The following is a 230686-nucleotide window of genomic DNA, read 5'->3' on the forward strand; positions in this document are numbered from 1 at the left end:
GCGCGGATGGACAGCCACCTCCCGGGTCGAGCTGATCGGCGAACCAGAAGTCGGCTGCCGGCTGTCGACTATCGGCTACGCGATCGATTGTGTCGGCTTCGCGATCGTTGCATGAACGCAATGAAGCGCTTGACCAGACCACCTGCCGCAACGTCACTTCGGCCATCGCCAGACTGGATCGCTCAGATGCTCGGCGAAGTAGTCGGACAGCGCCGTCACCTTCGCGGGTCGCGCCCGCGCCGACGGCGTAACGAAATAAAGACCACCCTTCGTCAGCGACCAGTCGGTGAGGATCGCCTCGAGACGGCCGTCAGCCAGATATTCGCCCGCGATGAACTCGGGCAGCTCGGCGATCGCCAGGCCATCGAGCAGCGTGGACAACAGCGCATCGGCGTTCGTTACCCGCAGCGGGCCCGTCGGCATGACCGGCTCCTCGTCGCCCACGTCGTTCGTGAAGCGCCATACGGCGCTGCGCGCGCGATACGCGTACGACAGGCAAGGACGATCCGCCAGCTCGCGCGGATGCGTGGGGCGCCCTTCGCGCCGCAAATAGTCCGGCGACGCCACCACGAATTGCGTGACGGCGCACAGCCGCCGCGCGACCAGCGACGAATCCGGCAGCGCGGCGATACGCAACGCGGCGTCAAATCCCTCGGCGATCAGATCGACCGACGCATCCGATAAATGCAGGTCGATCGACACCTCCGGATAGGCGCGAAAGAAGCCCGGCAGCAACGGCGCGACCCAGCGCAGCCCGAACGACATCGGCACAGCCAGACGCACCAGCCCGCGCGGCTGCACCGACATCTCGCGTGCCGAGCTTTCCGCCTCCTCGGCCCGGCGATAGATCTCGCCGGCTTGCTCGCTGATCGTCCGACCGAACTCCGTGAGAGACAGCTGGCGCGACGTGCGATTGAAAAGCCGCGCGCCCAGCCGGCTCTCCAGACGGGCCACACCGCGCGAGACGGTGGCGACGGACACCCCGGTCGCGCGCGCGGCAGCCGCGAACGACCCGTGCTCGGCCACCTTCGCGAACATCGCGAGCCCCTCGAAATCAGGCAGTTGCGCCATTGCTCCTCATCTTTGCATATCTGCAACGTTTGATTGCGATTAATTCTATTTCGAAATGATCGAGCCGTCGATATTCTCCTCACATCGCAGCACGCAACAGCGTCGCGAATACCCTGACCTGACTAAAGGAGCAATACCATGGCACGCAAACTCGACAACAAGATCGCACTCGTCACCGGCGCCACCAGCGGCATCGGTCTTGCCACGGCCCAACGTTTCGCGGCCGAAGGGGCGCACGTTTATCTCACGGGCCGACGCCCGGCCGAACTCGATGCCGCCGTGACGGGCATTCTCGAAGCGGGCGGAAAGGCGACCGGCGTACGGTCGGATTCCACCCGGCTCGATGAGCTCGACGCGCTGTACGAGCAAATCAAGAAGGAGCACGGGCGCCTGGACGTGCTGTTCGTGAACGCCGGCGGCGGTTCGATGCTGCCGCTGGGCAGCATTACCGAGGCGCACTACGACGAAACCTTCGACCGCAACGTGAAGGCCGTGCTGTTCACGGTGCAGAAGGCACTGCCGCTGCTCGCCGATGGTGCGTCGGTGATTCTGACCGGCTCGACCGCGGGCAGCGCGGGTACCGCTGCGTTCAGCGTGTATTCGGCTTCGAAGGCGGCAGTGCGCGCCTTCGCACGCAGCTGGATTCTCGACCTCAAGGAGCGCCATGTCCGCGTGAACACGATCAGCCCGGGCGCGACGCGCACGCCCGGCCTGCTCGATCTCGCCGGTGACGATGCGACTCAGCGTCAGGGGCTCGCCGATTACCTGGCCGCCCAGATCCCGATGGGGCGCCTTGGCGAGCCGGGCGAGATCGCGAGCGCGGCGCTGTTCCTGGCCTCGGATGACGCGAGCTTCGTGAACGGCATCGAATTGTTTGTCGATGGCGGCCAGCAACAGATCTGAGCGTGGCCCGGGTGCGGCGGACGCGTCTTCGACGATCGCACGCCACGCCCGGCATACGCGTACCGAGTCCCGTCATGATTGAACGACGCGCTTTTCTGGCGCTTGCCGCGATCCGGCACGACGGTGTCGACGTCCGCCAGCATTTACGCGTGAGCGAATCCGGGCACGCCGGAGAAGCGCCGCTCGGTCCGCTCCTCGTGTGGAACGATGTCGAGTTCGCGCCGCACTCGGGCTTCGGCCTGCGTGCTCACCGCGACGTCGAGATCGTCACGTGGGTACGTTCGGGCGCAATCACGCACGAAGACGACGCGGGCAATCGCGCGCGCCTGGTCGCCAATTCCGTCCATGTGATGAGTGCCGGCGCGGCGCTCCATTGCGCAGAGCGCAACGACGAAAACGTACCCGCGCGGCAATTCCAGATACGGTTACGTCCGCGCGCACCGGCCAGTACGTCGCGCTGCGCGACGCGAATCTGTTCGCTCGGATGTCGCGATAGCCGATTCGTTACGCTGGCGAGTGGCGATCCGGAGGATGTCCGCGCCGGCGCATTGCCCATTCACGCGGACGCACGGATGCGTATCGCGACGCTGCGCGAAGGCACGGCGATGCAGCACGCTTTGCCGCTGTCCGGTTCTGCCTATCTGGTGGTGGAACATGGGCGCGTGGACGTGGGGCATATCACGCTGGCGCGACGCGACGGCATCACCATACGCGGTGAAACGTGCGTTACGTTGAGAGCGAAAGACGACACGGATGTCGTGATTGTCGAACTCTTGCGCTAGTGCAGGTGCCTCATCAGAGCGCGCCGCGCCAGTGTTCATTGTCATTTTCGGCGGAAATATCCGAAAACGGTTGGTCCTCAGTCGAACGTGATCAAGTCCTTGAAGATCAGTTGTCCCCACTTGTTTCCGCGCGCGTGCACGAGCAGCCCACCGTCCGAAAGTCCACCCAGTTTGATTGGCGCGAAACCGAGTTTTTCGGCAAGCGCGCCGATCTCCGCTGCGGCGCCATCATCGTCGCTCGCGAGGAACACGACCCTTCTGCCACCCTGTATGGCCGGGTCCTGGGCGAGGACGGCGGCCACCAGATGATTGAAGCCTTTCACCAGCCGGGCTCCGCTGAACGCGTTCGCGACGAAGGCAGAGGACGGGAGACCGCCCAGTTCCTCGAGCGGGGCCTGCGTGTTCATCGCGTCGACGACGGTCTTCCCCTTCCAGTCGGGCAGCGCTTTTGCGACCTCCGGGTGCGACTCGAAACGGACAGCCAGAAAGATGATGTCCGCCTTGACGGCTTCCGCCAGGGTTTTGGGAATGATCGTGGGGCCGATCGCGGCCGCATCGGCCGCAAAGCTTTCCGGGTCGCGCGTGGTTGCAACGGCCACTTCGATGCCGTTGCGGGCGAACGCCCTGGCAAGTGCGTGGCCGATCTTGCCGAAGCCAACGATTGCGTAACGCATATGTTTCTCCTTCGTTTGTCGGCGCGGTCAGAGCTTGTAACCGCCGCTCGCTTCAATCGTCTGGCCGGTCACCCAATGGCCATCATCGGAGGCCAGGAACGCCACGACGGCGGCGATTTCCGAAGGCTCGCCAAAGCGGCCCAACGCGATCTGGGCCTCAGCCGCCTTGACGAGTTCGGGATTCTCCCGAAAGGCGGCGTTCGCATCCGTTCGCGTGAAGCCCGGCGCGACGGCATTCGCGGTGATGCCACGCGGCCCCAGCTCGATGGCGAGCGTATGGGTCAGCGTATTGATGGCGGCTTTCGCCATTGAATAGACGGGCGCTGCGGTCACGGGCTTCGTGGCGGCAGCGGAAGAAATGTTGATGATGCATGCACCAGCGGCGAGACGATCCAGCGCGGCCTGAATGATGAAGAACGGCGCGCGGGCGTAGACGGCCATCAGCGTGTCCCAGCTTTCCGGCGTTGCGTCCTTGAAGCCAAGCCAGCCGGTATTGCCGGCGTTGTTGACCAGAATGTCGAGCGCTCGGCTGCCGTTCCGCTGGGTGAACTCGTCGTCGAGTTTCTCGAACAAAGCCGGGACGGTCGCCGGATCAACGAGATCCGCGTGGATCGCGAACGCGGTGCCTCCCGCTTTCTCGATGGCTGCAATTGCTTCGTCCGCGCCGGATTTGCTGGCGTTGTAGGTGAGCGCGACGGTCGCACCGTCCTTTGCAAGGCGTTCGGCGATGGCGCGGCCGATGCCCCGCGATGCCCCGGTCACGAGCGCTGTCTTGCCCTTCAGGGATTGAGTCATTTGAGTTTTCTCCTCAGAGTTGTGCCAGGCCACCGTCAACGGCAACCTCGCTGGCGGTCATGAAGCTGCTGTCCGACGACGCAAGAAAGGCCGCCACCGCGCCGATCTCGGCCGGATCGGCCATACGCTGCAGCGGCGTCATCGCTCCGTAGGCCTTCTGCCCCTCTTCGCCCAGCGCCTCCTTGGCGAGTTCGGTGGCGGTCGCCCCGGGCGACAGTACGTTTACGCGGATGCCGGTGCCCTTCAGGTCCTCCGCCCACGTCCGCGCGAGGTTGCGCACCGCTGCCTTGCTCGCGCTGTAGGCCGTGAACCCCGGCGCTCCCGTGGTGCCGGCGCTCGATCCGGTCAAGATGATCGAACCGCCCGCGCCCATCAGCGGCAGCGCCTTCTGGACCGTAAAGATCGTCCCCTTCACATTGGTGTCGAAGGTGTCGTCAATGTGCTCGGCGGTGATCTGGCCGAGCGGCAGCGGGCTTCCCGCCCCGGCGTTGGCGAAGACGATGTCGAGGGTTCCGCGCTCCGCCTTGACCGCCGCGTAGAGCCGGTCGAGGTCGGTCGGATCGCACACCGAGCCCTTCACCGCACGGGCATGGGGCCCAAGCTCGGCCACCGCAGCGTCGAGCGCTTCCTGCCGGCGGCCGAAGATGAAGACGAAGGCGCCCTCTTCAATGAAGCGTCGTGCCGCGGCGCGGCCGATGCCGGTAGCGCCACCGGTGATCACGGCGGTCTTTCCATTCAGTCTGTTCATGTCATGCACCCTTCGAAACAAAAGCGACAAACCCGATTCTGGGGCTCTTGATTCATGAAGCCAATTGACTGAATATCTATAAATACCATCTACTTTCTAGATAGATATGCTGGACAACGTCACCATCAATCAACTGCGGGCGTTCGTCGCCGTGTGTGACCAGGGAAGCTTTTCCGGGGCGGCAAGGGAACTGCGGCGTGCGCAGTCGGCGATCAGTCACGCGATCAACGCGCTCGAGAATGCGTTCGACGTGATGCTGTTCGAGCGAAACACGCGCAAGGCGACGCTCACCGCCGCAGGCCGCAGCCTTCTGCCCGATGCGCGCGGGGTGATTGCGCGCACCGAGGAAATGAAGATGCGCGCGGTCGCGATTGCCGAAGCCGGTGTTCCGCAGGTCTCGGTCGCCGTGGATACCTATTTTCCGCGTACGCACCTGATCGAATCCCTGCGCACCCTGCAAGCGGACTTTCCTACGGTCGCGATCAATCTGCGCATGACGACCATGCAGGGCGGCGAGCGCCTGGTTCTCGACGGCACGTGCGCATTGGCGGTAACGATCACGGATGTGCCCGAGCTGAGCCAAGACTCCATCGAGCGGCACCATTTATGCGACGCGCAAATGGTGACCGTCTGTGCGCCATCGCATCCGCTCGCGGCAATCAAGGGGCCGATTCCGCGGGAGGAATTTGGCCGGCACATCCAGCTCGTCGTCACGGACAATCAGCCCGATGCGGAAAAGACCCAACAGGGGGTCGCCGGTGAACGCCAGTGGTGGGTGAACGATCTCGGCGCGAAGCACGATCTGCTCAGGGGAGGCTTGTGCTGGGGGCACATGCCGCGCCATCTGGTCGAGGAAGACCTCGCGAAGGGATCGCTCGTCGAACTCCAACGGCGCGCGTGGCACATGCGCGCCCTCACGTTCATGATCTCCCAGCGGCGCGGGTACGCGTTTTCCGAATGCGAGACACGGCTGGTCGAACTCCTTGGCCATCGTCATCCCGTCCCGAAGGGTGGCAAGGCCAAGGTCAGCGTTACGGGCGGTCGCTGACGGATTTGCCCGGCGACGCTGTGCGAACCGCGACGTGAGCACCGGCCGAATCCGTCGCGTTGTCGCTGCTTCTACTGCGTGTCAAACAGGCATCAACCACGCTGCCATTCGTCGCAGGTTCCTCGCGATCGCATCGCGACGCGTGTTTCAGGAACAGAGGCGGGTCATACGATGATCGCGGTCTGAGCAGCGGGCTGCTTGAATCCGAAATGCGGTCATCAACATGGTTCATCTGGCCGAAATGGATTGCCAAGCGACCTCCACGGAAATCCACGAAGAACCCACAGCATGGCGGTCGCTGCCAAATCGCCCGCCCTTTTTCGCTGTCCGGACGCACGCGTTTCTGCGTAGACTTTCATCTGATCAGGCCACTTGACCGGGAGCAGCGACGAAGATGAATGAACGCCCGAAGCCCATCGCGGATTTCGTCCGGATCGCCGCCGATCTGTTTCGGTCGGACAAGCTTCCGCCGGCGGCGCGCGCGTTCGCACCGCAGGTATTCGCACGACTGCAGACTCCGTCGGATGACGGCAAACGGCTCGCGGTCCGATACCCCGCATGCGAATGGCTCGACCCGGCGCTCGAGTCGGTAGCACGAGTCGGACCGACGTTCGCCACCGTCGCGCGGCTGATCAAGTCGCTCGAGCCCGACGTGGGATGGTCGCGTCGCACATCGGGAAAGGACGGTAGTCCGAACTATATCGACGGCCACGTGAACGGAATGATTTGCGGGCCCGGCGGCGCGGAGAGCCGCGACGACATCCAGCTCGGCTTCTCGTTGATGATGCCGGGCGTCAGATATCCGGATCATGGTCATGCGCCGGAGGAAGCGTACGTGCTGATGACCGCCGGTGAATTCCGGCAGCAAAACGGCGCGTGGTTCGATCCCGGGATCGGCGGCGGCATCCACAACCCGCCGGGAGCGTTGCACGCGATGCGCTCCGGCGACGCACCGTTCCTCGCGATCTGGTGCCTGCTGAATTGATCCGGCGTTCGACGCGACGTGCCGACGGCGCCGACGGCGGTCAGCAGCCAGTCATTGGCCTACCGACCGGTCGGGATCGCCTCAGGCCGCTATTGAAAGGCGCACATGCGTTTCGGGATCAGCCCGATCGTCTCCGCCGAAGATGTGAACGATTTCACGCGAAGGCGGCCGCCGAGGGGAGCCGGCCATGGGAACACGCAAAGGAACCCGGTTATGGGAAAACACACCGCGTGCCGCCGCGCGCAAGCCGGCTCGAGCAACCCCGCCGCATCGCGAAAAAGCGGCAGCGAGCCCGCCCCGTCAACATCCGTTCAGCCGACGCGATATCGCTCCCGCGTGGATAAAACGCAACAGTAGAACGGAACACGCGCTCGACGCGCTCGTCCTCGATAGCGCCGTCGTTATGAGGCATACTCTATTCGCGTACATCGAACGATCGTTCTTTTTTAAACGCAAGCCGTCGCGCGAACCACTAAACACACACATGATTCTGGTACCTTGACGCACCGGCCCGCGCGCAATGCAATGGCCATCACCCATCTTTCACACTATGACACTACAGATTGGGATTCCTCTGGAGACAGCCACCGGCGAACGGCGCGTTGCGACCGTACCCGAAGTGGTCGAGAAACTGATCAAGCTGGGGTTTTCGGTGGCCGTGCAAAGCGGCGCCGGCGCCGGCGCGAATTTTGACGACGATGCGTACCGCGCGGCCGGCGCGAGCATCGCCGCGTCGGCGGCCGAGCTTTGGTCCGGCAGCGACATCGTGCTCAAGGTACGCCCGCCGAGTGCCGACGAAGTCGCGCTGATGCGCGAAGGCGGCACGCTGATCGGCTTCGTGTGGCCCGCGCAGAACCCCGAACTGATGCAGCAGCTGGCCGCGAAACGCGCGACGGTGCTGGCGATCGATTCGCTGCCGCGCACGCTGTCGCGCGCGCAGAAGATGGACGCGCTCACGTCGATGGCCGGCATCAGCGGCTACCGCGCGGTGATCGAGGCCGCGCATGCGTTCGGCCGCTTCCTGAACGGTCAGGTCACGGCGGCCGGCAAGGTCCCGCCGGCCAAGGTCTTCATCGCCGGTGCCGGCGTCGCGGGCCTCGCCGCGATCGGCACGGCCGCGAGCCTCGGCGCGATCGTGCGCGCGAACGACACGCGCGCCGAGGTGGCCGATCAGGTCAAGTCGCTGGGCGGCGAGTTCGTCAAGGTCGACTACGAAGAGGAAGGCTCGGGCGGCGGCGGTTACGCGAAGGTGATGAGCGAAGGCTTCCAGCAGGCGCAGCGCGCGATGTATGCGCAGCAGGCCAAGGACGCCGACATCATCATCACGACCGCGCTGATCCCCGGCAAGCCGGCGCCGAAGCTGATCACCGCCGAGATGGTGCAGTCGATGAAACCCGGCAGCGTGATCGTCGACATGGCCGCCGAACAGGGCGGCAACTGCGAACTCACGGTGCCCGGCGAGGCAGTCGTGCGCCATGGCGTGACCATCGTCGGCTATACGGATCTCGCGTCGCGCCTGTCGCGGCAGTCGTCCACGCTGTACGGCACCAACCTGCTGCGCGTGATCGAGGAGCTGTGCAAGGGCAAGGACGGCACGATCAACGTCGACTTCGACGACGACGCGATACGCGGCCTCACCGTCATCAAGGAAGGCAACATCACCTGGCCGCCGCCGCCGATCAAGCAGGCGGTCGTCGCACCCAAGCCGCCTGCGGCCGCACCCGCCGCGGCCGCGCCGACAAAGTCCAAGGGCCACGGTCACAGCGGCGAGCCGATGTCGGCCAAGGCGCTCGCGATCGTGTTCGCGCTCGGCGCACTGGCGTTCCTGCTGGTCGGCCAGTTCGCGCCGGCCAGCTTCCTGTCGCACTTCACGGTGTTCGTGCTCGCGTGCTTCGTCGGCTACATGGTGATCTGGAACGTCACGCCGTCGCTGCACACGCCGCTGATGAGCGTGACCAACGCGATCTCGTCGATCATCGCGATCGGCGCGCTCGTGCAGGTCGCGCCGCCGCTGGGCGAGCTGGCCAATGCCGGCGACCGTCCGTCCGGGCTGATCCTCGGTCTCGCGGTGGGCGCGCTGACGCTCACGGCCGTCAACATGTTCGGCGGCTTCGCGGTGACGCGTCGCATGCTGGCGATGTTCCGCAAATAAGGGGACGACAACAATGACTTCCAACCTGACTACCGTCTCCTATATCGGCGCCGCGATCCTGTTCATCCTCAGCCTCGGCGGGCTGGCCAATCCCGAGACCGCGCGCCGCGGCAACCTGCTCGGCATGATCGGCATGCTGATCGCCGTGCTGGCCACCGTGGCCGGCCCGCGCGTGTCGGCTGCGGGCATTCCGTACGTGATCGCCGCGCTGGTCGTCGGCGGCGCCGTCGGCCTGTATGCCGCGAAGAAGGTGCAGATGACGCAGATGCCGGAACTGGTCGCGCTGATGCACAGCCTGGTCGGTCTCGCGGCCTGCCTGGTCGGTTTCGCGAGCTATATCGACACGTCGCTGCAGCTCACTGGCGCCGAGAAGGCGATCCACGAAGTGGAGATCTACGTCGGCATCCTGATCGGCGCGGTCACCTTCGCGGGCTCGATCATCGCGTTCGGCAAGCTGTCCGGCAAGATCGGCGGCAAGCCGCTGCTGCTGCCGGCACGGCACTGGCTGAACCTGGCCGCGCTGCTGATCGTGATCTACTACGGCCGCGCGTTCCTGCATGCGGAAACCATCCAGGACGGCATGCTGCCGCTCGTCGTGATGACGGTGTTCTCGCTGCTGTTCGGCGTACACATGGTGATGGCGATCGGCGGCGCGGACATGCCGGTCGTGGTGTCGATGCTCAACAGCTACTCGGGGTGGGCCGCGGCAGCCACCGGCTTCATGCTCGGCAACGACCTGCTGATCGTGATCGGCGCGCTGGTCGGCTCGTCCGGTGCGATCCTGTCGTACATCATGTGCCGCGCGATGAACCGCAACTTCATCAGCGTGATCGCGGGCGGCTTCGGCAGCGGCGCGGGCGCACCGGCGGCAGCCGGCGGCGCGGCGCAGCCGGCCGGCGAGGCGGTCGCGGTGAGCGCGATGGAAACGGCCGAGCTGCTGCGCGAAGCGAAGCGCGTGATCATCGTGCCGGGCTACGGGATGGCCGTGGCGCAAGCCCAGCACACGGTGTTCGAACTGACGAAGCTGCTGCGCGAAAAGGGTGTGGACGTGCGTTTCGCGATTCACCCGGTCGCGGGCCGCATGCCGGGCCACATGAACGTGCTGCTGGCCGAAGCGAAGGTGCCGTACGACATCGTGCTCGAAATGGACGAGATCAACGGCGACTTCCCCGAGGCCGACGTGTCGATGGTGATCGGCGCGAACGACATCGTGAACCCGGCCGCGCAGGACGACCCGTCGAGCCCGATCGCCGGCATGCCGGTGCTGGAAGTGTGGAAGGCGAAGACGTCGATCGTGATGAAGCGCAGCATGGCGTCCGGCTATGCGGGCGTCGACAATCCGCTGTTCTACAAGGACAACAACCGCATGTTGTTCGGGGATGCGAAGTCGATGCTCACTGAAATCTTCGGCGCACTGAAAGCCTGAGTGCGGCCTCGCGCGCGGAGCGGGCAGCCCGCCGCTCCCGCGCCGCGCCGCCTCCCCAGGCAGCGACAAGGCGGCATCATGTTCGACATCGTCCGTTACGGAACCCAAGATGATGAATATCGATACCGACCTGCCGGTGATGGTGACCGGCGCAACCGGCTACGTCGCGGGCTGGCTCGTGCAACGGTTGCTCGAAGCCGGCGTGACGGTGCATGCGGCCGTTCGTAATCCCGACGATCCCGACAAGCTCAAGTATCTGCAGCGCATCGCGGCCGGCCTGCCCGGCACGATCCGCTATTTCCGCGCCGACCTGCTCGAACCGGGCTCGTATGCGGACGCGATGGCCGGTTGCGGCACCGTGTTCCATACCGCGTCGCCGTTCACCATCACGGTTCGTGATCCCCAGAAAGAACTGGTAGACCCGGCGCTGCTCGGCACGCGCAACGTGCTCGACACGGTGAACCGCACGCCGTCGGTCCGGCGCGTCGTGCTGACCAGCAGCTGCGCCGCGATCTACGGCGACAACGCCGACATCGACGCGGTGCCGAGCGGCGTGTTCACCGAGGCGAACTGGAATACCAGTTCGTCGCTGACGCATCAGCCGTATTCGTATTCGAAGACGGTGGCCGAACGCGAAGCATGGCAGATCGCCGGCGCGCAGCAGCGCTGGCGTCTCGTGACCATCAACCCGTCGCTCGTCATCGGGCCGGGCATCAATCCGTACGCGACGTCGGAGAGCTTCGAGATCGTCCGGCAGATGGGCGACGGCACGATGAAAATGGGCGTGCCGGATCTCGGCATGGGCGCGGTCGACGTCCGCGATGTCGCCGACGCGCACCTGCGGGCCGCGTTCCTGCCGGACGCGAACGGCCGCTACATCGTGTCGGGTCACAACACGAGCCTGCCGGCGATGGCGGCGACGCTGCTCGAACGGTATGGCGCCGACTACCCGATCCCGCGACGCATCCTGCCCAAATGGCTCGTGTGGTCGATCGGCCCGCTGGTGAACAAGGGCGTGACGCGCCGCGTCGTCGCCCGCAACGTCGGACTGCCGTGGCGCGCCGACAATGCCCGCAGCCGCAACGAACTCGGGATCCACTACCGCCCGCTCGCCGAGTCGATGAACGACTTCTTTCAGCAGCTGATCGAAACTGGACAGTTGCGGCGAGGAGCCGCTTCGTGATTTCAGCGGGCCGGTAGGTCATGCTGGTCGGCCGCGGCGTGCGCGTCGACGAATGGCTGCCGCCCCCCCACGCACGATCATTCGCGCACCAACGGGAGCCATCCATGGGATCGCACGAAGGATGCCGGTTATGGGAGCGAGGTTGAAAAAACCGCGCTACGCGCGCCGCCGGTAAGTCCCCGGCGTACTCCCCGTCCAGTGCCGGAATGCGCGATGAAACGCGCTCGGATCGTCGAAGCCGATGTCGGCGCCGATCGCCGCGATCGTGTCGAGCGTATCGGTGAGCCGCTGGATCGCGATGTCGCGCCGCAGTTCGTCCTTGAGCGCCTGGAACGTCGTGCCTTCGGCGGCCAGATGGCGGCTCAGCGTGCGCACCGAGCAATGCAGATGCTCGGCCGCCTCGTCGATCACCGGCAGGTCGGGCAGCGCCGCCGACAGGTATTGCCGCACGCGATGGCACACGAGCTGTTCGCTGAACGATTCGAAAATCCAGTCGCCCGGCGCGCGCGCGAGGAACTTGCGCAGGTTGCGCTTGCTCTGCCGGATCGGCGCGTCGAGGTAGTCGGCACTGAAGCGCATCAGCGTGCGTTCGCAGTCGAACTGCACGGAGCCGGAGAAGAAGTACAGGTGTTCGACCGCATGGCGCGGCCGCGGACACGCGAGCTCGATCCGCAGCAGCGGGATCTTCTGCCCGATCAACCAGGAACACACGCCGTGCACGAGCTTGAGCATCAGCTCCTGGCCGAGCGCGCCGATCGGGCCGATGGCCGGGTTCGGTCGCAGCAGCACTTGCGCGACCAGGCCGTCGCGTTTCGATTCGACGAAGAAGTCGTCGAGCAGGATATGGAAGAACTGGCCGAAACGATGCAGCGCCGTTTCGAGGTTGCGCGCATCGAGCAGGCTCAGGCACAGGTACTTCAGCGTGCCGCCGCGCAACGGGCGCGAGAAGATGCCCGGCATCTCGTCGTCGAGATCGATCGCGAGCGTGCGGTACAGCGTCGAGAACTGCTCTTCCGTCACGCGCGCATGCGGCTCGCCGAGCAGCTCGAGCGGGATGCCGGCCCCGCGCAGGTAGCGCTCGACCACGTCGCGCTGCGCGCCCGCGCTCGCCAGAAAACCGTTGACGAGCGAGATCGGCACCGTCGCGCTCGGCGACGGCAGCGCACGCCCGGGCTGGGCGGAAGGTGAGTCTGAACCGGTCATCGCGTCCCCGTCGGTCGAACCGCCCGCATTGTACTTGAGCGGCCCGGACCGGACTCTCGGGGCTTGCGCCGGTACGCCGGCACGCCGGTACGCCGGCCCGCATGTCGGCCGCGGCGCGTCGGCGCCATCAATCCGCGCGGCTGAGTTCCCGGCGCAGGATCTTGCCGACCGTCGACTTCGGCAGCCGGTCGATCAGGCGGATCAGCTTCGGCACCTTGTACGCGGCGAGGTTCGCGCGGCAATGCGCGACGATCTGCGCGTCGGTCAGCGCAGCGTCCGATGCGGGCACCACGAACAGCTTGACGGCCTCGCCGGTGCGCTCGTCCGGCACGCCGATGCACGCGCATTCGGCGACGCCCGGCAACGCGGTCGCCACCGCTTCCACCTCGTTCGGGTACACGTTGAAGCCCGACACGATGATCATGTCCTTCTTGCGGTCGACGATCTTCAGGAAGCCGGCCGCGTTGAACACGCCGATGTCGCCGGTACGGAAGTAGCCGTCCGCGGTAAACGCGGCCGCGTTCGCGTCCGGCTTGCGCCAATAGCCGCCCATCACCTGCGGCCCCTTCACGCAGATCTCGCCCGCTTCGCCGATCGCCACCTCGCGATCCTGGTCGTCCAGCAGCTTCACGTCGGTCGACGGCAGCGGCAAGCCAGTCGTGCCCGTGAACGCGTCGATCGACTGCGGGTTGAACGTGACCACCGGCGACGTCTCCGACAGCCCGTACCCTTCGCGAATGAAGTTGCCCGTGACCGCCTTCCAGCGCGCGGAGATCACGTCGATTACCGCCGCGCCGCCGCCAGCCGACAGCTTCAGCCGCGACCAGTCGACCTCGTTCAGCCGCGGCTGGGCCACGAGCCCCGCATACAGCGTGTTGACGCCGACGAACACCGTCGGCCGCGCAGCCTTCAGCACGTCGATGAAGCCGTCCATGTCGCGCGGATTCGCGACGAGCCAGTTCTCCGCGCCGATCGCGAAGTAGGACAGGAAGTTCACCGTCAGCGCGAAGATGTGATACAGCGGGATCGCCGTGACGATGACCTCCTCGCCCGGCCGCCGCGAATCCGGCACGATCGCGCCGAACTGCTCGATGTTCGCGACCAGGTTGCGATGCGACAGCGCGGCACCCTTCGACAGCCCGGTCGTGCCGCCCGTGTACTGCAGCAGCAGCAGATCGTCGCCGCCAAGCGCGACCGGCTCGACCGCGAGCGACTCGCCCGCGGCAAGCGCATGCGCGAGTGCGATCGAGCCCGGCGGCAGCGCGTCGCACGCGCCGGCCGGCGCATCGACGACGCCGAGATCACCACGGCCCACGCTCAGCACGGTTCGTATGCGCGTCCTGCCGACCACGTCGGCGAACGTGCCCATCGATCCGCCGCACACCACGGCCACTTCGACGCCCGCATCGTTGAGCTGATGTTCGAGCTCGTGCGCGGTGTAGAGCGGGTTCACGTTGACCTGGATCGCGCCGATCCGCGCGAGCGCGACGAACACCACCGGAAAGGCGAGCACATTGGGCAGCATCACGGCCACGCGGTCGCCCTTGCGTACGCCCGCGACCTGCTGCAGGTACGCGGCCAGCGCGGTCGACAGGCGGTCGACGTCGGCATAGGTAAGCGTGCGGCCGAACGCGCGAAACGCGGGGCGCGCCGCGAAGCGGCGCATGGCGTCGTCCAGCAGCGCGGTTACGGAAGGATGGCGATCGGCATCGATCTCGGCGGGGATCGAGCCATACGAGCCGATCCAGTGTCTCTTCGTCATGTTCTGCTCCTCGGGGGACGGCGCCGGGCAGCGCCGTTCGCACAGCGGCCCGCGCACCGTATGGTCAAAAGCCGCCGCCTGACCGGCGACTATCGCCCGCCATCGCGGCTTTGAAAATGATCCGGGCGGTCGAAAAGATGATCGAAACGGACACGCGGGCGTGCGGCGGCCCGCCTGCCGCCGCTTCCGTTCGTGCATCGGCCATGCCGTATTCATCCGTGCGTACGCCAGTGCATCAGGGTGAACCCTATGGCGGCCCAACGCGTTCCGGCGCAGAATCGCGCACCGGAACGATATCGAATCGGACGTAGAACCCGCCATGCCGCGCAGTGCGCTCTTGAAACCGACGGCCACCGGCTCCGCGTCGCTGCCCGACGCCCCGCCCGCCCACGTGTCGCGCGAGAAGCGCTTCTCGCCGGCCAAGCTGGCCGTGCTCGTCGGCGTCGCCCGGGAACTCGGCGTCGATCCGTCCGCCGTGCTGGACGGCACCGGCCTGTCGCCGGACGCCGTCACCGATCCGTTCACGCTCACGTCGTCGCGGCAGTTCCTGAGCGCCGCGCGCAATGCGCTCGACCGCTACGACGGCACCGATCTCGGCGTGCGCGTCGGCCGCCGGCTGCATGCGTCGAGCTACGGGATGTACGGCTACGCGATGCTGTGCTCGGAATCGCTCGCGCATGCGTTCGATTCGGCCGTCAAATATCACCAGCTCGCGAACGGGATGCTCGCGATCCGCTGGGTCGAACAGGGCGACACCGCGTCGTGGCTGTTCCCGGATCCGCACGAAGCCGCGCTGCCCGAGCCCGACCTGCCGCTGTACCGCTTCCTGATCGACATGCAGTTCGCGCTGCACGTGACGGTCATCAAGGACGTGATGGGTGCGTGGTGCGTGCCGGCCCGCGCGCAGTTCGCGCAGCCGCGGCCGGCGCACGCGGCGCAGCTCGCCGACGCGCTCGAATGCCCGATCGCGTTCGACCAGCCGCACCATGTGTTGAGCTACCCGGCCGCGTGGCTCGCCCGCGCGCCGCAGCTCGCGAACCCGATCACCGCAGCGCAGGTGTCGTCGCACTGCGCGCGCCTGCTCGACGAACTGCGCAGCCAGGCCGGCATCACGCGGCGCGTGTACCAGGAACTCACGCGCACGCCCGGGCAGTTCCCGGACATCGACGCGATCGCCGACACGCTGTGCATGACGTCGCGTACGCTGCGCCGCAAGCTCGACGCCGAAGGCACGTCGTACAGCGAGCTGCTGACGAGCGTGCGCAAGGCGCTCGCGATCGACTACCTGAGCACCACGACGCTCAGCACCGAGGACATCGCGCTGACGCTCGGCTTCAGCGATGCGGTCGGGTTCCGCCACGCGTTCAAGCGCTGGACCGGCACGACGCCGAGCGACGTCCGGCGCAAGCGCGGCCGGTAAGCGCGCGGGCAGATCGCAGCCGGGTTTCAACGCGTTTCGCCCGGCGCCGGATGCGCGACCGGCAGCGCGAACTCGAACACCGCGCCGCGTCCGTCCCGATCGACGAGCCGGATCCCGCTTCCATTGAGCACCAGCATCCGGTGCACGATCAGCAGCCCGAGCCCGCCGCTCGTCGCCGCGCCGCCGCTCATCGGCCGCTGCGGCCGTTGAAACAATCCTTCGCGCCGCGCCTGCGGAATCCCTTCTCCGGTATCCGACACGGTCACCACCACGCGATCGTCCTGCGGCGTCAGCGCCACTTCGACTTCGCCGTGCTGCGGCGTGTGCCGCAATGCGTTGTCGAGCAGGTTGGTCAGCACGCGCTCGATCATCCCGAGATCGGCCGAGACGACCGGCACGCGCGGCGGGATCCGCGCATGCAGCGCGATGCCGCGCGACTGCGCGGCCAGCTCGAACTTCTGGAACACGTCCTGCACGAGATCGACGAGCGAGAACGGCTCACGCTCGGCCTGGACGCCGCCCGATTCGAGCCGCGCGAGTTCGAACAGCGCCTGCGCGAGCCGGCCGACCTTCGTGCTCTGCGCGAGCGCGATCGACAGGTAGCGGCGGCGCTCGGTCTCTGCGAGCGTGTCGGACTTCAGCGACAGCGTCTCCAGATAGCCGTGCAGCGACGTCAGCGGCGTGCGCAGGTCGTGCGAGATGTTCGTGATCAGTTCGCGCCGTTGCTGGTCCTGGCGCGTCAGCGCGCGCCACTGTTCGCCGATCCGGTCGGCCATCTGCGCGAACGCGGATTCGAGCACCGCGATGTCGTCGCCGCGCCGCCCCGGCGGCGAGCGCGGCACCGCCGGCTGCGTGTCGGGCGCGCCGTTCGCGTCGAAGCGGCGCATCGCGTCGGTCAGCCGGCGCAGCGGGCGCGTGATGAAGCTGAACGCGGTCAGGCCGGCGAGCAGGCCGAGCAGCGCGACGACCGCCATCAACCACAGCGTCGTGCGCAGCACGTTGCCGGCGTCGACGCGCGCGACCAGCCGGTCGTGCGCTTCGCCGAGCAGCACCACGTAGATGTAGCCGGACGGCGGCTGTCCCGCGCGCTGCAGCGGCGCGGCGCTGAACACCTTGCGCGCGTCGGGGCTGCGCGGGTCGTCGCCGAGGATCGGCAGCGGGTCGCCCGCGATGAAGCGCTGCACCGGCGCGAGATCGACGCGGTCGCGCTTCACGTGGCCCGGCGGCGCGTCGTCGCCTTCGATGCGCCCCGCGTTGTCGAGCAGGTACACCTCGACGCTCGGGTTCACGCCCATCAGCTGGCCGAACAGCGTGCGCACGGCGTCCGGGCGCAGCCCGTTCGCGTCCATCAGCGGCGTACTGCTCGCGATGTGCGCGGCGAGATCGCGCGACAGGCCCTGCACCACTTCCTTCTCGCGCATGTCGTTCGCACGGATCTGCAGCCAGGCCGACGCGCCCGAGCACGCGAGCAGCAGCACCGCGAACACGCACGACAGCCGCTGGGTGAGGGTCAGTTTCATCATGCGTCTCACTGGTCCGGCGCGGCGAGCTTGTAGCCGCGTCCCCACACGGTGAGGATCCGCACGGGCTCGGCCGGATCGGCCTCGACCTTCGCGCGCAGCCGGTTGATGTGGGTGTTCACCGTGTGTTCGTAGCCTTCGTGCTGGTAGCCCCACACCGCGTTCAGCAGGTCCATCCGCGAGAACACCTTGCCCGGGTGCCGCGCGAAGAAATACAGCAGGTCGAATTCGCGCGGCGTGAGGTCGATGCGCGTGCCGTCGACGCTCGCTTCCCGCGCGATCGGGTCGATCGACAGCCCAGCTACGTCGAGCGTGCCCGCGTCGATCCGCGAATCGCGCGCGAGCGCGTCGACGCGCCGCAGCAGCGCCTTGACCCGCGCGACGAGTTCCAGCACCGAGAACGGTTTCGCCAGATAGTCGTCGGCGCCGAGCTCGAGGCCGAGGATCCGGTGGACCTCGCTCGAGCGCGCGCTGGTGATGATGATCGGCGTGTAGCGCGCCATCGCGCGGGCGCGCCGGCAGATTTCCAGGCCGTCGACGCCGGGCAGCATCAGGTCGAGGATCAGCGCGTCCCAGTTGCCCTGTTCGAGCAGGCGCAGGCCTTCCGTCCCGTCCGCGCTGTGCACGACTTCGTAGCGCTCGTCGCGCAGGTGCAGGCTCAGCACGTCGGCGATGTCGGCGTCGTCTTCGACGATGAGGATGCGTTTGGGGTGGTCCATGGCGGTCGGCGGCGGCACGTCGGTCGGGGGCTCACGGTTGGTGCGAAGGTTCTTTCCGGCGCCCTCTCCGGGCCGGCAGGCCGGCCTGCCGGGGAAGGCGAATGGCGGCAACAACGCCGCGCTGTCGCCATTGTGCAAAATTTTGCCGGCGGCAGGGGTCACAATTCGTTTAAGTTTAAATCGCGCCCGTGACGTGAGCCCATGCCGGCAAGGCTATCCGATCCAGCCCCGGAGCATCCGAAACGAGCAACGCACGCCCGGCTTCCCGCACTGCAATGCGATTGGACGGCCGCCCGTCCGTCACGCATGCTTCAAGCCGCCAGCCCCGCGGACGGAACCGCCTGCATGTCAGGATTGAACCGGGTCATGCAATTGAGATCGAGCGCGCGAATCTGCTCGGTCATGAAGTCGACGAAGATCCGGATGCGCGTCGGCAGATGCTGCCGGCTCAGATAGCAGATGTAGTGGCCGCGATCCTCCGGCACATGCTTCGCCAGTGCGACGACGAGCTCCTTCGACGCGAGATGGTCGCGAATCTGATAGCCCGCCATCTGCGCGATGCCCGCTCCGTTCAGCACCGAGCGCAACACCAGATCCGCGTCGTTGAACGTGAGGCGCGACGTCGGCAGGTACTTTTGCATGCGACCGTCGACATTGAACTCCCATTCGAACACGCGACCGCTCGCGAAGCGGAAATTGATGCATTCATGCCGGTCGAGATCTTCGATGCGCTGCGGGAGGCCATGCCGCGCGACGTACGACGGCGCCGCGCAGAGCGCCATCTGCATCGGAATCAGTTGCCGGGCGATGATGCTCGAATCCTCGATGCGCCCGTTGCGGAACGACACGTCGATCCGCTCCGACACCAGGTCGATCGGCCGGTCGTCGAGCAGCAGATCGATGATGATGTCCGGGTACGCCTGCGCGAATTTTTCCAGCAGCGGCGCGACGATCTTCCTGCCGAACCCCACGGCCGAGCTGATGCGGATGAGGCCGCGCGGCGGCCCCTGCCGCAACTCCAGCATGTCGTTCATGGCTTCCACGATCTGTGCCACGCCCTGATGGCAGTTCTCGTAGAATCGCCGGCCTTCGCACGTCAGTTCGGTCGTGCGGGTGGTGCGCTGGAACAGCCGCGTGCTCAACTGCGCCTCCAGCTTCTGCACGTTCCGGCTCACGGCCGGCCGTCCGACGCCGAGCCGTTCGGCGGCCTTGGTGAAGCTCCCCTCGCTCGCCACGGCAACGAAGGCGAGGATGCCTGCATAGCTGGCACCAAAGCTCGCGGACAGCGCATCGGCGCGACCGGTCAGGTCGCGACGCACGCCGTGCTCCGATGGTTCCGAATGGTTCATTTCCGCTGCCCCCAAGAGATGCCGATCATTCCGGTTGCCCGCCGCCGGCGAGTGTCGGCGAACCGCCGCGTGTGCGAACGCGACTCAGCGCGCGGCGAGCCACGGCTCGAGACCGATGCGGCCGAGCCGAGCGGCCCCGAGCGGCACCAGCGATTTTTCCTCGACGCGGCCGCCGTAGTAGCGGGCGTCGCGATCGGTCACCACCGCACGCGTGTCGCCGACCGACTTCAGATAGCGTGCGACGATCTCCGCGAACGGCGCGCGATCCGGGCCCGCGATCTCGATCGTGCCGTTCTGCGGCGCGGCGAGCGCGGTCTGTGCGACGAATGCCGACACGTCTTCCGCGGCGATCGGCTGAAACAGCCCGTCGCCGATGCGGACCGTGCCGTCTTCCGCGCCGGCATCCGCGATGCCGCCGATGAATTCCATGAATTGCGTCGCGCGAACGATGGTGTACGGAACGCCCGCCGCTTCGATCGCCTGTTCCTGCGCGACCTTCGCCGCGAAATAGCCGTTCTCCGGCATGCGGTCGCAGCCGACGATCGACAGCGCGACGTGATGGCGCACGCCTGCAGCCACTTCCGCCTTGCCGACATTGCGTGCCGACGTGCGGAAGAAGTCCAGCACCGCCTGCGGCTCCCACGACGGCGCATTCGCCACGTCCACGACGACGTCCGCGCCCGTCAACGCGTCGGCCAGGCCTTCGCCCGTGATGATATTGACGCCGGTACTCGGCGACGCGGCCAGCACCTGGTGGCCGGCTTCGCCGAGCAGCGTGACGACACGCGAGCCGATCAGGCCCGAACCACCGATGACAACGATCTTCATCGCAAAATCTCCTGACGAATGGATTGCATTGGACTGCTAGAGGTACGCGACGGCGTCGGATCCGCTGAAAGGCGGCCGTAACCTCGCATCACGTGCCGCAATTGTGGAAGAATCATGTCCTATCTCATAAGTGCCAAGAATCGTCGATCGGACTGGTCCATACCGCGTCTGTTCCTGTCCTGTTCACGCTACCCGAGAGACCGTGATGTCTGCGCCGACACCCCCGCTTGCCATCGAAATCGACCGGCACCACCAGTTGCCCGTCTATCTGCAGATTTGCGAGCGGTTCAAGGCCGCGATCGCCGCCGGTCATCTGCGTCCCGGCGATCGCGTGCCCGCGCTGCGCGGCCTGGCGACGCAACTGAACACCGCGCGCGGCACGGTCGAACAGGCGTACACGATCCTGGTCGACGAGGGCTATCTGCAAATGCGCGGCGCGGCGGGCACGTTCGTCGCGCCGTCGCTGCCGGCCTCGCTGACGCAGCCGCCGCCCGCGCGCGCCGACCTGCAACATGCGTCGCTCGCACCGGACGTCAATCCGCCGCCACGGCGAGCGCAGCCGATCGCCGTCGCGCTGAGCGGCGAGCCGCGCCCGCTGCAACCGGGGCTCCCCGCGCTCGACGCGTTTCCGCGCAAGGTCTGGCACCGGCTCGTGTCGCAGCGCGCGCGCAGCAGCGAACGCGCACTGCTGGCCTACCCGAATCCGGCCGGTTACCGGCCGCTGCGTGAACACATCGCGACCTATCTGACGCTGTCGCGCGGCGTCACCTGCGTGCCGGAACAGGTGTTCGTCACCGGCGGCTACCGCGCGACGCTGGAACTCGTGCTGCGCAGCCTCGCACGCGCGGACGAGCGCGTGTGGTTCGAGGATCCCGGCTATCTGCTCGCGCGCGGGTTCCTGTCCGAGACCGGCATACAACTCGTCCCCGTGCCGGTGGACGCCGACGGGATCGACGTCGAGCGCGGCATGCAGCTGGACGCGCAGGCACGCTTCGCGCTGGTGACGCCGTCCCATCAGAGCCCGCTCGGGCATACGCTGTCGCTGTCCCGCCGCATCGCGCTGCTCGACTGGGCCGAAAAAATGTCGGGGTGGATCGTCGAGGACGACTACGACAGCGAGTTTCGCTACCTCGGCCGCCCGCTGCCCGCGTTGAAGAGTCTCGACCGGCGCGATCGCGTGATCTATTGCAGTACCTTCAGCAAGGCGATGTATCCCGGTTTGCGGCTTGCCTACGCGGTCGTGCCGGAGCGCGCCGTGGAGCGCGTCGAACGCGTGGCGTGCAGCATGAATGCCGGTTCGCCGCCGCTGCTGCAGGCGGCACTGGCCGATTTCATCGAACAGGGGCACTTTGCCCGGCATCTGAAGCGCATGCGCGCGTTGTACGGCGAGCGCCGCATGCTGATCGTGCATGCATTGCGTCAGGCGTTCGGCGAGCGGCTGATCGTCGAATTGCCGGTGGGCGGCATCCAGTTCGCGGTGCGATTCACCGACGGGCCCGACGGGCCGGTCGACGACGTCGCCGTCGCCGCACGCGCGCGCGAGGCCGGGCTCGCGGTCGTGCCGCTGTCGATCTGGTATACAAATAGCCACACGCCGCTCACGCCGCGCGGCCTCGTCATCGGGTTCGCGAACATCACCGATGCAGACGAAGCGCAACGTCACGCAACAGCGCTGCGCGCCTGCCTCGGCCGCTGACGCGCGGCCCGCAGCCAGGTGGCACGTCACGGTCCTGCGTCACGGCACCCGATTGGTGTCCGACGGGAAACATTGAATCGCCCACGACGGCCATACCGCCGCCAGGTGCGCTCCGCTAGCATGGACGCGTCCTTCTCCGTGGACGAACCCGGATTCGGGCTGCACCGGAAGATCGCCGCATTCCGCATACGATCGTTCGCTCCACCTGTTCGTGAAGACGCCATCTGCCCGGGCCGTGCAGCCCCCTTCGCAACACGCTTCGACACATGAACGACGGGGATCGAAGCGTCGCTGAACTCGAGCACGCATCTTGACGTCCTCACCCGCCTAAAGGTAGGTGATTCCCACACCTGGCGATGCACGTCCGCATCGGAGAATGTTCAGCGCAGCGTTGGTATCTCGATCATGCTCGACACCACATTCACTACAGGCCCACTCTCTCATTCGCAGTCCCGCGATACCTTTCGGCCGCGTCGTGCTGTCTTTCGATCCGCACGCCGAACAGGACTGGGTGGAACCGCTTTCGTCGACTTCCTCAAACGTGGCTCCGTGCGCGATCGCTTTGTAACGGAGCTTGCTTCGGAAGGACGACCAGGATGCGTCGTAGACGCTCTTCGCCATCCTGGTTCTGGCGAGCTTCGCGGCCGACACGTTGCCGACCGCGATGTAATCGAAACGCCGCACCAGATCGAGCGCGAGCTTGTGCTGGAAATCGGCACGGGCATTCGCGACCTTGGCGTGCAACTTCGCGATATGTCGCTTGTGCTTTCGCGCCCGTTGAGCTTTCGCCAGCTTTTCCGCCGCACGTCGGCCGAATCGGTCATTGGGCAGCTTCTCGCCGGTCGAAAGTGTGGCGAAGTCTTTCAGGCCGAGATCGATGCCAACACCGGAACGGACCGGGCGGGCCTGCACATCGGGCATCTCGATCACGATGTTGAGAAACCAATTGCCGCGTGCATCCTGCGCAAAGTTGGTCCCATCCTTGATCTTGCCTTCGGGAAGCGCCCGGCTGTGGAATACCCGAAACGTGTTGCCGGCAAAACGAAACGCATCGCCTTCGCGCTTCAGGTCACGCCCCTTCAGCGGCACCCAGCCCAGCGATTTCCTGCCGCGATAGCGCAGGTAGGGCCGACGGTGCTGACTGCGCGACTTCGCGTATTGCTCGCACGTCGCGTTGATCGTGCCGGAGTGGATGCCGAGCGCCTTGCTGCTGCCGGTCGTCAGCACGTTCAGATCGAATCCCGTCGGCCACTTCTTGCTCCACTTGAGCGCGTGCTTCTGCGTGTCATTGCAGAAGTTCCAGACGTAGTTCACCGCACGGCTCTGCTTGTTGAGCAGTCCGTTGAGCGACTTCACCCGGTAGCGGTAGACAAGAATCATGCCGGTGATCCTAACCCGTGGAAGAAGCTGCCTGTCAACAGCACTCCTTTCCTTCCCGCCATCAATGGCGGGGTTTCTCGGAGCAAATTCTGATGAATGACAACAAGCTGCAGGCCCCTCCGCTTTCCCTCCTCGACAGGTATCGAGGCCGGGAATTCCAGCCGCTCTATACGACGAGCGTCACCGTGTCCGGTGGCGAGACCGGACACGGCCGCGCCTCCGGCGTCGTGCGCTCGGACGACGGGAACCTCGCCGTCGATCTGCGCCTGCCCGCCGAGTTCGGCGGGCCCGGCAACGGCACCAACCCCGAGCAATTGTTCGCGGCGGGCTTCGCCGCGTGCTTTCACGGTGCGCTGAACCTGCTCACGCAACGCGCCGACATCGAACCCGCCGATACGGTCGTGGAAGTGCGGGTGTCGTTCGGCCGCGATCCGATGGACGGCGGCCATGCATTGCTCATCGACGTCCAGGTGCGGATGCCCGGCGTGGATCGAAGCATCGCGGAAGAGCTGGTTCGAGCCGCGGAACGCCTGTGCCCGTATGCCAAGATGGCCAGACAAGGCACCGTCAATATCGTGACCGTCGTCGACTGACGCGACGCCCGTCGGGCGGTAGCAGCACCTGTCCGCTGAAGACCTTCGTTGCTGCTCCCTCGCGCGTGGCCGCTGCGCTGTGCCTTCGGGGCACGCTGAGTCCTCGATGAGGCAAATGAAATGCATCTCGGAAAATCGTACAAGCTGTCGGAGTTCCTGATCTGGACTCGCTGGAACATCTACGAGCTTCTCGTGTTCGGGACTGTGCCGGTCATTCTGTACAAGTTCCTGTGCGTCACCTGGTTGTCGATCCCGCTGACGATCGTGGTTCTGCTCGGAACCGCGACGTCGTTCATCGTCGGCTTCAAGAACGTGCAGACGTACAACCGCGCAACGGACGCACTGGATATCTGGACCGAAATCGTGAGCAAGAGCCGTCGCTGGGGCCAGCTCGCGCGCGATTTTGCCGGCGACGAAGCGATTTCCCGCACGCTGATCGATCGGCACCTCGGATGGCTGACCGCGCTGCGATACGACCTGCGTCGGCCTCGGGTCTGGGAAAGCACGAGCAAACGCTACAACGCGGAATACCGCCGGTTCTATCGCGTGCCGGAGTGGGAACAGGACATCGCGGACGTGTTGCCGAACTACCTGTCGCCGTCAGAAACGGCACAGGCGCTCTCTTCCGCGTCCATTTCGACATGCGTGCTGAACCTGCAATGCAGTGCGCTCAAGACACTTCACGCGGCCGGTCAGCTGAATACGAGCTTCTACATGGAGCTTCACAAGACGATCGGGGATTTCATCGCGCTCCAGTCGAGATCGGAGCGTTTCAAGAACTTCCCGTATCCGCGCCAGTACGCGACCGTCAGCTCGCTGTTCGTCCGGTTCTTCTGCCTGTCTCTTCCGTTCGGTCTTCTGAACGAATTCAACCGGCTCAACGATGGCGTGACCGGCTTCATGCACGGCAACATGGTATGGCTGGTGGTGCCATGCAGCGTCGCGGTGTCGTGGATGTATACGTCGCTCGATCAGGTCGGCGAAGGCACCGAGAATCCGTTCGAAGGCGGTGCGAACGACGTTCCCATTTCGACGTTGTGCGGCACGATCGAGCGCGATCTGAAAGCGATGCTCGGAGAACCGGCCGGCCAGCCGTGCGGCCACACGGTCATCGCGCTATAGGGAACCGGGCGGTTTCTTGCACGCATCGGGCCGAAGGCGGCGCCATGCCCGGTTCCCCTCCGTACGATTGCCTGCGGCCCCCGTTCAGTGCGCGCCGCCCGCCATGCCGCCGCCCTTGGCGGGCTTGGTGAGCCAGACCAGCGGCACGATCATGATGAAGATGATCGACGACAACCAGAAGATATCGTTCAGCGCGAGCATCGCGGCCTGGGCATTCAGCGTGCGTTCGAAGAACGTCGTGGCCTGATCCGCGCCGCCGCCGAGCGTCGCCTGCAGCTGGGCGATGGCACTCGCATAGGCCGGGTTGTTCACGCTCGATTGCTCGGCGAGCCGCGCATGGTGCAGGATCGTCCGGTCGTTCCATCCGGTCGAGATCAACGACGTGCCGACGCCGCCCGCGAACACACGCACGAAATTGGACAGGCCGGCGGCCGCCGGAATGCGCTCGGCGGGCAACCCCGACAGAATGATCGCGGTCAGCGGCGTGAAGAACAGCGCCATCGGAATACCCTGCAACAGCGTCGGCAGCACCAGCGTATAGGGGTCGACGCCCGTCGTGTAATGCGAGCGCATGAAGAACACGCCCGCAAAGCCCAGGAAGGCCAGCGTCGCGAGCACCCGCGCGTCCGACTTCGGCATGATCTTCGCCATCAATGGCGCCAGCATCACGGCAAAGATCCCGAGCGGCGCCGTCACGAGTCCGGCGTCCACCGATCGATAGCCGAGATAGCCCTGAATCCATTGCGGCAGGATCACGAGGTTCGAGAAGAACACCGCGTACGCGACCGAGATCGCAATCGTGCCGCCGCGAAAATTGCGCAACGCGAAAAGGCGAACGTCGACGATCGGGTTTCCCTCCGTGAACTCCCAGATCAGGAAGAACAGGAAACTGATGGCGGCGATGACGGCAAGCGCGCAGATCACGGGCGAACTGAACCAGTCGAGGTCCTTGCCTTTGTCGAGCATGATCTGCAGCGTCGCGACCCACACGATGAGCGACATCAGCCCGACCTTGTCGATCGGGACCTTGCGCACCTGCGTCTCGCGGTCGCGATAGATCATCCACGTGACGCCGGCCGCGAACAGGCCGACGGGAATGTTGATATAGAAGATCCACGACCAGCTGTAGCTATCAGTGATCCAGCCGCCCAGCGCGGGGCCGGCGATCGGGCCGACCGTCGCGGTCATCGACCATAGCGCGAGCGCGGTGGCGCTTTTCTCCTTCGGATACGAACCGAGCAGGATCGCTTGCGACAGCGGAATCAGCGGCCCCGCGACGACGCCCTGCAAGACGCGTGCGGCGAGCAGCACGAGCAGGTTCGGCGCGACTCCGCACAACCACGACGAAAACACGAACAGCACGATCGCGGCCACGAACAGCCGGATCTGCCCGACGCGCTGCGTGAGCCAGCCCGTCAGCGGAATCGCGACGGCATTGGCCGCCGAGAACAGCGTGATCACCCACGTGCCTTCGTCGACGGAGACGCCGAGGTTGCCCGAGATGGTCGGAATCGCGACGTTGGCGATCGACGAATCGAGCACGTTCATGAACGTCGCGAGCGCGACGGCGAGGGTCGCAAGGATCAGTTTTCCGCCCGTCAGCGGCGGCGGTGAAGGTTTCGTTGAGGACTGCATCTGGCTTCACTCCAGAGTAACGACCGCGCCGGCGTATCGATCCGGCCGGTCAGTCGATGGGATCGACCGGCGCGCGACAGTCACGCGCACCGGGTCGACGGTTCAGCTGGCGCGCGGGGGGCGTGGCGGGTGGCGCCATCGAAAACCGGATGCCTCGATCGCCTTGCCGTGCCGGAATACTAGGAGCGGCATTCATGCGCAGATAGACCTGCGTCGGAACACTTTCCCGTTCCTCATCGACACCAATCGGTCGCGCCACTGCAGTGGTGGAAAAGATCGATGCGCCCTCGCGCCCGTCGCGCTCACCGTATTGGTACGGAGTAGGCAACACCATGCATCCCAAGCTGATCTGGTCCGGCGGCGCGTCTTTGCCTAGCATGGCAAAGAGCGCGTCGGCCATCGTTGGAATGGCGGTCATCGGGATCGAGTTGCCGGCAGGGCCTGCACCCTTGCGCCGATGCGCGTCGACGCACCACGCACCGTCCGGACACGCAAGGTTCGGAACGTTCGCGTTCGCCGATCACAGACCGGGAGAGATATGGAGAACGAGAGGTTGCAACCTCCGCCGCTGACACTGCTCGACAAATACCGGGGGCGGGAATTCGCCCCGCTCTACACGACGACGGTCACCGTGTCCGGCGGCGAAGCCGGGCACGGCCGTGCTTCCGGCGTCGCGCGCTCCGACGATGGCTGTCTCGTCCTCGATCTGCGATTACCGACCGAACTCGGTGGCCCGGGCGGCGGGACCAACCCCGAACAGTTGCTGGCCGCCGGCTACGCCGCGTGCTTTCACGGCGCGCTGAGCCTGCTCGCGCAACGCGACCGGATCGATATTCGCGACGCCACCGTAGCCGTCGAAGTGACGTTCGGTCGTGATCCGATGGATGGCGGATATGCGCTGATCGCGAATGTCACCGTCCGCATGCCGGGTATCGACCGGCAGGTCGCGGAACGTCTGGTGCGCGACACGGAGCGCCTGTGCCCCTATACGAAGATGGCGCGGCAGGGCATCTGCAATATTCTCACGGTGTCGGCGTGACCGAATCTCGCCGACATACGTGGCGAACGATTGGTGCCGACGCGACAACAGAGTGCGCACGCGCCCGGTACTACTGGCACGCGAGACGCGCGATTACGATGGCTGCCAAGCGGGTCGTGCGATCGATCGCGATACGCAGGGCCGGCGGTACCCGCTTCCACAAATCAGGAGAACGGATCATGACGCAACGTATCAACTACTTTCAGCAATCGCCGGAATTCACCAAGAAACTCGTCGAGCTCGACGGGTTGTTTCAAAAGACGACGATCGAAGTGCCGGTCCGCGAGCTCGTCGAGATTCGCGCATCCCAACTGAACGGCTGCGCGTTCTGCGTCGACATGCACGTCAAGGCGGCCCGGATTCACGGCGAGCGCGAACTGCGCATGCATCACGTCGCGATCTGGCGCGAGTCGACGCTGTTCTCGCCGCGCGAGCGCGCCGCGCTCGCATGGACCGAAGCGCTGACGCATCTTCAGTCGGATGGCGTGCCGGATGAGCTCTACGAACGCGTGCGGACTCACTATTCCGAGAAGGAGCTGTCGGATCTGACGTTCCTCGTCGGTGCGATCAACTGCTGGAACCGGCTGAATGTCGCGTTCCGCATCGTGCCCGGATCGTTCGACAAGATGTTCGGGCTCGACAAGGCCAACCTGGAGTAACGACATGAAACGCATCATGCTCACTCTCGCGCCGCTTACGCTGTCGCTGTTGATGCCCGTGCAGCCGGCCGCCGCCGCCGCACCGCAAGCCAAGGTTACGACGCTGACCACGGAGCCGTTGCCCGAGTATCCGGGCAAGGAGGCCGAGATGATCGTCGTCGATTATCCGCCCGGCAGCGTCGATCCCGTTCATCGTCACGACGCGCACGCATTCGTCTATGTGCTCGACGGCAGCATCGTAATGGGCCTGAACGGCGGGAAGGAGGTCACGCTTCACGCCGGCGACACATACCACGAAGGCCCGAAGGACATCCACACGGTCGGACGAAATGCCAGCAACACGAAGCCGGCAAAATTCGTCGTGTTCATGATCAAGAACCAGGGTGCGCCGATCCTCACACCCGTGAAATAGCGGGATTATCGTGGAGGCCCGGCGACGCCGGGCCCCGCTCCGCTTGCTTAGCGCATCGGAAGCCTGCTCGCGATCCGGCGCGCGAGCTGCGCGGCGCAAGCGGCTCCATGCAGCCGTTTGCACCGCCGCATCACGACGCGTCCTTGGCGACGTCGACGTCTTTCGTCAGGCCACCGTCGTTCTCCCGGCACGATGATTCCGGAATCGGGACATCGCCGGGATACTCCCCACCAGTATCCGTCATATACTCCCCCCCAGTTTCTGACAAACCACGAGAGGCGACCTAAAAGGCGCAGAATCGTGGCGTGTTCTTGCGTGCGCGCACGTCGTGCAAAAAAGGGCAGATCGATGCGTTCGCGCGTGCCGGAGCACCGCGCCGAATACGGATCGATCTTTCCGGCAAGCGCCGCTCGCAATTACCCGGCATGGTCGAGGACGCAACGAACGGCAAGGTTCAGCTTGCGCCGTTCGTGACACACGCGAAATCGCTCTCCGACATCAACGAAGCATTCGCTCCGATACGCAACGGGAAGTCGATCCGAGCCGTCGTTCACCAGTGAAGCATCGCAAAGGAGCATGAACATGTCCGTCGCCATTCATCCCGCCGTCGATCGCGGCATTCAAAAGGGCGCCGCCGATTTCGCGGGCGGTACGCTGCGCTGCCAGTGCACACCGGATCCGGTCGAGGTTCGGGTCGATGCGCAGGTCGCATTCAATCACGCGTGCGGCTGCACGAAGTGCTGGAAGCCGGCCGGCGCGCTGTTTTCCGTCGTGGGCGTCGTGCCGCGCGACAAGGTCACCGTGACCGCACATGGCAAGAAACTGCGCGTCGTCGACGACAAGGCGTTGATTCAGCGCCATGCGTGCTCCGCATGCGGCACGCACCTGTTCGGCCGCATCGAAAATGCCGACCATGCGTTTTATGGCCTGGATTTCATTCATACCGAGCTGTCGCCGGATACCGGTTGGGACGGGCCCGGTTTCGCTGCATTCGTGTCGTCGATCATCGAGAGCGGCACGCCACCGTCACTGATGGCGGACGTGCGCGACACGCTGCGCGCCAAAGGGCTCGAGCCCTACGATTGCCTGAATCCGCCGCTGATGGATGCGCTCGCGACGCAAACGGCGAAAGCCAAGGGGACATACCGGGAGGCTTGATTTCATCGCCACGGGGCGATGCGCTGCGGGAAGCTGCGCGTCGCGCCCCATCGTGGCGCTCGCGCGCACCGCGGTGCCGCTTTCAACGGCACGGACCACCGCTGTCCAAATTACAGTGGCGTTTTCGATTCCGGCGCGGCCTCGACGAGCAGCACGTACCGGACGGCGATTCTCTCCTTCGCACCGACCGGCACCTAATTCTCGGGCGCCGATGGAAGCGGAATCCAGTGCGTGTATCCGGACTGCGCGTTCGCCACGTCCTCGAATGAAGCGACCACCGCGAATCCTTCCGGAGTCCAGGCCAGCACGTTAAGCGCCTGATCGGCATCCAGGCGCGTCGGACAGTGCTGACTCGTCCTGATCCAGCTCTGGCTTTTGCGTGCGCCCTGCCACCCATCCCATGCAGCGGCCACGCGCGTGCCCCGGACGTAGCCGTCCTGGTCACGAACCCGGTTGACGACGTCGGCGCGATATTCGCTAGGCGTATCGCGAAACCACCATTGCTCAAACAGCTCTCGTTCGGTTCTCACAGACGCCTCCCCACACAGTGTTGCGTCGAGCTCAATACGCAAGTGAGCCGGCGCTGATTTCATCAGACGTCGAGCATTCGCTGTTCCCGCACCGCGGCTACGGTCGTCGCAACGGCTTGTCCGTCCACTGCACCGGCGACGCTCAAACTGGCCCGAAATCCGTCAGAAACGCACCCGGGCCATCTCTCACCCTCGACCGAAAAGGCTTGACACCTCTGTCGCCGCCGCGTACTGTCGGCCGTGAAGTATTCAAGAAGCGCGACTGCTGCTCATCATCGACCGCGAACTGCGGTATTCGTTGTCCTTTCCCTCCTTGATTATTTTCCCGCGTCCATTCGTGGCGCATCCGTTCGTCTATTCTCAGGAGATCTAATATGGATACCGGTACTGTCAAGTGGTTCAACGACGGCAAAGGCTTTGGCTTCATCACGCCCGATAAAGGTGGCGACGATCTGTTCGCGCACTTCTCCGAAATTCGCGGCGACGGTTTCAAGACGCTTGCCGAAGGCCAGAAGGTGAGCTACGAGACCAAGAACGGCCCCAAGGGCCTGCAGGCAGCGAACATCACCCCGCTGTAACCGTCTCAAGCCTCGACTTCGCGCAAGGAGCGGCGCATTGCCGCCGCTCCTTGTGTCATGCACGGCCTCGCGGCGCCACGCGCCTCGAGGCCGGCTCGACTGGTCCGTCCGCTTCGCAGGGAGACATTGAACCTGCGCGCAGGCAGATGCCCGTCATGGTGCGCGTGTTCGACCGCGCATCCGGGCCCGGACCAGCCATCCTCGCAGGATCGCGCACGCGACGCAGCAGGAGAATTTCCATGACCCAATATCAGTCCCGCGGCAACAAGGCGCCTCCGCGTACCAAGCAGCCCCCGATGCTGCCGAAGCTCGGCACGGCGTTGAACTGGGTGCCGCCGAAAGAGTCCTCGATCACGAAGACGCAGCAAAAAAAGCGCACGACGTCTGCGCAATAGCGTCGAATCGCGGCTGCACAGGCAGCGGCGACCATCTCGCAACCTGTTGCGGCGCGGGGCGAAGACGGTCACGATCCGTCACCACGCGCGTGCCGGTTGCGGCACGTAATACCGAATAAGTTGAAGGCCCGACGAACGATGCGCGTATGATGGGCTTATCCGAGCGATCACCCGCCCTCCGAGCGCTCCCCCTTCACTACCGCGCGCTTTGTTGCATCCCCTCCGCCGCGCTGCAATTTTGTCCCTTTCACCCCCGCCGGTCCGCCCGACAATGGACGGACCTTGGCCGGACGAGTTCGACCGTGCTTTTCGCCGCGGCCGAACGACAGGAGTTTGTCATGAGCATGCATTCCTACCGTGGATTCGAGATCTATCCACTGATTTACCCGCACGTACCGGCAGCGAATGGTGCTCCGCACAACTACGATGCCGGCTTCGACGCAGCAGTCAGGATTTGTCTTCGCGGTGCGACGGACACGCAGACGCAAAGCCAGACGTACCGGCTTCGCGACAACGCGCCGTTCGGTACGGCCGGTGACGCACGTCGCGCATCGGTGCGCTATGCCGAGAACATCATCGACGACAATCGCGAAACACACGCGTTCCTGTCGAACGCAGGCTGAGGCGGCTACCCAGCCGATGCGATGCATCGGCAATCTGGAGAGCAACATGGTCATTGACGAACTACTCGCATTGATCGGACGGCACGAGGTTACGTGGGCCGACACGATCTCGCTTGCCGGAATCTCTGATTCGGCTCTGTGTCACCAGCAAGAGTTGCAAATGTACGGCGCGATACGCGCGCTATCGATCGGTGCCGGACACTCGGAATTCGAGTCCGACGAGATAGCGAGCGCCGTCATGACGCGGCTCGGCTAACTTCATATTCGAACCTTCTAAAACAGGGCAACCATGACAACCGTCACACTGAAAGTCAACGAACCGATCGATGTCGCACTGCGCCGATTCCGCCGCGACATCGAGAAAACCGGGTTGATTCGCGAGCTGCGCAGTCGCACCGGCTATGAAAAGCCGACGACGGAACGCAAGCGCAAAAAGGCCAGTGCCGTTGCCAGGCAGCGCCTGCGCGCGAAGCGCATGTTGCCCCCGCGCAAAATGTACTAGGAGCGCATCGTGTCCAACCTGCCGGCCGATGCCCCACCGTTTTTCCCGTTGACGAAATGCCAGGTGGATTTCGATCGACAGAAAGACATGGTGACGCTACTGCCGAGCTTCTATGCGTTCGGCTGTGAGTACACCAGCCGCGGCCTCCTGATCGGCCGGGACGATGCCTTCAAATTGATTGCAGCCATCGAGAAAGCGCTCAGCGTGCAGAGCTGAGCCGCCGGCGCGGACGCTTCACAAGCATCAAAAGCAGAAGACCAACCATGCGCGTCGCGACCCGGTACGTGGACTTGCTCTGTTTCCTTGTTGCCCTTCAACTGGTCACCAAAAGGAAAACGCGCGAGTGGTTGTCGCCGTTTCAGCTCGTGGAATCACTGCAGGCGTGGCTTGTCGTCCATCGCGCGAAATGCGAATGGCGCGATCGTGTCTGGATAGGGCACGCGTCTCTTCAGATCGCGAAATCGGTCCACGCCGTGGATGACCCTCCGCTGCCGGAGCGGCTTCCGGGCGTGGAAGACGACTCGACGGCCCGCCCCCGAGGCGCGATCGCCAATCGGTCGGGCCTGCGGATAAAGTGCATTCGCTACCTTCGAGAGCATATCTGACAGTGGCGCGCGCACGGCCGCGTACCCCGCGACAACCCTAAACCTGGAGGAGCACATGCTCTTCAATTCGACACGGTTCCGAATCGATCCGACACCACGCCGGGCCGATGGACAGTACATCGCACATGCGAGGATTACCACGTTGCTCGTCGACGGAGATGAGCGGCAGGTACTCTGCAGCGGCGACCTGGCCGCCTTCGAACGCCGCGATGAGGCAGTTGCGTACGCAGCGAAATGGGGAGAAGGTTGGTTGACGGCGCAATTTGGCTGAAAATGGGAAAGTCGGCGCACGCACGTGAAGCACGTCGCTGACGGCCTCTTCCTTCCATATCGATCGCCCCGCGCAGGGACCAGACTGGAAGGAGTCCGATTTGCCAACGCCGTCCGAGAAGAAGCCACGCCGCGATGATCACTGACCCAACATCCGTACCGCACTACCTCGTCCTGCTGAGCGGCTGGCAGCCCTATGTGCTGGATATGGAGCGCGTCGTGATCCGGCGGGAAGCCAGTCGATTGTTGCTTGCGTTTGCGCGGACGCGTGGAAAACTCGAGCGTATCGACGGTGATGAATGGAACATGTTTTCCGACGCACAAAACCTGTCGACCCTCGAGCGTGGGCAGGCGCGGTTCTACGCACTGGTAAAAGGGACCGAAACCGAGCATCAGCTGCGGTTGCTGACCGTTCTCTGAAACTGGATTTTCGAGTGGAGCACGGCGCGGTGAGATTCGACCGCGCTACCTGAATACCGATCGTTCCGTCCACCGCACGCAAGGCCCAGCATGAAACTGGTTTTGGTAGGTGCTTTGTTGTGCTGTGTGATCGTCTTCCTGTTCTGGGGCAACCCGCGAGACGGCGACCGGTAGCGCATCCGTCGCCGTCGTACGACCTCGAGTCGATGGCGTAAGAAGAGCGCCGCCGCGCACACTCCAGCAGCGCCCTCGCTCATCCGAACGAAGACCGCTTTGCGCCGACGGCCTGCCGCCTGCCGCGCGGCGTGTCGACCAACTCAACTCCGCACGGCAGGCGCCGCGTCATGCGCGCCGGACGTCAATGCCAGTGCCGCAAGCGCGCCAGCCGGCGCGAGCAGCGCCCAGAATCCGATGTAGCGAAAGCCGAGCGCGCCCGCCATTGCACCCAGCGCGAACGCGATGATCGCCGGCAGCATCTTGCCGAACCGTGCGCGTGCGGCCACGCGCGCGCTGTCGGCCGTGCCGGCCGACAACAGGTCGACGACATCGAGAATCGCCTGCGTGACGTTGCCCGTCATCACCGTGTTCGGCACGCTTGCGCGCGCGATCACGCGGGGATGCGCGTTCTGCACACCCATCGCGAACGTGCCGACGATGCCGGCCAACAGCACCGGCAGGCTGTCGGACTGCGTGACGGGCGTCGCCCACACACCGGCCGCACAGAAGCCGAGCAGCATCACGGCCTGCACCGCATACAGCGCACGCGCGCCCTGCCATGCCGGCCGCGCGGACAACGATCGCGCGATCAGGCTCGCCGCGATGACGCCGCATATGAAGGCGGGAAACACGCTCAGTTTCAGCACGAGGCCCTGCCCGAATCCGGCAACGCCGGCGCCGATCAGCACGAAGTTGCCCGTCACGTGTGCGGTGAACAGCCCGAACAGCGAGACGAAGCTCAGCGTATCGACGAACCCGGCGACCGCGGAAAGAAGGGTGTCTTCAGATTTCAATTCGTGATGTTTGCGTAAAGGTTGGGCGACGCGGCGACCTTGGATGGCACGGTTGCCGCGTCGCGTTCGCGGGAGGGCCGACCCGGCGTTCAGGGATTGCCGTCGCCCTCCCCCCGTTGAATATCGCCGACGATGGTGACAAGGACGAGCGCCGCAATCAAGCCCAGATGCTCAAAAAAGCTGTTCAGCGCCATGAAATGTTCGGCACCCGAGCGGTTCCAGAAATCGTTCGCCACGACCATCGCGACCAGCGTCAGCATGCCGAGGCTGCCCGCGCCGAGCCACGTGAAGCGGCGAAACACCACGCACAGCGAGCCGCCGATCTCTACCGCAATCGCCAGCGCCGCCCACAGCGCGGGCGGGTGCAGGCCGAAATGCGCCTGCTCCGCGACCGCATCGCCGAAGTGCATCGCCTTGTTCACCCCGCCGATCAGGAACGCGGAAACGAGCGCGAGCCGGACCAGCGATCCGACCCATGGCTGGGAAAGAAGCGCGCGAATCCACCCGGGGCTACATCGGCCGGTCAGGGTCGTCATGTCAGACCGCCCAGCATGAACAGCCGAACGCGCCCCAGAAACCCTTCGCGTCCGACGTCGGCAACGTGCGGCCCCATGCGCTCGCATGCGCATGGCCGTGCATCCCGCACGCGGTCGAACAAGCGCACGCGGCAGCGGCCGCTGCTGCTCGCTGCAGCGGCGCGCCCTCACGCTGCGTCGCGCCCCAGCCGCCATAGCCGCCGTACGCGCGCACCGGCGACCAGTCCGGCATCGCCGGCGGAATCGGCATATCGTGCGACGCGAACGGCCCGGTACCCCACACGATCCGGCCGCCGACCACCGTCAGCAACGCGGTCGTGTCGGCGATATCGTCCTCCGCGCACGTGAAGAAATCACGATCGGGGACCATCAGGTCAGCCAGTTGCCCGACCGCGATGCGGCCCTTCTTGCCCACTTCGTTCGAGAACCACGTCACGTACTCGGTCCACATGCGCAGCGCGGTTTCGCGATCGAGCAGGTTGCGCTGCGGATACAGGCGCGTGCCGCCGACCGTCTTGCCCGTCACGAGCCACGCGAGCGACACCCACGGGTTGTACGACGCCACGCGCGTCGCGTCCGTGCCGGCCGACACCTTGATGCCCTTGGACAGCATCTTCGCGACCGGCGGCGTCGCCTCGGCCGCCTGCGCGCCGTAACGCTCGACGAAGTACTCGCCCTGATACGCCATCCGGTGCTGCACCGCGATGCCGCCGCCGAGCGCCGCGATCCGGTCCATCGATCGCTCGGAGATCGTTTCCGCGTGATCGAAGAACCAGTTCAGCCCTTCGAGCGGGATGTCCTCGTTGACCTTCTCGAATACGTCGAGCGCGCGGCTGATCGTTTCTTCGTAGGTCGCATGCATGCGCCACGGCCAGCGGTTCTGCGCGAGCACGCGCACCACGCCTTCGAGATCGTCCTCCATCTGCGCGGGCAGATCCGGACGCGCGACGCGGAAGTCCTCGAAGTCGGCCGCGGAAAACACCAGCATCTCGCCCGCGCCGTTGTGGCGGAAGTAGTCGGTGCCGTCGTGATACTTGACGCTCTTGGTCCAGTTCACGAAATCTTCCTTCTCCGCGTTCGGCTTCTGCGTGAACAGGTTGTACGCGATGCGGATCGTCATCTCGCCCGCGTCGTGCAGCTGGCGGATCACTTCGTAATCGTCGGGGTAGTTCTGCGAGCCACCGCCCGCGTCGATCACGCCCGTCACGCCGAGCCGGTTCAGCTCGCGCATGAAGTGGCGCGTCGAGTTGTACTGGTACTCGAACGGCAGCTTCGGGCCCTTCGCGAGCGTCGCGTAGAGGATCGTCGCGTTCGGGTTCGCGAGCAGCAGGCCGGTCGGGTTGCCCGCGGCATCACGCAGGATCGTGCCGCCCGGCGGCTCCGGCGTGTCCTTCGTATAACCGACGACGCGCAGCGCGGCCGCGTTCAGCAGCGCGCGATCGTACAGGTGCAGGATGAACACCGGCGTATCGGGTGCGGCCGCGTTGAGCTCGTCGATCGTCGGCAGGCGCTTCTCGGCAAACTGATGTTCGGTGAAGCCGCCGACCACGCGCACCCATTGCGGCGCGGGCGTGATCGCGACCTGCTGCCGCAGCATCTCCATCGCGACGGCGAGCGAGCGCACGCCGTCCCAGCGCAGCTCCATGTTGTAGTTCAGGCCGCCGCGAATCACGTGCGTATGGTTGTCGGTCAGGCCGGGCAGCACCGCGCGGCCGTCGAGGTCGACGACCTTCGTTGCGCGGCCCGCGAGCGGCATCACGTCCGCGTTGCTGCCGACCGCGACGAAGCGGCCGTCCTTGATCGCCACCGCGGCGGCGACGGGGTTCGCACGGTCGAGCGTCGTGATGCGCCCGTTGTGCAGGATCAGATCCGGTTGGGTATCGGTTGCGGTCATTGCGTCACCTCACTTCGATCAAAGGCCGATGAGCTGCTTGAGGGCGGGGACCGCCTGCACGCCAATCAACATGCCGAGCAACCCGACCAGGGCGATCAGCGGCGGTGCGGGAGAGCGAACCTTGATAGCGCTGTAGATCACGCCTATCAGCAGGCCCGCACCAAGGGAAACCAGATAAGGTTCCATACGATCAATCTCTCGAACAAATTGGAATGCAGGCGGATGCCCTGCAAACGCTCCGCGGGCGGCCTGCGCGGATGAACCGCGTCACGCCGCCCGCATTGACGTATCACCGCCGCGGCGCGCTCATCGAGCACGACGCGGCGGCATCGATACTGTCCCGAGTGGGCGCGTTACTTCGCCGGCACCGGCGGAATCGACTCGTGCGGCGTCGCCGTGCGTTGCGGTGCCTTGTGGACCATCGTGTACGCGTAGTCGACGCCCATCCCGTACGCGCCCGAATGCTCCTTCGCGATCGCCATCACAGCGTCGTAGCTGTCGCGGCGTGCCCAGTCGCGTTGCCATTCGAGCAGCACCTGCTGCCACGTAACGGGAACCACGCCGGCCTGCACCATGCGCTGCATCGCGATGTCGTGCGCGGCCTGCGACGTGCCGCCCGATGCGTCGGCCACCATGTAGATCTCGTAGTCGCCTTCGAGCATCGCGCACAGTGCGAACGTCGTGTTGCAGACTTCGGTCCACAGGCCCGACACGACCACCTTCTTGCGGCCGTTCGCGGCCAGTGCGTCACGCACCTTCTGGTCGTCCCACGAGTTCATCGACGTGCGTTCGAGCGTCTTCTGGTTCGGGAACACGTCGAGCAGCTCGGGATAGGTGTGGCCCGAGAAGCTGTCGCTTTCGACCGTCGTGATCGTGGTCGGGATGTTGAAGACCTTCGCAGCCTTCGCCAGGCCCACGACGTTGTTCTTCAGCACCTGGCGATCGATCGACTGCACGCCGAACGCCATCTGCGGCTGCTGGTCGATGAAGATCAGCTGGCTGTTCTGGGGGGTGAGTACTTCAAGCTTCGGATTGCTCATGGCGATCATGTCCTTTGACGTGGAGAAAAATAAAGCCTGGCTCGCCGGCAAGCCGGGGGCCCGATGTGCTGTGCTGGGAGGTTTTTCCTGCCAACGTCTTCCATTCAACATGTAAACTCGAAGCAATGCCAATTAATCGTTCTGTTTAAAAACACGCTGAAAACCGATCCTGAAAAGATCTTAAATCGGGGGAATTTTCGCGCCGCGCCCGCGATGACCTGATAGGCTGTTTTTCGACTTCGTCGGTTCATCGGCGGGGATTTATTCGCACCTTCCACACGGTTGTCACCCACTTCAATTTATATTATGAAACCGTACGTTTCGTCGCTATTGGCCGGCATTCTCGCCGGCGCCGTCTACGCGTTGATCGGCGTGCAAGCGCCCGCGCCGCCCACCATTGCGCTGGCCGGGCTGTTGGGCATCCTGGCCGGCGAACAGATCCTGCCGGTCGCTCGCCGGATGCTCGCGGGCATCCACCTGAAGGCCGCATGGAGCGAAGCGAAGTGCACGCAGCACATGTTCGGCTCGCTGCCCGGCGCGCAGCCGTCCAACGCCGCGGCGAAGCACCACGAGTCGACGCCGACCTGACGGATCGCTATTGACTGGACAAAGGGGCTCGGCGCGTTAACATGACGGCCCGACGCCCTGCCTGTGAAATCCATCATGAAGCTGTCATTCGAAGCGCTCGAAGCGCTGGACGCGATCGACCGTACCGGCACGTTCGCCGAAGCCGCGGAACTGCTGCATCGCGTCCCATCGGCCCTGACTTACCTCGTGCACAAGCTCGAGGGCGACCTCGGCGTCGCGCTGTTCGACCGCAGCGGACGCCGTGCGAAGCTCACGCATGCGGGTCGCGTCGTCGTCGAAGAAGGCCGGCGGCTCCTGCATGCGGCCGAGCAACTCGAACTCAAGGCGCAGCGCGCGCAGCAAGGCTGGGAAACCGAGCTGCGCATCTGTATCGACGAGATCCTGCCGTTCGACGCGCTATGGCCCCACGTGCATGCGTTCTACGGGCTCGAAATGGACACGCGGCTGCGGCTCTCGACCGAAGTCCTCGGTGGTACGTGGGACGCGCTGGTGGCGCGCCGCGCGGATCTCGTCGTCGGCGCGACGGGCGAGCCGCCGGAGCTGCCGGGCATCGTCACGCGGCCGATCGGCACGCTCACGCACGTGTTCGCGATCGCGCCCACCCATCCGCTCGCGGCCCTGCCCGAACCGCTGTCGATGGCGTCGATCGTCGAGTACCGCGGCGCCGTGATCAGCGACACGTCCCGCGAACTGCAGCCGCGCTCGGTCGCGATCGATGCCGGGCAGCCGACGCTCGCGGTACCGACCCTCGCGGCAAAACTGGCCGCGCAGTGCGAAGGGCTCGCCGTGGGCACGCTGCCGGACTGCATCGCGGCGCGCGCGATCGCACAGGGCAAGCTCGTCGCCCGCCAGGTGACCGGCATGCGCGACACGACGCATTGCTACATGGCGTGGCGCGCCGACGAAGCCGGCCGCGCGTTGCGCTGGTGGGTCGAGCAGCTCGATCGCCCCGATCTCGTCGACCGGTTTCTCGCGCTTGCGTGATCCTGCCGCGGACGCGCTTCATTTCCTTCTCGCGTCACGCGTCCGGATCTGCGCATCGCACCGAACGTCGTGATCGCGCCGCTCGCGTGCGTCGTTACGGTTCGTCGCCTGTCTCGCAAGCGAGCGCATCCGCTTCGGGCCACGCGTCGTGAATGCCGCGGCTTGATCCGCCGCCCTGCGCAAGCGCCGCGGTATACGCGGCCAGCAGCCGCTTGCGCGCATCGTCTTGCGAAGGCGTCGCATCCAGATCCCGCATCGCGTCGAGCGCCACGCGCGCGCGTTCGCGACACTCGTCCACGAGCGACAGGTCCAGCAGGCACGGCACCGCCACGGCCGCCAGCGCGATGCCGGTCTCCGCGTGGCCGTCCGGCGAAAACGCCCAGTCGAGCGCCGCGCGCAGATTGCCGAGTTCGCGGCGTACCAGATCGCGCCGCGCTTCAGGCGACGACCCATCGCCGCCGTCGGGCGCCAGCGTGAACAACGCAAGAAAGTAGTTCGCGTGCGCGAGCGCGGCGGCCGCGCTTTCGCCGTTGTTCTCGAGCTGCTGCAGCGCATACGCGCGCGTCGTGGTCAACAGCCGGTAGCGCGGCACGCCGTGCGCATTCTCGACGTTCACGAGCGACTTCGACACCAGTCCGGCGATCGTGTCGAGCAGGTCCGCATCAGCCAGCCCCGTCGTGCCGACGATGTCCCGCACCGCCTCGATCGAAAAACCGTCGCGGAACACGCCGAGCCAGCGCAACAGCACGCGCTCCGTGTCCCCCAGCAAGCGGTAGCTCCAGTCGTACATGGCCTGCAGCGTCCGGTGGCGTGGCAATGCCGTGCGAAAGCCGCCGGTCAGCAATCGGAAATGGTCGTCGAGATGATCGGCCAGCACGTCGATGCCGAGCACGGCCGCACGGGCGGCGGCCAGCTCGATCGCCAGCGGCAGGCCGTCGAGATGCCGGCACACCGACGCCATCAGCGACACGCTGCGTTCGTCGAGCGGAAAGCGCGGATCGGCGGCGCACGCGCGTGCCGCGAACAATTGCACCGCGCTTGCGCCCAGCGTGTCGGCCGCGCCGGCACCTTCGTCGCCGACCTCGAGCGGTGGCACCGGGCACTGTCGCTCGCCGTGGATCCGAAGCGCCTCGCGGCTGGTCGCCAGCACGCGCAGCCCGGTGTCGGACTCGGTCAGCACGGCGGCGATTCGCGCGGCTGCGTCCAGCAGATGCTCGCAGTTGTCGAGCACGAGCAACATCCTGCGATGCGCGACGCTCGCGAGCACCGCTTCGAGCGTCAACGGGCGGGTGGGCAGCGCAAGGTCCAGCGCGTCGGCCAGCGCGGCGGGGACGAATTGCGGGCACGCGACCGTCGCCAGCGACACGAACGCCGTGCCATCCGGAAAGCGCGCCTCGGCCCGGAGCGCGGCTTCGACCGCGACGCGCGTCTTGCCGATGCCGCCCGCGCCGACCAGCGTCACGACGCGCGACGCGTCGAGCGCCGCGAGGACATCGGCGACCATCTGCTCGCGCCCGACGAGCGCGGTCGGTGCGGGTGCGAGCCGGGACGTCGCGGGGCGCACGGCAGCCGCGCCTTCGGCGGGTTCGCTGACGAGCCGATAGCCGCGCCCCGGCACCGTGACGATCAGATGCCGGTCCTGGCCCAGCGCCTTGCGCAACGACGCGATATGCACCTGCAGGTTGTTTTCTTCCACGAACGTGTGCGGCCATACGCGCTGCATGATCTCGTCTTTCGAGACCAGCGCGCCATTTGCCTGAATCAGGAGTTCGAGAATTTCGAATGCACGGCTGCCGATGCGCAACAATTCGCCGTTCGCGCGAATTTCACGTCTGTCGAGAAAAACGTGAAGCGTTCCAATGCGGATCATGGGAGGGTCTAATCGATGGCATTTATCGATGTCAGTCGAAATGACACCGATTTGACACCCAATGCTACGGCATTTGCTACGTATGATGATTCAAATTATCAGAATGGAAAGAGCAAATTTTTTGAATCGTTGAAATCCGCGGGCCACGCATCTTCTGCGCATGACACCGCATGGCGCCGTTCATTCCCCACCGGCGAAGCCGGGATTCACCGATGAATTGGATTTCGTACGATTAAACCGCGATTCGATTGACGCGGAATTCGGGCGAGCCGCAGTTTCGGCTCGTGTTCGAACGCGCGGTTCGAGATGAGCCGCAGCAAGGACGCCGGACGGCTGTGTGGCCGCCCGGCTATGTCACGCCAACGTCACGCGCTGACGAACGCCAGCAGTTCGTCGTTCAATCGTTGGGCATGCGTCAGATACAGCGCATGCGGGCCGCCTTCGTAAACACTCAGCGTCGCATCCGGCACGCGCGCGGCGGTGGCCGCGGCCGTCAGCGCGAGCGGCGCCGTCTGGTCGTCGTCGCCATGAATCACGCGCGTCGGCACGTCGAACTTGTCGAGATCCGCCCGGAAATCGGTTTCGGAAAATGCGCGGACGCAATCGAGCGTGCCCTTCAATCCGGCCTGCAGCGCCATGAACGACGTCCAGTCGAGCGTGGCGCGCGAGATCGTCGAATCTGCCCGGTTCGAGCCGGTGAACAACGGCCAGAATTGCTCGAAGAACGCGGCGCGGTCCGCCACGATCGCCGAGCGAATGCCGTCGAACATCGCGACGTCGACGCCGTCCGGATGATCGTCGCGCCGCGCGATGAGCGGCGTCACCGAGCCGATCAGGACGGCCTTCGCGATGTGGCGCGTGCCGTGCCGGCCGATGTATCGGGCCACCTCGCCGCCGCCCATCGAAAAGCCGACGAGCGTCACGTCGCGCAATCCGAGCGTCTCGATCAGCGTCGCGAGATCGTCCGCCAGCGTGTCGTAGTCGTAGCCTGTCCACGGTTGGCCGGACCGGCCGAAACCGCGCCGGTCGTACGCGATGCCGCGAAAACCGTTCGATGCCAGATGATGCATCTGGACGTCCCACATGTCCGCATTCAGCGGCCACCCGTGAATGAACACGACGGGGCGCCCCGCGCCCCAGTCCTTGTAGTGAATCGAGACGCCGTCGCGTGTCGTGAACGTACTCATGAAGCTTCCTTGGCGAAGAAGAGGCAGCGGCGCCAGCCGCCGCCGGTGAATGGGGCGCACCGCTCCCGGTCAGGAACGGGACAGCCTGACGATGAACCGGTCCAGCTCGGACGCGAGGATCGCCTCCCAGCAATTCGCGGGACGCTTCGCGCCGCGCCACTGCGGCTTGTAGATCGCATCGCCGGGGCGAATCGGCAGGCCGGTCAGGGCGCAGCGCCCCGGCGAGCGGCACTTTGCGCTGATCCAGCGCTGCTCGTCATACCGGCAGTGGGTCGGATCGCTCCACGACACCAGCAGCGAGGAATCGGTCTGCCGCTCGACCGCGACGATCGCGCACCCGCGACGTGCGCCACCGCCGGACGCGCCGCGCGCGTCGTCGCGATGACGGCGGCGCGCCGCGTCCCGGTCGCGAAGATTCAGCGACGCGCAGCGGCTTGCGCCGGACGACGGATCGAGCAGCGTCATCACGTGCTCCCAGCGATCGAATGTGTCCATGACGGCGTATCCAGGCAAGTGGCGAGAGATTCGGACGTTTCGCATCCGCGCGCATCACGATCGTCATGCGCTCGCGCGAACCGGCAGCGACCCGCGACGGGACGGCTTGATGCTGACGATAGCGAGCGGCCGCTGAAGAGTCTTGCTTCCGATGCTTAATTGTTCTGGCGGCCTGGCTCGCGCGCCACACCGACCGGCCGGTTCATGAAAATTCAGCCGAATTTCAGTACACGCCGCAGGGCCGCGCGATAGGCTCCGGTCGACGTTCGTTCGCTCGCGTCGGGCGCCTGCCGGCACGCGACCGCGAACGCACGCCGGCTGCCGGCGCAGCGTGCCGCATGCGGGCAGATCCGGACCATCCATTCCAAACGACATCATTCCACCGCACGTACAAGGAGCCTCCATGCGTCCCGCAGACCTCGACGCCGTCCCCTCGGCACGCCGCCGCGACATGCTGCTTGCCGGCGCGACCGCCGTTGCAGCCGCCGCGCTGCCGGCCGCCGCCGCCGCTGCCGCCCCCAAACACGCGTCTTCCGGCCATCAAGGAACCCATCCGATGAACACGATCACCACGCAAGACGGTACGCAGATTTATTTCAAGGACTGGGGTAGCGGCCGTCCGGTCGTGTTCTCGCATGGCTGGCCGCTGTGCGCCGACGCATGGGACCCGCAGATGCTGTTCCTCGTGCAGCACGGCTACCGCGTGATCGCGCACGATCGCCGCGGTCACGGCCGCTCGAGCCAGCCGTCGCAAGGCAATGACATGGATACCTACGCGGACGATCTCGCCGCGCTGATGAACGCGCTGGACCTGCGCGAAGCGACGCTCGTCGGCCACTCCACCGGCGGCGGCGAAGTCGCCCACTACATCGGCCGTCACGGCACGAAGCGCGTGTCGAAGGCCGTGCTGATCGGCGCCGTGCCGCCGCAGATGGTGAAATCGCCGACCAATCCGGGCGGCCTGCCGATGGACGTATTCGACGGCATCCGCAAGAACGTCGCCGAGAACCGTTCGCAGTTCTACAAGGATCTCGCCGTGCCGTTCTTCGGCTTCAATCGTCCCAATGCGAAGGTGCAGCAGGGCACGATCGACGCATTCTGGGCACAGGGGATGATGGGCGGCGCCTATGGCCAGTATCTGTGCGTCAAGGAATTCTCCGAGGTCGACTACACCGAGGACCTGAAGAAGATCGACGTCCCGACGCTGATCCTGCACGGCGACGACGACCAGATCGTGCCGATCGACGATTCCGCGCGACTGTCGGCGAAGATCGTGAAGCACGCGCAGCTCAAGATCATCCCGGGCGGCGCGCACGGCATGTGCGTGGTCGATGCGGCGCGCATCAATGCCGAACTGCTCGCGTTCCTGAAGGCGTAAACATTGCCGCATGGCGCGCCGCGCGTCGACCTGCGTTGCGACACCATCCACGTGATGGCCGATCGCACGCAGGTTCGGCAGCGCTGAATCCGGTCACCCACGCGCTCGACGCGATGAACGGGCTGGCCGCGTCGAGCGAACCCGAATGTTCAGAACGTTTCAGCGCGCCTTCAGGAATTGGCGAGCGCGCACACGTAGACTGGTTTCACGAGCCGACGTGCGGGCGCTTGCCCGCGCATCGGCACCCTTCCTGGAGTGACGAATGATTTTCGGTGCATTTTGTCTCGCGCATCGAATCGGGTACGACCGGCCGATTCGCGTGGAGCACGCATGAAGCACAAACGACTCTGGCTCGGTGCGACCGGCGTCGCGATCGCGGGCCTCGCGATCGCCGTCGGCATCATGGTCCGGCCGTCGATCGCGCCGATCGAGCCGCCCGCACGCGCATCGTTCGATCCGCAACTCGTCCGGGCCGGCGCGCGCGTGGTCGCGCTCGGCGATTGCGTCGTCTGCCATACAGCGAAGGACGGCAAGCCGTTCGCCGGCGGGCTGCCGCTCGCGACGCCGTTCGGCACGATCTACGCGACCAACATCACGCCGGATGCCGATACGGGCATCGGCCGCTGGTCGCGCGACGCGTTCTCGCGCGCGCTGCGCACCGGCATCGCCCGCGACGGGCATCCGCTCTACCCCGCCTTTCCGTACATCCACTTCACGCGGATGTCCGACGACGAGATCACGGCGGCCTACGCGTACCTGATGACCCGCGAGCCGGTTCAAGCAAGCACGCCGAAGAACGACCTGATCTTCCCGCTGAACTTCCGCCCGCTCGTCGCGTTCTGGAACGTGCTGTTCCTGCACGAAGGCGCAAGCACCCCGGACCCTGCGCAATCCGCGCAGTGGAATCGCGGCAAGGCGCTGGTCGACGGCCTCGGCCACTGCGCGTCCTGCCATTCGCCGCTGAATGCGATCGGCGGCGAGAAAGCGGGCAAGGCATTCGACGGCGGCATCGTCGACGGATGGGAAGCCCCGCCGCTCAATACGCTCGGCCACGCGGCACGCCCGTGGACGCAGGCCCAACTGGTCGCGTATCTGCGCACCGGCCGCGCGAGCGAGCATGACGCGGCTGCCGGCCCGATGCTGCCCGTCACGCGCGATCTCGCGACCGTGCCCGCGGAAGACGTCGAGGCGATCGCCGCGTACATCCTGTCGATCCAGAAGCCTGCCGGCGCGCGGCCGGCGACGGCCGGCGCCGGACACAGCCCGACGACACCCGCCGGCCAACGCGGGGCGGTGCTGTTCCAGGCCTCGTGCGCGCAGTGTCACGGGCCGGCGGCGCCGATGCAATCGATCGGCGAGCGGCCGACGCTCGCGTTCAGCACGGCGATCGCCGCCGACACGCCGCGCAACGCGATCCAGATGATGTTCAACGGTATCGGCTGGCATGGCGAGGACACGCTGAACTACATGCCTTCATACCTCGACCAGTACGACGACCGCCAAATCGCGGATCTCGCCGCGTACATCCGCGAAACGTACTCCGATCGCCCCGCATGGAGCGACGTCGAAACCCTGGCCGCGAAACTCAGAAAGGAGGACCGCACGCGATGATCACCCTCACCGTGAATGGCGCGCGGCATACGCTCGACATCGACCCGTCCACGCCGCTGCTCTATGCGCTGCGCAACGACCTGCACCTGCACGGTGCGAAGTTCGGTTGCGGCCTCGGACAATGCGGCGCGTGCAGCGTGATCGTCGACGACAAGCCGATGTTCTCGTGCCTGATCCCGGTCGCCGCGATCGGCGCACGCAGCGTCAGGACCATCGAAAGCCTCGGCACCGCCGAGCGGCCGGGCAAGCTCCAGCAAGCGTTCATCGATCATCAGGCGGCGCAGTGCGGCTATTGCATCGCCGGGATGATCATGCGCGCGCAGGCGCTGCTCGAACGCAACCCGAAACCGACCGAACGCGAACTGCGCACCCACATGGAACCGAACCTGTGTCGTTGCGGCACTCACCTGCGGATCCTGGCGGCCGTGCGCCAGGTCGCGGGCCTGCCGGACCCGGAACCGGCCGGCGCGCCGGTCATGATCAGCAAAGGGCTCTGATGAACGCACCCGACGATATCGACGAAGGCCGCCGGCACTTCATGGTTTCCGGCGCGCTCTTCGTCGCGTTCAGCCTGGCGCCGGCCGCACGCGCCGCCGCCGAGGTCGTGATCGCGGACGAAGGCGCGGCGGTGCATGTATCGCGCGCCACCGAAACGCTGGCTGGCAGCCTGAAGACCAACCCGCTGCTGGATGCGTGGATCAAGATCACGCCCGACGGCAAGGTCACCGTGTTTACCGGCAAGGTCGAGCTCGGCACCGGCGTGCGCACCGCGTTGCTGCAGGTCGCGGCCGAGGAGCTGAACATGAAGCCCTCGCTGATCACGTTCCTGACCGCCGACACCGGCGCGTCGCCGGACGAGGGCCTGACCGCCGGCAGCCATACGATGGCGGACAGCGGCTCCGCGCTGCTGAACGCCGCCGCGCAGGTGCGCGCGCTGTTGGTCGACGGCGCGGCGAAGCAGTTCGGCGTCGATCCGCGCACGCTCACGGTCGCCGATGCGCTCATCAAGGCGCCGGACGGCCGCACCATGCGCTATGGCGACGCGGTCCGTACCGTCGACCTGCATCGCAACGCGACGCCCACCTCGCCGCTGAAGCCGCCTTCGACGTTCGCCGTGATCGGCACGTCGCTGCCGCGCGTCGATATTCCGAACAAAGTCACCGGTGGCGTCAGTTACGTGCAGGACATGGAACTGCCCGGCATGCTGCATGCACGCGTCGTGATGCCGCCGGTGTACGACGCGAAACTGCTGTCGTTCGACGAAGCCGCGATCCTGAAGATGCCGGGCGTCGTCCGGATCGTGCGCAACGGCAGCATGCTTGCCGTCGTCGCGCAGGGGGAATGGCAGGCCGTCGTCGCGCAGCGCGCGCTGGCCGCCGCGTGCCGCTGGTCGCCCGGTCGGGCGCTGCCCGATCGCAATACGGTTCATGAAGACCTGAAGCGGATCTCGACGCAGCACATCGAGATCGCCAATACGCATGCGCCGGCCGCGCCAGCGGTGAAGACGCTGAGCGCCACGTTCCTGAAGAATTACCTGCTGCACGGCTCGATCGGGCCGTCCTGCTCGGTCGCGCGTGTCGAGAACGGCATGCTGACCGTGTGGACCCACTCGCAGGGCGTGTATCCGCTGCGCGACGCGCTGGCCGAGATGCTGTCGATGCCGAAGGCGAACGTCCGCTGCATCCACACCGAGGGCTCCGGCTGCTACGGGCACAACGGCGCGGACGACGCGGCCGCGCATGCGGCGCTGATCGCCGCCGCGATGCCGGGCAAGCCGATTCGCGTCCAGTGGATGCGCGAACAGGAACATACGTGGGATCACTTCACGCCGGCGATGGTCACCGAGCTCAGCGCGTCGCTCGACGCCAGTGGCCGCATCGTCGACTGGAAGTACGCGCTGTGGAGCAGCTCGCACAACGAACGCATCGTCAATGCCGGCCGGCTGCTGCCCGCGCGGATGCTCGAGCCGCCGTTCGTCCCCGCGCCGTCGACGCCGATGCTGCAGCCCGAAGGCGGCGGCGATCGCAACGCGATCCCGCTGTATGCGCTGCCGAACATGCACATCGTGAACAACTTCTCGCCGACGATGCCGCTGCAGACGTCCGCGATGCGCTCGCTCGGCGCGCACACGAACATCTGGTCGATCGAAAGCTTCATGGACGAGCTTGCGCACGCCGCCGGCGTCGATCCCGTCGAATTCCGGCTGCGTCACATGCAGGATCACCGCGCGAGCCAGGTGATCAAGCTCGCCGCGACCAAGTTCGGCTGGCCGCGTCCGCCGCGCGCGCGCAACCGCGGTGTCGGCTTCGCGTTCGGCAAATACAAGAACCTGATGGCTTACGTCGCGATGGCGATCGAGATTTCGGTGGTGCCGGAGACGGGCCAGGTCACGCTCGAGCACGCGGAAGTCGCCGTCGACGCCGGGCAGGTCGTGTCGCCGGACGGCATCCGCAACCAGATCGAGGGCGGCATCGTGCAGGCCGCGAGCTGGACGCTGTACGAGGCGTTGAAATACGATACGCAGCGCATCCGCAGCTTCGACTGGAGCAGCTATCCGATCCTGCGCTTCTCGGCGGCGCCGCAAAGCGTGAAGGTCCATCTGATCAATCGCCCCGGCGCACCGTTTCTCGGCGCGGCCGAGGCGTCGATGGGGCCGACCGCCGGCGCGCTGGCCAACGCGATTTTCGACGCGACCGGCCAGCGCTTGCGCGAAATGCCGTTTGCCGGTGACGGGCTGAGGAAACGCATCGACGCATAGCATCACGACACAACCGATCGCGCCGGCACGAACCGGCGCCGACAACCGACAGGCTGGAGATTGAACGATGGATACCTTGCTTTCGATGCGCGTGTTTACGCGCATCGTCGAAACGGGCAGTTTCACGCGTGCGTCGGACACGACCGGGCTGACGACACCGCGCGTGTCCGCGCTGCTGAGCACGCTCGAACAGCACCTCGGTTGCCGGCTCTTGAACCGCACGACGCGCCGCATTTCGCTGACCGAGGACGGGCAGGCGTACTACGAGCGCTGCGTCGGGGTGCTGCGCGAAATCGACGACATGGAAGCGGCGGTATCGCAGGCGCGCAACGTGCCGCGCGGCCGCCTGAAAGTGAACCTGCCGCCCGCGATGGCCAAGCAGATCATGGTGCCCGCGCTGCCCGAATTTCTCGCCGCCCATCCGAACATCTCGATCGAACTCGGCGTGACCGATCGCCAGATCGACCTCGTCGGCGAGGGCGTCGATTGCGTGGTGCGCATCGGCGCGCTCGACGACTCGGGGATGATCGCCAGGCGGATCGGCAGCCTCACCACCTGCACGTGCGCGGCGCCCGCGTATCTCGACCGATGCGGCGCGCCCGAAACGGTCGACGAACTCGCGCAGCACGTCGCGATCAGCCATATCTCGGCCGATACCGGCCGCCCGCGGCCGTGGGACTACGTCGTCGACGGCGAAACGCGGATCGTGCAGATGTGCGGCACGGTCGCGGTGAACGACGCCGATACCTACATCGAGTGCGGCGTCGCGGGCATCGGCCTGATCAAGACCTCGCTGTACCTGGTCGAACCGTATCTGAAATCGGGACGCTTGCGCGAAGTGCTGACCGATTTCAACGCGCCGCCGCGGCCGATCTCGATCCTGTATCCGCCGAATCGGCATACGCCCGTCAAGCTCAAGATCTTCGTCGACTGGCTCACGAGCCTGTTCGCGCAGATTCCGACGCTGCAGGGCCAGCGCGGCTGAACGCCGCCACCGTCGGCCCTGCCCGGACCCCGCGTCCCGACCGTTTTCACGCCCCTGACACCGCGAGCGCTGCGCGCCTTTGCGCGGCACGCAATGCTCGATTGCGCGACGGACGTATTCCGTTGTCATCGCTCGATCAATAGTCTTGACGGCAATGCGGCGTGCATCGCTCGCCGCTTGCGAAATTGCACTGCGCCGCCCGGCAAACGGGCGTCCGACATCTCGTTCAAGGAGTCGACCATGTCAACGGAATCCCCCGCCCTCGCGGCCCACGGGCAGACGCCCAGGCTCACGCAGGGCCTCATCCTGCTGTTCGCGTTCAGTTGCGGCGCGATCGTCGCGAACCTGTACTACGCACAACCGATCACCGAGCTCATCGCGCCGGGGCTGCACATGTCCGGCGGGATGGCGAGCCTCATCGTGTCGCTGACGCAGATCGGCTATGCGCTCGGCCTGTTCTTCATCGTGCCGCTCGGCGATCTGCTCGAGAACCGCAAGCTGATGATCGTCACGGCCGTGATCTCGATCGCGAGCCTCGCCGCGGCCGCGGTCACGCGGACGCCCGGGCTGTTCCTCGCGATTTCGCTGCTGATCGGCTTCAGCTCGGTCGCCGTTCAGATCCTCGTCCCGCTCGCCGCGCACCTCGCGCCGGATCATTCGCGCGGCCGGGTGGTCGGCACGATCATGAGCGGGCTGCTGCTCGGCATCCTGCTCGCGCGCCCGCTGTCGAGCGTGGTGGCCGACGCGTTCGGCTGGCGCTTCGTGTTCGCGGCCGCCGCGGGGGTGATGACGCTCGTGACGGTGGTGCTCGCGCTGACGATTCCGTCGCGCCAGCCCGATCATCGCGCGACCTATTTCGACCTGATCGGCTCGCTGCTGCATCTGGTGCGCACGATGCCGGTGCTGCGCCATCGCGCGTTCTACCAGGGCCTCATGTTCGCGTCGTTCAGCCTGTTCTGGACCGCCGTGCCGGTCGAGCTGACGCGTCACTACGGGCTGTCGCAATCCGCCATCGGCCTGTTCGCGCTCGTCGGCGCGATCGGCGCGACGTCGGCACCGGTCGCCGGCCGCTTGGCGGATGCCGGCCACACCGTGCGGGCGACGCTGATCGCGCTGGTCGCCGGCGCGCTGTCGTATGCGGTCGCGCTGCTTCACGGCGTCGGCCTGTACGGCCTCGTCGTCACGGGCATCGTGCTCGATTTCGCGGTGCAGATGAACATGGTGCTCGGCCAGCGCGAGATCTACGCGCTGGATGCGACGAGCCGCAACCGTCTGAACGCGCTGTACATGACCAGCATCTTCGTCGGCGGCGCCATCGGCTCCGCGCTCGCGAGCCCGCTGTACGAGCACGGCGGCTGGCCGCTCGTCGCCGCGGTCGCCGGCGCATTCCCGATCGTCGCGCTCGCGCACTACCTCGCGATCGGCCGCCCGTACGCGCAACGCCACGCACGCACCTGAACCGGCGCCGGCCGCCGGTCGAGCGCACGCATGCCGCCCGGCTCGTGCGCGCGCCGGAGCGCCGCCGGCATGTCATTCCGACTTTCCACCGGGGCCGTTGTTTCGCCGTCCCACCGCTTGCGGTGCGATGTGCGACGCCCCTGCTCAACGCACAAGGAGTCCACCATGTCTTCCCTGCTCAGCACCTACGATCTGCGCGGCCTGCCGCTGCCCAACCGAGTCGTGATGGGGCCGATGACGCGCTCGCGCGCACCGTCGCGCGGCCAGCCGACCGCGCTCATGGCCGAGTATTACGCGCAGCGCGCGTCCGCCGGGCTGATCGTCACCGAGGCGACCAACGTCAGCCACACGTCCGCCGCGTTCGAACTGACGCCCGGGCTCGTCACCGACGAGCAGGCGGCCGGCTGGAAGCAGGTCACGGATGCGGTCCATGCGAACGGCGGCCGCATCTTCGCGCAGTTGTGGCACGGCGGCCGCGTCAGCTCGCTGACGCTGCTCGGCGGCGACGCGCCGCTGTCGCCGTCCGGCGTCAACGACGATCTCGAACAATTGCAGGTGTGGGCCCGGTTGCAGAACGGCTACTACACGAAGATTCACGCGACGCCATCGCGCGCGATGACGACGGACGAAGTCGCCGCAACGGTCGACGACTTCGGCCGCGCGGCCGCCCGCGCGATGGCGGCCGGCTTCGACGGCGTCGAGATTCACGCGGCCAACGGCTACCTGCCGCACCAGTTCCTGTCATCGACGCTGAACCGCCGCGACGACCGCTACGGCGGCTCGGTCGCGAACCGCGCGCGCTTTCTCGAGGAGATCGTCGACGCGGTCGGCGACGTGATGCCGCTCAGCCGCGTGGGCGTGCGCATCTCGCCGTACGCGCAATACAACAACGTGCGGGACGCGGATCCGGATGCGACGTACGCATACGTCGGCCGCATGCTCGACGAAGCGGGCGTCGCCTACCTGCACGCGGCCGATACCAACGGCTGGAGCGGCGAGCCCGACCTGCCGCGCATCATCGAGCACACGCGCAAGACCTTCAGCGGCACGCTGATCGTCAACGGCGGCATCACGCCGGACGCCGCGAATGCGCTGATCGATGCGGGCGACGCCGATCTCGTCGCGTTCGCGCGTGCGTACATCGCGAACCCGGATCTCGTCGAACGCATCGCCACGCATGCGCCGCTCGCGGTGCCGAAGTCGATCGGCTGGTACGGCGGCGAGCGCGCGGGATACGTCGACTATGCGCGGCACGACGCGGCGGCGCCGACCGCCTGAGCCGCGTCACACGGCAGCGCCATGACCGGCGGGCCACGCGGCCCGTCGCTTTGAAAAGGTTCCGTCAGGCATCCTTCCAGTGCGCACCCAGCACGCGCCCGCAGAAATTCGGCCGGTGAAAATCCGGATCGGCCCGCTCGAGCACGTCGGCGCTCCACGTGCCGAACGTCGATGCCGGCCGGTGCGCGACCCCGTGGGCGACCGCGTCGAGGAACGCGTCGCCGAACCCGTCGCCGCGCGGATAAGCGGCGAGCAGCGCGCGACGCTCGTCGGCCGAATACGCGTCGACGTCGGTGGCCATCAGGTCCGTCGATACCGCGCTCGACAGCGCGCGCGCCAGCGGCGACACGCGGGCGGCCACGCCGGGCGTCGTATGCAGCGCGATCGCGCGCCATACGTCGTCGCAGATGGGCTGCGGCGTGCGGTGCCGCGACAGGAACGCGTGCGCGGCATCGGCGCTGTCCAGCTCGTAACGCGCGCTCGAGCGGCAATACGCGGCACTGAGGCCCATGTTCGCGTACAGGGCGGCCACGTACAGCGCATCGGCATCGCACGTGTCGCCGGCGCGGCGCGCGGCGAGCGACGCGAGGACGAATACCCGGCAAGCGTGGTCGGTGATCACGCGCGGCAGCGACGCGCGCGCAGCCTCGGCGGCCTCGATCGCGATCGGCGTGCGCGGAATGCGAACGCCGGCGACTTCGTCATCCGCCGATGCGCACGTGTGCGCAGAATTCATGTCGTCTCCTTCTGCCCCGTGCCGGGGTCGAAAAATTGCTCGTTTTTCGCGGCGCGCGCGCCGATACCCGTCGCCTAAAACGCGGCGCCGAGGCAACCGAACGCGCTGCACGGCTCGGCGAGCTCCGTCGCGGCCGCATCCACGCGCTGCGCGAAACGACGCCCGTATTCGCGCGCGAACCCGGCATCGCGGCCGCCGTCGGCCGCGGCTCGCGGCTGCGCGGACGCGACCGGACGCCACCGGCCCATGCCGCCGAACTCGGCCACGGGCGACCACGCGGGGCTCACCGGCAGCGGCGGCGGCGCCAGCGGCGCGAATTCGTCATCCGCGTGCACGACCTTGCCGTCGACGATCGTCAGAACCGACGACAGGTGCTTGATGCGTGATTCGTCGATCGTGAAGTAGTCGTCCGTGAGCACCGCGAAATCCGCGTACCGGCCGGGCACCAGCGCGCCCTTGCGATCGTCTTCGTTCGAGAACCACGCGCTGCCGACCGTATAGCGGCGCAGCGCCTCCATTCGGCTGAGCCGATTGCGCTCCGGATAGAGCACGGTGCCGCCGACCGTGCGCCCGGACACCATCCAGTACAGCGACACGAACGGGTTGTAGCTCGCGATGCGCGTCGCATCGGAGCCGGCACCGACCGGCAGCCCGGCCGCCAGCATCGCGCGGATCGGCGGCGTGCGCGTGGCGGCTTGCGCGCCGTAGCGCGCAATGAAGTACTCGCCCTGGAACGCCATCCGGTGCTGCACCGTCACGCCACCGCCGAGCGCCGCGATGCGCGCGATGTTCGCATCCGAAATCGTCTCGCAATGATCGAAGAACCAGCGCAGGCCGTCGAACGGAACGTCGCGATTCACGGCTTCGAGCACGTTCAGGAAGCGGCCGATCGATTCGTCGTACGTCGCGTGGAGCCTGAACGGCCAGCGCTGGCCGACCAGCAGCCGCACCACCGCGGTCAGTTCCGCCTCGAGTTCGTCGGGCAGGTCCGGGCGCGGCTCGAGGAAATTGCCGAAATCGGCCGCGGAATACACCAGCAATTCGCCGACGCCGTTCAGCCGCAGGAACGCGTCGCCGTCGCCCGGCTTGGCCAGCGTCATCCAGCGCGCGCAGTCGTCGATTTCGCGCCCCGCATGCTGGACGAACAGGCTGTACGCGATGCGCACCGTCATTTCGCCGCGCTTCGCGAGCGCCATGAGTGCGGCGTAATCGTCCGGATAGGCCTGGAAATCGCCGCCGGCGTCGATCGCGCTGGTCACGCCGAGGCGGTTCAGCTCGCGCATGAAGTGCCGCATCGAATTCATCTGGTCGTCGAAGCCGAGCCTGGGGCCCTTCTCCAGCGCAGCATGCAGGACGGCCACGTCCGGGCGCGCGAGCAGCATGCCGGTCGGCCTGCCGGCGCGATCGCGCTGGATCTCGCCGCCGGGCGGATCGCACGTGTCGCGGCCATAGCCGATCGCGCGCAGCGCGGCCGCGTTCAGCAGCGCGCTGTCGCCCAGGTGCATCACGAACACCGGCGTGTCGGGCGCGATCGCGTTGAGCTCGGCCACCGTCGGCCCGCGCTTTTCGGCGAACTGGAATTCGGTCCAGCCGCCGACCACGCGCACCCATTGCGGCGCGGGCGTGCGCAGCACCTGGCGACGCAGCATGCGCAGCGCCTCGGCCAGCGTCGACACGCCGTCCCAGCGCAGTTCCAGGTTGAAGTTCAGGCCGCCGCGGATCACGTGCAGGTGCGAGTCGTTCAGCCCCGGGATCACGGTGCGGCCGTTCAGGTCGATATGAAGCGTGTCGCCGCGCGCGTGGCGCATGACCTCCGCTGCGCTGCCGGCCGCGAGAATCCGGCCGTCCTTCACCGCGAGCGCGGTCACGAACGACTGCCTGTCGTCCTGCGTCGCGATCTTGCCGTTGAATACGATGAGATCCGCCGATTCCGCGGATTGCGTCGCCTTAAGCACCGTCAGCCTCCCCGCTTGCGCCGCAGGCCGGCAACCGGCCGCACGCGGCATGCCGGCGGTTTGACGTTACAAGCACCATCCACCCTCCGTTGAATATTGATCGACCGGACGGCCGGCCGCGTTGCGCGGGTGCGTCCTGAGCGGGCCACGCGCGCCATCACGCGGCCGATTGCATCGCATCGAGGGTCTCGTGGCGGAGGTGCGCATGACCGGTCGGCCGCGCCGTCTCCGAGCGGATGAAGCTCTGCACCCGCGCCAGGCGCCGCACGTCGACCGCGCGCGATTGCGGGTCGAAATGCCCCGACAGGTTCGCCACCAGCGACGACGCCTGCCCGATACGCCCGCGCTCGATCAGATGATCGGCGAGATCGAGCGTGCCGCGCAGCGCCCACATGGCCGCACCTTGCCCGTCCGCCGCATGGATCGCCATCAGCAGATGCCGGTGCCCGTCCGCTTCGCAGGCGACCGCGCGCTCCGCGTCGGCGGTGCGGGCCTGTTCGAGCATCGCCAGACCTCGGGCACGCAGCAGCTCGGGCACGAACAGATGCTCGCCTTGCGCGCGGCAGCACGCGAGCGTCGCGTCGAGCTTCACGCGGGCTTCGGCCGCGCGGCCCGTGCGCGTGAGCCCTTCCGCATACGCGACCACCAGCGGCGCGAGCAGGCGCCGGAAGCCGCTCGCCTCGATGCGTCGCAGCGCGGGTTCGAGCCGCGCCAGCCCGGCGCCCGGATGGCCGGCCTGCATGTCGAACTGTCCCGCGAGACATTCCGCATGGTCGAGCCAGATATCGAAGCCGTTCGCCTCGGCGGCCGAGCGCAGCGTCGCGAGATAGTCGGAGATGATGTCGTGATCGCCATGGCGCAACGCGATCGGCACGGCCGCCGCGCCGAGCACGACGCACAACGCCAGCGCCGACCCGCTGCGGCGCGCGGATTCGACCGCCTGCGCGGCGAGCCGCATCGCATGGTCCACGTCGCCCTGCATCCAGACGAGCCGCGCCAGCACCGTGCGGCCAAGCGTCGCGACGTCGATGCCGAGCGCCGCTGCCGCGCAAGGCGGTTCACCGGCCACGGCCAGCTCGGCCGTGGCCGCCTCCAGCCGCTCGCGCGCCTGCGCATGCTCGCCGAAGTAATGCAGCGACGTCGCGACCATCGCGTTCGCCAGCAGCCGTTGCGGCCGGTCGCCGCGCCGCTCGGCCGCCCGCTCGAAGCGCATCGCATAGCGCAGCGATTCGTGAATGTCGCCGTGCGACAGCGTCGCGTTCCAGAGCCCGACCATCGCGCTGGCGTCGAATGCGTCGTCGCCGACCCGCCCGGCGAGGCCGAGCGTGCGCTCCCACATCGCGGCGGCCGTCTGCGTATCGCCGTCCGTATACAGCAGCGCCGACGCATAGGCCGCGCGCAACCGCATCTCGCTCGACGCGTCGACGGCCCCGAGCGCGCCGGCCTCGATCGCGTCGAGCGCGCGCCTCGCCGGGATCGAACAGTCGCGCATGCGCGCCGGCTCCCGCAATGCGAGCGCCAGCGCGTCGGCTTCCGCGACCGGCGGCTCGGCCGCCGCGGGTTCGCGCACGGCTTGCACGGGAGCCGGCATCCGGGCTTGCGCGTGCGCGTGTTCATGGCGCGCATGACGCTCGGCGATGCGTTCGAACTCGCCCTCGTTGTGCAGCTTCTCGAGCGCATACGCGCGCGTCGATTCGGTCAATCGGTAGCGCGCCTGCGCGCCGTTGAATTCGACGGTCACCAGCGACTTCGCGATCAGCTCGCCGAGCACGGCGATCATGTCGGCGGGCGACATGCCGGGATCCATCGCGACTTCGCGCGCCGCATCGAACGTGAACGGGCCGACGAAGCACGCCATCCGGCGAAACAGCGCACGCGCGGCCGCATCCAGCAGCACGTAGCTCCAGTCGAAGGTCGCGCGCAGTGTCTGATGGCGTGGCAACGCGGAGCGCAGGCCGCCGGTGAGCAGGTTCAGCCGGTCGTCGAGACGTGACGCAACGACCTCCAGCCCGAGCGTCGCGACGCGCGCGGCGGCGAGTTCGATCGCGAGCGGAAGCCCGTCGAGCCGCCGGCAGATATCGCCGATCAGCCTGACACCGGCCGCGTCGATCATGCAATCGGGCGTGGCCGCGCGAACCCGCGCCAGAAACAGCTCGACCGCCGAATGACGCGCGATCTCGTCGACCGTTGCAGCGCCGTCGGGCACCGCCAGCGGACTCACGCGGAACACGGTTTCGACCGAGATATGAAGCGGTTCGCGACTCGTCACAAGCACCCGCAGCGGCGCGGCGCGCGCCGTCAGCGACTCGACGAGGTCGGCCACCAGATCGACGACATGCTCCGCGTTGTCGAGCACGAGCAGGCTGCGCGACACGGCGAATGCGTCGCCGAGCCGGTCGACGGCCGGCACGCCACGCGTATCGAGCCCCAGTTCCGCGGCAATCGCGAGCAGCACGTCGTCGCGCGTCGTGGCTCGCGCCAGTTCGACGAACAGCGCGCGCTCGCCGGCCCGGCCGCGCCACGCGTGCGCGACGCGGTCGGCCAGACTCGTCTTGCCGATGCCGCCGGCGCCGACGAGCGTGACGACCGGCGCACGGTCGATCATGTCGACGATCTGCTCGAGCTCGGCGCGGCGGCCGACGAGCGGGGCCTGATGGACGGCTTCGGCGCCTGGCGCCGCGGCAGCCGCGTGCGGCGCCACCGCGTGCAGGAGCGGCGGATTCGCGACCAGCAGGTAGCCGCGGCCCGGGACGGTCTTGATCAGGTCGCGGCTCGCGCCGAGCGCCTTGCGCAACGCCGCGACATGAACCTGCAGCCGGTTTTCCTCGACGATCAGGCCGGGCCAGACGGCATCCATGATGTCGTCCTTCGACACGACGGAACCGTTGGCGCGATGCAGTACTTCAAGTATGTCGAGCGCGCGCGCGCCAATACGCAGCGCCGCGCCGTGACGCCGAATGTCCCGCTGCTCGAAATCCACCGATAAAGCCCCGATCTGGATCATGGCCGCCTCCAGGTTCCCCACGATGACCGCCATGTGAACGGAGCAGGTCACGGGGGCGGGAGTCCGCACCCGGCCTGCCGTTCAGGGCGGGTTCAAAGTCTCGAAAATGTCGGGCCGAGTGTATACGCGGATTTCGTAAAAATCTTGAAGGAAAATGCGCTGATACGGCGCGCCGGCGGCCGCAGCCCGGCGGGAATGCGGATCCGGCGATATCATTCGCCCCAGCGTGTTCGCGTGCTGGTCAGGCCCCGGCACCGCCCGAAACTGTCCGCGACAAGCATTTCGTCAAGCAGCGGACATTTGTTCAAGTTATCTTTTGCCTATCGGGCCCGCTGTATGTACCGGACGCCACGATGCTCGCCCGCCGTCCGACTCCGAAGGAATTTTCGCCATGCCAGATCCCCTCACTGCGCCCGCCGCGGCCCCCCCGAAAGACACGCTCGGCTGCATCGCGAACCTGCTGTCCAAGGATATTGAAAGGTCCGCGGGCGGCCTGACGCTCCACCGCAAATGCATGCGCGACGAACAGTTCGAGCGCATCGAGATGGCGGCCAGCGATCGCGGCTTCCTGATCGGCGTATCGCTGAACGCCGGCCACCGGCGCACGATCTACCGCGGGTCCGGCAAATCGGAGCGGCGGTTTCAGCACAACTCCATCTACATTCGCGACTTTTCGCGGAATTTCCGCGCCGACCTCTACGGCCAGTTCGATTTCGTCCTCGTCGAGCTGTCGCATCGCTATCTCGGCGACCTCGGCCGCGAGCACGACGGCCTGGAAATCGGCGGCCTGAGTTGCGCGCCCGACGTGCAGGACGCGGTGCTGGGCCACCTCGCGCAAGCGGTCGCCAACAGCCTCGACGGGTCCGGCGCGCTGAACGCGTTGTTCGTCGAACAGATGGGGCTCGCGATCGGCACGCATCTGGCCTGCCGTTACGGCAATGCGCGCGCGCGCGACCTGGAGCGCAAGGGCACGCTGTCGCCGGTCAAGGTCGCGCTCGCTAAGGAGCTGCTGATGGAGAAGGCGGACCTCGGCGTGTCGATCGAGGAAGTCGCCAACGAATGCGATCTGTCGCGCGGCTACTTCATCCGCGCGTTCTCGCGCGCGACCGGACGCACGCCGCATCAATGGCTGCTCGAACAGCGCGTGGTCCGCGCGCGCCAACTGATCGAGACGACCGACATGACGCTCGCGGAAATCGCGGCCGCCTGCGGCTTCTCGGACCAGAGCCATCTGAACCGCCTGTTCGCCCGCATCGTCGGCCATCCTCCCGGCGCGTGGCGGCGCGGCATGGCGCGTTGAGCTGCCCCGTTCACGCCGGGCACAGGCTTGCGACGGCCACCGGCCATGCCGGGCGCGATGAACGATTTTTTCCCGCGGCGGAACCTGCGTTATTAGCGTGATCAGACGCTATTGCAGCGGCGTCTCGTCGTAGTTCACCGGCACCCAGTCGTACCGCTCGCCGTCTTTTCGCAAATGCCCGAGCCCGGGAAACGCGATGTGCGCGGCACCGACCAGATACCGCTTGCCCGCCACGCGCGCGAGCGTGTCGCGCCGCGTGCGGCGAGCCGCATCGGCATCGGTGTCGTACTGGACGGTGGCGCCGGTGTCCTGCAACTGGATCGCCGCGACGTGGACGATGTCGCCCCACGCGAGCAACCCGGCGTTGCCGCTCTCGATCAGATAGGCCGTATGGCCCGGCGTGTGGCCCGGCATCGGCACCGCGCGAATGCCGGGCGCGAGCGTCGCTTCGCCGCGAAACGTGCTGAAGCGCCCGGCCGCGACGTAAGGCGCGACGGATGCGGCCGCCGCATCGAAAAACGACGCGAGGAACGCCGGCGCCTGCGCCTTGCCGTCCGGATCGAGCCAGTATTTCGCGTCGATCTCGTTCACGCGGACGGTCGCATTTGGGAAGGTCATCCTGCCGTTCGAAACCAGCCCGCCGACATGATCCTTGTGCAGATGCGTGAGCAGCACTTCGTCGATCTGCCCGGGCTCATAGCCGGCCGCGCGCAGGTTGGCGAGCAGCTTGCCGCAGCAGTCGCCGTAGAGCACGCCGGCGCCGGTGTCGACGAGGATCCGCTTCGATCCGGTGTCGATCAGGAACGCGTTGATCGACCCTTGAACCGGCGGCTCGAGAAATTCGCGATCGAGATCGCGCCGGATGGCCTCCTTCGACACGTCGCGAAACACCGTATCGATCGGAAACGGATGCGTCCCATCCGACAACGCGACGATCTGCAGGCTGCCGAGCTGCTGCCGATAGAATCCGGGCGGCTGGCGCCCGCCGCCAGGCTCGTCCGCGAACGCGGCCGACGCGACGATGCCGAGGCACCCCGCGACGAGCAGCATGCGGCCCGCGCGCGCCGCGCGTGTACACCAGTTCAAGTTCTTCTTCATGTGCGATCCAAGGTTTGCATATGGACGTTATGCCGTGACGCCGAGCTTAACCGTCAGGACCGGGAATAATCCTGCGCGCCGCATGAATCGTTCTGAACGCGAGACCCGGTGCGATCCACGGCCACCGGCCGGCGATAGAATGCGGACGGCATGCAACGCATCGTCGCGACAGCGACACGCACCCCGACGACGACATGGACAAATTCTCCGCGCTGCGCGCATTCGTTGAAGTAGCAGAAGCCGGCGGCTTCTCCAGCGCAGGGCGCCGCCTCGATCTCGCCGCTTCGTCGGTGGTGCGCGCGGTGGACGCGCTCGAGGCATCGCTCGGCACCGTGCTGTTGAACCGCACCACGCGACAGGTCACGTTGTCCGATGCGGGCGCCGTCTACTATGCGCGGGCGAAGCAGCTGCTCGAGGCGCTCGCGGAAGCCGATGCACTCGTCGCCGATCGCGGCGACGAACCGTCCGGACCGCTGCGGGTGTCCGTGCCGGTCGCGTACGGCATGCATCGCATCGCACCGCACGTCGGCGCATTCCTCGCGCGCTATCCGAGGCTCGATCTCGATCTGCAACTCACCGACGCACGCGTCGATCTCGTCACCAGCCGGATCGACGTCGCGATCCGGCTCGGCGAAGCCGCGCCGTCCGCGGAGGTCGTCGCGCGGCAGCTCGGCACGTTCCGGCGGTATGTCGTGGCGAGCCCCGACTATCTCGATGCGCACGGCACGCCATCGATGCCGGGTGAGCTGGTCGATCATGGATGCCTGCGCTTTCACTTCGGTGGCGATCAGCAAGCGTGGTCGTTCGTCGATGCGCACGGCGCGACGAAGGTGCTCGTCACGGGGCGACTGAAATCGAACCACAGCGAAGTGTTGCGCGCCGCCGCGCTCGATGGCGGCGGCATCGCGCTGCTGCCCGACTGGCTGGTCGATGCCGACGTCCGGGCCGGCCGCCTGCGCAGGCTGTTCGAACAGTACGACGTCGTGCCCGACGCGGCACGCTCGATCGTCACCGCGCTCTACCTGCCGAATCAGCGGGGCTCGAAGCGCGTCACCGCGTTCATCGATTTTGTCGAGGCGCAGGCTCGCACGCCGTGCTGAATCGCACGGCATGCGGTGTTACCAGCCGAACTTCGCCTCCATGCCGACATAGTCGGCATTGCGCGCGCCGAGCGCGCGAATCGAATCGGCGACCTGGAAGTGCACGGCTTCGACGGCAAGCGCCACGTTTGCATTGACGAGCCAGTCCACGCGGGCCTGCGCATACATGCCGGTCCACGCACTGCCCTTGCCGGCCGTGCCGGGCACCGCCGACATCCCTTGCCCGTAGATCGCATCGGCCGTCGTCGCGCGCCACTGGAAGCCGACCGCGGTCATGACCGTCACGTTGCTGGCCGGCTTGAACGTCAGCGACGGCTTCACGTGAATCAGGTTGCTGTAGCCGGTGTAGCCGGCAAGCGTGAAGTAATAGCCGTTCGGGAACAGCGGGTTGAAGGTGCCCATGCGCCCGTCGCCCGGATGCCGGTCGCCCGATGCGCCGTCGAACTGAATGCCGATGCGCGGCGTGCCGGCCGTTTTCGCGAACGTATAGCCGGCCAGCGTGCCGAATGCCCACGCGCCGATCGTGTCCGGTCCGATGTGCCCGGTCTGGAGCATCGCCTCGGCGTCCCAGTCGAATTGCCCCGATTTGCCCGCGTAGCGCATGTCGAACACGTCGCGCCGTTCGGTGCCGGCGCCGGCGAGATAGCGCGCATTGTCGCGCGTATAGCGCGACCAGTACGCCGACAGGTCGCCGGGACCGGTGCCGCTGCGCTCGACGCGCACGCCGTCGAATCTCAGGTGCCGGTTTGAGACGTCGTCGAACACCGCGTCGTTGCGGTATTGCACCGGGCGCGTCACGTAGCCGATCAGCCGCCATTTACCGATTTCGTAATTGGCCCACAGCGCGTCGAACGCCTGACGCACGTTGGGACCGTCGCGCACCGACACGAACCGCTGCAAGTCGAATGCCATCTCCTGCCGGCCGATGCGGGTCTTGAAGGTGCCGCCGCCCAACTGATCGACATACGCGACGAACGCCTGTTCGATGTCGAGCTGATCGCGATCGACCACCCCGACCGTATCCTTGCCGAACGGCCGGGAATCGACGAGCTGGAAGAACGCCTGGAAATGCCCGGCATAGCGCAGATCCGCGTGTACGTTCGCACGCTGGATCACGTAATTGTCGTCATGCGCGGCGCCCAGCCCGAACAGCGGCGCGTTGTTCAGCTCGAAGCGCTCACGCAGGTTCGCGCCGAGCGACAGGTAGGTCGACGGATCGCCGCCGAGCGGGATGTACTTCAACGCGTCGAGCGGCTTGCGCGGCACGCACGGGTTCGCGAGCACCGACCAGTCTTCCTGCCAGCGGTTGAACAGCACCGTGGGCCGCTTCGCGGTGCACGACGTGCCGGCGGCTGCGGCTGCGGCTGCGGCCGCGGCCGCGGCCGTGGCGGGGGCCGGGTCAGATGATGCGTCGGCACCGGCCGCCGTCCCGGCGTACGTCGCGGCGCCCGCCGCCAGCATGGCGGTCGGCAGGACGCCCCGCCACGCACGTTGCGTCGACCGATGTCCCATTACTTCGACCGCGCGTGGATCTCGGCGACATAGCCGCCGGGGAACTGCACGAGCGCCGCGTCGCGGCCGTCCGACGCAAACGTCGGCACGAGCACCGTCACGCCGGCCGCTTGCGCCTGCTTCAGCGTGGCGGCGAGATCGGTCACTTCGTAGCCCGTCATCTCGCGGCCGAACGGGTAAGGCAGGCGGCCATCCGTCGCGAGCACCGTCATCTTGCCGAAGCCCGATTCGATGCGGATGCGGCGGTACGTATCGTTCGGCCGGCCGATCTCGACGCCCGGCGCGTGGCGCACGTCCGACACGACCTTGCCGCGCGAGAACGCGACGAAATCGCGCACCAGCTTGTTCGCGCTTTCCGGCGACACGTACACGCGGTTTTCCGGCACCGTCTGCAGCGCATCGTAGTGCGGCGCTTCGGTATGCCAGTACAGTTGCATGTTCACGCCGCCCGGCCAGCGGATGATCGCATCGCGGCCGATCGGGTCCGGGAACGTGTCGACGATCACGTCCGCGCCGTGCGCGCGTGCCGACTTCACCGCGACGTCCATGTCGGTGACGAGATAACCGGTGCGTTCCTCGCAGAACGGATACGGAATCGGCGTCTTGAAGCCGAACACCGACACCGTGCCGACCGGCGTGAGCACGAGCTGCGACATCGTCTGGCTCGGCGTCGGCGTGACCTGGAACACTCCCTGCTTCGACTTCTTGCCGCCGAACGTCGCGACGAAGCTGTCGGTAAAGCGGTCGAAATCTTCCGGCGCGACGCATACGTGCGTCGTATCGTATTGCGGGCCGACCGTGACGGCCGGTACACGCCCGGATGCGGACTCGACCAGACGGGTCGTATCGGCGTGGGCCGGCGCGTTCGCCAGCAATGCGCCGAATACGGCCGTCGTCAGCAATACCTGTCGCAACTTCAGTGCAATCATCGAGTTCTCCTTGAGCTTGCCGACAGGCATGCTGCCCGTGTGGCGATTCGAAACAGACTAGTGAAGGCGGGCCTGAATGTCATGGCGGCGTCCTGAATTGTTCTGAATAGGCCGCGCGGGCCTTACAACTTCCTCCTAACGCCCGCCGTCACGCCGGAACCGGCAAACCCAGCCGCCAGCTCAGATTCCCGCGCGCGCGCGCCTCGCAGCGCGTGTAGAAGAAATCGGTCAGATAGATGCGCGGGCGTTCGAGCAGCCCGCGCAGAATGGCACGTTCAAGACGGTCGTAAGCGCGGTCGTCGAGATCCGGGCGCTCGGCCCGCAGGCGCCGCCCGTCTTCGCGAAACCGGCTGCGAGACGCACCGAGCACGGCCAGGTCGATGTCGCACACGAAACGGGTATCCGGTTCCGCGGCGAGGCCCGCGTGGGTGGTCGCGCGAATCATCGCGCAGACAAGGTCGCACGCGCGGATGCGTCCATCCGCCTGGCGCCGGAACCAGTCGGCGCTACGCTGCTCGTTATCCTGCGCGCCGGGGACGAAGATCACGTCATGAAACCACAGCGCGAGCTCGACGGCGTCCGGTTCGGGAATCGCGCCGCGCGCGAGGTCGAGATGACGCAAGCAGCGCCGTACATGCAACAGCGTATGGTAATGGCGCGCCGGCTCCGCATAGCACCGCGCCAGCATGCGATAGACATCCTCGGCACGTGCGCCGCCGCAGCATGACCACAACGCAACGAATCGCGCCTGCGTCCGGTTCACGTTCGCTCCTTGGCGCGGGGCGCCCGCGCACGATCGCCCCAGGCCGACATTAGCGCGATGCGCTCAGAAAAATTCCCTGCGAATGTCGATGCTGGACCGCTGCCCGATGTTGCCGTAATGATGCGCGAGCCACGCGTCCGCTTCGCGCCGCCCGTGGTCCCGCAATTCGCTCAGGAATCCCCAATCCGCGTTGTACTTGCTCGATACGCTCAATGCGCTCAGCGCGTCGTCCGCGCGAATCGAATGGATCAGCATTTCCTTCATGTCGCCGCGCTTGACCGTGCCGTCCCGGATCAGGTCGGTGACGAACGCGATGGCGCGCATCTCGCGCATCAGCGACGAATTGAAACTGATCTCGCTGATACGGTTGAGAATTTCGGCAGCCGTGACGGGGACACCGCGGCGCACGAGCGGATTGATGTGCACGATCACGACGTCGCGCGTCGCGCAGTTGTAGATCAGCGGATAGATGGCCGGATTGCCCATGTAGCCACCGTCCCAGTAGTACTCGCCATCGATCGACACCGCCTGGAACAGGGTCGGCACGCATGCCGATGCAAGCACCGCGTCGGCACTGACATCCTCGCCCGTGAAGATGCGTATCTTCCCGGTCTCGACGTTGGTGGCGCTCAGGTACAACCGGATCGGACAGTGCTTGCGCAGCGCGTCGAAGTCGACCCGGCGCTCGAGCACCTCGCGCAGCGGATTCAGGTTGTTCGGATTGAACTGATAGGGCGAGAAAATGCGCAGCATCATGTCGGCGAACGCATAAATCGGCGAATGATCGAGTCCGAAGCTGTGCGTGCCCTTCAGCCAGGGCGCCCAGCGCAGCGGGTTGTAGTGCTCCGCCGATTTCGCGACGGCCTCCCAGAAGTCGTGCAGCGCTTCACGCGCACCGTCCTCGCCGCCCTGCAGCAGCCCGTACGCGAGTACCGTGGCGTTCATCGCGCCGGCGCTGGTGGCGCTCACGCCCTCGATGTCGAGCCTGCCGTCTTCGATCAGCCGGTCGAGCACGCCCCAGGTGAAGGCGCCGTGCATCCCGCCGCCCTGCAACGCCAGCGCGACCGGTTTGCGCGGGACATCGCGGTGACGTCTTGTATGCGTGATTGTCATGCCCGTCTCCTCAAGCAGCGGCGGGGCGCGCGCGGCACGCGGTCACACGATGCGTCGTCGTGCGCCGCGGGCCCGTTCATCCCGCGCGCACGCCCAATGCATCCAGCAGCGTTTTGGCCTCTCGCAGGTCGCTCGTGTCGAAGCCTTCCGTGAACCACGCATACACCTCGGACAGCGCTTGCGTTGCCTCCACGATCTTTCCCTGTCGTTGCAACAGCCTGGCGAGGTCGGACGCCGCCCGCAGTTCCAGCGCTCTCGCACCCTGCTGGCGCGCTCGCGCGATCGCCTTGTGAAGGCAATCGATGGCTTCGTCGTCGCGTTCGGGCGCCGCGCCTTCGTTGCCCGCGCCGTCAGCCAGATAGATTCCGGTGAGCCGGTACACCTCGGCCTCGTAGCAATGCTCGCCGGATTGCTCGACGATCGCCCTGGCCTCTTCGAGCATGCTCAGTGCCGAGCGCTTGTCGCCCGCGCGCCAGTAACTGTCGGCGAGCAATGCGAGCGAATAAGGACGCTGATCTTCGCCGCCGGCTGCCCGCTGCGCGTCGAGGCCCAGCCGCATCTGCGCGATGCCGTCCGCGATGTTTCCCTGCGCGCTCATCGCCCAGCCTCGCAGCACCGTTCCCCATGCGAGCCAGTACGGCAAGCCGTGCTCGGTCGATACGGCGATGACCGCGTCCGCGCGCTCGGCGGCAAGCAGCGGCTCGCGCCGCAGTTGGTGCAAGTGCGCGGTGTAGGTCAGGCTGAACGCGAGGGAAGGCCCGTAAGAAAGGCTCCGCGCGAGCGCCAGTGCTTCGACGCTGCAGTCGAGCGCCTGGTCGGGATACCCCTGAATCCACAGGGTCAGCACGAGGAAGCTGAGCGCCCGGATGCCGGGATCCACGCCGTGCGCGAACACGTGCGCCTGATGCTGCTCCGGGTCGTAGATCGCCCGGGCCTGCTCCAGATGCGTGCGAGCCGCAGCGAATTCGCCCTGCAGAAAGAAGCACGACCCCAGTGCGCTATGTGCCTCGATGAGGAAGCCCGGATCGTTCGCGTCCCGGGCCGTATCGAGCATCTGCTTGCCCAGCTCGGTCGCAAGCGCATACTCGCCGCGCACCACGTGATGCATCCGCAATCCCAGTTGCGTCGCGAAGCGCGGCGATGCCTCGCCGCTCCGCTCGCACAGCTCGAGCGCACGCGTATAGACAGCGCCCACCTCGGTTGCGCCATACCCGCGCACGTCCATCAGGACCGGCCCGAGCGAAAGCAGCAGTGTGAGCTCCCAATGCGCACGCACGGGTGTGTCGGGTAAGCCCTTCAGCAACGCCAGCGCCGCGCCGAGGTGATTCATCGCATCGTGATGCGCGGCGTGGCGCAACGCCTGCTGGGCCGCACGATGCAGGTATTCGACCGCCTTCGGAATGTTGCCGCTCTGGCTGTAGTGGTGCGCAAGCTCGCTGCAGTAATCGGCGATGCGCGTCGGAAACAGCATCTCGATCGCCTGCGCGGTGCGCTCGTGCAGCGTGGTCCGCCGCTCCGTGAGCAACGAGCGCCCGGCCACTTCCTGGGTCAGCGCGTGCTTGAACGAATAATTGACTTCGGGGAAGGCGGGACGCTCGTAGATGAACTCCGCCGCTTCCAGATGCGCGAGCAGGCGCCGCAGTTCGTCGTCCCGTGCCGGCGCCTCGCCGCAAATTCGCCGGATCAGGCTGAACGGAAACTCGTGGCCGATCACGGCGAGCGCCTGCAGCAGTTCCTTTTCGTCGAGCGGCAGCCGGTCGATCCGCGCAGCCAGCACGCCCTGCACGGTGGTCGGTATGTGCAGCGTCGCCGGTGTCTCATCGATCCGATAATGCCCGGCCTCGCCGAGCAGCGACTTCTCTTCGACGAGCGTCTGGACCACTTCCTCCATGAAGAACGGGTTGCCCTCCGTCTTCTCCAGAATGAGCTGCTTCAGCGGCACGAGCGAGCGATCCTCGCCGAGCAGCGCCGTGAGCAATCCCTGCGCATCCGACGGGCCCAGCGGTTCGAGCCGCAGCGTGCTCCAGTGCGCCGCTCCCGCCCACGCGGGCCGATACTCGGGCCGGTAGTTCACCAGCAGCAGGATGCGTGCGTCGGGCACGTGGTCGATCAGGTACGTGAGGAAGGCTTCCGTTTCGCGGTCGAGCCATTGCAGATCCTCGAACAGCAGATGGAGCGGCTGATTCCGGCTCTCGCGCACGAGCAGCTGCCTGATCGCGTCGAAGGTGCGCTCGCGCCGGATCTGAGGATCCATCTCGGCGAGCACCGGGCTGCCTTCGCCGATGCCCAGCAGATAGAGGACGTACGGCACGAGGTCCTCGAAACTGCGCTCGAGCGTGAGCGCCTTGCCGATCACCTTTTCCCGGCAGCGCCGCTCGTCGTCCTGGGTCGTGATCTGGAAATAATTCTTCAGGAGTTCGATGAGCGGCAGATTGGGAAACGCCTTGCCGTGCGATACCGAGAACGTCTCCAGCACCAGCGCGCCACGCCGCGAACGCTCCTTGAACTCATGGAACAGACGCGACTTGCCGACGCCGGCTTCCCCCACCACGCCGACCACGCGTCCGTGCCCGGCCCGCATGGTGTCCAGCGCGCGGTTCAGGTGCTCCATTTCCGTTTCGCGGCCGACGAAGCGCGCGAGGCCGCGGTGCGCCGCCAGTTGCAGGCGCGTGCGCAACGCGCCCAGGCCGAGCACCTCGTACACGCACAGCGGCGCGGGAATGCCCTTCAGTTGCGTCGCGCCCAGCGCCTTGAATTCGAAATAGCCCTCGGCCAGCTTGTGGGTCGACTCGCTGACGAGAATCGACGTCGGCGCCGCGATGCCCTCGATCCGCGACGCGATGTGGATCGTATGCCCGAGCGGATCGTACTCGGTGTGCAAGTCGTCGGTGCGGATCGAACGAACGACGACCTCGCCCGTGTGAACGCCGACGCGAATCTGCAGAGGAATGCCTTCCTGCAGACGAATGCGATCGCCATGCTGGCGCATCGCCTGCTGCATGCGCAACGCGGCGAAGAGCGCGCGCTGCGCGTGGTCTTCGTGGGCGATCGGTGCGCCGAACAGCGCGAGGATGCCGTCGCCGAGCGATTTTGCTACGTACCCTTCATAGTAATGGACCGCCTCCATCATCAGCTCGACCACGGGCACGATCAGGCGATGCGCCACTTCGGGATCGAGATCGTGGATCAGCGCGGTCGATCCGGCCATGTCGGCAAACAGCGCGGTCACGGTCTTGCGCTCGCCGGCGGGCTCGCCGCGCGCTTCCATCGCCGCGTGCTCGGCGCGGATCCGCTCGGCAAGATGATCGGGCGTGTAATGAACGGGAGTCGGCGGGAGTTCGCCGGCCGATGGCCGGGAAGGCGGCGGCGCCGCGGCGGTCGTCTCGAGCGACGCTCCGCAATTGCTGCAGAAGCGGGCCGCGGGGTCGGCGTCATGTCCGCATTGCGGGCACGTGCGGGACAGCACGGCCTGACATTCCTGGCAGAACTTCGCACCGGGAGGATTCTCGGACCCGCATAGTGTGCAGCGCATAAAACCCTCTCTTCCTGCCAAGGGTCGACCTCAAAACATTATGCGCCACTCTCCGCGGGTATTCAGGGCCAACCGGCACCAGTTAACCCTACATCTTCCCCGCCAGATGAAAGCGCGACGCCGGATGCCACAGCCTCACCGACGTGGCGACCTGCTCGCCGACCCACGTGCGGCGCCGCAATAGCAGACACGGTTCGCCGATCTCCATGACGAGATGCCGACGCACCTGCGCATTCGGCTTCTCCGCGTAGATCCGGAACTCCGCGCGCTGGATCGGCGCGAGCCGCACCATGTAGTGATTCGGCGTCTCGAGCGTGAAATCCTGCTCCAGGTAGTCCGGAAACAAGGCCGGGTTCACGTAGCGATCCTCGAACTGGATCGGCTCGTCCTCCTCGTAATGCACGATGCGCGAATGAAACACGGGCCCCGTGCGAAGCGCCAGCGCCTCGATCGCTTCCGGCTCGACGCTGCGCTCGAGCAGCAACACGCGCGCGCTGTGCCGATGGCCGCGTTCGGCAATCTCGTCCGCGATATTGCGGATCTCCAGCACCGTCGATTCGTAATGCCGGCGCTCGACGAACGTGCCGGCGCCCTGGATGCGCGTCAGCACGCGCTCGGTGGTCAGCTCGCGCAGCGCGCGCGACACCGTCATCCGTGCGACGCCGAACTCCTTGACCAGCTCGGCCTCGGTCGGAATCGCGCCGCCTGGTTTCCAGTCGCCCTTCGCGATCCGCTCGACGACGTAGCGCTTGATCTGCTGGTACGCCGGCAGCGCGCGTGCCGGCACGTCGTCGCCCGACGTGCCGGCCCGACGCGCCGGTGTGTATCGTTCCGTTTCGTTCATGCGCCCTCGACCGATTGAAGGTTGGATGCCCCGCCGCCCGTCATCCCTCGCACCGCTACAGCACCGACGGCGGCACGCCCGCGACGATCCCGGCCGCGATCGCGATGTCGTCGGCAAGCGGCCGGTCGTCGTGATACGCGGGCACACGTTCGCGCACCTGTCGCCACAGCGCGTCGGTCGACGCGGCACGCGCCGCTCCGCTCGCCTGCAAATCGTAGGCCTGCGCGGCGGCCAGCAGCTCGATCGCGAGCACGCGCGTCGTATTCTCGATGATGTCGAGCGCCTTCAGCGCGGCAGGCGTCGCGTGGCACAGATGATCTTCCTGCAGCCCCGACGTAATGCCGCCGTCGAGGCTCGCCGGTGCCGCGAGCCGCTGATTCTGCGCGACGAGCGCGACCGCCGTGTACTGCGCGATCATGAAGCCCGAACACGTGCCGCCGGGCGCCGCGAGAAACGCCGGCAACCCGCTCACGAGCGGATTGACGAGACGGTCCAGACGCCGCTCGGCGATGGCCGCCACCTGCGCCATCGCGGCCGCGAGGCTGTCCATCGCAAGCGCGATGCCCGCGCCGACCGCATGCGCCTGCGAATGAACGACCGGCGCGTCGCGCGTACCGGCGACGATCGGATTGTCGGTGACGGACGCGAGTTCGCGGTCGACGACTTCCGCCGTCACCGCGAACACGTCGCGCGCCGCGCCGTGCACGTGCGGAATCGTGCGCAGGCTGAGCGGATCCTGCGTATGCCGCCCGCTCGCCGCGCCGAGCATCGGGCTGTCGGCGAGCATCGCCCGCAGGCGCGCGCCGACGTGCCCGATGCCGGGCGAGATCCGCAGCGCGAGCGACACCGGGTCGAACGCGGCGAGCTGCCCGCCGAGATTCTCGAAGCTCGCCGCCGCGATCCAGTCGGCCCAGTCGAGCAGCCGCTCCGCGCGCGCCAGCGCGAACGCGGCGAGCCCCGTCACGCACGGCGTGCCGTTGACCAGGCTCAGGCCTTCTTTCGCGCCGAGCGCGAGCGGTTCGCGACCGATGCGGCGCAGTGCCTCGTCGCCACGTATGCGCTCGCCGCGATGGCGTGCATGACCCTGCCCGATGCACACGAGCGCGACGTGCGCCATGTGGGTCAGGTAGCCGACCGAGCCGTGCGCCGGCACCTCGGGCAGGCAATCGTGTTCGAGCAGCGCGACGAGCTGTTCGACGACGTCGGCACGCACGCCCGAGTGCCCATGCGCGAAGTTGTTGATCGCCGCCGCGATGATCGCGCGCGTTTCGGGCGCGCCGAGCGGCATGCCGACGCCGACCGCGTGGCTCATCAGGATGTTGCGCGACAGCGTGCTCTGCTGGGCCGGCGACACGATCACGTCGCACAGCGCGCCGACGCCGGTATTGACGCCGTACGCGCGAATCCCGCGCGCGACGATCTCGTCGACGAGCTCGCGCGCCGCGGCGATCCGCCCGCGCGCATCGTCGGTCAACGCCAGCGGTTCGCCGGCCGCGACGGCCGCAATCTGCCGCCAGTCGAGCGGCCGTGCAGAACGGAATACGGTCATGACGTCCTCAGTTCGCGGCGCGGTCGTGATGGCTCGACACGAACTGGCGGAAGCGTTCCGAACACTGGCCGCCGAACAGCGCGTCGGGCGGGCCGTCCGAATCGACCTCGCCCTGATGCAGGAACATCACGCGATTCGACACGTGTCGCGCGAAGCCCATTTCGTGCGTAACGACCAGCATGGTGCGCCCTTCCTCCGCGAGCGAGCGCATCACGCGCAGCACTTCGCCGACCAGCTCCGGGTCGAGCGCCGACGTCGGTTCGTCGAACAGCATCACCTTCGGATGCATCGCGAGCGCCCGGGCGATCGCGACGCGCTGCTGCTGGCCGCCCGACAGGTGCGCCGGATAGTAGCCGCGCTTGTCCGCGAGGCCGACGCGCGCGAGCAGCGCCTCGGCTTCCTCGACCGCTTCCGCGCGGGTGCGCTTGAGCACGCGCAGCGGCCCTTCGACGAGATTGTCGAGCACCGTCATGTGCGACCACAGGTTGAAGTTCTGGAACACCATCCCGAGCTGCGAGCGGATGCGATGGAACTGCTGGTGGTCGGCAGCCTGGAGCTTGCCGTCGCGTGCGCGCTTCATCTTCAGTTCTTCGCCGGCAAGCGCGACGGAGCCGTCGTCGGGCGTTTCGAGCAGGTTCAGGCAGCGCAGGAAGGTGCTCTTGCCCGAGCCGCTCGCGCCGAGGATCGAGATGACGTCGCCCTCGTGCGCGTCGAGCGAGATACCCTTCAGCACGTGATGATCGCCAAACGACTTGTGGATGTTCTTGACCGACAGCGCAACGGGAGCAGCGGTGTTCATCGGATTCTCCGGGAAAGGACGGGGATGCTCAGGACGCAACGCGCCGGGGATTGCGTGCCGCCGCGGCGGGCGCACCGGATGGCTTCGGCGCACGCAGGTGGCCGGAGAGTCGCCATTCGAGCGCGCCGAGCAGGCGCACGACGATGAAGTTCAGGCCCAGGTAGATCAGCGCCGCGCACACGAACACCTCGGTCGTCCGGTAGGTCTGCTGGATGATCTGCTGCGCGACGCCCGTCACCTCCCACACGGTCACGAGGCTCGCGAGCGCGGTCGACTTGACCAGCAGCACGGCTTCGGTCGAATACGCGGGCAGGCACTGGCGCAATGCGATCGGGCCGATCACGCGGCGCAGCAGCGCGAAGCCCGACAGGCCGATCGAATAACCGGCCTCGATCTGCCCGACCGGCACGGCCATCAGCCCGCCACGCAAGATCTCGGCCGTATAGCCTGCCGTGCACAGCGCGAGCGACAGCACCGCGCACACATACGGCTCGCGCAGCAGCGGCCAGACGAAGCTTTCGCGGATCACGCCGAACTGGCCGAGCCCGTAATACACGAGGAACATCTGGATCAGCAGCGGCGAGCCGCGAAACACGAGGATGTACGCGCGCGCGAAGCGGTTCGGCAGCCAGTGCGGCGACACGCGCATCGTGACGATCACGAGCGACAGCAGGCCGCCGAGCACGAGCGACGCGAAGAACAGGCCCAGCGTGGTCGGCACGGCCGCGAGCAGCTGGCCCAGCGTGCCGAGGAGGAAATCGAAATCGAATGTCATGCGTGCTCTCCGTCAGTTGCGCGCGAAATTGCGGCGGAACGAGCGGCCGACGATCGCTTCGGCCCGGTTGAACACGCGGTTCGACAGGCCCGTCATCACCAGGTACAGCGCGCCGCCCGCGACGAAGAACACGAAGTACTGATGCGTCGAGCTCGCCGCGATCTGGCTCGTGCGCAGCAGTTCGGCGAGGCCGGTGACCGAGATCAGCGCCGAATCCTTCAGGCTCAATTGCCACACGTTGCCGATGCCGGGCAGCGCGAAACGCAGCACCTGCGGCACCAGGATGCGGCGCAGCACCATGGCGCGCGGCATGCCGATCGAGCGCGCCGCTTCGAGCTCGCCTTTCGACACCGCGAGCACCGCCGCGCGATACACCTCGGCCTGATAGGCGCCCGAGATCATCCCGACGGCGAGTGCGCCGATCACGAACGGCGGCACACCGATGAAGCCTTCCGCGCCGAACCACTGGCCGACGGTCGTGACGAGCGTCGAGCCGCCGAAGTAGAACAGATAGATGACGAGCAGTTCGGGCACGCCGCGAAACACCGTCGTGTACAGGTCGCCGAGCAGGCGGGCGCTGCGGTGGCGCGACAGCTTGGCCGCCGCGATCGCCGCGCCGATCACGGCGCCGACCGCGAGCGCGGCAAGCGTCAGCGCGACCGTCATCAGCGCGGCGAGCAACAGCACGCCGCCCCAGCCCTCGGTACCGAAGCCGAGCATTTCAAGAATCGCCATGCGTGCCTCCCGGCAAGTGTTGGATGAATCCGCAGGATGCGTGCCGCCGCGCGTCGGTCGAGCCGCTCACGCGGCGGCGGCCGGACACGCGCTTACGGCGTGACGTCGGTCTTGAACCACTTGTCGGCGAGTTTCTTCACGGTGCCGTCCGCGAGCGCCGCGCCGATCGCCGTATCGAACTTCGTCTTCAGCTCGGCGTCCTGCTTGCGGAACGCGAGCCCTTCACCCGGGCCCCAGATCGGTCCGCCGAGCTTCGGCCCCGCGAGCACGATCGACGCGTTGTCCTTCTTCGTGTTGTTCGCCGCGTAGTACGTGACGTCGTCGAACGACGCGTCGATGCGGCCCGCGACGAGGTCGAGATCGCGCTCAGGCGACGTCTTGTACACGCGGATCGACGCGATGTCCTTGAAGCTGTCGTTGATGAACTTCGTATAGACGGTGCCCGACTGGATGCCGATCGTCTTGCCCTTCAGCTGCTTGCGCAGCGTGTCGACGGTCGGCTTGTCGGCATTCGCGTCGCCGGTCAGCTTGACCATCGGCGCACCGGGCACGGCCTTCGGCAGGATCTTCGTATCGGTGACGGCGAAGGTCGCCGGCGTGGCCGCATACGGGCGCGAGAACAGCAGGATCTTCTCGCGCTCCGGCGTGATCGAGATCGCATCCATCAGGACGTCGAACTTGCCGGCCTGCAGACCGGGAATCATCCCGTCCCAGTCCTGTGCGACCATATTGCACTGCACCTTGATCCGCTCGCACACGTTGGCGAGCAGTTCCGGTTCGAAACCGCCGAGCTTGCCGCCCGGCAGCGTGAGGTTCCACGGTGCGTAGCCGCCTTCGAGCGCGACCGTCACCGTCTTCCATTCCTTTGCCTGCACCGGTGCGGCGAGCGTTGCCGCCGCGGCCGCGATGGCGCCGATCGTCCTGATTGCCCACTTGATGCGCTTGCCGTTCACGAGAGTTTCTCCTTGCGTTGAAGTTCGCCATCCCTTCGGTGCAGCAAGCCGCCTCAGGAATTTGTCTATACAAGCATGCAAGAAGAAAAACAGCGAGACAAGCAGCGATCAAAAAAAACCGCGTAAACGCGGGAAATCCCCTAATTTCAGGGCTCTGACGTGCGTCATCGAGGGGAATTCTGGCACGGATTTGGTGCAATTCCGGCGATCCAATCGCCAGGATGACTAGACAAATTTTGAATTCGATCGGGAGCGGGGCTGAGACTCGGCACGGACGACCATCACGATTCATCTGACGATGAATCACGTCCGTGCCGATCCAGCCCCCGGCGGCGGGCGCTACTTCTGCTTGGTTTGCTCGCGGTCCAGCGCCGCAAAGAGCTGATCGAAACGCGCTTTTGCATCGCGCGGTTGTGCAACGCTTCGGGCCGCGGCTTCGTTCGTCGGCTGTCCGACCACGATCAAGCCGACCATGCCCAACATGTGATGAGGGAGACAGCGATAGCCATAGACGCCCGGCGTGTCGAACTTCACGGTCAGGTCTTCACTGATCTTTCCGCCAAATGACCTGGTCCCGTCCGGCGCCATCCCGGGAATGCTTTCGACGCTATGACCGCTGTCGGCCGCCACAAAATGGACGCTATCGCCCGCGTTGATATGGACGAGGGCCGGCTCGAACCCGCGCTGGCCGTCCGACGCCTGATTCAGCATCCTGACTTCGATGTCGGCCGCGTAAGCACCGAGCGACCACAGCAATCCCACCCCGACGATCAACCGCGCCAATCCAGATTTCTTCATTTCGTTCTCCGACGGATTGGCCGCGGGATCGCTCCCCCGGCCAATCCGATCACGGTATCAGCTGCGCTTCAGATCGAAGCGATCGAGGTTCATCACTTTCGTCCACGCGTGGACAAAGTCGCGCACGAACTTCTCGTGCGCATCGTCCGACGCATAGACTTCGGCAACGGCCCGCAGCTCCGAACTGGAACCGAACACCAGATCGACCGGGCTTGCCGTCCACTTGAGCGCGCCCGTCTTGCGGTCACGCCCTTCGTAAGTCCCGTCGGCACTGGAGGACTTCGTCCATTGGGTCGACATGTCGAGCAGATTCACGAAGAAGTCGTTGCTCAGCGTGCCGGGACGATTGGTCAGGACACCGAGCCTTGAATGGCCCGCATTGGCGTCCAGCGCACGCAGCCCGCCCATGAGAACGGTCATCTCCGGAACGGTGAGATCCAGCTTGCTCGCGCGGTCGACCATCAACTCGGCCGGCGACCGCTCATTGCTATTCTGATAGTAGTTGCGGAACCCGTCGGAGGTCGGCTCGAGAACGGCGAAGGAAGCGACATCGGTCTGCGCCTGCGTCGCATCGACGCGTCCCGGCGAGAATGGCACCTTGACGTCGTAGCCGGCCTTGCGGGCCGCATCCTCGACGGCCGCGCTGCCGCCCAGCACGATCAGGTCGGCCAGCGACACCTGCTTGCCATCCGTTCTGTTCCTGTTGAAGCCGGACTGAATGCCTTCCAGCGACTTCAGCACTTTCGACAGGCTCGCCGGGTCATTCACCGCCCAGGCGTTTTCCGGCGCGAGGCGAATGCGCGCGCCATTCGCGCCGCCTCGGTAGTCGGTGGCACGGAACGAGGCCGCGGACGCCCACGCGGTCTTGATCAGTTCCGCCTTCGGCACCCCCGATGCGAGGATCCTGCGCTTCAGCTCCGCGATATCGGCGTCGCCGATCATCTGGTAGCCGGCAACGGGCAGCGGATCCTGCCAGATCAGATCGACCTTGGGCACATCCTTGCCCAGATAGCGCGCCTTCGGGCCGAGATCCCGGTGCGTCAGCTTGAACCACGCCTTGGCGAACGCCAGCTTGAATTCCTCGGGATGCGCGTGAAAGCGCTTGGCGATCGCGCTGTACGCGGGATCGACCTTCAACGCGATATCGGTCGTAAACATCATCAGCGGATGTCGCTTCGACGGATCGTGTGCGTCCGGCACGATGTCCTGCGCGTCCTTCGGCATCCACTGATGAGCGCCTGCCGGGCTCTTCGTCAGCACCCAATCGTGTTCGAGCAGATTGTCGAGATACTGCATCGTGAAGTGAACGGGGTCGACCGACCATGCGCCTTCAAGGCCGCTCGTGATCGTGTCGGCGCCCTTCCCGGTACCGCACTTGTTCGCCCAGCCCAGGCCTTGCGCTCGATGCCCGCGGCTTCCGGCGCCGCGCCGACGTTTGTCGCGCGGCCCGCGCCGTGCGTCTTGCCGAAGGTATGACCGCCCGCGATCAGCGCGAGGGTCTCCTCGTCATTCATCGCCATGCGGCCGAACGCGTCGCGAATGTCCTTTGCCGCGGCGACGGGATCGGGGTTGCCGTTCGGACCTTCCGGGTTCACGTAGATCAGCCCCATTTGGGTGGCCGCCAGCGGCTTCTCGAGCTTGCCGTTCTTGTCGCGGTTATCCGACATGAATTTCGTGCCGGCGCCCCAGTAAACCAGATCCGATTGCCAGTCGTCTTCCCGGCCGCCGCCAAAGCCGAAGGTTTGAAAACCCATGGATTCAAGCGCGACATTGCCGGTGAGGACCATCAAATCGCCCCACGAAATATTCTCGCCATATTTCTTCTTGATCGGCCACAACAAACGGCGCGCCTTGTCGAGATTGGCGTTATCCGGCCAGCTGTTCAGCGGCTCGAAGCGCTGCTGTGCGCCGCCGGCGCCGCCCCGGCCATCGTACGTGCGATAGGTGCCCGCTCCGTGCCACGCCATCCGGATGAAGAACGGTCCATAGTTGCCGTAGTCTGCCGGCCACCAGTCCTGCGACGTCGTCAGGGTCGCGCGGATATCCTTCTTCACGGCCTCGATATCGAGCTTGTTGAATGCCTGCGCATAGTCGAAATCCTTTCCGTACGGATTCGACTCGACGTCGTGCTGACGCAGCGGTGAAAGATCGAGCCGCTCCGGCCACCAGAAGTCATTCGTGCGCGGCGCACCGTCGGCCCACGCGGCAACGGTGCCGGCACTCATCGCGATGATGGCGAGCGCGGCCACGACCGATTTTCCGATACGTTTTTTCTGCATATTGACCCCTCCGTAATTGGGCGTAATGTTGGAATGCCGGAGGATTGTGGTCTTTGATGGAATTCGTCGGCCAATCGGTAGTTTTTATTCGTCCGATTAATGCGGACTATGGGCGCGATTCGGAGGCCACGGGTTCAGATGGCACCCGGCGCGAACGAAGGCGCTCATGCAGAAGGCGAACCGTCCGCGGCGGGGCATGTAGCCAGAGCTACCGTGTCAGACCGCGCGAGCCTCGCGCAGACAGAAATAAAGTTGTCGCCGTTTGCGACGTAAAGATGTCACTTCGCCAAGTGCCATTAACCGCCCGAAGGGAACATTCAGCACCGCCTCCCTACCGCCCCAGAAACCGCTCCGCCAACCGCACGAAATAACTCGCCCCCACCGGCAGCAACGCATCATTGAAGTCGTAACTGGCGTTATGCAGCAGGCAAGGGCCGCCGCCATGCCCATGCACGCGGTGATCGCCCGCCCCGTTCCCGAGGAACGCATAACACCCCGGCTTCTCGCGCAGCATGAACGAGAAATCCTCCGCCGCCATGGTCGGATCGACGGCGGCGTTCACATGCGCGTCGCCCACCAGCTCGCGCATCACCGCCACCGCCATCGCGGTCTGCTCGGCGTCGTTCACGGTAGCCGGATACTGGCGCTGGAAATCCACGTCGCTCTCGCAATCGAAGGCCGTGGCCGTCGCGGCCACCACGGCGCGCATGCGCGTCTCGATCAGGTCGAGCGTCGCATCGGAGAAGGTCCGCACCGTGCCGCCGAGCCACGCATCGGTCGGCACCACGTTCATCGCCTCGCCCGCATGCACCTGCGTGACCGACAGCACCGCGCCGTCGATCGGATTTCGGTTGCGCGTGACGATCCCCTGCAGAGCACTCAGCACCTGCCCCGCCGCGAACACCGGATCGCGGCCCAGGTGCGGCATGGCCGCGTGGCAGCCGGCACCGCGCAAGGTGATCCGGAACAAGCTGGTCGAGGCCATCAGCGGCCCCGGCCGCACCGCGAAATCGCCGGCCGCGATGCCGGGCCAGTTGTGCAGCCCGAACACGGCATCCACCGGGAAACGCTCGAACAGGCCGTCCTCGATCATCGCGCGCGCGCCGCCGCCCGCCTCCTCGGCCGGCTGGAAGAACAGCTGCACGGTGCCGTCGAACTCGCCATGCCGCGCGAGATGGCGCGCGGCCCCCAACAGCATGGTGGTGTGCCCGTCGTGGCCGCACGCATGCATCGCGCCGGGCACCGTCGAACGATGCGCGAAGGTGTTGGCCTCCTGCACGGGCAGCGCATCCATGTCGGCGCGCAGGCCGATCGCGCGCGCGCTGCCGCCGCGCTTCAAGGTGCCGACCACGCCGGTGCGGCCGACGCCGCGCGTGACCGCATAACCCCATTGCTCGAGCCGCTCGGCGACGAGTTCGGCGGTGCGGAACACGTCGTAGCCCACCTCGGGATGGGCATGGATATCGCGGCGTAGCGCCGTCAGTTCGTCGGCGTGCGCGACGATGGAATCGATCAGTTTCATGCGGATGGAAGCGCTCTTGTCGGTCGGCGCGGCACGGCGGCGGGCCAGCCCATGCCGCCCGCCGCCGTGCCGCGACGCATCAGATATGGAACAGCTGCGCCACCAGGGTCGCGCCGATGAAGGTGCCGGCATTGGCCACGAAGGACACCAGCACGATGCGCCAGCCAAGCCGCCGGAAGGCCGGAATGTCCTTCGCGATCGACAGCCCCGCGAACACCAGCATCGGCGTGGTCACCCCGAGGAAATCGTTGTGCGAGCTGAACGCGGCGATCTGCGAAGCCCACGGCGACCACGGCGAGGTCAGGAACATCGCCACCACCGATACCCAGCAGACCGCCGGAATCCTGCGCCCCGTCACGCGCGCCAGCGCATCGCCGACGATCGTCGCGCACACCATGATCGCGATTCCCGGCAGTCCCGCCAGCGGTGTGGTGCCGTGAGCGATCCAGTCGCACACCAGCGCCATCGCGGCCGTCACGATCCAGGCCAGCAGCTTGCCGCCGTAGCCCAGCGCGGGCGCCTCGGTCCGCACGTCGCCCAGCGACGGGCTGGCCGCTTCGGGCTGCGCCGATGCCTTGGTGGTGCGTCCGATCAGCGGCTCCAGCACGCGATAGCCCCAGACCGCGAGCGGCAGCGAGATGAACAGCGTGAAGTAGGTGCCGATGGTGGTGGTGATCAGGTTGCTGGCCGCGGCGAAGGCGAGCACCGATTTCGCCGTCTCCGGGTCCTGCTGCGCGGCGATCGCGCCCGAGGCGGCCGCCATCATGCTGCCCGAGCCGACACCCGAGCCCATCGCCAGCGCGAGCGGATCGAAGATGCCGAGGCTGCTCACGAAACCCGCGAACACGGCGATGAACACCGCACCGAACACGGTGCCGGTCAGGTACTCGGCCAGCACGCCGCGGCCCTCGGCCGAATCCATGCCGTACTTCTCGCCGATGATCGCGAGGCTCGGCTCGCGGCCTACCGAGAAGGTCGCGCCGATCGCCTCGCGCTTGATGCCGAGCAGCAACGCGAGCGGCAGCCCGAGCAGGATGGTGCCGACGAAGTGGCCGAATTCCTGGAAGGCCAGCGCCCAGCCCGCCGACGCCAGCTTGGGCAGCGCGCTGCCCACCATCAGCCCGAGCTTGGAGACGAACAGCAGCAGCGCCGGCTGCAGGATCGCGGCCGCGAAGAACTGGTCGGGCACGCTCAGGCGCGCGCTGCTGTTCCAGCGCGCGCTGGCCAGCCCCACCGCGGCGCCGAGCAGCAGTGCCCAGATCATCGGCAGCAGCACGACCTTGCCCGGCCCGAGCTTGAACGTGAACGAGCCGATCCATTCGGCGACCAGCAGGATGCCGGCCGCGTAAAGCAGGACCTTGGCGGTGGCCGCGCCGCCAAGCTCGCGGCGCTCGATACCCAGTGCGTGTTCCATGACGAATCTCCCCTTGAAGCCCGGCTGCCGTCGAATGCGGGCCGGTGGTTACAGATAACCGAACGCGGTGGGCGGCGCTTCGGCCGTCTCGACCCACACGCTCTTGGTCTGCGTGTATTCGTACAGCGCCTCGACCCCGCTCGAGCGGCCGTAGCCGCTCATGCCGTAGCCGCCGAACGGCGAGGCCACGTTGATGGTCTTGTAGCCGTTGACCCAGAAGGTGCCGGCATTCACCTGCGCGGCCACGCGATGCGCGCGCGCCACGTCGGTGGTCCAGGCCGCGCCGGCCAGGCCGAAGTCGGTGTCGTTGGCGATCGCGATCGCCTCGTCCTCGGTGTCGAACGGGATGGCCGCCACCACCGGCCCGAAGATCTCGGTGCGCGCGACCTCCATCGCGTTCGACACGCCGGTCAGCACGGTCGGCGCCACGAAGTAGCCACCGCAGCCCTCCCCGACACGCTCGGCCGAGCCGCAGGCGAGCGTGGCGCCCGCCGCCACGCCGCGCGCGATCATCGACATCACGTGGTCGTACTGCTTGCGGTTGTTGATCGGGCCCACCTCGGTCGCATCGTCGAGCGGTGCACCGACGCGGATCTTCTTTGCCCCGGCAGCCATCATCGCGACGAATTCGTCGTAGACGGCGCGCTGCACCAGCAGACGCGAGCCGGCCACGCAGCTCTGGCCCGCGCCGGCGAAGATCGCCGCCTGGGCGGTCAGCGCGGCGCGCTTGAGGTCGGCATCGGCGAACACGATATTGGCCGACTTGCCGCCCAGCTCCAGCACGCAGGGCAGCACGCGGCGCGCGGCGGCCTCGGCGATGCGCGCGCCGGTGGCCGGCGAGCCGACGAATACCACCTTGCTCACCACGCGATGCGCGATCGCGGCCTGCCCGGCGGTGTGACCGAAGCCGGCCAGCACGTTGACCAGGCCGCGCGGCAGCCCGGCCCGCTCGCCGAGCGTGGCGACCGCCAGCGAGGTGAAGGGCGTCAGCTCCGAGGGCTTGAGCAGCACGCCGTTGCCCATCGCCACCGCGGGCGCCACCTGCCAGCCGCAGGTGAACACCGGCGCATTCCAGGGTGTGATCTGCAGCACCACGCCGGCCGGCTCGCGGCGCGTGTAGTTGAGGTGCGAGGTCGGCACCGGGATCACGCTGCCGTAGAACTTGTCGGTCCAGCCCGCGTAGTACTCGAACATCTCGGCGACCTTGCCCACCTCGCCCCGGCAGTCGCGGATCGGCTTGCCCGAGCCCAGCGCCTCCAGCCGTGCGATCGCCTCGGCCTCGGCGCGGATCGCGCGCGCCACCTCCTGCATCACGCGGCCGCGCGCGGCATGCGTGAGCGCCCACCATTCGCGCTGCGCGCGGCGTGCGCTTTCGGCGGCATGGTCGATCACGGCTGCGCCGGCGTCGCGATAGGCGAGCGTGGCCTCGCCCGTCGCCGCATCGTAAAGCTGGATCGTGTCGCCCTGGCCGGCGACGAGCTCGCCGTCGATATACGAGCCGATCGTGGCGGCGCCGGGGAAGAAATGCGCGAAGGCGGCGAGCAACTGGTCTGCGTGCTGGGTCATGTCAGGTTTCCGTATCTGTGGGTCGAGCGGGATCGTGGCGCGGGCTGCCTGGCCTCAGGCTGGGTCGAGGAAGTCGACGATGCGGTTGAAGTCCTCGCCGTCGGCGACGGATACCTCGCTGGCGGCCCACACGCGCGCCGCCTCGCGCGCCACGGGAGCGACGCTGTCGAACTGATCGAGCAACCCGAGCGCGAGCCGCACGTCCTTGCGCATCAGCTTCATGGTGAAACCGGAATCGAACTTGCCGTTGAAGATCCAGGTCGGGTAGTTGGTCAGCGTCGCGCTGTTGCGGCCGGAGCCGCCGTTGAGCGCCTCGACCAGCTTTTCCGGATCGACGCCGGCCGCGCGCGCGGTGCGCACCGCCTCGCTGGCGGCCAGCAGGTGCACGCCGGTCAGCAGATTGTTGAGCAGCTTGGTGACGTGGCCGGCACCCACCGGCCCCACATGCACGCGCTTGGCGCTGATCGCCGCGAGGATCGGCTCGATGGCCGCGATATCGCTGTCCGAGCCGCCCAGCACCATGGTCATGGTGGCGGTGGCCGCGCCCTTCGGGCCGCCGCTCACGGGGCCGTCGACGAAGCCGATGCCGCGCTCGGCCAGGGCCGCCGCCACGCGCCGCGTGCTGTCCGGATCGGCCGTGGTGGTGTCGATCACGATGCTGCCCGGCCTCGCGTTCTCGAGCACGCCGCCCGCGCCCAGCACCACCGCCTCGACCACCGCCGACGTCGGCAGCGACAGCAGCAGCACGTCGGCGTCGCGCGCGATTTCGGCCACCGAATCGCGCGCCGACAGCACCTCCTGTTCGGCCAGCGCGAGCGCCACGCCGGGCGCCGCGTCGTAGCCCAGCACCGTGTAGTCGCCGCGCCGCAGCGAACCCGCCATGCCGCGCCCCATGTTGCCCAGACCGATCACGCCCACCGTTTTCATCCGACGACTCCTGATAGCTGTTGGTTCGAGGCCGGCGCGCCAGCTTGGCGCCCGCCTTGCATGGCTACGATGTTCGGTCCGGCGATCCGTATAATCAATCAACGCCAATATTGAGATTGTTCTCTTTTTTAGAACACCGGGATTATGAGCGACACCCTTACCGACAGCCGGATCGTCTATTTCTACGAGGCCGTGCGCTGCGGCACGATCCGCGCCGCGGCCGACTGGCTCGACGTGGCGCCCTCGGCCGTGAGCCGCCAGATCGGGTTGCTGGAGAAGGAGCTCGACGCCACCCTGGTGGAGCGCCACGCGCGCGGCGTAACGCCAACCGACGCCGGACGCTGCGTGATCGAGTATTTCCGCGAGCAGCTCGCGCATCGCGACGACCTGATCTCGCGCCTGCAGGAGCTGCGCGGGCTCAAGACCGGCCAGGTCAGCCTGGTGCTCGGCGAGGGCTTCGTCTCGGATCTACTGGCCGGGCCGATGCAGCAGTTCTGCCGGCAGTTCCCCGGGATCCGTGTCAACCTCGACGTGGGCAGCACCAACGACGTGATCCGCAAAATCTCGAACGACGAGGGCGAGATCGGCCTGGTCTACAACCCGCCCGCCGAGCCCAAGCTGGTGTCGCGCGCGTCGAAGCGGCAGCCGATGATGGCGATCGTCGGCCCCGACTTCCCGCGCCGCAGCCACAAGGTGCTGACGGTGCAGCAGCTCGCCACCTACCCGCTGGCGGCCACCCACCCGTCCTACGGCACGCGGCAGATGATGGAGGCCGTGGAATACGCCGAGCGCGTACGGCTCGCGCCGATCATCACCACCAATTCCTTCGCGATCCTGAAGGAATTCGTGAAATCGGGGCTCGGCATCTCGGTGATGCCGGCTTTCGCGGTGGCGGCCGAACTGCAGGCCAAGGAACTGTTCGCGATCGAGATCGCGCATCCGATCCTCGAGAACGCCGAGGCGCACATGGTCACGCGCGTGGGCCGCAAGCTCTCGGTGGCCGCCAACAAGATGCTGCAGATGATGACGGGGCAGATGCGGGCGTTCCGTTAGCGGCTCTGCGTTTTACGCGCGCTCCACGCCGGGCGCCGCAAGCAACGCGTGAGCGGTGCGCGTCGCCATGACATCGTCGGATCGGTAAGCCGCCGCATAGGCATAGGTGCGCCACGCCGCATCGCCAAGCGCATACAGGCAAACGGCCGCGAGCGCCATGCCGCGCGACGAAAGCACGCCGCCGCGCTCGACGCGGCGCAATTCGCTCAGCGCCTCGCCCCACGCACGCGCGCGCACATGCCACCACGCCAGCACCTCGCGCATCCCCCCGTTCCCGGGGCGCAGCACCGCCATGGCGTCGAGCAGGTCCAATACGTCGGACAACGTATCGAGCGCCGCACCGGCCCACAGCACGTGCATCATTCCCGTAGCGATCTGGTCGTCTTTCAACGTCTCGATCATATTCTTCTCCAAGCGTGCTGCACGCAATGACCATCCGACGCGTGCACGCCCTGTCGGTGGCGCGCGCTTTATCTGCCGCCCGCGATCGACCGTGCCTCGGCGGCCACGCCCACGAGCGAAAGCTGATCGCGCACCTGATCGATGAAGATGGCCGCCATCAGCGCAAGCATCAGAATCGTGAGCGCGCCTTTCACGGGCTGCGCGAGCGACGGCAGATCGAGCTTTTGCGATACCTTTCCCGTAAAGCCGAAGCCGATGTCGATCAACAGCAGCATCAGCATCATCGGCGTTGCCAGCTTCGCCACCGTTTCCATCAGCGAATCGGTCTTCGCCAGCACGAACGATTCGAGTACCGAGCCGCCCGCGGGCGCGAGGCTGCCGAGCGGCCACCAGGTGTACGACTCGTAAATCGCGCCGAGCAGAAACGTCATGCCGCCGAGACACCAGAACGCCGCAATCGCGAACTGGCTCAGGAGCGTCGACGTCAGCGACGTCTGCTGCCCCTGGCTCGGGTTCTGCATCTGCAGTTGATTGAAGCCGGTCAGATCGTCGACGTACGTGCCGACGCTTTCCGCGGCCCAGAACACCGTCGATGCCGCGAAGCCGAGCCCAACGCCGATCAGCGCCTCCTTCAGGCCGATACCGACGAGTATCGTCGCATCCCCCTGCTCGAGCAGGCCGCGCTGCCCGTATGCGACGAAGCTGCCCCACAGCAGCGCGAGCGCGGTGCGCACGCGGCCCTGCACGACGTTGTCGGACGTGGGCGGAAAGATCATCATCAGCACCATCAATCGCTCGCTGCAAAGGCCGAGCACGATCAAAAACCTGACCAGTTGGTGGCTCGATTCGATCGATGCAAAGGTGATCTCGCTCATGTCGGTCGTCTGTCGTTCAAAGGATGTTTGCCTGCGAGCAAGCTCGCTGCTTCAAAACGCCGGGCCGGGCCGGCGGCTCTCCGATGTTTCCTCGTCCTGCGCGTCCTCGATCGCCAGCTCGATGGCCTTGACGAGCGCGTCGCGCCGCTTGCCGTAGATGTCGATGCGCGCGCGGTTGCGCAGAATGTCCGTGCGCATCGCGCCGATCTGCGCCTGCTTCGCCGCCAGCGCCTGCCCGGCCTGATCCGCCTGTGCTTCGAGCATCGCGTGCTGCTCGGCCGCATGCGAGCGGAATTCGCGCAGCGTCAGATACGCGTCCGCCCTGAACGATGCGCCGCCGAGCATCGTGTCGATCTTGCCGTCGTGCGCAGCCAGCTCGGCCGCATGCGCGCGCACCGCCGCCCGGCACTCTTCCAATACGCCCGCGAGCGCCTGCAACTCGCCGCGCAAAGCGCCGAGCGCCGCATTGAGCTTGCGATCGAGCTGGCGGCGGCGCGAGAGCACGCGCTCGAACGCGGCAACGCGGCGGTCTTTCATCGCTCGCCTCCGGCATCAGGACTGGACGATTTCGCCCAGGGCCGCGATTGTGTCGTCCGGATCGACGAGCAGATCGGTCGGCTGCCCGAGGAAATCCCGAATCGCGTCGATCTTTGCAATGGCTTCATCGGCAAGAGCATCGGTGCCGCTCTGATACTCGCCCACCTGCAGCAGAAGTTCGACCTCCTTGTGCTTGGCCATCAGCCGCCGCACGTGCCCGGCCGCCGCCACGTGCTCGCGCGAAACGACCTGCGTCATCACGCGCGAGAGGCTGCCGAGCACGTCGATCGCCGGATAGCGGTTCTGTGCGGCGATCTCGCGCGACAGAATCATGTGGCCATCGAGAATCCCCCGCACTTCCTCGGCGATCGGGTCGCCGCCCGATTCGTCCTCGGCCAGCACCGTATAGAGCGCGGTGATCGAGCCGAGCGCCGAGCGGCCCGCACGCTCGAGCAGCCGCGGCAGCTCCGCGAAGATCGACGGCGGAAAGCCGCGCCGTGTCGGCGGCTCGCCCATCGCGAGGCCGATTTCGCGCTGCGCGCGCGCAAAGCGCGTCAGCGAATCCATCATCAGCAGCACGCGCATGCCGCGGTCGCGGAAGTATTCGGCCACCGCCGTTGCCGCATAAGCGGCCTTCGCGCGCTCGATCGACGAGCGGTCCGAGGTGGCGCAGACGACCACGGAGCGGGCCATTCCGTCGGGCCCGAGAATGTGCTCGCAGAATTCGCGCACTTCGCGGCCGCGCTCGCCGATCAGCGCGATGACGTTGACGTCGCAGCGCGCACCGCGCGCGAACATGCCCATCAACGTGCTCTTGCCGACGCCCGCCGGTGCGAAGATGCCCATGCGCTGCCCCTCGGCCAGCGTCATCATGCCGTCGACGACGCGCACGCCCGTGGGCATCGGCGTGTCGACGACGGGCCGCGACATCGGATCGGGCGGATCGGCGATCACGGGTTGCCACTCGTCGCATTCGAGCGGCCCCTTGCCGTCGATCGGCTCGCCGAGGCTGTCGATCACGCGGCCGAGCAGGCGAGGGCCGATGCGCAGCGAAAGCGGCCGCCGAAGCCCCACCACGCGCGTGGCCCGCGACACGCTGCCGAGCCGGCCGAACGGCGAAAGCAGCGCGACGTCGCGCGAGAATCCGACCACTTCCGCACGCTGCAGCAATGCGCCTTCGGGCGAGCGCAGCTCGCACAGCTCGCCGAGCGTCGCGTCGAGGCCCGATACGCGTACCAGCGTGCCGATCACTTCCTGCACCTTGCCGCACGCCGCGGGTTGCGCGCGGGCGCGCAGTTCGCGCTCCATCGCATCCGCCAGCGCCGAAAAACCGCGCACGGCATGGTGTTGCGCTTCCGGCGTCCCGCTCGCTTCGCCGGTTCGGAGATCGTCCGCGCTGTCGATCATGGCGCTTCCTTCCTTGTCATGTGCTCTTCGGTGTGCGGTGTGAAGCGCGCTCAGACGGACATCGCGTCGGCGTCTTCATGCGCGACGTCGGCCGAACCGTCGGCCGGCAGGTCGGCCGCCGTTTGCATGGCGCCACCGTCTTGCCAGCCTTCTTCGACGCCGATGTTCCCGCCCGCGTCGTCGCCAGCGCATTCGTCGGCTTCCTCGCGGCCCTCGCCGGCGCCGATGGCGTGCTCACCGGTCAGCGTGTCGGCGTGCGCCGCGACATCCGCCAACGCGCCGAAATCGCGTTCGTCGGAGACTTCTGCATCATCCTCCGGCCGCGCATCGGGCGCGTCACACCCGGGTGCCGGCGCCACGCTGCGCACCGCGCGCGCCAGTGCGCCGCGCATCGCGGCCAGGTGCAACGACAAGCTCGCGTCGATCGCACCGAGATCGGTTTCGGCGATGCACGCGCCGGGCGCGAGCGCCGCATCGGCCACGGCGCGCAGCCGCACGGCGCGCCCGGCCTCGCGCCATGCCAACGCGGCTTCCTCGAACGCCGCGCTCGCCGCGGCCAGATCCGACGGATGAACGCGCAGATGAATCGGGCTGCCGTCCGCGACGATGCGCTCGACCGTCGCGGCCGCGCGCGCGAAGAGCGCCTTGGGATCCGCCGACGCAATGATCTGCTCCACCGCAAGCGTCACGAGTTCGGCCAGCCGGTTCTGCTGCCCGGGCTCGATCCGGCAGGCTTCGGCGTGCGCCGCCGCCGCGCGTTCGTGCCAATCGGCCAGCCCGCGCCGCAAGCCGTCGTCGTAACCCCGCTCGGCCGCCTGCGCAAACTCGCGCATGGCTCGCTCGACGAGGTCGTCCGCGCGGGCCTGCGCATCGTCGAGCAGCATGCGCGCTCGGGCGCGCGCCGCGTCCAGCGCCTCGTCGCATTGGCGATGCATCTCGGCATACGCCGCATCGATCTCGACAATCGCCGCGAGATCTGCATGACGCAGCACGTCGCCTTCGACACCCACGCCGAGGCCCGTGCCTTCGGCATTCGGATTGCGTAACCAGATCACCATGACCACTCCGGAAACAGGTCGGGCAGTTGCGAGACGATCGAAAGGCTCGGGTTCGAGCCCTCCGAAGGCAGTAATGAAGGCGGCAACGAAGGGGGCGGCAGCGCCCCCGCGTCGTCGCGCGCCGGCATGGCCAACTGCATGATCGCGAGCGGGCCGCTCGGCGCCCACCGGCAGTCGCGCTCGAAGAGCCGAAAACCGAGCCAGGCGAGCGCATCGCCGTCAACCGAGTCGAGCGACACGTGCATGGCCGACGACGTGCCATGCGTGCGCGCGGCAAGCAAGCGGGCATCCCCGCCAAGGTCGCGCCCGCGCTCGAGGAGCAGCTTCACGCCGCGCGCCCCGATCCAGCTTGCCAATTTCTCGCGGCGCGGCCGGTCGATCCAGGCGCGCAACGCGTCGGCCTGCTCCACGAGCGCGCGCAAGCGGAACACGGTCACGCAATCCTGTGCCGGCAGCACGGCCAGTGCCGAGTCCGGCGCGTCGAACGCGGCGAGCGGCGGCACCGGCATGCCCCATTCGTCGAGCAGCGCGGCGGCAAGCGCCTCGACCTGCCCCGGGCCACATGCGTCGACCAGGTCCGCGCAGGGCACCTGCGCGCGGCGGGCAGGATGCATCCAGTCGAATAGCGTGCGCCGGCGCCGATGATGGCTATCCAGCCGGGCCGCAACGGCCGCCGGCACCGCGACGCAGTCAAGCGCCGTCGCGCCGCTTGCGGCGGCGAGGCTGTCGTCGGTTGCTTCGTATGTGCTCATCGTGGGCTCACCCTGCTTGCCATGCCGGTCGTGCGATCGCGCGGGCCGACCGTCATGCCGGCGCTTTCGCCGCGCGCCCTGTCCGGCGCGCGAGCAGGCCCGCCAGGCCGCCGCCGCCCTTGAGCAGGGTGCCGCGCAACAGCGCAAAGCCGCCGGCGATCATCAACAACAGCATGCCGAGCGCGCCACCCGCATAAACGATCCACCCGCCCTGCCGGCGCGGGCGGGCAGGCACATCGGGTGCATCGGCCGGCACGCTCGTCACGCTGACCTGATCGTAGGTCAGCCCCTCTATGCTGTGCACGACGAGGTTCTTGATCGCGGGGGTCATCTGCTCGAGATTCGCATCGGGCCGGTACTTGATGAAGACCGACGCGGACGACGGCTTGACCGACTGCGCCAGCGGATCGTTGTTCGGCAGCACGATCTGCACGCGCGCCACGACCACGCCGTCGATCTTCGACAAGGTATCGTCGAGCTCCTGCGACAGCCCGTAGATGAAGCGCACGCGCTCCTCGGTCGGCGTGGATACGAGCCCGTCCTTCTTGAAGAGCGAGCCGAGGTCGTCGAACTTCTTGCGCGGAATGCCGCGTGCGCGCAGCACTTCCACGGCATGCACGATCTGCTTTTCGTCGACGCTGACCGACCAGGTCTTGCCGCCGTCCGGCGTGCTCTTTTGCGCATCGACGCCCGAGCTCAGCAGCGCGGCGACCATCTCGTTGCAGTCGCTTTCGCTCAACTGGCCGTACAGCTCCTGCTTGCAGGCCGCGAGCGACAGCACGAGCACAGCCGCCGCGACGAGCCGCCATGAAGCGCGCGGCCTTGAAGGCACGAGGTTCGATTTCATCAGAATTTGCTCCGAGAAACCCCGCCATTTCCCCCAAGGGGACTTCCTTCGGGGCGGATGGCGGGAAGGACTGTGGTGTCGTGCATGATCGAGATACCAACGCTGCGCTGAACATTCTCCGATGCGGACGTGCATCGCCAGGTGTGGGAATCACCTGCCTTTAGGCGGGTGAGGACGTCAAGTCATTGGTTCTTCATGAGCGTCTGCACAGCGTCCTTCGACGACTGGACGGTCGCCATCTTCACCTGCAGGTCGGCGTTCAGGCTCGCGATCTCGAGCTGGATCGTCATATCGGCGGCGGCGAGGCGCTCCATCGACAGCGCGCTCATGTGCTGGGTCATGTAGAGCACGTCGTTCGGCACCTGCCGGTAATAGTCGGCCTGCTCCTCGACCGCTTTCGTCACGAGGTCCGCGCGTTCGGTCGGGTGAACGGCTCCCGCGTGCGGCTGCGCCGAGGCCATCATCGCCTGGAATTTATCGACGAGGGGTTGCGACACGGCGTCCGCATTCGGCGCCGCGGACGACGTGCCGGTCACGCGGGCCAGCTCGTACTCGAGTTGCGATGCTGTCGTGATGCTCATTTCGTTTCTCCTGGTAGCGGCAACAGGCTCAGACGCGCATGTACTGCATCGTCAGCAGCATGTCGCTGGATGAGGGCGACGGCGTCGCGTCCGCCACGCTGTCCTCGGCATGCGCTCCGTTCTCGAACGCGAGCGCGGAATCCGGCGCAACGAAGTGCCCCGTGCGCTTCGCCGTCGCGACCGCCTGCTTCAGTTCCTCGCTCGCGAGCAACACCTTGGCGAGCCGTTCGACGTCTTTGTTGCCGCCTTCCTCCAGGAGGGTCCGGGCCTCCTCCTGCCACCCGAACTCCTGGCGGGCCTTCAGGCACTGCAGCAACATTCCCTTGCTCGCCGGCACGCACACCGAACGCTCGACCAGGTCTCGAAAGAGCCATTCGGCTTCGCTCCATTCCTGGCGCACCATATGCAGCCAGCCGTCGAAAAACGCGAATTCGGCGGAATCAGGGCGCAGCAGATGCAGCCCTTCGACGAGGTGCTCCAGATCGTCGATGTCAACTTGCTCCGGCGTGCCGGCGCGGGCCAATGCGACCCTGACCAGGTCGACGATCGCGCCGACGACTCCCGACGGGCACTGCGGCCGATCCTTCAGAACGTCCATCCTTTCCCCCAAGGAAATCAGATTCGATCCGATGAGCCGCACCCGATGGGGGGCGGCCTTCCGTTGACGCTAAGTTACGCAACGCGACGCGGGTGCCGCGTGCCGCGCACGAAGTCGCACAACGAATTGCGAAGCTGCTGCAAGCGACAGGCGACGGCCAGCGTCGCTTTCGCTTCCGTCCGCGCTCACGCTGCGCCGCGTTGCACGTTGCCTCGTGCGTTGCCCGATTCGCGCAGTCCGCGCTTGCCGTGAAGCGACCTTCCGTCACCTCGCTTCGCAGCCCTTGTCCTTGCTTCGCATCGCCATCGCGCCGGCCGCGGCGGCGCCGCTAACGTTGCATCGGGGCGCCCCATCCCGGGTCCCCGCCTGCGAACAGCAAAGGACAGTCCGTCATGAGCGACGAGAAAACCGAAGAGCCCACAGACAAGAAGCTGGACAAAGTCCGCGAGGAAGGCCAGGTCGCGAAGAGTTCCGACCTCGTCGAAGTCGCGTCGCTGGGCTCGATCGTGCTCGTGCTGACGGCGGGCCAGCACTACCTTGCCGATACGCTGCGCGCGGTCGTCAAGGAGGCGATCGATTTCACGCACGGCCCGCGCGAGTTGCAGGACCTCTCGGTCGCGCTCGTTCATATGGGCCTGCAGGCGCTCGGCCTGCTGTGCGGGATCGCGGCCGTCGCGCTCGTCGCGGCCTTCCTCGCGCTTGCTCCGCAAACGGGGCTCAAGATCTCGCTGAAAGCCGTCATGCCGAAGCTCGCGTCGGTCAGCCCCGGGTCCGGCTTTCAGCGGATCTTCTCGATGAACTCGGCCATCGATCTCGTCAAGATGGTCGTCAAGGCCGCGATTCTCGTCGCCGTCATGTGGCAGACGATCAAAAGCGCGATGCCCGTCGTCGCGAGCGCGCTCGACCGGTCGGTACCCCAGTTGATCGCGGTGCTGTGGTCCGTGCTCATGCATGTCGTCGTCGTCGCGCTCGGCGTGTTCATCGCCATCGGCGCATTCGACTACAAGCTGCAGAAGTGGCTCTTCATCCGCAAGAACCGGATGTCGAAAGACGAGGTGAAGCGCGAGCACAAGGAAAGCGACGGCAACCCGGAAGTCAAGGGCGAACGCAAGCGCATGGCCAGGGAAATGTCGCAGGAAGGCCCGAAAGGCGGCGTATCGCGTGCGAACGTCGTGGTCGTCAACCCGGTTCACTACGCCGTCGCGCTGCGCTACGACCCGACGGAGTTTCCGCTGCCCGTCGTGCTCGCCAAGGGCCTCGACGAGCAGGCGCTGCGGCTGCGCCAGCAGGCGATGCACGCGCGCGTGCCCATCGTCGCGAACCCGCCCGTCGCGCGGATGCTGCACAAGGTACCGCTCAATCAGCCGATTCCCGAAGAACTGTTCGAAGTCGTCGCCGCGATTCTTCGCTGGGTGGACGGCCTCGCGCCTCAAACCGCCATCACGGAGTAGTGGACATGCTGAAGACCATCAAGCTGCCCGGCATCGGCGAGGCCGGCATCGCCATCCTGCTGATCGCGATCGTCTCGCTGATGATCCTGCCGCTGCCGCCCGCCATCATCGATGGTTTGCTCGCCATCAACATCGCGATCAGCATCACGCTGCTCATGGTGACGATGTACGTCGGCCATATCGCGACGCTGTCGGCGTTCCCGTCGGTACTGCTTTTCACGACGCTTTACCGGCTCTCGCTGAACATCGCGTCGACGAAGTCGATCCTGCTGCATGCCGATGCCGGCGAAATCATCGAGAGCTTCGGGCAGCTCGTCGTGGGCGGCAATCTCGTCGTCGGCCTCGTCGTGTTCGTCATCATTTCGGTCGTGCAGTTCATCGTCATCGCCAAAGGCTCGGAACGCGTCGCCGAAGTGGGGGCGCGCTTCACGCTCGATGCGCTGCCCGGCAAGCAGATGAGCATCGACGCCGATCTGCGCGCGAACATCCTGACACCGGAGGAGGCGCGCAGCAAACGCGCGCGGCTCGCTATCGAAAGCCAGCTGCACGGCGGCATGGACGGTGCGATGAAGTTCGTGAAAGGCGATGCGATCGCCGGCCTCATGATCACGATGATCAACATCGTCGCGGGCATTGCCGTGGGCGTCGCCTATCACGGCATGTCCGCCGGCGAGGCGGCCAACCGCTTCTCGGTCCTCTCGATCGGCGACGCCATGGTCTCGCAGATTCCGTCGCTGCTGATCTCGGTGGCCGCGGGCGTCATGATCACGCGCGTGGACGAAGGCGGCGAGCACGGAAACGCCTCGCTCGGCGAGGACATCCGGCGCCAGTTTACGAGCAGCTCGCGCGCGCTCTACTTCGCGTCGCTGCTGCTGCTCGGTTTCGCGGCCGTGCCCGGCTTTCCAGCGGCGCTCTTCGCGTTGCTCGCCGGGCTGCTTGGCTTCGTCGGCTACCGTCTGCAGAAAAAGCAGCACGGCTCCGCCAAAGGCGGCGGCAAGCCCGTCGTCGCGCTGCAGCGTGCCGGCGCCAGGGGCGACGCGCCCTCGATCCTGCCGCGCCCGCCGCAGTTCACCTGCCCGCTCGGCGTGCGGCTCGCGCCCGACGTCAGCGCCCGGCTCGCGGCCGACGCGCTCGACCGCGCGTTCGATGTGCAGCGCCATGCGCTGCAGTCGGAAGTCGGCCTGCCGTTCCCGGGCATCATGATGTGGACCGACGGCAAGCTGCCCGAGGACAGTTACGAAGTGCTCATCTTCGACGTGCCGCAAGGGCGCACCACGCTCGCCGAAACGCGCGCGGTACACGCGGCGGCCGACGGCGCCGCCGCGGGCGCACCTGCCGCCGCGCCGACACCGGAAGCATTGATCGCTCGCCACACGATCGACCTGCTGCGGCGCAATGCCCATCTCTTTCTCGGCATTCAGGAAGCGCAGTGGATGCTCGATCAGCTCAACGAGGACTACCCGGGCCTCGTCGCCGAGGTGCAAAAGGCACTGCCGCTGCAGAAGATGGCGGACGTGCTGCGCCGGCTGCTGGAGGAGGACGTGCCTGTGCGCAACATCCGCAGCATTACCGAAAGCCTGATCGTCTGGGGGCCGAAGGAGAAGGACATGCTGATGTTGACCGAATACATCCGCATGGAGCTCGGCCGGCTCATCGCCTATCGCGCGACGGGCGGCCCACGGGATCTGCCCGTCCTGCTCGTGGACGTTCAGTTGGAGCAGCACATCCGGCAGTCGATCAAGCAGACGCCCACGGGCAACTTCCTCGCGCTGCCGCCCGACGAGATCGCCGGGCTCGTCGGCAAGATCGCGGAGCTCGTCGGCGACACGCCACGCCAGCCGCTCGCGCTCGTCGCGTCGATGGACATCCGGCGCTACATCAAGCGCATGATCGAGGCGCGGCTGCCCTGGCTGCCCGTCTACTCGTACCAGGAGCTCGGCGCTCACGTCGATCTCCAGCCCGTCGGCCGGCTGGCGATGTGATCGAGCGAGCCGCGCCATGCACACCTCCGCCCCTCATCGCGCACGCATCATCGCCGCGCCGACGAAGCATGACGAGCCGGCACCCGACATGCCGGCCGCGCAATTGAGCCGTCAGGCCGCCCTGTTTCAGCGCCTGCGCGAAGGCGCCCGCGCCCACGCGTGGGAAACGCCCGGCGACGAGCAGCCATGCGCCGCACCGGCCGAGCCTCCATTCGCCGAGCAAGCCGATCCGCTCTACCCGGTCGCCGGGTTCGCCGCGGACGAACATCGCGACGATGCCGGCAGCGGCGAGCGCGACGACGACGCACAGGCCGGCTCCGGCGGCGAACGCGATGACGCTACCGCGCACGCTCGATCGGCAGCGCCGGTGCCGGCTCCAGTACCTGCGATGATTCATCCGCCCATGCATTCGGCGATGCATGAGCTCATGCATGTGCCGGCATATTCGACGATGCCCGCACCGACGCCGATGCCGGCGCGCGGTGCGGCGCCGCTTTCCCCGCAGAGGCCGCCCAACGCCCAGCCATCGATGGCTGCGCCGGACATGCCGCGCGTACAAGCCACGCGCGAGCCGCAGCGCCCCGAAGCAGGCGGCGCGCACGCCGTGGTCGCCGTGCGGGCACCGGCGCGAGCGGGCCAGGACATGAACCGGTTCGTCGATTCGATCGTCGCCGAAGTGTCCGACTTCTGCGCGAACCCGATCGTCCTCGAAAGCGGCGACTGGCAACTGACGATTCCCATCGATCCGGCGCTGCTGCCGGGCTGTACGTTGAACCTCGCGCTTTCGCATTTCCAATTGACGCTTCGCTTCGACACCACGGACGAACGGTCGCGCGAACTAATCTCACAACATGCGACGACGTTGCGCGAAAGCCTCGAGGAAGTGATGCAAAGCCGCTTCGACGGCACGCGCAGCGTCGAAATCATCGTCACGTAAAGCCAATATGGACATCACTCGAACGCTACCGACCAACGACGTTCCCGCAGGCGGCCAACCGCACGCGGTTGCCGTTTTGCTCGATCCCGCGCGGCTGCCCGCGCTTGCGGCCGCCACCGCGCGCCAGCATCGGCTCGCCGTCGACGAGCGCTTGAGCGCGCTTCTCACGCACACGCTCGGCGTCTCTGCATTCGGCGTCGGCGCGCGCGATCTCGTGGACCCGGCGCGCGCCGCCATCGTGCGCCTGCGCTGGGGCATCGAAATGGCAGCGGTGCGCATCGACGTCGGACAGCACGCGGGGCTAGCGAGCGTGGCCGCATCGGACGAGCCCGCCAACGAGCCGCTGCGCCAGGCCGTGTGCGCCATTCTGCTCGAGCCGGTGCGACGCGCGCTGCAGGCGCTCGGGTTCGACGGCGTGGAAGTGCTCTCGCTCGAACGCGCCGCGCCGCAGACGCTGCGTGCGCCTTGCTGCGCGTTCACGTTCCGTGTGGGCGACGCACGCTTCGACGCAGCCATCGAGCATATCGACGGTGGCTGGCTCGACGCACTCGAGTCACTCGTGGCCCGCCAATGCACGCCGTTCGCCACGCACGTCAGCGAGATCGCCGTTCCCGGCCGGCTGCAGATCGGCGAGAAAACGATGAACGTGACGACGCTCGATTCGCTGCGCACGGGGGACGTCATCTTGCGTGCCGTACCCGAAGCCACCCGCGCGCTCTTCGCGAGCGTGCGCCCATCCGCCCCGATGCCAGTCGTCTGGGGCCGCTACGGGACGCGGCAACTGCGCGCCGTGGCAGACGTCACCCACCATCTGATGACCTTGAGCGAGGACCCCACCATGAGCCATGACACGCAGTTCAACGCGCCGCTTACCGATTCGATCGACACGCCCGTCGAAATCAGCCAGCTGGACCTGCCGCTGAAGCTCGAGATCGACACGGTTTCGATGCCGGTCGCCCAGCTCTCGGCGCTGCGCGCGGGCTACGTGCTCGAGCTTCCCACCGCGCTGCCCGATGCGCGCGTGCGGCTCGTCACCTACGGGCAGACGATCGGCTTCGGCGAACTCGTGAGCGTCGGCGATCATCTCGGCGTGCGTCTCGTTCAGCTGTCGCGCGGCCATGGTTCAGTTTAGCGATCTCACCGGGCTGCTGATCACCGTCGTCGCGATCAGCCTGATCCCGTTCGTCGCCATGGTCGCGACCTCGTACGCGAAGATCGTGGTCGTGCTCGGGCTGTTGCGCAACGCGCTCGGCGTGCAGCAGGTGCCGCCGAACATGGTGCTCAACGGCATCGCGGTCCTCGTCTCCGCTTACGTGATGGCGCCGATCGGCATGCAGGCCATGCAAACCATGCAAACCATGCACCGCACCCCCGGCAGCGATACGTCGCTCGTCGTGCTCGATGCCTTCGATGCGGCAAAGGAGCCGTTTCGCGCCTTTCTGAAGAAGCACGCGCACGAGCGCGAAAAGCGGTTCTTCGTGCGCTCGGCAACCGTGGTCTGGCCGAAGGACATGGCGGCGAAGATCCGTGAGGACGACCTCATCGTCCTCGCCCCGGCCTTCACGCTGACCGAGATGGCCGACGCCTTCAAGATCGGCTTCCTGCTGTACATCGCATTCATCGTCGTCGATCTCGTCATCGCCAACGTGCTGATGGCGATGGGCCTGAACCAGGTCCAGCCGACGAACGTCGCGATTCCGTTCAAGCTGCTCTTGTTCGTCGTCATGAGCGGCTGGTCGACATTGATTCACGGTCTTGTCATGACCTATCGCTGAGGCACGCGCCATGGAAACCGATACGCTCGTTCGCATCACCTCGCAGGGCCTGCTGCTCTGCCTGTCCGTCTCGATGCCGGTGGTGGCCGTCGCCGCGCTCTCCGGCCTCGCGATTTCGTTCGTGCAGGCCATCACGTCGATGCAGGACCAAAGCATCTCGTACGCGGTGAAGCTCGTGGCCGTCGTGGCCACCGTGCTCATCACCGGCGCCTGGGGCGCCGCCGCGATCCTGCGCTTCGCCAATCAGATCATCACGCTCGCGGTGCCATCATGAATTCGCCGATCCGCAACAACCACGGCCACCACGCCGCCGATCTCGCGCAGCAGGCGCAGGCCGGCGCCGAGCACATGGGGCAGCTGACCCAGGCGCGCGGCTTCACGGGCGTCAAGGTGCAGCACACGAAGATGCAGCGCGCGCGCATGCAGCACAACAAGATGCTCGCCGCCGCTTTCTACCGCGGCAAGCGTTTTGCCGAAGGCATGCACAAGCCGCCGCCCCCTTCCGCGCAAAAGCTGATGCGCCAGCTCGGCCAACGGCCGCGGCCGGCGGGCTCGGCGAAGGCGCAAGGCAAAGAGGCATCGGCTCGCGAACGGCCGGACGGCCAGCACGCGCTCGAGCCGAGGCACGAGCACGAACACCCGCACGAGCGCGAACGCGAGCACGACCAGGGTCGGCAGCAAAAGCAAGGACAGCAGCAAAAGCGCGAGCGCGATCAGCAACACGGCGACGGGCAGCAACAGCATCGCAACGGCCATGGGCACGATCGCGGCTCGAATCGGCAGGGCGAAGAGCACGGACAGGGGCAGCCGCAGCAGAATGCGCCGCGCGACGGGCAGCCTCGGCGCGACGGCCGTCAGTCCGGCGAAGGCCGCGACAAACCGCGCAAGTTCGCGATCGGCAAGGCGGGCCGGGCCAAGGCCGCCGCGCGCAGCCAGCCGCTCGCGGCCACGATGCAGCTGCTCGCGAAGCAAAGGCTCGGTGCGCCGGACTTGCCGGCCGAACTCGCGGCGGCGTGCACGAAGGAGGTGCTGAGGCTTGCCGCGCAGATCGAGCTGGGGCCCTTGCTGGCGGTGCCGATGCTGCTCGCGATGCGCTCGCCGATGGCGCTCCGGCGCAACGCTGCCCGGCTGCACGCGCACCGCCATGCGGCACTGATGCAAAGCGCCGCGACGCCGGGCAAGGCCGCCGCGGTGGCGGGGCTTCTCGGCGTATCGCTCGACAACACGCTCGCGCGCCAGAGCGCGGGCATCGAATACTCGTACGACGATCAATCGATCGCGGCAGTAAAGCAACGCATTCTCGACACGCAAGCCGCGCTGCCGGCCGGCGCGGCACAAGCCGGTGCCGCCGTCACGGGCGGCGCGATCGGTGGGCAAACCGGCGCCGCGCGGCAAGGGGCGGCCAAGCCCACGGCCGGCGCTTCGGATAAGACGTTCGAAGTTCGCATGGCGCCGGCTGCGCCAACGGCAAAGCCCTAAACTGATTTTGACGGTCAAGGCCCGGCGGCCCGATGCGCGAAGCAGCAAAACGCCGGAGCGGCGACCAGCAAGCGCAACCGCAACCGCATGACCCACGGCACGACCCACGTCGGATACACGGATACCACGATCATGAAAGCGCTTCGAGTACTGACCGGCACCCACGCCGGAGCCCAGGTCCGGCTCACGAGCGGCACCTACCGGATCGGCGCGACCGAGCACCCGGATGTCTGCATCAGCGACTGGACGGTCGAGGACATCGAGCTTTGCGTGGGCGAGGACGGTGTGGCGCGGATCCGCTCGGCGAACGGCGATGAGGTGCTCGTGGCGGACTTCGTGGCCGTGCCGTTCGGCGATGTCGTGTTGTGCGTGGGCCCCGATGGCGAAGACTGGCCGCGCGATCTCGATTTGCTGGCGGGCCTCTGGAAGACGGCCGAGCCGCCTGCCGCCGACACCGCGGCGGAGGCCGACGCGGATGGAGACGCGCCGGATCGGGACCCGGCCCATGCGGACGAACCCGGCGCCGGCCATGCGCCGGCCGCATCGCCCAAGGTGCCGTGGCGCACGGCCGTGCTGGCGCTCGCGTGCACCGCTGCGATCGGCGGCATCGCCGTGACCGGTGTGATGTTCGCGGGCACGCAGTCGAGCGAAGCGGCGAGCGTGAGGTTCGACGCCGACGCGCTCTCACGGCAGTTGCAGGAGGCCCTGCACCGCGAAGGCCTCGGCGATCTGCAGGCAATCGCACGCAAGGACAGTGTGGCGGTGCGCGGCATCGTGACGAGCGCCGACGAAAGCGCGAAGGCGCAGCGGATCATGGACAGCCTCGCGCGCGGCAAGGTGCGGCGCGAATACGACGTCGCGCAGCAAGACGTGGACAACATCCAGCAGTCGCTCGCCGGCACGGGCGCGGCAGTGAGTTACCAAGGCCACGGCATCTTCCGCGTGAGCGGCAGCGTGCAGTCGATGACGACCTTCCGCACGCTGATAGCAGGTGTCAGGGCCGACCTCGGCGACAACGTCAAGCGCGTCGACGTCGATGTCAAGGAAGCGCAGGCGCTCGCGCCCGATGTCGAGTACACGGCGGTGATCGCCACGGGCGGGCTGCGTTACATCGAGACGCCCGACGGCACGAAACATCTGTTCGCGGGCAGCAAGGACGAAGCAAACAATTGACCTCGACCACCAAAGGAACCGACATGTACGACGCATTGCTTCCCATCGCGCAGGATCTGAACGCGCTGGATGCCACGCTCTCGGCGCCCGACGGCGCGCAACGGGTCGCGCGCATCGCGGCGGCCTTCGACGAAACCGCGCGCCGGATCAGTACGGCCACGCAGTCCGCGGCCGACGAGCGCGAGCGGCTCGATCTGCAAAAGCTCTATCGCGGGATGATCGCGGCGCGCCGCATCGTGCTCACGCTGCAGGAGCGCCACAGCGCCCGTGGCGCGGCGCTTTGACGGCATCCGCGGCGATACGGAAGACGGTTGAACAGTTTGCAGTTGCAGTATCCGGCTGCGCGTCAGCCGGTCCGGACCGGCGGCCACCACGGCCAAGGGCCTTTTACCGAAGCATCAGGCATCAACCAACAGCAGTGCTTTTTCCATCACTTTCTTGTTAAGGGGAATACATCATGTCTTCATCGATCGGAAGCTCGGGCGTCTCGCAAGCTGGTGCACAAAACGCCGACATGGTCGGCCAGATGCAGGCCATGGCCAACCAGAACAACGCCATGACGATGGCCGCCATGCAGATCAACATGCAGCAGCAGGAAACGTCGGCACTCGCGTCCGTCGGCAACAACGGCGCGAAGAACATCGCCGACGCCGCGAAGGGCCAGTAAGCCACTCGCCTTGCCGCAGTCCGTTTGCGCGAGGGGCACGAAAGCGGAAAGCCCGGCTTTCCGGCTACGTGCCCCCGCTTTTTTGCAAGCGGGCCGCCCTATTTTCGCCGGAGATTGCCGCCCATGAGCAGGGAACGTTTCGTCGAGTTGATTCACGAGGTTTGCGCGGTGGTCGGGCTGCCCGACGCCGAGTATGTCGTCGAGACGCAAACGCTCGAGATCGAAGGGTTCGACGTCCATCTCGACCACCACGAGACCGATCCCGATTCGGTCTATGTCAGCTTTCATTACGGCGCCGTCACACCCGGCCGGTCGCTCGTCGTTTTCCGGCTCATGCTCGAGGCCAACCTGCTCGTCTACGCGCACGACCAGGCGCAACTGTGCCTCGAATCCGATACGGGCAACGTCGTGCTGCTCGTCCATCTGCCGATGGGCCCGACGATCACCGGCGATTATCTCGCCGATCTCTTCTCGCACTACGCCGAACACGGCCGCTACTGGCAAAACAACATCCTCGAATCGCCCGACGAAATGTTCGAGGGCATCGCGTCGGGCAATTTCATGTGGCTGCGGGCGTAAGCCCGGTGAGCGCAAGCGCGCGTCAGGCAACGGGCGCATCCGCGCGCGCATCGATGCGGGGCCGGCCGCCGCATCCGTTCGTACACGGCACGTCGCTTCACACTCGCGCCATCGCGGGCGCTCGCCCGATCGGCGCTATGCTGCCACGCGCGGTATCAGCAAGACGAGGCGGCGGCGCATGCCCCCCTCTCCCGCACCGCCGGCATCGGTATCGTCCGCGCGACGCGCGACATCGCCCCTGTGCCGCGCCGGTCCCTCGATGACGAGGCACTCGCCCGGCGCCAGGCTTTCGTCGACGGCCCGATAGCCGCGCGCATCGCGGGGGCGCCCGAGTTCCACGCGCAAGCCGATACGCGGCATCGACGCGGCGCCTTCGACCGTCGGTGCAATCGACAGCCAGAGATCGCCGGCGCCGTCATCGGGCCGGTCATCCTCATCGCGGCGTGCGAGACGTGCCTCGTGGCGGTCGATGACGGCCGGCGAGCGGTCGTGCGTCAGCGCCGTTTGCGACACCTGGATTTCGGCGCGGCCGTTCCTGGCCAATGCCTTGAGCTGCGCGAGCAGCGCGCGGCCGCCGTCGGGCGCGATACCTGCATCGCGGTGTTCGCGCGCGTCCGCCGTCGCCTGCGCCGCGCCTGCCCCGTCGGCCATGGCCGGCGGCAGCGCGGGCCGCAACGCGTCGAGTGCGTCGCCGTCGACATCCACCACCCACGTTTGGACCGATACGAGCTGCGCACGCACGTCCAGGCTGGCGACGAGCGCGCCGTCGGCGTCGATGCGCTCGGCGCGATCGCGTATCAGGATGGAATTCGTGGTCGCATCCGCTTCGATCGCCGGCAACGCCGCATCGAACTCGACGATCCGCGGTGCATCGGAAACGGCGGTCCCGCTCGCCACGGCCGGGCGCTCGAAACGGCGCCGCAAGAGCGTGGCCACACCGGGCACGACGAGCGTGCGGCCATCGACCACGCGCGTTTCGTCCGCGGCATTCGCGGCACTCAGGCGAAACACCCGCACGGACAAACGCACGCGCTTTTGCGCGTCGAGCTCGAAGCGCGCGGCCGCGGCACGAATACGCTCCACGTAGGTCGCTGGCCCGCGCACGTTCACCGTTTGCGCGGCGGCATCCACCGCCAACGGGAAGTGCGTATCGGCAAGACCTGCCTGCTCGAGCGACGCACGCAGCGCATTCGCAGAAAGGAAGTGAGGCCGGATGGCGATATGCGCCTGCTCGTTCGCGGGCGACACATGCAGGACCGCACCGTCGTAGTACCAGACGAATCCGTACGAACGGCTCATGACATCGAGAAAGCGCTGCGGCGGCATGGCGAAACGGCCGCTCACGACACCCTCCACTTGACCGTCGATACGCAGGGCAACGTGCTGCCCCGCTGCGAAGGCATTCAGGACCTCCGCGAGGCCCGCGCCGTTCGTCACGTAGACGAAGCGGGCGCCGGGGCCGCCGGCCCACTCCATGCTCGCCGCCTGCGCATGCACGGCGGCCGCGCAGGCGAAGGCAGCGACGGCGCCGCGCGCGAGCGCTCGCATTCGTGCCGCGCTCATGCGGCGCCTTCCGGCGACGCACCGGCGCCCGACGCACCGGCGCCCGACGCATCGGCGCCCGACGCACCGGCGCCCGACTGATCCACATCCGGCTTGAGGGTCAGGCGGTAACCCGTCGCATAGACCGATTGCACGGTCCAGCCGACGCCGGCCGCCTTCAGGCTCGCACGCAGGCGGCTCACGTACATGTCGACGGAGCGGCTTTGCACGGCCGCATCCCAGCCCCAGACCACGCTCATCAGATCCTGCCTCAGCACGACGGCGCCCGTGTGCCGGGCGAGATGCCAGAGAATGTCGAACTCCTTGGTGCCGAGCTTGTGCGCCACGCCCGCCACCACGAGCGAGCGCGCCGGCTGATCGAGCGCGCATTCGCCGTCGACGAACATCTTGCGGCCCTGCACGTTCATCGGCGCGAAGCGCCGCAGCAGGGCGCGCATGCGCGCGAGCAGCACCTGCCTGTCGTAGGGCTTCACGAGATAGTCGTCGGCACCCGCATCGAGTATGCGCACGATGTCGGACTCCGCCGAGTGCACGGTCTGAAAAATCACGGGCATGATCGATTGCGAGCGGCTGCGGATCTTTTGCAGCAGCTTGTCGCCGGAAACGCCCGGGAGGTCCCAGTCGAGAATCGCGAGATCGGCCCACTGCTCCGAGAGAAATTGCTGCGCGTCGAGCCCGCTGTGAAAAGCGTCGATGTGGTAGCCCTCGCTCTTGAGCCAGGAATGAATGAGCGCGTGGTGCGCGACGTCGTCCTCGACGAACAGAATGCGTACCGGTTTGCCTGCAAGCGATTTCATTGTGAACCTTTGGTTCTGACGGCCGCGCGGGAGCCGGCGCCCGCTCCGCGCAACGCGTGCCAAACGAATACGGGCCGCGCTCTGACGCCTCACTCGCGGCCCGCCGCGCGCAACGCGCGGTCGGCATCGACGAGCGATGTCGCGTGCGGCTTCGCGGCGACAGGATTCAGGCACGGCAGGCGCAGCACGAACATGGTACCGCCTTGTCCGTTGAGCTCGGCGTAAAGCGCGCCGCCGTGCATGCCGACGATCTGCACGGCGAGCTTGAGCCCGAGACCGAAGCCCGCTGCCGTCCGCTTGCCGAGCTTCTCGAAGTCGGTCAGCCGATCGCCCTCGACGAGACCCGGCAGCCCGCCCGCGCGATCGTGGACGACCACCTCGGCGAAACCGTCGGCCTGCCGGACCGACACCGTCACCGCCTCGCCGCGCGGCGACGCGCGAACGGCATTGTCGATGACGTTCTGGACGGCGCGCGCCACGAAGTTGCGCATGCCGCTCACCCAGAGCGGCGCGCTGTCGGGCAGCCACAAGTGTAGCGCGACGCCGCAATAGACGGCGGTGACCTCCAGCTGCGAGATGATCTGGCGCAGCGTCGCGCGCAGATCGAACCGTTTGAAGTCGCGCGCCTGCAAATGCTCGGTCACCGACGAGAAGATGAACTGCTCGCCGAGCGACAGCACGTACTGCGCGAGCGAGGTGATCTGCTGCATGCCACCGCAGCGCTCGAACGCGTCGGGGTCGCTCGCATCGAGCTGCGTGAGCGCGCTGATCGAATTGAGCGGCGAGCGCAGATCGTGCAGCAAAAAGCGCAGCGACATGGCCCGCTCGTCGAGCGAGCGCGCGAACGGCGTCACGTCCGTCACGGCGATGACGGATTCGCCCATCCCCGCACCGGCGCACGCACCGGCGGGGCCCGCCTGAATCCAGAAGGTCGAATCGTCCACGCGTACCTCGCGGCCCGCTTCGAGATCGCGCAGCCGCGGCACGTCCGTCATCTCGAAGCGCTCGCTCAGCGCCACGCTGAAATCGACGCCCGCGGGCAGCGTCATCGCCAGCATCTCGAGCGCGCGCGCGTTCGCGTGAACGACCGCGCCCGCGCGATCGAGCACGATCACCCCGCACGGCAGCCCGTGCAGCGTACCGCGCAGGCGGCGCGCGTCGTCGTCGGACAGGCGGCGATCGGCGGCGCCCTCGCCGCACGCGTCGGCGGGCACGCCCGATTGAGTGGGCCGCGGCTCGGACTGCTCCCCGGGCTGCGCGCCGGACAGCGAATGCGGCTGAGCATCGAATTCGTTCACATGGCCTCCTGCATTCCCCGGTGCGGGCGGTTGCGGTGAATCACGGCGAGATGACGCGCGGCGACAGCAGGAAGAGCCGCTCCATGTGGCTCTTCTGGCGGCTGTCGGTCCTGAAGAGCGCGCCGATCAACGGAATCTTCGAGAGCCCGGGCACCCCGGTCACGCCCATCGTCGCGCTGTCCGCGCGATAGCCGGCGATGAGCAGCGCCTGCCCCTCCTCGATGAACGCCTGCGTGTTGATCGTGCTGTTCTGGATCACCGGCAGGTTGCTGACCGTCCGATCGGTGAGTTGGCCGTCCTGAATCGCCACGTCGAGCTTGATACGCGTGCGCCCGTCCTCCTCCACGACCATCGGCAGCACACGCAGCGAGATGCCCGTCGACACGCTGTAGAGGTCGCCCGACGTGTATCCCGACACCGGCACGAAAAACTGCGTCTGGTTGTCCATCACGGCCTCGATGTTGTTGAGCGTGACGACCTTCGGGCTCGCGTCGATCTTGGCGGCCTTCGTCTCCTGCAGCGCCGAGATGCGTGCCATCAGATAGCGGCCGGCGTCGCCGAGCACCGCGGCCACCGATGCGCCCACGGGCGTTGCCGCCGCGAGCACGTTGCCCGCCAGCGCCGTCTGGCCGAAGTTCTGCGAGAGCGTGCCGTTGTAGGTGCTCTGTCCGAGCGTGCCGGTACCGGTCTGCACGTCGATGTGGCTGTTGTGCGCGGTCCAGTCGACGCCGAGCTGACGCAGCGCGTCGTCGTCGATCTCGATGATGTGCGCCTCGATCTCGATCAGTTGCGGTTTGACGTCGAGGCGATCGATCAGTTTGCCGTACTGATCCATCCGGTCGGCCGTATCGCGAATCACGACGGAGTTCGTGCGCTGGTCCGCGACGATGACGGGCAGTTGATCGTCGCTCGCCGGCGCCGTGCTCGTGTTCTGCGGCGGCGGCGGCTCGCCCACCGCCGCCGCCACGGCCGGCGACGGCTGCCCGGTGAGCCCGGCGAACATGCCCTTGCCGGCCGCGCCCGACGGCACCGGCGGCGGAATGTACGGGCCGTTGTAGGCATTGCCGTTCACGTCGTTGATCGGCGTGTTGCGCTTCACGCCGCCCGCCGGGCGGCCGCCCTCGCCCTCGCCGCGCTTGTCGGCGGCCTTGGCCGCGTGCGGGTGGTAGATGCCGTTGAGTACGGCCACCACGCCCTGCAGCGTGACCTGCCGGCCGTCGATGGGCACCGTGCGGTCGTGCGCCCACGCGTGAAAGAGCGGAAAGACGCGTACCTGCGTGCCGCTTCGATGCGCCGCGTTGTTGTCGAGCCGCGAGGCCACGTTCGTCACCATCTGCACGTAGCGAGGCGGCCCGCTCACGAGCGCCGTGCCCTGCGCGCTGTCGTAGACGATCGGAAAGCGCTCGTCGGAGATGCGCAGGCGCTCGAGCGCATCGCGCAGCGCGCCCGTATCGGCCGAATCGAGCTTCACGAGCGTGCTCTGCAGTTCGGCGGCCGTCGTGATGTCGAGCACTTCGCCGTCGTAGTACCACACGAAGCCGAACGACGACGCGAGCGTATCGAGAAAGCGCCGCGGCGGCAGATGGAACTTGCCGCTCACGGTGCCGCTCACATCGGCGGCGATGCGCGTGGGGATGCCCTGGCTCGCGCCGAAGTCGCGCAGCACATCCTTGATGTCCTTGCCCTGCGCTTCGTAATCGACGATCGACGCCTTCCAGCGCACGGCCGCCGCCTCGGCGACGGGGGCCGTCGCCCCGAATGCGAGCGCGGCGGCGAGGGCCACGGTGCCTAGTCGGCGAGCCCAGTTCATGACGCGCTGCCTGCGATGAAACGTACGCGGCGCCGCCCGGTGCTTCTCCGACACATAGACAAAGTTTTCATGTAAGTTCCGACTATCTTTCATAGGAAGGGCATTGACGATGAACGTTCCGAGTCACGAACGTCGCGACCTGACGCGCGAGATTCTCGAATTGATCGACCTGCGGCAGACTTTCACCGACATCCATATCGAGCAGGACCGGCCGATCATGATCAAGGCGCCGCGCGGCTGGCTCGCCGTCGGCGAGGAGCCCGTGCTCCACGACGAAATGCTGCCCACGCTGGCCTCGATCGAACCGGACTGGGAGGCGCTGCTTCAGCACGGCGCGATCGATCGCCCGTTCGTGCTCACGCGCTGCCGCCTTCGCTGCAACATCTACCGCACCAATGGCGGCCGCAAGCTCGTCATCTCGATCCGCCGCCTGCCGCTGCAGCCGCTCGCGCTCGACAAGCTCGGCCTGCCCGCCTACGTGCGTTCGATGATCGACAGCGCCAAGGGGCTGATCCTCGTGACGGGCCCGACCGGCTCGGGAAAGACGACGACCATCGCCTCGCTGCTCGAGCACATCAACCGCACGCGCAACAGCCACATCGTCACGATCGAAGAGCCGATCGAATACGAACTCGAGGGCCGCACGTCGATCGTCTCGCAGCGGCAAGTGCCCACCGACACGCCGAGCTTCTCGGCCGGCCTGCGCGAGGCGCTGCGGCAAAAACCCGACGTCATCATGGTGGGCGAGGTGCGCGACCCCGAGACGGCGGAGACGGCGCTGCAGGCCGGCGAATCGGGCCACCTCGTGCTCGCGACGATGCATACGGGCAGCGCGATCGGCACGCTCACGCGGCTGCTGTCGTTTTTTCCGGCCGAGCAGCGGGAGCGCTATGCGGCCGCGCTCGCGAACTGCCTCATCGGCGTGATCTGCCAATGCCTCGTGCCGACGGAGGATGGCGAAAACTTCGTGCTCGCGAGCGAACTGCTCTTCAACAACAATCAGCAGATCAGCGGCCTGCTGACCGATCCGGGCAAGCTGCCGTACCTTGCCGAGTTCATGAAGCGCAAGGAAGACAACATGTCGCGCATGCTCAACGACCACCTCTTCAGCCTCGTATCGAAGCAGCAATGCCTGCCGCGCGACGTGCTGCGCGCGACCTACAACCGGCTCGAGCTGCACGAAATGCTGCAGACGCTCGCGCCGCACTGAGCCCGCGCAAAGGCGGTGCCGGCGCAATGGCGCCGCTTGCGCCGGTCGCGCCGTGCGTGGCGGTGCTGCGAAGATGTGCGGTGTCGATGGGCTCACGGTCGGGCGCTCAGTAGTAGGAGTTGATCGTCCAGCCCGCCGCGACGGGCGTGTTCCAGACCGTCTGGCCGGACTCCCCGCAAAAGCTGCTGACCCACGGCGTCGTGATACCGGCGTACGTCGCCCAGTTCGTCGTCACGACGATCGTATAGGTGCCAGGCGTGCCCGCCTGGGACAGCGCGTTGTTGATCCCGCCCGAATCGTCCTGAAGCGTCGGCGTCTGGCTCTCCGTATGCCCGAGGTTGTGGTTGCCGCTGTCGGTGATGTCGATGCTCTGCGAGAGCTGCGCCCGGTTTCCGGTGGGGCCGTTGCACATGCCGTCGTTCAAGTGCGCCCAGGTGGACGCGACGATGATCCCCGGCTTGGTGAGGTTGACGGTCGTCCTGAACGTATACGAGTACGTACCGTTGCTGCCGTTGTACGAATAGGCGCCCGATTGGAAGTTCGTCGCCGGCTGGCCCGTGCAGGCCGAGTAATCGCCCGCGCCGTTCGGGTTGGCCATCACGAGCTGACAGCCCGTGAGCGATGACGCCGGCTCGATTTCGCTTTGCGTTTGCCACTTGCCGCCGCGGCACGACAGCACGCGCCCGTTCGCATCGGTGGAGACGAGCGTCGTGCTCGCCGACGCGGGGGCGATGGCCGAATTCTGCGGCGCGGGCGGACATGGGTCGCCGACGTTGTGCGCGTTGCCGAGCGCGAGATTGCCCGCTTCGTCCACCGCCAGCGCCTGCCATGTGGCGCCGTTGTACGCATAGGCCCGATTCGTCGCGGTGGTGAGCCGCACGTCGCCCTGATGCGCGGCAACGCCCCCGAGCGCCGCTTCGTCGGCCACCGGTTCGCGCCAGTGATAGGCCGCCTGCGGCACCCAGAGGTTCTGCGTTCCATCGCAATTCAGGACGTTGCCCGAAGAGTCGGCCGCGATGGCGCCGGGCTGCGTGCAGGCGGCATAGTCGATCTGCCGCGCGAGCACGATCGGCACTTGCATCGTGTTCGCCTGCGGATTGCCCGGCACGGCCACGCGGTACAGATAGTCGACGTTCTGCGCCTGCGTGCCGTCGTAGAAAATCAGGCTCGCCAGATGTCCCGTGCCCGTTTTCGCGCTTGTGCAGGATGTATTCGCCGGGTTGGGCGCATCGATCTTCCAGGTGCCGAAGGCGCCGATGGCCGCGCCGATCGCATTGTTCGCCGCCTGGATCGAACCGCCGCCCGGGCCGGCGTTCGCCGCGATGTAGCCGAGTTCGGGATCGGGAATGATCCGGCCGCCCTCCGTGACGAGCAGCGCCTGCAACGCCACCGGGTTGGCGCCGCCCGGAGCCGCGTAGACGAGCAGGCACGGCGCCTGACCATACGGGTTCGTGCCGCTCAACGCATTCGACAGGTAGGTCGACAGCTGATACGTCGAGCCGGTCATTTTCGCGATCACCGGCGAGGTAGTCGTGGCCTGGGCCGCGAGCGCCGTGTAGTTCTGTTGAATGAGCCGCGTGGCAGCCGCCGTCAGCTGCGACTGATAAAGCGCGGCCTGCTGCGCGCGCGTATCGTCGAGCGACGAGTTCGTGAGCGTGACGACGCCCGCCATCATCAATGCGGCGAGCGCAAGCACGGCCAGCATCTCCACCATCGTGAAGCCGGACATGCGGCGAGCCGGCCGCACGCGGGGGCCGGGGCGCCGCATGCCGTTGCGGGCAAGGGTACGGGTGCGCTCAGTCATACGCTTGCGCCATCCATACCGGCATGCCGTTCGGGATCGTGTTCGCCAATGCGGCCGGCAGCGGCACGGCCGGGTTGCCGGGGGACACGAGGTTGGCGCCGAGCGCCACGCCGGCCAGCGCGCTGCCCTGCGCAATCTGCTCGATGCCGTCGACCGCGGCCGCGGCCGACGCCGACGCCGACGCCGCATAGACCACGACCAGGCTGCCCGCATAGCCGGTATTGGGCTGGACGTAGTTCCGCCACACCGGATTGGGAACGGTCGCCCCGAGGTAGGGCGCGAGGCTCGCCGCCGGCACGCTGCCGGCGAACGACGGGTTGGCGCGCGCGAAGGCCACCACGGCCTGCCGGTAGGCGCTCATGTTCGCCGCGAGCGCCATCGCCGACGGCGCGAGCGGTGCCGGCGCCGCCTCGGCGCCGAGCAGCGCGTAGGCACCGGTAAGCATCGCGAAGGCGGCGACGATCCAGATCAGGAACATGGCGGGCGGCTCGTGGCGTCAATCGGAGCGAAGGCCGATACTCGGGCCTCGATCAGGCGGAGGTCCAGATGATGGTCTTCGCACCACCGGCACACGCTGCCTGAGCGGCGGCGGGCGTGACCGGCACGGTTTGCGCCGAGCCGCCGATCGAGACGGCTGTCCAGGTTCCGCCAGCAGATGCCGCGTTGATGCATACGTCCGTCGGCACGGAATCGAATTCGATCGTGAATGTACCGGTGCCAGCGCTCGTAACGGTTACTGCGCCACCCCAGGCATCGGTGACGGTATTTGCCGCGGTGTCGATGACGAGCGTAGTCGGGATGATGCCCGCGGCAATGGCGACGGTCGTCGTCAGCCCGGTGTAGCCGTTGGTCTGCCCCATATACAGCTTCTTGACGCCGGTTTGGATGGCCGTCACCTGCTCGGCCGTCTGATTCGACGAAGCACTGCCGAATGCGCCGCGCAGCAGCGCAATGGCACCGATGACGACGATCGCGGCGATCCCGAGATAGGCGATCGCCTCGAGCAGGGTGGCGCCACGCTGCATGCACCGCGACCCACGGCTGCCCACCCTGGCGCGAATCGATGCGACGGTCTTGACATTCATGTTGCTCTCCTTGGTTTCCTCAATCGACACTAGAGAAAGACGTGCCATCTGCTTTCAACACCCGTTCGTCCGCACTGCGTCCGCACTGCGCTTGCACGTCATTACACGGCACGCTCAATGCAGACTCCGAGCCAAAGCCGCAATTTCCTGCTGAATTCCGAAGAAGCCGCTGATGAGCCACGACAGCACGAGCGCGAGCACGACGATCGCCGCGCCGTTGACCACGCGCATCTGCGCCTCGATCGTCTCCACGCCGTCGGTCATCCATTCGCTGGCGATCGCGTGCAGCGCCTCGGCGAAGCCCTTGTATTCGGCATACACACACAGATCGTCGACGATCTCCTCCGAAGGAAATCGGTAGCCGGCGTTCTTCATCGCCTCGCCGACGTTGAGCCCCGACTTCACGCCGAAGAGCATGTCGTCGATTCGCTGCCTGAGCCACGGCTTCGCATCGGTGGCCAGCCGCGCGAGCGAGCGTTCGACCGTGAAGCCCGCCGCCTGCAGCGACGAAAACGCGACGAGAAAACCGCAGCCCGTAATGAGCCGATAGATCGAGTAAGGCGGGTAGCGGTCGAGCCAGACCCGCACGTTGCCGGACCAGCGCGGCATCGAGTAAAAGAGCGCCGCGACGAGGATCGCGAGCACCACGAGGCAGTAGATCATGCCGCCCTGCACGAACCGGGACAGCTCGTAGAGCGACTTCGCCACGCCGTGCCAGCGCTCCGGGCTCACGATCGACGCGAAGCGCGGAATCACGAGCTTGCCGAACAGGTACACGTACCCGATCGTCATGGCCACGATCACGCACGGGTAGGTCAACCCGCCGACGATGGCCGTGCGGATCCGGCGGCTGTACTGCACGACGGTGCACACGTTCAGCAGCGCGGCCTCGAGGCGTCCCGACTGCTCGCCGGCCATGACGATCATCTGCTCGGTATGCGGCACCCACCACGCCATTGCCTCGGCCAGCATGCCGCCGTTTTGCACGACGCTGCGCCAGTCCGCGAGCGTCAATGCCAGCGGCTCGTTCGGCTTGCGGCCCTCGTGCGACGCACGCAACTCGAGTTCCTCGAGAATCTTGAGCAACGGCAAACCGTTCGCGAGCATTTTCGCGATCTTGCGATAGAGCCGCAGGCGCGCCTGCGTCGTGAATTGCAGGCGCGCCCAGCGCCGGTTGAGCTCAAGTGCCATAGCCGCTTCCGAGCGGCTGCGGCCGCCCCCCGCTGCCCGGCATGAACGGGCCGACGACGCGCTCCGCCATGCGCGGATCGATGAGGCCCGCCGCCACTTTTTCGAGCGCGTGCTGCGCGACCGTCTGCCCCGCGAGCTCGCTGAGCCAGTACGCCTGTGCATCGGGCTTGCGCCCGGCGCGCAGCAGTTCGCAAAACGTCGCGTCGGTACGCACGACCTCGGCCACCACGGTCCGGCCAACCGTGCCGTTCTTGCAATGCGGGCAACCGGGCCCGGCCACGCGCACCGCGTCGAACCGCGCGCCGACGGCCCGCTTCACGCGCGCGACGAGCCCCATGTCGAGCTGTGCCATCGCCTCGGCCAGCGGGCGCGAGCAGTGCGGACACAGCAGCTTGGCGAGCCGCTGGCTGATGAGCCCCGTGACGAGCGATTCGTCCGTCACCATCGCGATCGGCAAGCCGAGATCGACGAGACGGTCCACGATCGCGAGCGCGCCGTTCGCGTGCACCGTCGTCCAGACCTGATGGCCCGTCATCGCGGCGCGCAACGCGCTTTGCGCCGATGCGCGGTCGCGCACCTCGCCGATCATGATCGTATCGGGATCGAGCCGCATCGCATTCGCGATCGCGGCAGCGAACGCGAGCGAGCGCGCCTCTTCTGTCGGCGCGTTGACGACGGGCGTCTGCACGGCACCCTCGATCGGGTACTCCACCGGGTCTTCCACGGTGATGACGTGGATCGAGCCGGCCATCTCGCGCAGTTGCTTCGTCAGCACGCGCTGCAACGTCGTGGATTTGCCCGAGCCGGTCGGGCCGCTGATGATGTTCATGCCGTGCGGCTGCTGCGCGAGCAGCTCGAACGCGTTCGCCTGCGCCACCGTGAAGCCGAGCTCGGTCAGGGCCGTCGCCTCGCCCGCATCGTTGTAGAGCAGCCGCAGCACCATGACGCTGCCGACGCTCGTGGGCGCCGTCGCGATCCGCACGCCGAACAGCCGGTCCGGCAGCTTGTCGCGATCGCCGATGGCCGCGTCCTGTCGTTCGTTCGGCTTGTAGGTGTTGTCCGATACGCTCGACATCGCCGCATAAAGCGTGGCGAGCAGCCGCTCGCCGTACTCGCGCGTCTGCTCCGAAATGCGCACGAGTTCGTTGTGGATGCGAAAAAGAATCTCCGTGCTGAAGCGGTTCACACGGATATGGATATCCGACGCACGCTCGTCGCACGCCCGCGCGATCAGGTTCTTCGCGAGGACCTGCATCCGCGTGTGATCGATGCGCTCGGCACTGCCGTCGCGACGCGGGCCCTGATAGCTGCGTCTGATCGCATCGAGTGTCACGAGCCGCGTCGTGTAGTGGCAATTGAGCCGTTCGAGCCTCGCGCAGTACGACAGCACGAACGGATTCATTTCGTGCCCTTCGGCAACGAGCAGCGTGCCGTCGTCGAGCAGACAGAGAAACTTGCGCTCCTCCTCGCTCGCGGCGAACTCGCCGCTGTCGGAAAGCGGGCGCGCCACTGCGGCGAGCGGCAGCGCCTGCCCCGGCGGCTGGCTTTGCGACGCTGTTTGCGCGGGCTGCACCGAAGCGGCGGCGGCAGCGGCCACGGCGCTCAGCACCGGCTCGCGTGGCCGCGCAACGGGCGCGAGAGCCGGCCCGGCCGCGGCCGCCGGCTGACCCTGCGTAACAGACGGATCGGTTTCGACCGGCTTCACGGCGCGCGAGAGAATCAGTGGCGTCACGCTTGTGGGCGTCTTGCCCGGAGGTGTCGGAGACGAACTCATGGCATCACCTCGCAGGCATCGGCAAAGCAGGCAGCGTCGGCACCGGCGGCACGCCGGGCGAGCCTGTCGACGCCACGTTGCGCGCGGGCTGCTGCCGCGCGCTCGCGGAGACGGTCAGCGTCGTGCGCCGTCCGTCTTGCGATGCGAGGACGATCGCACCCGGGCGAACGGCCGCCACGCGCATGCCGTTGGGCAGCGTATCGCCGGGCCCGACATCGAACTCCGCGCCGTCGCTCGTCGCCACCGTAGCGCTGAGCTGCTTGCCGAGCCCTTGTGTCGCCACGAGCGACACGTCCGAATACGAGGAGACGGTACTGCCCATCCGGTGCAGCGCTTCTTGCCGCTCCGCCACCTGCGCCTGCGCATCGAGCTTTTTCAGCTGTGCCTTGAGGATCATCGTTTCCTCCTGTAGCCGCATCAGTTCGTTGGCTGCCTGCACGGCGGCCGGCGTCGGAACGACGTTCAGGCGCGGCGCCGCTTCAGCGGGCGCGGCGGCCGTGGCAGCCGCGGCGCTGGCCGCGCCGGACGCGGCCAACGGCCACGCGCAGCAGCAGGCGAGCACCAGCACAGTCAATGCATCGTCATTTCTCATAGAGCACTCCGTCGAGCGTCCACTGCCCGGATTTGTATGAAAGCGTCTCGACGCGCACGCCCGGCTCGTCGAGATACCTGATGAGGCTGTCGGGCCGCACGCCGCCCAGTTGCGCCGACATGCGCCAGGTCTGCCAGCTCGGCGCCGGGGGCGGGCCGCCGCCCGGATGCAGCCGGTCCAGCGTTTGCGAAGCGAGGCTGCGCTGCGGCGCGCTTGCCGGCTGCAGCGTGAACGTCAGGCCGATGCCCAGCAACTGGAACGCGGAAAGCATGCGCAAGCGCACGCCGCGCACGCCATCGATCACTTCGTCTCCCCCCGCGGGCAATGCCAGCGGCTCCACGTAGCTCGCATGCTCGCCGTTGCCGTCGATCGTCGCGCGCGGCTCCGCCGCCATCAGCATCGCCACGTTCGATCCGTCCCGCGACCAGCTGTAGCTGACGTTCGACGCGCGGCAAACGTAGTCGTCGAGTTCCCAGCCGCCCGGCGCGATGTGCGTGAAGTGATCGACGCACGCGCGAACGAACGCATCGGGCCGCGGCTCGCCGGCCCACGGGTGCGCGGCTTCGGGCGGTGCCGCGGGCTTGGGCGGATGCAGCGCGAGCTCCGCGCGCATCCGCTCGAACGCCTGCTGCCGCTCGACTTCCATACGGTGGCGCCGATACGCGACGATGCCGGCCACAACCGCGGCCGCCACCACGATCGCGACGGCGGCCAGCAGCACCTCGCGCCGCGGTGCGCGCCGCGAGACACGCGACAGATTCAGCCAGCGCGGCAAATGCGGCTTGCCGCCCCGGCGCGGGATCATGTCCTCGATGCGCCGCGCGTAGAAGTTGTGGAACCCCTGCACTTCCAGCTGCGGATCGCCGATGACGACGTTCCAGCCGCCGAGGCTGTAATCGCTGTGCAGCCGCTCGAACACTTCTTCGCTGGAACCGATCCGATCGCCGTTCGGCAGGAATGCGCCGTCGCGCACCGCGAAATAGGCCCAGCGCCCGTCGGGCAGATGGAACGCACCGAGCCAGTTGGGCGCCGGCTGCTGGCGTCCGTCGTAGAACGCGCCTTCGGCCGCGATCGTCTTCGACACGAGCGCGCCGAGCGACGGCAAGCCCAGTTGCGCGCCCTCGCGCGTGCTCGCGAAACCCGCGCCCGCGAAGGTGCGGTCGATACGCAGCACCATCGCATCGAAATTCAGGCGCGCGGCGAGTTCCACGGCCTCCGCGCGCAGCGCGTGCCGGCGCGACAGCGATTGCCAGAAAAGGCCGCATATGAACCGCTGCCGGCCGATCTGGATGACTTGCGTCGCCATGAAGGATCCTGTGCCCGAGCGCGCTTCAAGCGCCGTTGATCGCGATCGGCGAGAGCAGGATGACGATCACCTCGCGCGTGCCGGACGCGTTGAATCCGCCCATCGCGTAGTTCGACGGATGGCCGACGCCTTGCCGGTTATCCTGATCGGTGATGCCCTCGTAGCCGCTGATGACGAGCGTCTGCCCCGACTTCACGGCGATGCGCTGCAGGAAGTTGCGCGTATCGACGGTCGGCAGCTGGATCTGCTGGTTCGCCGGGCCGAACGGCACAAGGTTCACGAGCGACGAAATGTTGCTGTAGAACTGCATCATGATCGTGCCGTCGTCGAGGATGTGCGGCAGCACCGTGAGGTTGAAGCCGGTCGTGATCGTGCCCGGCGTGAGCGACGTCTGGCTGCCGATGTTGACGGTGTTGGTCGTCGAGATCTGCGCGAGATAGCCTTGCTGCTCGGCCACCTGCACGGGAACGGGCTGATCGTTGAGCGTCGTGATCGAGGCCGAGGTCTTGCGGTGCACCGTTCCCTGCGTCGAAAGCGCATCGATGACGGCCGTCGTGCTCGAGGCGCGGCTCGACGGTGTGATGACCGAGGCCGAGAGCTCGCTCGGGTTCTGGATCATGCTCGTGAACGCGGTGGTGATGCCGAACTGCGTGCCGAGCGCCTGATAGACCGCGTGCCAGTTGATGCCGTAGCTGTCCGCCGCGGAAAGCGTGACCGAGAGCACCGTCACGTTGATGAGCACCTGCCGCGCGAGCACACGGTTTTGCTGCTCCATGAACTCGCCCACGCGCTCGAGCACATCGGGCGTATCGGTGACCGCGATCGAGCCCGTGGCTGGCGACGTGATGACCGAGCCTGCCGGAGAGAGCATCGCCTTGATCGCCGTCTGCAAGCCGTTGTACACCGAGAGCTGCGCGTTCATCGTGATATTCGCGGTGTTGTCCGACGACACGGAGGGCGAACCGGACGTCCCGCCGCCTCCGCCGCCGATGCCCGCGCCGCCGGCGCCCGATCCGCCCGCGGCCCCCGTGCTGTTGCTCGAGGCGCCGCCGCTGTTGCTCGCTCCGCTCACGACGTTCGTATCCAGCTTCGAGTCGCCCGGAATGGCGACGACCTGATAGACGCGCGTGCCCGTGTAGAAGAAGACGATCGCGCCGTCCTCATACTTCCAATAGACGCCGAAGCGAGCCGACGCCGTGTCGAGCAGCCCGCGCAGCGTGCCGCGCGAATACGCGATGCGCACTGGCGAGGATACGCTCGGCACGCGCGCGGCCACCGTCGCGGCGCTCGTGCTCGGCGCGGGCCCCTGCAGCAGGCCGGGGGGCAGCGGCGGCACGCCGGGATAGGCTCCGGCGCCCCCCGTATCGACCGCGGTCTGCGTCGCGCGCGCGGCCGCTTCGCTCGTGCCCGGCGCGACCTTGGCCGGCAGGTGCGCGAGGCGCGAAATGCGATCGGCGAACATGCGCAGCGAATCGACCGTGCCGTCGAAGCTCGCCGGCTCGTCGAAGAGCTTCGGCAGCGTCGATTTCGTCGCGATCTTGATCGTCTTGCCCGACAGCCAGAGTTCGTCTTTGACGACGACGTCGTCACTGCCCGGCACCGCGCGGTTGTCGCCGTTCGAGAGCTTGCCGAGCAATTGCCCCGCACGCGCGGTATCGGATTGCGAGCTGCGCTCGATCTTGTCCAGGAGACCGGTGCACCCCGCGAGCAGCGACAGGCATGCGGCAAGGACGACGAAAGGACGACGGAGGACGCTCATCAACTTGCTCCTTTGGGAACGACGCGCATGACGTGGTTGCGCTGGTACAAGACCACCTGAATCGGCACCTGCGAGCCGGCGAGCGCATTGGTCACCTGACGCAGCGCTTCGGCGAGCGTGCCGTGTATCGTGGCCGTCGCGTCGACCTGAAAATCGGTCGGCACGTCCCAGATGAATTGCCAGCCGGCTTCGCTCGCCCAGCGCGCGAGCGCATTGCGCACGGAGCCGTCCGACAGGCGCATCTGCCACTCCGTGCGCTCGGGCGCCGCCGCGGGTACGAACGCCGGAGTCGCGGCGGGCGCCGACGATGGCGCCGGGGAGTCCGGGCCGGACGCCGGCTGCGTGGCGGCGAGCAACGGGGGCTCTATGGCGTCACGCTTTGCGGGCGCGGGCACCTGCGCTCGCGGCGGTGCTGAAACAAGCGCCGGTACCGATGCCGGTTTGGCCGGCCCGGCTGCCGGTGCGGGCGACATCGCCGGAGCGGGCGCGGGTGCGGGTGCGGGTGCGCGCGACATCACCGGAGCGGGTGCGGGTGCCGGTACCGATGCCGGAATGACCGGCCCGGCTGCCGGTGCGGGCGACATCGCCAGAGCGGGCGCGGGTGCGGGTGCGGGTGCCGGCATGGCCGGCCCGGCCGCCGGTGCGGACGACATCACCGGAGCGGGCGCGGGTGCGGGTGCCGATGCCGGCACGGGCGGGACCGCCAGTGCTGCCGCCGGTGTGCGAGCCGATGCCGGTGTTGCGGGTATCCACGTCGAAACGCGCGCCTGCGCCAGGGTCTGCACCGGTGCAATGGCAGGTCCCGCCGCGGGAGCCATCGCCGCCGCGCCCGTGGGCAAGGTGGAAGACGCATTCGTGGCGGCACTGTTCATGCGCGACGCCGCGCCGGCCGCCGGCGAGGAAGGCTGCGGCGCGTCAACGTTTGCGCGCCGCGCATGCGCGGTCACCGTGAGCAAACGCATATCCGTATCGACGCGCGCCTGCAGCGCAGGATCGACCGACAGCACCTCGCCGAGCGCGTGCACGACCGACGAGCCGGCGCGCCAGCTCACGGACGCGTCGGCCCATGCGCCCGCGTTCGGCACATTGATGCTGTAACTCGTCGGCATGATCTGCTCGAGCGCGCGCAGCAACGGAACGTCGTGGCCGCCCGTGCGCACGACGCCGCCCAGGCGCTGCCCGCCGTCGACGATTACTTGCTGATCGGAAGCGTGCGCGACCGTGCAGGCGAACCAGACGCCGCACAGCAGCGCCCGAATGGCCGGCGGCATCGCCGCTATCCGAACATTCGCCCTCGGCCGGCTCCGCCTGTTGTCGCTCACGCACCTCGGATGGACCGGGAGTTCTATTTTTTTTGTTGCCACGTTCTTTTCACTCTGCTTGAACCATTACACCTGCCGGAACAAACCGAGCAACGGCAAGCCGACCCCTCGCTTTGTTCCGGAAACGCCAATAATTGCCCTAAAAGAAGCAGTACCGAATGGCGTCCGGAATTCGAAAGCAAGTATGCAAGAAAACAATACCGACTTGTAAGGATAGCTACAGCCCAATGGGTAATTACGGCAAAGTACACCGCACCTTTAAGTAAAAAAATACCCCTGGAAAATCATCCTTTCTCGGCCAGCATGGATGATACAGGCACCGGCGCAAGAATGTCGCCTTCGCGTCACAAGCCCCGCCCAGCATGGCGCTGCGGCAGCTGCCGCATTTTTTTGGACGTTTCGGCGCGAATCGCGGAATGGCTTCCCGCAGAAATATGCCAGATACAAACATGTGCTATGGCGCCGTTCGCGAGCGAGCCGCCCATTGGATGCCGTGCACCGCGCCAAACAGCGCACGGCGGCGGAAAACGTAACAAAAAATCATCAAAAAATGCGACGCAGGCCGCCCGCTCGTGCGTGAAAGTCCATCGCGGCACCGCCCTCTCCGGCAAATGCCGATGCCGAACCGAAGGTAACAAACCATCACAAACACGAGCCTAAATCGGCCCGCGATGAAAACATGCGCTCACTGCTTCACGAATCGTTTCACGCCGCTTAACGCATCGCTCATTGAATCAGGAGCACGACATGTTCTCGACGATCTACTTCGCCGCGGCCTCGGCCCTCGCTTTCGACGACACCCCTGCGGACGTCGCCTCGAAAATGCTCCAAGGCCAGTTTCTCGACGCTGTCCGCCACGCCGCACGCCATGCCGATACCGACACGGCGCAAGCTCAGCCCGGCTACGCACAACTGCAGGTCTGTGCCGACCTCGAGCTGATGCTCGGCCGCCATGAAGAAGCGGAGGAAACGTATCGCCGCGCGCAAAAAGCCATTCGCGCCCAACGCGACGGTCTGCGTATCGCGTCGTGTCGCAATACCGGCTGGCAAGCCTTCTTCCGCAACCAGTTCAACGTCGCGCTCAGTTGCTTCAAGCGCGTCGGCGAGGAAAAGGCGGCCACGCCGCACCAACGTCTCGACAGCCTCGTCGGTGCGACACTCGTTTCGTTTCATCTGGGCTTGATCCAGGCGGCGTGCCATCGCCTCGGCGAGCTGGCCGCGCTGGCGGCAACGCATGGCGATCGCCGCTGGAGCTACCTCGTGGAGGCGCTGCGGCGGGACCTCTTCGCGCAGCACGAACTGCACGGTGCCGAGCGACTCGCCGACCACATCTACTGGCGCTCGGCGATCGGGGAGTTCGAGTCGAGCGAGGCACCGGTACCCGGCTCGCAACCCGCCGGGACCGTGCTGCCGCTGCTGGCCGAACGGCTCTCGCACCTGAACCGGCTCGTTTCGCTGGCTGACGGCCGGACGAGCGCGGGCGAAACGCTCAAGCAATACGTGAGCTGGAGCCGCCAGGCCGGCCTCAACGATTATCACCGCAGCCTGTGCCTCGAAATCACGTTGGCCGCGATCGCCGGCCACGCGACGCCGTTGGCCGAAGCGATGCTCGATGCGTCCGGCGCGGCGAATTCGCAAGGCAGCCAGCATGCGCGCTGGTACCTCGACTACCTCTACTGCCGCGCGAAGATCATGCAGCAGCAGATGCGCACGCAGGAATTCGCACAGTTCTACGGCCGCTACGCGCTCGCGTCGATTCAGCACGTGCGCGCGGACATGTCGATGCCCGCCGCCGCGGCCGATCACATGCAGGCATCGCGCACGGCGCAGCGCTCCGACGACGTGAGCGCCCGCCTGCCGGCGAAATACCGCCGCGCCTATCGCTACCTGATGGACAACCTCGACCAAAAGGACCTTTCGGTACGCGAAGTGGCATCGCATGTGGGCGTGACCGAGCGCGCGATGCAGGCAGCGTTCAAGAACCACCTCGGGCTGTCGCCGAGCGAGCTGATCCGGCGCCAGCGGATGGAGCGCATTCGCGACGATCTGCTCGACGACGGCGCACCGGCCACGCGCGTGCTCGACGTCGCGAACAAGTGGGGCGTGCGCCATCGTTCGACGCTGATCAACGGCTACCGGCGCGTGTTCCAGGAAGCGCCGTCGGAGACGATGGGCCGCTGAGGGCAGCGGTGTGCGGCGCCAAAGCGCCTGCACCACCGATCGGTAACACGGCCGGCCCGCGGCTTTTTTCCGCCAACGCCGTCCGACGAAACGCACACGCGTGGGTCGGACGGCGTTTTCATTCCCACGTCGGTGCGAAGCGATTCCCGCACCGCTTCTCTTACCGGATGATCCATGATGCGACTATTCACGCCCAAGCCGGCGCTCGCGCTGGCGCTTGCCGTTCTGTCCGCGCGGCCCGCCGAAGTGCACGCGCAGACCGCCGACTGCTTTGCGGCGGCCGCAGCCTATCAACATGTGAGCCCCGTCGTGCTGCGCGCGATCGCGTGGCAAGAATCGCATGGCAACGCGAACGCGCTCCATCGCAACCGGAACGGTTCGACCGATTACGGCATGATGCAGATCAACTCGATTCACCTTCCGCTGCTGTCGCGCTACGGCGTCTCGGCTGACGACCTCATGAACCCATGCTTGAGCGTGTACGTGGCTGCGTGGCACCTGCACAAGATGATGGTCAAGTACGGGAATAACTGGGCGGCGATCGGTGCCTACCATTCGGAGACACCTGCCGAGCGCGACCGCTACGCGCGTTCGGTGCAAAGCATCGTCGAGCGCATGAAGCTGGCGGATGACGGACAGTAGGACGAGCAGGGGCAGCCGGGGAGACCCGGCTGCCCGCGAACGTCATCAAGAGAGAAAGGGACGTTGCATGAGGAAGTCGTCCCGTATGGCGAGCGCCAAGGCAAGCGCGAAGCGGGGACGAAGCAGGAACAAAGCAGGCAGGAAGCGTGGACGATCAGACAGGGGCATTCGCGAGCCGCGGGCGAAAACGCCGCGGCCCGCCGTAGCCGTTACTGCCCCTTGGCGGCGTTCGAAATGTTGCTGGCACCCTTGTTACCCACCGACGCCAGCGCCGATGTGAGCTCCTGCGACTGCTGGTTGACAGCGGCCGCCAACGTGTTCGCGTTGTTGAGCCGCGTCATTTCGCTTTGCTGCTGCATGAAGTCGTTTTGCATCGCAGCCATTTGCGTCACGGGATTCCCTGCACCGAGGGCCGATGGACGCATCATGTCACCCGCCGCATGCATTGCGGTGGACGCGACGCCGGGCGGCAGAAAGTGACTTCCGGCATGAAGCGCCGAACTCAGAAACTGTGCACCGACGTTCCCCGTGCGCCCCGGCAGGCTGGCAAAGTTGCGCGGCGGTGGTGGCGGAGGTGGCGGCGCGCCGTCGGCCCCCTTGAAGCTGGATAGCCCGTCCAGTTGGCCTTTGCTGCGCGCGGGCGCTTGCTTTTGTGCGCCGTCGGTCGCACCGTTCTTCGTCCCTTTTTCGAACTCCGCGATACGGGACCGGACGAGCCCCGATTGAATTCCTAGGTTTTTCATGGCGAACTCCTTGAGTGACATGACGATTTCCGTCGCCGGCAACATCGCTCGATGTCGGTGCGGCACGGTCCCCGCATCCCACTCACGCGGAGCGATATCGAGGAATGCAAGCACAAGCTTATGCGCCACGACATTGCGCAACGCAAGCGACGCGACGCGGCGAGCGAAATTGCGAAGCGCGCATGCGGCAAACGTCAAATGCGATGAAGTACGCAAATGGATCCGCAGTCGCAGCACCGGCGCCGGCATCGACGTGCGTTTTTTTGCACGCGACTTCGGAATCGGCAGGCTGTCACCGTTATGTCGTTTTACCTTTCCAACACGAGAACCCACGTTCGCAAAGCGCGAAGACGGAATCGACGGGCGAACGCACGTCGACCGCCTGGACGCGATGAGGCAGCGCGTCAGTCCATCAAGGCCTTTGTCGCGAGGCGACGTCGAACGATCGAAATCAACCGAAAGGAAACGTCATGCCGATCAGCAACAGCACGCAAGTACGGTCATCATCGCTCGACCTCCCGCGCAACGACACGCAGCCCGCGCCGGCCCCGCGCCAACGAAGCGCATCGATGAGCGGCCCGCGCCCCTCCGGCGGCGCATTGCTCGGCGCTCTGAGCAATGCACCGGCCTTTCCGGCGCACACCGGCACCCATGCACCGGCGCAGGCGGGCCCGCTTTCGACAACATCGCAACCGGCCGGGACGGCGCAGCCCCCATCGTCGCCGCTGCCGGCGCCAGTCAGGCGCAGCTCGCTGCCTGCGCGCGCGTCGTCGTCAGGCTCCACGATCGGCCGCCCAGGTGGAGGCTCACGGTCGTTGCCCGGTTCGGGCAAGCTGGGCGCTCAACGTGCAGCCCCGGGAGACGAGGCGGTGCCGGTGCTCGACTTGTCGGGGGGCGGGCAGTCGAGCGAAGACTTGCCCGTACACGAGGAACCGCAGCCACACACGCCTGCCTCGCAGCACGAGAGTGCGGCGTCCGTTGGACATGAAGAGCCGGTGGAAACGAGAGCTGCCGGCAAGCAACCGGCCACGTCGCGTTCGGGCAGCCCGCTGCCGCACGAGAAGGAAGCTTCGGGGCTGACAGCCGCGACGACGAGCGAGGCCGAATCGGAACCCGAAACGTCCCGTTCGGCCAGCCCGGTGCCGCTCCCGAAAGAGCCGCCGGCGCTCGAGGAAGAGGCAGGGACGAGCGCTGCCGGCAAAATGCCCGCGACGTCCAGCTCGAGCAGCCCACTGCCGCTCGACAAGGAAACCAGCTTCTCGGCGCCTCACCTCGTCGCGCACGACATCGACAGTCAGGAGCCCGAAAGCCCGCCCGAAACCGTTCCGAGCTCGTCGTCCCGGGTAGCACCGGAAACCCGCACGCTGGCCGCTGCCAGGACATCGGTGGTCGCGGAGACCGGGGACACACGTCCGGCATCGGCCGCGGCGGGCACATCGGCGGTCGCGGTAACCGAAGACATGCGTCCGGCGTCGGCCGCCGCGATCAGCACCAACCTGTCGGCCGCGCTGTCCCGGCCGGGGCAGATCCGGTCGTTCATCTCGAACGTCGGCGACATGCTGACTCAGAACCCCTACGGCGCCACGCAACCGCTCAAAGGGTGGACGGCCAACCTCGTCAACGCGTTCAGTCATGAATTCGTCGCAACCGGCGGCGCCACGCTCTTCCGGGAGTTGTGCTCGATGGCGACCGAAGCAGTCCTGGACAAGACCGGCGCCGGGCCCGAAACACGCGGCGCAATTACGGCCTCGCTGTTCACAGCGGCGGCGATGGGCAACCTGGCCGCGATGTTGCACAAGTATCACACCGGCGCCGCGGACAACAAGACCTACGCGGGCCACGGTGCGCAGATCATCGCGCTGATTGCGACGGTGGCCACCGCAGCCTATACCGGCAAGAACGACGCGGGCAACGGGCATCTTGGGCAGCTCGCCGGCATACTGCCTAGCGCGATCAAATCGTACGCATACCTGGCGCGCGACGTGATCAACGTGTTCCGCCCGCTCGAAGGCAATCACGACGCAGGCTACGAGCGCCCCGTCAGAGGCCAGATGCTCAACGACGTTCCGTATTTCGGAAACCAGCTCGCCGTGAACACCGCGCAGGGCAGCTCGCAATGGTCGGCCACGTCCTACGTCGACAGCCTCATTCACCACACGAAGACCAACGCAGCGGTCAAAGGCCTGTTCGGCTATTCGGCGGCGAATGCCGCCGGCGAGGGGCTGGATGCGATCGGGGGACGCGTGGCGTCGGAAATCTCGACGCACGGCTTCACGGGCAAGGCGCTCGATGAACTGAAGACGCTGCGCGTGAGCTGGGGCAAGCTCGACACCTCCGAAACCAGCACCGCCAAGCAGCTCGGGGACAAGGCGGCCGGCGCGGGAATCGCGCGTCTCAGCCTGTTCCTCTCCCTTTATGCCGCCACCGCGGTGGTCAATCACGCCGTGGAGGGTAGAGGCGATTGGTCCGCCGGCACCAAGAGCTTCACGGAGAACGCGTTGGGCGCACTGCTCATCATCGCGGGATGCCTGCCGTTTGCCGCGAGCACGTCGAGCCCGTCGAACCGGTCGAACGAGGGGCGAACGATCGGCGCCGACAACGCGGCGGAACTGAGCGTGATGCGTCGCTCGACCTCGTGAGCACGCGGGCCGCGCCGAGCACGCGAAACGATGAAGGTTCGCGCAGGTGGCCGCATCGGCGGCGGCTCGCCTGCCGCAAGCCGCAAGCCGCTTGCATCGGCATCGCGGCCGCCACCCGGTTCGGCAGTTCGGCAATCCGACAACGACTTCGCATCCGTCAACGCGCTGTAAGCGCCGGGCAATAAATTAGGTTTCGCAGGCGGCCGTTATCGGCCCTCCCCCAGCAACTGATGAATACCGTCATCCTCACGCGGAGAAAATCATGTCCACCACAGCAGTGCAAGGCTATAACGCCGGCTATCTGAACGGCATCGACGATGTCGGCGGCATCGGCGGCACGAACGAATCGCAGCTCGCACAACTGCTCGAGTTGCTCATCGAAGAAATCAAGCAGATTCTCGATCCCTCCAGCCAGAATTCAGGCGATGCCGGTGGTGTGGGCGGCATCGGCGGCGGTACGCCTTCGTACTCCGCGCCGCCCGCCTATGCCGGCGGTGGCGGCGCCGCACCCGCTGGCGTGAGTGGCGGCGGTGGCGGCCAGGGCGGTGGCGGCGCGTCGCCGGGAATAGGCGGCGGTGGAAGCGGTGGCGGTGGCGGTGGCGGCAACACGCTGCCCAACGTATCGGGCGGCGACGCCGCGCACGCCATCGCACAGGACCTCAAATCGCGCTACGGCCTGACCGACGCGCAGGTAGCCGGCGTGCTCGGTAACCTGCAGCAGGAAAGCGGGCTGAAAGGCAACGTCAATCAAGGCGGAGCGACCGGCGCGCCCTCCGGCAACTTCGCGGACGACAACGCCAACGGTTGGGGTCTTGCGCAATGGGGCGGCACACGCAAACAAGGCGAAATCAACTATGCGAAGGAGCACGGGCTCGACCCGGGCAGTCTCGAAGCCAACATCGGCTTCATGAATCAGGAACTCGACACGACGTACAGCAAGACGATCACGGACATCAAGCAGACGACGACGGCAGAACAAGCGGCACTGGTCTGGGACAAGGACTACGAACAGGCCACCGATCCGCAAATGGAAAACCGCAACAAGTACGCCGAGCAATTCCTCGCGCAAGGTCTCTGAACGCGAGGGCGTCCCCCCCCGAGGCGTTTGAAGCTCGCACGATCCCGTCCGATGTCCGGGCGGGATTTTTTTTGTCCGGCATTTTCCGCCGCGCGAAAACACCGCTCGTCGGCAATACACAGACGACCGGTCGCGCCAAGGCAGATCAAATCGCGACGCGATGGTGCTGGCAGCGGTGCGCCGTATTCATCAGAATTTGCTCCGAGAAACCCCGCCATTGATGGCTGGGTTTTACCCACAAGTTACGGACCTGGATTAAAGATGCGCAACATCTCGGTAATTTCTTGCAGGACGAGGAAGCCTCTCCAGATGACGGTTGCGCCGGGTGGAGGATCATTGTGACGACAGAGGTAGCCGCCCACGGTAGCAAAGCTGGCGAAAGCGCAACGGGCGCGAAAGCACAAGCGGCATATCGCGAAGCTGCACGCCAAGGTCGCGAATCGATGACGAATCGACAGCGGCTCGCGAGAAGTCGATCTGGTCTGCTGCTCGCAGCTTCGCGAGCAGCAGCTCGTGCAAGCGGTCCCACACTCCAGCCGCCTGTCAGTCGCGTAGTCGTCGCCAACATGTCACGCCCGAGCCGCACCCCATCTCGGCCGGCAGGTCGCGCCAGCGAAGCCCCGTCTCGAGAACGAACAAGATACCGGTCAGCGCGGCGCGATTCGAAACAGGCAGGCGTCCCGGGTTCTTCTCGCGCCGCGGCTTGGATGGTGGCAGTACCGGTTCGTTTTGAAAGCGTCTCTTAATTAGTAGTGCCGGAAAGATATGATTGTCTCAACAGCAGCCGGCATCTCGACGCTCGCAGTCTCCGAACGCATTAAATCCGACAAGCGAGCGCGCTCCGCGTCGAAGACAGCGATATCATTGCCGTCCGCCCGATCGCTGCCAGCCTCAATCGTGCTGCTAAGCGACCTCAATTTTTCGTAATACTTGTGATTCCTCTGCTTGGCGTAAAAGCTTTTACCAGTATGGAGTTGAACCTCAAGATCTTTGCCGTCTTTGGTCCGCAGCCCGACGTTAATTCCGCGATATGTACCGTCATCTTCGACGAAAGCATTGCGAACCCGCATCACCTCCAAGCCGTTCTCAGAGAAGTCCTCGAGTAGTCGTTTTGCGGACGCAGTAAACGACTCAGGCTTCAGTTTCACCGTATAGCGAAGCGCGTCGTGCACGTGCTGGGCCGCTTCGTCCAAAGTCAGCCCCCGTTCGCGGCTGATCAGGTCGATTTTGCGCGCGATGGATGTCTCCTTCTTCAGCAATGAAGCACGCCATTTTTCCCCCTCTGCCCATTCGCCGCCGACGCGTTTTACCAATTTCTCAACAGTCGGCGTGCACACCTTCTCCAGTTGCAAGGCCGAGTTCGCCACCGCCCGAGCTCTCTGATTCGCCGGCCCCGACGCAACCATTCCACCCAAACGCGGCGCCTTCGGCTTGATATCCTTTGGACGGGCAACCTCTCGAGTCCAGTCATCGATCTCTAGCCATCCCTCCGGCTTTGGCATCGCCTTCGTCTTCTCAAGCGTGCCCGCGAGCAACTTCGCTCGGTCCTCGTGCCGGCCGTCCAGCTCAAGCGCATGTGATAACTTGTACTGGTCGTGGTTAGCCTCCTTGAGCTCAAAGCTTTCAGCGGTATGAAATTGAATCTCGACGAGTCGGCGTTCTTCATTACCCTGATCGTTTGGCACGTTCAGTTCGCAGGTGACCGACACCGCGTTGAACGCCTCCGACGGCTTTCTGAAATGGTTGACAACCTTCACGCGCTCCATTCCGCTCTTCGCCAGCTCAGCGATCGCCCGGTCATACGATTTGGCAAACGTAGCCGAATCCAACACCACGGAATATCGCACAGCGTCGTTCACGCCGGCACTCGCCTCAGCGAGCGATAGCTTGCGCACTCCGATGAAACGCTTCAACTTCTCCTGCAGCGAACCTACGGATTTGAGCCGGTGCTCCATATTCTTCAAACTGCCGCCCTCGATCTTGCCCACAACATTGGTCACTAAAGGCGTTACGGCTTCCTCAGCACGCGCAGCGGTGGCTCGGATGCGCTTTGCTTCCGCGTCGATCTCTGCCGGTGACGCAGTTTGCGCGATGCGCTCACGAGGAGTGAGTGATCGCGCCAGCAGACCGAAGCGCTGCTGCTGCTCGATCGAGGTTTCCATGACGGCTGCAGCCATGGAAGGCATCTTACGCAATTGTTCTAACGCGCTATCGGCATCGAAGCGGTCATCACGCAACAGGCGCGCTGTTTGTTTTCCGTAGGGAACCGTCCTGACACGTTCGTCGTATTGCTTCTCGACACGTTCGAACAACGCCATGACCGACATAAAGGTCTCCGTCCCGGTGTTCGATTTGAGCGCATCAGTACCCACTTTGACTGCCAGCGTTAGCAGATTGCGCGCCGTAAGTTCGACTTCTCCTTTCACGTAGCCAGGTTGCCCTTGCGGGAATTTCGACGCCGGCAGGCGGCACACCGGATAGTGATCGAGGATTGCGGCGATTCGATCGACGGGCGCTTGGGCCTTGCCGTAGCTTTCCGCCAATTCTGGAAACCGTTTTTGCAGTTCAGCACCGGTCGAAACGGCTGGCGTTGCCTTCTCTCCGCCCAGCGTCCGCCGCCAATCGGCGACGGCCCCGTGCAACAGTTCAGCGACCTCCTTGGCGACAGGATGATGAGCCGCCTCGACGGCCTGCTGCGCCGCCTCGAACTGCTTGTCGAGCATCGCGCGATTCGGGCTGCTGTCCGAAATCAGATCCTGCAACGCATTGCGAAGATCGCGATCGATACCGTCATAGGTACCGAACATCCAGTCCTCCGCCATTTTGTGACGCAATGCCTCAGGTTGCGCCATAAAGCGGACGGCCGCCATGCTGGCCTTGCCTACGAGCGCATCTCCCTGTTGGGCGTCGATGATGTTTCGCGCCCGCCCCGCGTGGTAGTTGCGATCCGAATCAAAGGCCGTCTGTGCCGTCTTCGGCGGCTTAAAGGAGCGATGTACGCCCTTGCGATTTGCGCGATCCGCCACAACTTTCGCGATGTGTTCGGTAAGTTTGGGATAACCGGCAAATACATATGCGTCATCTCCATCGGTATCCATGTCCCGCTTACGCAACTCTCTGATCGGCACCGCGCCTAGTTCGCCAGGCAACAGCAGATCCTTCACACGAAGGCTCCCCGTTGTAGTTATCGACGTGGGCGATTGCGGGCGGTTTCGAGATTCCGCCCAAGTAGATAGCGTCTTCATGTCTTCCGTGGAACATGCTAGATCAAGGTGCTGGTACGCCTCTGGCCAGGATCCTTTCGGCGGAATAATGAGCATCCCTTTGCAATGGAGAATGTCTGCATCCGACTGCTTGGCGTCATCGAAGCCCGCATAGCTATATTGGATCGCAAAGCAGTCGTTGCTTAGGAACTTCGCCGTGACATCGCCGGCCCCTATTGTCTTCACACGGTCTTCCTCAATAGGCAACAAGTTTTCCTTGTCGTACGGCGGCTTCCCCAGTAGGACGGCACCGCCCTTTTTGTCGAACGTCTCGCCCTTTTGCCGGGGTAGGTGGAGGTCATCGTCGGCAGACGGCACCGCTCGGATTTTGCACCCTTCGTAGCCGCCGTTAACGAGCAATCGATACTGCTCAAGCTTTGTGACGTTGTCCGGAGCCAGAGGACCAGGCATGCGCACGTCGAGCACCGGTGCCTTGCCGACACCCGTCGTTACCTTGGCGAGTTCATTCAGCTTTTCCTCGATAAGATCGCTCGCCTCCTTGACCGCTGCTTCGTCGCGTGGAAAATGCTGTAGCGCCTGGGGAGCCATGTAACTGGGCTCTTGCTTGAACGACTCGATTAGCTTGCGCTGCGCTTGGTCGGCGTGACCCTTTCGACAAGCGGTCCACGCATTGATGAGCTCAGCCACGACCGGAATCTGTATGGCAGCCTCGTAGCGCAAGAACCCGCAACCGTCGTTCGGACATAGCTTTATTTCCTTGCCGGAGGCGGGATCCACCGGCTTGAACGGATGTTCCGGTCCGGGCACGTCTGGGAACCAGCCAATCCTCACTGTCCCTTCTACGGCGTGGTCGGCGGGCACGATCTCGAGTAGAGAACGCTGAATTCGCGACCAATCCTCTCGCTGCGGTCCCAGCTTTGAGACCAGCTTCATAAATGGGCTCGTCGGCGCGCTGTCCGAGTACCGAATCGCTGGAAGCCGGCCGTATCCACGCTTTGAACCCGCCAGGATAGCTTGCGGACGCATACTCGGCACCTTCAAATGGCTGCCACCGAACATATCAAAGCGCCACTGCTCGCCGTTGTGGTTGATCGTGCGCGCCAGCATGAAGGGGCTCAAAGGACCCGGTAGCTTGACTTCTGTCACAGGCTGGCCTGTCAAGCGTGAGTAGAAGGAATACTGGGGCCCACCTTCTGACTCGTCGCTCCGCAACGTCTTGCCGGTCATATCAATGAGCGTGTAGTGCGGCGAGCCTTCTCCCGGCTGAACCGGACGCAGCGTGCCTGGCTTCGTCTTCATGCTCGCCTGCAGCTTATCGAGGTCGAGCGGAATTGGTTTGCTCTTTGCCGTCAACAAAGCTTCGTCTCTGCGCATACGAACATCTAGCGCATTGAGAATGTCGTCGCCGACTTCGATCTGCGCAATGAGATTCCAACTCATCTCCTGCAGATCGGTGGTGACCGCGTTGCGCGTGCGCTCCAGCAGGCTTTCGACCCAACCTTTTAGCTCAGCACGCTGCTGTGCCACCTCGGTACGTGGCGCGTCTACCCAGCGCGTTTTCCACAAGCTTTGCGTGATCGCGAACGACTTCAGGATGTGCACGAAAGTCAGGGCGGGGCGACGCGTATCGAACTGTTCTGCCGGCTCGCCCGTAGCAGACTGATTCTCTCGACTATTTCCTAGTGTGGAATCTTCCTGGTCCAACAACAATTGGATCTTACGATCCGCAATCGGCTTCAGGCGATCCATCAGCTTTAGCGCGGCTTTGCGATGACGCACGAGTTCCGGGCTTCGCTGTACCGGCACAAGGCCCATGCACAGTGTTCCCAGCGACTCCAGGTTTTCGCCGCGCAGGGCGTCCGTGTCGATCAACGCATGGACGCGTCCAAGGGCAGTCGGGACGAGTGGCTTCATCGCCTTCTGCATGTTGGCCGAACCCAGCGCCTTGAAGATAACGCCGATATGTTTGACGGAAGCTGTTCCGAGCAGCTCGCTCTTGTGCGTGTCGAGATGGGCCGCGAGCATGTGCAAACATGTCTGCGAAAGAGCTTGTAGGTCGTCGGCACTATCATCGGCCGAATGGAGGCGTGACATCGCATTCGCGAGTTGCGAGAGCGACACCATGTTGAACTCGCTCCATTGCCGCTTGCCCTCGGATAGCGTTTCGGCGATGGCCTGCAGAGCGGTGGTGCATGCCGGCTCACGAGGCCAGCGACTCAACGCGTTGGCGATCGTAGCAAGCGAACGCGCTTCAAATTTGTCCGGATAGGCAAATTCGGCGCGGCGCTCGATGAGCGCCTCGGCAAGCGCCCGCCCACCTGCAACACACTGCTCATCGTCAGGCCATTTACTTAGCGCGACGAGCGTGTTTGAAAGTCCCTGATCGTTGAACTTCGCGCAAAGACCATCTTCCTCATGGATCCGCTGACCAAGCGCACCGGCGACCTTTAGAGCGGTCGGCTCGGCGGTCCAATGGGACAAGGCGTTAAGCGTGTTGCTGACGTCCTCGCTGTTCATCGCGATGAGCTTGGACCTGTCTTGATCGAGTTGCCTTGCCAACTCCCGAGCAGCTTCGGCACTACCTGGAAGATCCGGCATCTTGCTGAGCGCGTTCAGCGTCCCACTCATTTGATGAGCAGAAAAGTTTTTGCGTAACTCTGCATCGTCAACGATGCGTTCGGTTAATGCGGCAGCAAGTTCTGTACACGAGTCGTACTGCGGAAATTTGCACAGTGCTACGAGCATCCCTGAAATTTCCTGTGCGCCGGCAGTAGCGATTGCCTCCTCGTCACTGCGCAAGCGTTGGGCGATCTCGCGAGCCCCATCGGGGAATTCCAGCACATGTGCAAGCCGCGCCATTGCAGAAAGCGCATTGAGGGAATCCAACGGGTGCTTCACCAGGTCGCCTTCTGCACGCAAGCGGCGAATCAAAGTAAGTGCCGCATCGCGGCACTGGTCGTCTTCTGGCCAATAACTGAGCGCATTCGCTGTCAAACTAACGTGGCCCCCAGTGAGGCCACGGGCTAACGGACCTTGATCGTTTTTACTCGGCACGAGAACGCCCGCGAGTGCGCGAGCCGCCTGTATACATCCGGGGTCCTTCGCCCACGCCCGCAATGCATTGAGCGTTTGAACCGCCTCCTGCTGGTTGAAAGAGCGTACGACGCTCGGATCGGTCGCGATGCGCGGAATGAGCGTGAGCGCGGCTTCCGTGCAATAGGGCACATCCGGCCATTTTGACAGCGCACCTAATACGTTGCTAACCTCCTGTTCATTGAAGCCGACCTGAAGGTCGCGTCTAGAAACGATACGCCCAGCAAGCGTGCTCGCGATCGACTGGACAGCCCGCTCCGGCCATTTCGATAGGGCAGTCAACACGTTCGCAAGGGACTGCTCTTGCAGCTTTTCCCGCAATGCTGGCTCGTTTTTGAGGCGGTCAACAAGCGCTTGCGCGACTTCGATACAGGGGCGCGCCGAAGGCCGTTTGCTGACGATATTGAGTACGCTGGCGACTTCCTGTGCGCTCAGCTTACTGCGCAATGCGGGTTCGTTTTGCAGACGCCCGACAAGAAGCCGTAACCCCGTTTGCGATTGATCCTTGAGTCCGTCTCGCGCCAGGGACGCGAGCGCGTTGCTAACACCCTGCGGGGAAAGATCGGTAAGGATCGTACTGCTGCTGTTCAAGCGTGCGGCGACATTCTCGGTTGCCGCCACGCACAAAGGATCTCCCGGCCACTTGGCAAGCGCGCCGAGCACGTTGCTTACGCCTTGCGCGTCCAGCGTCGTCGCTAACGTCGGCGTGCTCACGATACGCTGAGCAAGATTCGCTGCCGCTTGCGCACATCGGGGGATATCAGCACTTTGCGAAAATGCATTGAATGCCATACTGAGGCTCTGCCCTTCTAGTCTACCGAGGCAGTTCCCGTCTTCCAGCAGAACATCTGCGACATGGGATAGTGCAGCATTACGCGGTTCGCTCGGGAGCTTGGAAAACGCGTTGAGCAGAAGTGCCGTCACCTTTGGATCCCTAAAGTCCGCGTCGGTCCCGCGCTCCTTCACCTCGCGAGCGATTTTTGCGATTGCACCTAAAGCGACGGGAAGACGTTCGAACTTGCTCAGCCGGTTCGACAAGTGGGCCAGGTGATAGACGGACCCACCGTTCAACCACTCCGCCTTGACCAAGTAGTGCGCCACATCCTCTATGCGCTGCTCCACCTGCGGGTCTTGCAGAGGCTCGTGCCGGCCGTCCCCCGAGCGCAGCGTGCATTTGTCGAGCGCGTCCACATATCGGCCAAGTAAAAACAGCGACACATCTGTCTTGCCCTTCGGATCCAGAAAGGCGAGCGCCCTCGGATGCCCCTTTTTCCCTGCAAGCACGTTGGTGGTCGCAAGGTCTAGCACTTCCGCGCGTGAATATCTGGCGGTATGTTGCAGATAGATCTGTTGCCGCTTGCGCTGTTCGAGCAGGGCCTTCGCATCGGGGCCACCAACGGGATGGTAGGCGATTGCCTCCCGAGATGGCCCTTTCCTCGCAAAGTCGTAATCGACCGTGCGAACTTCTCGCTGCGACCCGGCGAGGCGCTGAGGCCGCGCTGGTACCGGTTGCGTAGCATGTTGACTAAGCGTACCTGTGCCGGTCCCTGAGAATGCAGAGGACCTGACGGGCGTGCGGGAAAGGTTTATGAAATTGCCCGACCGCCGAATGGAGCTGGAACCTATGGCCGCGGTGTTCTCGGATCGGGTATTTGCTCGCGGCTGGATATTCCCCAGCATCCCTGCTGGTCGAGACACGGCTCGCGGTTGCGAAGCTACCGAAGACGATGCCGATAAATTTTCCGGCCTTGTATCTGATTCCCTCGGAATGCTGGGGGAGTTCGAAACCTTTGGTCTCATGGCATTGGCCTCCGTAGGCATCGCAGTCTAAAGACGTTACAGTAATGAGGTCGTGTGCATCGTAAGTTGCCGGCGCGAAGGAATGTGTCACCAGGCGCAACGAAGCCGACTGCCGCCAGCGCGTGCCGAAGCGCTCGCAGCCTGACCCGGCGCTGTATCCAAAGTTACTTGACCACTTCAGAAGGGCTCGCCGAGCGGGGCCGAAGGCCCCGGGAACGGCCATCAGTCTCTTTCGAGCAGGCGCCGCATGGCAAGGCGCACGTAGGGATCGGTACTGTCCTCGTGTGCCGTCGCATAGCCATGCCACGACGGATCGTCGAGGACTTTCAGGCAGATTGCCTTCAGTTCGGGCGCGCGATCGTCGGGCAATCCGTTCACGATCTGCCACGCTTCGTGCGGACGCCCGCGCACCAATGCGATCGTGACGGCAAACACGTGCACCTCGCGCGTTTCGGGGTAGACATCGTGCATGCGCGCCAGCAGCGCCTCGGCCTCGTCCAGCTCGTTGGCCTCGATATGCTCGATGATCGCCTGTGCCATGGCCGGCGCATCGGCCGGCAGTTCGGTAAGAAGCTCCATCATGCTCGTCACCGTCCGTGCATCAGGCTGCGCCAGTGCCTGAGGTCAGCGTTCGCACCGCCTCCTTGCCGCCCGCCAATGCGAGCGCGGTAGCGGCGCCCTCCGGCGTCAGGTTTTCCGCGAGCGCCGTGCCGCCCTCGAGCGCCTCGAGCCCACCCGTCGCAATGGCCCCCGCCCCCGCAAGGGCTTCCTTCGGGTTGCCGCTCAGCAGCCCCTTGCCGAACGTCGCCGCGCCGTGCAGCGCGTTGCCGACACCATTGAGGACACCCCCGGCAGCCTTGGTGACATCCCCGACCACGCTTTTCACAATATTGCCGATGAAGCTCATTCGTTTTCTCCTTGATCGTGAACGAAGCGCGCGTTCGATGAAACGCGCGAAACCGAGCCGCGTGAAGCCGGCCCTCGTTCCAATCTAATGAATGCGGATGCGAAAGCGTTCGCGCGCGCGAAGCCGCACCGCGAAAACCGAATGAGCGACACCCGCGAGACGGCTCGGCGGTATGCCGCCGCGAACCTGCTTCGCCAATCCGAACGAGGCTTCGCGCGGTTCACGGGAGTGTCATGACCGGCCCGCACAGTGCAGTCCATCTTGTCTCCCGGTCCGAGAACATCATGGCGCCCCCACCCAAGATCGAGTTCCGCTCGCATGCGATCGAATCCGCATCCCTCACCCGCACGACGAGCGACCCCGGCCCCCCCACGGGCGCGAAACCCGCTCCGGTGCCGACCCGGCGCGCAAGTGCCGGTGCGCTCATCGAGGAACTCGGCAGCCTCGGCAAGCGCCCGGGCGCGGAAAGTCTGCCCGCTGCGCCCGCCGCTCCCAGGCCCGCAGCGGCTATCGCGCCGCAGAAGCCCGGTGTGGACGACATCGGCGCATTCGTGCCGGGTGCCGGCGGCAAAGGTCGACGCTTCGCCGATTTCGCGCACGCGATGGGCGTCAACCGCAAAGGCATGACGTTGACGGCCTTCGCCGCCAAGCGGCCCGCGAAAGACGGCCTGAACGGCGTATCGACGGCGACGCACGGACAGTTCGGCTACGACGCGGCGCCCGCCACCGACCTCGTGAACGCGCTGGCCTCGGGCTCGAACGCCGCCGCCGCGCATTCGATCCATAGCCGTTACGAAAACAAGGTCAAGGCGATGCTCGCCGCCGACGTCGAACGCTTCGAGCACCCCGAAAAACGCCCTCCGGGCGCGCCGATGCCCAACCAGGTCGAGAATCTGCTGCTGACGAAAAACAGCAAGGGGGAATGGCAATACGACAAAGGCAAGCTCTCGCGCATCGCGCGAGACGACGCGCATCCGCTCACGCAGCATGCCCGCGACGTATTGACCGCCATGAGCATCGCGGAGAACAAGGGCAAACAACGTAACGGCGCGCTCTACCAGTCGGTCACGTCCGCCATCGGTCTGACGGCAAGCGGGCTGCTCATAGGCGGCTCGCACGGCGCGCTGGCACCCCTCGCGGCATCCGGGCACCTGACCAACGCGGTCAAGGAAACGCTCGATTTGAAGAAGCCGTTTGTCGAAGGACGGCAAAACCTGCGCAATGCGAAGGCCGCCACGATCCAACGCTACGTCGACACGGTATTGGCCCCGCACGACTACACCGGCCAGACGCAGGACGAGCGCCTGCGCGCGGCGCTGCAAACGAGCCGCGCGAAGATCGACGATCTGCGCGCCATGGAGGCGCGGCCAGCGGACGAAGGCCTGCCTGCGGACTTGCGCACCCCGCACGCGCAGGCGGGTATCTATGCATCGCTCTATGACGATGCACGCCGCTACGCCAACAGCACGACGTCGTTCGGCAAGCGCTTGATCTCGGGCATGCACGCTGAAGACAAGGCGAAGGTACACAAGGATGCCGAGCGCGACATCGTGGTCAAGCACATTCTGTCGATGGTCACCAAGAGCATCGGGCGCCTCGATCCGGCGTCGCTTGCGGCGCTCGCGGGTGCCGACATGGCAGTCGACGCATCAGGCTCGCAGCGCGCGAAGCAGGCGCTCGCGATCGTGGGCAACCATCCGCGCGCGAGCCGCAATCAGGATCTGATCGCCGCGCACACGCTGCTGACAGACAGCGGCATTCCGAAGGGCGAAGCGGCACTGCTGCTTTCGCAGCTTGCACGCGCGCGGCGCGAAAAACCGCAAGAGGCGCCGGCGCCGCGCGATACATCGGCTGCCAGCCGGAGCGCCGCACCGCTGACCGAAAGCGAGCGGCTCAAACAGATCGCCAACATCATCGGGCAGCCCGGCCTCACGGCAACCGCCGCCAAGACGGCGGAGGACGCCATCAAGAAAAACCTCGGGCTGAGGTCCTGACGCGCGGCGCGCAGTCGGCGGTTTATTTGCCGGTTCGCGGCACTCGACGAAACTTCGGAATGCGCAGGCTGTCCTCCACCGTGCGCGCTTACCGTGAAGCGGGGTGGCCGTCGGCCGTCATCGCCGTCCATGCCGCCATGACCTTCATTGCGAAAGGGAGAACCGATCATGCGATTCGCGTTCGCCGGCTTCGATCGCTGGCGTGTCGTCTTCGACGCGTTCGTTGCCGCCGGCTGGGAGCCTGTGGCGCTCTACTCGATTCCGGTCGACAACCGGCTCGACTTCAATAGCGAACTCGTCGAGCGCGCGGACAAGCTGCGCATTCCGGTGCAGCTGTCACGCATCGACGAAGACGATCTGCGCTGGCTCGCCGAACGGCAATGCGACGCACTGATCGTGGCCGGCTACAACCGGAAGATTCCGGCGTGGCAGCCCTATCTGCGCCATGCTGCGAACTTCCATCCGTCACCGCTGCCCGACGGGCGCGGCCCGTACCCGGCCATGCGCGCCATCCTCGAGGGGCGGCGCGAGTGGGGCGTCAGTTGCCATCGAATCGATGCCGATTTCGATACCGGGGAGATCGTCGATTCCGAATGCTTTCCGCTCGATGCCGACGAATGGCACGAGACGCTGCAGCTGAAGCTGCAGATGGCCGCCCATCGGCTGGCCACGCGCGTGGCCCGCGACTTCGATCGGCTTTGGAACGAACGGCGTCCACAAAATGCGGGCAGCTACTGGCCGCGCCTTGCCGATGCCGAGCGCACGATCGATTTTGCGCAGCCCGTGGCCGAGGTGATGCGCGTCGTGCGGGCCTGCGGGAATGTCGAATCGATCGCGCCGCTGTTCGGCACGACCGTCCACGTGCGGCGCGCCACCGCCTGGCAGGAAGCACACACGTACGAGCCCGGGCAGATCGTGCATCAGTACCGGCGCTGGGTCGTGGTCGCCGCGCAGGACGGCTTCGTCGCGTTGCTCGAATGGAGCCCGCTGAACGCGTCCCTTCGTCAGCAGATGGAGGGCTGAATCGGGACATCGGTTGCGCCGGTAAACAACGAAGCGGCCGCGCTGCGGTATTTCGCAGCGCGGCCGCCGATTGTCGCCGCTTGTTCCCGATCGTCGCTTCCCGCAGCCCCGATCGGCGGCCGCTCGGGTCGCCGATCGGGATGATCGCCGGAACTGCCGACGACGTTACTTCGTGCTGACGCCGGCGATCGTACCCGTGTGAATGCCGGTGATGTTCTCGAAGGCAACCGCGGCACGCGTCTTGCCCGGCGTCAGCACGTTCGCGCCGCCCAGTGCATCCGACAGCGCCTTGCTCGCGTCGTGGCTGATCTTGCCACCGCCATGTGCGTTCGCCGTCTGCTGCAGTTGTGCGCCGATCGCCGCCGCATCCGACTGGCTCAGCTTGCCCGACTTCACCGCGTTGGCGAGCGTCTTCGCCGCGGCATTGCCGTCGCCGTGCGACAACGCGCTTTCCATGGCCTGGAAGTCGGCACCATCCTGCGCGTTGAAGTTGGCCAGCGCCTTGCCTTCGTCGGCCATCTGCAGCGGCTTGCCGTCCTTCAGGAGGTCGCCCGTGCCGGGGGTGAAGCCTGCCGTCGCGCCCGTTGTCGGCAAGCCACCCGTCGTCGGCAGCGGACTGGTGTTCGCCGGAAAACCGCCCGTGCCAGGCAAGCCGCCGGTCGTCCCCGACTGCCCCGCCACGCCGCCCGCGCCACCCGTTGCGTTGCCCGCCGCGCCGAGTCCGCCTTGAGCCGCCCATTGGAAATTGCTGACCGCGGACTTGCCGTCGGTGCCCGCCACGTCGTGCGTCTCGATCTGCTGGTAGGCACCCGGGTTCGCGAGCATTGTCTGCGCCGCTTGCTGCACCGTGGGTGGCGTGCCGCCGTCGGCGTTCGTCGAGAGTTTGTACATCGTGTTCGGGTCCGACGCGCTGAGGCCATGCTGCCCCATGTACGAGGCCAGCACGCCCGCCGCGTTTTGCACCGTCATCCCCCCGGTGCCGCCCGGCATGGCGCCCGCGCCCCCCATGCCGCCGGGCGTCGCCCCCACACCGCCGGGCATTGCGCCCGCGCCGCCACCGGACATGCCACCGGGCGTGCCGCCAGCACCGCCGGCGCCGCCCGGCATGCCGCCGGCCTGCCCGTTCTGCCCGGCCTGCATCTGCTTGAGCAACTGGCTGATGAGGCCGATGAGATCCTTGAGCACGTCCTGCGTCGAGCCTGTCGAGGCACCGTTGGTCAGCCGTTGCAGGTAGCTCGCCGGATCGGTGGGGTAGGTGTTCATACTCGGAACGTTCAGATTCATGATGTTTCCTTCCTGTCGGGTAAGTGGTTGCGTGACCGTGGGTACTACGAGGCAAAGTCAGTCTAGGTTGCTGTCGCTGCTACAAGCGCACCGATGCGAAGGCTGCGATTGAAATGCGAATCGCCCGGCGCGCGGAAAGTGAAAACGGATGCTCATGCGCGGACCCACGTCATCGACGCGGAGAATCCGCTGTGGTCGGCCGGCACGCCGTGCGTGCTCGCCGGTGCGTCGGTGGACGCAGGCGCTTGCACGCTGGCGTCGAGCTTTGCGGCACGCTCGAGCAGGCGCGCGCCGATCGTCGCGCCCTCGATGCTTTCGCGCTGCTCGGCCGCGCTGAGCGCATAGCTGTGCCACAGCGGGTCTTCGAGGCCGAACAGACACACCGCCATCAGTGCGGCATGAAGCCCCGAGCGCTTCGCTTCGGTGTCGTCGTCTTCGAGCACGCGGCGCGCGTCGCCCCATGCCTGGCGCCGGACGTAGCGCCATGCGGCGACCGTCCCCGCGCCGGGCCACTTGGGCCGAAGCACGCGGATCGCTTCGAGGAGATCCTCGAAATCGGCTTCGTCGTCGAGCTGCGAAGCCGTCCACAGCACCTTGGTTAGGCCGCCGGCAATCTCATCCCTGCATCCTGTGTAAGTCACGATGTCCTCGTCTGCTGGAGTGCTGCAATCAAAAAGCGCACGGCGGCGCCGCGCACAGCCGTGCCGCGCTTGCTGCCGGCTCGTGCGTCGTGGGCGTCCCCTGGCGGTTAGTCTCTTGTATCGGGTCGGCTTTCGCCGACGCGACGCGAACGGAACGATCGGGATGCGAAGAGAGAACGGAGAAGAAAACCGACCGGGGCGATGGGATCGATCGGTGCGACAGGCCGGATCGGGCATTGGACCGTGCAGCTCGCTTTCGTGGCTATACCAAGGCGGCGCGAACAGACCAGGGGCCCGAATTGACGAGCCGCGCGCTTGACCAGTGGGCGTATGCGAACGGCGTCACGCTGAAGTTGATTCAGGCGGGCAAGCCAACGCGGAATGCGTACAGCGAATCGTTCAACGCCAAGTTCCGCGACGAATGCCTGAACGAGCACTGGTTCACGACACTCGCGCACGCTCGGGCTGTCATCGCGGCATGGCGTCAGGACTACAACGAGCAAAGGCCGCACAGTGCACTGAACGACCTTGCGCCGTCAGAGTTTGGGGCGGAACATCGGACAACCGCGGATGCTCCTGCAGCTTTCCAGGAGTTGGTTCAAAGGGACTTTGCCGGAAGCTCATTGGCCTTATTGAAGGGGGCAGCTCAGGGGGCAGGTCAATCGCGCTCCATTTTGACCTCGGCCAGTTCGCGTTTGACCTGCGCTCGCTCGACTTCCATTTCCGTCAGTGGCTTCGGGTGCCGACCGACATCCTTCAGCTTACCGGCCTTCGCCGCGCGTACCCCGTTTGCCAGCGCACACAGCCCCCCGTGACGGCTCAGAGATCCAGCACGAGCCGTTCGCCACGGCATCGCGACACGCACGGCATCATGCAATCGTTGCGGGCCTTTTCCGCCGCACTCAGGAACGCGTCCCGATGATCGGGCGTGCCCTCGAGCACGGTCGTCCGGCATGCGCCGCACACGCCCGCCTCGCACGACGTGGCGACCGCGATGCCGTGCTCGTACAGCACATCGGTGATCGACTGCCCCGGCGGCACGAGCAGCGCGCGCTGCGAGCGCGCGAGCTCGATCCGGAACGCGTCGGCCTCGCCGTCGGCAGGCTCCGCGGCCGGCGCGGAAAAATACTCGTGATGAAGCCGCGCATCGCCGAGCGCCGGGCGCGCGATCGCGTCGACGGCCGCCATGAACGGCGCCGGTCCGCAGAAATACAGATGCGAGCGCGAATCCATCGCGCCGACAATCGTCGTGATCGCGTCGCGGGTCGCGTCGGGCGTCAGCCCCGTGTGCACCGTCGCGACGTCCGCGAGCCGCGACGCAAGCGTCGCCCCGTACGCGGCCGCGTCGACCGAACGCACGAAGTAGTGGAACGCGAGCGGCCGCCCCGCGCGCACCAGGCTATGCGCCATCGCGAGCAACGGCGTCACGCCGATCCCGGCGGCGAGCAGCACGGCCGGGCTGTCGTCCGGCGCGAGCGGGAAGTAATTCAGCGGCGCGCCGATCCGCAGCACGTCGCCTACCCGGATCGCATCGTGCACGTGCGCGGAGCCGCCGCTCGACGCCGGCTCGCGCTTGATCGCGATCTCGTATACGCCGCGCTCGACCGGATCGTTGCACAGCGAATACTTGCGCGTGAGCCCGTCGCGCAGATGCAGGTCGATATGCGCGCCGGCTTCGAACGCCGGCAGGGCGAGACCCGGCGCGTCGCTGACGAGCCGCAGCGAAATCACGTCGCACGCGACGCGCTCGCGCGCAATCACGCGCGCGGCAAGCAGATCGTTTTCGATCATTGGATTCACCGTTCAGGAAAACTCACAGCAGCCCGATCAGCCGCCACCACAACGCATTGACCGGGATCACGAACACCACGCCCAGCAGCGCCGTCGCGATGCAGTACCGGAGCACCGCACCCCGGTCCAGCTGCGCGAGCGCGTTGCCGAACACGATCGGCGGCGACTGGTACGGCAGGACCGTGGTCGCATAGCCCATCACCTGCGCGAGCAGGCCGGCCTTCAGGTGCAGCCCCTGCGCGAGCAGGCGCGACACGATCGGCACGTATAGCGCCGGTTCCGCATTCGACGTGACCGCGAAGCAGACGACGATCGACAGCGCGGTCAGCGCGAAGTACACGAGCATCGGGCTGTCGCGCAGCGCGTCGAGCGCGAGCGTGTCCGGCACGCGCATGTCGAGATGGTTGACGAGCGCGGTCAGCCCGATGATCGCCGCGATGAACCACAGCAGGTCCATCTTCAGCGTCGCGGTGAAGCGCTCGAGCTGTGCGGGCGGCGACGTGCCGAAGTAGACGAGCGCGAAGCCGAGCCCGACCCAGCCGGGCGCGATGCGATGCACGGCGTCGGTGAACCAGAACGCGAGCGTGATCGCCAGCAGCACGATCGCGTGCCATTCGCGGCGGCCGAGCGCGACGCGCGCCGCCGGTATCTCGACTTCGCCGACCGTATCCGCGAACAGCCACCAGGACGCGAGCACCAGCACCGCGCCGCGCACGATCACGCCGGCCGGAAAGAACAGCAGCAGATACTCGGAGAAGCGCAGATGCATCCCGTGCGACTGCTCGAGAATCCCCGCCATGATCACGTTCGGCAGGTTCGCGGGCAGCACCGCGGCAGCCAGCTCGTACGAGCCGACGATCACGAGCAGCAGGATGCCGCGCCGCCCGTTCGCGTGCGCGCCGAGCTTCACGACGTCGCAGTAGCCGATCGCGATCGGAACCAGGATCGCGATCCGCCCGAACGTCGACGGCATCACGAGCGACAGCAGGAAGCTCAGGATCGCGAATGCGAGCAGCGCCTTCAGATACGAGCCGCCGATCCGGCGCGCGAGCGCGATGCCGATCCGTTCGCTCAGGCCGCTCTCCTTCAGCGCGAAGCCGATCGCCGCGCCGCTGAACACGAGCCAGAACGCGCTCGACCCGAAGCCGGAGAAGATCTCGGCGGTGGGCACCGACGTGCAGGTCGCCGCGAGGAAGAAAAACAGCAGCGACACCCACAGGCTCGCGACCGCGCCCGTCGCCCACAGCACGATGCAGGTGAACACAATCGCGACGATGCGTGCGTCGCCGGCCGACAGCGTGCCGCGCGCGCCGAGCGCGGCGACGCTCGCGAGCCCCGCCGCGAGCAGCGCGGCCGTGACGCGGCCGCCCGTCAGCATGCCGGCGCCGCGGCCCGGCCCGCCGAGCGCACCGCCGCTCAAGCGCGCATCACCGGCGAGTTCGCCGGGATCTCGTATTCGACGTGCGACTCGTCGAAGATGTCGCCGAATTCGCGCTGCTGGCGGAACGTCGGGTCCGGCGCGCAGCTCATCGGCAGATAGCCGCCCATCCATGCGCGCAGGTCGGTCACGTCCGGCGCGCCGCCGTACACGTTCGCGACCGGCCGCTCGCCGCGCGCGACCGCGTCGATCTGCTCCTGCAGCATCTGGCGGAACATCACGATCCCGCGATCGGACGCGCCGAGGTTCTCGCGCGAACGATCGAAGATCGGGCCCTGCGTCTCGACCGCCATCGCATCCTGGCTCATGAACGTGTCCATCAGGTAGCGGCCCGCCGCGTCGGTGCGCGCCGGCTGCCGGACGATCTTCGGCGCCTCGTCCGCGGGCGGCTGCGCGCCGTCCGCGTTCGGCGTGAACGACACCCAGACGATCCGCGTCGTCGTATCGTCGACCGGCACGCGCCAGTGCATCTCGGTCATGATCCGCAGCATGTTCGGGAACACCATCAGGTTGCCCCAGCCACGGCCCTCGCCTTCGTATTCCCAGCTCTTCACGATGCCCCAGTCGAAGCGCTGGAAGCCGAACCGCTTGAACGGCTTGCCGAACCCGGACGCGTCGCGCATGCCGAGGTGCTCGAAGTATTTCGAGTGCGTATAGAAGGTGTGCGTGACGTCGACCGCGTTTTCCTGCACCTGGAACCAGTTGCACGCGAGATCGTCCTGCACCTCGAAATGGCGGACGCCGTCGTTGCGCACGAGGATGTCCCAGTTCGGAAACGCGGGCTTCTGCTCCGCCGGCCCCATGTAAGCGAAGATCAGCCCGCCGCATTCGTGCGTCGCATAGCTGTCGATCAGCTTCTTGCAGACGCGGCTCGCCTTCGCCGATTCGAACGGCCGCTCCACGCATTCGCCGGCCGCGTTGTACTGCCAGCCGTGATACGCGCAGCGGATCGTGGCTTCCTCGACGAAGCCGTACAGCAGCGATGCACCGCGATGCGGGCAACGCTCCTGCACGAGCAGCACGCCGCCGTTGCCGGTGCGCGCGAGCACCAGATCCTCGCCGAGAATCCGCACGCGTTTCGTCTGGCCGGCTTCGGCCAGCTCCGACGAATAACCGACCGGATGCCAGTAGCGACGCAGCAACTCGCCGCACGGCGTGCCGGGCCCCACGCGGGTCAGCAATTCGTTGGTGGCGTGGTCAAGCATGAATACACCTCTCTCTCAGGTTATAGCGGGCTGTATCGCCCCGGAGACGTCTGCGTACCGGCGAACCCTCGAGTCGCGATACGTCCGTCGATAAATCTATTTTTTTAGACTAAATAAAGTGAAGGGAAAATGCAAGACGGGAAAGTCCACAATTTTCAGCCCATCATCGTCGTCGCATCGCCAGAAATCGGCCGATGTGTATAATTAAAAAGACGAACGGCACGCGCGATCGCTGAGATCGACGCGCCGCGCGTCGGCCAACCAGGAGGACAAGATGGCGATCATTGGCGTGATGGGCTCGGGCAAGAACGAATGGCCGGAGTTGGCGACGCCGCTCGGAACGTGGATCGCCGCGCAAGGATTCGACCTGCTGACCGGCGCCGGCCGCGGCGTGATGCTGTCGATCGCGCGCGCGTACGCGACGACGCCGGGGCGCCGCGGCCGCTCGATCGGCATCGTGCCGAGCGAAGCGCACCCGCTGTTCGGCTTCGTGCCGATCGCCGGCTATCCGAATCCGTTCATCGACCTGCCTATCGTCACGCCACTGCCGCGCAAGGAAGCGGACGCGCCGGACGACGCATTGAGCCGCAACTACGTGAACGTGCTGACGAGCGACGTCGTCGTCGCGCTGCCGGGGAGCAAGGGCACGCTCGACGAGATCCGCCTCGCGACGCGCTTCGCGAAGCCGTTGATCTGCACCGGGCCCGCGAGCGCGTTCGATGGCGTCGCGGCCGGCACGCGCATCGTGTCGGCGCTCGATGACGTCTATGCATTCGTGCTCGCGCACGTGAGCCGCGCGGAAGGCGGCGCGGGCGCACACGTTCCGTCGGCGTGAACCGCACGCCTTCCGGGTCCACGGCGCGTCGGCCGCCATCGCTTCCCGTGTCGCCGGTCACAGCCGCGCAATCGTGTCGGCGAGCACGCGCACGCCCAGCATGAAATCATCGATCGACATCGCCTCGTGCGGGTTGTGCGATCCGTGATCGTTGCGCACGAACAGCATCCCGCTTGGCACGCCCGCGTTCGCGAACAGCGCCGCGTCGTGGCCCGCGCCGCTCGGCAGCGTCGCATACGGCACGTCGAGCCGCGTGCACGCGGCGGCAAGCGCGGCGCGCAGGGTGGCATCCATCCGCGCCGGCGCGCTCGCCAACCGCCGGTCGAAATCGAATCGCACGCCACGCTCGCGCGCGATCGAATTGCATTCGGCGATCAGCAGCTCATGGAAGACGTCGAGCGTCTCCGTGCTCTCGCTGCGCGCCTCGAAGCTGAAATGCACCTGGCCGGGAATCCGCGAAATCGAATGCTCGTCCTGATCGGTCGACACGATGCCGGTCGTCACGACGAGATCGATGTTGCGTTCGAGCAGCCGGCGCCAGTGCTCGTCGAGCCGCGTGATCAGCTCGGCGACCGCGAAGATCGCGTCGTGCCGCAGGTCGCGCGGCACCGCGCCGGAGTGGCCGGCCTCGCCGATGCAGCTGATGGAGTTGTGCCGCACGTTGCCGCGAATGCCGGACACGACCGCGACCGGCAGCCCGCGCGCGACCATCACGGGCCCCTGCTCGATGTGGAGCTCCAGATACGCATGCGCGCGCCGCACGTCGAACAGCGGCTTGCGCGCCCGCACCGCGTCGATGTCGACGCCCGCCGCCGCCATGCATTCGGCCAGCGGGCGGCCGGTGCTGCGATGCTTCATCGCGAGATCGTCCGGAGTCAGCCGGCCGAACAGCGCGCTCGATCCCATGTAGGCCTTGCCGAACCAGGCGCTCTCTTCGCCGCGCAGCGCGATCACGTTCAACGGGTGCGGCGACGCGCGGCCGCTGCGCCGTTGCGCGACGAGGCACAGCAGCCCCGCGACGATGCCCGCGAGCCCGTCGTAGTTGCCGCCATGCGGCACCGAGTCGAGATGCGAGCCGACCCAGATCGCGCGCGCATGCGGGTCCGCGTCGGGCAGGCTGAAGATCAAGTTGGCCGCGCGGTCGGCGCGCACCGCGATGCCCTCGCGTTCGGCGTGCGCCGCCAGCCGCTGCGCGGCCGCCGTTTCGCTGTCGCCGTAGCTCTCGCGCGTGACGCCCACGCCGTCGGCCGACAGCACGCGGATCTCGTCGAACCACTGCTCGGCGAGCGCCGTCAGTTCGGCGAGCGGCAGCGCCGCCGCGTCGTGCACGTCGATGTCCGCCGGCGCGTCCGGCCTGTCGGTATGCGCGTTCATCACGCCCCCGCCGTCGCGCCGCCCGCGCGCGCCGGCGCCGCGCAAAAGCGCTGCCAGCGCTCGCTCAGCTCCGCGTCGAGCCTGACCTGCCCGGTCAGCGACGCGATCGTGCCGATGCCCTCGTCCGCGCAAAACTGCTCGAGCCCGTCGATGATCGTGCGCATCACGCCCGGATCGCGGAACGACGCAGTGCCCACCTGCACCGCGCTCGCGCCGGCGAGCAGGAACTCGATGGCGTCGGCGGCGCTCCGGATGCCGCCGCAGCCGATCACCGGAATCGACACGGCACGGTAGCACTGGTGGACGAGCCGCAGCGCGATCGGCTTGATCGACGGCCCGGACAGGCCGCCCATCACGTTGCCGAGCGACGGCCGGCGCGTGCGCACGTCGATCGACATGCCGAGCACCGTGTTGCCCATCACGATCGCATCGGCGCCCGCGTCCTGCGCCGCTTGCGCGATCTTCGCGATGTTGCCCGCGTTCGGCGTCAGCTTCACCCACAGCGGATGCCCGGTGCGCGTGCGGATCGCGTCGACGACCTGCCGGGTCATGCCCGCGTCCATCCCGAACGCCATGCCGTCCGCCTCGAGATTCGGGCACGAGATGTTCGCCTCGATCGCCGCGACGTCCGGTCGCGACAGCGCCTCGCACGCGCGCGCGAACGCGTCCGCCGTATCGGCGGACACCGACGCGACGACCGGCGTGCCGTGGCCCGTGTACGCGGGCAGCACGTGTTCGAGATAGTCGTCGATGCCGCGGCTCGGAATGCCGATCGAATTCAGCATGCCGTCACCCGCGTCGGCGACACGCGGCGTCGGGTTGCCCGGGCGGCTGACGGGCGACACGCTCTTGATCACGAGCGCGCCGAGCCCGCTCAGGTCGAGCGCATCGCGATACTCGATCGCGAAACAGCCGGATGCCGGCATCACGGGATTGCGCAGGCGCAGTTCGCCCACGCGTACGCTCAGGTCAGCCAACTTCCACCTCCACCTCCGTCACCACGTCGCGAATCGCGAACACCGGGCCCTCGCGGCACACGCGCCGGAATGCGCGGGTCGCGCCGTCGTCGAACATCCGCACGCACGACAGGCAGACGCCCATCCCGCATGCCATCCGCTGCTCGAGCGCGACCTCGCCGCGCATCGACGGATGGCCGGCGAGCACGCGCTGCAGCAGCGCGAGCAACCGTTGCGAGCCGCACGTGTAGACCGAGTCCGGCCGATCGCGCGCGATCGCGGCGCGCAGCAGCGCGTCCACGTTCGCGACCGCCGACGAGCCGTCGCTGTCGAACACCGCATGCACGTCGGCCGGCGCGCCGCGCAAGAATTCCGCGGTCATCAGGTCGTCCGGCGTGCGCGCCGACATCACGACCGTCAGCGCGATGCCCGCCCCCGCCGCGCGCTGCACGAGCGGCGCCATCGTCGCGAGACCGACGCCGCGCGCGACGAGCAGCAGCCGTCGCGCACCGGCGTCGAGCGTGAACGGGCGGCCGAGCGGCCCGACGATCGACAGCCGCGCGCCGACGCCGAGCTGCGCGAGCGCACGCGTGCCTTCGCCGGTCACGTTGTACAGGAACTCGATTTCGCCGGCGCCGGGGCCGACGCCGTACACGCTCATCGGGCGCGGCAGGAATGGCCGGTGCAGATCGCTGACGGGGCAGACGAGCTGATAGAACTGGCCGGCCTGCGTGACGCTCGCGAGCGGCGCGTCGGCGCGCACGCGCAGATAGCGATAGCGCCGGTTCACCGCGCGATGCGCGACCACGTCGCACGCGTGCGTGGCGACCGTGGCCGCCCACGGCTGCGCGCAGGCGCGCGCTCCGTCGATCACGTCCATCGTTCTCTCCTCGTTACGGTTGGGCGGGAGCCACGCGCGTCAGTCGAGCGCGCGGTCCTTCAGTTCCGGAATCAGCGTGACCGTGACGATCATGTCGAGCACGTACAGCGCGGCCAGCATCGCGATCGCGATCTGAAACGAATAGCGCGCGGCGAGCGCGCCGACGACGAGCGGCCCGAGGCCGCCGATCGCACGGCCGACGTTCCACAGCACGTTCTGCGCGGTCGCCCGCACCACGGTCGGGTACGCTTCGGATATCAGCGTGCCGTAGCCGCCGACCATGCCGTTCACGAACATGCCCATCAGCGCGCCGGCCCACAGCATCGTGGCCGGGTCCGTCAGCCGCGAATACACGAACACCATGGCCACCGCGCCGAGCTGGTACAGCAGGAACGTCGGCTTGCGGCCGATCCGGTCGGCCAGGTGTCCGAACAACCAGACGCCGGCCATCATCCCGAGCACGGTCACGGCGGTCCACAATCCGGATTTCGTCAGCGAAAAGCCGAGCTGCTTCGACAGGAACGTCGGCATCCAGATCATGATCCCGTAGTAGCCGAAGTTCTGCACCGCGCACAGCACGACGATGCCGATGCTCGTGCGGGTCGTGCGCGCATCGGCGAACAGCAGCCGGAAACGCGCGCCCGTGCGCGCCGGCTGCGGGCTCCGGACGAACACTTCCGGCTCGTGCAGCTTGTTGCGCAGCACCCAGGCGACGATCGCGGGCAGCACGCCGATCGCGAACATGCCGCGCCAGCCGACGCTCTGCAGCAGCAGCGGCGTCAGCAGCGACGCCGCGAGCACGCCGCTCTGCCAGCCGAGCGCCACGTACGACGACACGCGGGCGCGCTTGGCTGCAGGCCACGCTTCGGCCGCGAGCGCCATGCCGATGCCGAATTCGCCGCCGAGGCCGATGCCGGCGATGGTCCGGTACGCGAGCAGATCCCAGAAGCCCTGTGCGAACGCGCACAGCCCGGTGAACACCGCGAAAAGCAGGATCGTCCAGGTCAGCACGCGCACGCGGCCGTAACGATCGCTGAGCGCGCCGAAAATCACGCCGCCCGCGACCGCGCCGATCAGCGTCCACGTGACGAGCGCCCCCGCCTGCCGCGCGCCGAGGTGCAGCGACGCCGCAATTGCCGGCAGCATGAAGCCGAGGATCAGCAGGTCGAAGCCGTCCATCGCATAGCCGATGGCCGAACCGGCCAGCACTTTCCACGCATAGCGCGACACCCGTTCGGGCGGTGCGTCGGCGGGCGCGGCCGCGGAGGATCGAAGGTTCGCTTCCATGATTGTCCGTATCGTGAGGAGGGGATATCGATGCCGGCCGTCCGCCTCGCGGTCGTTTGTCGTTTTTTTTAGACAGACGGACCACAACCCGATCGTCGGCATCGCACAGCTTAAGGGCGTGGCCCGGGCGGATTCGCGCCGGCGTCGCGCATCAGACGACCAGTTCCTTCGACACCTGCGCGGCGAAGCCGTTGAGCGCCGCGAGCAGCGCGTCGTCCGAGCGCCCGCTTGCATCGCTCAGCCGCCGCGCGTGCTCGCGCAGTTCGGCGAGAAACGCCTGCACCGTCTCCGTGCAGACCGCCACGCCCTCCTGCCGTTCGGCGAACGTCGCGGCCGCCTGTGCGAGCAGCACCAGCGCCGCCGATTCCCGCCCGTGCGGCGCCGCCGCGTCCCGGCAGCGCGTCGCGAACCGGTGAATGTCGGAAAAGCCGACGACGTCCTGTGCCAGCCACTGCGTAGCGTCCATAAGGTTCATGCTTTCCTCCTCGTCTAAATATTTAGACTACCCGCATCAAAAACGGAATGCAAGCGTCCGATGTATCGGGGTAAACCGGGAAGCCTCGCATCGCGATGCCTGCGTCAGAAACGCGTGCGCAGGCCCGCGCCGTACGTGATGCCGGTCGACAGCCCGCCGACGTGATCGACCTTGATCGCCGAATAGAGGTCGGTGCGCTTCGACAGCAGATAATCGTAGCCGAGCGCGCCGGTGCTGCGATGCGCGCCGTCGGCGAGCGCCCCGCTCGAATGCGTATACGCGTAGCTCGCCAGCAGCGAACCCACGCCGATCGGCACGCTGACGCCGGCCTGCAGCGTATCGCCGTGGAAGTTGCCGCGCTGCGCGCGGTTCGCGACGTTCATGTACTGCGCGAACAGCTTCACGACACGCCAATCGTACAACGCGCTGACCTGCACCGTGCGCTGGCTCGACAGGCCCGGCGCCGCGGCGAGCGCGCCGTCGAGATCGCCAGGCGTCGCGCTGAAATTCACGTACTGGAAGACCACGGCGGCCGCGAACGCGCCGCGCGCGTAGTTCGCGTTGACGCTCCATTTCTTCGCGCCGTTCCGGCCGGCCGTATTGCCGAGTGCATACAGCAGCCCCGCATTGAATCCGCCGAACGTCGGGCTCGTATAGGCGAGCGCGTTGTTCCACGCCGAATCGCCGACCACGCCCTCGGCGCCCACGCCCTTGAACGTATGGAAGATCATCGGCGAGAACGTGTACGAATTGAACAGCGGGTTGAACTGGATCGTCGCGAGATACAGCGGCGTCGTGATCCGGCCAAGACGAAGCTGGCCGAACCGCGTCTGCAATCCCGCGTACGCATTGCGCGAAAACAGGCTGTCCCCGGCGTAGCGGCCGTACGCGCCGCTTTGTGGTTGAAAGTAGCTTTCGAGCACGAAGAACGCCTTGTTGCCGTTGCCGAGATCCTCGCTGCCGCCGAGCCCCCAGAACGACGTCGTCATCCCGCCGCCCGACTGCACGAGCGCCGTGCGCCCGCCGGGTTGCTTCACCGAACCGACGAAAGCGTCGGCGACACCGTACAGCGTCACGCTCGACTGCGCGTGCGCGAGCGGCGCGACGCCAATGGCGCCTGCCGCGCCGGCCATCAGGAATCCTGCCCGAAATCGGGCGCGCGGGGTACGCAACGTCATGCTTTTCTCCTCCCGGCGCAATGGGCCGGCACGTGTGAATGTCTGGAAGGGGCGATGCCTCTATCGCCGACAGCGTCTGCGCGCTCGCCCTTCGTCCAAATATTTAGACGATGTGCACGCGCACGGACACCGTCCGGGCGCAGGCCGTTACCGCGCACCGGACGAGCGCAAGCCGCGGGTGTGCGAGCATTCGTTGTCGGCTACGTTAAAATACCCGATACAAAAAAATAGACAAACATCGATCTTCGCGATGCCCCCGGCAGGATGGCGGCGCGGTCGCGCAACTCGGTGTCTGTCGATTTTTCACCCGCCACTCAGAGGTACTTCATGTCCACCGCCGGTTCCCGAAAAACGCGTCTGCGCGGCGCGCGCTTCGACTTCGACAGCATTGGCGAGCGCTTGCGCGCGTACCGGATGGCTGCCGAGTTGCGCAGCGAGGATGTCGCCGAGCGCCTGAACATCTCGCGCGCGGCGGTCTACAAGCTCGAACGTGGCGAGATTGTAAAGATCGATACGCTCGAGCGGCTCGCCGCGCTGTTCGGGGTGTCGCTCGCGAACCTGATGGGCGTCGAGGTCGAGTATCACGATTCGGCGATCAGCTATTTCGAGCGCATGCGGCAGATCGAGAGCCGCTCGCAGCGGATCTTCGCGCATTTCGATCCGTTCTCGTTCCTGCTGACCTCCGACGATTACGACGGCTGGCTGCGCCAGATGCTCGAGGAAAGCATCCCGCCGTCGCTGACCGATGCCGCGTGGCGGCAGACGCTGTCGAAAGTGATGGCGATCCTCGCGGACCGGAAAGCCGCGTTCCGGCGCGCACCGCTGAACGTGACGAGCCTGATCGGGCTGCGCCAGATCGAGCAGTTCCTGCACCACGGCCTGGTCGGCCGCCTCGGGCTGCCGCCGGGCGTGCAGCTCGAGCGCAAACTCGCCGCGCGCCGGGAAGTGATGCGGATCGTCGGGATGCTGGAGGACGATGCGAAAGGCGTGCGTATCGGCATCGTCAGCGACAACCTGCCGAACGAGACCTTCCAGATCTTCGAGGACGACGACAGCGCGCATATCGCGGTATCACCGTTCCGGCTCGGCGAGCTGCCGAACATTCGTACCGGCATCGCGACGATCACCACGTCGGCGGATGCCGTCGCGATGTACCGGAAGATGATCGACCGGCTGTGGACCGATTCCACGAAGGGGGCCGACGGGGCCAGGCTGCTCGTCGACCTGCTCGACCGGGCGTAGTGGGGCGTGGGGTGGATCACGCGCGATTCCGGGTTGGGAGCGACATGACCGCGCCCGGCGGCCGCCAATCCCGCCATGTCGCGGCGCGCTGGCAGCATGCCGCGTGCTGTCACGCCTTCACGGGTGCTGGAACCGACTGTATTGCCACTCCCGCGAGCGCGGTTGACTTGCGTCAAACGTCCTCTTTCGTTGCAGGCTTGACGCGTATCAAGTCGGCACGCGCGCTGCTCGGCTGCAATGGAGTCCGTCAAGCGGTGGCGTGTGGCTTGCCACACCGATCCGACAAAATCGAGCAGACGGGAACGTGCCGTTCTCGTTCGAATCCAACCTGCGCGGTGCGGCAACGACGCGCGCGCCCGCCATACCGATCCGTCCACCATGTCCCGAACGCCTCACGTACCGTTTGCGCTGGGCCGCGGAAACGCACGACGAAAGTCGATGCAATTCGATCGCGCGTTGAGTCGGCCCGCCACGTATCCGCACCCCGCGGGACGCATCGAGCGGATTGAAACCCATCTGTCCGTCGTCTATCTGGCGGGGCGCTACGCGTACAAGCGCATCAAGCCGGTGCGTTTCGCGTTCGTCGATCTCGTGCGCGCTGCGCGGCGCCGCCGCTGTGCGCTCGCGGAATGCACGCTCAATCGGCCGTTTGCCGGCCCGCTGTACCTGGGCGTCTGGCCGCTCGTCGCACGCGGCCGACGATGCGCGTTCGATGCGCCGGTGCGGATTGGCGGGCGCCGTCAGCGGCAGCAGGCGGCGCCCGGCGAGTACGTGGTGCGCATGCGCCGGTTCGACGCGCGAGGGATGTTGTCCGCACGCAGCACGTCGCTCGATGAAGGGCTGGCGGATGCGGACGCCCTCGCCGATATGCTGGCCCGCCATCATCTGCATGCGCCGCGCCGTGCCCCGCGCGGCCATCCCGGCAGCGCGGAATGCATCGCGGCCCAGTGCCGGCCCTTGCTCGACACGCTCGACGTCGCCGTGACGGATGAAGCGGCGCTGCGCGCCTGGTACGAAGCCGAGTTGACCCGCATCGCACCGCAGCTTGCCGATCGGCATGCGCACGGATTCGTGCGCGCGTGCCACGGTGATCTGCATCTCGACAATATCGTCCGCTGGCGTAACCGGATCCTGATGTTCGACTGCATCGAATTCGACGACACGCTGCGCTGGATCGACGTGGCGAGCGATCTCGCGTTCGCGTTGATGGATTTCTCCGCCCACGGGCGCGACGATTGTGCCCACCGCCTCCTTTCCGGATGGCTGGCACGCACGGGCGACCATGCGGCACTGGGCGTGCTGCCGTGCTACTTCGTCTATCGGGCACTGGTGCGCGCGCTGACCGCGCGTCTGCGCGGTGACGAAGCGGCGCGTACCCGCTATCTGCGCATCGCGTCGGCCATGGCTAATGCACGACGCGATGCGCAACCGATGCTGCTCCTGTGTCACGGGCTTTCCGGCTCGGGCAAATCGCTGGCCAGCCGTGCGCTGGCGGAGCGGCTCGGGGCGATCCGGCTGTCCAGCGATGTCGAACGCAAGCGGAATGCCGGTGTCCCCGGGGGCACCCGTCTGCCGCGCGGCGCCTATTCGGACACGGCGATAGACCGGGTCTACGAAAGGCTGCTTTCAGAGGCCGGCGTGGTGCTCGACAGCGGCTACACGGCGATCATCGACGCGACGTTCCTGCGCGAACGCAACCGCGCGGCGTTCATCTCGCTCGCCGCACGCCGCGGCGCGCGCGTCGCGATTCTCGATTTCACCGCGAGCCAGGCGACGCTCGCCGCACGTGTCGCGGCGCGGGCGGCATCCGGACGCGATGCCTCCGATGCCGACACGGCCGTGCTGGCACGACAGATCGAGCATGCGGACCCGCTGACCGAAGCGGAGGCCGCGATCGTGATCCGTTTCGACACCGATTGTGATGTCGCGGCGTATGGGAGCCGCGCATTCTGGGCACCATTACTCGCCGCGCTGCGTACGTAAGCTCGCGGTGCGCGTCATGGGCAAGCGGCCCGGCCGCCTGCGCACCTCGGAAAAACCAGTACCCAGCCAGCCGTAACGCGTGCACGGCCGAATGCAGTGCGTTGGAACTGGCTTTCCGAGCGGGCGCTGGATCCCGTGTGCCCGTCGATCGAACTGTCTGCGGGAAAGTCGCGCCGCAGCCGGAACGGCCGGGGCGCGATCGGCTCACTCTGCCAGCAATTCAGCGCTGCGACGCGACGAGATGCCGACCAGCTGGTCGGCAGGCTGCGGCCGTGCGAACAGGAAGCCCTGCCCCTGGTGGCAACCGATCTCCTGCAGGAAGGCCAGCTGCTTTGCCGTCTCGACGCCCTCCATCACGACATCGAGCCCCAGCGCGCGCCCCATTGCAACGATCGCGCGCACGATCGCGTCGTCCGTACTGCCCGAGCCGCAGTCCGTGAGGAACGACTGATCGATCTTCAGCGTATCGACGGGCAGATCCTTCAGATACACCAGCGACGAATAACCCGTACCGAAATCGTCGATCGCGAGGCTGATCCCCCGCGTCGCCAGTTCGCGCAGCAGGATGCCGATTTCCTCGCGGGTGTTCATCGCCATGCTTTCGAGCAACTCGAGCTGCAGGTATTCGGCCGGCAATGCGGTTTCGCTGAGAATGGTCGTCAGGTCGCTCAGGAAGTGGTCGGTAAAGCACTGCCGCGCCGACACGTTCACCGACACACGCCCGAATTCGAAGCCCTCGTCGAGCCAGCGGCGCGCCTGGCGGCAGGCTTCGTGCAGCACCCACCTGCCGATCGGGACGATCAGCGCCGATCGCTCCGCGAGCCCGATGAAGTCGCCCGGCGGCACCAAACCCCTGCTCGGATGCAACCAGCGCAGCAGCGCCTCCACGCCGACGATCCGGCCGCTGGCAAGATCGTATTGCGGCTGGTAGAACAGGCGGAATTCATTCTGCTCGAGCGCGCGGTGCAACTCGCCGAGCGTCTCCAGCTGCTCGATCGCCGACGACGTCATCTTGCTCTCGAAGAACTGGAACACGTTCCTGCCGCGGCTCTTCGCACCGTACATCGCCTGGTCCGCGAGCAGGATCAAGTCCTCCGCCTCGGTGCCGTCGTCCGGATAGATGCTGATGCCGATGCTCGGCGTCACGAAGATCTGGCGATCGCCGATATCGATCGCCCGTCCCACTTCGTCCAGCAGCTTGCGCGCGACTCGCCCGACGTCGCGGACATCGTCGACCTCCTCGAGCACGAGCGCGAATTCGTCACCGCCCATGCGCGCCACCGTGTCGTTCGCGCGCACGTTCGCGACGATGCGCTCCGCGACCATCTTCAGCACCTCGTCGCCGGCGTTGTGGCCGAGCGTATCGTTGACCAGCTTGAAGCGGTCGAGATCGAGGTACATCACCGCGACCTTGCGACCGAACCGCTTCGCATGAACGATCGCGTGCGTGAGCCGCTCCTCGAACAGCATCCGGTTCGCGAGATTGGTGAGCACGTCGTGCGTGGCGAGATAGCCCAGCCGCTCCTCCGCCTGGCGCCGCTGCGTGATGTCGGAAAAAATCGCCGCGTAGTGAGAGATCTCGCCTTCGCTGTCGCGAATGCTGGTGATCGTCAGGTATTCGAGAAACAGCTCGCCGGTCTTGCGGCGATTCCAGATTTCGCCTTGCCAGTGGCCATCGGTCGTGAGCGAATGCCACAGCTGCTTGTAGAAATCGGGCGTCTGGCGCCCGGAACTCAGCAGGCCCGGGTTGCGCCCGACCACTTCGTCCTCGGTGTACCCGGTCAACCGCGTAAAGGCCTGGTTGACACGCTCGATCTTCGCGTGCCGGTCGGTCACCATGATGCCTTCGAGCGCCGATTCGAACACCCGATCCGCCATGCGAAGGTTAAAGCGCGCGAGACCCAGTGCTTCGTCGCGCTCGCGCAACGCGCTGCGCAGCTCGTTCGCGTATTCGTGCTCGATGCTCTGCAGCACGTCCGCGAAACAGAGCAGCCCGGTCAGCCTGTCATCGTCGTCCTGGATGCCAACATGCCGCACATTGTGGTCGGTCATGAAACGCTGCGCCGCATACAGGCTCTGCCTTGCGGTCAGCATCTGCAGCGGCCTGCTCGCGTAGGCCCCGACCGCACCTTCGGCCCCGCCGTCTGCCAAGAGCCGGACGATGTCCCGCTCGGTCAGGATGCCGTGCTCGCCATCGTCGTAGCCGACGAGGATCGCATCGAGCCGTTGCGCACGCATCCGTGCGATGACTTCGTGCAGCGCGGTCTGCTCGGGCACCACAACAGGCGGATGAACGCGAATCGATTCGATGGGCTTCAGGTGCAGGAAAAATTCCGCCCCCTGGTTCACGACGATGTCGGTCTGCGTCAGCACGCCGATCGCGGCGCCGTCCCGGACCACCACGAAGTGCCGCACGCCCGACTGCTTGAACTTCATCGCGGCTTCACCCAGCGGCGTATTGGCCTCGAGCGTCAGCACCGGATGGCTCATCACCTCGCTGACCGGCCGATCGAGTTCGCGCGGATTGTCGCCGGCCGACAGTGCATCATGCTCGGTCCAGATCCCGACGACCTGTTCATCCTTCATCACGACGATCGAACTGCAACGTTCGGCGAACATGCGTCGCGCGACCTCCCGCACCGGCGTGGCGGGCGCGCAGGACAGAATCTGACGCGCAACGAGGCGCGCAATCGGAACATCATAACTGTTCGGATACATTCTCTAACCAATACGAAAAACCCTCGCCGGCGCACTTCGATCCGGCAATCTTCGGGCGCGCCTGCGGCGGCAGGCAGGATATGAGATCACCTGCCTCGAATGGTTGCGTACTCATCGAACTCGCAAACGAGGAATTGACCCATCGTCGGGGCGTCGCGGCGACGAGCGCGGCACTGTGGCCTCGAGACTGCGGTTGACGGCCCCCTTGTCCAGCCAATCCACGCGCCGGAACACCGCCCTCTCAGGGCCGGCCCCCTGGGTTAACGGCAGATTCGGACAAGAATTGAGTGCCATGGCGACATTCGCGCCAATGACTCTTGTTCGCCATGAACCGGTCCTCCGATGTTGAGCCGCCGCAGTCTCCGTTGATTTTGGGGCAGCGCTTGTTCTTCCGAAGACCAACAGCCGAATGACCAGGAGGATATCTCGACTGCCGACGCCCGCCCGCATCCAGATCCCGTAGCACGGATTTCGCATAGCGCATCCACGCCGCGCCGGCATCCATGAATTGCACGTTCCGCCCCGAACGGTCTAGCCGCTGAGTGCGCAGCGTGTCTTCCAGTTGACGTATCCGCTGCGACAGCGTGGGCTGCGAAACGTGCAGTGCCTCGGCGGCGTACGTGAAATTGCGGTGTTCCGGGACGGCCAGGACGTAACGGACATCACACAACAGCACGGCGAATTTCCTCGTGTCCGACAACAATTGGTCTTGCCTATGGTTAGCATCACAAACCCGTCTTGGACACTATGACGCAACAGGTCCATTCTCTGTTCAACGCATCGCACTGACCGACGCGGCGACGAACGCCAGACTGAATGGAGCTGACCATGCAAGAGATCATCGACGGTTTTCTGAAATTTCAACGGGACATCATGCCCGCTCGCAGGGAGTTGTTCCGCAAGCTGGCCACCAGCCAGACGCCGCGCACTCTGTTCATTTCCTGTTCCGATAGCCGCATGGTTCCCGAACTGGTCACTCAGCGCGAACCGGGCGATCTGTTCGTGATCCGCAACGCCGGCAACATCGTGCCTTCGTTCGGTCCCGAGCCGGGCGGTGTGTCGGCAACCGTCGAATATGCAGTCGCCGCGCTCGGCGTGACGGATGTGGTGATCTGCGGCCACTCGGACTGCGGCGCGATGACGGCCGTCGCAACGTGCAAGTGCCTCGACCATATGCCCGCCGTCGCGAACTGGCTGCGCTACGCCGACTCGGCGAAGCTCGTCAACGAGGCGCGTGAACATGCAGGCGAGCGCGAGCGCGTCGACTCGATGGTGCGCGAGAACGTCATCGCACAGCTCGACAACCTCAAGACCCATCCCTCCGTTGCACTGGGACTCGCGCAAGGCCGCCTCAATTTGCACGGATGGGTCTACGACATCGAATCCGGCTCGATCGACGCGCTCGACGCCGCGACTCGCCAGTTCATGCCGCTCGCCGCGCATCCCGATGTCACCGCGACGCCCGCCGAGTGCGTGGCTGCGCTCTGATTCCCGGCTCGTCACACCGACTGCCGATCTCACTAGGTTGATTTACTCAAGGAGCAACATCATGACCCAATCGCAAGTCACACCGAACGCGCGCGAAGCTCTGACGGAAACGATCGTCGACGCGAAGGTGCGCAAGAACCTTACGTTCGAAGCCATCAACGAAGGCACGGGCCTGAGCCTCGCATACACGACAGCCGCGCTGCTCGGTCAGCATGCGCTGCCGGAGAAGGCGGCGAAGCTCGTCGCGGAACGCCTCGGGCTCGACGACGACGCCGTGCGCCTGCTGCAAACCATTCCGGTGCGCGGCAGCATTCCGGGTGGCGTGCCGACCGATCCGACCGTCTACCGCTTCTACGAAATGGTGCAGGTGTACGGTTCGACGTTGAAGGCGCTGGTTCACGAGAAATTCGGCGACGGCATCATCAGCGCGATCAACTTCAAACTCGATATCCAGAAGGTTCCGGACCCGGAAGGCGGCGAGCGTGCCGTCATCACGCTCAACGGCAAGTATCTGCCAACCAAGCCGTTCTGAACCAATGATGCGAAGACGAAAATTCTTACTGAGCACCGGTGCCGCGCTTGCTTCGGGCGGCCTTGCGCTCTCGGGTTGCACGATGACGGGGCCGCGCTCCACGTCGAGCACCAACAACGCGCTGTACTCCACAAGGAGATCCGAAATGACTTCACCCGCAGCAATTCGCCCGCCGCTTCCCCCGTTCACGCTGGAGACGGCCATCGAGAAAGTCCGTCTCGCGGAAGATGGCTGGAATTCGCGCGACGCCGCCAAGGTCGCGCTCGCCTATTCGCTCGACACGAAATGGCGCAATCGCGCAGAGTTCGCGAACAATCGAGCGGAAGCGCAGGCGTTCCTCGAGCGCAAGTGGAAGAAGGAGCACGAGTATCGTCTGATCAAGGAACTGTGGGCGTTCGGCGGCAATCGCATTGCCGTACGCTACGCCTACGAATGGCACGACGACTCGGGCAACTGGTTCCGCTCCTATGGCAACGAGAACTGGGAGTTCGGCGAGGATGGCCTCATGCAACGCCGCTATGCGTGCATCAACGACATGCCGATCAAGGAATCCGAGCGCAAGTATCACTGGCCCCTGGGCCGTCGGCCGGACGATCATCCGGGGCTGAGCGAGTTGGGGCTTTGAAGCCCGGATCGCTACAGCCGCAGTGAGCGATCAGCGCCCAACGATCTGGTTGCGAAGAACGACGGATTGTTGGGCGTGTATTGAAGTTCACTGGTACTGCTAGTTTTGTCGGGCGGTGCGCGAATCTCGTCCGGTGATTCGGCTAGCAGAAATTATGAACCGCAACATCATTACAGTTAGTACTACCTAATTTATATCGAAACAAGGAAAGGGAAACATCATGAACAAGAGCATCCGTCACATTTCTTACGTCCTGTCGGCACTCACGCTGGCTGCTTCCACCACGACCGCGTTTGCAGCCTCTTCCGCAGAAGCGGCTGCACCGGGTTACCACTCCGCTGCACCGTTGATCCAGCGGAACGCGGCGCCGGAAGCCCAGCGCGCACTGACCCGCCGCGACGTGATCAACGAGCTGATCCAGGCCGAGCAGGACGGTACGCTGCAACGCCTGAACGATACGGTTTTCCACGGCTCGTGACGCCGGACCAAGCGGCTGCGACGAAGCGAGTCGTACACCGCCTCACAAAGTGCGAGTCGCCTCGATGCGTTTATGTCCGGCGGATCGTCAGTTGCAGCATCCAATGGTCAGCAAAAGCGGGCTTCCTGTCGATGATCTCGGCAAAACGCGCTGTTGCGGGCCAATCCCGTCGCGCGGCATCAGCTTCAAAGCAAGTTACTCAACTACGCAACGACGGCGATGTCGGGGGTGGTCACGTCGGCTTTCCAAACTGCTCAGTCAGCAGTTGTAAGAACGCCCTGCTTGCCGCAGTGCGATACGCACCCTTGCGCTCTAAGACGGCAGCCGTACGCGTTGGCAGAGGGGGATCGATCGGCACGGGATGTAGGCCCTCTTGCACGCGTGCGATGTGATCAGGGAGAACCGTCGCCAGCTGCCCGCGACGCACGATCTCGACGATTGCACCGACCGTATCCACTTCGATTGCGACAAGCGGTCGAATAGCGTGACGCGCAAAATGCTCATCGATGAACCGGCGCGTCGCGAATGTGTCGTTCAGCAAGACCAGCGGCTCCTTGCCAAAGTCAGGCCCCGCGAGTGCCTTGCGGCGTGCAGCACGCGGGTGGTTGCGGCCTACCACCAGGCTCAGCGTTTCCGCGAAGAGGGGTTGGCTTTCGATGTCGACTGAAAAGGCCGGATGGAATGCGACACCGATATCAAGCCTGTCGTCTGCAAGCTGCGCCTCCATCTGATCCTGTGTGAGTTCGCGGATATCGATCCTGATGCCAGGATGCAGCTGGTGGAAGCCATCGACGACCGGCCCGACCAAGGAAGCCGTAAAGGTCGGCGTTACTGCGAAACGCAGGCTGCCCCGACTCAATTCCGCCACGTCGTGTATCGCCCTCACCCCTGCGTCAAGGTCCTGTAGCGCGAGCTTGGCATAACGCATCCACGCTTCGCCCGCGTCGGTCAGGTGCACAGTTCTGCCGGAACGGTCGAACAGCAGTGTTCCCAGGGTGTCCTCGAGCTGCCGGATCTGCTGCGACAAGGTGGGCTGCGATACATGAAGCGCCTCGGCAGCGCGCGTGAAGTTCTTCTGTTCTGCTACTGCAAGGAAGTAACGGATATGACGTAGCAGCACGGGAATTCCCTCACCTATTGACTATCCCTATCGAATCTATCGCAAACCAGTCTTGGACGCTATTGAAATTGCATCCATCCTTCATCCATCGAATCAAGGCACGCATCCAAGCCGATCATGAGGGAGGTCGTCGATGGATTGCGGATACGCTGAACCGGGCCGTTAGTACGCTCGCGCTGAGGGAAATTATTTTGGTTCGTAGACTTTCCTAATGATCTTCGTTCGAGCGACCATCGTGTCCGCCTTTTCTGCTTGCCATCGACCTCCCGCTCTGTGTCGTGCGGTCGCGCGCACCTTCGACCGTTCGTTTGCTCGGCGGCGAAACGCCGGGCGATGTGTTGCCCGAGTCTTACAACAGTGTTGGTCAAAACCACAGTCGTATGCCTGCCCGTTATCGTAGGTGGGTGACCGTGTCCGGCGTTTCAGGAGGCTGCTCCACTTGGACCGAAGACCCGAAAGTTGGAGATGGCATCAATGGAGAACGGACCAGCTTTCAGCTGATTCCACTTCTTGCGAGTTTGCACCCACTGCGCGTGCTTAAATTGTGCAGCGTTTGCTGCATCGTGAAGCGCCGGATATCCAAAGTCGTCGGCATACTCGCGAAGGGCTGCCTGTCGCTCACGCCAATTGCCGGTACCTTGGTTAGCAAACGCGATATGTTCGAGGCACATGTGAAGGACCGTTGCCGCACAGCGTTCGCTCGATGAACGGTCTCTATATGACACAACACGATCAGCAAAGAGAACTGCTGCGTTGTTCTTTTCGATCGCTTCTGCGACGTCAATGTTGAAACCTGGAATGAAATGCGCACTCAAGGCGATGACTTCTTGCTGTTCCGTCGGCAGTGAGGAGTACCAGCCAAGGAAGTGGTCGAGCGGTGATTCAATATTTTCGTTTGACATAATTGAGTCGATCGGCACCAACTCTACCGACTCGGAAGTGGAGCGCGCCGCGCAAGCAACGCGCGACCCGTATTGCACGAGTTTGGGCGCACCAACCATAATGTCGCTGTGCGGCGTTATTTCGTTATCCTTCTGTTTTGCGATGTCTGCAAAAGCTACGCGCGACATTGAGCGGCTGTTGTGGAGACGTGCGAAAAGCCCCGTTGGCCCTTTTGGGTCCACCCTTGGATTCGAGTGAGAGAGCGAATGGGGTCTATGGATGCTCCGTCATACCAAACTTCGGGAGGCAGTCGTCGCAGAGACTACCTCACCGTTGCCTTCGTTTCCCCGCGTACTTCCAATCGAAGCGATACGACCAGCCCAGCTATTAGAGGCCGAGCTCCGACAAGCCGGGATGATCATCCGGCCGACGGCCCAGGGGCCAGTGATACTTGCGCTCGGATTCCTTGATCGGCATGTCGTTGATGCACGCATAGCGGCGCTGCATAAGGCCATCCTCGCCGAACTCCCAGTTCTCGTTGCCGTAGGAGCGGAACCAGTTGCCCGAGTCGTCGTGCCATTCGTAGGCGTAGCGTACGGCAATGCGATTGCCGCCGAACGCCCACAGTTCCTTGATCAGACGATACTCGTGCTCCTTCTTCCACTTGCGCTCGAGGAACGCCTGCGCTTCCGCTCGATTGTTCGCGAACTCTGCGCGATTGCGCCATTTCGTGTCGAGCGAATAGGCGAGCGCGACCTTGGCGGCGTCGCGCGAATTCCAGCCATCTTCCGCGAGACGGACTTTCTCGATGGCGGATTCGCGTGTGAAAGGAGGAAGCGGCGGACGGAGTTCAGTGTTGGTCGACATGGTGTTACCTCAGTGGCTGGTGGATGAAGACCCGATACCGGGCCGAAGGGTGGATAAGAGCAGTGCTGCGTGTTCTCGATCGCTTAGTCTGGCGATTAGCCCCGTGTGCAGGGCGGACTTCGCTCGCTTACACCGCGAAGGTGATGTAACCGCCCGAGTGCGTCATGATGTGCGCCCAACGCACGGCCGCGTACAGCCCCTCGGCGCATGCAAAGTCGCTGCCGTCAATCGCGACGACCCACTGGTCTTCTTTGAGGCGAAGCGCGAGTCGTTGGTTGTCGACCAGGTCGCTGTACCAGCGCCATGTGGCCGGATTCGACTTATCGGCCTGCAGAGCCTGATGAAGGGCAGTGACTTCGCAATCTGAGGGGCACATGACAGTCTCCTTGACGTACCGACCTTGAATGATTGAGACAGGTCTGTCTCAATATTGGTGTAGACAGGTCTGTCTGTCAAGAAATTTCTGTGCCTCTCGGCGCCTGTGCAGAGACAGGTCTGTCTGCCATAATGGAGGCATGATTTGGCAAAAAAGGGGCCGAAATGTCACAACCCTCAGCACGCGACCGGATATTGGAAACCGCGGCGCGCCTGTTCTATCAGGACGGGTTCCGTGCCACGGGCATCGACAAGATCATCGCCGAGTCAGGCGTCGCAAAAATGTCGCTTTACCGGCACTTCGCCTCCAAGAGCGAACTTATTGCAGCGTTCCTGGACCGTCGTCATGAGTTCTGGATGCGCTGGTTTGTCGACGAGGTGGAGGCTCGTTTTGCTCAGCGTGCCGAGTTGTCCGTCGTCGCGGAAGCCCTAGGTGAATGGTTCGCGCAGGAAGACTTCCGTGGTTGCGCCTTTATCAATGTGGTCGCCGAAGCTGGATCGACGGGAGACCCAGGGCACCTTCAGCAGGCCGTATCCCATAAGCACGCGCTTGAGCAGTACATTTCTGAACTCGCTGGCCGCCTCGGGCTCCAGTCGCCTGCTACCGTCGCCGCAGATGCGATGATCTGCGTGGAAGGCATGATTGTGCGCTATCAGGTGACACATGATTCGACAGTGGTGGATTCGGGCAAGCGTGTACTGGCGAGAATCGAAGAAGGCGCGTCGACAAGGCGAAGGTCTAAAGCTGCCTGACGGGGCCATTTCTGCGTGGACGTCAATACCCGTGTCGAGTTTCATGAACGCATAGGCCTCTCATCCAAGTAACAGCTCTTCCAGTTGTACAGAGGCACCCCGTCGTCGTCCAGCGTTCGCGCCACCGCCTGTCCACTTGCTTCCCGTGTGCACAATTCGGACGCCAATGAAGCAGGTCGGCCGACCCTCTCCATCGGCGTGCGCCGGCGCTTCCCTGCCGGCATCCCGGTCGCCGTGCAGGCACGATCCCGAAGCGCCGCTCAATCAGCAGTGGCTGTCTTACAGTCGCTGGGCGTCCCTATCATCTGTCACGAAATTCCGGCAATTTGCGATCAGTGAGTCCCGACTCACTTACTGCTCATCCAATATTCCGCCCATTCGATTTCAAGGGAATCGCGTCAGAGCGGAGCTCTCCGGCAACCATCGAATGTACGCCGGCTGTAATTCTCGGCATGCTGTCGATGGGGCTGACGCTCGAAACACTGGCTCGTTTAAGGCTGAGTTAAATCTCAGCGCCTCATTATTTTCCGCGCAAGTGCAGAGGCGCCGCAAATGAGCGCAATCCCTCTGCCATGGCGTCACACCAGAAGGCGGCTATCTACTTACGGTTACGCTCTTCGCCAGAAGAACAATCCCGCCTCCATATACAGGCTCAATTTCAACGAACACTTTCTCGCCGCGCTTGATCGCAGCGACCTCGCGCTCAACTACCGGTAGCCAGATTGCCTCATTCATCTGGTCACGGGGCACCCCTGACAGCAGAAGCGCTAGCGAGGTCCGGTAATCATTCGGATCACTCATTAAATCCCATAGGAGAACCCTGTCAACGATGCTTTTATCGCGGAACTTTTCGGCGACAAAACGCTCCACTCCTTTCGCAACTAGGGTGAAACGCTGCTTGGCTTGTCCGCGAAAAGAAATGCTGACACCATTATCGTCCTCGGTCAGAACGATCCCAGTGACATGCGCTTCTACGAAATCAGAGAAATCAATCACTGATGAACTCCCGTTTGTCATGGCCTGCGGGGCCATGGAGAATAGGGGCGCCCAGATCGACCCGCTGGATAGCCTGCAGCACGGCCGGCAGGAGCTACACGAGTTCGAGACAGGACGCCGGGCCCGGCCCTTGCCCGTCACTCGCAGGCTCCACGCGTCGTCCAGTGCGCCGTCGAGTGAGGTGCGCGCGAGCGGGCCGGCGGTCGCCGCGGCGAGTTCGGCACGGCGCAGCCGGATCGCGTAGGCGAATAGCAGCAGGTCTGTCTCGATGTCCTCCCGCCTTCGAACACAGTGCGCGCGTACCCGCCGAGAGGTCGCCAGATAGGTCTAGACGTACAGTGCGACGAGCTCGCGTCAGCCGTAGAACGCGTCTGGAGCCACCGTGGGCGCGGAACGCCTCGAGCGTCGGCACGTCCTGGTATTGGGTTGCCGCTTACGTAGGCGTCCAGGCAATTCTAACGATCACGATCCCCCGGAAGAATCGCCGCCATTCCTTTTCCCCAAAAATAGCCAGCCCACAAGCAAACTGGAAATAAAATGTATAGAAAAATTGCGGACCAATAAATTACAGATAAAATACCGTGTTCTGGTATAACTGCCACCGAGAAAATAACATCTATCAACCAAAATGGAACACCAAATCCTAAAACACCTCGCCGATAGATAGCTTTCCCGCTTGGTTGATTTCGCGACTCTCTCAAATAGAGAATAGTCCAATACGTGAAAGGAATCCATGATATTGCGGCCAATATCAAAAAAAATGATTTCATTAAATCCTCTGGCGAATTAGTGAAGATAGAAGCAAATGGCGCCACCGATTACCCCTACAACGGCTCCCGCCGCTCCTCCTAACATTGAGCCAGCCATGGCACCGGTAGCGGCCGCGTCCCCAATGGCAACGGCAGAAACGACCGAACCCGCCTCCAAAGCTCGGCACCCGGGCCCCAATCGTCACCAGGAAACTTGATCTCCACAAGGCGCAACAGATTATCAACGTGAGGGCCGCCTTCGCGGTCGATGACACCACGGCCGGGCCACCGATCCATCGGACGCTCTACCACAACGACGTCGGGTCGACGCAGAGCGCCAGGTCTCCGGCCGGGCAGGAACGGGTTTGTACTGTGACGCCTGCCGCCGGGATCGGACCGCTGCGATCCGGCCGCCGGTGTCGCGTTTCGACCCACCTGTCGCCCCGCTCCCCATGCGGAAGCGGCGGACCCAAGCCCGCCGCTTCGCCGTTCGCATTCGAACCCGTTCGAATGCCGCCCGCAGCCCTACTTCAGCCGCGTCGCGATTTCGTTGGCCATCGCCTTCATCGCCGCCTTGGTCGGCGCATCCTCGGCCAGTGCGTTCAGCAAACCGAAATCGTGAATCGTGCCGTCATATCGCGTGGTCGTCGCATCGACGCCGGCTGCGTCGAGCTTGCGGCCGTACGCTTCGCCTTCGTCGCGCAGTACGTCGAACTGCGCGACCTGGATCAGCGCGGGCGGCAATCCCTTCAACTGCGTGGTGCTCGCACGCAGCGGCGACGCGTAGATCTCGTTGCGTTGCGCTTCGTTCTTCGTATAGGCGTCCCAGAACCACTTCATCATCGGCCGGGTCAGGAAGTGCCCCTGCTGATACGCGTTGTACGAACCGGTATTGAAGTCGTGGTCCGTCACGGGCCACAACAGACCCTGGAAGCGGATCGCCGGGCCGCCCTTGTCCTTCGCCATCAGCGCCACGACAGCCGCCATGTTCCCGCCTACGCTATTGCCGACCACCGCGAGGCGGCTGCCGTCGACACCGATTTCCGCGCCGTGCGCGGCGACCCACTTCGTCGCCGCATACGCCTGGTTGATCGCGACCGGGTAATGCGCTTCCGGCGACGGCGTGTAGTTCACGAACACCGCGACGGCGCCCGATTGCACCACCAGATCGCGCACCAGGCGCTCATGCGTCGGGAAGTCGCCGAGAATCCAGCCGCCCCCGTGGAAAAACATGAACACCGGCGGCGTGCCCGCCACGCCCTGCGGGCGCACGATCGTGATCGGCACCGACAGGCCGTCCTGCTCGATCGTGCGGTTCGATACGTCGATGCCGGACAGATCGACCTTCGCGCCGCGCTGGGCATCGACCAGCACCTGACGCGCCTTCGCGGGACTCAGCGTTTCGAGGCCCGGCCCCTTCTGGCCGTTCAGCACGGCGAGGAACCCGCTGGTCGCCGTATCGGGGCGGACGCCGTCGGTGCCGGCGGCAAAGGCGGCGGGGGCGGTGAACACCGCGGCCGCAACGGCAGCGGCGATCAGCAGCGGCTTGACGATCTTCATGATGAGACTCCTTGGTTCAACCGGTGAATGCAATGAATGGCGATGGATTCGTTCGCAGTACGTGCGATCAGACGAGCGTCAGCGTGACGTCGATGTTGCCGCGCGTCGCGTTCGAGTACGGGCAGACGATGTGCGCGCGATCGATCAGCGTTTGCGCGGTTTCACGGTCGAGGCCCGGCAGCGAGATCTTCAGTTCGACTTCGATGCCGAAGCCATTCGGGATCGCGCCGATGCCGACGCTGCCTTCGATCGCGGCATCCGCGGGGATCGCGATCTTGTCACGGGCCGCGACGAACTTCATCGCACCGATGAAGCACGCGCTGTAGCCGGCCGCGAAAAGTTGTTCGGGGTTCGCACCGGCGCCGCCCGCGCCGCCGAGTTCGCGCGGCGTGGTCAACTTCAGGTCGAGACCGCTTTCGGGCACCGTGGCACGGCCGTCACGGCCGCCGGTGGCTTTTGCATGAGCGCGGTACAGAACTTTTTCGATCGACATGACAGACTCCTTTTCAATGATGAGTGAGTGAAACAGCCTTCCAACCCGGGATCGCGCGCCGACGGCTTGGCCGCCGGCATCGCGCTTGTTTATCTACCCATAGATAGACAGATATCCCCAAAAAATGCGGATGATCGAATTCATTCGCTCGCCTATCTATCTACTACAAGATAGATACCAAACCCCAACAAAAGGCGGCGAACCGCCTGTCTACCCGCCCCGTCCGTCAGGACCGGGCTTTCCAGACGCCCTCGACATCCTCGAGACGCGCCCGCGTATGAAACAGCCGGCTGGCCAGCACGCTGCCCTGAAACGCCGCGTACAACGTGCGCGCCGCCGTTTCCGGCTTGCCGCTGAACTGCAGCGTGCGTTCCTTCGCGCCCTGCGCCAGCAACTCGGCGAGCCACTTCTCGTTGGCCTTGAAGAAGGCCTGAACCGCCTGCCGCACGCTCTCCGGCAACGATTCGATGTCCGCCGCGAGCATGCCGCACAGACAGATCTGATTGCCATCGCCGAGCGTTCTGCCGAACAGCTTCGTGTAGAGGCTGAGCTTGACGTCGGCCGGCAACGCCGGATCGATCGCGCGCATCGCCGCAAGCACTTCGTCGCTGTACGCCGCCACCGCTTCCAGCACGAGATCGTCTTTCGACGGGAAGTAGTAGTGGATGCTCGACGTCTTCACGCCGACCAGATCGGACAGGTCTCGATAGCTGAAGCCGTTGTAGCCGCGCAGCATCATCAGCGTGATCGCGTGGTCGAGAATCTGTTCGCGGACGGTCGATTTCGTTTCCATGGATCGAACTTTATCTACTCGTAGATAGATAGTCAAGATCTTTTTTATTGGGTGCGATGAAAGGTGACCTCCCCCAAAAGTCGGACACTGATCCAGCCTTTGGGGTGTTTTTCATGGCGAAGTACGAGGAGCGGTTTCGACTGCAGGTAGTTCAGGAATATCTGGGAGGAGAGGCGAGCCCACGCATGCTCGCAGCTCGTCACGGGGTTGGACGCACGGTCATCCGGCGCTGGGTGGCAAGCTACCGGGAGCACGACGTGGCCGGGCTGAAAAGGAAAGTCGCTCAGTACGACGCCCCATTCGAGCTATCGGTGCTACAGCGCATCCAGCAGCAGGGCGACGTCAGCACCCCGCGATCGGCTTAGATATCGACGTCAGCCGGGCTTCGATTTCTGGCATGAGCGGATAATCAGCTGGGTCGCGGTCATACTCCCGTTGAAGCGTGGCGAACGCGACGTCGAAATGTTGCTGCCATGCATTCAAGTACGCCGAATCCGGAAGGTCCAGATTGCGCCGAATCCCATTCGCGAGGTCGCACGCGAGCAAACCGAAATGTACGACGCGTTGCAGCTCAAGCTTCCAGACGTCAAATGGCGCCAACCGTACTTCCTGCTTGTCGAGCCAATCCGGCATCACGCTGGCGAGATCGCGGGCCATGAACGTACGGAGGGTCAACCCCGTGCGATAGGACGCGAGCTTTCCAGCGTCGAAGTGACCGCCGATCGACCCTGTGTCGGCCAGCCCGAGATGGGTTCGATACGCGATCGTCAACGGACCCGCGTGACTCGCGGCGCTGAACAGCTTCTGCGCATCGCACAACCGGTCGATCCAGGGCCGGGGCAGTCGCAACTGGTCGGCGTTCCAGGCCAGTTGCTGGACCGCCCGCTGACCTTCAACCAACCGATCGGTGGGGTCCATCACGCGCTCCCAGTACCGGCCGCGCACATCGCCCTGCTTCTCGCGAGCCCGAAGGATCACCTCCTGATCCGCCGAACAGAGCACCGCCATCGCGAGGCCCTCGATCGCCTGACGTGCGATGTTGCCCCAGGCCGCGGCCTTGCCGGCCAGCAGCAGCTTGGTCGACACCACGATGTCGTCGAACACGCCATGCACGAAGCCGTTCACCAGATCGGTACGCGGCTCGGGGCGCGCGGCGGCTGCCAGGCGGAGCGAGCGAACCTGCCCTCACGCACCACGCACAAGTGTGGTTGCAAATCCGGGGCGGACCATAGATTTGCTTCGCTCTACGCGTCCGCTGCCGGCCGTATCGAATGCTCAAAGGAGGATTGGCCGTGGCATCGCCCGGCGGCTTGGTTCACACCGCCGGGCAGCCCGGCCATCGCGGCGTACTCTCCTTTATAGAAGGCCGCCGTCAGGCCGTCAGGGCGTGCCTGCCTGGTAACACGATTGCGAGCCGCTCGTCTGATAGATGAGCCGGTAGCCGCTCGTTGCCGTTGCGTTCGCGTGCTTCGAGGCCAACGTGAGCAAGCCCTTGTGGGCCGGCGACAGCGGCCGGATCACATAATCGGCGAGATTCGGATCGGTCAGTACCGCATCCGCGCCGATGATGCGCCGCACATGCGACAGGTGCTCGGCATACCAGCCGAGGAACGGCCGATAAGCGGGACCGGCATAGTGACTGTCAATGATCATCCACGGATCGTGACCCGGCTGGCCGAGATTGGCCGCGCTGTCGCCCGGGCCGAGCAGCGCGAGAAAGTCGCCGCCGAGGCGCGAGTCCGGCCGGCCGATGCGGCTCAGGTCGTACTTCGCGCGATCCGGACCCGCCTGAAGGTCGCTGAAACGCTTGCCGGTCCAAGTGATCACATGCGCGAGCTTGAAGTCCGCAGCGAAAGCGCCCGTGCCTACGATCTTTTTCTGCGTGATGTACAGCAGGTCGCCCGGCAACAGGTATTGCTCCGTCGACGAAAGATTGCCGCGATTGATGTCGAGCAGGACGCCGGTCAGCAGATCCGTGCCCGAGGACGTCGTGCTGCACGCCTGCACGCCGATGGCGCCCGACAGCTGATTGGTCGCAAGCCCCGCAAAGTTGTAGACCCAGGACGTGAAATTCGAGCAGTCCGCGCCGTTCCACATCAGCGCCGAGGTGATGACGGGCGGTGTTTGCTTCGAATCCGTCTGCACGCTTTGCGAGCCGTCGGCGCCGCGCTGCGCGGTGCAGGTCAGTTTCGGGGCGTTCGGATCGACTGGGCCGCCGTCCGTCGGGGCGGGCGGCGATTCGCGGTAGTTGGTTTTCCCGGTGTTCTCCGGCGGCGTCCAACCGGGAATGTGATGGTGGCAGTAGTTCAGGTTCTGATCGACCCAGTAGTTCTCGATTGCCATCACCAGTTCGCGCCGGAACGTGTCTTGATCGTGGCACGTCGATGGCGCGGAGATCGTGCCATAGATCGCCGCGTGCGGTCCCCACGTGCTGGTGGTCGGATATGTCGACCAGTTGGCGGCCGTCATGCCCGGTAAGAGCGACGCTTGCACACTGTTCTTGCGTCCCTCGAAAAGCGACCGGTTCTGCTCGAGCAGCGCAACGCGGTCTCCACATGCATTGGCCTCCGCGCTGGCCGTCTGGGGACCGGCCGCCTGTGTCGTGCCGAGCATAGCGAGCGCGGTGACGCCCGAGCGGTTCAGCGGATTCGTCGAGAAGCCGAGCGCGCCGGCGCTAACATCGCACGTGTCGTCGGCGGGCGCCGAGACCGTGCCGTCGGCTGTCACGTCGCCAGCGCCCGAGTGACACGCGGCTAGCGTATCGCCTTTCGCCGATTGCGCGACGATGTTCTGCACGCTCGTTGCCACGCTCGCGCCGTTGTCGGTGCGGCTCTGCGATTCGGCACCCAGCGCGAACGCCATGCGGTTGCCGTCAGCAATGGTATTCAGGGTCGCGCCGACGGCGACGAAGGCGGGCACCGTCTGCTGAGGATCGACTCCGCCAAGGAACGCCGATACGCGCGTAGACGCGGCCGCGACGTTCGACGCGGTCAGGGCGCCCGCCGCCAGCGCGTCGGCGACGATTGCGCTCGAGTAGGGCGAAAGGACCATCGTCGACGGTGCGCTGAGATACACCGCCGACAGCGAGGTTTCGCCGGGCGCGCTAGTGGCGCCGGTGGCTTCCTCTGTGTAGCTGCCGCCGGTCGATTTTACGAGCAGCGGCCAACGCAGCGTGCCCGGCAGCACGAAGTGGCCGTCGGCATCGGTGACCGTAGTGGCGAGCGGCGTGGCCGCGATGTGTCCATCGGCGTCCACGGCATACGCCGCGACTTGCGCGCCGGAGACGGCGCCGAGATACACGTTGCCGTTGATCGGAGGTTGCTGATCGACCGCGCCGCCGCACCCGGCAACCGCGACACACAGCGCGGCGAGGACGGCGGAGTTCGCGATGCTCGTAGTCAATGCGTCTGGAACGCGCGGAAAGTGCATGGCTGTCTCCGGGTTGGAGGAATCTTTAGGAATGTTAACGGCACATTACGAGACGGCTTGAGCGAATCGAGACTCCCCCGATATCCCGCGGCCGGCACCAGTCCGTTATTGAACTGATGCGGCTGTATCCAGTTGTACCGGTGCATCAGGTAGTGGCTAATATCCCGGTGTGCTTCCTGCGCCGACATATACCCCCCTGACGGCAGCCATTCCGTCTTGAAGCTGCGGAACAATCTTTCCATCGGCAGTTGTCCCAACAATTTCCTCGACGGCTCATGCTCTGCTGTATCCGAGAGCGCCAGAGGCGCTGACGGAATTTGCGGCTTGCATATTGACCGCCTTGATCCGAGCGAAACAGCAAGCCTTCCGGTCGACCACGTTGCTCATAGGACATCTCCAACGCCTGCACGAGGACAATCAGAAAGGCAATGATGCCGCTGACGATGAACGTTGAAATCGCGGCGCGGCCGCGGCGGCACGGGCCTGTTCGGTTGGGTCAAGGCGCTGCCGTGGGACCGTCCGATGATGCAGATACTGAGCGGTCCGGTCTTTGATGTTGGTGGTCAGCATAGGTCCGGTAGATCACGCTGCGTCGACAAAAAGGAAAAATCGGCCCGTCATTACGACCCACCTTGATCATCGAGACGGGCACGTGCCGCCGCAATCGATTGGTGCAGTTTCGCCTCCAGCATCTCGCGTGGCGGGAGCACCGTGAGGTACTCGGCCACGTGGATCCCGCTTTTGCCAAGTTCAAGCAATTCGATCTGCTCTTGCTTTTTTCCCGCACACAAGATGATGCCGATCGGCGGCGCTTCATCCGGTTCCTGCTCGTGCTTCGCGAGCCAGCGCAAGTACAACTCCATCTGACTCTTGTACTCGGCCTTGAAGGAACCGAGCTTCAGTTCGATCGCGACAAGGCGTTTGAGCTTGCGGTTGTAGAACAGCAGATCAAGATAGAAGTCGTCGTCGTCGATCGGCAGCCGCTTCTGGCGCGCGACGAATGTAAAGCCGGCGCCGAGCTCCAAGAGAAACTGTTCCATCTCGCGCAGAATTGCATCTTCGAGATCGCGCTCGAGGTAGTGATCGTTGAGGCCAAGAAAGTCGAGGATGTACGGATCTTTCAGCACGAGATCGGGTGTCATCTGCTGCGCGTCACGCAGGTGCGCCATTTCGCGCCGGATCACTTCGTCGGGTTGGCGCGAGAGAGCGCTGCGCTCGAACAACATCGACTGCATTCGCTCCTGCAACTGCCGCGACGACCAGCGCTCCAGGCGACAGAGTTCAATGTAGAAGTCGCGCTTGAGCGGGTCTTCTACGTACATCAACATCTTCAGATGGGTCCAGCTCAATTCTCTCCGCAGTGCGGAGAGAATTGACTCGTCCGAAAACACCTCGGCCGCGCGGAGGCAGTGGCGCAATTGCTGCTCGCTCCAACCCCGGCCGTATTCGACTCTCAGTTGCCGGGCGAGCGCGGGGAGGATCTGTTGTCCGTAGCCCGCGCGCTCACCGCGCAGCACATCATCCCGAATGCGACAACCAACCTGCCAATACAGTAGGGTCAGCTCGGCGTTGACGGCCGCCGCCGCTCGGGCGCGAGCCGAATCAATCATGCGGCGGATGTCGGTCAATAGGGATGCGGGGACGAGTTCGGTCATCGTGTCAGGAATGGAGGAATCGGCGGGCCGGCGCGCGCCAGCAGTGGCCACGTTACCGGAATCTCGGCACCGGCGGAACCCTGCTGGTCGCTCCCCCAATTCTCTCCGCACCGCGGAGAGAATTCAGCCACCGGCCCGCCGAGGCCCTCGCCCGTCACCGCGCTAAATGTGGGCGCTCGCAATTGAGCTTCGGCACCGCCACAGACCAAGCCGCCCCTCCAGTCGCCCCCGCACGGATCGGAAAAACCTCCAAGCCCTCGGCGCCCGCGCCGAGCATACAGAAGCACCCCGAGCGTAAAGCTTTGGCACGATGTCCCAAAATGAAGGGGAACATAGCCCTTACTATGTTCCCCTTCACCCTGCCGGATCCGGCTCGAAATGGATCACTCGGGCGGAGCACATCGCGGCGCTCTTTCACTACACAACGGCGCACGGCCTAGCTCGCCTCCTGAAGTTTCTACGTAGAAACTGTGAAACTTCCGCGCCCACACGCGCACCGACCATCGGTCGCGCCAGCTTGCAAACTCATTCCCCTATCAATGCGCATCAGCGCTCGGTGTGATTCGCGACCGCAGTCAAACAACGCTCATGCCCCAGTCCGATTCGGATTCGCCACGCCACTCGACGAACACTAAAAAACACTAAAAATCGCAGCGCGAACTGGCGCTCGGTAAACATCGGCGCCTCACCCGTCCGAGAGCCCTTGCCAGTCGGCGCTTCGACGGATTCCACCGCCCCCCCGCGAAAACCCCAACCATCACAAATCCTTTAACTTTCCGTGAGGACTTAGACACCGGCCGCTGCCTACTCTGTGCGCATGTTTTCAGGACCCTGCTTCAAGGAGCCCGTCATGCCCACCCGCAGACATCTGCTGTTCGCCGGCGCCGCCGGCCTCGCTACGCTCGCGGCGCTGTCGTCGGCTGGCCGCCGTGCGCTCGTCGGCCGCGCGTTCGCCGCGCCGCCCGCCACCCCGTTCGAGATCACCCGCAGCGACGCCGAATGGCGCCGCCGCCTCACGCCCGCCCAATACACGGTGCTGCGCAATGCCGGCACCGAGCCGCCGTACAGCAGCCCGCTGAACGCCGAGCACCGCCACGGCACGTTCGCGTGCGCCGGCTGCGACCTCGCGCTGTTCTCGTCCGACACCAAATTCGACAGCCACACCGGCTGGCCGAGCTTCTGGAAGCCGCTCGACCACGCGGTCGCGACCGAGACGGATCCGTCATACGGGATGGCGCGCACCGAAGTGCACTGCCGCCGCTGCGGCGGCCACCTCGGCCACGTGTTCGACGACGGCCCGCCGCCCACCGGCCTGCGCTACTGCATGAACGGGCTCGCGCTCGCCTTCCACCCGGCCGCCGCCTGACGGGCCGCCGCCTTCTGAACGACCGGAGACTGCCCCATGCTGCTCATCGTCCTTGCCTATCTCGGCGGCGTCCTCACGATCCTCAGCCCGTGCATCCTGCCCGTGCTGCCGTTCGTGTTCGCGCGCGCCGACCAGCCGTTCGTCCGTACCGGCCTGCCGCTGCTGATCGGCATGGCGCTCACGTTCGCCGTCGTCGCGACGCTCGCCGCCGTCGGCGGCGGCTGGGTCGCGCAGGCCAACCAGGCCGGCCGCTGGCTCGCCATCGTGCTGCTCGCGGTGTTCGGCCTGACGCTGCTGCTGCCCCGTTTCGCCGAACACCTGACGCGCCCGCTCGTCGCGGCCGGCAACCGGCTCACCGGCTTCGCGCAGCGCGACGGCCGCCCGGCGGGCCCGCTGTCGTCGCTGCTGCTCGGCGTCGCGACCGGCCTGCTGTGGGCGCCGTGCGCGGGCCCGATCCTCGGGCTCGTGCTGACCGGTGCCGCGCTGCGCGGTGCGAGCGTCGGCACGACGGTGCTGCTGGTCGCGTATGCGGCCGGCGCGGCGACGTCGCTCGGGGTCGCGCTCGTGATCGGCGGCAAGGTGTTCGCCGCGATGAAGCGCTCGCTCGGCGCCGGCGAATGGATCCGGCGCGGGATCGGCGTGGCGCTGCTGGCTGGCGTCGGCGCGATCGCGCTCGGCCTCGATACCGGTGCGCTCGCGCAACTGTCGACGGTCACGACGGGCAGCCTCGAGACGAAGCTCGTCGACCGGCTCGGCGGGCGCTCGAATGGTGCGCCGGCCGCCATGTCGTCGACGAGCAACACCGGCAGCAGCGACAACACCAACGGCGGCACGGCGAGCGGCGCGATGATGGCCGCGGCGACCGATGGCGCACCGGCGGCCGGCGGCGCGATGATGCGCGCGGCCGGCACGACGCCCGCGATGCAGGCAGCAGCCGCGCTGCCCGTCGAAGGCACGCTGCCGTCGCTCGACGGCGCCGTGCAGTGGCTGAATTCGCCGCCGCTGACCGCGGCCGGCCTGCGCGGCAAGGTCGTGCTCGTCGATTTCTGGACCTATTCGTGCATCAACTGCCTGCGCACGCTGCCGTACACGACCGCGTGGGCGCACAAGTACGCGCCGTACGGGCTCGTCGTGATCGGTGTGCACGCCCCGGAGTTCGCGTTCGAGCGCGACATCGGCAACGTGAAGAAGGCCGTGCATGACCTCGGCATCGACTACCCGGTCGCGATCGACAACGGCTATGCGATCTGGCGCGCGTTCGGCAACGAATACTGGCCCGCGCACTACTTCGTCGACGCGCAGGGGCGGATCCGCCATCACCACTTCGGCGAAGGCGAATACGCGCAGTCGGAACGCGCGATCCAGTCGCTGCTCGCCGAAGCCGGCCACCCGGAAGCGCTGAGCGTGCCGATCGGGCTCACCGGCGCGCCCGCGAAAGGCGCGCTCGCGGCGGCCGACAGCGCGGACGTCCGTTCGCCCGAAACCTATGTCGGCTATGCGCGTGCGGAAGACTTCACGTCGCCGGGCGGCGTCGTGCGCGACGCGGCACACCGCTACGACGCGCCCGCTCGTCCCGACCTGAACGACTGGGGCCTCGCCGGCACGTGGCAGGTCGGCGCCGAGCGCGCAACGCTCGCCGCGCCGGCCGGCCGGATCGTCTACCGCTTCCATGCGCGCGACCTGCACCTCGTGCTCGGCCCGGGTGCAAACGGCAAGCCGGTGCGCTTTCGCGTGACGCTCGACGGCGCGGCGCCCGGCGCGGCCCATGGCGCCGACGTGGACGCGCAGGGCTACGGCACCGTCACCGGCCAACGCCTGTATCAGTTGGTGCGGCAGCCGGGCACGATCGCCGACCGCACGTTCTCGATCGAGTTTCTCGATCCGGGCGTCGATGCGTATGCGTTCACGTTTGGTTGAGTGCCGCGGTCCGGACACCTTATTTCGTCCCTCGTTTTCGAAGGAGCAATTCATGATCCCGACATCCACTCGCCGTTCCGCACCGAAGCGGGCGGCCATGCTGCGCCGCATCGGCGCGATCGCCCTCGCGGCGGCCGCCGTGTTCGGCTACCAGCGTGTCGTCAGTTCCGCGGAGCCGATGCGCACGGTGCCCGCGCCGACGCTCGACGAAACCCCGGGCACATCCCACGAGGAAACCGCCGTGATCGCCGGCGGCTGCTTCTGGGGCGTGCAGGGCGTGTTCGAGCACGTGAAGGGCGTGAAGCAGGTCACGGCCGGCTATGCGGGCGGCGCATCCGAAACCGCCCACTACGCGCTCGTCGGCAGCGGGCTGACCGGGCATGCGGAATCGGTGCGCATCGTCTTCGACCCGACGCAGGTCACGTACGGCCGGCTGCTGCAGGTGTTCTTCTCGGTCGCGCACGATCCGACCGAGCTGAACCGTCAGGGCCCCGACGAAGGTTCGCAATACCGGTCCGCGATCTTCCCGACCACCGCGCAGCAGCGGGCCGTCGCGACCGCGTACATCGCGCAGCTCGGCACCGCGCACACGTTCCCGTCGCCCGTCGTCACGCGCGTCGAGCCGTACAAGGGCTTCTATCCGGCCGAGGCGTATCACCAGAACTACCTCGAACTGCATCCCGACGCGCCGTACATCGCATACAACGACATGCCGAAGGTTGCCGGGCTGAAGCAGCGCTTCCCGGCGCTGTATCGTCCCGACGCGGTGCTGTGGCGCGACGCCCATCTGTGACAGGCAACCGGCGGCGCGGCGGCCGGCCCGGCCGCAGCATGACGCGGCCGGCCCCGCGCCGCCGGCCGCGTTTGAGCTGCATCAACGAAACGCATGCCGCGCCGACGGGGCAAACCCCGATCAGGTCAGCTCGACGGGCCAACTTCGCGTAGACTTCTCCAGATCAGTCCCCGCCGCATCATGCGGCGCCCGGAACTCACCAGCTTGCCAGGAGGCGTCACGCATGCGCGCAGTGCCTTTGTCTGACAGCAGTACCCTCGAACAACCGTCCACCGGCGCAGTCGTGCGCGACCTGCGCCGCGTGCCCATCCATCCCGACCACTGGTATCCGCTCGCGTGGTCGCGCGAGCTCAAGCGCGGCAAGACGCTCGGCGTGCGCTTCGCCGGCGATCCGATCGTGCTCGTGCGCACCGAATCCGGCGCCGTGTATGCGCTCGAAGATCGTTGCGCGCACCGCCAGGTGCCGCTGCATGCGGGCGTCGTGTCCGGCGAAACGCTGCGCTGCTGCTACCACGGCTGGACCTATGCGTGCGACAGCGGCCGCTGCGTCGACGTGCCTTACCTCGGCCGCGACCGTTTGCCCAACGGCGTGCGCGCGTATCCGTGCCGCGAGGCGCACGGGTTGATCTTCGTGTTCCCCGGCGACGCGACGCTCGCCGACGAACGCCCGTTCCCCGCGCTCGAATCGGCGGACGACCGTGCATTCAAGACGCGCCGCTTCGGCCGCGAGGTCAAGTGCCACTACTCGTTCATGCACGAGAACCTGATGGACATGAACCATCAGTTCCTGCATCGCAAGCAGATGGGACAGATGCGCGCGCGCAGCGTCGGCCGCCGGCGCGGCGACGACTGGGTCGAGGTCGACTACACGTTCGCGCGGATGGAAGGCAAGCAGCCGGTCGGCGAGGCGCTCGTGTTCGGCGCCAGCAAGAAGCCGGCCGACCAGTCCGACAAGAGCGTGATGACGGTGCGCACCCTCTACCCGTACCAGACGCTGCAGATCCGCTCGAGCGAGGGCACGCTCGTGATGGACCTGTGGATCGTCTACGTGCCGCTCGACGCAGAGCAGCGCACCAACCGCACGTTCGGCGTGCTGTCGATCCACAAGCCGGGCATCCCGTTCGCGCTCGATCTCGCGTGGCCGCTGCTCGTCTGGTTCACCGAGCGGATCTTCCGCGAGGATCGCTGGATCGTCGAGCGCGAGCAGGAAGCGCACGACCGGCAGGGCGCCGACTGGAACCACGAGGTATTCCCGGTCATCAACGAACTGCGCGACCTGCTGCGCCAGTGCGGCGCACGCACCGTGATCCCGATCCGCGAAGCGAACGCCGGCGACGCGCGCTGACCGCCGCGGCGAGCGCGCGCGCCTTCGTCCGGCTCGCGCGCTTCGCCCGCTTTGCCCGCTTCGCCCTCGCTCAGCCGGCGCGCTCGACCGGATGCGGCTCGCGCAGCCGGTTCGCGATGCGGGCGGCCTCGTAGTAGCCGGCGGCAGGCGGGCGCTCCAGGTAGCGGCCCGCGCCGCGCACCGCACGCAGCTCGCCGTCGGCCCATGCGAGCGCACCGCGCGTGAGCGTGTGCGTCGCGACGCCCTGCACGGTCATCCCTTCGAACACGTTGAAGTCGACCTGCTGGTGATGCGTCTTCACCGAGATCGTCTTCGTCGCGGCCGGATCCCACACGACGAGGTCGGCATCGGCGCCCACCTGCACAGCCCCCTTGCGCGGATACAGGTTGAAGATCTGCGCGGCGTTCGTCGACGTGATCCGCACGAACTCGTTCGGCGTGATGCGACCATGATTCACGCCGTGATGCCACAGCACCGACATGCGGTCCTCGACGCCGCCGCAGCCGTTCGGAATCTTCGTGAAGTCCTCGCGGCCCATCGCCTTCTGCGACGCGCAGAACACGCAGTGGTCGGTCGCCGTCGTATGCAGCTGGCCGGCCTGCAGCCCGCGCCACAGCGCCTCGCGATGCTCGGCCGAGCGAAACGGCGGGCTCATCACGTGCGCGGCGGCACGCGTCCAGTCCGGGTCGCGATAAACGGCCTCGTCGATCACCAGGTGGCCCGGCAGCACTTCACCGAACACGCGCAGCCCTTCGCTACGCGCGCGCGTGATCGCATCGACCGCGTCCTTCGACGACACGTGCACGATATACACGGGCACGCCGAGCACCTGCGCGATGCGGATCGCGCGGTTCGCGGCCTCGCCCTCGACCTCGGGCGGACGCGACAGCGGATGCGCCTCCGGCCCGGTCATCCCACGCGCGAGCAGCGCCTGCTGCAACCGGAACACGAGTTCGCCGTTCTCCGCGTGCACGGTCGGCAACGCGCCGAGTTCGAGCGACCGCGAGAAGCTGTTCACGAGCACCTCGTCGTCGGCCATGATCGCGTTCTTGTACGCCATGAAGTGCTTGAAGCTCGACACGCCGTGCTCGCGCACGAGCGTGCCCATGTCGCGGTGCACCGATTCGTCCCACCACGTGACGGCCACGTGAAAACCGTAGTCGGCCGCCGCCTTCTCGGCCCAGCCGCGCCATTCGCGGAATGCGTCCATCAGCGGCTGCTTCGGGCTCGGGATCACGAAGTCGATGATGCTCGTCGTGCCGCCCGACAGCCCGGCGGCCGTCCCCGAATAGAAATCGTCGCTCGCCGTCGTGCCCATGAACGGCAGTTCCATGTGCGTATGCGGATCGATGCCGCCCGGCATCACGTACTGGTCGTGTGCGTCGACCACCGTCGCGCCGGCCGGCGCGTCGATCGTCTCGGCGATCTGCAGGATCGTGCCGCCGTCCTGCGGGTCGGCACACAGTACGTCCGCGCGATAGGTGCGGTCCGCATCGACCACGGTGCCGCCGCGAATCAGGATTGCCATGTCGTTGCCTCCTCGTTGATTGTCGGGTGCCGCATGCCTACGCGCATCACGCACTCGCGATCTGCGCGCGCTGGGCGGCGCGCCACTTCATCCAGGTGCCGTACACGCCGGACGCCAGCACGAGGCCGACGAACCACGCGTACGTGTAGAGCGTGTTGAAGAAGGCCGGCACGTTCGGGAACGACGCCGGGAATGCGGTATGCAGGAAGCCGGGCAGGTTCGGCAGCACGCCGATCGCGAGCGCGGCCAGCGCGGCCGGGTTCCAGCCGCGCGCATAGCTGAAGTCGCCGCGCTCGTCGAACAGCGCGTGCGTATCGAGCCGCGTGCCGCGAATCAGGAAGTAGTCGACCATCAGGATGCCCGCGACCGGGCCCAGCAGCGCCGAATAGCCGACGAGCCAGGTGAAGATATAGCCGTCGGTTGTCGCGAGGATCTTCCACGGCATCATCACGATCGCGATCGTCGCGGTGATCATCCCGCCGGTGCGATACGAGATCGCCTTCGGCCACAGGCTCGAGAAATCGTAAGCGGGGCCGACGAGGTTCGCCGCGAGGTTGCAGCACATCGTGTCGAGCGTGAGGATCACGAGCGCGATGCCGACGCCGATGCCGGTCATCCGGCTCGTCAGGTCGATCGGATCCCAGATCGCGTTGCCGTAGATCACGACGGTCGCCGACGTCACGACGACCGACACCACCGACAGCAGCGCCATCGGCAGCGGCAGCCCGATCGACTGACCGATCATCTGGTCGCGCTGCGAATGCGCGAAGCGCGTGAAGTCGGGAATGTTCAGCGCGAGCGTCGCCCAGAAGCCGACCATCGCGGTCAGGCCCGGCCAGAACGTCGCCCAGAAGAGTCCGGCCTTCTTGCCGCCCGCGACGAACTGCGACGGCGCCGACAGCATCGAGCCGAAGCCGCCCGCCTGCGACGTCGCCCACCACACAAGCGCGACGCACATCACGACCTTGATCGGCGCCGACCAGCTCTCGAGCCAGCGGATCGAATCGGTGCCGTGCAGGATGAAGTACAACTGCAGCGCCCAGAACACCAGGAAGCACGCGAGCTGCCCGAACGAGATGCCGACCACCGGCAGCGCCGCGCCGTGCAGCGCGTTGCCGGTCAGGATGTTCAGCAGCGTGTAGATTGCGCTGCCGCCGAGCCAGGTCTGGATGCCGTACCAGCCGCATGCGACGATCGCGCGCAATAGCGCCGGCAGCTTCGCGCCCTGCGTGCCGAACGACGCGCGCACGAGCACCGCGTACGGAATCCCGTGCTTCGCGCCCGCATGGCCGACCAGCAGCATCGGCACGAGCACGATCAGGTTGCCGAGCAACACGGTCAGCACTGCCTGCCACGGCGACATGCCTTCCTGGATCAGCCCGGCCGCGAGCATGTACGACGCGATGTTCATCACCATCCCGACCCACAGCGCCGCGAAGTGGTACCACCGCCATGTGCGCTGCGCGGCCGTCGTCGGCGCGAGGTCGTCGTTGTACAGGCTGCCGGCCGGCGCCGCGGCGCTGTCGGCATCGGCGGGAATCGCTGCTGGTTTCATCGAAAGCGCTCCACGTAAACGTCGGCGCCGGCATCGCGCGATGCCGGCGAAACAGGACACAAGCGGCGGCGCGGCCCCTACCGCGCCGCCGGCCGCCGGTCAGGCCGCCTTCGCGTGCTTCGCGGGTTCCACCGGGCCGGCACCCGCGTCGGCACGCGCCGGATTGTTCGGATGCGTGGTCCAGTTCGCATAGTCGCCCGCGTCGACCCGCTCCATCGTGATGCATTGCTCGACCGGACATACATGCATGCAAAGATTGCACCCGACGCACTCCGCGTCCACCACTTCGAAATGCCGCACGCTGTCCTTCTCGGCGGTGATCGCCTGGTGCGACGTGTCCTCGCACGCGATATGGCACAGCCCGCACTGGATGCAGCGGTCCTGGTCGATGCGCGCCTTGATGTCGTATTTCAGGTTCAGGTATTTCCAGTCGGTGACGTTCGGCACCGCGCGGCCGCGGATGTCGTCGAGCGTCGCATACCCCTTCTCGTCCATCCAGTTCGACAGCCCGTCGGCGAGATCCGTCACGATCCGGAAGCCGTAGTGCATCGCGGCGGTGCACACCTGCACGCTGCCGGCGCCGAGCACCATGAACTCGGCCGCGTCGCGCCACGACGAAATCCCGCCGATGCCGGAAATCGGCAGGTTCGGCGTTTCCGGGTCGCGCGCGATCTCCGCGACCATGTTCAGCGCGATCGGCTTGACCGCGGGGCCGCAATAGCCGCCGTGCGTGCCCTTGCCGTCGACGGTCGGCATCGGCGCCATCTGGTCGAGGTCCACCGCGACGATCGAATTGATCGTGTTGATCAGCGACACGCCGTCCGCGCCGCCCTTGTAGGCGGCGCGCGAGCCCATCCGGATGTCGCTGATGTTCGGCGTGAGCTTCACGAGGCACGGCAGCTTCGTGCCTTCCTTGACCCAGCGCGTGACCATCTCGACGTATTCCGGCACCTGGCCGACAGCCGCGCCCATCCCGCGCTCGCTCATCCCGTGCGGACAGCCGAAGTTCAGCTCGACCGCGTCGGCGCCCGTGTCCTCGACGAGCGGCAGGATCCATTTCCAGTCGCGCTCGTTGCACGGCACCATCAGCGACACGATCAGCGCGCGGTCGGGCCAGTCGCGCTTCACCTGCGCGATCTCTCTCAGGTTCACGTCGAGCGGGCGGTCGGTGATCAGCTCGATGTTGTTCAGCCCGGCGATCCGCTGGCCGTTCCACTGCACCGCGCCGTAGCGCGAGCTGACGTTGACGACGTGCGGATCGAGCCCGAGCGTCTTCCAGACGACGCCGCCCCAGCCCGCCTCGAACGCGCGGTTGACGTTGTAGGCCTTGTCGGTCGGCGGCGCGGAGGCAAGCCAGAAGGGATTCGGCGAAGTGATGCCTGCGATGGTGCAGCGAAGGTCGGCCATGTTCGGCTCCGTGAAAATGGGGCGTTTATCGTGATCCGCGCGGCATGCGCGATGCCGCTGCGTGGGCCGCGCTCAAGCGGCCTTGGCGTCGCGCTGCGCGAGCGCCGCGTCGATCGCGGCCGCGGCGCGCTTGCCGTCCTGCACGGCCTGCACCGTGAGGTCGATACCGCCCGTCGCCGCGCAATCGCCGCCGGCCCACACGTCGGGCAACGCGGTGCGTCCGTCCGCATCGACCGCGATGCGCGTACCGTCCGCCGTCAGCAATGCGGGCGCGATACTGTCCGGCACCAGTGTCTGGCCAATTGCCTTCAGCACCATGTCCGCGTCGACGGTGAAGCGTTCGCCCGACGCGGCCTCGAACTCGACGCCCGTCACGTGCCCGTCCGCGCCCGCGATGCGCACCGGCTTCGCGTGCGTGACGAGCGTGACGCCGCTCTTTTGCGCGAACTCGCGTTCGGCCCACGTCGCGCTCATTGCATCCACGCCGCGCCGGTACACCATCGTCACGCGCTCGGCGCCGAGCTTGCGGCTCTGCACGGACGCGTCGATCGCCGTGTTGCCCCCGCCGATCACGACTACACGCCGCCCGACCGGCACGTTCTCCAGCCCGTCGGCCTGTCGCACCTGCTCGATGAAGTCGACCGCGTTCATCACGCCGGTCAACTGCTCGCCGTCGATCGCGAGTGTGCGCACGCCGCCCAGCCCCATCGCGAGAAACACCGCGTCATGCTGCTCGCGCAATGCGTCGAGCGTCACGTCGCGGCCGAGCGCGACGCCCGTCTCCAGCGCGATACCGCCGACCGACAGCAGCCACTCCACTTCGCGCTGCGCGAAATCGTCGACAGTCTTGTACGCGGCGATGCCGTATTCGTTCAAGCCGCCCGCCTTCGGCCGCGCGTCGAACAGCGTGACGCGATGCCCGGCAAGCGCGAGCCGGTGCGCGCAGGCGAGCCCGGCCGGCCCCGCGCCGACCACCGCGACATGCCGCCCCGTATCGGGCGCACGCGTGAAGCGCACCGCGCCGGTCGCCATCGCCCAGTCGGTCGCGTGCCGCTGCAGCGCGCCGATCGCGACCGGCTGCGCGTCCTGGTGATTGCGCACACACGCGCCTTCGCACAGGATCTCGGTCGGACACACGCGTGCACACATCCCGCCGAGCGGATTGGCAGACAGGATGTCGGTCGCCGCGCCCTTCAGGTTGCCGTTGCCGATCTTGCGGATGAAGCTCGGGATATCGATCTGCGTCGGGCAAGCCTGCACGCACGGCGCGTCGTAGCAGTAGTGGCAGCGGCTGGCGGCCGCCGCGGCGGCGGTCGGATCGAGCAGCGGCGCGATATCGGCGAATTCGCACGAGAGTTGCGTGGACGTCAGGCGATGCGCGGCGATATCGCCGGATGGCTTGGTGGTCATACGCGTTCCTTCGACTGAGTGGAGACGAAGCCGTCCCCGCCGGCTGCGAGCGCACAGTCGGGTCGGCTATGTTTTGGAGTGCTACGGTCAGGCGATGGGCAGCCTGCCGGCCGCGCTAGATTCGATCCGTCATGAAGCCGGCTCGCACGCACGCGAGAGCATCGCGTGCAGCAGCACGTTCGCGCCTGCCTCGATCCACGCCGGCGTCGCGTCCTCGATCTCGTTGTGGCTGATGCCGTCGACACAGGGCACGAACACCATCGACGTCGGCGCGACCTGCGCCAGATAGCACGCGTCGTGCCCCGCACCCGACACGATGTCGCGATGCGAGTAGCCGAAGCGGTCGGCCGCGTCGCGCACGGCCGCCACGCAGGCCGGATCGAACGCGACGGGCTTGTAGTAGAAAATCTGCTCGAGCGCGGTCTCGAGCCCGATCTCGCCCGCGATGCGCGCGACGCCGTCGCGCAGCGCAGCGTCCATCTTCGCGAGCACGGCGTCGTCCGGATGACGGAAATCGACGGTGAAGAACACGCGGCCCGGAATCACGTTGCGCGAGTTCGGATGAACCTGCATCATCCCGACCGTCGCGCAACCGAACGGCGCGTGATCGAGGCCGATCCGGTTCACGAGATCGACGACGCGCGACGCGCCGAGCAGCGCGTCGCGGCGGCGCGGCATCGGCGTCGGCCCCGCATGCGCTTCCTGGCCGGTGAACGTGATCTCGTACCAGCGCTGCCCCTGCGCGTCGGTCACCACGCCGATCGTCTTGCACTCCGCTTCGAGAATCGGTCCCTGCTCGATATGCAGCTCGAACGCCGCATGCAGCTTGCGGCCGCCGCACGGCACGTCGCCCGCATAGCCGATGCGCGCCAGCTCCTCGCCGATCGTCTTGCCGTCGACGTCCTTGCGCGACAGTCCGTATTCGAGCGAAAACACGCCCGCGAACACGCCCGACGCGACCATCGCCGGTGCGAAGCGCGAGCCTTCCTCGTTGGTCCAGATCACGACCTCGATCGGATGCTCGGTCTCGATGCCGTGATCGTTCAGACTACGAATCACCTCGAGGCCGCCCAGCACGCCGTAGATGCCATCGAAGCGGCCGCCCGTCGGCTGCGAATCCGCGTGCGAGCCGGTGACGACCGGCGCCGCGTCGGCCACGCGCCCCGCGCGACGCATGAATACGTTGCCCATCGTATCGACCGTCACCGTGCAGCCGGCCGCCTTGGCCCAGCCGACGATCAGGTCGCGGCCGGCCTTGTCGAGATCGGTCAGCGCGAGGCGGCAGACGCCGCCCTTCGGCGTCGCGCCGATCTTCGCCACCTCCATCAGGCTGTCCCACAACCGTCTGCCGTCGATCTTGATCGACGTGTCGAATGCTGCCCGCTTCACTGTTTCCGATACCGTGTCCATTCGTATCGCTCCTGTGGGGTCGGTCATGTCGTGATCCGGTCGGTGCCGGTGCACGCATTGCTGCTGTCGGGGCAAACCCGCACCTGCGAGGTGCAGGTGCGCATCGTTCGTGCGATTCGTCCGATCGATGCGCTGGGCGCTGGCACTGCGTTTCGCCGCTCGTCGAATCCTGTCCGATTGGACAGGTTTTAGACCATCAAAATGTCGAGCGCAACGTCTTTCTTGCGTGATCTGTTCCAGCGAGAACCGTGCCATCGCATCGCAGCATCGCGCCCGCACGAATGCATCGCGTAGGTGCGTTCGAAGCGGACCTGCGACTAGAATGAAGCCCAACGCGGCACCCATGCCGCGCGAGGGCAACGATGAGACATGACGAAGCGGCCGCCGCAGCCGGCGGCCACGACGAAACGGGCACGCCTTTGCGGCGACGCAAGGCGCACATCCGCGAGTCCAACGAAGCGCATCTGCTGGCCTGCGCGGAAGCCGTGTTCGCGGAGCGCGGGCTCAACGGCGCGAGCACCGCGATGATCGCCGAGCGTGCCGGGCTGCCGAAGGCGAACCTGCATTACTACTTCCCGACGAAGCTGGCGTTGTACCGCCGTGTGCTCGACGACCTGTTCGAAGACTGGCACCGCGCGGCCGGCTCGTTCGAGGCCGGAGACGATCCCGTCGAGGCGATCGGCAGCTACGTGCGCGCGAAGATGGATCTGTCGCGACGGCGCCCGCTCGGCTCGAAAGTGTGGGCCAACGAGATCATTCACGGCGCCGAGCACATGCAGGACATCCTGTCGGAACGTGTGAAGCCGTGGTTCGACACGCGCGTGAACGTGATCGAAGGCTGGATCGCGCGCGGGCTGCTTGCACCGATCGATGCGCACGCATTGATGTACCTGATCTGGGCGACCACGCAGCACTATGCGGATTTCGATGCGCAGATCCGCGCGCTGAGCGGCAAGCGTGCGTTCACGCAGAAGGCCTTCGCCGAGAAGACCGAGCATGTCGTGCAGCTCGTGATCCGCGCATGCGGTGCGGTGTCGCCGGGAGCGAGCGCGTAGCGCGATCGCATCCCAGAAAACAAAACGGGCGACGGGCACGATGCCCGCCGCCCGCGTCGCGAGACGGCGTACATGCCGTCCCGTGCGTGATGCGTGAACGCGTTCGCGTTACGCGACGCGCTCGATCGCGATCGCCGTCGCCTCGCCGCCGCCGATGCACAGCGATGCGATGCCGCGCTTCAGGCCATACGATTCGAGCGCGGCCAGCAGCGTCACCATCACGCGTGCACCCGATGCGCCGATCGGATGGCCGAGCGCACACGCGCCGCCGTGCACGTTGACCTTGTCGTGCGACAGGTCGAGATCGCGCATCGCGGCCATCACGACCACCGCGAAGGCTTCGTTGATCTCGAACAGGTCGACGTCGCGCAGGTTCCAGCCGGTTTTTTCGGACAGCTTGCGAATCGCGCCGATCGGTGCCGTCGCGAACAGGCCCGGCTTGTTCGCGTAGGTCGAATGCCCGACGATCACGGCCTTCGGCGTGAGGCCGAGCCGCTCCGCTTCCGAGCGGCGCATCATCACGAGCGCGGCCGCGCCGTCGGAAATCGATGACGAATTGGCCGCCGTCACCGTGCCGCCTTCGCGGAACGCCGGCTTGAGCGTCGGAATCTTGTCGAGCTTCGCCTTGCCCGGTTGCTCGTCGATCGAGATCACCGCTTCGGTCTTGCCGGCCTTCACGGTCACCGGCGCGACCTCCGACGTGAAGCGCCCTTCCGCGATCGCACGTTGCGCACGCGTCAGCGACGCGATCGCGAATGCATCCTGCGCCTCGCGCGTGAACTGGTAGGCCTGCGCGCAATCCTCCGCGAACGTGCCCATCAGCCGGCCCTTGTCGTATGCGTCCTCGAGCCCGTCGAGGAACATGTGGTCGAGCACCTGGCCGTGACCCATGCGCATCCCCGCGCGCGCCTTCGGCAGCAGGTACGGCGCGTTCGTCATACTCTCCATCCCGCCCGCGACCGCCACGTCCGCCGACCCGGCCAGCAGCAGGTCGTGCGCGAACATCGCGGCCTTCATCCCGGAGCCGCACATCTTGTTGACCGTGGTCGCGCCCGCGGCCAGCGGCAAGCCGGCCTTCAGCGCGGCCTGCCGCGCGGGCGCCTGACCCTGGCCGGCCGGCAACACGCAGCCGAACACGATTTCATCGATGCGCTCGGCCGGCACGCGGGCGCGCTCGAGCGCCGCGCGAATCGCCGCCGCGCCGAGCTCGCTCGCACTGGCCCCGGCGAGGTCGCCTTGAAAACCACCCATCGGCGTGCGTGCCGCACCGACGATTACGATCGGATCCTGTGTCGTCATGATCGAATTTCTCCAGTTCCAGTTCCAGTTTCAGTTTCAGCGCGGCGCCATGCGCAACGCGCCATCGAGACGGATGACTTCGCCGTTCAGCATCGTGTTCTCGACGATGTGGCGCACCAGCGCCGCGAATTCGTCGGGGCGGCCGAGCCGCGGCGGGAACGGCACGCTCTTGCCGAGCGCGTCCTGCACGTCCTGCGGCATGCCGGCCATCATCGGCGTCTCGAAGATGCCCGGCGCGATCGTCACCACGCGAATGCCGAACCGCGCGAGTTCGCGCGCGATCGGCAGCGTCATGCCTACCACGCCGCTCTTCGATGCCGCATACGCGGCCTGCCCGATCTGTCCGTCGAACGCCGCGACCGACGCGGTGTTGACGATCACGCCGCGCTCGCCTTGCGCGTCGGCGTCCTGCTTCGACATTACTTCGGCCGCCAGCCGGATCATGTTGAACGTGCCGACCAGGTTGATCGACACCGCGCGCGCGAAGCGCTCGAGCGAATGCGGACCGTCGCGGCCGACGACTTTCTCACCCGGCGCGACGCCCGCGCAGTTCACGAGCGCATCGATGCGGCCGAACGCGTCGCGCGCGGCGGCGACGGCAGCTTGCCCGTCGGCCTCGCTCGTCACGTCGGTCTTCACGAAGCATGCGGCCGCACCGAGTTCGTGCGCGAGGCTCGTGCCGGCATCCTCATTGACGTCCAGCAAAACCGCCTTGCCGCCTGCGGCCACCACCATGCGCGCCACCGCGGCGCCGAGGCCCGAACCGGCGCCCGTAATCAGAAAAACGCGATCCTCGATATTCATTCGCACTCCGTATTCAGTCTTCAGGATTGAGCGGTCTTCTCGGCTTCCATCTTGCGCAGAACGAAGCGCTGGATCTTGCCGCTCGGGGTTTTCGGCAGCGCGTCGACGAAGTCGATCGCGCGGGGATACGCGTGAGCCGACAGCCGCCGCTTCACGTGCTGGCTCAGTTCGTCGGCCAGCGCCGGCGTGCCTTCAAAGCCTTTCGACAGCACGACGAACGCCTTGACGATCTCCGTGCGCTCCGGGTCCGGCACGCCGATCACCGCGGCCTCGCTGACGGCCGGATGCTCGATCAGCGCGCTTTCCACGTCGAACGGGCCGATCCGGTAGCCGGACGACGTGATCACGTCGTCCGCGCGGCCGATGAAGCTCACGGTGCCGTCCGGCTCGAGCTCGACGTTGTCGCCGGTGCGGTAGTAGCCGCCCGCGATCGCCGGCGTATCCTGCTGCCAGTAGCCGGTGAACCACAGCAGCGGCGAGCGTGCGATGTCGATCGCGAGGTTGCCGGGCTCGCCCGGGCCGAGCTCGCGACCGGCTTCGTCGAGTACCGCGACGCGATAGCCGGGCATCGCGAGACCGGCCGAACCGACATGGACGACGTGCGTGAGCCCGTGATGGTTGTTCACGACCATCCCGAGTTCGGTCTGGCCGTAGTGGTCGTGGATCGGTGCGCCGAGCGCAGCATGGAACCAGCGCACGACTTCCGGATTCAGCGGTTCGCCCGCGCTGCTGACGACCCGCAGCTGCCCTTTCAACCGTGCCGCCACTTCGGTGCCCGCTGCCATCAGCATCCGGTACGCGGTCGGCGAACCGGCGAGGCTCGTGATGCCGAGCCGTTCGATCACGTCGCAGGTGCTGTCGACGGTAAAGCTGCCTTCGTACAGCGTCGTCGCATGGCCAAGCAGCAGCGGGCCCGTGATCGCGTAGTAGAGCCCGTATGCCCAACCGGGATCGGCGATGTTCCAGAAGCGGTCGCTGTCGCGCAGGTCCACCGCGTCGCGCATGTAGGCGCCGAACGCGAGCAGTGCGCGCAGCGGCACCGGCACGCCTTTCGGCAAACCCGTCGTGCCCGACGTCGACATCATCATGAACAGGTCGGTGCCTTTGCGCGGCACCGGTTCGAATGTGCCCGGCTGCGCGTCGAGCGCCGTACGGAAATCGATGTCGCGGGCCGGCAGCGTGTCGCCCGGCTCGCGCACCGTCGCCACCGGCGGGCAATCCGCGATCTCGTCGAGCTTCGCGCGATTCGCGATGTTGGTGACGATCAGCCGTGCATCGCTCATGCGCAGCCGGTGCTCGATTGCCTTCGGTCCGAACGCGGTGAAAAGCGGCTGGTAGACGGCGCCCGCGCGCCACGTGCCGAGAATCGTCGCGACGAGTTCGGGCGTGCGCGGCAACAGGCCGGCCACCACGTCGCCCGGCTTCACGCCCTGCTCGACCAGCAGGTTCGCGACGCGCGCCGACAGCGCCTGCATCTGCGCGAACGTGAAGCTGCGATGCCGGCCGCCAGCGTCGATCCAGTCGAGGGCGATCACGTTCGGGTCCGCCGCCGCATGCCGGTCGCAGCATTCGACGCAGGCGTTCAGGCCCTGCTCCAGGTCGCCGTGCAGAGATGCGGCGGCGGTCTCGATACGGAATCCGGCCACGGCGTCGGCGTAGGCCGGCACCTCCCGGGCAGTTGCTCCATCACGCATGCGTGTCTCCTGTTCGTTATGACCGCCCGGCGAACCGAGGGTATATCGATGATGGTAGACAGCAGTCACATTGCAATCAATGACAAACAGAATCTAGAATCGTGATCGCTTTTGCCATGTCTGGAGGGTATGAAAACATGGGGCAGCAAATGATCTCGCCCGATTTCGTCGAGGATGCACTCGAGAGCCTGCGCCGGCAACGGATTCCGGCCGGGCCGGTACTGCACGCGGCCGGCCTGCCGGCCGCCGTGCGCGGGCCCGTCACACCGCAGCAGTATGGCCGGCTGTGGCTGGCGATCGCCAGCGCGATCGACGACGAATTCTTCGGGCTCGCGGCCCGGCCGATGCGGCGTGGCAGTTTCATGCTGCTGTGCCATGCCGTGCTGGACGCGGGCACGCTCGAGAAGGCGCTGCGGCGTGCGCTGCAGTTCTTGCGCGTGGTGCTGGACGAGCCGCACGGCGAGCTCGTGGTCGCCGACGGACAGGCGCAGATCGTGCTCAAGCAGGCCGGCGCGCCCTATTCCGCGTTCGCTTACCGGACGTTCTGGCTGATCCTGCTCGGGGTCGCCTGCTGGCTGACCGGCCGGCGCATTCCACTGCAGCGCATCGATTTCGCGTGCCCGTGCCCCGATCACCGCAGCGATTACCATCAGTTCTTCGGGGTACCGGTCCATTTCGACCGGCCCGACAGCCGGCTCGCCTTCAACGCCGCGTATCTCGCGCTGCCGACGATCCGCTCCGCACAGGCACTGAAGACCTTCCTGCGCGGCGCGCCCGGCAATCTGCTGGTCCGCTACCGGCACGACACCGGCTGGGTGGCAAAAACGCGCGCGCACCTGAAGGCACTGCCGGCCGCCGAGTGGCCGGACTTCGACACGCTGGCCGTGCGCCTCGGCACGACGCCCGCGACGCTGCGGCGACGCCTGCGCAGCGAGGGACAGAGCTTCGCGTCGATCAAGGACGAGCTGCGCGGCGCACTGGCCCAGTCGCTGCTGCGCGCACACCGGCTCAGCGTCGCGGAAATCGCGGCCGAACTCGGCTTCACCGAACCGAGCGCGTTTCATCGCGCGTTCCGGAAATGGACGGGCACGAGCCCGGGCGCATTTCGGCGCGACGTCAATGCGGGGCAATCGGAGCATTGATACGCTGCCGATCCGCAACCTCCCGTGGATCGGTGTCTGCTGGCTGATGATGGTTCGGCGTCAGACGCTGTCGAAAGCGGAGTAGTCTCTGTCGAATAGCCGTGATGGCGGAATGCGAAGGCCACCGCGGCCGCCCGGCGAGCATGCGTGAAATCCTGACCCTTCGACCTGATGCGAGGCCCGATATGGATGCAGTTCGTGCAGTCATCGAACCGTATGAAGCCGCACTTCGAGCGGCGATGCTCACCAACGACGTCGACGCGCTCGACACGTTGCTGGATGACGATCTGACCTTCACCGTCCCGACCGGGCAGGTCATTGCCAAGCACGACGATCTGTCCGCGCATCGTGCGAAGCTGCTGCGCCTCGACGCACTCGATATCCAGGAGATGGGGACGAAGATGATCGGCGAGATGATTCTCACCACGACGAAGGCGATGCTTGCCGGTCGTTTCGACGGCGCCGCATTCAACGGCATGTTCGCCTATACGCGCCTGTGGCGCCGGTTGGGGAGCGACTGGCGTGTGGTTGCAGGACATGCATCGCAGATCGGTTGAGCTACGACATGCCGGCAATCGCCGAACTGCGGGATCCAAAGGTGAATCGATGCTGCGACTGTCACGCACCGACATGCTCGGCGCGCTGGGACCGGCGCCACTGACGGGGAGAAGAGATGCGCCATCGACGACTGCGCCCCTCGCTGCCATCGCGTTTCCGCCGCGCCAATGCAAAAACCCCCGCCTTGTCGGGCGGGGGTTTTTGGCTTAGGGAGCCTGACGATTACCTACTTTCACACGGGAATCCGCACTATCATCGGCGTAGAGTCGTTTCACGGTCCTGTTCGGGATGGGAAGGGGTGGGACCGACTCGCTATGGTCATCAGGCAAAGAGGGTTGTCACGTTGCTTCGCAACGCGACCAATCTGGGAAGAAGCAGTAATTTTGGTTGTGTGTATCACACACGAGAATCCAACTTGTCCGACGCGCTCTGTCAGCGCGAAACAGACTTGTTATAGGATCAAGCCTTACGGGCAATTAGTATCAGTTAGCTGAACGCATTACTGCGCTTACACACCTGACCTATCAACGTCCTGGTCTCGAACGACCCTTCAAGGGGATCTAGTCCCCAGGGATATCTCATCTTAAGGCGAGTTTCCCGCTTAGATGCTTTCAGCGGTTATCTCTTCCGAACATAGCTACCCGGCGATGCCACTGGCGTGACAACCGGTACACCAGAGGTTCGTCCACTCCGGTCCTCTCGTACTAGGAGCAGCCCCCTTCAAATATCCAACGCCCACGGCAGATAGGGACCAAACTGTCTCACGACGTTTTAAACCCAGCTCACGTACCTCTTTAAATGGCGAACAGCCATACCCTTGGGACCGGCTACAGCCCCAGGATGAGATGAGCCGACATCGAGGTGCCAAACACCGCCGTCGATATGAACTCTTGGGCGGTATCAGCCTGTTATCCCCAGAGTACCTTTTATCCGTTGAGCGATGGCCCTTCCATACAGAACCACCGGATCACTATGACCTGCTTTCGCACCTGCTCGACTTGTCGGTCTCGCAGTTAAGCACGCTTATGCCATTGCACTATCAGCACGATTTCCGACCGTACCTAGCGTACCTTCGTACTCCTCCGTTACGCTTTGGGAGGAGACCGCCCCAGTCAAACTGCCTACCATGCACTGTCCCCGACCCGGATCACGGGCCAAGGTTAGAACCTCAAACAAACCAGGGTGGTATTTCAAGGACGGCTCCACCGAAACTAGCGTTCCGGTTTCATAGCCTCCCACCTATCCTACACAGATCGGTTCAAAGTCCAATGCAAAGCTACAGTAAAGGTTCATGGGGTCTTTCCGTCTAGCCGCGGGTAGATTGCATCATCACAAACACTTCAACTTCGCTGAGTCTCGGGAGGAGACAGTGTGGCCATCGTTACGCCATTCGTGCAGGTCGGAACTTACCCGACAAGGAATTTCGCTACCTTAGGACCGTTATAGTTACGGCCGCCGTTTACCGGGACTTCAATCAAGAGCTTGCACCCCATCATTTAATCTTCCGGCACCGGGCAGGCGTCACACCCTATACGTCCACTTTCGTGTTTGCAGAGTGCTGTGTTTTTATTAAACAGTCGCAGCCACCAGTTTATTGCAACCCCTTCACCCTCTGCGCGCAGGCGCATCAAGCTACAAGGGCGTACCTTATCCCGAAGTTACGGTACCAATTTGCCGAGTTCCTTCTCCCGAGTTCTCTCAAGCGCCTTAGAATACTCATCTCGCCCACCTGTGTCGGTTTGCGGTACGGTCATCGTTAGACTGAAGCTTAGAGGCTTTTCTTGGAACCACTTCCAATTGCTTCGCTCCCTAAGGAGCTCGCGCCACACCCTTGAATTACGCACCCGGATTTGCCTAAGTGCCTTCTCCAATGCAGCGACCGGGACTTCCAACACCCGGACAACCTTCCGCGATCCGTCCCCCCATCGCATCTAACAATGGTGCAGGAATATTGACCTGCTTCCCATCAGCTACGCATTTCTGCCTCGCCTTAGGGGCCGACTCACCCTACGCCGATGAACGTTGCGTAGGAAACCTTGGGCTTACGGCGAGGGGGCCTTTCACCCCCTTTATCGCTACTCATGTCAGCATTCGCACTTCCGATACCTCCAGCACGCTTTTCAACGCACCTTCGCAGGCTTACGGAACGCTCTCCTACCATGCGTGCAAAGCACGCATCCGCAGCTTCGGTATATAGCTTAGCCCCGTTACATCTTCCGCGCAGGACGACTCGATCAGTGAGCTATTACGCTTTCTTTAAAGGGTGGCTGCTTCTAAGCCAACCTCCTGACTGTTTTAGCCTTCCCACTTCGTTTCCCACTTAGCTATATTTGGGGACCTTAGCTGGCGGTCTGGGTTGTTTCCCTCTTGACACCGGACGTTAGCACCCGATGTCTGTCTCCCGTGATTGCACTCTTCGGTATTCGGAGTTTGCTATGGCGGGGTAATCTGCAATAGACCCCCCAACCATGACAGTGCTCTACCCCCGAAGGTGAGACACGAGGCACTACCTAAATAGTTTTCGGAGAGAACCAGCTATTTCCAAGTTTGTTTAGCCTTTCACCCCTATCCACAGCTCATCCCCTAACTTTTCAACGTTAGTGGGTTCGGACCTCCAGTACGTGTTACCGCACCTTCATCCTGGCCATGGATAGATCACTTGGTTTCGGGTCTACGCCCAGCAACTGAACGCCCTATTCGGACTCGCTTTCGCTACGCCTGCCCTATACGGTTAAGCTTGCTACTGAACGTAAGTCGCTGACCCATTATACAAAAGGTACGCCGTCACCCCTTACGAGGCTCCGACTGTTTGTATGCATGCGGTTTCAGGATCTATTTCACTCCCCTCCCGGGGTTCTTTTCGCCTTTCCCTCACGGTACTGGTTCACTATCGGTCGATCACGAGTATTTAGCCTTGGAGGATGGTCCCCCCATCTTCAGACAGGATTTCACGTGTCCCGCCCTACTTGTCGTACACTTAGTTCTTTCATACTGTTTTCGCCTACGGGGCTATCACCTGCTATGGCCGCACTTTCCAGAGCGTTCGGCTAACAATACAAATAAAGAGTACAAGGCTCATCCCATTTCGCTCGCCACTACTTTGGGAATCTCGGTTGATTTCTTTTCCTGCGGTTACTTAGATGTTTCAGTTCACCGCGTTCGCTTCGCATGGCCTATGTATTCAGCCATGGATACTCCAAAAGGAGTGGGTTTCCCCATTCGGACATCTACGGATCAAAGCTCGTTTGCCAGCTCCCCGTAGCTTTTCGCAGGCTACCGCGTCCTTCATCGCCTGTGATCGCCAAGGCATCCACCACATGCACTTGTTCGCTTGACCCTATAACGAGTCTGTCTCATCGACAGTCGCTACAGATTGAGTTCTCGCGTTGTGCCGTATTCCAATTGAGTCAAACATAGAGTTCGAATCATCTTGAGATACATCGATACAATCACAACCCGGATAGCTTTCACGTCCATCTCAAGACGCTTCCGCTATCCAAATTACTTACTTCTTCCAGATTGTTAAAGAACGACAGCCGATATGGTGTTACTCATATCACTCTGACTGGCTCAATCGCCAATGACAAAAATTCGACGACGTCGAACACTTGTCATTGAGGATTGGTGGAGGCAGACGGGATCGAACCGACGACCCCCTGCTTGCAAAGCAGGTGCTCTCCCAGCTGAGCTATGCCCCCATGTACAGATGACCTCAGGTTTCAGCCTAGCGGTAGAGGTACTCGTAAGCGCTGAAGCGCTAACGATCACCGACACGTCAGACAATGGTGGGTCTGGTTGGATTCGAACCAACGACCCCCGCCTTATCAAGACGGTGCTCTAACCGACTGAGCTACAGACCCCTGAGTCTGTCTTTAATTTACAGCCGATAAGCGTGAGCGCTCAACTTTGCGAGAAGCTCTGGAAAGGAGGTGATCCAGCCGCACCTTCCGATACGGCTACCTTGTTACGACTTCACCCCAGTCATGAATCCTACCGTGGTGACCGTCCTCCTTGCGGTTAGACTAGCCACTTCTGGTAAAACCCACTCCCATGGTGTGACGGGCGGTGTGTACAAGACCCGGGAACGTATTCACCGCGGCATGCTGATCCGCGATTACTAGCGATTCCAGCTTCATGCACTCGAGTTGCAGAGTGCAATCCGGACTACGATCGGTTTTCTGGGATTAGCTCCCCCTCGCGGGTTGGCAACCCTCTGTTCCGACCATTGTATGACGTGTGAAGCCCTACCCATAAGGGCCATGAGGACTTGACGTCATCCCCACCTTCCTCCGGTTTGTCACCGGCAGTCTCCTTAGAGTGCTCTTGCGTAGCAACTAAGGACAAGGGTTGCGCTCGTTGCGGGACTTAACCCAACATCTCACGACACGAGCTGACGACAGCCATGCAGCACCTGTGCGCCGGTTCTCTTTCGAGCACTCCCACCTCTCAGCAGGATTCCGACCATGTCAAGGGTAGGTAAGGTTTTTCGCGTTGCATCGAATTAATCCACATCATCCACCGCTTGTGCGGGTCCCCGTCAATTCCTTTGAGTTTTAATCTTGCGACCGTACTCCCCAGGCGGTCAACTTCACGCGTTAGCTACGTTACTAAGGAAATGAATCCCCAACAACTAGTTGACATCGTTTAGGGCGTGGACTACCAGGGTATCTAATCCTGTTTGCTCCCCACGCTTTCGTGCATGAGCGTCAGTATTGGCCCAGGGGGCTGCCTTCGCCATCGGTATTCCTCCACATCTCTACGCATTTCACTGCTACACGTGGAATTCTACCCCCCTCTGCCATACTCTAGCCTGCCAGTCACCAATGCAGTTCCCAGGTTGAGCCCGGGGATTTCACATCGGTCTTAGCAAACCGCCTGCGCACGCTTTACGCCCAGTAATTCCGATTAACGCTCGCACCCTACGTATTACCGCGGCTGCTGGCACGTAGTTAGCCGGTGCTTATTCTTCCGGTACCGTCATCCCCCGGCTATATTAGAACCAAGGATTTCTTTCCGGACAAAAGTGCTTTACAACCCGAAGGCCTTCTTCACACACGCGGCATTGCTGGATCAGGCTTTCGCCCATTGTCCAAAATTCCCCACTGCTGCCTCCCGTAGGAGTCTGGGCCGTGTCTCAGTCCCAGTGTGGCTGGTCGTCCTCTCAGACCAGCTACTGATCGTCGCCTTGGTAGGCCTTTACCCCACCAACTAGCTAATCAGCCATCGGCCAACCCTATAGCGCGAGGCCCGAAGGTCCCCCGCTTTCATCCGTAGATCGTATGCGGTATTAATCCGGCTTTCGCCGGGCTATCCCCCACTACAGGACATGTTCCGATGTATTACTCACCCGTTCGCCACTCGCCACCAGGTGCAAGCACCCGTGCTGCCGTTCGACTTGCATGTGTAAGGCATGCCGCCAGCGTTCAATCTGAGCCAGGATCAAACTCTTCAGTTTAAACCTGTTACTGTTTTCGGTTCGGTTAAGAACCGGTCGCTCACTCAAAGCTGACAGGAATATGAATCACTTCATAAACCTGACTTACTTTAGTGTGAGACTCTTGATACTTTCGCTATCTGATCCGAGGATCAGCTCGCTTCCATCAAGCGCCCACACTTATCGGCTGTTAATTTTTAAAGAGCATTTCTGCGAGAAACCTTCTGTTTCTCAGCAGCGCTGCGTTTTCAGCAGCAGAGAAGCGAGATTATGAACCGTCTTTCTTCGCTCGTCAACAACTTTTTGAACTGCTTCGTTGCGACGGCGAGGGGTTCAACTTCGTGTGCGCCGGGGCTTCTACAACCTTCCCCGTCAGCACCGCTTCCCTTCCCTCCCGCGCCGTGTTTCCGTTAGCGCGAAAGAGGCGTGATTGTAGGCATCCGCCCCTGCCGACGCAACCCCTTTTGTGAAAATATTTTGAAAAAGCCGCCCGCGCAGCCTCCAGGGCGCGGGCCCTTCTTTCCTCTTATATACGGAGGCCGACAGCATCCCGTATGCACCCCGCGCCAGTCACCATGCCGCGGAACAAACAAAGGGGTACGCGCGGTCGAGTATCATCCCGCGATCGAACAACGCACTCATACCGACGATGGACAGCACCACTCAATCCGGCGACGCCGATCTTCGCGACGAATATGCCGCGCTTCGCGAGCGCGCCGTCATGCTGGAAGAACAGGCCCCGCCGCTCCTGCAACGCATCTCGGATGTGCTGCCGCGCATCAGCGGCGAGTCCGAACTGGCGGACGAGCATCGCGAACGGCTCGTCGGCGCACGCAACGCCGCGATGGTCTCGATCGAAAACTATCAGCAGGCGATTCCGTTCCTGCAGACGGCCGACTCGATCATCGAGCAGCTCGACAAGACGCCCGAGCGCGACGAGGACATCGAGTGGCGCGAATCGCTGCTGCAGCGGCTCGACGAACTGATCGACGTCGCGGTCGTGATGATCGACGATGCGCAAGCCTATTTCGAGCAAGCGGACGCCTGCGATCTCTCCAGCGTGCCGAAGTCCATTCTCGAAGACTGAGCAGCACGGCCGGTATGCGCACCGCGCATCGACTGAACATGATGTTGCGCATGCCGATCGGCTGTCACTGCTCGACACCTTGACGTCGACGATCAGATACGTCCCGCAAAAGCTCACCTTGCCGTCACGGATTCACGGGTACCCGCCAACCGCGACCCGTGAGTGACTAGCGCGTATCGAGCACGATCGTCTCGCTGACGATCGGCACACGGATGTACCCGCCCACCGCATCGCCATACGCGTGCGCATTTCCGTCGATCACATACTGCGCGGTCAATGCACACAGCGTGGCGTCGCGCGCGTCGACCGAGCGCAGTGTCGACACGTCGATTCCGACTTGCGCGAGCAATTGCCGGCGCTGGTTGCGTTTCTGCTTCGCCGATGCAATCGCCTTGCCGAGCATCGCGCAGGTAATCGCGTACGGATAGGTCTCGAAGCTCACGCGTCCGCCGGCATACCGTGCGTCGGTGAGCAGCGGATAGGCCTGCGCCAGCGCGCGGTACACGCGCTCGCCCATGAACATCCAGTCGAAGAAGCCCGACGCACTGGTCACGGCCTGTTCGCGCGACGGCGTCGGAAAGCACGAGATCCGCTCACGCGCGAGCGCCTGCTCGGCCGCGCGGCGCCCGCTTCCCGTCCACCACAGGCTCGGCGCATCGACGCCGACGGCCACCACGCCATGCTCGATGCACAGCGCGGGCAGCGCTTCGGGCGCGATCCGAGCCTCGCGGCAGACGATCGTCGAGCCGCGCAGGATCACGAGATCGCATTGCTTCTTGTCGCCGCCGACGTCGACGCCCGCCACCGCAGGCGGTGACCACGCGACGGATCGGGATCGGGCCGCCCGCATGGCCGCGCGTCAGTCCGCCGGCCGCGCGTCGTACGCGGCATCGAAGATCCCTTCCAGGCCGGGATGCACGCCGCGCATCCGGTCGACGACCGACTTCGCCCAGTCGAAGTACGCCTGCTTGCGCTCGAGCGGCCAGTCCGCGGGCGGATGCCGCGTGATGTCGCGCAGGTTGCAGATCTTGTCGGCCAGCTTCACGAGTTTCGCGCGCCGGCTGATGCTCGCCGCGTGCTCGACCTGAAGGCGCTTGCGCTCTTCCTTCGGCAACGACTTATCGTCGGTGACTTCCATCACGATGTCCGCGACGTCCTTGCCGAACAGCCGCAGCAGTTCCTGCTCGGTTGTCTCCGTATCCTCGATCGTGTCGTGCAACACGGCCGCGACGATCACGCGCTCGTCCTCGATGCCGGCTTCGTTGGCCAGCACATCGGCCAGCGCGATCGGATGGTTGATGTACGGCGATGCCTCGTCGTCCTTGCGCCGCTGATTGCGATGCTTGTCCGCCGCGAATGCGATGGCAGCTACCAGCTTGTTCATATTGACCCCTCGTGTGGCCGGACTACGGCCGGCAGAACCGGTCGCGTCCGTTTCGGAACCGCACATACTACCTGTACGCGACGATCATTCCCATGTATCGGGAACATCGGGGCGCCCGGCGTCATGCGCCGGCTACCTCACGCTGCAGCCCGACCACGTTGACCTGCGCGCCGAATACGTCCCGCACGAGCGGCAGCAGGTGATCGTGGTGTGTCAGGAACAGCACCTGGGTCCGCGTCGACAGATCGCGCAGCGCCTCGAGCCCCGCCTTCGCACGCGCATCGTCGAAGTTGATGAACAGATCGTCGGCAACGAACGGCAGCGCGGTCCGGCTGGCGAGTTGCAGTTCGAGCGCCGCGATCCGCAGCGCGAGGAACAGCTGGTCGCGCGTGCCTTCGCTCAGGCCGGCGACCTCGACCGACGTGCCCTTGGTGCGCCGCGCGTACAGCGCGGGCGGCGTCCGTTCAGTGTCGACGGTCAACCGCGCGAATTCGCCGAGCGTAAGCCCCGCGAAAATCTCGCCCGCCCGGCGCAGCATCGGCCCCTGCTTCTGGTCGCGATAGCGATCGGTCGCCCACTTCAGCAGACGGCTCGCGGTCGCCGCTTCCAGATACTGTTCGGCCGCGTCGCCCATCGCGGCCAGCGCTTCCTGCCGCTTCGCCTCGGCCACGGCCGCGCTCGCCTGGCCGTCAATCGCGCCGAATGCCTGCTGGACGACGACCTGTTGCTGGGCGAGCGCGTTCAGGCGCTGGCCGACGTCGCCGAGCGCCTGCTTCACTGCTTCGAGATGCGCGGGCACGTCGGCGATGTCCTGTTCCGCGACCTCGGCCTCGACGGCCGCCTGGGACAACCCGTCGCCATCGCGCACCAGCGCCTCCTTCGCGGCATCGACAGCCTGCCGAAGCTGGCGCTGTCGATCCGATCGCTCGGCCAGCGGCAGCGCCGCGTCGATCGACGCGACGCCAGCCAGTTGCAGCAACGGCTGAATGCGCGCATCCGCACCCGCCACCGCGGCGGCCGCATCGGCGAGCTTGCCGTCGGCCTGCCGCACCGCCTCGTCGGCACGATCGATCGCGCGCGCGGTTTCCCGTGCGGCCGCCACGCGCATCGTCAACCGGCGCGCAACGTCCAGCCAGTCGCCACTCGCCAGCCATGCGGGCTCGAGCGCTTCAGCCAGCCGCCGTGCGCCGGCCTCGAGCGCAGCCAGCTCCGCGCGGATCGCGGCCATCCGGTTGCGCGGCGCATCGGCGCCGGCCAGTTCGGCCGTCACCGCATTCGCGAGCCCGAGCGCCCCTTCCGCCGCAGCCAGCGTCACCGCATTCGCTGACAGCTTCGCGTCGGCGAGCGCATCGCGCCATTGTGCTTGCCACGCATCGTAGGCCGCCTGGGCCTGGCCGGCGCGTGAACGGGCCGTCGCGCATCCGCGTTCGGCTTCGCGCGCGCGGTCCTCCAGGCTGTCCTTCTGCGCGAGGGTCTTCTCGGCCGATTGCACGAACGTCTCGGCGATCGCGATGAGCGCCGCCAGCCCGTCAGCATCGCTGCCGCGCGATACCACACGGAGCGCCGTACGCAACGCAGCTTCCGCGCCGGCCCGCGCTTCGCGGATCGTCTCGAAGTCACGGCGCTGGCGATCAAGCTCGAGTTGCGCGGCAAACACCGTGTCGCGCTTCGCGAGCCAGTCGCCCATCGCCGCCAGCGGCATGCCGGGCACGCCGGCCGTCGTCGCGAGGTCGGACCATGCGTCGCGATGCGCGGCCAGCTCGCGCTCACGCTCGTCGACTGCCGCCTGTCGGCGCGTCAATACGGCGCGGGCGGACTCGACCTGCTGACGCAGCGATTGCAATGTCGCCGCCGCTTGCGTGGCGCCGAGCTGCGCGTCGACGAGTTCGTCGGCGAGGCGAATCGCATCGTCGACGGCCGGCGCACCCGTTGCGAGATCGACCGCGCCGCTGCGGATGTCGCCCCACGCACCGTCGCGGCGTGCGCGCGCCGCCTGTACCTCGGCGGTCGTGACGACCTTGTGGGTCTCGGCGAAATGCTTCTCCTGCAGTTCGAGCCGCTCGAGTTCCTCCTGCGCGCTGTCGCGCGCGTCGCGTGCGGCCGCCGCCGCGCTCGCGCGCTCGCTTGCTTCGTTGAGCAGCGCGCCGAGCCGCGCCGCCGACGGCACATCGAGCACCCGCAGCGCGTCGACCGGCTTGCGCCACTGGCCCAGCGCATCGAGCGCATCGGCGAGCGCGCGCTCCGCGGCGGCGATGTCGCGTTCGAGCGCCTGTTCGCGCTGGCCGCTGCTGCGAAAGCCCTGCGCGTCGGCAAGCGCCGCTCGAAGCACTTCCGGCACATCGACCGTGGCCAGGCGCGCCAGTTGTTCCTGCGCCTGCGCGAGTTCCTGCGTGCGCTCGTCGAGCGATTCGCGCGCGCCGGCCAGCGCCTGATGCAGCGCGCCGTGATCGCGCAACAGATTCGCGACCGTCTTCAGCGACAGCGCGCTCGGCAGTGCCGCGCGCAGCGACGCCTCGTCGGTCGGCCAGCCGAGCTGAGCCGCGGCGGAACCGGCGGCGGACAGATGCCGCTCGACGTCCGCGCCGAGCAACAGCAAATCCTGTGCGTGATTCATGCATGCGCCGCGCAACCGGTCGAGTGCTTCGATGTCGCCTTCGAGCGCCAGCGCGTCGGCATCCGGATCGATCGCATCGCGCGCCTGCCGTTTCGCGAGCAGGTCCGCACGGCGCTCCTCGAGCACCTTCTGTTCGGCCGCGAGATCGCCTTGCGCTTTCAGCAGGTCTGCGTACGCGGTCGGCGGCAATTCGACGACGGCGCCCAGTTCGGCAAGCGCCGCTTCCTTGATCGTCAATTCCTTCAGGTACGGCGCCAGCCGCCGCACGCGCTCGAGCTTCGAGCGCAGCGCTTCAAGGCGGCGCTGCTCCGTGCGCGCCTGCTCGATCTCCTGCTCGACCGCATCGCGCGCCTCCTTGCGATCGACCCAGTCGCGCGTGCGCACCTGGACCGCCTTCAGTTCGCCGACCGCCTCGTTGAACGACGTCTCCGCCTGCGCGAATGCGCTGCCGCTGCGCCGCGGCGCCCACAGCTCGCCCGCGCGCGCGTCGAGTTCCTCGCGCACGGGCCCGAGCGTGCCGACGCCCGCCGCCGATTCGAACAGCACCTGGCCGAGTTTGTCGGACGCGTCGAGTATGCTGCGGCCACCGTCGACGAGCCGACCGTGGTCAAGCCCGAACATCTGCTCGAAGAATTCGCGCGTCGCGCCGTCGAGGATGGCGTTCAGATAGTCGTCCGGCAGCTTGTCGTCGGCGGGGGTGCGCAGCGGGCTGCGCCCGCGGGCGCGATGAAACGCGAGCGCGCCGGTGCCGCTCTCCAGCACGCCGCCGATCCGCAGTTCGGGCGTCGCATGCAGGAAGTCGAGCGGCGTCTGCAGCTTCATCCCGAACAGCAGTTCCGACACGGCCGTCCGGATCGTCGACTTGCCGGCCTCGTTCGGCCCCACGATCACGTGGAAATCCTGGCCGGCCGACGGAAAGCGCAGCGTTTCGTCGGTGAACTTGCCGTACTTGATCAGATCGAGCTGGCTGATGCGCATCGCTTATTCCCCCCTCGCCAGCCGCGCGAGCAACGCGGGGCCCACCTGCTCGACCAGCGCCGTGAGTTCGCCTCCGCGCGCCAGCGTCAGCAGCGGCACTTCCTCCTTCACGTCGCTGCGCACCTTGCCGATGAACGGCTTCAGGTCGCGCTCGAGCAGCGCGAGGAAATCCGGATCGTGCGCGGCATCGGCCAGGATCTGCTTGAGATCCTCCAGCGCCTCGAGTTGCTCGCTCTCGCCTTGCGGCTGCTCGGGCGCGGACGTCGCGAGCCGGACCTTCTCCAGCCACAGCCGTTCGTTGCCGATGATGCCGATCTGGTTCAGCACCTCCGCGCGCAGTTGCGGCGCACGCCCGAAAAAGAGGCCGTGCGCGGGCGTACGCCCCGTGACCGTCACGCGCACCGCGCGCGGCACGTGGCCATCGACGTTCAGCAGCGCCTCCAGCGACTGGCCGATCTTTCTCGACAGGTCGGCGACCGTGAAGCAATCGGACGCGTCGACCGACACGGCTTCCCAGCGCAACACGTCGAGGTACAGACGTTCGAGGTGCGTGCGCCCCTGCTCGATCGTCACGAGCACCGCGCCGCGGCGGCCCGTCTCGCGGATATGGCGGCCCTGCAGGTTGCCGGGAAACACGACGTTCGACGGCCCCGACCAGTGCTGGAACTCATGCACGTGGCCGAGCGCCCAGTAGTCGTAGCCTTTCGCGTGCAGCTCGGCCAGCGTGCACGGCGCATAGTTCGCATGCGCCGCATAGCCTTCGAGCGCGGTGTGCAGCACGCCGATGTTGTAGTGACCCGGCACCGGGTCCGGATAGCCGATCGCGAGATTGTCGACGACGGCCTTGTCCTTGAAGCTCTGCCCGTGCAGCGCCACGTCGAATTCCGGCAGCCGGTGGGTTTCCGGCTTGCGGTGGCCGAACACGGTGACGTTGTCGGGCAACGTGAGCTTCTTCGTCATCTCGCTTTCGGCATCGTGATTGCCGCCGAGCACGAATGCGCGAATGCCCGCCTTGCGCAGGCGGCCCATTTGCTGGCCGAAGAAAATGCCGGTGTTGTGGTCCTTCCAGTCGCCGTCGTACAGGTCGCCGGCGATCACGAGGAACGCAACCTCCTCTTCGATCGCACGATCCACGAGTTGCCGCAGCGCCTCGCGCGACGCGTTGCGCAACTGCGCGGCCGGCGCGTCGGGATACGCGCTCAGGCCGTGCAACGGACTGTCAAGGTGAATGTCTGCCGCGTGGATGAACTTCACGAAGATTCCTCTGTTTCATGACGAAGGGGCGATGTCGACCGGCATCGTGCGCGATTCGAACGCCGGGCACGGCCGCCCGTCGCCAGCGGGTCGGGATGGTACCTGAAAGCGGGTGCCGGCCCGGCACGCCGACGACGGAGATGTTCATCGCGCCGCGTCACTCGCCGCACGGGCACACGGGCGGCAGTGCAAAGCTATTGTCGTTGCCCGGGAACGGATTCGCGTGGCGACGCAGCGCGTCGTCGTCGCTTTCCTTCCGCGCGAACAATGCGATGCCGATCACACCGACGTTCGCCGTCTCGCCGTACTTCGAATTCGTGATGCCTCGGCATGTTACCCGACCACGCCGGGAGGGCCCGGCGAACGAGAGCCCCGCTATTTAAGCATGGCATGCAGGCAATGGGCAGAGCGTACACGGACCGCCGGTTCGGTCCGCGGCATACATTTCCGGTCACCATGCGCGGCGCATCAATAAAAAAAGCCCGGCCCGCATCGAAGCGGGCCGGGCCTGTGCGGGAAGCAGGTCGCTTACAGCGCGCCGCCTTGTGCCGACGCGGAACCCTTCACGCCGACCGATGCGCCGCCCTGCACCGAGTTCGCCGCGCCGTCGAGCGCTTCGCCGGCCTTTGCCTTCGCGCCGCCGGCGACATCGCCTGCCGTCGACACCGCGCCTTGCGCATGGCTCTTCGCCGAGCTCGCGACGTGCTTCACGTGCGACTTCGTCGCGTGCGTGGCCGATACCGCCGCGTCCTTCGCCGAACCGGCGGCCGAGCCGACTGCCTGCGTCGCGCCACCGACCGTGTTGCCGGCCGCCGAGCCAACGCTACCGACCGTCTTGCCCACGCCGTTCAGCGCACCGCCGACGACGTTGCCTGCGCCCGCACCCGAGCCCGCGGCATTGGCGCCCGCGCCAGCCTGCACGCCCACGCCGCCGCCGAGCAGCGGCGTCTGGACTTGTGCGCCGACGCCGGCGGAACCCTCAGCGCCCGTCTGGGCCGTTTGTGCGAAAGCCGCCGATGCGATTGCCGTCAGCGCGGCGCCAAGCAGAATCGTGCGAATCTTGTTCATGGTCATTCTCCCCAAAGACGTTGTTGCTGCGGGCCGCGTTCCGCGGCTGGTCGCATGCCTCACCGCGACGTGCGGCAGGTGGAGCTAATGTAGCGGCGCCGACGCCCAAAACCGTCGAATTGCGGGGACTGTTACTTCAGTTGCAAATGCTGACGATTGACTCACATTGTTTGACAAACATCGAAATCGGCCCGTGACTGGCGCCGTCCGGTGGCATGCATCGGCGCGCCGGGCACAACGCGCGGCTAGCAGGGAAAGCGGCCATTCCTGTAGGCATCCCAAAGAATCTCGGTCGGCCAGCCGTCGGTGCGGCCCGACGAACGGCTTCGCGCGATCAGCTCGATGTCGTCGGATACGCACGCCGCGATGTCGGCATTCCCCGATGCGCGGAACGCCAGCCTGAACGCCTTTTCCCTGAGCGCATCCACCGCCCGCTTGTCGAGCGGGGCGCCCGGTTCACCGTCGACTTCGTCGAACGCCGTCATCCAGCGCGCGTCGAACGGCTCCGCGTCGCGGCTGGCCAGCGCGCGATCGCAATCGAGGTCGCCGAGGAAATCGAAAAAACCCGGGGCCGACAGGACGGCGTCCATTTCAAGCAGATGCGCGTTCGTCACGGCGGCCCCTTGCCACGATGCGTGGTCGTTCTGTTGATCGATCGTTGCCGCCATGCGCCGCGTTCACGTTCGGCATCGGCGACGCGCGGCCCCGTATCCACCGCGACCGGCAGACGGGAGCCGCACGCCATGCTCCGCTACCGCCGGCTTACGGCTTGAACGTGTCGCCGAGCACGACGCCTTCGCGACGCGGATCGGTACCGCCCTGCAGCGCGGGCGACTGTCCGACCGTCACGCGCATCACGGTGTTGACGCCGCTCGCCTGCGCGGAGGTCGATACCTTGTGCCCGAGCGCGACGAGGCCCGCGATCAGCGGATCGTTCGCGCCGTTGTTCGTCGCATTGATGTTCGGATGCTCGCCGCCGATGTTGGTCGTCGGGCTGTTGCTCGCGCCGAAGTCGACGAGGCCCGCGGACTGCTGCGCATCGAGCCCCCAGTCGAGCGCGCCGACGAGCGTCTTCACCACGTATTGCGGGATCGTACCGCCGCCCGGCGAACCGGTAGCCATCACGAAATCGCCGCGCGAGCCGTCCGCGGCCGTGCCGAACACGATCGTCGGCGCCATCGAGCTGCGCGGCCGCTTGCCCGGCTGCACGCGGTTCGCCACCGGATTGCCCGCACTGTCGAGCGGGTTCGCCGAGAAATCGGTCAGCTGGTTGTTCAGCAGGAAGCCGTTGGTCATGTGGAACGAGCCCATACTCGACTCGACGGTCGTCGTCGCGCTCAGCACGCTGCCGTCCGCGTCGACGATCGTGAAATGGTTCGTGCCGTGTTCGATCAGCGTCGCGTCGACGCCCAGCGGCACTGCGCCGAAATTGCCGGGCTGCGCGGTGCCCATGCTGTGGTTCGTGTCGATCAATGCGGCACGCGACTTCAGGTACGGTTTGTTCAGCAGCGTGTCCCACGTGCCGCCCGGCAGCGGCACGAAATCGGTATCGGCCACGTACTTGTCGCGATCGGCATACGCGAGCCGCTCGGCTTCGGTGATCAGGTGCACGCCGGCGACGGTCGGCTTGCCGCCTTCGAGATCGATCGCCGTCGGCTTCAGCGACTTGAGGTCGAAGTTCTCGAGAATGCCGAGCGCCGACGCGACCGCGATACCGCCCGACGACGGCGGCGGCATCCCGCATACCCAGTAGCTGCGATAGGTCGTGCACACGGGGTCGCGACGCTTCGCCTGGTACGCGGCCAGATCGGCGACGGTCGTCTTGCCGGGCGTGATCGTGGAGCCGTCGGCGCCCTGCGTCGTCGCGATCTTCGCGACGATGTCCTGCGCGATCTGCCCCGTGTACAGCGCGTTCGCGCCGGACTGCGCCATCAGCGTCAGCGTGTGCGCGTAAGCCGGGTTCTTCAGCACGGTGCCGAGCGTTTTCGGCGTGCCGTCCGCCTTCAGGAAATACGCGGCGGCCTCGGGATCGCGCTTCAGGTTCGCGGCGTTCAACGCGATCGCATCGGCCAGCCGGCCGCCGATCGGGAAGCCGTTGTTCGCGAGCGTGATCGCGTCGCCGAACAGCCCCTGCCACGGCAGCTTGCCGTGATCCTGTTGCAACGCCTCGATGAGCCTCGGTACGCCGATCGTGCCGATCGAACGGCCGCTTGCACGCGCGTTCGGTTGCGGCGCCGACCGGTCGTTCTGGTCGTCGACATAGCGCAGGTAGTTCTCGGTAGCCGCCGCCGGCGCCGTTTCCCGTCCGTCGTACGCCTGCAGCGTCTTGCTGCGCGCATCGTAGTAGAGCAGCACGCCGCCCGAGCCGAGGCCGGTCGCCTCGGGCACCGTCAGGCCGAGCACGGCCTGCACGGCGACCGCCGCATCGGCGGCCGTGCCGCCGCGCTTGAGCACCGCGCAACCGGCCGCGCTTGCATACGCGTTCGAGGTGGCCACGAGGTACCGCTTCGCGTAGACCGGCTTCATGCCGGTGCGGTAGCCGGACGAGGCTTCCGGCAGCGACGGATCGCCGGGCTGGTTCGAGCCCACGACGACCGTCGAGCCGCTGCTGTCGATCGCGAGGCAGCTCGTGTCGGGCGCGGGCGGCGACGTGGCGCCCGCGTTGCTTTCGATTTCGTCACTGCCGCACGCCGTCATCAGGGCGGCGGCGACCAGTGCGGACACGTACGGGAAAAGCGCGGTTCTGTTCATGGTCTCTCGGGATTCTCGTAGGTCGTTGCGCGTTCGTCACACTGACGGCGCCGCCCCTCGGCGGGCGGACAACGCGATCGATAGTCCCATGACCGGATTTTTTTCCGCAATAAGGAATTGATGCGATGTGAGCGGCGCATCGCGCGGCGCAGCAAGCACGGGCTTGCTAGACGGCGCGGGCGGTTATGCGGCGGTCTTCCGTGCCAATCCGCACGACATCTTTTTGACCTGGTGATAGCCGACGCGCGACAGGGTTACACCGTCGCGGCTCACTGTCGCGCCGACTTCGACGTACGTGCGTGAAAAGAATCTCGAGCCAGCACCCCGGATCACCCCTGGGGGCTCGACGAGGCTCGGACCGGCCAGGTCGCCGCAGTCCTGTGTGCGTTGCCGCCGCCATTCGAGGAGGCGGAGGCGGATGCCGTGCGCGACCGCGCGTCATCCGACACCCGCGTCGGATCGAGCTCGCGCAGCACACTCGCACGGCCGCCGTCGTCGCTCGGCAATTCCGGCTGCCCGCGCGCAAAGGCCGGCATGGCCGTCGCCGCGAGCAACGCGGCGACCACCATCCGGGAACGGAGCTTCGTCACGTTCCCCGGCTTCATTGCGCGCTCGCGGTCGATACGGTCGTTGCCGCGCCGGCCATGGCGGTGCGCGGGTCACCGTGCGCGATCGCGTAGAGCTCGCGGTTGCGTGCGACCGTCGCCGCGCTCGGCGGATAGTCGGAGTTCGAAGTGGGCACGATGCCGTCGCGTTCTGCCTGAACGAGATCGGCGATCACCTCGGCACGGGTCACGCCGGACGACGAAGTTTGTGCGAAAGCGGCGACCGGCGTTCCGACGACGACGGCGAGCAGTGCGGCTGCGATCAGTTTGCGATTCATGATGAAACTCCCGAGAACGGTTCAATGAAGACGCATCGTCGATGCGCCGCCGGCGGGACCGCAATCGCGATTCGCCGCCTGACACGTCCATTCTGGCGATCGACCCGTACCCCACGCTGACCGCCAGATGACAACTTTGAAATCCGTCGCCCGCGCCCGGATAACAGTTTCGTAATGTTCAGGTCAGCATCGGGTCAACGCCGCGCCAGCAGACTGCATGCTCACCGCATCGAATGCGGCACCCATGCCCTGCTTCGAGGAAAAAATCATGTGGATCGTCCGGCTGGCGCTGCGCAGGCCCTATACCTTCGTCGTACTCGCATTGCTGATCTTCATCGCGGGACCGCTCGCGATCCTGCGCATGCCGACCGACATCTTCCCGAACATCGACATTCCGGTCGTCAGCATCGTCTGGTCGTACAACGGCTTTTCCGCCGAGGACATGGCCAAGCGCATCACGTCCAACTACGAGCGCGCGCTGACGTCGGACGTCGACGATATCGAGCACATCGAATCGCAGTCGCTGAACGGCGTGTCGGTCGTGAAGATCTTCTTCCACCCCGGCGCGGACATCAATCGCGCGATCGCGGAAGCCGCGAGCAATTCCGCGTCGATCCTGCGGATCCTGCCGCCCGGCACGCTGCCGCCGAACATCATCACGTACAACGCGTCGACGGTGCCGATCCTGCAACTCGGACTGTCGAGCAACACGCTTGCCGAACAGCAACTGTACGACCTCGGCAACAGCTTCATCCGCACGCAGCTCGCGACCGTGCAGGGCGCGGCGGTACCGCTGCCGTTCGGCGGCAAGATTCGCCAGATCGTCGTCGACCTCGACACGCGCGCGCTGCAGGCGAAGGGGCTCGCGCCCATCGACGTGGTGAACGCGATCAACGCGCAGAACCTGATCCTGCCGGGCGGCACCGCGAAGATCGGCACGCGCGAGTACAACGTGCAGATGAACGGCAGCACGCAGACGGTCGCCGCGCTGAACAACCTGCCCGTCAAGACGATCGACGGCAATGTGGTCTATGTGCACGACGTCGCGCACGTTCGCGACGGCTACGCTCCGCAGACCAACATCGTGCGCGTCGACGGCAAGCGCGCGGCGCTGCTAACCGTCGAGAAGACCGGCAGCGCGTCGACACTGACGATCATCGACCAGGTCAAGGCGATGCTGCCGAAGATCGCGGCCGGCTTGCCGAAAGCGCTGCACATCTCCGCGCTCGGCGATCAGTCGGTGTTCGTGAAGGCGGCGGTCCAGGGCGTCGTGCGTGAAGCGCTGATCGCCGCCTGCCTGACCGCGCTGATGATCCTGTTGTTCCTCGGCAGCTGGCGCGCGACGTTGATCATCGCCGTATCGATTCCGCTGGCCGTGCTCACGTCGCTGCTCGCGCTCGGCGCGCTCGGCCAGACCATCAACATCATGACGCTCGGTGGGCTCGCGCTCGCGGTCGGGATACTCGTCGACGACGCGACCGTCGCGATCGAGAACATCACGCATCATCTCGAACGCGGCGCGCCGCTGGAAGACGCGATTCTGACCGGTTCGGGCGAAATTGCCGTGCCGACCTTCGTGTCGACGCTGTCGATCTGCATCGTGTTCGTGCCGATGTTCATGCTCACGGGCGTCGCGCGCTACCTGTTCGTGCCGTTGGCCGAAGCGGTGATCTTCGCGATGGTCGCGTCGTATTTCTTCTCGCGCACGCTGGTGCCGACGCTCGCCATGGTCCTGATGCGCGCGAAGGGGCAAGGCCGCCCGCCGCGCGGCGTGTTCGCGCGCATCGCACGATTCCAGGCCGCGTTCGAACGTCGCTTCGAGGCGGTCCGGCTGCGCTATCGCGCGCTGCTGTCCGCGGCGATCTCGAATCGCCGCCGTTTCGCGGCCGCGTTTCTGCTTGCGTGCGCCGCATCGACCGGCCTGTTCGCGTTCGCCGGCCAGGATTTCTTCCCGTCGATCGACACGGGCGAGATCCGTCTGCATCTGCGCGCCCCGACCGGCACGCGGATCGAGGAAACCGCGCGCCTCACCGACGAAGTGGAAGCGCGCATCCGGACCGTGATTCCGGCGAATCAACTGGCCGGCATGCTCGACAACATCGGCGTGCCGGTGAGCGGGATCAACCTCACGTACGACTCGTCCGACCCGATCGGCACCGAGGATGCGGACGTGAACATCACGTTGAACCCGAACCATGCGCCGACGGCAGCGTATGTCGCGAAGCTGCGCAACCTGCTCGCCCAATCGTTCCCGGGCGTGACGTTCGCGTTCCTGCCGGCCGACATCGTCAGCCAGATTCTCAACTTCGGACTGCCCGCGCCGGTCGACATCCAGATCGTCGGCAACAAGCTGGACCAGAACCGCGCGGTGGCGAATGCGCTGCTTGCCAAGCTGCGCGGCGTGCGCGGCCTCGTCGATACGCGCATCCAGCAGCCCGGCGACGAGCCGGCGATCAATGTCGACGTGGACCGCACGAAGGCGATTCAGGCCGGCCTCGAACAACGCGACGTCGCGCAGAACCTGCTGATCGCGCTGTCGGGCAGTTCGCAAACGACGCCGAACTTCTGGCTCGATCCGCGCAACGGCGTCAGCTATCCGTTGATCGTGCAGGCCCCGCAATATTCCGTCGATTCGCTGCAGGCGCTGGCGAACATACCGCTGCCGACGGGTGCCGCACGCCCGCCGCAGACGCCCGCCGGCGGTCCGGCCGCAGGCGCGGCCGCCCAGAACCTGCTCGGCGCATTGGGCGCATTCTCGCGCGCGACGCAGCAGGCCGTGGTGTCGCATTACAACGTGCAGCCCGTGCTCGACATCTTCGCGTCGGTGCAGGGGCGCGATCTGGGTGGCGTCACGGCCGACGTGACGAAGCTCGTCGACGATGCGCGCGCGCAACTTCCGCCCGGTTCGTCGATCGTGCTGCGCGGCCAGGTTCAGGCGATGCACGAATCGTTTGCCGGGCTGCTGGGCGGGCTCGCGATCGCGATCGCTCTCGTCTACTTGCTGATGGTCGTCAACTTCCAGTCGTGGCTGGACCCGCTCGTGATCGTCGGCGGCCTGCCCGCGTCGCTCGCCGGCATCGCGTGGATGCTGTTCGTCACGCGCACCACGCTGTCGGTGCCCGCGCTGACCGGCACGATCCTGTGCATCGGCATCGCGACCGCGAACAGCATCCTCGTCGTCAACGCGGCGCGCGAGCTGATCGCGAGCGGCGCATCACCGTGGCAGGCCGCGCTCGAGGCCGGATTCAGCCGCTTCCGTCCGGTCGTGATGACCGCGCTCGCGATGCTGATCGGCATGCTGCCGATGGCGCTCGGCCTCGGCGACGGCGGCGAACAAAATGCCCCGCTCGGCCGTGCCGTGATCGGCGGGCTGGCGTTCGGCACGCTGTCGACTCTGCTGTTCGTACCTGTGCTGTTCGGCTTCATCCACGCGTGGCTCGACCGACGCCGCGAAGCGGCCGACGCCCGCCCCGCGCAGGACATGCCGGTGGTGCGCTGATCAAGCACGCATCCCGATTCCCTACGACTCGCCCGACATCGAACTCATCATGAACGACACGACCGAACCTCTCGCCCCGCCGCCGGCTGCCGAACCGGAAACGATGCAACCTGCCGCGCGCGGCGCAGCGCCGGAAACACCGCCGCCCCGGCGCGGGCGCAAGCTGGCCGTCCCGCTTGCCGCGATTGCCGTCGCCGCCGCGCTGCTCGCGATCGGCATCGTGCCGCGCGTCGACGCGCGCGCCGCGCAGCGCCACCAGGTGGCGGCACAGCAGGCGCTGCCGGTGACCGTGCTCCAGCCCGGCGCCGCACCGGCCGACCAGACACTCACGCTGCCGGGTGCCGTGACGCCGTATGCGGAAGCGTCGATCTACGCGCGCACGAGCGGCTACATCGCCCACTGGAGCGCGGACATCGGCACGCATGTGAAGGCCGGGCAAACGCTCGCGCAGATCACGGCGCCCGACCTCGACGCGCAGCTGCGCCAGGCGCGCGCGGACGCGGCGACCGCGCAAGCGAACTACGACTATGCGAAATCGACCGCGCTGCGCTGGCAGGACATGCTGAAGACGCAATCGGTGTCGCAGCAGGACACCGACACGAAGGTGGCCGACATGAACGCGAAGCGCGCGATGCTCTCGTCCGCGCAGGCCAATGCCGCCCATCTGAACGAGCTCGTGTCGTTCGAATCCGTGACCGCGCCGTTCGACGGCGTGATTACCGCGCGCAACGTCGACGTCGGCACGCTCGTCACGGCGGGCGGCACGCCGGGCAGCCCCGGGCTGTCGGGCGAACTGTTCCATCTGGAGCAGACCGATACGCTGCGCGTGTTCGTCGACGTGCCGCAGGACAGCGCGACCGGCGTCTCCACCGGCACGGCCGTCTACCTGACCACGCAGCAGTATCCGGGGCGGCGCTTCGCCGCGCACGTCGCCCGCAGCGCGGGCGCGATCGACCCGGTCACGCGCACGCTGCGCGTCGAGATCGACGTCGACAATCGCGACGGCGCGTTGCTGCCCGGCGCGTATGCGCAGGCGCACCTGCTCGTGCCGAGCGCGGCGCCGGCGTTCGAGTTGCCGGTCAGTGCACTGCTGTACCGGCCGAACGGCGTGACGGTCGCAACGGTCGACGCGAATGGACGCACGGCGCTGAAGACCGTGCAGATCGGGCGCGATTTCGGCACGCATGTCGAGATCGTTGCGGGGCTCGGCGCGACCGATCGCGTGATCGACAACCCGGGCGATTCGATCGCAAACGGCGAAACCGTGAAGATCGTATCGGTCGAGCACGGCGCGGTGCCGGCCGCTGCGCCGGCCGCGCAATCGGCCACGGCGAGCGGTGCGCCGTCAGCGCCACGCGCGGCGACGTCCATGCCCGCCTCCGCGCCCGTTGCGCCTGCCTCGAACGCCCGCACCTGACCCGCCATGCCTACCTGCGAGATTCCCGCCATGCGCCTTCCTCACCCGCTCCCGTTCGCCCGCCGCGTCGTCGCGCTCGGCGTTGTCACCGCGTTGGCCGCTTGCTCGACGCTGCCGCCCTATTCGCCGCCGACCGTCGCGGTGCCCACGCACTATGCCGGCGCGCCGGCCGCGCAACCGGGCTGGCAAGTCGCGGCGCCGGCCGATGCCGCGTCGCGCGGCGCGTGGTGGACCGTGTTCAACGATGCGGATCTGAACGCGCTCGAAGCGCGCGTCGACGTGTCGAACCAGACCGTGAAGAAAGCCGTTGCCGACCTCGAGCAAGCGCGCGCGACGGTCGACTACCAGCATGCGGGGTTTCTGCCGACCGTGACGGCGGGCGTGGCGCAAAGCCGTTCACGCATATCGCAGAACAAGCTGGGTTCGTCACTCGCCGGCAAGACGACACCCGACCATCAGGTCGGCGTCGCGGCAAGCTGGGAACCCGACGTGTTCGGCCGCGTGCGCGATGCGGTGGCAGGTGCGCAGGCGAACGCGGACGCGAGTGCGGCCGATCTGCAAGCCGTCAAACTGTCGGTCACGGCCGAACTCGCGACCGACTATTTCGCGCTGCGCTCGCTCGACACGCAAAAGCAGCTACTCGACGACTCGGTGCGGGCCTATGCGGATGCGCTGAAGCTGCTGCAACAGCAGCTCGCAGCCGGCGCGATCGATGCGTCCGCCGTCGCACAAGCCGAAACGCAACTGGAAGCGACGCGCACGCAGGATACCGACATCGACGCGTCGCGCGCGCAGCTCCAGCATGCGATCGCGACGCTCGTCGGCGAGAACGCATCGACGTTCGCATTGCCGCCGCGCGTTCAAGCGTTCGACGTGCCGGCCATTCCGGCCGGCGTGCCGTCGCAACTGCTCGAACGACGGCCTGACATCGCCGCTGCCGAGCGTCGCGTCGCGGCCGCGAACGCACAGATCGGCGAAGCGCGCGCCGCGTTCTTCCCCGACCTCGTGCTGTCGGCGAGCGCGGGGCTCGAAAGCGGGTTCTTCATGCCGTGGCTGACCGCGCCAAGCCTGTTCTGGTCGCTCGGCCCGCAACTCGTCGGCACGCTGTTCGACGGCGGCCGGCGCAGCGCGACGCTGCGCGGCGCGCACGCGCAGTACGATGGCGAGGTCGCCGACTATCGGCAGACCGTGCTGGGCGCATTCCAGCAGGTGGAGGATCAACTGTCCGCGCTCGATGCGCTCGCGTCCGAAGCCGCGAGTCAGCAGCGCGCGACCGACGCGGCCGACCTGTCGCTGCGGCTGACGACGAATCGCTTCAATGCCGGCGCCGTCAGCTATCTGGACGTGGTAACCGCGCAGACGATCGCGCTGACCAATCGGCGTCAGGCCGACCAGATCGCCGCGCGCCGGATGGAAGCGGCGGTCGGATTGCTGAAGGCGCTGGGCGGAGGCTGGCACGCGGGCGCGGATATCGCCGCTTCCGCCGCCGGGTCGGGCACGGCGATCAAGACGCAGCGTTCCTGACGAAGATGAGGATGAACCGCGTGCCCGCCGCGTCGCTTTCGACGCGCGCGGTGCCGCCGTGCAGCTCCATCACCGAACGCACGATCGCGAGCCCGAGCCCGGCCGTGCCGCCCGGCACGCCGCCGCTGCGCGCGGGGTCGCCGCGCACGAACCGGTCGAAGATGCGCGGCAGCAGCGCGGGATCGATCGGCTCGCCTGGATTCTCGACGACGACGCGTACCGCGTCCGCCGTTTCGTCGACGCTCAGCGCGATGACGCCGCCCGCAGGCGTATAGCGCAGCGCGTTCGCGAGCAGGTTGCCGACCGCGCGGCGAAACAGTTCGACATCGGCAGTCAGCTGGCCGTGCCCTTCCACACGCAGCGTCGAACCCGCTTCATCGGCGAGCCCTTCGAAGTACTCGGCGATGCGCGTCAGCTCGTCATGCACGTCAAATGCGCGCTGCCGCGTCACGAACGTCGGATGTTCGGCGCGCGCGAGAAACAGCACGTTCTCGATCATCCGTGCAAGACGGTCGTATTCCTCGAGATTCGATTCGAGCAGCGCCTGGTATTCGCCGGGCGAACGCGGCCGCGCAAGCGCCACCTCGGTCGCGCCGCGCATGTTGTTCAGCGGCGTGCGCAGGTCGTGCGCGAGATCGGCGCTGAATTGCGACAGATGTCCGAAAGCTTGCTGCAGCCGGCCGAGCATCGCGTTCTGCGCATCGACGAGCGCGCGCAGTTCGCGCGGCGCGCGCGCGGCGTCGAGCCGCGCGTCAAGCTTGTCAACGGTGATCCGGCCGGTGTTCGCGACGATCTCGCGCAGCGGTGCGAGCGCCGTGCGGATCAGCCAGTAGCTGAGCAGCATCGCGCACAGCGCGCCCAGCCCGCCGGCGAGCTTCAGCTTGTCGCGATAGCCGTCGAGCAGTTCGGCGCGATCGCTCATGTCGCGCGCGATCGCGATGCGAATCTGCGTACCGTCGCGCAGCATCGCGCCGGCCACGACACCGCGCACGGACGTGCCGCCGTCGGCGCGCCATGTCGCGATCCGGTCGACCGTGATCCGTTCGGCCGCCGGCACCGGCGTCGCGTGGGGCGGAAACAGCTCGGCATCGGGCAACGCAGGCGGTGCGGGCGGTGCGGGTGACCCCGTGCCCGACGCAGCGGGCGGCAGATCCTCGCGTTCGTTCCGCTTGACGTTGTGCCGCGCGAGCACGTTGCCCCGCTCGTCGACCACGGCCATCGACAATGCCGTGTTGCCGAGCACCTGGCTCGTCAGCCGGTCCGCGTGCGCGCGCACGGCGTCGAGCGAATCGAGTTCGCCCGCGAGCCGGCGCGTGTGTCGTGCGGCAAGCACGATGTCCAGATCGTCCTGCGTCCTCACCTGCCGCTCGAGGCCGGTATACACGTACGTGCCGACGAGCGCGAAGACCGCGAGCATCGTCGCCCCGAACGCGAGCGCGAGCGTCGCGCCAAGCGATCGACCGAGCGTCATGCACCGTCCTTCGGTTCGAGCACGTAACCTACGCCGCGCACCGTATGGATCAGCTTGACCGGAAACGCATCGTCGATCTTCGCGCGCAGTCGCCGGATGGCGACTTCGACGACGTTGGTGTCGCTGTCGAAGTTCATGTCCCACACATACGACGCGATCTGCGTGCGGCTCAGCACCTCGCCTTGCCGACGCGCGAGCAACTGCAGCAACGAGAACTCGCGTGGCGTCAGGTCGATCCGCGCCGTGCCGCGCTTCACACGGCGGCGCACGACGTCGATTTCCAGGTCGCCGACCACGATGCGCTCGGTCTCGCGCGGCGGCCCGCGGCGCGCCAGCGTGCGGATGCGCGCGAGCAGTTCGACGAATGCGAACGGCTTCACGAGGTAATCGTCGGCGCCCAGTTCGAGGCCATGCACGCGGTCCTGCACATCGTCGCGCGCGGTCAGGAACAGCACGGGCGTGGTATGGGTGTCGCGCAGGCGCTTGAGCACGCCCCACCCGTCGAGCACGGGCAGCATCACGTCGAGCACGATCACGTCGTAGTTCTCTTCCTGCGCGAGCATCAGCCCTTCCGCGCCGTCCTTTGCGAGATCGATACTGAAGCCGGATTCCTCGAGGCCTTTCTTCAGATACGCGGCCGTCTTCGGTTCGTCTTCGACTATCAGGATGCGCATGCTCGGCTCCATCGCATTCGGTTGGAATATGCGGCGATGTTACCGGTAAACCGGCGCGCGAAAGGCTTCGCCGACCAGCGGCACGGCTCGATTACGAAAATGTAATCGGAGGGTCAGCGTGTTGACTGTCGCGGCGTTGCGCACGTCGTGACGACGCGGCGGCTATTTGTCATGTCGCGGTGTGCGCCGCACGTTCGCTTCCCGCGTAAAGGGCTGCTGGCGGGATGGTGGTCGATGTCGGCGGGGGGGCGCCCGCGTCGGCGCTACCGTTTCCCGCGGCGCGCGGCGGCGGCGGAGTGAACGACGTATTGCTGCCACTCGTCGTGCGCGGTGCGACGCGCCCTACTCGCTCTTGTTCGACTGAACCAGCCGCAGAATCCGGCTGTCGTACGGCGACTGCATGACTTCCGCGATGCGGACGTCGGACGCGGCCGGGTGCAGCGGATTCAACAGGAAGTTGTGCGCGTGCGGCACGACGACGCTCGGTACGCGTAGCAGTGCGCTCGGCTGCGTGTGCAGCCACTCGGTGCCGGCGCTGCGGGTCCAGTCGACGTTCTCCCGCCAGTCGGCCGGCGCATCGCCTTCCGCGATCTCGGCAACGTCCACCGATTCGGACACCTCGATGCGCAGCAACTGGTATCCGCTCGGCAATTGCGCAACGGTGGCCATTTCGAAGTGGACGAGCGTCTCGAGCAGCGCGAGCGCCGGATGCTCGGCGAGATAGACGACGGGCTGCCCGGCAAAGTGCCAGCGCCCGCCGGCCCGCAAGCCGCCGATGCCTTTCAGATCGGCGTAATTGCTGATCCGCCACAGCGTCGTCAAGCGAAATACCCTTCGTCGATCTGCGTGAGCGCCTCTTCGACGAGTCGCGCGCCGTGCTCGGTGCTCGACATGTCGAGCGACGTGCGGCCGCCGAAGCGCTGGAGCCCGTTGCGCAGCCACGCCATCGCCTTGTCCTGGTCGCCGAACGTGGCCGTCGCCTGCGCGACGATGCGCGCAAGCCGGATCGCCTTGTCGGATTCCTCCGGCGACAGGCGCTCGTGCGCCTGGCGGCGATGGCTCAACGTGCGCCGCGGGATGATGAAGGCGAGTTCGTCCGACTTCAGGCCGCGCTCGGACAGCCGATCGATCACCGCGACGTCGACGCGCGCGCTGGCCAGCTCGGCGAGATCGGCGCCCGAGCGCACGCGAATCGCGAGCAGTTGCTCGAGTATCGTGAATTCGGCCTGGCGCGGGTGCGCGACGCCCGAAGGGTGAAACGCGATCGTGCTCATGATGCTTCTCCGGCAATTTGCCCAATCATTATAGGCGTTTTGCCGAAGGCGGGCGGGTTCTTGTCGTTCCCGGTTCGATCGCGCGTCGTCGCGGGCGGCCCGTTTCGGCCCCATTACCCGTGGTCGCGGGGGGCGCACTCGGCGGTTTGCGGAGGAGCTGACGCAGTGAAATTCAAGATATGAAGGCCTGCACCGACGTCATGGGGTTGTCACGTAACAACTTTTCTAAGGAATAGCGAGCGACAGGCGCGACACGCGCCGTTGAGCGCGCCCTCCCTCCCGCGCCCCGCCCGACGCCCGTCCCGATCAGCCTGCCCACGCCGACGATCGGATCACGCTGCAGAAATTGCCTGCATGGAAATGCGAATCTTTGTCGGCCAGCACATCGGCCTTCACGTTGCCGAACGTCGTGTCCGGTTTGTGCCGGATGCCGTCGTAGAACGTCTGGATGATGTCTTCCTTGAAATGCGGCGTACGTGGATGCGCGCGAACGACGGCATCTCGTTCGACGTCGCTGTACTCCTGATACGCGAGGCCCAGCACGTCCATCTCGACCCCTGCAGTGACGAGCGCGACGACCGGATGCATATGCTTCGGAATGCCCGGCGTGGTGTGCAGCGCGATCGCTGTCCACACGATGTCGATGTCCTGCTGCGAAATGCCCTTGCTCTTCAGGAAGTCGCGGGCGGCATTGGCGCCGTCCACTTCGAATCGTTCGCACGCGCTGCTGTGCCGATGCGTGAGCCCCATGTCATGAAACATGCAGCCGCAATAGAGCAGTTCGGGATCGTAGCGGAGCCCCCGGCGCTGCCCCGCGAGCGCGGCGAAGTAGTAGACGCGGCTGGAATGATGAAACAGCAACTCGGACTCGGTATCCCGTACGAGTTCGGTGATCTCGCGAGCGAGTTGGCTATCGGGAACGGTGATGCCGGCGACGTTCACAGTCATGATCGACCTCCATTGAAGACAGCACCCATTTTCGGGAGGCCCGGGATTGGCATCAATCGTCGTATTACGCCAAATCCTGCCATTTCACTCGATCGACGGCCATCGCTGCCGCAACGCTCGAATCGAGCCCGCGAAGTGCACCGATGCCCCGCTCGTCGCCTTGCATCGCGGGTCTATACTGCTACGCGTCACGTTCGACACATCGATACAACACGCAACCGAACATGCCGAAGGTCGTGGGAATTTTCGCGGTACCGGGCGTACAACTGCTCGACGTCTCCGCGCCGCTCGACGTATTCGCCCAGGCCAACGTCGAGTGCGGCAAGCCGTTCTATACGCTGCGGATCATCGCGAGCGAGTCGGGGCCGCTCCGCACGTCATCGGGCGCGCAATTGCTGGCCGACTGGATCGCTCCCGACATTCCCGATCGCCTCGACACGTTGCTCGTCGCCGGTGCGCCGCATACCGCCGGGGTCGCGCTGCGAACCGACGTCCTCGCATGGCTGCGCTCGGCCGCCGTGCAAAGCAAGCGGTATGGCTCGATCTGCACCGGCGCCTTCATCCTCGCGGCGACCGGCCTGCTGAAAGGACGACGCCTGACGACGCACTGGGCCGCCGCCGACGCGCTCGCCGATGCGTATCCTTCGCTCACGGTCGAAGCGGACGCGCTGTACGTACGCGACGGCAAGCTGCGCACCGGCGCAGGCGTCACGGCCGGGCTCGATCTCGCGCTCGCGCTGGTCGAGGAGGATCTCGGCCGGGAAATCGCGCGGCGCGTCGCCGCGCAACTGGTCATGTTCTTCAAGCGCCCGGGCGGGCAGCTTCAGTTCAGCCGCAGCGGCGAGGCGCGGCCGGCCGGGCGCTCGGTGCTGCAGGAAGTCCAACGCTGGATCGCCAGCCATCCAGAACTCGAACACTCTGTGGCCGCGCTCGCGAAGCATGCGGGCATGAGCCCGCGCCACTTCGCGCGGCTCTTTCGCACGGAGGTCGGCATGACACCGGCCGCGTGGGTCGAAGCGACCCGCATCTCCGCGGCCCGGCAACTCCTCGAAAACGGACATGACACGCCGAAGCAGGTCGCCGCGAAATGCGGCTTCGCAAACGTCGATACGCTCAGACGGGCGTTCGCGAAGCATGTCGGGATCACGCCGGCCGAATACCGGAAACGACAGTCGGTCGTCGACGAGTGAGTGACGCAGTATGCGCGACGATGCGGCGTTAATACTCGCGTCGGTGCATGAGAAGGCGGAGTCGGTCGGGATCGCACAGCGATGGGCAAACGCACTTCCCTGCCCGCAAACAATGCTTCGTTATCCGATTTAATTGATCCTTCGACCGACCGAGCTCGGCGTGCGGTTGCAATACACCTCTGTCCCGGATCGCGCCAGTTCCTGATTCAGCATCGCCAATCGCGTCGCGCGAATGTGCACCGACACGCCAATAATCCTCAGACAAAACCCGGCTCCCCGCCAATCGTTTACCCAGTTGCAATAATTATTCGCTGGAACGCCTATTTCCGACCGGTATCGCGATCGCTACGATGCAATCAACCGCTGAACGCAACAAGCGAAGCGCGAAATCTACGAAAACCGGAGGTCACCATGAAGTCGTTCATCTACGCAGTCGCCGCTGCCACCGCCCTTACCGCATCCGCTGGCGCATTCGCCCAGTCGAACCCGTCGGGCGAACTGACGCGCGCCCAGGTCCGCGCGGAACTCGTGCAGCTCGAGCAAGCCGGTTACAAGCCGGAAGCGTCCGACGCCAACTATCCGAATGCGCTGCAAACCGCGCAGGCACGCGTGACGAACAGCGACGCAACGGGTTACGGCGCACAAGCCGCCGCCGGCGTGCGCGCCGGCCGCGTGATCGCCGTCAAGCAAACCGCTCGCGACTCGGTCTATTTCGGTCAGTAAGACCGACGCACGCGGCGCGTACCTCGATCCGCGCGCTGCCGACGCAACACCCCGCTCCCGCTCATCGGGGGCGGGGTGTTTCGTTTTCGGTGCCTCCGACCTGCGCGCTGCACGACGCACGATCGATGCGCGAGCGCGGCTCGGCCGCTGCCCCGAACCGTTCACGCAGACGGCCGGCGTTTGCGCATAGAATGGCCGCGTGGTCGGCGCCGGCCGAAGCGAACGCGAGCGAAACCTCGAGTCACCGGGCAACCGCACTCGCTGGCCGACCCGATGCCGCACTCATCGCATTTTTCGAAAAGGAGCGGTTTCATGTCTCAAACATCCGGTTCCATGATCACGTTTCGCCGCCCCGACGGCAAGGAACTGCAGGGCTACCTCGCGACGCCGGAAAAGACCGAAGGTGCACCTGCGGTCGTCGTCATCCAGGAGTGGTGGGGCCTGAATGACCAGATCCGCGGCGTCGCCGACCGCCTCGCGCGCTGCGGCTACTTCGCGCTCGTGCCCGACCTGTATCGCGGCAAGTCGACGGTCGAGGAGGAAGAAGCGCACCACCTGATGACCGGCCTCGATTTCGGCGACGCCGCATCGCAGGACATTCCGGGCGCAGTGCAATATCTGAAGACGCGCGCGTCGCGCGTGGCGGTCACCGGCTTCTGCATGGGCGGCGCACTCACGCTGCTGTCGCTGCAGTTCGCCGATGTCGATGCCGGCGTCACGTGGTACGGCTTCCCTCCGCTCGACTACCTCGATCCGTCGAAGCTCAAGGTGCCGCTGATGGGTCACTGGGGTACCCAGGATGCGTTCTTCGCGATCGATCAGGTCGATGCGCTGGAGAAGAAGCTGACCGATGCGAAGGTCGACATCGAATTCCACCGCTATCTCGCGCATCACGCGTTCGCAAACGAAACGGCCGTCGGCGCCGGCCGCATCGGCGGCACGCAGTTCGATCCGGTGTGGTCGCAGATCGCGTGGGATCGCACGCTGACGTTCTTCGGGCGCACGCTCTGGGGCCAGCAGCAGTAATACCGCAGCAGACAGCAGGCACCCGCCGCCACCGTGCGGCGATACACGCCATGCGAAACGCCACGGATCTGCATCCGTGGCGTTGTCGTTTGCGGCTACGAATTCGTCACGCGAGCGTGGGCGGCGCCGCCTGGCTGACGTCCACGCGTTTCGGCAGGATGCCTGCCTGATAGAACACGTCCGCGATGTGCTGCTGGTACGCGAGCGTCTCGCGCGTCACCGGTTCGACACCGAAGCGCGCACGGCGGAACGCGAGCGCCACGGCCGGCTCCGGAATGCCCCACAGTTTCGAGAACTCGGCCGCACCCTGCGCGCGATTCGCATCGAGCCATCGCTGGACCGTCGTGAGCTCGGACACGGCCACACCCAGCACGTCGGCATTGCGCTGCGCATAGGCGCGCGACGTGAAGTAGTAACTGCGGTTCTCGACGAGCCCCGTGCCATCCGCGACGATGCGCGCGCCCAACGTCTGCTGGACGACGGCGAGAAACGGATCCCAGATGATCCACGCGTCGACCGAGCGGTTCTCGAACGCGGCGCGCGCATCGGACGGAGAGAGCCAGACCGGCTTGACGTCCGCGTGGTCGAGCTTCGCGGCCTGCAGCAAGCGGACCAGCAGGAAGTGCGTGTTGGATCCCTTCACGAGCGCGATGCGCTTGCCGCGCAGATCCGCGAAGGTCCTGACCGGCGAATCCTTCGCGACGACCACGGCCTCGGTCGAGGGTCCTGCCGGCGTTTGCGCGTAGTAGACGAGCGGCGCACCCGCCGCGAGCGCAAAAATCGGCGGCGCCTCGCCGACATCGCCGAAGTCGATCGATCCCGCGTTGAGCGCTTCGAGCTGCGGCGGCCCCGACGGGAACTCGGTCCATGTCACGTTCACACCGAGCGGCGCGAGCTTGTCCTGCAGCGTGCCTCTCGCCTTCAGCAGGCTGAGCGGCCCTTTCTGATAGCCGATGCGCAACGTGCGTGCGCCGGCCGCGGCAGCGAGCGCGAAGCGCGGCTGGGCGGCAGCGCCGGCCGCGAGCGCCAGACCGGCCTGGATGAGCCGGCGGCGGGATCTGGATAGTCGATCTGCCATGATGTCCTGGGTTCGATGGGAAGGCGCGCAAGCGCGAGTCGAATCGATTCTAGGGGTTCGACGCTTCGCACCGAACCAACGAAGTCCGATATCGAAAGCAGGTGCTTTCATAAAGGCGTGCATCGCGCGATTGCAATCGTTCGGACACGTCGCGCCTATGCGTCTTCACCATCAATTTCGGCGTGCGAATTATCTGGCACGGACCAACGTCGATCTATGGACTACGTAACGTGTGCCGCGTCATTCAACCGGGCACACGCTGCCCACTTTCGCTCAGGACACGCAGGAACTGCGCAGCGCGGCCTCGTCGGCGGCCAGCATTTCGGGCACGCATTCCCGCAGGAAATCGACGAAGGTCCGGATCTTCGCGTCGAGGTACTGGCGCGACGCATACAGCGTGTAGACCGTCAGCTTCTGCAGCCGGTACTCGGGCAACACGCGAACCAGCGCGCCACTGGCCAGTGCAGGCACCGCGCTCGACATCGGCAACGAGCCGATCCCGAGGCCTGCGCGCAGCGCGGCGCCGAGCGCGTCGGCGATGTTCACCTGGAAGTCCGGCAGCGGCAGCTCGAATGTCTCGCGACCGTCGGGGCCGTCGAGATGCCAGCGGTCGCGCGGAAAGATCGGCGTGACGATCTGCAGGCATGAATGCGCTTCGAGATCGCGCACGGTGTGCGGCGTGCCGCGCTCCTTCAGGTAAGCGGGCGACGCGCACAGCACGCTATGAACATCGCCGAGCCGCTGCGACACCAGGCCCGAATCGGGCAGCTCCGCCGAGCTCAGTTGCAGCGACACGTCGTAACCTTCGTCGATGATGTCGGGCACGTGCTGCGACAGCGTCAGTTCGACCGCCACCGACGGATAGCGCTGCCGGTATCGCACCACTGCCGGCACCACGTAGGCCTGGCCGAAACTTGTGGTCGCATGCACATGCAGGCGCCCCGACGGCTTCGCCTGCGCATCCGCCGCCTCGGCTTCCGCTTCGTCGATATAGCCGAGGATGCGCTGGCACCGGTCGAGATAGCGCTGCCCGGCATCGGTCAATGCGATGCGGCGCGTGCTCCGGTTGAGCAGACGCGTGCGCAGATGCGTTTCGAGTTGCGCGACCGAACGCGACGCATAGGCGGTGGTGATGTCCAGGCGCTGGGCCGCGCTCGTGAAGCTGCCCTCTTCCGCCACCCGGACGAAAATGCGCATCATCTGTAACGTGTCCATCGACAGGTCCCCGGGATTGAAATCGCTTCGCGGCGGCGCCCGCCCCGGCACAGCCCGGTCTGGCGCGAATTGTGCGGAACAGTACCGCAGCGGTGCAGGCGTGTCCAGTTTGCCGTGCACCGCTGCTAGGGGCCCTCGCTCACGCGACAACCGCTGTCGAAGGACGACCGGCATCGGATCGATGCAGGCCGCACGGTGGCAGCCTGCCGCGCACGCTTTGCACGTGCGCGTCGCGCTCAGGCCTGCTCGAAGGGGTTGCTCAGTACGATCGTGTCGTCGCGCTCGGCGCCGGTCGTGATCATCGACACGGGCGCGCCCGCGACCGCCTCGACGCGCGCGATGAAATCCTGCGCGGCACGCGGCAACGCCGCACGCTCGCGCACGCCCTTCACGGTGCCGTCCCACCCGGCGAACGTTTCGTAGATGGGCATCGCACGCGCCTGCGCGTCGAGACTCGCGGGCAGATGGTCGACGCGTGCGCCATCGAGCTCGTAGCCGACGCACAGCTCGATCGACGCGAAGCCGTCGAGCACGTCGAGCTTGGTGAGCGCAAGCGAATCGATTCCCGAGATCCGAACGGCCTGCCGCAACTGCGCGGCATCGAGCCATCCGCAGCGGCGCGGCCGGCCCGTGTTGACGCCGAATTCCTGCCCGCGCGCGCGCAGCGTTTCGCCGGTGGCGTCAGTCAGTTCGGTGAGGAACGGGCCGCCGCCGACGCGCGTCGCGTACGCCTTGGTCACGCCCAGCACGTGGCCGAGTTTCGACGCGCCGAGCCCCGTGCCGGCCGCCGCGGCCGATGCAAGGGTGCCCGACGACGTCACGAACGGATACGTGCCCCAGTCGATGTCGAGCATCACGGCCTGCGAGCCTTCGAACAGGATGCGCTCGCCGCGGTCGTTCGCGTCGTTGAGGTCGGCCCACACGGGACGCACGAACGGCAGGATCTTCGGCGCGATGTCGACCAGCGTTGCCAGCATCGCGTCGCGCGAGCACGGCTCGAGCCCCAGGCCGCGAAACCACGCATTGTGGTAATCGACCAGCACGTCGAGCTTGTCGGCGAGCCGGCCCGGTTCCGCCAGATCGGCAACCCGCAACCCGCGGCGCCCGACCTTGTCCTCATAGGCCGGCCCGATCCCGCGCAGCGTGGTGCCGATCGGCTCGCGACGCAGACGCTCCTGCGCCTCGTCGATCGCGCGGTGAATCGGCAGGACCAGCGTCGCGTTTTCCGCGATCGACAGATTGTCGGGCGTCACCGACAGCCCTAGTTCGGCTATCCGCCCGATCTCGGCCAGCAGCGCCTCGGGATCGAGCGCCACGCCGTTGCCGATCACGCCGCGCTTGCCGCGCACGATGCCGCTCGGCAGCAGCGCGAGCTTGTACGTCTTGTCGCCGACCACCAGCGTATGGCCCGCGTTGTGGCCGCCGTTGTAGCGGGCGACGAGATCGGCCTGCGCCGCCAGCCAGTCCACGACGCGCCCCTTGCCTTCGTCACCCCATTGGGCGCCCACCACCACCACGTTCGGCATGCTCCATACTCCATGTGAGAAATCCAGACACGTACTGCGGCCACATCGGCCGTTTGTGTGCCATATTGGCGGACCGGGATCGCCCGATCAAACGATTAAATCTGAGCACCCGCGTGAGTAAAACTCACGCGAAACGATGAATGGCCCGACGACTCCCTCCGTTGAATTCGCTGCGCGCGTTCGAAGCCGCGGCCCGGCTCGGCAGTTTCACGCTTGCCGCCGATGAGCTGTGCGTCACGCATGGCGCGATCAGCCGGCATGTCCAGCAACTGGAGGCATGGCTCGGCCGGCCGCTGTTCGAACGGCACAACCGGCGGGTCGAGCTGACCGATGCCGGTCGCGCGTACCTCGCCGAGGTCGGCGCATCGTTCGACCGGATCGCGCTCGCGACCGCCCAGCATTTCGGCCAGGGGCAGCAACGCGTGCTGCGCGTCAGCGCGCCCGCGACGTTTTCGCTGCGCTGGCTCGTGCCGAAGCTGTCGTCGTTCCAGGTTGCTCATCCGGCCATCGAGGTGCGGCTGTCGACGTCGAACGAGCCGATCGAGAAGTTGCGCGACAAGGTCGACCTGATCGTCCGCGGTGGCCCGCAGGCGATCGACGGATACGTCGCCGAGGAATTCCTGTCGGAAGTGCGGTTGCCCGTCTGCGCGCCGAAGCTGCTCGAGGGCCGGCCGTTGCGTACACCGGCCGATCTCGCCGGCTTCACGCTGCTGCATGCGGCGACCTATCCCGGCATGTGGCCTGAATGGCTCGCGGCGGCCGGGCACGCGAATCTGGTGCCGCGGCACTCGCTCACGCTCGAGCATTTCTACCTGACGCTGCAAGGTGCGCTCGACGGCCTCGGCGTCGCGATGG

Annotated in this window: 198 protein-coding genes, 2 tRNA genes, 3 rRNA genes and 8 pseudogenes (1 of these 211 cut by a window edge); 82 read left to right on the plus strand and 129 right to left on the minus strand. The window is 66.0% G+C overall.

Annotated elements, in window-relative coordinates:
* Window positions 1-153: 153 nt before the first annotated feature.
* Window positions 154-1071 (minus strand): LysR family transcriptional regulator, encoded by a 918-nt coding sequence (locus tag ACP26O_RS30295; RefSeq protein WP_011660672.1) that lies wholly within the window; start codon window positions 1069-1071, stop codon window positions 154-156.
* A 138-nt stretch (window positions 1072-1209) separates the two neighbouring features.
* On the opposite strand from ACP26O_RS30295, the gene ACP26O_RS30300 reads away from it, so the two are divergent.
* Window positions 1210-1974 (plus strand): SDR family NAD(P)-dependent oxidoreductase, encoded by a 765-nt coding sequence (locus ACP26O_RS30300; protein ID WP_105832063.1) that lies wholly within the window; start codon window positions 1210-1212, stop codon window positions 1972-1974.
* A 74-nt stretch (window positions 1975-2048) separates the two neighbouring features.
* Window positions 2049-2756 carry a pirin family protein gene (locus ACP26O_RS30305; protein WP_175664595.1) on the plus strand — a complete coding sequence of 236 codons (708 nt, stop codon included), beginning with the start codon at window positions 2049-2051 and terminating at the stop codon, window positions 2754-2756.
* Between the two features lie 77 nt (window positions 2757-2833).
* Here ACP26O_RS30305 and ACP26O_RS30310 read toward each other — a convergent pair whose 3' ends face one another.
* From ACP26O_RS30310 to ACP26O_RS30320, 3 genes are read right to left on the minus strand one after another with little or no spacing between them, the layout of a single operon-like run.
* Entirely contained in the window at window positions 2834-3430 is a 597-nt protein-coding gene (locus tag ACP26O_RS30310) for an NADPH-dependent F420 reductase (protein ID WP_175664594.1), read from the minus strand.
* 27 nt (window positions 3431-3457) lie between these two features.
* Window positions 3458-4225, minus strand: a complete 768-nt coding sequence (locus ACP26O_RS30315) for an SDR family NAD(P)-dependent oxidoreductase (RefSeq protein ID WP_175664593.1) — start codon at window positions 4223-4225, stop codon at window positions 3458-3460.
* Between the two features lie 13 nt (window positions 4226-4238).
* Window positions 4239-4973 (minus strand): SDR family NAD(P)-dependent oxidoreductase, encoded by a 735-nt coding sequence (locus tag ACP26O_RS30320; RefSeq protein ID WP_175664592.1) that lies wholly within the window; start codon window positions 4971-4973, stop codon window positions 4239-4241.
* 106 nt (window positions 4974-5079) lie between these two features.
* Here ACP26O_RS30320 and ACP26O_RS30325 point away from each other — a divergent pair, with 106 nt between their 5' ends.
* The 5 genes from ACP26O_RS30325 (at window position 5080) to ACP26O_RS30345 (ending at window position 11767) form a co-directional block, all read left to right on the plus strand.
* A complete protein-coding gene (locus ACP26O_RS30325) occupies window positions 5080-6021 on the plus strand; it encodes a LysR family transcriptional regulator (protein WP_175664591.1) in 942 nt (313 codons plus the stop codon).
* Between the two features lie 394 nt (window positions 6022-6415).
* Window positions 6416-7006, plus strand: a complete 591-nt coding sequence (locus tag ACP26O_RS30330) for a dimethylsulfoniopropionate lyase (RefSeq protein WP_175664590.1) — start codon at window positions 6416-6418, stop codon at window positions 7004-7006.
* Window positions 7007-7556: 550 nt separating this feature from the next.
* The gene (locus ACP26O_RS30335) at window positions 7557-9158 is read left to right on the plus strand and encodes a Re/Si-specific NAD(P)(+) transhydrogenase subunit alpha (RefSeq protein ID WP_175664589.1); all 1602 of its coding nucleotides are present in this window, start codon (window positions 7557-7559) and stop codon (window positions 9156-9158) included.
* Window positions 9159-9171: 13 nt separating this feature from the next.
* Complete coding sequence (pntB, locus tag ACP26O_RS30340) at window positions 9172-10584, plus strand: Re/Si-specific NAD(P)(+) transhydrogenase subunit beta (RefSeq protein ID WP_166722394.1); 1413 nt, start codon at window positions 9172-9174, stop codon at window positions 10582-10584.
* A 109-nt stretch (window positions 10585-10693) separates the two neighbouring features.
* On the plus strand, window positions 10694-11767 hold the full coding sequence (locus tag ACP26O_RS30345; protein WP_244099010.1) for an NAD-dependent epimerase/dehydratase family protein: 1074 nt from the start codon (window positions 10694-10696) through the stop codon (window positions 11765-11767).
* A gap of 156 nt (window positions 11768-11923) precedes the next feature.
* Here ACP26O_RS30345 and ACP26O_RS30350 read toward each other — a convergent pair whose 3' ends face one another.
* The 3 genes from ACP26O_RS30350 to ACP26O_RS30360 all read right to left on the minus strand — a co-directional run bounded on the left by ACP26O_RS30350 (window position 11924) and on the right by ACP26O_RS30360 (window position 14937).
* Window positions 11924-12970, minus strand: coding sequence for an AraC family transcriptional regulator (locus tag ACP26O_RS30350; RefSeq protein ID WP_011660679.1), 1047 nt, complete (start codon window positions 12968-12970; stop codon window positions 11924-11926).
* Window positions 12971-13097: 127 nt separating this feature from the next.
* Window positions 13098-14732: an AMP-binding protein gene (locus tag ACP26O_RS30355; RefSeq protein WP_175664588.1), complete on the minus strand. Its 1635-nt coding sequence runs from the start codon at window positions 14730-14732 to the stop codon at window positions 13098-13100.
* Window positions 14733-14796: 64 nt separating this feature from the next.
* The gene (locus ACP26O_RS30360) at window positions 14797-14937 is read right to left on the minus strand and encodes a hypothetical protein (RefSeq protein WP_175664587.1); all 141 of its coding nucleotides are present in this window, start codon (window positions 14935-14937) and stop codon (window positions 14797-14799) included.
* A 114-nt stretch (window positions 14938-15051) separates the two neighbouring features.
* Between ACP26O_RS30360 and ACP26O_RS30365 the strand changes: the two genes are divergently transcribed.
* Window positions 15052-16152, plus strand: a complete 1101-nt coding sequence (locus ACP26O_RS30365; protein ID WP_175664586.1) for an AraC family transcriptional regulator — start codon at window positions 15052-15054, stop codon at window positions 16150-16152.
* 26 nt (window positions 16153-16178) lie between these two features.
* Here the strand turns inward: ACP26O_RS30365 and ACP26O_RS30370 are convergent, their stop codons facing one another.
* From ACP26O_RS30370 to ACP26O_RS30385, 4 genes are all read right to left on the minus strand, one after another.
* Window positions 16179-17672 carry a sensor histidine kinase gene (locus ACP26O_RS30370; RefSeq protein WP_175664783.1) on the minus strand — a complete coding sequence of 498 codons (1494 nt, stop codon included), beginning with the start codon at window positions 17670-17672 and terminating at the stop codon, window positions 16179-16181.
* Between the two features lie 8 nt (window positions 17673-17680).
* On the minus strand, window positions 17681-18391 hold the full coding sequence (locus ACP26O_RS30375; protein WP_175661091.1) for a response regulator transcription factor: 711 nt from the start codon (window positions 18389-18391) through the stop codon (window positions 17681-17683).
* Window positions 18392-18702: 311 nt separating this feature from the next.
* Window positions 18703-19740 carry a LysR family transcriptional regulator gene (locus ACP26O_RS30380; RefSeq protein ID WP_011660684.1) on the minus strand — a complete coding sequence of 346 codons (1038 nt, stop codon included), beginning with the start codon at window positions 19738-19740 and terminating at the stop codon, window positions 18703-18705.
* Between the two features lie 84 nt (window positions 19741-19824).
* Window positions 19825-20568, minus strand: a complete 744-nt coding sequence (locus ACP26O_RS30385; RefSeq protein WP_175664585.1) for an SDR family oxidoreductase — start codon at window positions 20566-20568, stop codon at window positions 19825-19827.
* Between the two features lie 205 nt (window positions 20569-20773).
* On the opposite strand from ACP26O_RS30385, the gene ACP26O_RS30390 reads away from it, so the two are divergent.
* The gene (locus ACP26O_RS30390) at window positions 20774-22264 is read left to right on the plus strand and encodes a PLP-dependent aminotransferase family protein (protein ID WP_175664584.1); all 1491 of its coding nucleotides are present in this window, start codon (window positions 20774-20776) and stop codon (window positions 22262-22264) included.
* 327 nt (window positions 22265-22591) lie between these two features.
* Here ACP26O_RS30390 and ACP26O_RS30395 read toward each other — a convergent pair whose 3' ends face one another.
* Window positions 22592-23644 (minus strand): RNA-guided endonuclease InsQ/TnpB family protein, encoded by a 1053-nt coding sequence (locus ACP26O_RS30395; RefSeq protein WP_426284749.1) that lies wholly within the window; start codon window positions 23642-23644, stop codon window positions 22592-22594.
* A 92-nt stretch (window positions 23645-23736) separates the two neighbouring features.
* Here ACP26O_RS30395 and ACP26O_RS30400 point away from each other — a divergent pair, with 92 nt between their 5' ends.
* Window positions 23737-24237: an Ohr family peroxiredoxin gene (locus ACP26O_RS30400; protein WP_011660687.1), complete on the plus strand. Its 501-nt coding sequence runs from the start codon at window positions 23737-23739 to the stop codon at window positions 24235-24237.
* 120 nt (window positions 24238-24357) lie between these two features.
* Window positions 24358-25359, plus strand: coding sequence for a bestrophin family protein (locus tag ACP26O_RS30405; protein ID WP_175664582.1), 1002 nt, complete (start codon window positions 24358-24360; stop codon window positions 25357-25359).
* Window positions 25360-25443: 84 nt separating this feature from the next.
* On the opposite strand, the gene ACP26O_RS30410 is transcribed toward ACP26O_RS30405, so the two are convergent.
* Both ACP26O_RS30410 and ACP26O_RS30415 read right to left on the minus strand, forming a co-directional pair.
* Window positions 25444-26994, minus strand: a complete 1551-nt coding sequence (locus ACP26O_RS30410; RefSeq protein WP_175664581.1) for a DHA2 family efflux MFS transporter permease subunit — start codon at window positions 26992-26994, stop codon at window positions 25444-25446.
* Window positions 26995-27043: 49 nt separating this feature from the next.
* Window positions 27044-27412, minus strand: a complete 369-nt coding sequence (locus tag ACP26O_RS30415) for a hypothetical protein (RefSeq protein ID WP_175664580.1) — start codon at window positions 27410-27412, stop codon at window positions 27044-27046.
* A 120-nt stretch (window positions 27413-27532) separates the two neighbouring features.
* Between ACP26O_RS30415 and ACP26O_RS30420 the strand changes: the two genes are divergently transcribed.
* From ACP26O_RS30420 to gfa, 5 genes and pseudogenes are all read left to right on the plus strand, one after another.
* The gene (locus tag ACP26O_RS30420) at window positions 27533-28033 is read left to right on the plus strand and encodes an Ohr family peroxiredoxin (RefSeq protein ID WP_175664579.1); all 501 of its coding nucleotides are present in this window, start codon (window positions 27533-27535) and stop codon (window positions 28031-28033) included.
* A 179-nt stretch (window positions 28034-28212) separates the two neighbouring features.
* On the plus strand, window positions 28213-28692 hold the full coding sequence (locus ACP26O_RS30425; RefSeq protein WP_165754093.1) for a carboxymuconolactone decarboxylase family protein: 480 nt from the start codon (window positions 28213-28215) through the stop codon (window positions 28690-28692).
* Window positions 28693-28696: 4 nt separating this feature from the next.
* Window positions 28697-29104, plus strand: a complete 408-nt coding sequence (locus ACP26O_RS30430) for a cupin domain-containing protein (RefSeq protein WP_011660693.1) — start codon at window positions 28697-28699, stop codon at window positions 29102-29104.
* Window positions 29105-29505: 401 nt separating this feature from the next.
* Window positions 29506-29664, plus strand: a pseudogene (locus ACP26O_RS30435) (S-(hydroxymethyl)glutathione dehydrogenase); the annotation flags it as partial.
* 22 nt (window positions 29665-29686) lie between these two features.
* A complete protein-coding gene (gfa, locus tag ACP26O_RS30440) occupies window positions 29687-30262 on the plus strand; it encodes an S-(hydroxymethyl)glutathione synthase (RefSeq protein WP_175664578.1) in 576 nt (191 codons plus the stop codon).
* 194 nt (window positions 30263-30456) lie between these two features.
* On the opposite strand, the gene ACP26O_RS30445 is transcribed toward gfa, so the two are convergent.
* Window positions 30457-30792: a hypothetical protein gene (locus ACP26O_RS30445; RefSeq protein WP_041491759.1), complete on the minus strand. Its 336-nt coding sequence runs from the start codon at window positions 30790-30792 to the stop codon at window positions 30457-30459.
* 374 nt (window positions 30793-31166) lie between these two features.
* On the opposite strand from ACP26O_RS30445, the gene ACP26O_RS30450 reads away from it, so the two are divergent.
* From ACP26O_RS30450 to ACP26O_RS30490, 9 genes are all read left to right on the plus strand, one after another.
* The gene (locus ACP26O_RS30450; RefSeq protein WP_011660696.1) at window positions 31167-31370 is read left to right on the plus strand and encodes a cold-shock protein; all 204 of its coding nucleotides are present in this window, start codon (window positions 31167-31169) and stop codon (window positions 31368-31370) included.
* A 239-nt stretch (window positions 31371-31609) separates the two neighbouring features.
* Complete coding sequence (locus ACP26O_RS30455) at window positions 31610-31765, plus strand: hypothetical protein (protein ID WP_012371974.1); 156 nt, start codon at window positions 31610-31612, stop codon at window positions 31763-31765.
* A 338-nt stretch (window positions 31766-32103) separates the two neighbouring features.
* Window positions 32104-32388 carry a hypothetical protein gene (locus ACP26O_RS30460; RefSeq protein ID WP_011660698.1) on the plus strand — a complete coding sequence of 95 codons (285 nt, stop codon included), beginning with the start codon at window positions 32104-32106 and terminating at the stop codon, window positions 32386-32388.
* Between the two features lie 46 nt (window positions 32389-32434).
* On the plus strand, window positions 32435-32644 hold the full coding sequence (locus ACP26O_RS30465) for a hypothetical protein (RefSeq protein WP_041491858.1): 210 nt from the start codon (window positions 32435-32437) through the stop codon (window positions 32642-32644).
* 33 nt (window positions 32645-32677) lie between these two features.
* Entirely contained in the window at window positions 32678-32890 is a 213-nt protein-coding gene (gene rpsU, locus ACP26O_RS30470) for a 30S ribosomal protein S21 (RefSeq protein ID WP_006754722.1), read from the plus strand.
* A 9-nt stretch (window positions 32891-32899) separates the two neighbouring features.
* Window positions 32900-33106: a hypothetical protein gene (locus ACP26O_RS30475; RefSeq protein WP_126223869.1), complete on the plus strand. Its 207-nt coding sequence runs from the start codon at window positions 32900-32902 to the stop codon at window positions 33104-33106.
* Between the two features lie 47 nt (window positions 33107-33153).
* Window positions 33154-33495 carry a hypothetical protein gene (locus ACP26O_RS30480; protein WP_050812322.1) on the plus strand — a complete coding sequence of 114 codons (342 nt, stop codon included), beginning with the start codon at window positions 33154-33156 and terminating at the stop codon, window positions 33493-33495.
* A 55-nt stretch (window positions 33496-33550) separates the two neighbouring features.
* On the plus strand, window positions 33551-33766 hold the full coding sequence (locus ACP26O_RS30485) for a hypothetical protein (protein ID WP_105832875.1): 216 nt from the start codon (window positions 33551-33553) through the stop codon (window positions 33764-33766).
* Window positions 33767-33900: 134 nt separating this feature from the next.
* On the plus strand, window positions 33901-34185 hold the full coding sequence (locus ACP26O_RS30490) for a hypothetical protein (RefSeq protein ID WP_006759566.1): 285 nt from the start codon (window positions 33901-33903) through the stop codon (window positions 34183-34185).
* A gap of 317 nt (window positions 34186-34502) precedes the next feature.
* Here ACP26O_RS30490 and ACP26O_RS30495 read toward each other — a convergent pair whose 3' ends face one another.
* The 5 genes from ACP26O_RS30495 to ACP26O_RS30515 all read right to left on the minus strand — a co-directional run bounded on the left by ACP26O_RS30495 (window position 34503) and on the right by ACP26O_RS30515 (window position 38665).
* On the minus strand, window positions 34503-35195 hold the full coding sequence (locus tag ACP26O_RS30495) for a YoaK family protein (RefSeq protein WP_175664577.1): 693 nt from the start codon (window positions 35193-35195) through the stop codon (window positions 34503-34505).
* A gap of 89 nt (window positions 35196-35284) precedes the next feature.
* The gene (locus tag ACP26O_RS30500; RefSeq protein ID WP_175664576.1) at window positions 35285-35731 is read right to left on the minus strand and encodes a DoxX family protein; all 447 of its coding nucleotides are present in this window, start codon (window positions 35729-35731) and stop codon (window positions 35285-35287) included.
* 1 nt (window position 35732) lies between these two features.
* On the minus strand, window positions 35733-37625 hold the full coding sequence (locus ACP26O_RS30505) for an amidohydrolase (protein WP_175701352.1): 1893 nt from the start codon (window positions 37623-37625) through the stop codon (window positions 35733-35735).
* An 18-nt stretch (window positions 37626-37643) separates the two neighbouring features.
* On the minus strand, window positions 37644-37811 hold the full coding sequence (locus tag ACP26O_RS30510) for a DUF1427 family protein (RefSeq protein WP_011660704.1): 168 nt from the start codon (window positions 37809-37811) through the stop codon (window positions 37644-37646).
* Window positions 37812-37978: 167 nt separating this feature from the next.
* The gene (locus ACP26O_RS30515) at window positions 37979-38665 is read right to left on the minus strand and encodes a hydrolase (protein ID WP_011656592.1); all 687 of its coding nucleotides are present in this window, start codon (window positions 38663-38665) and stop codon (window positions 37979-37981) included.
* A gap of 306 nt (window positions 38666-38971) precedes the next feature.
* Here ACP26O_RS30515 and ACP26O_RS30520 point away from each other — a divergent pair, with 306 nt between their 5' ends.
* A complete protein-coding gene (locus ACP26O_RS30520) occupies window positions 38972-39253 on the plus strand; it encodes a XapX domain-containing protein (protein ID WP_165754098.1) in 282 nt (93 codons plus the stop codon).
* A 75-nt stretch (window positions 39254-39328) separates the two neighbouring features.
* Complete coding sequence (locus tag ACP26O_RS30525; protein ID WP_175664574.1) at window positions 39329-40237, plus strand: LysR family transcriptional regulator; 909 nt, start codon at window positions 39329-39331, stop codon at window positions 40235-40237.
* A 94-nt stretch (window positions 40238-40331) separates the two neighbouring features.
* Here ACP26O_RS30525 and ACP26O_RS30530 read toward each other — a convergent pair whose 3' ends face one another.
* The 3 genes from ACP26O_RS30530 to ACP26O_RS30540 form a co-directional block, all read right to left on the minus strand.
* Window positions 40332-42107, minus strand: a complete 1776-nt coding sequence (locus tag ACP26O_RS30530) for a winged helix-turn-helix domain-containing protein (RefSeq protein WP_175664573.1) — start codon at window positions 42105-42107, stop codon at window positions 40332-40334.
* Between the two features lie 365 nt (window positions 42108-42472).
* Window positions 42473-43294, minus strand: coding sequence for an alpha/beta fold hydrolase (locus tag ACP26O_RS30535; RefSeq protein ID WP_011660708.1), 822 nt, complete (start codon window positions 43292-43294; stop codon window positions 42473-42475).
* A gap of 69 nt (window positions 43295-43363) precedes the next feature.
* The gene (locus tag ACP26O_RS30540) at window positions 43364-43789 is read right to left on the minus strand and encodes a DUF3331 domain-containing protein (protein ID WP_041491761.1); all 426 of its coding nucleotides are present in this window, start codon (window positions 43787-43789) and stop codon (window positions 43364-43366) included.
* A 556-nt stretch (window positions 43790-44345) separates the two neighbouring features.
* Between ACP26O_RS30540 and ACP26O_RS30545 the strand changes: the two genes are divergently transcribed.
* The 7 genes from ACP26O_RS30545 (at window position 44346) to ACP26O_RS30575 (ending at window position 53257) form a co-directional block, all read left to right on the plus strand.
* Window positions 44346-45167 carry an alpha/beta fold hydrolase gene (locus ACP26O_RS30545; RefSeq protein WP_175664782.1) on the plus strand — a complete coding sequence of 274 codons (822 nt, stop codon included), beginning with the start codon at window positions 44346-44348 and terminating at the stop codon, window positions 45165-45167.
* A gap of 330 nt (window positions 45168-45497) precedes the next feature.
* On the plus strand, window positions 45498-46778 hold the full coding sequence (locus ACP26O_RS30550; protein WP_175664572.1) for a cytochrome c: 1281 nt from the start codon (window positions 45498-45500) through the stop codon (window positions 46776-46778).
* Complete coding sequence (locus tag ACP26O_RS30555) at window positions 46775-47275, plus strand: (2Fe-2S)-binding protein (RefSeq protein WP_175664571.1); 501 nt, start codon at window positions 46775-46777, stop codon at window positions 47273-47275. Before ACP26O_RS30550 ends, ACP26O_RS30555 begins: the two co-directional genes overlap by 4 nt.
* Window positions 47275-49536 (plus strand): xanthine dehydrogenase family protein molybdopterin-binding subunit, encoded by a 2262-nt coding sequence (locus tag ACP26O_RS30560; RefSeq protein WP_175664570.1) that lies wholly within the window; start codon window positions 47275-47277, stop codon window positions 49534-49536. Before ACP26O_RS30555 ends, ACP26O_RS30560 begins: the two co-directional genes overlap by 1 nt.
* A gap of 67 nt (window positions 49537-49603) precedes the next feature.
* Window positions 49604-50521, plus strand: coding sequence for a LysR family transcriptional regulator (locus ACP26O_RS30565; RefSeq protein WP_011660714.1), 918 nt, complete (start codon window positions 49604-49606; stop codon window positions 50519-50521).
* A 240-nt stretch (window positions 50522-50761) separates the two neighbouring features.
* The gene (locus ACP26O_RS30570) at window positions 50762-51979 is read left to right on the plus strand and encodes an MFS transporter (protein WP_012371990.1); all 1218 of its coding nucleotides are present in this window, start codon (window positions 50762-50764) and stop codon (window positions 51977-51979) included.
* Between the two features lie 165 nt (window positions 51980-52144).
* Window positions 52145-53257 carry an alkene reductase gene (locus ACP26O_RS30575; RefSeq protein WP_175664569.1) on the plus strand — a complete coding sequence of 371 codons (1113 nt, stop codon included), beginning with the start codon at window positions 52145-52147 and terminating at the stop codon, window positions 53255-53257.
* Between the two features lie 64 nt (window positions 53258-53321).
* Here the strand turns inward: ACP26O_RS30575 and ACP26O_RS30580 are convergent, their stop codons facing one another.
* The 3 genes from ACP26O_RS30580 to ACP26O_RS30590 form a co-directional block, all read right to left on the minus strand.
* Entirely contained in the window at window positions 53322-53993 is a 672-nt protein-coding gene (locus ACP26O_RS30580) for a phosphohydrolase (protein ID WP_175664568.1), read from the minus strand.
* Window positions 53994-54067: 74 nt separating this feature from the next.
* A complete protein-coding gene (locus ACP26O_RS30585; protein ID WP_175664567.1) occupies window positions 54068-55948 on the minus strand; it encodes an amidohydrolase in 1881 nt (626 codons plus the stop codon).
* Window positions 55949-56105: 157 nt separating this feature from the next.
* Window positions 56106-58952 (minus strand): ATP-binding protein, encoded by a 2847-nt coding sequence (locus tag ACP26O_RS30590; protein WP_175664566.1) that lies wholly within the window; start codon window positions 58950-58952, stop codon window positions 56106-56108.
* A 391-nt stretch (window positions 58953-59343) separates the two neighbouring features.
* Here ACP26O_RS30590 and ACP26O_RS30595 point away from each other — a divergent pair, with 391 nt between their 5' ends.
* Window positions 59344-60252, plus strand: a complete 909-nt coding sequence (locus ACP26O_RS30595; protein ID WP_175664565.1) for an AraC family transcriptional regulator — start codon at window positions 59344-59346, stop codon at window positions 60250-60252.
* Between the two features lie 108 nt (window positions 60253-60360).
* Here ACP26O_RS30595 and ACP26O_RS30600 read toward each other — a convergent pair whose 3' ends face one another.
* Window positions 60361-61302, minus strand: coding sequence for an MBL fold metallo-hydrolase (locus ACP26O_RS30600; RefSeq protein ID WP_175664781.1), 942 nt, complete (start codon window positions 61300-61302; stop codon window positions 60361-60363).
* Window positions 61303-61544: 242 nt separating this feature from the next.
* Here ACP26O_RS30600 and ACP26O_RS30605 point away from each other — a divergent pair, with 242 nt between their 5' ends.
* Window positions 61545-62450, plus strand: a complete 906-nt coding sequence (locus ACP26O_RS30605) for a LysR family transcriptional regulator (protein ID WP_105830922.1) — start codon at window positions 61545-61547, stop codon at window positions 62448-62450.
* An 18-nt stretch (window positions 62451-62468) separates the two neighbouring features.
* Here ACP26O_RS30605 and ACP26O_RS30610 read toward each other — a convergent pair whose 3' ends face one another.
* The 17 genes and pseudogenes from ACP26O_RS30610 to ACP26O_RS30690 all read right to left on the minus strand — a co-directional run bounded on the left by ACP26O_RS30610 (window position 62469) and on the right by ACP26O_RS30690 (window position 84568).
* Complete coding sequence (locus ACP26O_RS30610) at window positions 62469-63962, minus strand: alginate export family protein (RefSeq protein ID WP_175701353.1); 1494 nt, start codon at window positions 63960-63962, stop codon at window positions 62469-62471.
* The gene (locus tag ACP26O_RS30615) at window positions 63962-64891 is read right to left on the minus strand and encodes a hypothetical protein (protein WP_012371999.1); all 930 of its coding nucleotides are present in this window, start codon (window positions 64889-64891) and stop codon (window positions 63962-63964) included. Before ACP26O_RS30615 ends, ACP26O_RS30610 begins: the two co-directional genes overlap by 1 nt.
* Before the next feature lie 148 nt (window positions 64892-65039).
* On the minus strand, window positions 65040-65579 hold the full coding sequence (locus ACP26O_RS30620) for an HD domain-containing protein (RefSeq protein WP_175664780.1): 540 nt from the start codon (window positions 65577-65579) through the stop codon (window positions 65040-65042).
* 138 nt (window positions 65580-65717) lie between these two features.
* Window positions 65718-66767, minus strand: a complete 1050-nt coding sequence (locus ACP26O_RS30625; protein ID WP_175664563.1) for a patatin-like phospholipase family protein — start codon at window positions 66765-66767, stop codon at window positions 65718-65720.
* Window positions 66768-66843: 76 nt separating this feature from the next.
* Entirely contained in the window at window positions 66844-70299 is a 3456-nt protein-coding gene (locus tag ACP26O_RS30630) for an adenylate/guanylate cyclase domain-containing protein (RefSeq protein WP_175664562.1), read from the minus strand.
* Between the two features lie 88 nt (window positions 70300-70387).
* Window positions 70388-71143, minus strand: a complete 756-nt coding sequence (gene hutC / locus ACP26O_RS30635) for a histidine utilization repressor (RefSeq protein ID WP_011660728.1) — start codon at window positions 71141-71143, stop codon at window positions 70388-70390.
* Between the two features lie 55 nt (window positions 71144-71198).
* Window positions 71199-72692, minus strand: coding sequence for an HAL/PAL/TAL family ammonia-lyase (locus ACP26O_RS30640; RefSeq protein WP_175664561.1), 1494 nt, complete (start codon window positions 72690-72692; stop codon window positions 71199-71201).
* Window positions 72693-72699: 7 nt separating this feature from the next.
* Entirely contained in the window at window positions 72700-73491 is a 792-nt protein-coding gene (locus ACP26O_RS30645; RefSeq protein WP_426356437.1) for an ABC transporter ATP-binding protein, read from the minus strand.
* Between the two features lie 28 nt (window positions 73492-73519).
* Entirely contained in the window at window positions 73520-74266 is a 747-nt protein-coding gene (locus ACP26O_RS30650) for an ABC transporter permease (protein ID WP_175664559.1), read from the minus strand.
* A 12-nt stretch (window positions 74267-74278) separates the two neighbouring features.
* Complete coding sequence (locus ACP26O_RS30655; protein ID WP_006753458.1) at window positions 74279-75001, minus strand: ABC transporter permease; 723 nt, start codon at window positions 74999-75001, stop codon at window positions 74279-74281.
* 92 nt (window positions 75002-75093) lie between these two features.
* Entirely contained in the window at window positions 75094-75954 is an 861-nt protein-coding gene (locus ACP26O_RS30660; RefSeq protein WP_175664558.1) for a transporter substrate-binding domain-containing protein, read from the minus strand.
* 339 nt (window positions 75955-76293) lie between these two features.
* The gene (locus tag ACP26O_RS30665; RefSeq protein WP_175664557.1) at window positions 76294-76752 is read right to left on the minus strand and encodes a pseudoazurin; all 459 of its coding nucleotides are present in this window, start codon (window positions 76750-76752) and stop codon (window positions 76294-76296) included.
* 57 nt (window positions 76753-76809) lie between these two features.
* A pseudogene (gene katG / locus ACP26O_RS30670) lies at window positions 76810-78977 on the minus strand (catalase/peroxidase HPI).
* A 385-nt stretch (window positions 78978-79362) separates the two neighbouring features.
* Complete coding sequence (locus tag ACP26O_RS30675; protein ID WP_175701354.1) at window positions 79363-80553, minus strand: M20 aminoacylase family protein; 1191 nt, start codon at window positions 80551-80553, stop codon at window positions 79363-79365.
* 79 nt (window positions 80554-80632) lie between these two features.
* Window positions 80633-81967, minus strand: coding sequence for a DUF3100 domain-containing protein (locus ACP26O_RS30680; protein ID WP_175664555.1), 1335 nt, complete (start codon window positions 81965-81967; stop codon window positions 80633-80635).
* Between the two features lie 48 nt (window positions 81968-82015).
* Window positions 82016-83533 (minus strand): aldehyde dehydrogenase family protein, encoded by a 1518-nt coding sequence (locus ACP26O_RS30685; RefSeq protein WP_175664554.1) that lies wholly within the window; start codon window positions 83531-83533, stop codon window positions 82016-82018.
* A gap of 54 nt (window positions 83534-83587) precedes the next feature.
* Window positions 83588-84568, minus strand: coding sequence for an NAD(P)-dependent oxidoreductase (locus ACP26O_RS30690; RefSeq protein ID WP_244103896.1), 981 nt, complete (start codon window positions 84566-84568; stop codon window positions 83588-83590).
* Between the two features lie 36 nt (window positions 84569-84604).
* Between ACP26O_RS30690 and ACP26O_RS30695 the strand changes: the two genes are divergently transcribed.
* Entirely contained in the window at window positions 84605-85513 is a 909-nt protein-coding gene (locus ACP26O_RS30695) for a LysR family transcriptional regulator (protein ID WP_006753468.1), read from the plus strand.
* 12 nt (window positions 85514-85525) lie between these two features.
* Here the strand turns inward: ACP26O_RS30695 and ACP26O_RS30700 are convergent, their stop codons facing one another.
* The 9 genes from ACP26O_RS30700 to ACP26O_RS30740 form a co-directional block, all read right to left on the minus strand.
* Complete coding sequence (locus ACP26O_RS30700; protein ID WP_175664552.1) at window positions 85526-85915, minus strand: HrpB1 family type III secretion system apparatus protein; 390 nt, start codon at window positions 85913-85915, stop codon at window positions 85526-85528.
* Window positions 85916-85983: 68 nt separating this feature from the next.
* Entirely contained in the window at window positions 85984-86790 is an 807-nt protein-coding gene (gene sctT / locus ACP26O_RS30705; protein ID WP_175664551.1) for a type III secretion system export apparatus subunit SctT, read from the minus strand.
* A gap of 51 nt (window positions 86791-86841) precedes the next feature.
* Window positions 86842-87327: a type III secretion system protein gene (locus ACP26O_RS30710; RefSeq protein WP_165754126.1), complete on the minus strand. Its 486-nt coding sequence runs from the start codon at window positions 87325-87327 to the stop codon at window positions 86842-86844.
* 15 nt (window positions 87328-87342) lie between these two features.
* Window positions 87343-88635, minus strand: coding sequence for a type III secretion system ATPase SctN (sctN, locus tag ACP26O_RS30715; protein WP_050772588.1), 1293 nt, complete (start codon window positions 88633-88635; stop codon window positions 87343-87345).
* 149 nt (window positions 88636-88784) lie between these two features.
* Window positions 88785-89618: a type III secretion system stator protein SctL gene (sctL, locus tag ACP26O_RS30720; protein WP_244099009.1), complete on the minus strand. Its 834-nt coding sequence runs from the start codon at window positions 89616-89618 to the stop codon at window positions 88785-88787.
* Window positions 89619-89785: 167 nt separating this feature from the next.
* Entirely contained in the window at window positions 89786-90544 is a 759-nt protein-coding gene (locus ACP26O_RS30725; protein WP_175664550.1) for a type III secretion protein HrpB4, read from the minus strand.
* A gap of 52 nt (window positions 90545-90596) precedes the next feature.
* The gene (gene sctJ / locus ACP26O_RS30730) at window positions 90597-91391 is read right to left on the minus strand and encodes a type III secretion system inner membrane ring lipoprotein SctJ (protein WP_175664549.1); all 795 of its coding nucleotides are present in this window, start codon (window positions 91389-91391) and stop codon (window positions 90597-90599) included.
* Window positions 91392-91573: 182 nt separating this feature from the next.
* Window positions 91574-91972, minus strand: a complete 399-nt coding sequence (locus ACP26O_RS30735) for an HPr kinase (protein WP_011660748.1) — start codon at window positions 91970-91972, stop codon at window positions 91574-91576.
* 28 nt (window positions 91973-92000) lie between these two features.
* The gene (locus ACP26O_RS30740; protein WP_241244714.1) at window positions 92001-92612 is read right to left on the minus strand and encodes an HrpB1 family type III secretion system apparatus protein; all 612 of its coding nucleotides are present in this window, start codon (window positions 92610-92612) and stop codon (window positions 92001-92003) included.
* A 350-nt stretch (window positions 92613-92962) separates the two neighbouring features.
* Here ACP26O_RS30740 and sctU point away from each other — a divergent pair, with 350 nt between their 5' ends.
* From sctU to sctS, 6 genes are all read left to right on the plus strand, one after another.
* Window positions 92963-94021: a type III secretion system export apparatus subunit SctU gene (sctU, locus tag ACP26O_RS30745; RefSeq protein ID WP_165754130.1), complete on the plus strand. Its 1059-nt coding sequence runs from the start codon at window positions 92963-92965 to the stop codon at window positions 94019-94021.
* 5 nt (window positions 94022-94026) lie between these two features.
* A complete protein-coding gene (locus ACP26O_RS30750) occupies window positions 94027-96003 on the plus strand; it encodes an FHIPEP family type III secretion protein (protein ID WP_175664548.1) in 1977 nt (658 codons plus the stop codon).
* A 16-nt stretch (window positions 96004-96019) separates the two neighbouring features.
* A complete protein-coding gene (gene sctP, locus ACP26O_RS30755; protein WP_175664547.1) occupies window positions 96020-96940 on the plus strand; it encodes a type III secretion system protein SctP in 921 nt (306 codons plus the stop codon).
* Window positions 96941-97016: 76 nt separating this feature from the next.
* On the plus strand, window positions 97017-98072 hold the full coding sequence (gene sctQ, locus ACP26O_RS30760) for a type III secretion system cytoplasmic ring protein SctQ (protein WP_244099008.1): 1056 nt from the start codon (window positions 97017-97019) through the stop codon (window positions 98070-98072).
* The gene (sctR, locus tag ACP26O_RS30765) at window positions 98059-98715 is read left to right on the plus strand and encodes a type III secretion system export apparatus subunit SctR (protein WP_006750699.1); all 657 of its coding nucleotides are present in this window, start codon (window positions 98059-98061) and stop codon (window positions 98713-98715) included. Before sctQ ends, sctR begins: the two co-directional genes overlap by 14 nt.
* Window positions 98716-98725: 10 nt before the next feature.
* Window positions 98726-98989: a type III secretion system export apparatus subunit SctS gene (gene sctS / locus ACP26O_RS30770; RefSeq protein ID WP_011660754.1), complete on the plus strand. Its 264-nt coding sequence runs from the start codon at window positions 98726-98728 to the stop codon at window positions 98987-98989.
* Here sctS and ACP26O_RS30775 read toward each other — a convergent pair.
* Window positions 98959-99687, minus strand: a complete 729-nt coding sequence (locus ACP26O_RS30775; protein ID WP_244099007.1) for a hypothetical protein — start codon at window positions 99685-99687, stop codon at window positions 98959-98961. The two genes, sctS and ACP26O_RS30775, sit on opposite strands and share 31 nt — an antisense overlap.
* On the opposite strand from ACP26O_RS30775, the gene ACP26O_RS30780 reads away from it, so the two are divergent.
* The 5 genes from ACP26O_RS30780 (at window position 99667) to ACP26O_RS30800 (ending at window position 102613) form a co-directional block, all read left to right on the plus strand.
* The gene (locus ACP26O_RS30780; protein ID WP_244103704.1) at window positions 99667-100194 is read left to right on the plus strand and encodes a hypothetical protein; all 528 of its coding nucleotides are present in this window, start codon (window positions 99667-99669) and stop codon (window positions 100192-100194) included. The two genes, ACP26O_RS30775 and ACP26O_RS30780, sit on opposite strands and share 21 nt — an antisense overlap.
* 132 nt (window positions 100195-100326) lie before the next feature.
* A complete protein-coding gene (gene hrpD5 / locus ACP26O_RS30785) occupies window positions 100327-101367 on the plus strand; it encodes an HrpD5 family protein (RefSeq protein WP_244099005.1) in 1041 nt (346 codons plus the stop codon).
* Between the two features lie 23 nt (window positions 101368-101390).
* Window positions 101391-101651 (plus strand): hypothetical protein, encoded by a 261-nt coding sequence (locus tag ACP26O_RS30790; RefSeq protein WP_011660757.1) that lies wholly within the window; start codon window positions 101391-101393, stop codon window positions 101649-101651.
* A 173-nt stretch (window positions 101652-101824) separates the two neighbouring features.
* A complete protein-coding gene (locus ACP26O_RS30795; RefSeq protein ID WP_011660758.1) occupies window positions 101825-102034 on the plus strand; it encodes a hypothetical protein in 210 nt (69 codons plus the stop codon).
* Between the two features lie 123 nt (window positions 102035-102157).
* Entirely contained in the window at window positions 102158-102613 is a 456-nt protein-coding gene (locus ACP26O_RS30800) for a CesT family type III secretion system chaperone (RefSeq protein ID WP_011660759.1), read from the plus strand.
* 135 nt (window positions 102614-102748) lie between these two features.
* Here the strand turns inward: ACP26O_RS30800 and ACP26O_RS30805 are convergent, their stop codons facing one another.
* From ACP26O_RS30805 to sctC, 4 genes are all read right to left on the minus strand, one after another.
* Window positions 102749-104176 (minus strand): secretin N-terminal domain-containing protein, encoded by a 1428-nt coding sequence (locus tag ACP26O_RS30805; RefSeq protein WP_175664543.1) that lies wholly within the window; start codon window positions 104174-104176, stop codon window positions 102749-102751.
* Window positions 104173-104973, minus strand: coding sequence for a response regulator transcription factor (locus ACP26O_RS30810; protein WP_175664777.1), 801 nt, complete (start codon window positions 104971-104973; stop codon window positions 104173-104175). Before ACP26O_RS30810 ends, ACP26O_RS30805 begins: the two co-directional genes overlap by 4 nt.
* 89 nt (window positions 104974-105062) lie before the next feature.
* Window positions 105063-106271, minus strand: coding sequence for a PAS domain-containing sensor histidine kinase (locus tag ACP26O_RS30815; protein WP_175664542.1), 1209 nt, complete (start codon window positions 106269-106271; stop codon window positions 105063-105065).
* 40 nt (window positions 106272-106311) lie between these two features.
* A complete protein-coding gene (gene sctC / locus ACP26O_RS30820; RefSeq protein WP_175664541.1) occupies window positions 106312-108081 on the minus strand; it encodes a type III secretion system outer membrane ring subunit SctC in 1770 nt (589 codons plus the stop codon).
* Window positions 108082-108190: 109 nt separating this feature from the next.
* Between sctC and ACP26O_RS30825 the strand changes: the two genes are divergently transcribed.
* Window positions 108191-109291, plus strand: coding sequence for a type IV pilus twitching motility protein PilT (locus ACP26O_RS30825; protein WP_006750710.1), 1101 nt, complete (start codon window positions 108191-108193; stop codon window positions 109289-109291).
* Between the two features lie 106 nt (window positions 109292-109397).
* Here ACP26O_RS30825 and pilV read toward each other — a convergent pair whose 3' ends face one another.
* The 9 genes from pilV to ACP26O_RS30870 form a co-directional block, all read right to left on the minus strand.
* On the minus strand, window positions 109398-111095 hold the full coding sequence (pilV, locus tag ACP26O_RS30830) for a shufflon system plasmid conjugative transfer pilus tip adhesin PilV (RefSeq protein WP_175664540.1): 1698 nt from the start codon (window positions 111093-111095) through the stop codon (window positions 109398-109400).
* The gene (gene pilM / locus ACP26O_RS30835) at window positions 111088-111573 is read right to left on the minus strand and encodes a type IV pilus biogenesis protein PilM (protein WP_175664539.1); all 486 of its coding nucleotides are present in this window, start codon (window positions 111571-111573) and stop codon (window positions 111088-111090) included. Before pilM ends, pilV begins: the two co-directional genes overlap by 8 nt.
* Before the next feature lie 52 nt (window positions 111574-111625).
* Window positions 111626-112180 carry a type 4 pilus major pilin gene (locus tag ACP26O_RS30840; RefSeq protein ID WP_175664538.1) on the minus strand — a complete coding sequence of 185 codons (555 nt, stop codon included), beginning with the start codon at window positions 112178-112180 and terminating at the stop codon, window positions 111626-111628.
* Window positions 112181-112294: 114 nt separating this feature from the next.
* On the minus strand, window positions 112295-113371 hold the full coding sequence (locus tag ACP26O_RS30845) for a type II secretion system F family protein (protein ID WP_011660767.1): 1077 nt from the start codon (window positions 113369-113371) through the stop codon (window positions 112295-112297).
* Window positions 113361-115145, minus strand: coding sequence for a GspE/PulE family protein (locus ACP26O_RS30850; RefSeq protein WP_175664537.1), 1785 nt, complete (start codon window positions 115143-115145; stop codon window positions 113361-113363). The genes ACP26O_RS30845 and ACP26O_RS30850 overlap by 11 nt, the downstream gene beginning before the upstream one ends.
* Before the next feature lie 4 nt (window positions 115146-115149).
* A complete protein-coding gene (pilP, locus tag ACP26O_RS30855; protein ID WP_244099003.1) occupies window positions 115150-115713 on the minus strand; it encodes a type IV pilus biogenesis protein PilP in 564 nt (187 codons plus the stop codon).
* 13 nt (window positions 115714-115726) lie between these two features.
* Window positions 115727-117043 carry a type 4b pilus protein PilO2 gene (gene pilO2, locus ACP26O_RS30860; RefSeq protein WP_126223945.1) on the minus strand — a complete coding sequence of 439 codons (1317 nt, stop codon included), beginning with the start codon at window positions 117041-117043 and terminating at the stop codon, window positions 115727-115729.
* Window positions 117044-117068: 25 nt separating this feature from the next.
* Complete coding sequence (locus ACP26O_RS30865; protein WP_126223946.1) at window positions 117069-118802, minus strand: PilN family type IVB pilus formation outer membrane protein; 1734 nt, start codon at window positions 118800-118802, stop codon at window positions 117069-117071.
* The gene (locus ACP26O_RS30870) at window positions 118802-120073 is read right to left on the minus strand and encodes a toxin co-regulated pilus biosynthesis Q family protein (RefSeq protein ID WP_175664535.1); all 1272 of its coding nucleotides are present in this window, start codon (window positions 120071-120073) and stop codon (window positions 118802-118804) included. Before ACP26O_RS30870 ends, ACP26O_RS30865 begins: the two co-directional genes overlap by 1 nt.
* A gap of 60 nt (window positions 120074-120133) precedes the next feature.
* Here ACP26O_RS30870 and ACP26O_RS30875 point away from each other — a divergent pair, with 60 nt between their 5' ends.
* The 3 genes from ACP26O_RS30875 to ACP26O_RS30885 all read left to right on the plus strand — a co-directional run bounded on the left by ACP26O_RS30875 (window position 120134) and on the right by ACP26O_RS30885 (window position 122947).
* Window positions 120134-120784, plus strand: a complete 651-nt coding sequence (locus ACP26O_RS30875) for a hypothetical protein (RefSeq protein WP_175664534.1) — start codon at window positions 120134-120136, stop codon at window positions 120782-120784.
* A gap of 87 nt (window positions 120785-120871) precedes the next feature.
* Entirely contained in the window at window positions 120872-122305 is a 1434-nt protein-coding gene (locus ACP26O_RS30880; RefSeq protein WP_175664533.1) for a helix-turn-helix transcriptional regulator, read from the plus strand.
* A 174-nt stretch (window positions 122306-122479) separates the two neighbouring features.
* Window positions 122480-122947 (plus strand): lytic transglycosylase domain-containing protein, encoded by a 468-nt coding sequence (locus tag ACP26O_RS30885; RefSeq protein WP_175664532.1) that lies wholly within the window; start codon window positions 122480-122482, stop codon window positions 122945-122947.
* A 209-nt stretch (window positions 122948-123156) separates the two neighbouring features.
* On the opposite strand, the gene ACP26O_RS30890 is transcribed toward ACP26O_RS30885, so the two are convergent.
* The gene (locus ACP26O_RS30890; protein WP_244099002.1) at window positions 123157-124023 is read right to left on the minus strand and encodes a hypothetical protein; all 867 of its coding nucleotides are present in this window, start codon (window positions 124021-124023) and stop codon (window positions 123157-123159) included.
* Between the two features lie 137 nt (window positions 124024-124160).
* Between ACP26O_RS30890 and ACP26O_RS30895 the strand changes: the two genes are divergently transcribed.
* Complete coding sequence (locus ACP26O_RS30895) at window positions 124161-126329, plus strand: hypothetical protein (protein WP_244099001.1); 2169 nt, start codon at window positions 124161-124163, stop codon at window positions 126327-126329.
* A 262-nt stretch (window positions 126330-126591) separates the two neighbouring features.
* Complete coding sequence (locus ACP26O_RS30900; protein ID WP_164714700.1) at window positions 126592-127407, plus strand: phage tail tip lysozyme; 816 nt, start codon at window positions 126592-126594, stop codon at window positions 127405-127407.
* Between the two features lie 426 nt (window positions 127408-127833).
* On the opposite strand, the pseudogene ACP26O_RS30905 reads toward ACP26O_RS30900, so the two are convergent.
* Both ACP26O_RS30905 and xopAD read right to left on the minus strand, forming a co-directional pair.
* A pseudogene (locus ACP26O_RS30905) lies at window positions 127834-128172 on the minus strand (transposase); the annotation flags it as partial.
* Complete coding sequence (gene xopAD, locus ACP26O_RS30910; RefSeq protein ID WP_175664531.1) at window positions 128154-135032, minus strand: XopAD/skwp family type III secretion system effector; 6879 nt, start codon at window positions 135030-135032, stop codon at window positions 128154-128156. The gene xopAD and the pseudogene ACP26O_RS30905, both read right to left, overlap by 19 nt.
* Window positions 135033-135312: 280 nt before the next feature.
* Here xopAD and ACP26O_RS30915 point away from each other — a divergent pair, with 280 nt between their 5' ends.
* Window positions 135313-135555 carry a hypothetical protein gene (locus ACP26O_RS30915; RefSeq protein ID WP_175662415.1) on the plus strand — a complete coding sequence of 81 codons (243 nt, stop codon included), beginning with the start codon at window positions 135313-135315 and terminating at the stop codon, window positions 135553-135555.
* 191 nt (window positions 135556-135746) lie between these two features.
* On the opposite strand, the gene ACP26O_RS30920 is transcribed toward ACP26O_RS30915, so the two are convergent.
* Window positions 135747-136106 (minus strand): HrpB1 family type III secretion system apparatus protein, encoded by a 360-nt coding sequence (locus tag ACP26O_RS30920; RefSeq protein ID WP_006750727.1) that lies wholly within the window; start codon window positions 136104-136106, stop codon window positions 135747-135749.
* A 19-nt stretch (window positions 136107-136125) separates the two neighbouring features.
* Window positions 136126-136431 carry a hypothetical protein gene (locus ACP26O_RS30925; RefSeq protein WP_006750728.1) on the minus strand — a complete coding sequence of 102 codons (306 nt, stop codon included), beginning with the start codon at window positions 136429-136431 and terminating at the stop codon, window positions 136126-136128.
* A 284-nt stretch (window positions 136432-136715) separates the two neighbouring features.
* Here ACP26O_RS30925 and ACP26O_RS30930 point away from each other — a divergent pair, with 284 nt between their 5' ends.
* Both ACP26O_RS30930 and ACP26O_RS30935 read left to right on the plus strand, forming a co-directional pair.
* Window positions 136716-138425, plus strand: coding sequence for a hypothetical protein (locus ACP26O_RS30930; RefSeq protein WP_244103703.1), 1710 nt, complete (start codon window positions 136716-136718; stop codon window positions 138423-138425).
* Between the two features lie 168 nt (window positions 138426-138593).
* Window positions 138594-139448 carry a methionyl-tRNA formyltransferase gene (locus tag ACP26O_RS30935; protein ID WP_175664529.1) on the plus strand — a complete coding sequence of 285 codons (855 nt, stop codon included), beginning with the start codon at window positions 138594-138596 and terminating at the stop codon, window positions 139446-139448.
* Between the two features lie 165 nt (window positions 139449-139613).
* On the opposite strand, the gene ACP26O_RS30940 is transcribed toward ACP26O_RS30935, so the two are convergent.
* Complete coding sequence (locus ACP26O_RS30940) at window positions 139614-140732, minus strand: hypothetical protein (RefSeq protein WP_175664528.1); 1119 nt, start codon at window positions 140730-140732, stop codon at window positions 139614-139616.
* Window positions 140733-140884: 152 nt separating this feature from the next.
* On the minus strand, window positions 140885-141373 hold the full coding sequence (locus ACP26O_RS30945) for an HrpB1 family type III secretion system apparatus protein (protein WP_041491770.1): 489 nt from the start codon (window positions 141371-141373) through the stop codon (window positions 140885-140887).
* A 230-nt stretch (window positions 141374-141603) separates the two neighbouring features.
* Here ACP26O_RS30945 and ACP26O_RS30950 point away from each other — a divergent pair.
* Window positions 141604-141933 (plus strand): annotated as a pseudogene (locus ACP26O_RS30950) (integrase core domain-containing protein); the annotation flags it as partial.
* Window positions 141934-142034: 101 nt separating this feature from the next.
* Here the strand turns inward: ACP26O_RS30950 and ACP26O_RS30955 are convergent.
* The 4 genes and pseudogenes from ACP26O_RS30955 to ACP26O_RS30970 form a co-directional block, all read right to left on the minus strand.
* Window positions 142035-142169 (minus strand): annotated as a pseudogene (locus tag ACP26O_RS30955) (IS3-like element ISBvi4 family transposase); the annotation flags it as partial.
* Between the two features lie 23 nt (window positions 142170-142192).
* A complete protein-coding gene (locus tag ACP26O_RS30960; RefSeq protein WP_175664527.1) occupies window positions 142193-143164 on the minus strand; it encodes a PDR/VanB family oxidoreductase in 972 nt (323 codons plus the stop codon).
* A 22-nt stretch (window positions 143165-143186) separates the two neighbouring features.
* Window positions 143187-144584 carry an SLC13 family permease gene (locus tag ACP26O_RS30965; protein WP_175664526.1) on the minus strand — a complete coding sequence of 466 codons (1398 nt, stop codon included), beginning with the start codon at window positions 144582-144584 and terminating at the stop codon, window positions 143187-143189.
* Window positions 144581-145807 carry an aromatic ring-hydroxylating dioxygenase subunit alpha gene (locus ACP26O_RS30970; protein ID WP_011660790.1) on the minus strand — a complete coding sequence of 409 codons (1227 nt, stop codon included), beginning with the start codon at window positions 145805-145807 and terminating at the stop codon, window positions 144581-144583. Before ACP26O_RS30970 ends, ACP26O_RS30965 begins: the two co-directional genes overlap by 4 nt.
* Before the next feature lie 274 nt (window positions 145808-146081).
* Here ACP26O_RS30970 and ACP26O_RS30975 point away from each other — a divergent pair, with 274 nt between their 5' ends.
* The gene (locus tag ACP26O_RS30975) at window positions 146082-146642 is read left to right on the plus strand and encodes a DNA-binding protein (protein WP_175664525.1); all 561 of its coding nucleotides are present in this window, start codon (window positions 146082-146084) and stop codon (window positions 146640-146642) included.
* A 57-nt stretch (window positions 146643-146699) separates the two neighbouring features.
* On the opposite strand, the gene ACP26O_RS30980 is transcribed toward ACP26O_RS30975, so the two are convergent.
* The 6 genes from ACP26O_RS30980 to ACP26O_RS31005 form a co-directional block, all read right to left on the minus strand.
* Window positions 146700-148016 (minus strand): hydantoinase/carbamoylase family amidase, encoded by a 1317-nt coding sequence (locus ACP26O_RS30980; RefSeq protein WP_175664524.1) that lies wholly within the window; start codon window positions 148014-148016, stop codon window positions 146700-146702.
* Entirely contained in the window at window positions 148016-148993 is a 978-nt protein-coding gene (locus ACP26O_RS30985) for a dihydroorotate dehydrogenase (protein WP_175664523.1), read from the minus strand. The genes ACP26O_RS30980 and ACP26O_RS30985 overlap by 1 nt, the downstream gene beginning before the upstream one ends.
* Window positions 148986-149852: a dihydroorotate dehydrogenase electron transfer subunit gene (locus ACP26O_RS30990; RefSeq protein ID WP_175664522.1), complete on the minus strand. Its 867-nt coding sequence runs from the start codon at window positions 149850-149852 to the stop codon at window positions 148986-148988. The genes ACP26O_RS30985 and ACP26O_RS30990 overlap by 8 nt, the downstream gene beginning before the upstream one ends.
* A gap of 39 nt (window positions 149853-149891) precedes the next feature.
* Entirely contained in the window at window positions 149892-151139 is a 1248-nt protein-coding gene (locus tag ACP26O_RS30995) for an MFS transporter (RefSeq protein WP_175664521.1), read from the minus strand.
* A gap of 151 nt (window positions 151140-151290) precedes the next feature.
* Complete coding sequence (locus ACP26O_RS31000) at window positions 151291-151614, minus strand: hypothetical protein (RefSeq protein WP_011660795.1); 324 nt, start codon at window positions 151612-151614, stop codon at window positions 151291-151293.
* A 104-nt stretch (window positions 151615-151718) separates the two neighbouring features.
* Complete coding sequence (locus ACP26O_RS31005) at window positions 151719-152792, minus strand: porin (RefSeq protein ID WP_175664520.1); 1074 nt, start codon at window positions 152790-152792, stop codon at window positions 151719-151721.
* A gap of 327 nt (window positions 152793-153119) precedes the next feature.
* Between ACP26O_RS31005 and ACP26O_RS31010 the strand changes: the two genes are divergently transcribed.
* Both ACP26O_RS31010 and ACP26O_RS31015 read left to right on the plus strand, forming a co-directional pair.
* On the plus strand, window positions 153120-154034 hold the full coding sequence (locus tag ACP26O_RS31010) for a helix-turn-helix domain-containing protein (protein ID WP_012372060.1): 915 nt from the start codon (window positions 153120-153122) through the stop codon (window positions 154032-154034).
* A gap of 378 nt (window positions 154035-154412) precedes the next feature.
* On the plus strand, window positions 154413-156017 hold the full coding sequence (locus tag ACP26O_RS31015; RefSeq protein ID WP_175664774.1) for a bifunctional aminoglycoside phosphotransferase/ATP-binding protein: 1605 nt from the start codon (window positions 154413-154415) through the stop codon (window positions 156015-156017).
* 204 nt (window positions 156018-156221) lie between these two features.
* Here ACP26O_RS31015 and ACP26O_RS31020 read toward each other — a convergent pair whose 3' ends face one another.
* Window positions 156222-158735, minus strand: coding sequence for an EAL domain-containing protein (locus ACP26O_RS31020; RefSeq protein WP_175664519.1), 2514 nt, complete (start codon window positions 158733-158735; stop codon window positions 156222-156224).
* A gap of 436 nt (window positions 158736-159171) precedes the next feature.
* Window positions 159172-159411, minus strand: a pseudogene (locus ACP26O_RS31025) (LysR family transcriptional regulator); the annotation flags it as partial.
* A 152-nt stretch (window positions 159412-159563) separates the two neighbouring features.
* Between ACP26O_RS31025 and ACP26O_RS31030 the strand changes: the two are divergent.
* From ACP26O_RS31030 to ACP26O_RS31045, 4 genes are all read left to right on the plus strand, one after another.
* Window positions 159564-160223, plus strand: coding sequence for a carbonic anhydrase (locus tag ACP26O_RS31030; protein ID WP_175664518.1), 660 nt, complete (start codon window positions 159564-159566; stop codon window positions 160221-160223).
* 61 nt (window positions 160224-160284) lie between these two features.
* Complete coding sequence (gene cynS, locus ACP26O_RS31035) at window positions 160285-160755, plus strand: cyanase (protein WP_011660834.1); 471 nt, start codon at window positions 160285-160287, stop codon at window positions 160753-160755.
* 145 nt (window positions 160756-160900) lie between these two features.
* The gene (locus ACP26O_RS31040; protein WP_010808884.1) at window positions 160901-161380 is read left to right on the plus strand and encodes a DUF1348 family protein; all 480 of its coding nucleotides are present in this window, start codon (window positions 160901-160903) and stop codon (window positions 161378-161380) included.
* A 220-nt stretch (window positions 161381-161600) separates the two neighbouring features.
* Window positions 161601-161858, plus strand: coding sequence for a DUF4148 domain-containing protein (locus ACP26O_RS31045; protein WP_011660836.1), 258 nt, complete (start codon window positions 161601-161603; stop codon window positions 161856-161858).
* Window positions 161859-162090: 232 nt separating this feature from the next.
* Here the strand turns inward: ACP26O_RS31045 and cynR are convergent, their stop codons facing one another.
* The 4 genes from cynR to ACP26O_RS31065 all read right to left on the minus strand — a co-directional run bounded on the left by cynR (window position 162091) and on the right by ACP26O_RS31065 (window position 165103).
* Window positions 162091-162978 carry a transcriptional regulator CynR gene (gene cynR / locus ACP26O_RS31050; protein WP_012372076.1) on the minus strand — a complete coding sequence of 296 codons (888 nt, stop codon included), beginning with the start codon at window positions 162976-162978 and terminating at the stop codon, window positions 162091-162093.
* A 422-nt stretch (window positions 162979-163400) separates the two neighbouring features.
* On the minus strand, window positions 163401-164048 hold the full coding sequence (locus ACP26O_RS31055) for a hypothetical protein (RefSeq protein WP_175664517.1): 648 nt from the start codon (window positions 164046-164048) through the stop codon (window positions 163401-163403).
* 199 nt (window positions 164049-164247) lie between these two features.
* Window positions 164248-164727 (minus strand): DUF1348 family protein, encoded by a 480-nt coding sequence (locus ACP26O_RS31060; RefSeq protein ID WP_012372078.1) that lies wholly within the window; start codon window positions 164725-164727, stop codon window positions 164248-164250.
* A gap of 127 nt (window positions 164728-164854) precedes the next feature.
* On the minus strand, window positions 164855-165103 hold the full coding sequence (locus ACP26O_RS31065; protein WP_011660840.1) for a hypothetical protein: 249 nt from the start codon (window positions 165101-165103) through the stop codon (window positions 164855-164857).
* Window positions 165104-165267: 164 nt separating this feature from the next.
* On the opposite strand from ACP26O_RS31065, the gene ACP26O_RS31070 reads away from it, so the two are divergent.
* Window positions 165268-165855, plus strand: coding sequence for a TetR/AcrR family transcriptional regulator (locus ACP26O_RS31070; RefSeq protein WP_011660841.1), 588 nt, complete (start codon window positions 165268-165270; stop codon window positions 165853-165855).
* A 594-nt stretch (window positions 165856-166449) separates the two neighbouring features.
* Here ACP26O_RS31070 and ACP26O_RS31075 read toward each other — a convergent pair.
* The 5 genes from ACP26O_RS31075 to ACP26O_RS31095 form a co-directional block, all read right to left on the minus strand.
* Window positions 166450-166851 (minus strand): hypothetical protein, encoded by a 402-nt coding sequence (locus ACP26O_RS31075; protein ID WP_175664516.1) that lies wholly within the window; start codon window positions 166849-166851, stop codon window positions 166450-166452.
* A 455-nt stretch (window positions 166852-167306) separates the two neighbouring features.
* Complete coding sequence (locus ACP26O_RS31080; protein WP_175664515.1) at window positions 167307-167666, minus strand: hypothetical protein; 360 nt, start codon at window positions 167664-167666, stop codon at window positions 167307-167309.
* 459 nt (window positions 167667-168125) lie between these two features.
* Window positions 168126-169160 (minus strand): alpha/beta hydrolase, encoded by a 1035-nt coding sequence (locus ACP26O_RS31085; protein ID WP_175664514.1) that lies wholly within the window; start codon window positions 169158-169160, stop codon window positions 168126-168128.
* A gap of 67 nt (window positions 169161-169227) precedes the next feature.
* Entirely contained in the window at window positions 169228-169653 is a 426-nt protein-coding gene (locus ACP26O_RS31090) for an organic hydroperoxide resistance protein (protein WP_011880657.1), read from the minus strand.
* Window positions 169654-169879: 226 nt separating this feature from the next.
* A complete protein-coding gene (locus ACP26O_RS31095; RefSeq protein WP_175664513.1) occupies window positions 169880-170446 on the minus strand; it encodes a TetR/AcrR family transcriptional regulator in 567 nt (188 codons plus the stop codon).
* Between the two features lie 113 nt (window positions 170447-170559).
* Between ACP26O_RS31095 and ACP26O_RS31100 the strand changes: the two are divergent.
* Window positions 170560-170772 (plus strand): annotated as a pseudogene (locus ACP26O_RS31100) (transposase); the annotation flags it as partial.
* A 16-nt stretch (window positions 170773-170788) separates the two neighbouring features.
* Here the strand turns inward: ACP26O_RS31100 and ACP26O_RS31105 are convergent.
* The 4 genes and pseudogenes from ACP26O_RS31105 to ACP26O_RS31120 form a co-directional block, all read right to left on the minus strand.
* Complete coding sequence (locus tag ACP26O_RS31105) at window positions 170789-171571, minus strand: hypothetical protein (RefSeq protein ID WP_175664511.1); 783 nt, start codon at window positions 171569-171571, stop codon at window positions 170789-170791.
* Between the two features lie 255 nt (window positions 171572-171826).
* A complete protein-coding gene (locus tag ACP26O_RS31110; RefSeq protein ID WP_244097623.1) occupies window positions 171827-173875 on the minus strand; it encodes a hypothetical protein in 2049 nt (682 codons plus the stop codon).
* Between the two features lie 89 nt (window positions 173876-173964).
* Window positions 173965-174284 (minus strand): annotated as a pseudogene (locus ACP26O_RS31115) (integrase core domain-containing protein); the annotation flags it as partial.
* 211 nt (window positions 174285-174495) lie between these two features.
* Window positions 174496-175530, minus strand: coding sequence for a PDDEXK nuclease domain-containing protein (locus ACP26O_RS31120; RefSeq protein WP_175664773.1), 1035 nt, complete (start codon window positions 175528-175530; stop codon window positions 174496-174498).
* Window positions 175531-176380: 850 nt separating this feature from the next.
* Between ACP26O_RS31120 and msrB the strand changes: the two genes are divergently transcribed.
* From msrB to ACP26O_RS31140, 4 genes are all read left to right on the plus strand, one after another.
* Complete coding sequence (gene msrB, locus ACP26O_RS31125) at window positions 176381-176896, plus strand: peptide-methionine (R)-S-oxide reductase MsrB (RefSeq protein WP_175664509.1); 516 nt, start codon at window positions 176381-176383, stop codon at window positions 176894-176896.
* 36 nt (window positions 176897-176932) lie between these two features.
* Window positions 176933-178813: a cytochrome c biogenesis protein DipZ gene (locus ACP26O_RS31130; protein ID WP_175664508.1), complete on the plus strand. Its 1881-nt coding sequence runs from the start codon at window positions 176933-176935 to the stop codon at window positions 178811-178813.
* A gap of 52 nt (window positions 178814-178865) precedes the next feature.
* Window positions 178866-179606 carry a peptide-methionine (S)-S-oxide reductase MsrA gene (gene msrA, locus ACP26O_RS31135; RefSeq protein WP_175664507.1) on the plus strand — a complete coding sequence of 247 codons (741 nt, stop codon included), beginning with the start codon at window positions 178866-178868 and terminating at the stop codon, window positions 179604-179606.
* A 223-nt stretch (window positions 179607-179829) separates the two neighbouring features.
* Entirely contained in the window at window positions 179830-180951 is a 1122-nt protein-coding gene (locus ACP26O_RS31140; RefSeq protein WP_006753678.1) for an aromatic ring-hydroxylating oxygenase subunit alpha, read from the plus strand.
* Between the two features lie 70 nt (window positions 180952-181021).
* Here the strand turns inward: ACP26O_RS31140 and hydA are convergent, their stop codons facing one another.
* From hydA to ACP26O_RS31165, 5 genes are all read right to left on the minus strand, one after another.
* Window positions 181022-182479, minus strand: a complete 1458-nt coding sequence (gene hydA, locus ACP26O_RS31145; protein ID WP_011660849.1) for a dihydropyrimidinase — start codon at window positions 182477-182479, stop codon at window positions 181022-181024.
* Between the two features lie 46 nt (window positions 182480-182525).
* Complete coding sequence (locus tag ACP26O_RS31150; RefSeq protein WP_105830975.1) at window positions 182526-184034, minus strand: NCS1 family nucleobase:cation symporter-1; 1509 nt, start codon at window positions 184032-184034, stop codon at window positions 182526-182528.
* Window positions 184035-184133: 99 nt separating this feature from the next.
* Window positions 184134-185441 carry an NAD-dependent dihydropyrimidine dehydrogenase subunit PreA gene (preA, locus tag ACP26O_RS31155; protein WP_175664506.1) on the minus strand — a complete coding sequence of 436 codons (1308 nt, stop codon included), beginning with the start codon at window positions 185439-185441 and terminating at the stop codon, window positions 184134-184136.
* A gap of 72 nt (window positions 185442-185513) precedes the next feature.
* Window positions 185514-186851 (minus strand): NAD(P)-dependent oxidoreductase, encoded by a 1338-nt coding sequence (locus ACP26O_RS31160; protein WP_175664505.1) that lies wholly within the window; start codon window positions 186849-186851, stop codon window positions 185514-185516.
* Between the two features lie 129 nt (window positions 186852-186980).
* Window positions 186981-188261, minus strand: coding sequence for a Zn-dependent hydrolase (locus tag ACP26O_RS31165; protein ID WP_126224003.1), 1281 nt, complete (start codon window positions 188259-188261; stop codon window positions 186981-186983).
* Window positions 188262-188623: 362 nt separating this feature from the next.
* On the opposite strand from ACP26O_RS31165, the gene ACP26O_RS31170 reads away from it, so the two are divergent.
* Window positions 188624-189316: a TetR/AcrR family transcriptional regulator gene (locus ACP26O_RS31170; RefSeq protein ID WP_165754181.1), complete on the plus strand. Its 693-nt coding sequence runs from the start codon at window positions 188624-188626 to the stop codon at window positions 189314-189316.
* Window positions 189317-189424: 108 nt separating this feature from the next.
* Here the strand turns inward: ACP26O_RS31170 and ACP26O_RS31175 are convergent, their stop codons facing one another.
* Genes ACP26O_RS31175 through ACP26O_RS31185 form a run of 3 tightly spaced genes read right to left on the minus strand, consistent with a single transcriptional unit; the run spans window position 189425 to window position 193113 of the window.
* Window positions 189425-190615, minus strand: a complete 1191-nt coding sequence (locus ACP26O_RS31175; protein ID WP_175664504.1) for an acetyl-CoA C-acetyltransferase — start codon at window positions 190613-190615, stop codon at window positions 189425-189427.
* Window positions 190616-190651: 36 nt separating this feature from the next.
* Window positions 190652-191419, minus strand: a complete 768-nt coding sequence (locus ACP26O_RS31180; RefSeq protein WP_175664503.1) for a 3-hydroxyacyl-CoA dehydrogenase — start codon at window positions 191417-191419, stop codon at window positions 190652-190654.
* A gap of 20 nt (window positions 191420-191439) precedes the next feature.
* Entirely contained in the window at window positions 191440-193113 is a 1674-nt protein-coding gene (locus ACP26O_RS31185) for an acyl-CoA synthetase (RefSeq protein WP_175664502.1), read from the minus strand.
* Window positions 193114-193250: 137 nt separating this feature from the next.
* Here ACP26O_RS31185 and ACP26O_RS31190 point away from each other — a divergent pair, with 137 nt between their 5' ends.
* Window positions 193251-194255, plus strand: coding sequence for an AraC family transcriptional regulator (locus ACP26O_RS31190; protein WP_175664501.1), 1005 nt, complete (start codon window positions 193251-193253; stop codon window positions 194253-194255).
* Between the two features lie 185 nt (window positions 194256-194440).
* On the plus strand, window positions 194441-194812 hold the full coding sequence (locus ACP26O_RS31195) for a nuclear transport factor 2 family protein (RefSeq protein ID WP_175664772.1): 372 nt from the start codon (window positions 194441-194443) through the stop codon (window positions 194810-194812).
* 214 nt (window positions 194813-195026) lie between these two features.
* On the opposite strand, the gene rrf is transcribed toward ACP26O_RS31195, so the two are convergent.
* The 5 genes from rrf to ACP26O_RS31220 all read right to left on the minus strand — a co-directional run bounded on the left by rrf (window position 195027) and on the right by ACP26O_RS31220 (window position 200268).
* Window positions 195027-195139 (minus strand): 5S ribosomal RNA (gene rrf, locus ACP26O_RS31200).
* Between the two features lie 129 nt (window positions 195140-195268).
* Window positions 195269-198150: ribosomal RNA gene (locus ACP26O_RS31205) — 23S ribosomal RNA — on the minus strand.
* A gap of 285 nt (window positions 198151-198435) precedes the next feature.
* Window positions 198436-198511, minus strand: a tRNA-Ala gene (locus tag ACP26O_RS31210).
* An 85-nt stretch (window positions 198512-198596) separates the two neighbouring features.
* A tRNA-Ile gene (locus ACP26O_RS31215) sits at window positions 198597-198673 on the minus strand.
* A 62-nt stretch (window positions 198674-198735) separates the two neighbouring features.
* Window positions 198736-200268 (minus strand): 16S ribosomal RNA (locus ACP26O_RS31220).
* The 16S, 23S and 5S rRNA genes sit together here with 2 tRNA genes alongside, the layout of an rRNA operon.
* 628 nt (window positions 200269-200896) lie before the next feature.
* Between ACP26O_RS31220 and ACP26O_RS31225 the strand changes: the two genes are divergently transcribed.
* On the plus strand, window positions 200897-201334 hold the full coding sequence (locus ACP26O_RS31225) for a hypothetical protein (RefSeq protein WP_011660861.1): 438 nt from the start codon (window positions 200897-200899) through the stop codon (window positions 201332-201334).
* 166 nt (window positions 201335-201500) lie between these two features.
* On the opposite strand, the gene ACP26O_RS31230 is transcribed toward ACP26O_RS31225, so the two are convergent.
* The 9 genes from ACP26O_RS31230 to ACP26O_RS31270 all read right to left on the minus strand — a co-directional run bounded on the left by ACP26O_RS31230 (window position 201501) and on the right by ACP26O_RS31270 (window position 212266).
* Entirely contained in the window at window positions 201501-202184 is a 684-nt protein-coding gene (locus ACP26O_RS31230; protein WP_175666416.1) for a DUF429 domain-containing protein, read from the minus strand.
* A gap of 9 nt (window positions 202185-202193) precedes the next feature.
* Complete coding sequence (locus tag ACP26O_RS31235; RefSeq protein WP_011660863.1) at window positions 202194-202718, minus strand: HD domain-containing protein; 525 nt, start codon at window positions 202716-202718, stop codon at window positions 202194-202196.
* A 121-nt stretch (window positions 202719-202839) separates the two neighbouring features.
* A complete protein-coding gene (locus tag ACP26O_RS31240) occupies window positions 202840-206310 on the minus strand; it encodes a YhaN family protein (RefSeq protein ID WP_175666415.1) in 3471 nt (1156 codons plus the stop codon).
* Window positions 206311-206313: 3 nt separating this feature from the next.
* Window positions 206314-207564 carry a metallophosphoesterase family protein gene (locus ACP26O_RS31245; RefSeq protein ID WP_175666414.1) on the minus strand — a complete coding sequence of 417 codons (1251 nt, stop codon included), beginning with the start codon at window positions 207562-207564 and terminating at the stop codon, window positions 206314-206316.
* A 528-nt stretch (window positions 207565-208092) separates the two neighbouring features.
* The gene (locus ACP26O_RS31250; RefSeq protein ID WP_426356438.1) at window positions 208093-208632 is read right to left on the minus strand and encodes a hypothetical protein; all 540 of its coding nucleotides are present in this window, start codon (window positions 208630-208632) and stop codon (window positions 208093-208095) included.
* Between the two features lie 245 nt (window positions 208633-208877).
* Window positions 208878-209300: a hypothetical protein gene (locus ACP26O_RS31255; protein WP_175666412.1), complete on the minus strand. Its 423-nt coding sequence runs from the start codon at window positions 209298-209300 to the stop codon at window positions 208878-208880.
* Window positions 209301-209394: 94 nt separating this feature from the next.
* Window positions 209395-211383, minus strand: a complete 1989-nt coding sequence (locus ACP26O_RS31260) for a gamma-glutamyltransferase family protein (RefSeq protein WP_175666411.1) — start codon at window positions 211381-211383, stop codon at window positions 209395-209397.
* Window positions 211384-211712: 329 nt separating this feature from the next.
* Window positions 211713-211988, minus strand: coding sequence for a hypothetical protein (locus ACP26O_RS31265; RefSeq protein ID WP_175666410.1), 276 nt, complete (start codon window positions 211986-211988; stop codon window positions 211713-211715).
* Window positions 211985-212266: a DUF4148 domain-containing protein gene (locus ACP26O_RS31270; RefSeq protein ID WP_175666409.1), complete on the minus strand. Its 282-nt coding sequence runs from the start codon at window positions 212264-212266 to the stop codon at window positions 211985-211987. Before ACP26O_RS31270 ends, ACP26O_RS31265 begins: the two co-directional genes overlap by 4 nt.
* Before the next feature lie 268 nt (window positions 212267-212534).
* On the opposite strand from ACP26O_RS31270, the gene ACP26O_RS31275 reads away from it, so the two are divergent.
* Genes ACP26O_RS31275 through ACP26O_RS31285 form a run of 3 tightly spaced genes read left to right on the plus strand, consistent with a single transcriptional unit; the run spans window position 212535 to window position 218706 of the window.
* Entirely contained in the window at window positions 212535-215765 is a 3231-nt protein-coding gene (locus ACP26O_RS31275) for an efflux RND transporter permease subunit (RefSeq protein ID WP_175666408.1), read from the plus strand.
* Window positions 215766-215814: 49 nt separating this feature from the next.
* Window positions 215815-217182, plus strand: a complete 1368-nt coding sequence (locus tag ACP26O_RS31280) for an efflux RND transporter periplasmic adaptor subunit (protein ID WP_175666407.1) — start codon at window positions 215815-215817, stop codon at window positions 217180-217182.
* 30 nt (window positions 217183-217212) lie between these two features.
* A complete protein-coding gene (locus ACP26O_RS31285; protein ID WP_175666406.1) occupies window positions 217213-218706 on the plus strand; it encodes an efflux transporter outer membrane subunit in 1494 nt (497 codons plus the stop codon).
* Here ACP26O_RS31285 and ACP26O_RS31290 read toward each other — a convergent pair.
* From ACP26O_RS31290 to ACP26O_RS31310, 5 genes are all read right to left on the minus strand, one after another.
* On the minus strand, window positions 218687-220177 hold the full coding sequence (locus tag ACP26O_RS31290; RefSeq protein ID WP_175666405.1) for a heavy metal sensor histidine kinase: 1491 nt from the start codon (window positions 220175-220177) through the stop codon (window positions 218687-218689). The genes ACP26O_RS31285 and ACP26O_RS31290 overlap by 20 nt on opposite strands.
* Window positions 220174-220851 (minus strand): heavy metal response regulator transcription factor, encoded by a 678-nt coding sequence (locus ACP26O_RS31295; RefSeq protein ID WP_105830306.1) that lies wholly within the window; start codon window positions 220849-220851, stop codon window positions 220174-220176. Before ACP26O_RS31295 ends, ACP26O_RS31290 begins: the two co-directional genes overlap by 4 nt.
* 342 nt (window positions 220852-221193) lie before the next feature.
* Window positions 221194-221673: an RES family NAD+ phosphorylase gene (locus ACP26O_RS31300; RefSeq protein WP_175666404.1), complete on the minus strand. Its 480-nt coding sequence runs from the start codon at window positions 221671-221673 to the stop codon at window positions 221194-221196.
* Window positions 221670-222125, minus strand: a complete 456-nt coding sequence (gene parS / locus ACP26O_RS31305) for a type II RES/Xre toxin-antitoxin system antitoxin (protein WP_006753033.1) — start codon at window positions 222123-222125, stop codon at window positions 221670-221672. The genes ACP26O_RS31300 and parS overlap by 4 nt, the downstream gene beginning before the upstream one ends.
* 306 nt (window positions 222126-222431) lie before the next feature.
* On the minus strand, window positions 222432-223073 hold the full coding sequence (locus tag ACP26O_RS31310) for an HD domain-containing protein (RefSeq protein ID WP_175666403.1): 642 nt from the start codon (window positions 223071-223073) through the stop codon (window positions 222432-222434).
* Window positions 223074-223297: 224 nt separating this feature from the next.
* On the opposite strand from ACP26O_RS31310, the gene ACP26O_RS31315 reads away from it, so the two are divergent.
* The 3 genes from ACP26O_RS31315 to ACP26O_RS31325 all read left to right on the plus strand — a co-directional run bounded on the left by ACP26O_RS31315 (window position 223298) and on the right by ACP26O_RS31325 (window position 226012).
* On the plus strand, window positions 223298-224263 hold the full coding sequence (locus ACP26O_RS31315) for a GlxA family transcriptional regulator (protein ID WP_175666402.1): 966 nt from the start codon (window positions 223298-223300) through the stop codon (window positions 224261-224263).
* A 411-nt stretch (window positions 224264-224674) separates the two neighbouring features.
* Window positions 224675-224986 carry a DUF4148 domain-containing protein gene (locus tag ACP26O_RS31320; protein ID WP_175666401.1) on the plus strand — a complete coding sequence of 104 codons (312 nt, stop codon included), beginning with the start codon at window positions 224675-224677 and terminating at the stop codon, window positions 224984-224986.
* Between the two features lie 312 nt (window positions 224987-225298).
* Window positions 225299-226012: a dienelactone hydrolase family protein gene (locus tag ACP26O_RS31325; RefSeq protein ID WP_175666400.1), complete on the plus strand. Its 714-nt coding sequence runs from the start codon at window positions 225299-225301 to the stop codon at window positions 226010-226012.
* Between the two features lie 106 nt (window positions 226013-226118).
* On the opposite strand, the gene ACP26O_RS31330 is transcribed toward ACP26O_RS31325, so the two are convergent.
* From ACP26O_RS31330 to ACP26O_RS31340, 3 genes are all read right to left on the minus strand, one after another.
* Window positions 226119-227090, minus strand: a complete 972-nt coding sequence (locus tag ACP26O_RS31330) for an aliphatic sulfonate ABC transporter substrate-binding protein (RefSeq protein WP_175666399.1) — start codon at window positions 227088-227090, stop codon at window positions 226119-226121.
* Between the two features lie 273 nt (window positions 227091-227363).
* Window positions 227364-228305: a LysR family transcriptional regulator gene (locus ACP26O_RS31335; protein ID WP_175666398.1), complete on the minus strand. Its 942-nt coding sequence runs from the start codon at window positions 228303-228305 to the stop codon at window positions 227364-227366.
* Between the two features lie 236 nt (window positions 228306-228541).
* The gene (locus ACP26O_RS31340) at window positions 228542-229831 is read right to left on the minus strand and encodes an adenylosuccinate synthase (RefSeq protein ID WP_175666397.1); all 1290 of its coding nucleotides are present in this window, start codon (window positions 229829-229831) and stop codon (window positions 228542-228544) included.
* A 140-nt stretch (window positions 229832-229971) separates the two neighbouring features.
* On the opposite strand from ACP26O_RS31340, the gene gcvA reads away from it, so the two are divergent.
* Window positions 229972-230686, plus strand: partial view of a transcriptional regulator GcvA gene (gene gcvA, locus ACP26O_RS31345; RefSeq protein WP_011660884.1) — the 5' portion only. It continues 188 nt past the right edge of the window; the window shows 715 of its 903 coding nt (coding positions 1-715); the start codon lies at window positions 229972-229974; its stop codon lies off the right edge, out of view.

This window comes from Burkholderia sp. R-40 (assembly GCF_049942845.1).
Lineage (GTDB): Bacteria > Pseudomonadota > Gammaproteobacteria > Burkholderiales > Burkholderiaceae > Burkholderia > Burkholderia ambifaria.

Coding starts and splice junctions, on each gene's coding strand:
- ACP26O_RS30295 (WP_011660672.1), bottom strand. CDS start 1,071: ATGGCGCAACTGCCTGATTTCGAGGGGCTCGCGATGTTCGCGAAGGTG.
- ACP26O_RS30300 (WP_105832063.1), top strand. CDS start 1,210: ATGGCACGCAAACTCGACAACAAGATCGCACTCGTCACCGGCGCCACC.
- ACP26O_RS30305 (WP_175664595.1), top strand. CDS start 2,049: ATGATTGAACGACGCGCTTTTCTGGCGCTTGCCGCGATCCGGCACGAC.
- ACP26O_RS30310 (WP_175664594.1), bottom strand. CDS start 3,430: ATGCGTTACGCAATCGTTGGCTTCGGCAAGATCGGCCACGCACTTGCC.
- ACP26O_RS30315 (WP_175664593.1), bottom strand. CDS start 4,225: ATGACTCAATCCCTGAAGGGCAAGACAGCGCTCGTGACCGGGGCATCG.
- ACP26O_RS30320 (WP_175664592.1), bottom strand. CDS start 4,973: ATGAACAGACTGAATGGAAAGACCGCCGTGATCACCGGTGGCGCTACC.
- ACP26O_RS30325 (WP_175664591.1), top strand. CDS start 5,080: ATGCTGGACAACGTCACCATCAATCAACTGCGGGCGTTCGTCGCCGTG.
- ACP26O_RS30330 (WP_175664590.1), top strand. CDS start 6,416: ATGAATGAACGCCCGAAGCCCATCGCGGATTTCGTCCGGATCGCCGCC.
- ACP26O_RS30335 (WP_175664589.1), top strand. CDS start 7,557: ATGACACTACAGATTGGGATTCCTCTGGAGACAGCCACCGGCGAACGG.
- pntB (WP_166722394.1), top strand. CDS start 9,172: ATGACTTCCAACCTGACTACCGTCTCCTATATCGGCGCCGCGATCCTG.
- ACP26O_RS30345 (WP_244099010.1), top strand. CDS start 10,694: ATGATGAATATCGATACCGACCTGCCGGTGATGGTGACCGGCGCAACC.
- ACP26O_RS30350 (WP_011660679.1), bottom strand. CDS start 12,970: ATGACCGGTTCAGACTCACCTTCCGCCCAGCCCGGGCGTGCGCTGCCG.
- ACP26O_RS30355 (WP_175664588.1), bottom strand. CDS start 14,732: ATGACGAAGAGACACTGGATCGGCTCGTATGGCTCGATCCCCGCCGAG.
- ACP26O_RS30360 (WP_175664587.1), bottom strand. CDS start 14,937: ATGGCCGATGCACGAACGGAAGCGGCGGCAGGCGGGCCGCCGCACGCC.
- ACP26O_RS30365 (WP_175664586.1), top strand. CDS start 15,052: ATGCCGCGCAGTGCGCTCTTGAAACCGACGGCCACCGGCTCCGCGTCG.
- ACP26O_RS30370 (WP_175664783.1), bottom strand. CDS start 17,672: ATGAAACTGACCCTCACCCAGCGGCTGTCGTGCGTGTTCGCGGTGCTG.
- ACP26O_RS30375 (WP_175661091.1), bottom strand. CDS start 18,391: ATGGACCACCCCAAACGCATCCTCATCGTCGAAGACGACGCCGACATC.
- ACP26O_RS30380 (WP_011660684.1), bottom strand. CDS start 19,740: ATGAACCATTCGGAACCATCGGAGCACGGCGTGCGTCGCGACCTGACC.
- ACP26O_RS30385 (WP_175664585.1), bottom strand. CDS start 20,568: ATGAAGATCGTTGTCATCGGTGGTTCGGGCCTGATCGGCTCGCGTGTC.
- ACP26O_RS30390 (WP_175664584.1), top strand. CDS start 20,774: ATGTCTGCGCCGACACCCCCGCTTGCCATCGAAATCGACCGGCACCAC.
- ACP26O_RS30395 (WP_426284749.1), bottom strand. CDS start 23,644: ATGATTCTTGTCTACCGCTACCGGGTGAAGTCGCTCAACGGACTGCTC.
- ACP26O_RS30400 (WP_011660687.1), top strand. CDS start 23,737: ATGAATGACAACAAGCTGCAGGCCCCTCCGCTTTCCCTCCTCGACAGG.
- ACP26O_RS30405 (WP_175664582.1), top strand. CDS start 24,358: ATGCATCTCGGAAAATCGTACAAGCTGTCGGAGTTCCTGATCTGGACT.
- ACP26O_RS30410 (WP_175664581.1), bottom strand. CDS start 26,994: ATGCAGTCCTCAACGAAACCTTCACCGCCGCCGCTGACGGGCGGAAAA.
- ACP26O_RS30415 (WP_175664580.1), bottom strand. CDS start 27,412: ATGACCGCCATTCCAACGATGGCCGACGCGCTCTTTGCCATGCTAGGC.
- ACP26O_RS30420 (WP_175664579.1), top strand. CDS start 27,533: ATGGAGAACGAGAGGTTGCAACCTCCGCCGCTGACACTGCTCGACAAA.
- ACP26O_RS30425 (WP_165754093.1), top strand. CDS start 28,213: ATGACGCAACGTATCAACTACTTTCAGCAATCGCCGGAATTCACCAAG.
- ACP26O_RS30430 (WP_011660693.1), top strand. CDS start 28,697: ATGAAACGCATCATGCTCACTCTCGCGCCGCTTACGCTGTCGCTGTTG.
- gfa (WP_175664578.1), top strand. CDS start 29,687: ATGTCCGTCGCCATTCATCCCGCCGTCGATCGCGGCATTCAAAAGGGC.
- ACP26O_RS30450 (WP_011660696.1), top strand. CDS start 31,167: ATGGATACCGGTACTGTCAAGTGGTTCAACGACGGCAAAGGCTTTGGC.
- ACP26O_RS30455 (WP_012371974.1), top strand. CDS start 31,610: ATGACCCAATATCAGTCCCGCGGCAACAAGGCGCCTCCGCGTACCAAG.
- ACP26O_RS30460 (WP_011660698.1), top strand. CDS start 32,104: ATGAGCATGCATTCCTACCGTGGATTCGAGATCTATCCACTGATTTAC.
- ACP26O_RS30465 (WP_041491858.1), top strand. CDS start 32,435: ATGGTCATTGACGAACTACTCGCATTGATCGGACGGCACGAGGTTACG.
- rpsU (WP_006754722.1), top strand. CDS start 32,678: ATGACAACCGTCACACTGAAAGTCAACGAACCGATCGATGTCGCACTG.
- ACP26O_RS30480 (WP_050812322.1), top strand. CDS start 33,154: ATGCGCGTCGCGACCCGGTACGTGGACTTGCTCTGTTTCCTTGTTGCC.
- ACP26O_RS30485 (WP_105832875.1), top strand. CDS start 33,551: ATGCTCTTCAATTCGACACGGTTCCGAATCGATCCGACACCACGCCGG.
- ACP26O_RS30490 (WP_006759566.1), top strand. CDS start 33,901: ATGATCACTGACCCAACATCCGTACCGCACTACCTCGTCCTGCTGAGC.
- ACP26O_RS30500 (WP_175664576.1), bottom strand. CDS start 35,731: ATGACGACCCTGACCGGCCGATGTAGCCCCGGGTGGATTCGCGCGCTT.
- ACP26O_RS30505 (WP_175701352.1), bottom strand. CDS start 37,625: ATGACCGCAACCGATACCCAACCGGATCTGATCCTGCACAACGGGCGC.
- ACP26O_RS30510 (WP_011660704.1), bottom strand. CDS start 37,811: ATGGAACCTTATCTGGTTTCCCTTGGTGCGGGCCTGCTGATAGGCGTG.
- ACP26O_RS30515 (WP_011656592.1), bottom strand. CDS start 38,665: ATGAGCAATCCGAAGCTTGAAGTACTCACCCCCCAGAACAGCCAGCTG.
- ACP26O_RS30520 (WP_165754098.1), top strand. CDS start 38,972: ATGAAACCGTACGTTTCGTCGCTATTGGCCGGCATTCTCGCCGGCGCC.
- ACP26O_RS30525 (WP_175664574.1), top strand. CDS start 39,329: ATGAAGCTGTCATTCGAAGCGCTCGAAGCGCTGGACGCGATCGACCGT.
- ACP26O_RS30530 (WP_175664573.1), bottom strand. CDS start 42,107: ATGATCCGCATTGGAACGCTTCACGTTTTTCTCGACAGACGTGAAATT.
- ACP26O_RS30535 (WP_011660708.1), bottom strand. CDS start 43,294: ATGAGTACGTTCACGACACGCGACGGCGTCTCGATTCACTACAAGGAC.
- ACP26O_RS30540 (WP_041491761.1), bottom strand. CDS start 43,789: ATGGACACATTCGATCGCTGGGAGCACGTGATGACGCTGCTCGATCCG.
- ACP26O_RS30545 (WP_175664782.1), top strand. CDS start 44,346: ATGAACACGATCACCACGCAAGACGGTACGCAGATTTATTTCAAGGAC.
- ACP26O_RS30550 (WP_175664572.1), top strand. CDS start 45,498: ATGAAGCACAAACGACTCTGGCTCGGTGCGACCGGCGTCGCGATCGCG.
- ACP26O_RS30555 (WP_175664571.1), top strand. CDS start 46,775: ATGATCACCCTCACCGTGAATGGCGCGCGGCATACGCTCGACATCGAC.
- ACP26O_RS30560 (WP_175664570.1), top strand. CDS start 47,275: ATGAACGCACCCGACGATATCGACGAAGGCCGCCGGCACTTCATGGTT.
- ACP26O_RS30565 (WP_011660714.1), top strand. CDS start 49,604: ATGGATACCTTGCTTTCGATGCGCGTGTTTACGCGCATCGTCGAAACG.
- ACP26O_RS30570 (WP_012371990.1), top strand. CDS start 50,762: ATGTCAACGGAATCCCCCGCCCTCGCGGCCCACGGGCAGACGCCCAGG.
- ACP26O_RS30575 (WP_175664569.1), top strand. CDS start 52,145: ATGTCTTCCCTGCTCAGCACCTACGATCTGCGCGGCCTGCCGCTGCCC.
- ACP26O_RS30580 (WP_175664568.1), bottom strand. CDS start 53,993: ATGAATTCTGCGCACACGTGCGCATCGGCGGATGACGAAGTCGCCGGC.
- ACP26O_RS30590 (WP_175664566.1), bottom strand. CDS start 58,952: ATGATCCAGATCGGGGCTTTATCGGTGGATTTCGAGCAGCGGGACATT.
- ACP26O_RS30595 (WP_175664565.1), top strand. CDS start 59,344: ATGCCAGATCCCCTCACTGCGCCCGCCGCGGCCCCCCCGAAAGACACG.
- ACP26O_RS30600 (WP_175664781.1), bottom strand. CDS start 61,302: ATGCTGCTCGTCGCGGGGTGCCTCGGCATCGTCGCGTCGGCCGCGTTC.
- ACP26O_RS30605 (WP_105830922.1), top strand. CDS start 61,545: ATGGACAAATTCTCCGCGCTGCGCGCATTCGTTGAAGTAGCAGAAGCC.
- ACP26O_RS30610 (WP_175701353.1), bottom strand. CDS start 63,962: ATGGGACATCGGTCGACGCAACGTGCGTGGCGGGGCGTCCTGCCGACC.
- ACP26O_RS30615 (WP_012371999.1), bottom strand. CDS start 64,891: ATGATTGCACTGAAGTTGCGACAGGTATTGCTGACGACGGCCGTATTC.
- ACP26O_RS30620 (WP_175664780.1), bottom strand. CDS start 65,579: ATGCTGGCGCGGTGCTATGCGGAGCCGGCGCGCCATTACCATACGCTG.
- ACP26O_RS30625 (WP_175664563.1), bottom strand. CDS start 66,767: ATGACAATCACGCATACAAGACGTCACCGCGATGTCCCGCGCAAACCG.
- ACP26O_RS30630 (WP_175664562.1), bottom strand. CDS start 70,299: ATGCGCTGCACACTATGCGGGTCCGAGAATCCTCCCGGTGCGAAGTTC.
- hutC (WP_011660728.1), bottom strand. CDS start 71,143: ATGAACGAAACGGAACGATACACACCGGCGCGTCGGGCCGGCACGTCG.
- ACP26O_RS30640 (WP_175664561.1), bottom strand. CDS start 72,692: ATGACCGTATTCCGTTCTGCACGGCCGCTCGACTGGCGGCAGATTGCG.
- ACP26O_RS30645 (WP_426356437.1), bottom strand. CDS start 73,491: ATGAACACCGCTGCTCCCGTTGCGCTGTCGGTCAAGAACATCCACAAG.
- ACP26O_RS30650 (WP_175664559.1), bottom strand. CDS start 74,266: ATGACATTCGATTTCGATTTCCTCCTCGGCACGCTGGGCCAGCTGCTC.
- ACP26O_RS30655 (WP_006753458.1), bottom strand. CDS start 75,001: ATGGCGATTCTTGAAATGCTCGGCTTCGGTACCGAGGGCTGGGGCGGC.
- ACP26O_RS30665 (WP_175664557.1), bottom strand. CDS start 76,752: ATGAAGAAATCTGGATTGGCGCGGTTGATCGTCGGGGTGGGATTGCTG.
- ACP26O_RS30675 (WP_175701354.1), bottom strand. CDS start 80,553: ATGAAACTGATCGATTCCATCGTCGCGCACGCCGACGAACTGACGGCG.
- ACP26O_RS30680 (WP_175664555.1), bottom strand. CDS start 81,967: ATGGAACACGCACTGGGTATCGAGCGCCGCGAGCTTGGCGGCGCGGCC.
- ACP26O_RS30685 (WP_175664554.1), bottom strand. CDS start 83,533: ATGACCCAGCACGCAGACCAGTTGCTCGCCGCCTTCGCGCATTTCTTC.
- ACP26O_RS30695 (WP_006753468.1), top strand. CDS start 84,605: ATGAGCGACACCCTTACCGACAGCCGGATCGTCTATTTCTACGAGGCC.
- ACP26O_RS30700 (WP_175664552.1), bottom strand. CDS start 85,915: ATGATCGAGACGTTGAAAGACGACCAGATCGCTACGGGAATGATGCAC.
- sctT (WP_175664551.1), bottom strand. CDS start 86,790: ATGAGCGAGATCACCTTTGCATCGATCGAATCGAGCCACCAACTGGTC.
- ACP26O_RS30710 (WP_165754126.1), bottom strand. CDS start 87,327: ATGAAAGACCGCCGCGTTGCCGCGTTCGAGCGCGTGCTCTCGCGCCGC.
- sctN (WP_050772588.1), bottom strand. CDS start 88,635: ATGGAGCGCGAACTGCGCGCCCGCGCGCAACCCGCGGCGTGCGGCAAG.
- sctL (WP_244099009.1), bottom strand. CDS start 89,618: ATGCTGCTCGACGATGCGCAGGCCCGCGCGGACGACCTCGTCGAGCGA.
- ACP26O_RS30725 (WP_175664550.1), bottom strand. CDS start 90,544: ATGAGCACATACGAAGCAACCGACGACAGCCTCGCCGCCGCAAGCGGC.
- sctJ (WP_175664549.1), bottom strand. CDS start 91,391: ATGAAATCGAACCTCGTGCCTTCAAGGCCGCGCGCTTCATGGCGGCTC.
- ACP26O_RS30735 (WP_011660748.1), bottom strand. CDS start 91,972: ATGAGCATCACGACAGCATCGCAACTCGAGTACGAGCTGGCCCGCGTG.
- sctU (WP_165754130.1), top strand. CDS start 92,963: ATGAGCGACGAGAAAACCGAAGAGCCCACAGACAAGAAGCTGGACAAA.
- ACP26O_RS30750 (WP_175664548.1), top strand. CDS start 94,027: ATGCTGAAGACCATCAAGCTGCCCGGCATCGGCGAGGCCGGCATCGCC.
- sctP (WP_175664547.1), top strand. CDS start 96,020: ATGCACACCTCCGCCCCTCATCGCGCACGCATCATCGCCGCGCCGACG.
- sctR (WP_006750699.1), top strand. CDS start 98,059: ATGGTTCAGTTTAGCGATCTCACCGGGCTGCTGATCACCGTCGTCGCG.
- sctS (WP_011660754.1), top strand. CDS start 98,726: ATGGAAACCGATACGCTCGTTCGCATCACCTCGCAGGGCCTGCTGCTC.
- ACP26O_RS30780 (WP_244103704.1), top strand. CDS start 99,667: ATGCAGCTGCTCGCGAAGCAAAGGCTCGGTGCGCCGGACTTGCCGGCC.
- hrpD5 (WP_244099005.1), top strand. CDS start 100,327: ATGAAAGCGCTTCGAGTACTGACCGGCACCCACGCCGGAGCCCAGGTC.
- ACP26O_RS30790 (WP_011660757.1), top strand. CDS start 101,391: ATGTACGACGCATTGCTTCCCATCGCGCAGGATCTGAACGCGCTGGAT.
- ACP26O_RS30795 (WP_011660758.1), top strand. CDS start 101,825: ATGTCTTCATCGATCGGAAGCTCGGGCGTCTCGCAAGCTGGTGCACAA.
- ACP26O_RS30800 (WP_011660759.1), top strand. CDS start 102,158: ATGAGCAGGGAACGTTTCGTCGAGTTGATTCACGAGGTTTGCGCGGTG.
- ACP26O_RS30805 (WP_175664543.1), bottom strand. CDS start 104,176: ATGAGCGCGGCACGAATGCGAGCGCTCGCGCGCGGCGCCGTCGCTGCC.
- ACP26O_RS30810 (WP_175664777.1), bottom strand. CDS start 104,973: ATGAAATCGCTTGCAGGCAAACCGGTACGCATTCTGTTCGTCGAGGAC.
- sctC (WP_175664541.1), bottom strand. CDS start 108,081: ATGAACTGGGCTCGCCGACTAGGCACCGTGGCCCTCGCCGCCGCGCTC.
- ACP26O_RS30825 (WP_006750710.1), top strand. CDS start 108,191: ATGAACGTTCCGAGTCACGAACGTCGCGACCTGACGCGCGAGATTCTC.
- pilV (WP_175664540.1), bottom strand. CDS start 111,095: ATGACTGAGCGCACCCGTACCCTTGCCCGCAACGGCATGCGGCGCCCC.
- pilM (WP_175664539.1), bottom strand. CDS start 111,573: ATGTTCCTGATCTGGATCGTCGCCGCCTTCGCGATGCTTACCGGTGCC.
- ACP26O_RS30840 (WP_175664538.1), bottom strand. CDS start 112,180: ATGAATGTCAAGACCGTCGCATCGATTCGCGCCAGGGTGGGCAGCCGT.
- ACP26O_RS30845 (WP_011660767.1), bottom strand. CDS start 113,371: ATGGCACTTGAGCTCAACCGGCGCTGGGCGCGCCTGCAATTCACGACG.
- ACP26O_RS30850 (WP_175664537.1), bottom strand. CDS start 115,145: ATGAGTTCGTCTCCGACACCTCCGGGCAAGACGCCCACAAGCGTGACG.
- pilO2 (WP_126223945.1), bottom strand. CDS start 117,043: ATGGCGACGCAAGTCATCCAGATCGGCCGGCAGCGGTTCATATGCGGC.
- ACP26O_RS30865 (WP_126223946.1), bottom strand. CDS start 118,802: ATGAGCGTCCTCCGTCGTCCTTTCGTCGTCCTTGCCGCATGCCTGTCG.
- ACP26O_RS30870 (WP_175664535.1), bottom strand. CDS start 120,073: ATGCCGCCGGCCATTCGGGCGCTGCTGTGCGGCGTCTGGTTCGCCTGC.
- ACP26O_RS30875 (WP_175664534.1), top strand. CDS start 120,134: ATGGACCGGGAGTTCTATTTTTTTTGTTGCCACGTTCTTTTCACTCTG.
- ACP26O_RS30880 (WP_175664533.1), top strand. CDS start 120,872: ATGTTCTCGACGATCTACTTCGCCGCGGCCTCGGCCCTCGCTTTCGAC.
- ACP26O_RS30885 (WP_175664532.1), top strand. CDS start 122,480: ATGATGCGACTATTCACGCCCAAGCCGGCGCTCGCGCTGGCGCTTGCC.
- ACP26O_RS30895 (WP_244099001.1), top strand. CDS start 124,161: ATGCCGATCAGCAACAGCACGCAAGTACGGTCATCATCGCTCGACCTC.
- ACP26O_RS30900 (WP_164714700.1), top strand. CDS start 126,592: ATGTCCACCACAGCAGTGCAAGGCTATAACGCCGGCTATCTGAACGGC.
- ACP26O_RS30915 (WP_175662415.1), top strand. CDS start 135,313: ATGAAATTGCCCGACCGCCGAATGGAGCTGGAACCTATGGCCGCGGTG.
- ACP26O_RS30920 (WP_006750727.1), bottom strand. CDS start 136,106: ATGATGGAGCTTCTTACCGAACTGCCGGCCGATGCGCCGGCCATGGCA.
- ACP26O_RS30925 (WP_006750728.1), bottom strand. CDS start 136,431: ATGAGCTTCATCGGCAATATTGTGAAAAGCGTGGTCGGGGATGTCACC.
- ACP26O_RS30930 (WP_244103703.1), top strand. CDS start 136,716: ATGGCGCCCCCACCCAAGATCGAGTTCCGCTCGCATGCGATCGAATCC.
- ACP26O_RS30935 (WP_175664529.1), top strand. CDS start 138,594: ATGCGATTCGCGTTCGCCGGCTTCGATCGCTGGCGTGTCGTCTTCGAC.
- ACP26O_RS30940 (WP_175664528.1), bottom strand. CDS start 140,732: ATGAATCTGAACGTTCCGAGTATGAACACCTACCCCACCGATCCGGCG.
- ACP26O_RS30960 (WP_175664527.1), bottom strand. CDS start 143,164: ATGATCGAAAACGATCTGCTTGCCGCGCGCGTGATTGCGCGCGAGCGC.
- ACP26O_RS30970 (WP_011660790.1), bottom strand. CDS start 145,807: ATGCTTGACCACGCCACCAACGAATTGCTGACCCGCGTGGGGCCCGGC.
- ACP26O_RS30975 (WP_175664525.1), top strand. CDS start 146,082: ATGGCGATCATTGGCGTGATGGGCTCGGGCAAGAACGAATGGCCGGAG.
- ACP26O_RS30980 (WP_175664524.1), bottom strand. CDS start 148,016: ATGAACGCGCATACCGACAGGCCGGACGCGCCGGCGGACATCGACGTG.
- ACP26O_RS30990 (WP_175664522.1), bottom strand. CDS start 149,852: ATGGACGTGATCGACGGAGCGCGCGCCTGCGCGCAGCCGTGGGCGGCC.
- ACP26O_RS30995 (WP_175664521.1), bottom strand. CDS start 151,139: ATGGAAGCGAACCTTCGATCCTCCGCGGCCGCGCCCGCCGACGCACCG.
- ACP26O_RS31000 (WP_011660795.1), bottom strand. CDS start 151,614: ATGAACCTTATGGACGCTACGCAGTGGCTGGCACAGGACGTCGTCGGC.
- ACP26O_RS31005 (WP_175664520.1), bottom strand. CDS start 152,792: ATGACGTTGCGTACCCCGCGCGCCCGATTTCGGGCAGGATTCCTGATG.
- ACP26O_RS31010 (WP_012372060.1), top strand. CDS start 153,120: ATGTCCACCGCCGGTTCCCGAAAAACGCGTCTGCGCGGCGCGCGCTTC.
- ACP26O_RS31015 (WP_175664774.1), top strand. CDS start 154,413: ATGTCCCGAACGCCTCACGTACCGTTTGCGCTGGGCCGCGGAAACGCA.
- ACP26O_RS31020 (WP_175664519.1), bottom strand. CDS start 158,735: ATGTATCCGAACAGTTATGATGTTCCGATTGCGCGCCTCGTTGCGCGT.
- ACP26O_RS31030 (WP_175664518.1), top strand. CDS start 159,564: ATGCAAGAGATCATCGACGGTTTTCTGAAATTTCAACGGGACATCATG.
- cynS (WP_011660834.1), top strand. CDS start 160,285: ATGACCCAATCGCAAGTCACACCGAACGCGCGCGAAGCTCTGACGGAA.
- ACP26O_RS31040 (WP_010808884.1), top strand. CDS start 160,901: ATGACTTCACCCGCAGCAATTCGCCCGCCGCTTCCCCCGTTCACGCTG.
- ACP26O_RS31045 (WP_011660836.1), top strand. CDS start 161,601: ATGAACAAGAGCATCCGTCACATTTCTTACGTCCTGTCGGCACTCACG.
- ACP26O_RS31055 (WP_175664517.1), bottom strand. CDS start 164,048: ATGTCGCGCGTAGCTTTTGCAGACATCGCAAAACAGAAGGATAACGAA.
- ACP26O_RS31060 (WP_012372078.1), bottom strand. CDS start 164,727: ATGTCGACCAACACTGAACTCCGTCCGCCGCTTCCTCCTTTCACACGC.
- ACP26O_RS31065 (WP_011660840.1), bottom strand. CDS start 165,103: ATGTGCCCCTCAGATTGCGAAGTCACTGCCCTTCATCAGGCTCTGCAG.
- ACP26O_RS31070 (WP_011660841.1), top strand. CDS start 165,268: ATGTCACAACCCTCAGCACGCGACCGGATATTGGAAACCGCGGCGCGC.
- ACP26O_RS31085 (WP_175664514.1), bottom strand. CDS start 169,160: ATGAAGATCGTCAAGCCGCTGCTGATCGCCGCTGCCGTTGCGGCCGCG.
- ACP26O_RS31090 (WP_011880657.1), bottom strand. CDS start 169,653: ATGTCGATCGAAAAAGTTCTGTACCGCGCTCATGCAAAAGCCACCGGC.
- ACP26O_RS31095 (WP_175664513.1), bottom strand. CDS start 170,446: ATGGAAACGAAATCGACCGTCCGCGAACAGATTCTCGACCACGCGATC.
- ACP26O_RS31110 (WP_244097623.1), bottom strand. CDS start 173,875: ATGCACTTTCCGCGCGTTCCAGACGCATTGACTACGAGCATCGCGAAC.
- ACP26O_RS31120 (WP_175664773.1), bottom strand. CDS start 175,530: ATGACCGAACTCGTCCCCGCATCCCTATTGACCGACATCCGCCGCATG.
- msrB (WP_175664509.1), top strand. CDS start 176,381: ATGCCCACCCGCAGACATCTGCTGTTCGCCGGCGCCGCCGGCCTCGCT.
- ACP26O_RS31130 (WP_175664508.1), top strand. CDS start 176,933: ATGCTGCTCATCGTCCTTGCCTATCTCGGCGGCGTCCTCACGATCCTC.
- msrA (WP_175664507.1), top strand. CDS start 178,866: ATGATCCCGACATCCACTCGCCGTTCCGCACCGAAGCGGGCGGCCATG.
- ACP26O_RS31140 (WP_006753678.1), top strand. CDS start 179,830: ATGCGCGCAGTGCCTTTGTCTGACAGCAGTACCCTCGAACAACCGTCC.
- hydA (WP_011660849.1), bottom strand. CDS start 182,479: ATGGCAATCCTGATTCGCGGCGGCACCGTGGTCGATGCGGACCGCACC.
- ACP26O_RS31150 (WP_105830975.1), bottom strand. CDS start 184,034: ATGAAACCAGCAGCGATTCCCGCCGATGCCGACAGCGCCGCGGCGCCG.
- preA (WP_175664506.1), bottom strand. CDS start 185,441: ATGGCCGACCTTCGCTGCACCATCGCAGGCATCACTTCGCCGAATCCC.
- ACP26O_RS31160 (WP_175664505.1), bottom strand. CDS start 186,851: ATGACCACCAAGCCATCCGGCGATATCGCCGCGCATCGCCTGACGTCC.
- ACP26O_RS31165 (WP_126224003.1), bottom strand. CDS start 188,261: ATGGACACGGTATCGGAAACAGTGAAGCGGGCAGCATTCGACACGTCG.
- ACP26O_RS31170 (WP_165754181.1), top strand. CDS start 188,624: ATGAGACATGACGAAGCGGCCGCCGCAGCCGGCGGCCACGACGAAACG.
- ACP26O_RS31175 (WP_175664504.1), bottom strand. CDS start 190,615: ATGACGACACAGGATCCGATCGTAATCGTCGGTGCGGCACGCACGCCG.
- ACP26O_RS31180 (WP_175664503.1), bottom strand. CDS start 191,419: ATGAATATCGAGGATCGCGTTTTTCTGATTACGGGCGCCGGTTCGGGC.
- ACP26O_RS31185 (WP_175664502.1), bottom strand. CDS start 193,113: ATGCGTGATGGAGCAACTGCCCGGGAGGTGCCGGCCTACGCCGACGCC.
- ACP26O_RS31190 (WP_175664501.1), top strand. CDS start 193,251: ATGGGGCAGCAAATGATCTCGCCCGATTTCGTCGAGGATGCACTCGAG.
- ACP26O_RS31195 (WP_175664772.1), top strand. CDS start 194,441: ATGGATGCAGTTCGTGCAGTCATCGAACCGTATGAAGCCGCACTTCGA.
- ACP26O_RS31225 (WP_011660861.1), top strand. CDS start 200,897: ATGGACAGCACCACTCAATCCGGCGACGCCGATCTTCGCGACGAATAT.
- ACP26O_RS31230 (WP_175666416.1), bottom strand. CDS start 202,184: ATGCGGGCGGCCCGATCCCGATCCGTCGCGTGGTCACCGCCTGCGGTG.
- ACP26O_RS31235 (WP_011660863.1), bottom strand. CDS start 202,718: ATGAACAAGCTGGTAGCTGCCATCGCATTCGCGGCGGACAAGCATCGC.
- ACP26O_RS31240 (WP_175666415.1), bottom strand. CDS start 206,310: ATGCGCATCAGCCAGCTCGATCTGATCAAGTACGGCAAGTTCACCGAC.
- ACP26O_RS31250 (WP_426356438.1), bottom strand. CDS start 208,632: ATGAACAAGATTCGCACGATTCTGCTTGGCGCCGCGCTGACGGCAATC.
- ACP26O_RS31255 (WP_175666412.1), bottom strand. CDS start 209,300: ATGGCGGCAACGATCGATCAACAGAACGACCACGCATCGTGGCAAGGG.
- ACP26O_RS31260 (WP_175666411.1), bottom strand. CDS start 211,383: ATGAACAGAACCGCGCTTTTCCCGTACGTGTCCGCACTGGTCGCCGCC.
- ACP26O_RS31265 (WP_175666410.1), bottom strand. CDS start 211,988: ATGAAGCCGGGGAACGTGACGAAGCTCCGTTCCCGGATGGTGGTCGCC.
- ACP26O_RS31270 (WP_175666409.1), bottom strand. CDS start 212,266: ATGAATCGCAAACTGATCGCAGCCGCACTGCTCGCCGTCGTCGTCGGA.
- ACP26O_RS31275 (WP_175666408.1), top strand. CDS start 212,535: ATGTGGATCGTCCGGCTGGCGCTGCGCAGGCCCTATACCTTCGTCGTA.
- ACP26O_RS31280 (WP_175666407.1), top strand. CDS start 215,815: ATGAACGACACGACCGAACCTCTCGCCCCGCCGCCGGCTGCCGAACCG.
- ACP26O_RS31285 (WP_175666406.1), top strand. CDS start 217,213: ATGCGCCTTCCTCACCCGCTCCCGTTCGCCCGCCGCGTCGTCGCGCTC.
- ACP26O_RS31290 (WP_175666405.1), bottom strand. CDS start 220,177: ATGACGCTCGGTCGATCGCTTGGCGCGACGCTCGCGCTCGCGTTCGGG.
- ACP26O_RS31295 (WP_105830306.1), bottom strand. CDS start 220,851: ATGCGCATCCTGATAGTCGAAGACGAACCGAAGACGGCCGCGTATCTG.
- parS (WP_006753033.1), bottom strand. CDS start 222,125: ATGAGCACGATCGCGTTTCACCCTTCGGGCGTCGCGCACCCGCGCCAG.
- ACP26O_RS31310 (WP_175666403.1), bottom strand. CDS start 223,073: ATGACTGTGAACGTCGCCGGCATCACCGTTCCCGATAGCCAACTCGCT.
- ACP26O_RS31315 (WP_175666402.1), top strand. CDS start 223,298: ATGCCGAAGGTCGTGGGAATTTTCGCGGTACCGGGCGTACAACTGCTC.
- ACP26O_RS31320 (WP_175666401.1), top strand. CDS start 224,675: ATGAAGTCGTTCATCTACGCAGTCGCCGCTGCCACCGCCCTTACCGCA.
- ACP26O_RS31325 (WP_175666400.1), top strand. CDS start 225,299: ATGTCTCAAACATCCGGTTCCATGATCACGTTTCGCCGCCCCGACGGC.
- ACP26O_RS31330 (WP_175666399.1), bottom strand. CDS start 227,090: ATGGCAGATCGACTATCCAGATCCCGCCGCCGGCTCATCCAGGCCGGT.
- ACP26O_RS31335 (WP_175666398.1), bottom strand. CDS start 228,305: ATGGACACGTTACAGATGATGCGCATTTTCGTCCGGGTGGCGGAAGAG.
- ACP26O_RS31340 (WP_175666397.1), bottom strand. CDS start 229,831: ATGCCGAACGTGGTGGTGGTGGGCGCCCAATGGGGTGACGAAGGCAAG.